Annotated in this window: 200 protein-coding genes, 9 tRNA genes, 2 rRNA genes and 2 riboswitches (1 of these 213 cut by a window edge); of the genes, 169 read left to right on the forward strand and 42 right to left on the reverse strand. The window is 45.1% G+C overall.

Translation table 11 applies throughout. From position 1 onward, the window contains the following. From J2T19_RS12010 to yajC, 19 genes are all read left to right on the forward strand, one after another. Positions 1-95, forward strand: a 23S ribosomal RNA gene (locus J2T19_RS12010); the annotation flags it as partial. 144 nt (positions 96-239) lie between these two features. Beyond that, positions 240-356 (forward strand): 5S ribosomal RNA (gene rrf / locus J2T19_RS12015). Positions 357-436: 80 nt separating this feature from the next. Next, positions 437-512, forward strand: a tRNA-Asn gene (locus J2T19_RS12020). Between the two features lie 4 nt (positions 513-516). Beyond that, positions 517-588: transfer RNA gene (locus tag J2T19_RS12025), tRNA-Glu, on the forward strand. A gap of 43 nt (positions 589-631) precedes the next feature. Then, a tRNA-Val gene (locus tag J2T19_RS12030) sits at positions 632-707 on the forward strand. A gap of 17 nt (positions 708-724) precedes the next feature. Beyond that, a tRNA-Met gene (locus J2T19_RS12035) sits at positions 725-798 on the forward strand. A gap of 25 nt (positions 799-823) precedes the next feature. Next, positions 824-901 (forward strand) — tRNA-Asp (locus J2T19_RS12040). Between the two features lie 53 nt (positions 902-954). Then, positions 955-1,029, forward strand: a tRNA-Gly gene (locus J2T19_RS12045). Between the two features lie 4 nt (positions 1,030-1,033). Then, positions 1,034-1,110: transfer RNA gene (locus J2T19_RS12050), tRNA-Arg, on the forward strand. Positions 1,111-1,124: 14 nt separating this feature from the next. After that, a tRNA-Leu gene (locus tag J2T19_RS12055) sits at positions 1,125-1,203 on the forward strand. Between the two features lie 7 nt (positions 1,204-1,210). Further along, a tRNA-Pro gene (locus tag J2T19_RS12060) sits at positions 1,211-1,284 on the forward strand. A 147-nt stretch (positions 1,285-1,431) separates the two neighbouring features. Continuing rightward, complete coding sequence (locus J2T19_RS12065; protein ID WP_307215969.1) at positions 1,432-2,130, forward strand: BofC C-terminal domain-containing protein; 699 nt, start codon at positions 1,432-1,434, stop codon at positions 2,128-2,130. Positions 2,131-2,500: 370 nt separating this feature from the next. Then, a complete protein-coding gene (ruvC, locus tag J2T19_RS12070) occupies positions 2,501-3,004 on the forward strand; it encodes a crossover junction endodeoxyribonuclease RuvC (RefSeq protein WP_056701196.1) in 504 nt (167 codons plus the stop codon). After that, complete coding sequence (ruvA, locus tag J2T19_RS12075) at positions 3,001-3,615, forward strand: Holliday junction branch migration protein RuvA (RefSeq protein WP_056701199.1); 615 nt, start codon at positions 3,001-3,003, stop codon at positions 3,613-3,615. The genes ruvC and ruvA overlap by 4 nt, the downstream gene beginning before the upstream one ends. A gap of 55 nt (positions 3,616-3,670) precedes the next feature. After that, positions 3,671-4,681: a Holliday junction branch migration DNA helicase RuvB gene (gene ruvB, locus J2T19_RS12080; protein ID WP_056701201.1), complete on the forward strand. Its 1,011-nt coding sequence runs from the start codon at positions 3,671-3,673 to the stop codon at positions 4,679-4,681. A 131-nt stretch (positions 4,682-4,812) separates the two neighbouring features. Continuing rightward, complete coding sequence (locus tag J2T19_RS12085) at positions 4,813-6,900, forward strand: SpoIID/LytB domain-containing protein (RefSeq protein WP_442418845.1); 2,088 nt, start codon at positions 4,813-4,815, stop codon at positions 6,898-6,900. Positions 6,901-6,907: 7 nt separating this feature from the next. Beyond that, positions 6,908-7,936, forward strand: a complete 1,029-nt coding sequence (queA, locus tag J2T19_RS12090) for a tRNA preQ1(34) S-adenosylmethionine ribosyltransferase-isomerase QueA (RefSeq protein ID WP_056701203.1) — start codon at positions 6,908-6,910, stop codon at positions 7,934-7,936. A 217-nt stretch (positions 7,937-8,153) separates the two neighbouring features. Beyond that, on the forward strand, positions 8,154-9,290 hold the full coding sequence (tgt, locus tag J2T19_RS12095) for a tRNA guanosine(34) transglycosylase Tgt (protein ID WP_056701206.1): 1,137 nt from the start codon (positions 8,154-8,156) through the stop codon (positions 9,288-9,290). 231 nt (positions 9,291-9,521) lie between these two features. After that, positions 9,522-9,833 (forward strand): preprotein translocase subunit YajC, encoded by a 312-nt coding sequence (gene yajC / locus J2T19_RS12100; protein WP_307215976.1) that lies wholly within the window; start codon positions 9,522-9,524, stop codon positions 9,831-9,833. Positions 9,834-9,994: 161 nt separating this feature from the next. Here yajC and J2T19_RS12105 read toward each other — a convergent pair whose 3' ends face one another. Further along, positions 9,995-10,387 carry a TIGR04086 family membrane protein gene (locus J2T19_RS12105; protein WP_307215978.1) on the reverse strand — a complete coding sequence of 131 codons (393 nt, stop codon included), beginning with the start codon at positions 10,385-10,387 and terminating at the stop codon, positions 9,995-9,997. Between the two features lie 226 nt (positions 10,388-10,613). Between J2T19_RS12105 and J2T19_RS12110 the strand changes: the two genes are divergently transcribed. Then, positions 10,614-11,330: a YetF domain-containing protein gene (locus J2T19_RS12110; RefSeq protein WP_145047063.1), complete on the forward strand. Its 717-nt coding sequence runs from the start codon at positions 10,614-10,616 to the stop codon at positions 11,328-11,330. An 8-nt stretch (positions 11,331-11,338) separates the two neighbouring features. Here J2T19_RS12110 and spoVB read toward each other — a convergent pair whose 3' ends face one another. Continuing rightward, the gene (spoVB, locus tag J2T19_RS12115; protein ID WP_307215980.1) at positions 11,339-12,952 is read right to left on the reverse strand and encodes a stage V sporulation protein B; all 1,614 of its coding nucleotides are present in this window, start codon (positions 12,950-12,952) and stop codon (positions 11,339-11,341) included. Between the two features lie 227 nt (positions 12,953-13,179). On the opposite strand from spoVB, the gene J2T19_RS12120 reads away from it, so the two are divergent. The 6 genes from J2T19_RS12120 (at position 13,180) to J2T19_RS12145 (ending at position 19,705) form a co-directional block, all read left to right on the forward strand. After that, complete coding sequence (locus J2T19_RS12120) at positions 13,180-13,419, forward strand: post-transcriptional regulator (protein ID WP_056701711.1); 240 nt, start codon at positions 13,180-13,182, stop codon at positions 13,417-13,419. A gap of 90 nt (positions 13,420-13,509) precedes the next feature. Then, entirely contained in the window at positions 13,510-14,760 is a 1,251-nt protein-coding gene (secD, locus tag J2T19_RS12125; protein WP_307215982.1) for a protein translocase subunit SecD, read from the forward strand. Next, positions 14,750-15,658 (forward strand): protein translocase subunit SecF, encoded by a 909-nt coding sequence (secF, locus tag J2T19_RS12130; protein WP_145408142.1) that lies wholly within the window; start codon positions 14,750-14,752, stop codon positions 15,656-15,658. Before secD ends, secF begins: the two co-directional genes overlap by 11 nt. Positions 15,659-15,731: 73 nt before the next feature. Further along, on the forward strand, positions 15,732-16,706 hold the full coding sequence (locus tag J2T19_RS12135; RefSeq protein ID WP_307215985.1) for a cation diffusion facilitator family transporter: 975 nt from the start codon (positions 15,732-15,734) through the stop codon (positions 16,704-16,706). Positions 16,707-16,746: 40 nt separating this feature from the next. Then, positions 16,747-19,155: a single-stranded-DNA-specific exonuclease RecJ gene (gene recJ, locus J2T19_RS12140; protein WP_307215987.1), complete on the forward strand. Its 2,409-nt coding sequence runs from the start codon at positions 16,747-16,749 to the stop codon at positions 19,153-19,155. A 37-nt stretch (positions 19,156-19,192) separates the two neighbouring features. Further along, positions 19,193-19,705 (forward strand): adenine phosphoribosyltransferase, encoded by a 513-nt coding sequence (locus tag J2T19_RS12145; RefSeq protein WP_056701222.1) that lies wholly within the window; start codon positions 19,193-19,195, stop codon positions 19,703-19,705. Between the two features lie 205 nt (positions 19,706-19,910). Here the strand turns inward: J2T19_RS12145 and uraA are convergent, their stop codons facing one another. Continuing rightward, the gene (gene uraA, locus J2T19_RS12150) at positions 19,911-21,227 is read right to left on the reverse strand and encodes a uracil permease (RefSeq protein WP_307215989.1); all 1,317 of its coding nucleotides are present in this window, start codon (positions 21,225-21,227) and stop codon (positions 19,911-19,913) included. 383 nt (positions 21,228-21,610) lie between these two features. Here uraA and J2T19_RS12155 point away from each other — a divergent pair, with 383 nt between their 5' ends. From J2T19_RS12155 to J2T19_RS12205, 11 genes are all read left to right on the forward strand, one after another. Continuing rightward, on the forward strand, positions 21,611-23,788 hold the full coding sequence (locus J2T19_RS12155; RefSeq protein ID WP_145047061.1) for a RelA/SpoT family protein: 2,178 nt from the start codon (positions 21,611-21,613) through the stop codon (positions 23,786-23,788). 12 nt (positions 23,789-23,800) lie between these two features. After that, positions 23,801-24,256: a D-aminoacyl-tRNA deacylase gene (gene dtd, locus J2T19_RS12160; RefSeq protein ID WP_307215991.1), complete on the forward strand. Its 456-nt coding sequence runs from the start codon at positions 23,801-23,803 to the stop codon at positions 24,254-24,256. Positions 24,257-24,335: 79 nt separating this feature from the next. Continuing rightward, complete coding sequence (locus tag J2T19_RS12165) at positions 24,336-24,503, forward strand: hypothetical protein (RefSeq protein WP_156395533.1); 168 nt, start codon at positions 24,336-24,338, stop codon at positions 24,501-24,503. 344 nt (positions 24,504-24,847) lie between these two features. After that, positions 24,848-25,354 carry a type 1 glutamine amidotransferase domain-containing protein gene (locus J2T19_RS12170; RefSeq protein WP_056701229.1) on the forward strand — a complete coding sequence of 169 codons (507 nt, stop codon included), beginning with the start codon at positions 24,848-24,850 and terminating at the stop codon, positions 25,352-25,354. A 96-nt stretch (positions 25,355-25,450) separates the two neighbouring features. Continuing rightward, a complete protein-coding gene (locus J2T19_RS12175; protein WP_307215995.1) occupies positions 25,451-25,900 on the forward strand; it encodes a hypothetical protein in 450 nt (149 codons plus the stop codon). Between the two features lie 717 nt (positions 25,901-26,617). Next, positions 26,618-27,868: a histidine--tRNA ligase gene (hisS, locus tag J2T19_RS12180; protein WP_128104574.1), complete on the forward strand. Its 1,251-nt coding sequence runs from the start codon at positions 26,618-26,620 to the stop codon at positions 27,866-27,868. 225 nt (positions 27,869-28,093) lie between these two features. Further along, on the forward strand, positions 28,094-29,872 hold the full coding sequence (gene aspS, locus J2T19_RS12185) for an aspartate--tRNA ligase (protein ID WP_307216000.1): 1,779 nt from the start codon (positions 28,094-28,096) through the stop codon (positions 29,870-29,872). A gap of 17 nt (positions 29,873-29,889) precedes the next feature. Then, on the forward strand, positions 29,890-30,648 hold the full coding sequence (locus tag J2T19_RS12190; protein ID WP_307216002.1) for a tRNA threonylcarbamoyladenosine dehydratase: 759 nt from the start codon (positions 29,890-29,892) through the stop codon (positions 30,646-30,648). Positions 30,649-30,953: 305 nt separating this feature from the next. Then, positions 30,954-32,252, forward strand: coding sequence for an NCS2 family permease (locus J2T19_RS12195; protein WP_307216004.1), 1,299 nt, complete (start codon positions 30,954-30,956; stop codon positions 32,250-32,252). Between the two features lie 72 nt (positions 32,253-32,324). Further along, entirely contained in the window at positions 32,325-34,103 is a 1,779-nt protein-coding gene (locus J2T19_RS12200; protein WP_307216006.1) for an ABC transporter ATP-binding protein, read from the forward strand. A gap of 231 nt (positions 34,104-34,334) precedes the next feature. Beyond that, positions 34,335-36,512 (forward strand): HelD family protein, encoded by a 2,178-nt coding sequence (locus J2T19_RS12205; protein WP_307216008.1) that lies wholly within the window; start codon positions 34,335-34,337, stop codon positions 36,510-36,512. A gap of 193 nt (positions 36,513-36,705) precedes the next feature. On the opposite strand, the gene J2T19_RS12210 is transcribed toward J2T19_RS12205, so the two are convergent. Next, positions 36,706-37,581, reverse strand: coding sequence for a DMT family transporter (locus J2T19_RS12210; protein ID WP_307216010.1), 876 nt, complete (start codon positions 37,579-37,581; stop codon positions 36,706-36,708). Between the two features lie 29 nt (positions 37,582-37,610). Then, the gene (locus tag J2T19_RS12215) at positions 37,611-38,366 is read right to left on the reverse strand and encodes an SDR family NAD(P)-dependent oxidoreductase (protein WP_307216012.1); all 756 of its coding nucleotides are present in this window, start codon (positions 38,364-38,366) and stop codon (positions 37,611-37,613) included. Between the two features lie 146 nt (positions 38,367-38,512). Here J2T19_RS12215 and J2T19_RS12220 point away from each other — a divergent pair, with 146 nt between their 5' ends. The 4 genes from J2T19_RS12220 to crcB (J2T19_RS12235) are packed head-to-tail and all read left to right on the forward strand — an operon-like array spanning position 38,513 to position 41,474. Continuing rightward, positions 38,513-39,394, forward strand: coding sequence for a LysR family transcriptional regulator (locus J2T19_RS12220; protein ID WP_307216015.1), 882 nt, complete (start codon positions 38,513-38,515; stop codon positions 39,392-39,394). An 18-nt stretch (positions 39,395-39,412) separates the two neighbouring features. After that, the gene (locus tag J2T19_RS12225) at positions 39,413-40,720 is read left to right on the forward strand and encodes a replication-associated recombination protein A (protein WP_307216017.1); all 1,308 of its coding nucleotides are present in this window, start codon (positions 39,413-39,415) and stop codon (positions 40,718-40,720) included. A 2-nt stretch (positions 40,721-40,722) separates the two neighbouring features. After that, positions 40,723-41,121: a fluoride efflux transporter CrcB gene (gene crcB, locus J2T19_RS12230; protein WP_307216019.1), complete on the forward strand. Its 399-nt coding sequence runs from the start codon at positions 40,723-40,725 to the stop codon at positions 41,119-41,121. Continuing rightward, positions 41,118-41,474: a fluoride efflux transporter CrcB gene (crcB, locus tag J2T19_RS12235; RefSeq protein WP_307216021.1), complete on the forward strand. Its 357-nt coding sequence runs from the start codon at positions 41,118-41,120 to the stop codon at positions 41,472-41,474. The genes crcB (J2T19_RS12230) and crcB (J2T19_RS12235) overlap by 4 nt, the downstream gene beginning before the upstream one ends. 186 nt (positions 41,475-41,660) lie before the next feature. Here crcB (J2T19_RS12235) and mnmA read toward each other — a convergent pair whose 3' ends face one another. After that, positions 41,661-42,785, reverse strand: a complete 1,125-nt coding sequence (gene mnmA / locus J2T19_RS12240) for a tRNA 2-thiouridine(34) synthase MnmA (protein WP_307216022.1) — start codon at positions 42,783-42,785, stop codon at positions 41,661-41,663. A gap of 438 nt (positions 42,786-43,223) precedes the next feature. On the opposite strand from mnmA, the gene cymR reads away from it, so the two are divergent. The 16 genes from cymR (at position 43,224) to J2T19_RS12320 (ending at position 60,081) form a co-directional block, all read left to right on the forward strand. Next, on the forward strand, positions 43,224-43,643 hold the full coding sequence (gene cymR, locus J2T19_RS12245) for a cysteine metabolism transcriptional regulator CymR (protein ID WP_056701259.1): 420 nt from the start codon (positions 43,224-43,226) through the stop codon (positions 43,641-43,643). A 160-nt stretch (positions 43,644-43,803) separates the two neighbouring features. Continuing rightward, on the forward strand, positions 43,804-44,955 hold the full coding sequence (locus J2T19_RS12250) for a cysteine desulfurase family protein (protein ID WP_307216025.1): 1,152 nt from the start codon (positions 43,804-43,806) through the stop codon (positions 44,953-44,955). A gap of 165 nt (positions 44,956-45,120) precedes the next feature. Then, positions 45,121-45,642 (forward strand): PRC-barrel domain-containing protein, encoded by a 522-nt coding sequence (locus J2T19_RS12255; protein ID WP_056701263.1) that lies wholly within the window; start codon positions 45,121-45,123, stop codon positions 45,640-45,642. A 10-nt stretch (positions 45,643-45,652) separates the two neighbouring features. Continuing rightward, entirely contained in the window at positions 45,653-45,862 is a 210-nt protein-coding gene (locus tag J2T19_RS12260; RefSeq protein ID WP_024633070.1) for a YrzR-like zinc ribbon domain, read from the forward strand. 574 nt (positions 45,863-46,436) lie between these two features. Continuing rightward, the gene (locus J2T19_RS12265; RefSeq protein WP_307216030.1) at positions 46,437-47,504 is read left to right on the forward strand and encodes an AI-2E family transporter; all 1,068 of its coding nucleotides are present in this window, start codon (positions 46,437-46,439) and stop codon (positions 47,502-47,504) included. Positions 47,505-47,630: 126 nt separating this feature from the next. Then, entirely contained in the window at positions 47,631-47,795 is a 165-nt protein-coding gene (locus J2T19_RS12270; protein WP_307216032.1) for a hypothetical protein, read from the forward strand. Positions 47,796-47,941: 146 nt separating this feature from the next. Then, entirely contained in the window at positions 47,942-50,572 is a 2,631-nt protein-coding gene (gene alaS, locus J2T19_RS12275; RefSeq protein WP_307216034.1) for an alanine--tRNA ligase, read from the forward strand. A 232-nt stretch (positions 50,573-50,804) separates the two neighbouring features. Next, positions 50,805-51,065, forward strand: a complete 261-nt coding sequence (locus tag J2T19_RS12280) for an IreB family regulatory phosphoprotein (protein WP_056701269.1) — start codon at positions 50,805-50,807, stop codon at positions 51,063-51,065. Positions 51,066-51,192: 127 nt separating this feature from the next. Next, positions 51,193-51,609, forward strand: coding sequence for a Holliday junction resolvase RuvX (gene ruvX, locus J2T19_RS12285; protein WP_186380887.1), 417 nt, complete (start codon positions 51,193-51,195; stop codon positions 51,607-51,609). Between the two features lie 12 nt (positions 51,610-51,621). Next, positions 51,622-51,921 carry a DUF1292 domain-containing protein gene (locus J2T19_RS12290; protein WP_024633075.1) on the forward strand — a complete coding sequence of 100 codons (300 nt, stop codon included), beginning with the start codon at positions 51,622-51,624 and terminating at the stop codon, positions 51,919-51,921. Continuing rightward, positions 51,922-52,236, forward strand: a complete 315-nt coding sequence (locus J2T19_RS12295) for a DUF1292 domain-containing protein (RefSeq protein WP_128103253.1) — start codon at positions 51,922-51,924, stop codon at positions 52,234-52,236. Positions 52,237-52,329: 93 nt separating this feature from the next. Then, positions 52,330-53,352: an endolytic transglycosylase MltG gene (gene mltG / locus J2T19_RS12300; RefSeq protein WP_307216510.1), complete on the forward strand. Its 1,023-nt coding sequence runs from the start codon at positions 52,330-52,332 to the stop codon at positions 53,350-53,352. 15 nt (positions 53,353-53,367) lie between these two features. After that, positions 53,368-54,297: a peptidase U32 family protein gene (locus J2T19_RS12305; RefSeq protein WP_307216039.1), complete on the forward strand. Its 930-nt coding sequence runs from the start codon at positions 53,368-53,370 to the stop codon at positions 54,295-54,297. A 17-nt stretch (positions 54,298-54,314) separates the two neighbouring features. Continuing rightward, positions 54,315-55,643: a peptidase U32 family protein gene (locus tag J2T19_RS12310; RefSeq protein WP_307216041.1), complete on the forward strand. Its 1,329-nt coding sequence runs from the start codon at positions 54,315-54,317 to the stop codon at positions 55,641-55,643. 238 nt (positions 55,644-55,881) lie between these two features. Then, complete coding sequence (locus J2T19_RS12315) at positions 55,882-58,143, forward strand: methyl-accepting chemotaxis protein (RefSeq protein ID WP_307216043.1); 2,262 nt, start codon at positions 55,882-55,884, stop codon at positions 58,141-58,143. Positions 58,144-58,257: 114 nt separating this feature from the next. Beyond that, positions 58,258-60,081 (forward strand): peptidoglycan D,D-transpeptidase FtsI family protein, encoded by a 1,824-nt coding sequence (locus J2T19_RS12320; protein WP_307216046.1) that lies wholly within the window; start codon positions 58,258-58,260, stop codon positions 60,079-60,081. Here the strand turns inward: J2T19_RS12320 and J2T19_RS12325 are convergent. Then, positions 60,042-61,262 (reverse strand): AI-2E family transporter, encoded by a 1,221-nt coding sequence (locus J2T19_RS12325; RefSeq protein ID WP_307216048.1) that lies wholly within the window; start codon positions 61,260-61,262, stop codon positions 60,042-60,044. The genes J2T19_RS12320 and J2T19_RS12325 overlap by 40 nt on opposite strands. 255 nt (positions 61,263-61,517) lie before the next feature. Between J2T19_RS12325 and J2T19_RS12330 the strand changes: the two genes are divergently transcribed. Continuing rightward, the gene (locus J2T19_RS12330; protein ID WP_307216051.1) at positions 61,518-62,873 is read left to right on the forward strand and encodes a polysaccharide deacetylase family protein; all 1,356 of its coding nucleotides are present in this window, start codon (positions 61,518-61,520) and stop codon (positions 62,871-62,873) included. Between the two features lie 178 nt (positions 62,874-63,051). Here the strand turns inward: J2T19_RS12330 and ilvD are convergent, their stop codons facing one another. The 3 genes from ilvD to J2T19_RS12345 form a co-directional block, all read right to left on the reverse strand. Next, a complete protein-coding gene (ilvD, locus tag J2T19_RS12335) occupies positions 63,052-64,737 on the reverse strand; it encodes a dihydroxy-acid dehydratase (protein ID WP_307216053.1) in 1,686 nt (561 codons plus the stop codon). 316 nt (positions 64,738-65,053) lie between these two features. After that, on the reverse strand, positions 65,054-65,305 hold the full coding sequence (locus J2T19_RS12340; RefSeq protein WP_307216055.1) for a KGG domain-containing protein: 252 nt from the start codon (positions 65,303-65,305) through the stop codon (positions 65,054-65,056). Positions 65,306-65,406: 101 nt separating this feature from the next. Then, positions 65,407-66,447, reverse strand: coding sequence for an acyltransferase family protein (locus tag J2T19_RS12345; RefSeq protein ID WP_307216057.1), 1,041 nt, complete (start codon positions 66,445-66,447; stop codon positions 65,407-65,409). Between the two features lie 219 nt (positions 66,448-66,666). Between J2T19_RS12345 and J2T19_RS12350 the strand changes: the two genes are divergently transcribed. The 6 genes from J2T19_RS12350 to mgrA all read left to right on the forward strand — a co-directional run bounded on the left by J2T19_RS12350 (position 66,667) and on the right by mgrA (position 71,930). Next, on the forward strand, positions 66,667-67,632 hold the full coding sequence (locus J2T19_RS12350) for a sugar kinase (RefSeq protein WP_307216059.1): 966 nt from the start codon (positions 66,667-66,669) through the stop codon (positions 67,630-67,632). An 84-nt stretch (positions 67,633-67,716) separates the two neighbouring features. Further along, positions 67,717-68,382 carry a bifunctional 2-keto-4-hydroxyglutarate aldolase/2-keto-3-deoxy-6-phosphogluconate aldolase gene (locus J2T19_RS12355; protein WP_145408163.1) on the forward strand — a complete coding sequence of 222 codons (666 nt, stop codon included), beginning with the start codon at positions 67,717-67,719 and terminating at the stop codon, positions 68,380-68,382. Positions 68,383-68,467: 85 nt separating this feature from the next. Continuing rightward, complete coding sequence (locus tag J2T19_RS12360; RefSeq protein WP_307216064.1) at positions 68,468-69,244, forward strand: alpha/beta fold hydrolase; 777 nt, start codon at positions 68,468-68,470, stop codon at positions 69,242-69,244. Between the two features lie 34 nt (positions 69,245-69,278). Then, entirely contained in the window at positions 69,279-70,058 is a 780-nt protein-coding gene (locus J2T19_RS12365) for an HAD family hydrolase (RefSeq protein WP_307216066.1), read from the forward strand. Positions 70,059-70,098: 40 nt separating this feature from the next. Next, on the forward strand, positions 70,099-70,839 hold the full coding sequence (locus tag J2T19_RS12370; protein ID WP_307216068.1) for an NAD-dependent protein deacylase: 741 nt from the start codon (positions 70,099-70,101) through the stop codon (positions 70,837-70,839). 80 nt (positions 70,840-70,919) lie between these two features. Then, the gene (gene mgrA, locus J2T19_RS12375; protein ID WP_307216069.1) at positions 70,920-71,930 is read left to right on the forward strand and encodes an L-glyceraldehyde 3-phosphate reductase; all 1,011 of its coding nucleotides are present in this window, start codon (positions 70,920-70,922) and stop codon (positions 71,928-71,930) included. Positions 71,931-72,198: 268 nt separating this feature from the next. On the opposite strand, the gene J2T19_RS12380 is transcribed toward mgrA, so the two are convergent. Further along, the gene (locus J2T19_RS12380; RefSeq protein ID WP_307216071.1) at positions 72,199-73,140 is read right to left on the reverse strand and encodes an AraC family transcriptional regulator; all 942 of its coding nucleotides are present in this window, start codon (positions 73,138-73,140) and stop codon (positions 72,199-72,201) included. Positions 73,141-73,310: 170 nt separating this feature from the next. On the opposite strand from J2T19_RS12380, the gene J2T19_RS12385 reads away from it, so the two are divergent. The 11 genes from J2T19_RS12385 (at position 73,311) to ptsP (ending at position 86,965) form a co-directional block, all read left to right on the forward strand. Then, positions 73,311-74,492 (forward strand): galactokinase, encoded by a 1,182-nt coding sequence (locus tag J2T19_RS12385; protein WP_307216073.1) that lies wholly within the window; start codon positions 73,311-73,313, stop codon positions 74,490-74,492. A gap of 1 nt (position 74,493) precedes the next feature. Next, the gene (gene galE, locus J2T19_RS12390; RefSeq protein WP_307216076.1) at positions 74,494-75,483 is read left to right on the forward strand and encodes a UDP-glucose 4-epimerase GalE; all 990 of its coding nucleotides are present in this window, start codon (positions 74,494-74,496) and stop codon (positions 75,481-75,483) included. Between the two features lie 15 nt (positions 75,484-75,498). Continuing rightward, positions 75,499-77,097 (forward strand): UDP-glucose--hexose-1-phosphate uridylyltransferase, encoded by a 1,599-nt coding sequence (locus tag J2T19_RS12395; protein WP_307216077.1) that lies wholly within the window; start codon positions 75,499-75,501, stop codon positions 77,095-77,097. Between the two features lie 187 nt (positions 77,098-77,284). Continuing rightward, on the forward strand, positions 77,285-77,857 hold the full coding sequence (locus tag J2T19_RS12400) for an MSMEG_1061 family FMN-dependent PPOX-type flavoprotein (RefSeq protein WP_370874863.1): 573 nt from the start codon (positions 77,285-77,287) through the stop codon (positions 77,855-77,857). A 93-nt stretch (positions 77,858-77,950) separates the two neighbouring features. Continuing rightward, positions 77,951-79,114 (forward strand): iron-containing alcohol dehydrogenase, encoded by a 1,164-nt coding sequence (locus tag J2T19_RS12405; protein WP_307216079.1) that lies wholly within the window; start codon positions 77,951-77,953, stop codon positions 79,112-79,114. A gap of 288 nt (positions 79,115-79,402) precedes the next feature. Continuing rightward, the gene (locus tag J2T19_RS12410; protein ID WP_307216081.1) at positions 79,403-79,939 is read left to right on the forward strand and encodes an NfeD family membrane protein; all 537 of its coding nucleotides are present in this window, start codon (positions 79,403-79,405) and stop codon (positions 79,937-79,939) included. A 55-nt stretch (positions 79,940-79,994) separates the two neighbouring features. Beyond that, entirely contained in the window at positions 79,995-81,542 is a 1,548-nt protein-coding gene (gene floT / locus J2T19_RS12415) for a flotillin lipid rafts scaffold protein FloT (protein ID WP_307216083.1), read from the forward strand. Between the two features lie 166 nt (positions 81,543-81,708). Then, positions 81,709-82,563, forward strand: a complete 855-nt coding sequence (glcT, locus tag J2T19_RS12420; RefSeq protein ID WP_056701312.1) for a glucose PTS transporter transcription antiterminator GlcT — start codon at positions 81,709-81,711, stop codon at positions 82,561-82,563. A 287-nt stretch (positions 82,564-82,850) separates the two neighbouring features. Continuing rightward, positions 82,851-84,905: a glucose-specific PTS transporter subunit IIBC gene (gene ptsG, locus J2T19_RS12425; RefSeq protein WP_307216085.1), complete on the forward strand. Its 2,055-nt coding sequence runs from the start codon at positions 82,851-82,853 to the stop codon at positions 84,903-84,905. Between the two features lie 79 nt (positions 84,906-84,984). Then, on the forward strand, positions 84,985-85,260 hold the full coding sequence (locus J2T19_RS12430) for an HPr family phosphocarrier protein (RefSeq protein WP_036617010.1): 276 nt from the start codon (positions 84,985-84,987) through the stop codon (positions 85,258-85,260). Continuing rightward, complete coding sequence (ptsP, locus tag J2T19_RS12435; RefSeq protein WP_307216514.1) at positions 85,253-86,965, forward strand: phosphoenolpyruvate--protein phosphotransferase; 1,713 nt, start codon at positions 85,253-85,255, stop codon at positions 86,963-86,965. The genes J2T19_RS12430 and ptsP overlap by 8 nt, the downstream gene beginning before the upstream one ends. A gap of 1,368 nt (positions 86,966-88,333) precedes the next feature. On the opposite strand, the gene gcvPB is transcribed toward ptsP, so the two are convergent. From gcvPB to gcvT, 3 genes are all read right to left on the reverse strand, one after another. Further along, entirely contained in the window at positions 88,334-89,818 is a 1,485-nt protein-coding gene (gene gcvPB / locus J2T19_RS12440; protein ID WP_307216516.1) for an aminomethyl-transferring glycine dehydrogenase subunit GcvPB, read from the reverse strand. A 77-nt stretch (positions 89,819-89,895) separates the two neighbouring features. After that, positions 89,896-91,251, reverse strand: coding sequence for an aminomethyl-transferring glycine dehydrogenase subunit GcvPA (gene gcvPA / locus J2T19_RS12445; RefSeq protein WP_307216087.1), 1,356 nt, complete (start codon positions 91,249-91,251; stop codon positions 89,896-89,898). Continuing rightward, positions 91,248-92,384 (reverse strand): glycine cleavage system aminomethyltransferase GcvT, encoded by a 1,137-nt coding sequence (gene gcvT / locus J2T19_RS12450; RefSeq protein ID WP_307216089.1) that lies wholly within the window; start codon positions 92,382-92,384, stop codon positions 91,248-91,250. The genes gcvPA and gcvT overlap by 4 nt, the downstream gene beginning before the upstream one ends. 244 nt (positions 92,385-92,628) lie before the next feature. After that, positions 92,629-92,727, reverse strand: a riboswitch (glycine riboswitch). Between the two features lie 3 nt (positions 92,728-92,730). Continuing rightward, positions 92,731-92,854: riboswitch (glycine riboswitch) on the reverse strand. Positions 92,855-93,194: 340 nt separating this feature from the next. On the opposite strand from gcvT, the gene gcvH reads away from it, so the two are divergent. Both gcvH and J2T19_RS12460 read left to right on the forward strand, forming a co-directional pair. Continuing rightward, positions 93,195-93,587 carry a glycine cleavage system protein GcvH gene (gcvH, locus tag J2T19_RS12455; RefSeq protein ID WP_307216091.1) on the forward strand — a complete coding sequence of 131 codons (393 nt, stop codon included), beginning with the start codon at positions 93,195-93,197 and terminating at the stop codon, positions 93,585-93,587. 416 nt (positions 93,588-94,003) lie between these two features. Next, on the forward strand, positions 94,004-94,441 hold the full coding sequence (locus J2T19_RS12460) for a hypothetical protein (protein ID WP_307216093.1): 438 nt from the start codon (positions 94,004-94,006) through the stop codon (positions 94,439-94,441). A gap of 533 nt (positions 94,442-94,974) precedes the next feature. On the opposite strand, the gene J2T19_RS12465 is transcribed toward J2T19_RS12460, so the two are convergent. Together J2T19_RS12465 and J2T19_RS12470 are read right to left on the reverse strand one after the other, a co-directional pair. Beyond that, a complete protein-coding gene (locus J2T19_RS12465) occupies positions 94,975-95,277 on the reverse strand; it encodes a cysteine-rich CWC family protein (RefSeq protein WP_307216095.1) in 303 nt (100 codons plus the stop codon). A 60-nt stretch (positions 95,278-95,337) separates the two neighbouring features. Further along, positions 95,338-97,380 (reverse strand): endonuclease MutS2, encoded by a 2,043-nt coding sequence (locus J2T19_RS12470; RefSeq protein WP_307216097.1) that lies wholly within the window; start codon positions 97,378-97,380, stop codon positions 95,338-95,340. 537 nt (positions 97,381-97,917) lie between these two features. Between J2T19_RS12470 and J2T19_RS12475 the strand changes: the two genes are divergently transcribed. The 13 genes from J2T19_RS12475 (at position 97,918) to J2T19_RS12535 (ending at position 116,472) form a co-directional block, all read left to right on the forward strand. Continuing rightward, positions 97,918-100,254 (forward strand): helix-turn-helix domain-containing protein, encoded by a 2,337-nt coding sequence (locus J2T19_RS12475; RefSeq protein WP_307216099.1) that lies wholly within the window; start codon positions 97,918-97,920, stop codon positions 100,252-100,254. A gap of 350 nt (positions 100,255-100,604) precedes the next feature. Then, positions 100,605-101,558, forward strand: a complete 954-nt coding sequence (locus J2T19_RS12480; protein ID WP_307216101.1) for an ABC transporter permease — start codon at positions 100,605-100,607, stop codon at positions 101,556-101,558. A 44-nt stretch (positions 101,559-101,602) separates the two neighbouring features. Further along, positions 101,603-102,475 carry a carbohydrate ABC transporter permease gene (locus J2T19_RS12485; protein ID WP_307216103.1) on the forward strand — a complete coding sequence of 291 codons (873 nt, stop codon included), beginning with the start codon at positions 101,603-101,605 and terminating at the stop codon, positions 102,473-102,475. 69 nt (positions 102,476-102,544) lie between these two features. Next, complete coding sequence (locus tag J2T19_RS12490) at positions 102,545-104,044, forward strand: extracellular solute-binding protein (protein ID WP_307216105.1); 1,500 nt, start codon at positions 102,545-102,547, stop codon at positions 104,042-104,044. Between the two features lie 23 nt (positions 104,045-104,067). Next, positions 104,068-105,177: a glycoside hydrolase family 88/105 protein gene (locus J2T19_RS12495; protein ID WP_307216107.1), complete on the forward strand. Its 1,110-nt coding sequence runs from the start codon at positions 104,068-104,070 to the stop codon at positions 105,175-105,177. Between the two features lie 304 nt (positions 105,178-105,481). After that, positions 105,482-106,996, forward strand: coding sequence for an extracellular solute-binding protein (locus J2T19_RS12500; protein WP_307216109.1), 1,515 nt, complete (start codon positions 105,482-105,484; stop codon positions 106,994-106,996). 220 nt (positions 106,997-107,216) lie between these two features. Beyond that, positions 107,217-109,283 (forward strand): type I pullulanase, encoded by a 2,067-nt coding sequence (pulA, locus tag J2T19_RS12505; protein WP_307216111.1) that lies wholly within the window; start codon positions 107,217-107,219, stop codon positions 109,281-109,283. Positions 109,284-109,631: 348 nt separating this feature from the next. Then, entirely contained in the window at positions 109,632-112,505 is a 2,874-nt protein-coding gene (pulA, locus tag J2T19_RS12510; RefSeq protein WP_307216113.1) for a type I pullulanase, read from the forward strand. A 251-nt stretch (positions 112,506-112,756) separates the two neighbouring features. Next, positions 112,757-113,227, forward strand: coding sequence for a hypothetical protein (locus J2T19_RS12515; protein ID WP_307216115.1), 471 nt, complete (start codon positions 112,757-112,759; stop codon positions 113,225-113,227). Between the two features lie 219 nt (positions 113,228-113,446). After that, positions 113,447-114,079 carry a 50S ribosomal protein L25 gene (locus J2T19_RS12520; protein ID WP_307216118.1) on the forward strand — a complete coding sequence of 211 codons (633 nt, stop codon included), beginning with the start codon at positions 113,447-113,449 and terminating at the stop codon, positions 114,077-114,079. A gap of 242 nt (positions 114,080-114,321) precedes the next feature. Continuing rightward, positions 114,322-114,843 carry a hypothetical protein gene (locus J2T19_RS12525; protein ID WP_307216120.1) on the forward strand — a complete coding sequence of 174 codons (522 nt, stop codon included), beginning with the start codon at positions 114,322-114,324 and terminating at the stop codon, positions 114,841-114,843. Positions 114,844-115,100: 257 nt separating this feature from the next. Next, positions 115,101-116,066, forward strand: a complete 966-nt coding sequence (locus tag J2T19_RS12530; protein ID WP_307216122.1) for a helix-turn-helix transcriptional regulator — start codon at positions 115,101-115,103, stop codon at positions 116,064-116,066. A gap of 43 nt (positions 116,067-116,109) precedes the next feature. Then, positions 116,110-116,472, forward strand: a complete 363-nt coding sequence (locus J2T19_RS12535) for an HIRAN domain-containing protein (RefSeq protein ID WP_307216124.1) — start codon at positions 116,110-116,112, stop codon at positions 116,470-116,472. Between the two features lie 59 nt (positions 116,473-116,531). Here the strand turns inward: J2T19_RS12535 and J2T19_RS12540 are convergent, their stop codons facing one another. Next, positions 116,532-117,632: a glycosyltransferase family 4 protein gene (locus J2T19_RS12540; protein WP_307216126.1), complete on the reverse strand. Its 1,101-nt coding sequence runs from the start codon at positions 117,630-117,632 to the stop codon at positions 116,532-116,534. Between the two features lie 213 nt (positions 117,633-117,845). Between J2T19_RS12540 and J2T19_RS12545 the strand changes: the two genes are divergently transcribed. From J2T19_RS12545 to J2T19_RS12575, 7 genes are all read left to right on the forward strand, one after another. Next, on the forward strand, positions 117,846-118,142 hold the full coding sequence (locus J2T19_RS12545; protein ID WP_307216128.1) for a DUF3817 domain-containing protein: 297 nt from the start codon (positions 117,846-117,848) through the stop codon (positions 118,140-118,142). A 289-nt stretch (positions 118,143-118,431) separates the two neighbouring features. Then, positions 118,432-119,250 (forward strand): TerC family protein, encoded by an 819-nt coding sequence (locus tag J2T19_RS12550; protein WP_260865769.1) that lies wholly within the window; start codon positions 118,432-118,434, stop codon positions 119,248-119,250. A gap of 587 nt (positions 119,251-119,837) precedes the next feature. Continuing rightward, positions 119,838-121,301 carry an RtcB family protein gene (locus J2T19_RS12555; protein WP_307216130.1) on the forward strand — a complete coding sequence of 488 codons (1,464 nt, stop codon included), beginning with the start codon at positions 119,838-119,840 and terminating at the stop codon, positions 121,299-121,301. After that, the gene (locus J2T19_RS12560; RefSeq protein WP_307216132.1) at positions 121,301-122,608 is read left to right on the forward strand and encodes an AAA family ATPase; all 1,308 of its coding nucleotides are present in this window, start codon (positions 121,301-121,303) and stop codon (positions 122,606-122,608) included. Before J2T19_RS12555 ends, J2T19_RS12560 begins: the two co-directional genes overlap by 1 nt. A gap of 314 nt (positions 122,609-122,922) precedes the next feature. Continuing rightward, positions 122,923-123,180, forward strand: coding sequence for a GlsB/YeaQ/YmgE family stress response membrane protein (locus J2T19_RS12565; RefSeq protein WP_056701367.1), 258 nt, complete (start codon positions 122,923-122,925; stop codon positions 123,178-123,180). Between the two features lie 218 nt (positions 123,181-123,398). Then, positions 123,399-123,914 (forward strand): peptide-methionine (S)-S-oxide reductase MsrA, encoded by a 516-nt coding sequence (gene msrA, locus J2T19_RS12570; RefSeq protein WP_307216135.1) that lies wholly within the window; start codon positions 123,399-123,401, stop codon positions 123,912-123,914. 676 nt (positions 123,915-124,590) lie between these two features. Continuing rightward, positions 124,591-126,231: a rhamnogalacturonan lyase B N-terminal domain-containing protein gene (locus J2T19_RS12575; protein ID WP_307216137.1), complete on the forward strand. Its 1,641-nt coding sequence runs from the start codon at positions 124,591-124,593 to the stop codon at positions 126,229-126,231. Positions 126,232-126,508: 277 nt separating this feature from the next. On the opposite strand, the gene J2T19_RS12580 is transcribed toward J2T19_RS12575, so the two are convergent. Continuing rightward, positions 126,509-127,774 (reverse strand): PQQ-binding-like beta-propeller repeat protein, encoded by a 1,266-nt coding sequence (locus J2T19_RS12580; protein WP_307216139.1) that lies wholly within the window; start codon positions 127,772-127,774, stop codon positions 126,509-126,511. Positions 127,775-128,214: 440 nt separating this feature from the next. On the opposite strand from J2T19_RS12580, the gene J2T19_RS12585 reads away from it, so the two are divergent. Then, positions 128,215-128,820, forward strand: a complete 606-nt coding sequence (locus tag J2T19_RS12585; protein WP_307216141.1) for a restriction endonuclease — start codon at positions 128,215-128,217, stop codon at positions 128,818-128,820. Between the two features lie 139 nt (positions 128,821-128,959). Continuing rightward, positions 128,960-129,181 (forward strand): ribosome rescue factor BrfA, encoded by a 222-nt coding sequence (brfA, locus tag J2T19_RS12590; protein WP_307216143.1) that lies wholly within the window; start codon positions 128,960-128,962, stop codon positions 129,179-129,181. Positions 129,182-129,247: 66 nt separating this feature from the next. Here brfA and fabV read toward each other — a convergent pair whose 3' ends face one another. Beyond that, a complete protein-coding gene (gene fabV / locus J2T19_RS12595; protein ID WP_307216145.1) occupies positions 129,248-130,438 on the reverse strand; it encodes an enoyl-ACP reductase FabV in 1,191 nt (396 codons plus the stop codon). A 201-nt stretch (positions 130,439-130,639) separates the two neighbouring features. On the opposite strand from fabV, the gene J2T19_RS12600 reads away from it, so the two are divergent. The 3 genes from J2T19_RS12600 (at position 130,640) to J2T19_RS12610 (ending at position 133,825) form a co-directional block, all read left to right on the forward strand. After that, positions 130,640-131,920, forward strand: coding sequence for an XRE family transcriptional regulator (locus tag J2T19_RS12600; RefSeq protein WP_307216147.1), 1,281 nt, complete (start codon positions 130,640-130,642; stop codon positions 131,918-131,920). 596 nt (positions 131,921-132,516) lie between these two features. Beyond that, a complete protein-coding gene (locus J2T19_RS12605; protein WP_056701385.1) occupies positions 132,517-132,933 on the forward strand; it encodes a hypothetical protein in 417 nt (138 codons plus the stop codon). Positions 132,934-133,030: 97 nt separating this feature from the next. After that, positions 133,031-133,825, forward strand: coding sequence for a hypothetical protein (locus J2T19_RS12610; protein WP_307216150.1), 795 nt, complete (start codon positions 133,031-133,033; stop codon positions 133,823-133,825). 364 nt (positions 133,826-134,189) lie between these two features. Here the strand turns inward: J2T19_RS12610 and J2T19_RS12615 are convergent, their stop codons facing one another. The 3 genes from J2T19_RS12615 to J2T19_RS12625 all read right to left on the reverse strand — a co-directional run bounded on the left by J2T19_RS12615 (position 134,190) and on the right by J2T19_RS12625 (position 136,684). Continuing rightward, entirely contained in the window at positions 134,190-134,807 is a 618-nt protein-coding gene (locus tag J2T19_RS12615; RefSeq protein WP_307216151.1) for a hypothetical protein, read from the reverse strand. A gap of 48 nt (positions 134,808-134,855) precedes the next feature. Then, the gene (locus J2T19_RS12620) at positions 134,856-135,671 is read right to left on the reverse strand and encodes a class I SAM-dependent methyltransferase (RefSeq protein ID WP_307216153.1); all 816 of its coding nucleotides are present in this window, start codon (positions 135,669-135,671) and stop codon (positions 134,856-134,858) included. A gap of 89 nt (positions 135,672-135,760) precedes the next feature. Then, the gene (locus J2T19_RS12625; protein WP_307216156.1) at positions 135,761-136,684 is read right to left on the reverse strand and encodes a helix-turn-helix transcriptional regulator; all 924 of its coding nucleotides are present in this window, start codon (positions 136,682-136,684) and stop codon (positions 135,761-135,763) included. Positions 136,685-136,808: 124 nt separating this feature from the next. On the opposite strand from J2T19_RS12625, the gene J2T19_RS12630 reads away from it, so the two are divergent. Beyond that, on the forward strand, positions 136,809-138,242 hold the full coding sequence (locus tag J2T19_RS12630) for a glycoside hydrolase family 1 protein (protein ID WP_307216157.1): 1,434 nt from the start codon (positions 136,809-136,811) through the stop codon (positions 138,240-138,242). 174 nt (positions 138,243-138,416) lie between these two features. Further along, positions 138,417-138,980, forward strand: a complete 564-nt coding sequence (locus J2T19_RS12635) for a hypothetical protein (protein ID WP_307216159.1) — start codon at positions 138,417-138,419, stop codon at positions 138,978-138,980. A gap of 8 nt (positions 138,981-138,988) precedes the next feature. On the opposite strand, the gene J2T19_RS12640 is transcribed toward J2T19_RS12635, so the two are convergent. Then, positions 138,989-139,765: an AraC family transcriptional regulator gene (locus J2T19_RS12640; RefSeq protein WP_307216161.1), complete on the reverse strand. Its 777-nt coding sequence runs from the start codon at positions 139,763-139,765 to the stop codon at positions 138,989-138,991. Positions 139,766-139,780: 15 nt separating this feature from the next. Then, entirely contained in the window at positions 139,781-140,365 is a 585-nt protein-coding gene (locus J2T19_RS12645) for a LysE family translocator (protein ID WP_307216163.1), read from the reverse strand. Positions 140,366-140,571: 206 nt separating this feature from the next. On the opposite strand from J2T19_RS12645, the gene J2T19_RS12650 reads away from it, so the two are divergent. The 6 genes from J2T19_RS12650 to mmsB all read left to right on the forward strand — a co-directional run bounded on the left by J2T19_RS12650 (position 140,572) and on the right by mmsB (position 148,932). Then, positions 140,572-141,579: a substrate-binding domain-containing protein gene (locus J2T19_RS12650; RefSeq protein WP_307216165.1), complete on the forward strand. Its 1,008-nt coding sequence runs from the start codon at positions 140,572-140,574 to the stop codon at positions 141,577-141,579. Continuing rightward, positions 141,560-143,545, forward strand: coding sequence for a cache domain-containing sensor histidine kinase (locus J2T19_RS12655; protein WP_370874874.1), 1,986 nt, complete (start codon positions 141,560-141,562; stop codon positions 143,543-143,545). The genes J2T19_RS12650 and J2T19_RS12655 overlap by 20 nt, the downstream gene beginning before the upstream one ends. Then, the gene (locus tag J2T19_RS12660) at positions 143,542-144,798 is read left to right on the forward strand and encodes a response regulator (RefSeq protein WP_307216167.1); all 1,257 of its coding nucleotides are present in this window, start codon (positions 143,542-143,544) and stop codon (positions 144,796-144,798) included. Before J2T19_RS12655 ends, J2T19_RS12660 begins: the two co-directional genes overlap by 4 nt. Positions 144,799-145,127: 329 nt before the next feature. Next, positions 145,128-146,213, forward strand: a complete 1,086-nt coding sequence (gene chvE, locus J2T19_RS12665) for a multiple monosaccharide ABC transporter substrate-binding protein (protein WP_307216169.1) — start codon at positions 145,128-145,130, stop codon at positions 146,211-146,213. Between the two features lie 21 nt (positions 146,214-146,234). Then, positions 146,235-147,794: a multiple monosaccharide ABC transporter ATP-binding protein gene (mmsA, locus tag J2T19_RS12670; RefSeq protein WP_307216170.1), complete on the forward strand. Its 1,560-nt coding sequence runs from the start codon at positions 146,235-146,237 to the stop codon at positions 147,792-147,794. Continuing rightward, positions 147,769-148,932 (forward strand): multiple monosaccharide ABC transporter permease, encoded by a 1,164-nt coding sequence (gene mmsB, locus J2T19_RS12675; RefSeq protein ID WP_307216173.1) that lies wholly within the window; start codon positions 147,769-147,771, stop codon positions 148,930-148,932. The genes mmsA and mmsB overlap by 26 nt, the downstream gene beginning before the upstream one ends. Before the next feature lie 217 nt (positions 148,933-149,149). Here mmsB and mgtE read toward each other — a convergent pair whose 3' ends face one another. Continuing rightward, positions 149,150-150,520, reverse strand: coding sequence for a magnesium transporter (gene mgtE / locus J2T19_RS12680; protein WP_307216175.1), 1,371 nt, complete (start codon positions 150,518-150,520; stop codon positions 149,150-149,152). A 235-nt stretch (positions 150,521-150,755) separates the two neighbouring features. Here mgtE and J2T19_RS12685 point away from each other — a divergent pair, with 235 nt between their 5' ends. The 23 genes from J2T19_RS12685 (at position 150,756) to J2T19_RS12795 (ending at position 172,187) form a co-directional block, all read left to right on the forward strand. Beyond that, positions 150,756-151,454 carry a DNA alkylation repair protein gene (locus J2T19_RS12685; RefSeq protein WP_307216177.1) on the forward strand — a complete coding sequence of 233 codons (699 nt, stop codon included), beginning with the start codon at positions 150,756-150,758 and terminating at the stop codon, positions 151,452-151,454. A 61-nt stretch (positions 151,455-151,515) separates the two neighbouring features. Then, positions 151,516-152,055 (forward strand): methylated-DNA--[protein]-cysteine S-methyltransferase, encoded by a 540-nt coding sequence (locus tag J2T19_RS12690; protein WP_307216180.1) that lies wholly within the window; start codon positions 151,516-151,518, stop codon positions 152,053-152,055. Between the two features lie 216 nt (positions 152,056-152,271). Next, positions 152,272-153,495 carry an amidohydrolase gene (locus tag J2T19_RS12695; RefSeq protein WP_307216182.1) on the forward strand — a complete coding sequence of 408 codons (1,224 nt, stop codon included), beginning with the start codon at positions 152,272-152,274 and terminating at the stop codon, positions 153,493-153,495. Between the two features lie 193 nt (positions 153,496-153,688). Beyond that, entirely contained in the window at positions 153,689-154,564 is an 876-nt protein-coding gene (locus tag J2T19_RS12700; RefSeq protein ID WP_307216184.1) for a GNAT family N-acetyltransferase, read from the forward strand. 39 nt (positions 154,565-154,603) lie between these two features. Continuing rightward, the gene (locus J2T19_RS12705) at positions 154,604-155,098 is read left to right on the forward strand and encodes a hypothetical protein (protein WP_307216186.1); all 495 of its coding nucleotides are present in this window, start codon (positions 154,604-154,606) and stop codon (positions 155,096-155,098) included. A gap of 5 nt (positions 155,099-155,103) precedes the next feature. Further along, positions 155,104-155,532 (forward strand): GNAT family N-acetyltransferase, encoded by a 429-nt coding sequence (locus J2T19_RS12710; protein WP_307216188.1) that lies wholly within the window; start codon positions 155,104-155,106, stop codon positions 155,530-155,532. A gap of 222 nt (positions 155,533-155,754) precedes the next feature. After that, positions 155,755-156,030, forward strand: coding sequence for a CD3324 family protein (locus J2T19_RS12715; protein WP_307216190.1), 276 nt, complete (start codon positions 155,755-155,757; stop codon positions 156,028-156,030). Positions 156,031-156,195: 165 nt separating this feature from the next. Beyond that, positions 156,196-156,744, forward strand: coding sequence for a GNAT family N-acetyltransferase (locus tag J2T19_RS12720; RefSeq protein ID WP_307216191.1), 549 nt, complete (start codon positions 156,196-156,198; stop codon positions 156,742-156,744). A gap of 83 nt (positions 156,745-156,827) precedes the next feature. Next, a complete protein-coding gene (locus J2T19_RS12725; protein ID WP_307216193.1) occupies positions 156,828-157,250 on the forward strand; it encodes a DUF1801 domain-containing protein in 423 nt (140 codons plus the stop codon). A 472-nt stretch (positions 157,251-157,722) separates the two neighbouring features. Next, positions 157,723-158,220 (forward strand): hypothetical protein, encoded by a 498-nt coding sequence (locus tag J2T19_RS12730; protein ID WP_307216195.1) that lies wholly within the window; start codon positions 157,723-157,725, stop codon positions 158,218-158,220. A gap of 237 nt (positions 158,221-158,457) precedes the next feature. Further along, positions 158,458-158,811, forward strand: a complete 354-nt coding sequence (locus J2T19_RS12735; RefSeq protein ID WP_307216197.1) for a hypothetical protein — start codon at positions 158,458-158,460, stop codon at positions 158,809-158,811. Between the two features lie 215 nt (positions 158,812-159,026). Continuing rightward, positions 159,027-160,058, forward strand: a complete 1,032-nt coding sequence (locus J2T19_RS12740) for an endo-1,4-beta-xylanase (RefSeq protein ID WP_307216199.1) — start codon at positions 159,027-159,029, stop codon at positions 160,056-160,058. Between the two features lie 197 nt (positions 160,059-160,255). After that, on the forward strand, positions 160,256-161,368 hold the full coding sequence (locus tag J2T19_RS12745; protein ID WP_307216201.1) for a helix-turn-helix domain-containing protein: 1,113 nt from the start codon (positions 160,256-160,258) through the stop codon (positions 161,366-161,368). A 22-nt stretch (positions 161,369-161,390) separates the two neighbouring features. Continuing rightward, positions 161,391-163,145 (forward strand): sensor histidine kinase, encoded by a 1,755-nt coding sequence (locus J2T19_RS12750; protein ID WP_370874875.1) that lies wholly within the window; start codon positions 161,391-161,393, stop codon positions 163,143-163,145. A gap of 11 nt (positions 163,146-163,156) precedes the next feature. Next, positions 163,157-164,710: a response regulator gene (locus tag J2T19_RS12755; protein ID WP_307216205.1), complete on the forward strand. Its 1,554-nt coding sequence runs from the start codon at positions 163,157-163,159 to the stop codon at positions 164,708-164,710. Positions 164,711-164,848: 138 nt separating this feature from the next. Next, positions 164,849-166,510, forward strand: a complete 1,662-nt coding sequence (locus J2T19_RS12760; RefSeq protein ID WP_307216207.1) for an ABC transporter substrate-binding protein — start codon at positions 164,849-164,851, stop codon at positions 166,508-166,510. A gap of 180 nt (positions 166,511-166,690) precedes the next feature. After that, positions 166,691-167,593 (forward strand): ABC transporter permease, encoded by a 903-nt coding sequence (locus J2T19_RS12765; RefSeq protein WP_307216520.1) that lies wholly within the window; start codon positions 166,691-166,693, stop codon positions 167,591-167,593. A 13-nt stretch (positions 167,594-167,606) separates the two neighbouring features. After that, positions 167,607-168,509, forward strand: a complete 903-nt coding sequence (locus J2T19_RS12770) for a carbohydrate ABC transporter permease (protein ID WP_307216209.1) — start codon at positions 167,607-167,609, stop codon at positions 168,507-168,509. 238 nt (positions 168,510-168,747) lie between these two features. Beyond that, positions 168,748-169,107, forward strand: a complete 360-nt coding sequence (locus J2T19_RS12775) for a hypothetical protein (protein WP_307216211.1) — start codon at positions 168,748-168,750, stop codon at positions 169,105-169,107. A 65-nt stretch (positions 169,108-169,172) separates the two neighbouring features. Beyond that, entirely contained in the window at positions 169,173-169,499 is a 327-nt protein-coding gene (locus J2T19_RS12780; RefSeq protein WP_307216213.1) for an immunity protein TriTu family protein, read from the forward strand. A gap of 128 nt (positions 169,500-169,627) precedes the next feature. Then, positions 169,628-170,446, forward strand: coding sequence for a purine-nucleoside phosphorylase (locus tag J2T19_RS12785; protein WP_307216215.1), 819 nt, complete (start codon positions 169,628-169,630; stop codon positions 170,444-170,446). 237 nt (positions 170,447-170,683) lie between these two features. Further along, positions 170,684-171,607, forward strand: coding sequence for a DUF7638 domain-containing protein (locus J2T19_RS12790; protein ID WP_307216217.1), 924 nt, complete (start codon positions 170,684-170,686; stop codon positions 171,605-171,607). Positions 171,608-171,659: 52 nt separating this feature from the next. Then, on the forward strand, positions 171,660-172,187 hold the full coding sequence (locus J2T19_RS12795) for an SMI1/KNR4 family protein (protein WP_307216219.1): 528 nt from the start codon (positions 171,660-171,662) through the stop codon (positions 172,185-172,187). A gap of 105 nt (positions 172,188-172,292) precedes the next feature. Here J2T19_RS12795 and J2T19_RS12800 read toward each other — a convergent pair whose 3' ends face one another. Next, positions 172,293-173,525: an MFS transporter gene (locus J2T19_RS12800; protein ID WP_307216221.1), complete on the reverse strand. Its 1,233-nt coding sequence runs from the start codon at positions 173,523-173,525 to the stop codon at positions 172,293-172,295. 56 nt (positions 173,526-173,581) lie between these two features. Next, a complete protein-coding gene (locus J2T19_RS12805; protein WP_307216223.1) occupies positions 173,582-174,487 on the reverse strand; it encodes an ArsR/SmtB family transcription factor in 906 nt (301 codons plus the stop codon). A 246-nt stretch (positions 174,488-174,733) separates the two neighbouring features. Here J2T19_RS12805 and J2T19_RS12810 point away from each other — a divergent pair, with 246 nt between their 5' ends. Then, complete coding sequence (locus J2T19_RS12810; protein ID WP_307216225.1) at positions 174,734-175,234, forward strand: GNAT family N-acetyltransferase; 501 nt, start codon at positions 174,734-174,736, stop codon at positions 175,232-175,234. Positions 175,235-175,378: 144 nt separating this feature from the next. On the opposite strand, the gene J2T19_RS12815 is transcribed toward J2T19_RS12810, so the two are convergent. Together J2T19_RS12815 and J2T19_RS12820 are read right to left on the reverse strand one after the other, a co-directional pair. Beyond that, positions 175,379-176,728 (reverse strand): response regulator transcription factor, encoded by a 1,350-nt coding sequence (locus J2T19_RS12815; RefSeq protein WP_307216227.1) that lies wholly within the window; start codon positions 176,726-176,728, stop codon positions 175,379-175,381. Continuing rightward, positions 176,725-178,356: a sensor histidine kinase gene (locus J2T19_RS12820; RefSeq protein WP_307216522.1), complete on the reverse strand. Its 1,632-nt coding sequence runs from the start codon at positions 178,354-178,356 to the stop codon at positions 176,725-176,727. Before J2T19_RS12820 ends, J2T19_RS12815 begins: the two co-directional genes overlap by 4 nt. A gap of 402 nt (positions 178,357-178,758) precedes the next feature. On the opposite strand from J2T19_RS12820, the gene J2T19_RS12825 reads away from it, so the two are divergent. The 5 genes from J2T19_RS12825 to J2T19_RS12845 all read left to right on the forward strand — a co-directional run bounded on the left by J2T19_RS12825 (position 178,759) and on the right by J2T19_RS12845 (position 185,163). Continuing rightward, complete coding sequence (locus J2T19_RS12825) at positions 178,759-179,643, forward strand: ABC transporter permease (protein ID WP_307216229.1); 885 nt, start codon at positions 178,759-178,761, stop codon at positions 179,641-179,643. 105 nt (positions 179,644-179,748) lie between these two features. Continuing rightward, on the forward strand, positions 179,749-180,618 hold the full coding sequence (locus tag J2T19_RS12830; RefSeq protein ID WP_307216231.1) for a carbohydrate ABC transporter permease: 870 nt from the start codon (positions 179,749-179,751) through the stop codon (positions 180,616-180,618). Between the two features lie 103 nt (positions 180,619-180,721). Continuing rightward, positions 180,722-182,407 carry an extracellular solute-binding protein gene (locus J2T19_RS12835; protein WP_307216233.1) on the forward strand — a complete coding sequence of 562 codons (1,686 nt, stop codon included), beginning with the start codon at positions 180,722-180,724 and terminating at the stop codon, positions 182,405-182,407. A 20-nt stretch (positions 182,408-182,427) separates the two neighbouring features. Further along, positions 182,428-184,137 carry a galactose-binding domain-containing protein gene (locus J2T19_RS12840; protein WP_307216524.1) on the forward strand — a complete coding sequence of 570 codons (1,710 nt, stop codon included), beginning with the start codon at positions 182,428-182,430 and terminating at the stop codon, positions 184,135-184,137. Positions 184,138-184,296: 159 nt separating this feature from the next. Then, positions 184,297-185,163: a family 43 glycosylhydrolase gene (locus J2T19_RS12845; RefSeq protein WP_442418846.1), complete on the forward strand. Its 867-nt coding sequence runs from the start codon at positions 184,297-184,299 to the stop codon at positions 185,161-185,163. A 136-nt stretch (positions 185,164-185,299) separates the two neighbouring features. Here the strand turns inward: J2T19_RS12845 and J2T19_RS12850 are convergent, their stop codons facing one another. Then, complete coding sequence (locus J2T19_RS12850) at positions 185,300-186,334, reverse strand: alpha/beta fold hydrolase (RefSeq protein ID WP_307216237.1); 1,035 nt, start codon at positions 186,332-186,334, stop codon at positions 185,300-185,302. Between the two features lie 426 nt (positions 186,335-186,760). Then, positions 186,761-187,108 (reverse strand): hypothetical protein, encoded by a 348-nt coding sequence (locus tag J2T19_RS12855; protein ID WP_307216239.1) that lies wholly within the window; start codon positions 187,106-187,108, stop codon positions 186,761-186,763. A gap of 173 nt (positions 187,109-187,281) precedes the next feature. On the opposite strand from J2T19_RS12855, the gene J2T19_RS12860 reads away from it, so the two are divergent. From J2T19_RS12860 to J2T19_RS12895, 8 genes are all read left to right on the forward strand, one after another. Then, positions 187,282-187,875, forward strand: a complete 594-nt coding sequence (locus tag J2T19_RS12860; protein ID WP_307216241.1) for a DUF4304 domain-containing protein — start codon at positions 187,282-187,284, stop codon at positions 187,873-187,875. A gap of 543 nt (positions 187,876-188,418) precedes the next feature. Continuing rightward, a complete protein-coding gene (locus J2T19_RS12865; RefSeq protein WP_307216244.1) occupies positions 188,419-188,688 on the forward strand; it encodes a hypothetical protein in 270 nt (89 codons plus the stop codon). A gap of 444 nt (positions 188,689-189,132) precedes the next feature. After that, on the forward strand, positions 189,133-190,170 hold the full coding sequence (locus J2T19_RS12870; RefSeq protein ID WP_307216246.1) for an ROK family protein: 1,038 nt from the start codon (positions 189,133-189,135) through the stop codon (positions 190,168-190,170). Between the two features lie 261 nt (positions 190,171-190,431). Beyond that, the gene (locus J2T19_RS12875) at positions 190,432-191,631 is read left to right on the forward strand and encodes an MFS transporter (protein ID WP_307216525.1); all 1,200 of its coding nucleotides are present in this window, start codon (positions 190,432-190,434) and stop codon (positions 191,629-191,631) included. Between the two features lie 320 nt (positions 191,632-191,951). Continuing rightward, the gene (locus tag J2T19_RS12880; RefSeq protein WP_056701518.1) at positions 191,952-192,263 is read left to right on the forward strand and encodes a DUF2089 family protein; all 312 of its coding nucleotides are present in this window, start codon (positions 191,952-191,954) and stop codon (positions 192,261-192,263) included. Then, a complete protein-coding gene (locus J2T19_RS12885; RefSeq protein ID WP_307216249.1) occupies positions 192,260-192,430 on the forward strand; it encodes a hypothetical protein in 171 nt (56 codons plus the stop codon). Before J2T19_RS12880 ends, J2T19_RS12885 begins: the two co-directional genes overlap by 4 nt. A gap of 163 nt (positions 192,431-192,593) precedes the next feature. Next, positions 192,594-193,169, forward strand: coding sequence for a hypothetical protein (locus J2T19_RS12890; protein WP_307216251.1), 576 nt, complete (start codon positions 192,594-192,596; stop codon positions 193,167-193,169). Between the two features lie 82 nt (positions 193,170-193,251). Next, entirely contained in the window at positions 193,252-193,503 is a 252-nt protein-coding gene (locus J2T19_RS12895; RefSeq protein ID WP_307216253.1) for a hypothetical protein, read from the forward strand. Positions 193,504-193,752: 249 nt separating this feature from the next. Here J2T19_RS12895 and J2T19_RS12900 read toward each other — a convergent pair whose 3' ends face one another. Then, on the reverse strand, positions 193,753-194,169 hold the full coding sequence (locus J2T19_RS12900) for a hypothetical protein (RefSeq protein WP_307216255.1): 417 nt from the start codon (positions 194,167-194,169) through the stop codon (positions 193,753-193,755). A gap of 404 nt (positions 194,170-194,573) precedes the next feature. Here J2T19_RS12900 and J2T19_RS12905 point away from each other — a divergent pair, with 404 nt between their 5' ends. Beyond that, a complete protein-coding gene (locus tag J2T19_RS12905) occupies positions 194,574-196,643 on the forward strand; it encodes a methyl-accepting chemotaxis protein (RefSeq protein ID WP_307216257.1) in 2,070 nt (689 codons plus the stop codon). Between the two features lie 92 nt (positions 196,644-196,735). Here the strand turns inward: J2T19_RS12905 and J2T19_RS12910 are convergent, their stop codons facing one another. Beyond that, positions 196,736-197,098, reverse strand: coding sequence for an iron-sulfur cluster biosynthesis family protein (locus tag J2T19_RS12910; protein ID WP_307216259.1), 363 nt, complete (start codon positions 197,096-197,098; stop codon positions 196,736-196,738). 319 nt (positions 197,099-197,417) lie between these two features. On the opposite strand from J2T19_RS12910, the gene J2T19_RS12915 reads away from it, so the two are divergent. The 14 genes from J2T19_RS12915 (at position 197,418) to J2T19_RS12980 (ending at position 212,432) form a co-directional block, all read left to right on the forward strand. After that, on the forward strand, positions 197,418-198,398 hold the full coding sequence (locus J2T19_RS12915; RefSeq protein ID WP_307216261.1) for a metallophosphoesterase family protein: 981 nt from the start codon (positions 197,418-197,420) through the stop codon (positions 198,396-198,398). A gap of 124 nt (positions 198,399-198,522) precedes the next feature. After that, complete coding sequence (locus J2T19_RS12920; protein WP_307216263.1) at positions 198,523-199,551, forward strand: LacI family DNA-binding transcriptional regulator; 1,029 nt, start codon at positions 198,523-198,525, stop codon at positions 199,549-199,551. 181 nt (positions 199,552-199,732) lie between these two features. After that, complete coding sequence (locus tag J2T19_RS12925) at positions 199,733-201,004, forward strand: ABC transporter substrate-binding protein (protein WP_307216265.1); 1,272 nt, start codon at positions 199,733-199,735, stop codon at positions 201,002-201,004. A gap of 114 nt (positions 201,005-201,118) precedes the next feature. Next, the gene (locus J2T19_RS12930) at positions 201,119-202,006 is read left to right on the forward strand and encodes a carbohydrate ABC transporter permease (RefSeq protein WP_145046741.1); all 888 of its coding nucleotides are present in this window, start codon (positions 201,119-201,121) and stop codon (positions 202,004-202,006) included. Beyond that, positions 201,999-202,844, forward strand: coding sequence for a carbohydrate ABC transporter permease (locus J2T19_RS12935; RefSeq protein WP_145046739.1), 846 nt, complete (start codon positions 201,999-202,001; stop codon positions 202,842-202,844). Before J2T19_RS12930 ends, J2T19_RS12935 begins: the two co-directional genes overlap by 8 nt. Positions 202,845-203,000: 156 nt before the next feature. Beyond that, a complete protein-coding gene (locus tag J2T19_RS12940) occupies positions 203,001-204,497 on the forward strand; it encodes a glycoside hydrolase family 30 protein (RefSeq protein WP_307216267.1) in 1,497 nt (498 codons plus the stop codon). A 48-nt stretch (positions 204,498-204,545) separates the two neighbouring features. Then, the gene (locus J2T19_RS12945; RefSeq protein ID WP_307216269.1) at positions 204,546-207,497 is read left to right on the forward strand and encodes a beta-galactosidase; all 2,952 of its coding nucleotides are present in this window, start codon (positions 204,546-204,548) and stop codon (positions 207,495-207,497) included. 284 nt (positions 207,498-207,781) lie between these two features. Further along, on the forward strand, positions 207,782-208,339 hold the full coding sequence (locus J2T19_RS12950) for a GNAT family N-acetyltransferase (protein ID WP_307216271.1): 558 nt from the start codon (positions 207,782-207,784) through the stop codon (positions 208,337-208,339). 91 nt (positions 208,340-208,430) lie between these two features. Continuing rightward, positions 208,431-208,628 (forward strand): hypothetical protein, encoded by a 198-nt coding sequence (locus J2T19_RS12955; RefSeq protein WP_307216273.1) that lies wholly within the window; start codon positions 208,431-208,433, stop codon positions 208,626-208,628. 146 nt (positions 208,629-208,774) lie between these two features. Further along, entirely contained in the window at positions 208,775-209,536 is a 762-nt protein-coding gene (locus J2T19_RS12960; protein WP_307216275.1) for an exodeoxyribonuclease III, read from the forward strand. Positions 209,537-209,982: 446 nt separating this feature from the next. After that, positions 209,983-210,285, forward strand: a complete 303-nt coding sequence (locus J2T19_RS12965) for a hypothetical protein (protein ID WP_307216277.1) — start codon at positions 209,983-209,985, stop codon at positions 210,283-210,285. A gap of 46 nt (positions 210,286-210,331) precedes the next feature. Further along, positions 210,332-210,490: a hypothetical protein gene (locus tag J2T19_RS12970; RefSeq protein WP_164848766.1), complete on the forward strand. Its 159-nt coding sequence runs from the start codon at positions 210,332-210,334 to the stop codon at positions 210,488-210,490. A 187-nt stretch (positions 210,491-210,677) separates the two neighbouring features. Next, the gene (locus J2T19_RS12975; protein ID WP_307216279.1) at positions 210,678-211,274 is read left to right on the forward strand and encodes a hypothetical protein; all 597 of its coding nucleotides are present in this window, start codon (positions 210,678-210,680) and stop codon (positions 211,272-211,274) included. Between the two features lie 180 nt (positions 211,275-211,454). Continuing rightward, complete coding sequence (locus J2T19_RS12980; protein WP_370874868.1) at positions 211,455-212,432, forward strand: diaminopimelate dehydrogenase; 978 nt, start codon at positions 211,455-211,457, stop codon at positions 212,430-212,432. 228 nt (positions 212,433-212,660) lie between these two features. Here the strand turns inward: J2T19_RS12980 and J2T19_RS12985 are convergent, their stop codons facing one another. After that, complete coding sequence (locus tag J2T19_RS12985) at positions 212,661-213,551, reverse strand: pentapeptide repeat-containing protein (RefSeq protein WP_307216283.1); 891 nt, start codon at positions 213,549-213,551, stop codon at positions 212,661-212,663. Between the two features lie 204 nt (positions 213,552-213,755). Continuing rightward, positions 213,756-215,132, reverse strand: a complete 1,377-nt coding sequence (gene gdhA / locus J2T19_RS12990) for an NADP-specific glutamate dehydrogenase (RefSeq protein ID WP_307216285.1) — start codon at positions 215,130-215,132, stop codon at positions 213,756-213,758. A gap of 395 nt (positions 215,133-215,527) precedes the next feature. On the opposite strand from gdhA, the gene J2T19_RS12995 reads away from it, so the two are divergent. From J2T19_RS12995 to J2T19_RS13015, 5 genes are all read left to right on the forward strand, one after another. After that, positions 215,528-216,001, forward strand: a complete 474-nt coding sequence (locus J2T19_RS12995; RefSeq protein WP_307216287.1) for a GreA/GreB family elongation factor — start codon at positions 215,528-215,530, stop codon at positions 215,999-216,001. Continuing rightward, on the forward strand, positions 215,991-216,497 hold the full coding sequence (locus J2T19_RS13000) for a cation:proton antiporter regulatory subunit (RefSeq protein ID WP_307216289.1): 507 nt from the start codon (positions 215,991-215,993) through the stop codon (positions 216,495-216,497). The genes J2T19_RS12995 and J2T19_RS13000 overlap by 11 nt, the downstream gene beginning before the upstream one ends. 3 nt (positions 216,498-216,500) lie before the next feature. After that, entirely contained in the window at positions 216,501-217,706 is a 1,206-nt protein-coding gene (locus tag J2T19_RS13005) for a cation:proton antiporter (protein WP_307216292.1), read from the forward strand. A gap of 299 nt (positions 217,707-218,005) precedes the next feature. Then, the gene (locus J2T19_RS13010; protein ID WP_307216294.1) at positions 218,006-218,932 is read left to right on the forward strand and encodes an NADP-dependent oxidoreductase; all 927 of its coding nucleotides are present in this window, start codon (positions 218,006-218,008) and stop codon (positions 218,930-218,932) included. Between the two features lie 485 nt (positions 218,933-219,417). After that, entirely contained in the window at positions 219,418-220,155 is a 738-nt protein-coding gene (locus J2T19_RS13015; protein WP_128103101.1) for a cyclase family protein, read from the forward strand. Between the two features lie 148 nt (positions 220,156-220,303). On the opposite strand, the gene J2T19_RS13020 is transcribed toward J2T19_RS13015, so the two are convergent. Beyond that, positions 220,304-220,504, reverse strand: coding sequence for a hypothetical protein (locus J2T19_RS13020; protein WP_128103100.1), 201 nt, complete (start codon positions 220,502-220,504; stop codon positions 220,304-220,306). A gap of 198 nt (positions 220,505-220,702) precedes the next feature. On the opposite strand from J2T19_RS13020, the gene J2T19_RS13025 reads away from it, so the two are divergent. Next, on the forward strand, positions 220,703-221,182 hold the full coding sequence (locus J2T19_RS13025) for a hypothetical protein (RefSeq protein ID WP_307216299.1): 480 nt from the start codon (positions 220,703-220,705) through the stop codon (positions 221,180-221,182). A gap of 92 nt (positions 221,183-221,274) precedes the next feature. On the opposite strand, the gene J2T19_RS13030 is transcribed toward J2T19_RS13025, so the two are convergent. The 3 genes from J2T19_RS13030 to J2T19_RS13040 form a co-directional block, all read right to left on the reverse strand. Beyond that, positions 221,275-223,101 (reverse strand): ABC transporter substrate-binding protein, encoded by a 1,827-nt coding sequence (locus J2T19_RS13030; RefSeq protein WP_307216300.1) that lies wholly within the window; start codon positions 223,099-223,101, stop codon positions 221,275-221,277. Positions 223,102-223,151: 50 nt separating this feature from the next. Then, complete coding sequence (locus J2T19_RS13035) at positions 223,152-224,666, reverse strand: ABC transporter permease (RefSeq protein ID WP_307216302.1); 1,515 nt, start codon at positions 224,664-224,666, stop codon at positions 223,152-223,154. A gap of 65 nt (positions 224,667-224,731) precedes the next feature. Then, entirely contained in the window at positions 224,732-226,174 is a 1,443-nt protein-coding gene (locus J2T19_RS13040; protein WP_307216304.1) for an ABC transporter permease, read from the reverse strand. A 145-nt stretch (positions 226,175-226,319) separates the two neighbouring features. Between J2T19_RS13040 and J2T19_RS13045 the strand changes: the two genes are divergently transcribed. Then, the gene (locus J2T19_RS13045) at positions 226,320-228,062 is read left to right on the forward strand and encodes an ABC transporter ATP-binding protein (RefSeq protein ID WP_307216527.1); all 1,743 of its coding nucleotides are present in this window, start codon (positions 226,320-226,322) and stop codon (positions 228,060-228,062) included. Positions 228,063-228,173: 111 nt separating this feature from the next. On the opposite strand, the gene J2T19_RS13050 is transcribed toward J2T19_RS13045, so the two are convergent. From J2T19_RS13050 to J2T19_RS13060, 3 genes are all read right to left on the reverse strand, one after another. Next, positions 228,174-228,962 (reverse strand): hypothetical protein, encoded by a 789-nt coding sequence (locus J2T19_RS13050; RefSeq protein WP_307216306.1) that lies wholly within the window; start codon positions 228,960-228,962, stop codon positions 228,174-228,176. Between the two features lie 152 nt (positions 228,963-229,114). Beyond that, positions 229,115-229,876 (reverse strand): LuxR C-terminal-related transcriptional regulator, encoded by a 762-nt coding sequence (locus J2T19_RS13055; protein WP_307216308.1) that lies wholly within the window; start codon positions 229,874-229,876, stop codon positions 229,115-229,117. A gap of 51 nt (positions 229,877-229,927) precedes the next feature. Then, positions 229,928-230,686 carry the 3' portion of a suppressor of fused domain protein gene (locus J2T19_RS13060; RefSeq protein ID WP_307216310.1) on the reverse strand. Its footprint extends 306 nt past the window's final position, so 759 of the gene's 1,065 nt are visible here — the last part of the coding sequence; its start codon lies off the right edge, out of view; it ends in the stop codon at positions 229,928-229,930.

Genomic DNA, 230,686 nt, shown 5'->3' on the forward strand with positions numbered 1-230,686 from the left:
AAGACCCCTTGAAGACGACGAGGTAGATAGGCTGGGGGTGGAAGTGCAGTAATGCATGGAGCTGACCAGTACTAATCGGTCGAGGGCTTATCCAATTAGCAAGTTTTACATCGCAGACTTTCGTTTCGAATCTAGTTTTCAGAGAACAAACACTCTGAAATGAAAATGGGTACATCACGGATGTGCGTATCATTTTCAGTTCCATATTGGATTGAAGAAGCTCAGCTTCGAAAATCGCGTTTGGTGGCGATGGCGGAGGGGTTCCACACGTACCCATCCCGAACACGACCGTTAAGCCCTCTAGCGCCGATGGTACTTGGACCGCAGGGTCCTGGGAGAGTAGGACGCCGCCAAGCAAATTTTTCTTACATAGATACAAGTTTTGCTTGTGGACATTGTATGATGAATTACACTTGCTTTTGCAAATGTATATTATTCCCTGATAGCTCAGTTGGTAGAGCACTCGACTGTTAATCGAGTTGTCACAGGTTCGAGCCCTGTTCGGGGAGCCAGTAAGGCCCGTTGGTCAAGGGGTTAAGACACCTCCCTTTCACGGAGGTAACAGGGGTTCGAATCCCCTACGGGTCATAACAATTTTTATTGTTTCAATGAGGGATGAGAATCCCAATATGGAGGCTTAGCTCAGCTGGGAGAGCATCTGCCTTACAAGCAGAGGGTCGGGGGTTCGATCCCCTCAGCCTCCACCATATTTCTTTTATAACGACGCGGGGTGGAGCAGCCCGGTAGCTCGTCGGGCTCATAACCCGAAGGCCGCAGGTTCAAATCCTGCCCCCGCAATTATACTTTCTTACGAAAGTGATCTGGAACCGTGGTGTAGTTGGCCTAACATGCCTGCCTGTCACGCAGGAGATCGCGGGTTCGAATCCCGTCGGTTCCGCCATTTAAGTTTTTGTTTCATGGATGAGAGTCCAGTTTATTTTCACCTTACCGTTTGCGGAAGTGGCTCAGCGGTAGAGCATCGCCTTGCCAAGGCGAGGGTCGCGGGTTCGATTCCCGTCTTCCGCTCCAATTTGCGCCCTTAGCTCAGCTGGATAGAGCGTTTGACTACGAATCAAAAGGCCGGGAGTTCGAATCTCTCAGGGCGCGCCATTATAACTTCATATGCCGGCGTGGCGGAATGGCAGACGCGCTCGACTCAAAATCGAGTGGGAAACCGTGGAGGTTCGAGTCCTCTCGCCGGTATACATAACGGGATGTAGCTCAGCTTGGTAGAGCACCTGGTTTGGGACCAGGGGGTCGCATGTTCAAATCGTGTCATCCCGATCTAAGAAAGCAGATTATCTATATTAGATAATCTGCTTTTTGCATTTGTGTAAATAATATGAGTGATGTTTAAGTGTAGGTTTGAATGTGCATAAACGGTAACCCTTTCGGTCACACTAGGTTAAAAAAGTGATAGAAGGGGTTCAGGTGAACACGTTTAAATTAAAGAAACAATTAAAAAGGCGTTGGCGACGTTGGAAACGAACTGCATGGATGAGTCTAGCCTTAGTGGCTGTAACGATATTAGCGTATAGCGGACTGTCTATCTCTTCTCATATTCAACGTTTATTAACAACTGATTTTAGTGAGACCGTCACTGTCATGGGGGCAGCTCCTATAGAAGCGAATCGTTCGGAAGCAGAGGTACAAGCTTTAGTAAAACAACTAGGATCGACTACACCTGATAATTTAACTGCTGTTGTATTGGAAGTTCACTATGTTTGTGGAGTCCAGACTGAGCAATTAGGCAAAATGACAGCTTCACAAGTCGAAGTGTTATTACTCCAACATCCTGAATGGGATGCAGAAGTTGCAGCAGATGGTTTACGGGTCAAGCAGCAGGTTGATGACCTTTCTCCTCTATGCAAAGAGCAGGCTTATATTAGCATCGATGCATTGGGGAATCTGAATTTGTACGAAGGTCGCCCTACAGAAGACAAAGTAATCCGTACTTTTTTTCAAATGGATGTTGGGTCACTTGAGTCTTCATTGCCTGAAGGAGTATGGGAACAGCTGCAGCAAGGAATCCGAGTACAGGACAAAGATGAATATAATAGTGTGATTTCGACATTTAGCGACTATGCGGTTGATCGAGCCTCTGAAGAAGTCATTCTGAATGGTGGTTGACTCACAAAGTTTTTGAAGAGCATTAAGTTGAAGACAGGTTATAGGTTTGATGGAGAAGGGCATCGAAGTGATGTCCTTTTTGTCGTGTGTTGACCGATTGTAGGGAAATAAATTAGCCTTAGGGCTTGCGTGATACCTTCTTGTTAACAGGTTTAGGGCTTTGCCCGGACCTTGGACGGCAGAGGATGGAAATGATTTGTGACATCTTTATCGGCGAAGCGACAAGGTTTTCTAAAACTCTACAGGAGTGTGAACGATAGATTTTATGAGGATTAAAATGTAGTCAAAGTTTCCTGCCGCAGGGTCTTTCTTTTTGTTATAATGAAATGAACGATACATATGTTCGCTTTATTGTAAGGGAGAGATGGGTTTGCGTTTTTTGGGGATAGACCCGGGAATTGCGATTGTTGGGTTTGGTTTTGTGGATAAGATCGGTAGTAAAGTGGTTCCTGTACAATATGGCTGTATTCAGACAGAAGCTCACACACCTGAAGAGGAACGATTACTTCACGTATATGAGGGAATGGTACAGCTCATCGATAAATATAAGCCAGATGCCGTCGCATTGGAGAAACTTTTCTTCAATCGGAACGTTACAACAGCGATGTCCGTCAGTCAGGCAAGAGGGGTAATGGTTTTGGCTGCTGCACAGAAAGGGCTACCTATTGCTGAGTACACACCGATGCAGATTAAACAGGCGATTGTAGGATATGGCAAAGCGGAGAAACGTCAAGTGCAAGAGATGGTCAAAATGTTTTTGCGGTTACAGGCGATTCCTAAGCCAGATGACGTAGCAGATGCGTTGGCAGTAGCCGTATGTCATGCACATTCTTATACATTAAATTCGAAGTTAAATGAGGTATTGCGAAAATGATTGATTTTCTTAGAGGACAGTTCGTGCATGTGGAGAATGAATATATTGTGCTTGATGTTCAAGGTGTGGGCTATCGTGTATTTTGTCCTAACCCATATGCGTTCGCGAAACAAGAAGGTGAGATCATGGTCTATACCCATCATCACGTGCGTGAAGATGCCATGTTGCTATATGGTTTTGTCACAAGAGAAGAACAGCGCTTGTTTCGTAAGTTGATTGAGGTGTCTGGTATTGGGCCGCGAGTCGCCCTGGGCATTTTGGCAGGAGGCACGCCTGATCATGTCGTTACAGCGATTTACCAAGAGAATCTGACGTTTCTGACCAAACTACCGGGAATCGGTAAAAAGACAGCTCAGCGTATGATTTTGGATCTGAAGGATAAGCTGGACGGGTTCGGTGCTGCCGCGTATGCAACAGGTTTATTTGCTCCTCCTTCAGAAGAAGCAGGAAGCGGCTCAGCTTGGGATGAGGCACGTGATGGTCTCAAAGCGCTTGGTTACACTGACAGCGAGTTGGATAAAGTATGGCTCAAGCTGAAAAAAGATGTTACATCTGCCGATTCGGTTGATGTGTTGATGAAACGAGCACTGCAAATGCTATTCACTGGATAACTAACTTTACCAACATGATAGCACAGTGGTTCGTACTATAAAGGTAGGGATGAACATGGATGAGCGTATTATTTCCGCTAACCTGATGATGGATGATCAAGCTGTTGAGCTGAGTCTGCGTCCCCGGTATCTGAATGAATATATCGGACAAAATCAGGTGAAGGAAAATTTAAAAGTATATATTGAAGCAGCCAAAATGCGTAATGAGGCATTGGATCATGTTTTATTGTACGGTCCACCAGGACTAGGTAAAACAACACTTGCCAACATCGTCGCTAATGAATTGGGTGTTAATCTGCGTACCACTTCAGGGCCTGCAATTGAGCGCCCAGGAGATTTAGCAGCACTGCTGACTAATCTTCAAGAGGGTGATGTGTTATTCATTGACGAGATTCATCGGCTGCATCGTACGGTTGAAGAAGTGATGTACCCTGCGATGGAAGACTCTGCACTGGATATTATGATCGGTAAAGGCCCTAGTGCGAGATCTGTGCGTTTGGATCTGCCACCATTCACTCTCATTGGAGCTACAACACGCGCTGGTTTGCTGTCTGCGCCTCTACGAGATCGTTTTGGTGTCATTAGCCGTTTGGAATTTTATACGGTTGATGAGCTAGCCTACATTGTCTCTCGCTCTACAGAGATTCTTGGGGTTGAGATTGTTGGAGATGCTGCAGAAGAGATTGCTCTCCGTTCCCGTGGAACGCCGAGGATTGCCAATCGTTTATTGAAGCGAGTTCGAGACTTCGCTCAGGTACGAGGCGATGGAGTCATTACACAGGCATTAGCAGAAGAAGCACTTAAACGTCTACAGATTGATCCGAGAGGATTGGACGAGATCGACCACAAGATGCTTAAGTCCATGATTAATAGCTTCCGGGGAGGCCCGGTTGGTCTGGATACCATTGCAGCTACGATTGGTGAAGAGAGTCAAACCATTGAGGATGTCTATGAGCCTTATTTATTGCAGATCGGTATGATTCAACGTACACCAAGAGGTCGGATTGTTACAGATATGGCTTATCATCATTTAGGTTTGCCGATTCCGCCACGAGATGGAAAGTAACATAATTGACTCATGGGTAGTGGGATGTGTGAATGTTGTTCTTCTATTACATGAAACAGTTCTAATATAAAATGAAGTTTGAAATTCATAGATGTATATACACAAGGAAAAGTGCGGAGAGGAGCCTGATTGTGGGGAAAGCAATACAAAGTAAGAAGTGGAGTCGCCGATTAAAGGTTTTGGCTGCGACTGTATTGATGGCAGGATGTCTGCAGATACCCGCTTATGCAGCAGAAAATGATGGACAGCTGATTCGGGTTGCGATGTTTGCGAATCTGGGAAGCACATACAAATCGACAACACCATTAATCACACTTGAATCAAATGGAAGTTGGACCATTGGATCTGAGACGGGTGCTAATGTAAGTCTTCCAGCGGGGCAGATTCGATTCAGCGCAGATGGTTTTCGTGTGAAGGTGTTGGAGACGGCAGATTTTAAAACAGCGGCGGCGGCAGCCAAGCTATTGCAACCAACCAGCGATAAGCCATTACTCTTCAACTCAAGTGTGAGCGGCAAAACGGTGTATCAGCTCTATACCGGAAACTATGCTACAGAGACACTCGCTGGACAAGCCGTTGCTCGAGTTCAGAAGGTAGCTGCAGCTCAATTGGGTGGACAGAAACCAGTCGTAACGGGAAACAAGCATTTATCTACTGGAAATTATAGCTCCTTACAAGAAGCACAAGCGGCGCAAGCTTCTCTCTCAGCATCAGGCGTCACCTCCTATACTGTACTGTTACTGGATGCTGGTAGTTCGGGCTACAGTGTATGGGTTGGTGAGGCTGTGACAGATGCAGAGCTTACTGCTGTGAAAAAGGCGGTAGAAACACAAGTGGGTAGCGTTAGCCTATCTCCTGTAACTAATAACAGCTCCGCTCTAATCATTCGGCAGGATGCGGGGTTAAGTTTAGACACGCCTAAGATTGTAGCACATTACACGATTGCCGGTACGGAAGCCAAAGCATGGGTGCAGGGAGATGGAAATGGCATTAAAGTGCTGGAACGTTCCCAGCGAACATATCGCGGAGATATGGAACTCAGTATCGTTAATGGTGACTTGGCTTTAGTGAATGTCGTTCCTCTGGAACAATATTTGTACTCGGTCGTTGGAGCAGAGGTCTATTCTTCCTGGCCTGCAGAGGCTCTAAAAGTCCAAGCAGTTGCTGCTCGTTCCTATGCTCTTCAACAAGGCACTCGCTTCCAAATTGCCAATGTTGTGGATACAACACTAAGTCAAGCCTATAACGGCATTGATTCGGAGAATGATAAAGTAACCAGCGCAGTGGATGCTACGGCAGGAGAAGTTGTCAAAAGTGGTGGTAAAATTGTAGAGGCTGTATTCTCATCCAATGCAGGTGGACAAACGGCACATCCTTCCGAGGTTTGGAACGGGGGAGCAGGGGTCTTCACCAATGTGGATAGTTCTGGAGATACATCAGCACAGGCTGGATTGCATACGTGGTATCATGTACTGCTTAACTCAGGCATCAGTGGATATATCCGTGAGGACAATGTGAAGGAGCTAAGCTCCAAAACGGATGCGGGTCTTTCTAAGGTCACTGTCACTGCACAGAATACGAATGTACGTGCCATCCCTTTAATCCAATCTACTGTTGAGCCGGTAGCCAAAATGAATCCAGGGAACGAAGCTGTTGTTTTGGCAAAAGTAGCGCAATCCAATGATTATGCTTGGGTGAGAGGGCCATTTACCTCTGCTCAATTAGTCAAAACGTTGCAAGGTAAAACGACGACGACTGCTCCCTCGTCCATCTCAACATTAGAAGTCACGAAGCGCGGGCCTTCTGGTCGAGCACTTGAAGTAAGTGCGAATGGACAAGCGCTGACTGTCAAATATGCAGATACGTACCGCTCGGCGCTGGGTGGATTGCCCAGTACTTTATTTGATATTGCGGGTACTGGAAGTTATACTGTATTAGGCGCTGACGGGAATACAGCGAGTAAGACAGGGTCTCAAGGAGCTGCTGTATTGTCTGCCTCAGGTACAGGAACTTCATCTGGTAATGCCCTTGTCGTCATGAGCGGTGATGGTCAGGCAAGAGCCGTAACTCAGGGACAAAACTTTATGTTCATCGGCCAAGGAAATGGTCACGGCTTAGGTTTGTCACAATGGGGAGCCAAAGGCATGGCGGATGAAGGGTATGATTACCAGGAAATATTGAAACACTATTACCAGAATGCGACTATTGTTAAGGAATGAATTGAACATGAATGTGAACTTATATGATTTTGAATTACCGGAACAGCTTATCGCACAGACGCCGTTGCTTGATCGGACAGCGTCTCGCTTGCTTACCTTGAATAAGGAAAGCGGTGAAGTCAACCATAATACGTTTCCGGATATTATTAACTTTCTACAGCCCGGTGACACACTTGTACTTAATGATACACGAGTGTTGCCAGCTCGTTTGTTTGGAACAAAAGAGGATACAGGAGCCAAGGCGGAAGTGTTGCTTCTCAAAAACGTGGAAGGTGATCGCTGGGAAGCACTGGTTAAGCCAGGCAAAAAGCTGAAAGCCGGGTCTGTTATCGTTTTTGGTGATGAACTGAAAGCCGTGATTGACGAAGAAGGCGAAATGGGCGCGCGTATGCTTACATTTTCGTATGAAGGGATCTTTCAGGAGATTCTAGATCGTCTCGGTGAAATGCCGTTGCCTCCGTATATTAAGGAAACACTGGATGATCGTGAACGCTATCAGACGGTATATGCGAAGCATGAAGGCTCTGCGGCCGCACCAACAGCTGGACTTCATTTTACGGATGAGTTGCTTGATCAGATTCGAGCAAAAGGTGTTAATGTAACCTTCATTACGCTTCACGTTGGGCTGGGCACATTCCGTCCTATGTCCGTAGATGTAGTAGAGGATCATGTTATGCATGAAGAGTATTACTCTATGTCACAGGAGACGGCCGATCTGATTAATGAAACGAAGCAACGTGGGAATCGTGTTTTTGCTGTAGGCACGACAAGCTGTCGGACACTTGAAACGGTAGGCAGTAAATTTGAGCAAGGACTTCTGCAGGAGAGCAGCGGATGGACTAAAATTTTCATTTATCCTGGGTATACCTTCAAGGTCATTGATGGGATGCTGACGAATTTCCATCTTCCGAAATCTACATTAGTCATGCTGGTAAGTGCGCTTGCAGGCAGAGAACACATTATGCACGCCTATGAGGAAGCTATTGCTCAAGAGTATAGATTTTTCAGCTTTGGCGATGCGATGTTGATCTATTAATATCATGTCGATTGAAAAGTAGCGGATGATTATTAAATAGGTTCATTACACTACAAATTACGCGGAAATAGAGAAGGCAGAGGAAATTTGAGGAATACAGAATCAAAGGTTGGTCTGTCATCGAAGTGGTGCGTTGTCAATCATATGTGGTTGAACCTATATTATAAATCACGAAATACAGGTCTAACGATTAACTTTTAGAGGATGATTAAAACCAATGGCAGCAATTACGTACGAACATATTAAAACTTGTAAACAATCTGGTGCCCGATTAGGACGTGTACATACACCTCACGGAATTATTGAGACACCAACGTTCATGCCGGTAGGAACGCAAGCGACCGTTAAAACGATGAGCCCTGAAGAGTTAAAGGAAATGGATGCGCAGATTATTCTGAGTAATACGTATCATCTGTTCCTTAGACCTGGACATGAGATTATTCGCCAAGCTGGTGGCTTGCACAAATTCATGAATTGGGATCGTCCAATTTTGACCGATAGTGGTGGATTTCAAGTATTCTCTCTTAGTGAAATGCGCAAAATCACAGAGGAAGGCGTGAATTTCCGCTCGCATCTGAATGGAGACAAAAAGTTCTTGTCCCCTGAGGTAGCCATGGAAATACAGAACGCACTGGGTTCCGATATTATGATGGCATTTGATGAATGCCCACCGTACCCGGCAGAATATGAATATGTGAAAAAATCCCTTGAACGTACAAGCCGCTGGGCTGAGCGTTGCTTAGAAAGTCATGCACGTCCACATGACCAAGGTTTGTTCGCCATCGTGCAGGGCGGAATGCATGAGGATCTGCGCCGCCAGAGCGCGGCAGATTTGACTTCCATGGATTTCCCGGGGTATGCTATTGGTGGACTGAGTGTTGGAGAACCGAAACATTTAATGTATGGCGTGTTGGATTATACGGTGCCTTTGTTGCCGTCCAACAAACCACGTTATTTAATGGGGGTAGGTTCACCCGATGCATTGATTGAGGGATCGATTCGTGGAGTAGACATGTTTGACTGCGTACTTCCAACGCGAATTGCCCGTAACGGAACAACGATGACTAGCCAAGGACGGCTTGTAGTTCGAAATGCCAAGTTTGCAACTGATTTTGGGCCACTTGACCCTGAATGTGATTGCTACACTTGTCGTAACTATTCCAGAGCCTATTTGCGTCATTTAATCAAGGCGGATGAAACGTTTGGCTTGCGTCTGACGACCATCCACAATCTTCATTTCTTGCAGAATTTGATGCGCAACGTGCGCAAAGCCATTATGGAAGATCGTCTGCTTGATTTCCGGGATGAATTTTTCGATCAATATGGTCTGCATGACAATGACAAAGGTTTCTAGGGAGTGTCTGAAAACTCCGAAGGACGCAGATTTTACCGAATTTTTGTTCCAAGCCAGGAAGTTTTCCGCAGGCGTGCCGGGGCACGTCAAGGGAAAGTGACGCAAGCAGGGGGCGAAATGGTGGTAAAAGATGCACTTCAGCGAGTTTTCAGACACGACCTAATGAGGTTTGTTGCGGAACCGGAGGAACAAGCATTATTTTGTACGTATAGTCGATAAGGGGGAGTTTACATGTTTCAAGGAATGGCACTGCAAGCGGCTAATCCAGGCGGAGGTATCGTATCTTTGATTGTACCTTTGGTACTTATGGTTGCGATTTTTTACTTCTTGATGATTCGTCCACAGAACAAAAAGCAAAAGCAGCGTAATGCGATGCTGAGCCAATTGAAAAAAGGCGATAAAATCGTTACTATCGGTGGTCTCCATGGTACAATCGCTGAAATTACAGAAGACGTGGTTGTTCTGCGCGTAAACGATGTAACGAAGCTTACTTTCGATCGTAATGCGATCAGCAGTGCAGTAAGTCGTGAAACTGCTGAATAATTATAAATGAGCGAGAAGTTAGAGAATTAGAGTTCGCTCACAATAGTTAGTTCCGTCTGTTATTACAGAACCGAAGCTCCTTATACAGGGCTCCGGTTCTTTTTTTATTTTTAGTCTGCCCAGGATTTCATATGCCATATATCAAGCACGCGCGTTGACTGTTAGTTTCGCTGCGTGTTTACTCCAAAAATCCCACCCAGAGCAGAGATCAGAAATGCACTTGCGAGTTGCAGGCTATCCTTCCAGTTGAACGAAGCTTCCAATGCCAGAAATCCAATGATCAATACGATGATGCCATAAACGACACCCGTTAGACCTCCATGGTACCATCCCTTTTCACCGGATCTTTTGCCAGCTACGAATCCACCAATGAGTAGCGACAGCGCATGAACAACGTAAGTATACAGGGAAAGATCCTGCTCTCGCATTCCAGTCATCCAGAGAAATAAGGAAAGAACTAGTGCTCCTAATAACATCCAAACAAAGGCATGACAGAGACCTGACAAAATCGGGTTGGACATTCGAAACGAGATCACTCGGCGAATCAGCTGCATGAAGCATCCCCCTTGTACAAGTTTGAAATTAATACAGTGTATGGTCAAGCCTTCGGACTTATGAACTGAATTTTCCATTAAATGAATGGATGTGATCTGCATGAGCATGTCAGCTTCGGGTCAAAATAGGGATTACGCTACAGGTGCCTATGGATAACTCAAACAAAGGAGGAACCTTGTCGTGAACTTCTCAGATATCGGAGCACATGTTTTTCGAACGATCCTCATGTATTTCATTGTCTATGGCGCGATCCGAGTGATGGGGAAAAGGGAGATTGGAAAGCTGTCCATGTTTGACCTGGTCGTGTCTATTATGCTTGCAGAGATTGCGGCTTTTGTCATTGAGGATATGGAAAAACCTTTATCTCACGGAATTGTGCCTATGCTAACTGTACTTATCATGCAGATTGGTATGGCATTTGTCAGTCTCAAAAGTCGTAGACTCCGCCTAATGATTGATGGCAAACCAACGGTTCTCATCTCCAAAGGAACCTTGCATCGGGATGAGATGCGTAAGCAGCGATATAACTTAGATGACCTGCTACTTCAACTACGTGAGCAAAATATAGACAGCATTGGTGATGTCGAGTTTGCGATTCTGGAGACGACAGGTAAATTAACTGTTTTCCCGAGCAATCAAAGCAACCAAAGTAATTCAGGTGGAAATGGATCATCAAACAACAGAGGCAGTGCACATACCAAACAAAAGGCCAGGCAAGATCGAGTGGATGGGTTTCAAAATATTAAATACGAAGGTCTGCCATTACCACTAATCATGGATGGAAAAGTTCAGGATCAAAATCTGGAGCTGATTCAAAAGACAAGATTCTGGCTTAAAAATCAGATTCAGCAAAAAGGCATCCTAGATTTCAAGGAAGTATTCATCTGTTCAATTGATCACAATGGCAAAGTTTTTGTTAGCCTGAAGGATGATTCCAAATAAGACGTTGCTTATTTACGTGATCTGCGTTCAAACCACGAACCGATGATAGGTGCACGGGACAAATCATGAAAATCAATCATACGTGTCAAACCCATTACGATTAAATAGACGATCAACCCAATGGTGGGAGCAAGAATCATTCTTGCCCATAGTGGCAGAATAACGACAGTGTGCTCATAAACAAGAAGAGTGGCTGCACCCATGATGAACATGCCTGTGCCTGTCTTAACCCAGTCCATAACCTTAAAACGAAATTGAAGCAAAGTCCGAACACTTCGTGCATGTAATAGAGTTACGATCGTGGAGTTAGCACATATAGCAATAATTGCACCAAAGATGCCGTATTCAGGACGTGAAGCGAGCAGTAGGATCAATGTAATTTTGATAACAGCACCGATAAACGTATTAAGCAATGCTTTTCCCGGACGATCAAGTGCCTGTAGTGCGGCCTGCAGAGGAGCCTGAATGTAAATGAAGAGAGCAAAAGGAGCCATAAGTTTCAGCATGCTTCCAATCGATGCATCATTATAGAGAATAAGACACATCGGTTCGGCAAGCACATACATAAAAACAGAAAAAGGAGCACCTGTAACGAGTGCAAGTCTTAAAGCTTGATGCATGCGTTTATGAATCAAGGCTCGATCCCCCTGCGCAGATGCTTCAGACAATGATGGGACGAGAGAGGTTGCAAGTGAAGAGGTAAGTGCCCCTGGAAGCAATAATAATGGAATAATCATGCCTTGTAGTGCTCCGTACTGGGCGGTAGCTAATCCTCGTGAAATACCTGCAATGGCCAAGCTTTGCGCTGTTACGATAGTTTCGGCAAGATAGGATAAGGAGCCAACCAAGCGTCCTGCCGTAACAGGTACAGAGATGGCTAACAAACGGCGAATAAGGCTGTGCTGTGAATGATTGGGCTGAGTAACTGACCCGAGACTGTTTTTGGCTTGAGGCAAGGCTGACGATGGAGTGTAAAGAGGCTCGGTTTCGTTTTTTTGCCTATGATAATTCCATAGCAGTACAAGCATGCCAATGAATTCACCGACCAAAGCACCCAGCATTGCACCAGCGGCAGCCTGAGCAATACCTTGTGGAAGCAGCAACCAAGCAAACCAAATGACGCAAATAATACGTACAATCGTTTCAACAATAGAGGAAGCTGCTGTAGGAATCATATTTTGCTTACCTTGAAAGTAACCTCTGTAAACAGCCGACACAGCGATAATTGCAATCATGGGGCTCATGCTCACAAAGGTGTGGTATACTCGCTCATCTGTAAGAACATAACGGGTGACCCAAGGGGCAAAAATAATACACAGAAACATAAAAATTACACCAAGCGTCAACGTAAAGGCTAAGCTGATCTGCAGGATCCGTTGAGGCGAAAAACGATTCGCACCTGTGTCTGCTTCAGCTACGAGTTTGGCGACGGCAAGTGGTATGCCGCCTGTAATCAAGGTTACGAGCACGATGAAGAAGGGGTAACTTAATTGGTAGATTCCGACGCCTTCTGCTCCGATAACCCGTGGTAATGCAATGCGTGGGATGAATCCGAGAATACGATTAATAATGCCTGCGGCGAGCAGGATCATAGCTCCTTGGATAAATGTCTGCTTCTTCAAGACTACCCCTCTTTCCCGAATGAAAGTAACAGGTTTCGTTAACGGGACCAAGCCGTTGTTCTTCATCCTATGCCAGTCCATCATCTTCTCATGACAAATTGATTACGATTAACAAAAAGATCCATCAACAGCAAGAAGGAATATGACCAGGGGAAGTCGAATGATGTAATATTGATGCCGCATAAAGGCTTGTGTGTGGGAAGGGAGGCTAATCCCCGTTGGAGGAAATGAACGATATGGAGATGGAACAATCCATTGAGATGCTCTGCTGCAGCAAGGCGGAAGAGTTTAGGCTTGTAGGTTATGAATATGTGACCAGCAAAGATGTCTGGAATTGCGTCAGTCATAAATATGAAAAGCAGGGCATTCCACCGCTTCACCAGCTGGTGAACGACATTTTGTCACTGAAAGCAACAAGCTTTATGAACTTTATGACCGTGTCTGCATACCGGGGATCCTCTTTCTAGCGAAAGGGATCTTTTTTGTTGAAAATTGACTGCTTTTTACGGCATCGCTATAATAGGAATATTGAGAACGAAAGGGGATCTAGGAACGGCATGAAAAGAATTATCAGTTTCATTCTGGTCGTGCTTGTCACCACAGGGGTAATGGTGGGAACAAGCCCGGAGCTGCTCAAAAATATACGCTTGGGCCTTGATTTAAAGGGAGGCTACGAGATCTTATATGAAGCGGAGCCGCTTGATGGGGGACAACAAGTCACCAAAGCATCTTTGGTGCAAACGGCCAAGAGTCTAGAAAGCCGTGCCAATGCGCTCGGAACAAGCGAACCGGAGGTAACTACTGAAGGAACCAACCGGATTCGATTGAAGTTGGCTGGGGTAACGGATGAGGCTGAAGTTAGAGCCAAAATGAAAGAACCTGCTGTTCTGACCTTCCGCAGTAAAGCAGAGAATGACAAGGAAGGCGAGTACACCAAGATTGAGCTTCGTGGTAATGAATTTGTGGAGAATGCTGCAAAAGTCGTGTTCACTCAATTAAATGAGCCGATGATTGACATTCAAGTGAAAGACAAAGCTAAGTTTTCTGAGATCACCAAACGTTTGCTTGGACAACCTCTTGCGATTTACTTGGATGATGAGTTGCTGTCTGCCCCAACCGTTAGACAACAGTTGACGGATGGGTCTGCTCAAATCTCAGGTTCTTATACGCGCGAAGAAGCAAATCAGCTTCGTGATACTATTAACCTAGGTGCGCTTCCGCTGAAACTGACAGAGAAGTATTCCCAAAGTGTTGGTGCAACGCTGGGTAAATTGTCATTGGATCAGACGATCAAAGCAGGTTTGATCGGGTCTGTGCTCATCCTCGTATTTATGATTGGGATTTACCGTATTCCGGGGATCATTGCGAGCTTTGCGTTGATTACTCATACGTGGCTGGTGCTTGCTATTTTCTACTTAGGGGAGTTTGTCCTTACCCTTCCGGGTATCGCGGCATTCATTCTAGGTATAGGGATGGCGGTTGACGCCAATATCATCACGTACGAACGGATCAAAGAAGAAATGCGGAGTGGTAAATCGATCTTGTCATCGGTCAAAGCGGGTAGTAAGCATTCCTTCCGCACAATTATTGACTCTAACATCACTACGATCATTGCTGCTGCTGTTATGTTCTACTTTGGTACGGGTGCAGTTAAAGGCTTCGCACTTGTGTTGATTTTTGACATCGTCACAAGTATTATCACGAATATTTTCTTCTCCCGCTTCCTGTTAACCTTGCTTGTACGGGGTAACGTCTTGAAGAAGCCTAAGTACTTCGGAGTGAAGGAGAGTGAAATTCGTGCGCTTTAATTGGAATTATGATTATATTAAAGGCAGTAAATTTGCCTATATTTTCTCAATTATTCTAACGGTAGCGGGAATTGTTAGTATTCTTACGCTTGGTTTAAACTATGCGGTTGATTTCCGTGCTGGATCAAATGTTGATATTTCGGTATCCAAGGCAATTACAACAGAACAGATTAGACCTATTGTTGCTGATCTTGGTGTTGATGAGGGCGATGTAACGATCACACCGGGTTCAGATCGGGTTAATGTTCGTTTTTCCAATGAGCTTGATGAAACGCAAGAGAGTACATTCAAGCAGGAATTCAGCAAACTGGATTCCACTGCTTCTTATGAAGTAAACACGGTAGATCCTGAAATGGCGAAGGAATTGGAACGTAATGCGATTTATGCCGTTCTCATTGCGAGTGTCGGGATCATGATTTATGTAGCGATCCGCTTCGAGTGGCGCTTCGGTCTGGCGGCAGTAATTGCTCTCTTCCATGATGCATTTGTTGTAATCAGTGTGTTCTCGATCTTCCGTCTAGAAGTGGATCTGACCTTTATTACCGCCGTATTGACCATCGTCGGTTTCTCAATCAACGATACGATCGTTATCTTTGACCGAATTCGTGAAAATTTACGTTTTGCCAAAAAGACAACCAAGGCAGATTTGCGCCAGGTCGTTAACAGCAGTTTGGCACAAACGATGACACGTTCCCTGAATACGACATTCACCGTATTTGCAGCTTCTATCTGTTTGTTCATTTTCGGTGGGGAGTCCATCCGGATGTTCTCGCTTGCAATGGTAATCGGAACGCTGTTCGGTGCGTATTCTTCCATCTTTATCGCTGCTCCACTATGGCTGACGCTTAAAGGTAAACAAATCGATAAGCCAAAAACAGCGGCTAAAGCATCTAACTAAACATCTTATTGTGAAGCCGCGTCTACTAGGCGCGGCTTTGTAACTTTAGAGACAGAAACAAGGGGGAATTTCCATGGCCAGAGAACATATCCCAACGGTTCAGGCGGCAACGTGGAGTGGTATTGCTGGGAATATGACGCTTGCGGTAATTAAGGCTGTTGTCGGTTATTTAGCCAATAGCAAATCGTTGCTCGCAGATGGTCTGTACTCCGCCTCAGAAGCTGCCTCTTCACTGGCGGGATTATTCCCTTCCCATTCTGTAAGGCATAAGAGCAAGGATACAGATCGAGCAGCTACACAGTCTAAGGAGCATTCTCGTGTAGCGAGACCAGGGATATCGGTTTTGCTGTCTGTTCTCATTCTTATGGGAGGATTACAGATTGCAATTTCAGCCTTAAGTAGCCTGATAGGCGATGCTCCAGTGGCATCTGATAAGTATCAGCATGCACTTGTCGCAGCTTTTGCAGCCTTAGCAATTAAGGAAGCCATCTTCCAATTTCAATACAGGTATTTCAGGAAAAGAAATCAAGCACAAGCACTGACCTATGCTCAGCAGCATCGCCGGGCGCTTTACTGCTCACTTACGGTATTGGTTGGGATCATTGGTTCAATGATCGGGGAGATGTCAGGGTGGAGTATGCTTCTGTATATGGATCCAGCAGCGGCATTAATTGCATCTTGTTTCGTGTTTCATAAAGGTTATAGAATGATTGTAGACACAGTATATGGTTCTTTAGTGCAAGAACTGCAACAGGAAGAGGCTCTCGAATTCAAAGAGACTGTACAGCGAGTGTACGGCGTCATTACCATCGAACAATTGGTTGCCCGCGAACAGGAGCATGCCGTTAGCATTGAACTCATCATTAGCGTTAATCCACGGATCTCCGTATTGGAGGCTCAGGAGATATCTAATCGAGCTAAAACGCTACTCTTCACTCGCTTCAGCCATGTAAAGGAAGTACAGATTCAGGCAGTACCCTATGACCCTGGGTATCCATATAAATCCAATCATGAACTGCCCGATCATGAAGCGACATTAATTCAGTAATGGAGCTCGGATCCCGTAGATCAAGAAAGGAGCGTTATTATTGCTTTATTCGCAATACCGGTGGAATACACCCCATATTGATTTGGATGCGGCTGCGGGACTCTCGCAGGCGCTTTCCGTGTCATCTCTTGTTGGACGTTTGTTAGTTAGTCGTGGGGTTCATAATGAAATGGAGGCCGAACGCTTCTTACATCCAGATCTGAATCAGATGCATGATCCTTATCTTCTGCTTGGTATGAAAGAAGCTGTACCACGGATACGTCAGGCCATTGAGCGGGAGGAACATATTTTAATTTATGGAGATTATGACGCTGATGGTGTCTCCAGTACTTCACTCATGATCCATCTAATGCGCCATTTGGGGGCTTCCTACGATATTTATATTCCTCATCGCTCCAACGAAGGTTATGGACTTCACAATCATGCATTAGATTGGGCACATCAACAAGGTGTGACGCTGGTGATTACCGTCGATACTGGCATTAGTGCAGTAGAGCAAATTGCCTACGCGTCCACATTAGGGATAGAAGTGATTGTCACGGATCACCATGAACCACCTGAGATACTTCCTGAGGCGTACACACTTATTAATCCGAAACTACCCGAATGTCCTTATCCATTTAAGGGGCTGGCGGGCGCAGGTGTAGCTCTGAAGCTGGCTCAGGCTCTCATTGGTGAAGTTCCAGGTGAATGGATGGAGATCGCAGCTATCGGTACCGTCGCTGACTTGATGCCACTCGAAGGTGAGAATCGTGTTATTGTCAGTTATGGAATTGAATCTATGCGAGGCTCACGCTTACCTGGTGTAAGTGCTCTCCTTGAGATTAGTGGTGTGGATCAAAGTCAAGTAACGTCCATTAATATTGCATTTGCAATGGCACCTCGTATTAATGCAAGTGGACGTTTGGATCATGCAGGACGAGCTGTATCCCTTCTGACAACTGAAGATTTAGACGAAGCTCATACACTTGCAGGTCAATTAGATCTGCTTAACAGAGAGCGGCAACAGGTTGTTGAAGGGATTCTTCAGGAAGCAACAGCTCAGTTAGAGCAGAAGATTGAGCTTAACGCTGGTGCTGTACCCGATGTAATTGTTCTTGCGGGGGAAGGGTGGAATGTTGGCGTTGTAGGTATCGTTGCATCCAAGTTGCTGGAACGTTACTATCGGCCAACACTTATTCTGGGCATTGACGCTCAGAGTGGGGTTTGCAAGGGCTCTGCCCGGTCCATCGATGGATTGGATATCTACGAAGCATTGACGGCTTGCAAAGACTCCATGGATCATTATGGAGGGCATCCAGCAGCGGCAGGCATGACACTTCATCGGAATCAGTTGGAAGAGCTGGAGCGAGGCTTGAATGAGTTTGCTGCGGCGATCCTAACCGAAGAGGATTTTGTACCTCAGCGGCTTGCAGATGATGAATGTTGTATCAGTGATGTACCTTTGAAAGTGATCCAGGAGATTGACAGACTGCAACCATTCGGGATGAGCAATCCTTCTCCCCGTTTCGTATTTAGAAATGTTACGGTTAAAGAGACCCGAACGATGGGGCGAGAGAAACGCCATCTGAAACTTGTGCTGGAGCAAGAAGGACAGCAATTAGAGACTGTCGCCTTTGGCAAGGGAGCACTCGCTGAGTTTTTACCAGTAGGTTCCATGATTGACGTTATGGGTGAACTGTCGATTAACGAGTGGAATGGAATGCGCAAGCCACAATTGATGCTCCAAGACATTCATGTGCCTCAAGCGCAGGTGTTTGATTTGAGAGGAAATGGTGAGCCGCTGAGTACAATGAAGCAGTTTCTGAGCACACTAGAAGTGCATTTAAGATACAAATCAGGTTCAGTCGGTGCAATTGTGAAGAATGAAACAAATGTTTCTGAGGGAAATTCATTGTATGAACCGTGCCTTTGGGTATATGATAGAAAGGTCGGGTTATTTCCGTGTAATGCTGCTGCGCAGCAATATGGACAGGAACAGATCCGGACGTTATTTGTGTTTGATACGCCGGAAACACCGGAACAACTTGATGCAATGCTGGCTATGTTCAGCGGAGCCGAGAATATCATCCTTCTGCACGGATCAGGCAACCGCCGAGATCGCCTTCAGATGCCTTCCAGAGAACTTTTCAAGCGCATTTATATGCTGGTATCGAAATGGAGAGCTGAACCGGTGGAGGAAAAAGAGATTACTCCTGTACTCAGCCGTCAGTGTGGCTGTTCTCCACGTATGATCACCATGATGCTTGATGTATTTGAGGAATTATCCTTCATTACAAGAGATTCTGGAAAAATTGCGTTTGTGGATAACCCACCCAAACGTGAGCTAACCGCGTCACGTCATTATCAGGCGCTGGAAAGTATGGCCGAGACGGAGCAAGTGATGCTGGATGCATCTACGCCTCAGCTGACACAATGGATGATATCCCGGATGAAGGGCGTATCTTAGATGGAAGTTGTGCTATTTATTTTAGGAGGAGATTATTTTGGATTTTAAAGAGTATATTCGTGTCATTCCTGACTTTCCACAACCGGGAATCAGCTTCAAGGACATTACGACATTGTTGAAGGATGGAGAAATGTACCGCAATGCAATCAATGAGATCAAAACAATGGTTTCTGATCTGAAAATTGATGTGATTGCCGGACCTGAAGCACGTGGTTTCGTTGTGGGCGCCCCTCTGGCTTATGCTCTTGGTGTCGGTTTTGCTCCGATCCGTAAAAGCGGAAAATTGCCAGGAGAGACGATTGAAGTTGGATATGATCTCGAGTATGGCAAGGATACACTCGCTATGCATACAGATGCGATCGAAAAGGGACAAAATGTTCTGATTGCGGACGATCTGCTTGCAACGGGTGGAACGATTGCGACTTCCATCAATTTGATTGAACAACTGGGTGGTAAAGTTGTTGGTGCAGCCTTCCTAATTGAGCTTTCTGATCTGAATGGACGTGCCAAGTTGCCTGAAATTGATGTATTTACATTGATGAACTACTAAGATTTCAGCGAAGAGCTTGCTGTGATTGAACATGAATTGGTTCTCCCGTTTCCCGGGAAATAATATACAGCATTAACTATTATAAAGAAGTAAAGAAGCCTGTTCCCTCATTCCTTGATGGTGTGAGAGAACAGGCTTTTTGCTTTTGATAAACGTTATACCTTCATAAAGGTAATTCGTGTCTAAGTATTATTTTGAACCGAAATCAGTCTGGTGTTTTCTCTGTCAAAGGTTGATTCTCTGACTTATCGTTAGACCAGCCGATCACTTCAAACAGTTTGAATAGCAGGCTCATAAATATACCAACAATTGTTGCAAGCGCCATACCTTTCAGATGAACACCATAGAAACTTACTTCGGTTCCACTTAGTCCAACCACGAGCACGATTGTTGTTAGAATTAGGTTTGTTGGTTTTGTGAAATCAACTTTCTGTTCAACCAGAATACGCAATCCAGATGCGGCAATGACACCGAACAGAAGCAGGGAAACACCGCCCATAACTGGATCAGGAATATTGGCAATTAAAGCCGAAAATGTACCTGAGAAGGAAAGGATAATCGCGATGATGGCTGCGCCACCAATCACATAAATCGAGTATACTTTGGTTAAGGCCATAACGCCGATGTTCTCACCATAGGTTGTGTTTGGAGTAGATCCAACAAAACCAGACAGAATGGTGGAGACACCGTTTCCGAGTAGGGAGCGATGCAGTCCAGGGTCTTTGGACAGATCCTTACCTACAATACTGCTCGTTACAAGCAAGTGACCGATATGTTCTACAATAACAACGAGAGCCACAGGTAGAATCGTTAGGATGACCGACCAATCAAACGTGGGTGTAGTGATCGTTGGTAGAGATACAATGCTGGCATCAGCAATCTTCTCCGTCTCAACAGCCTTCATGACGAAACCGAGTGCATAACCTGTCACAATTCCGATCAAAATGTGAATGATTTTGGGGAATCCACGGAACGTTACGGCACCTATAACAGTGATGCCCAAAGTGACCATGGATAATATAATTGGTTTAGCTTGTGGAACCCAGTCAGGGTTCTTGAGAGGTTCTGGGTTAATTAGCCCAGCCATTCCGGCTGCAACAGGAATGAGCTCTAACCCGATTAACGCTACAATTGCACCCATAGCTGCTGGTGGAAAGACAACGTTAATCCAACCTGTGCCAGCATATTTAATAATGAGAGCTACAAGGCAGAACACGATACCTGTGATGATAAAAGCACCAAGAGCCATTGAATATCCGTTGCCTGGATGAGTGAGCAAGACAGACTGTACTGGTGCAATAAATGCAAAACTGGAACCGAGGTACGCAGGGATCTTTCCCTTACACATGAGTATGTACAGTAATGTACCAATACCGTTCATCAGCAAGATCATACTTGGATCGACACCGAAGAGATTCGGCACAAGCACCGTACTTCCAAACATGGCGAACAAATGCTGAAGGCTTAGCAGTGAACCTGAGCCGAGCGGCATCTTTTGATTAACCTGAATTTCGCGTTGCACTGAATGTTCATCTCCTTTTCCGAAACACAAACTTTCAATAGATTACAGAGTTTCTCTTAATTAAGCAATAACATTTTGTATAATAGCTTGGGTTTGAGGTGTTTTTTTATACTTTATATTCTATTTCAGCTAGGATCGGGAATAATAATATAGAGGCAATACCCATTTTTCTTCGATTAAACCGAACATTTACAGGAAGCGTAAGCATGGGAACAGCATACATATTTTCACCTAAAAAAATGGAAAACTTACTCTTATTCGTCAGCAGTTGACGGGAAACGGGTGAAGCGTCATAATTATAGGAAATTACTTTTACGGGGAACCTGTGTTCATGCAATGTCACGGGTTCCATTTTGTATAGAAAGGACACGGAACAGATCAGAATGGGCATAGAGCAATTACTCGAGAAGGCCGGAGCCTACATCAAAGAACCTGATTTGGTGCGCATACGTGAAGCTTACGAATTTGCGGATCAGGCACATCACGGACAGACGCGAAAATCAGGAGAACCTTATATTCTGCATCCGCTTGCGGTTGCCGATATTGTTGTGAACATGCAGATGGATACCATCTCCATTATTGCAGCGCTTCTTCATGATGTAGTAGAAGACACTACGGTGTCCCTTGAAGAAATTCGCAATCATTTTGGCAATACGTGTGCTATGCTTGTTGACGGCTTGACGAAGCTGGAACGAATTCAGTTCCGCTCCAAAGAAGAGCAACAGAACGAAAACTATCGTAAGATGTTTATCGCTATGGCGCAGGACATTCGTGTAATCGTCATTAAATTAGCGGACCGTCTTCATAATATGCGGACGTTAAAATTTCAATCGGAAGAAAGCCAGCGCCGAATCTCGTATGAGACGTTGGAAATTTTCTGTCCAATTGCGAACCGTCTAGGTATCTCTGCAATCAAATGGGAAATGGAGGACATCGCCCTCCGTTATTTGAATCCGCAGCAATACTACCGCATTGCGAATCTGATGCACAAGAAGCGTGCAGAACGAGAGCAATATATTGATACGGTTATGGACGGAATCACGAGCAAGCTGGAAGAGATGGGAATTCAGGCAGACCTATCAGGTCGTCCAAAACATATCTACAGCGTGTTTAAGAAAATGACAACGAAAAATAAACAATTCAATGAGATATATGACCTGCTTGCTATCCGTATTATTGTGGATAATATTAAGGACTGTTATGCGACGCTCGGCATTATACACACCTTATGGAAACCGATGCCAGGACGGTTCAAAGATTATATCGCCATGCCGAAAGCGAACATGTATCAATCCTTGCATACAACGGTCGTTGGTCCTAATGGTGAACCAACCGAGGTTCAGATCAGAACCTGGGATATGCACCGTACGGCTGAATTTGGTATCGCTGCCCACTGGGCGTACAAGGAAGGCGTGGCTTCAGGCAACAATTTTGAAGACAAAATTACGTTCTTCCGCGAGATCCTCGAACTTCAAAATGAGGCTCAAGATGCATCAGAGTTTGTGGAATCGCTCAAAATGGACTTTTTCTCTGATCTCGTGTTTGTATTTACACCGAAGGGAGAAGTCATTGAACTTCCAACAGGTTCTGTTCCACTTGATTTTGCCTACAGGATTCATACGGAAGTAGGTAATCGTACGATTGGAGCTAAGGTGAATGGTCGCATTGTACCACTTGATTATCACCTGAAGACCGGCGATATTATTGAAATTTTGACGTCCAAGCATTCGTATGGTCCGAGTCAGGACTGGCTCAAAATCGCCAAATCGTCCCATGCGCGAGCGAAAATCAAGCAATGGTTCAAGAAGGAACGGCGTGAAGAGAATGTGGAAAAAGGACGCGAGAGCTGTGAACGTGAGCTCAAACGTATGGGGCTTGATCCATCTGCTTGGATGACGGACGACAAGTTGCAGGAAGCAGCCAAAAAATACGCATTTAACGACATTGACGATATGCTTGCAGCTGTCGGGTTCGGCGGAATTACGGCTGCGCAGATTGTGACCAAAGCAACGGAGAAGCTGCGTAAAGAGCAGGAAGAATCCAGCTTACTGGAACTGAATTCCGAGATGCGCGAATTGAAGCCTGCACCAGAACGCAAAAATCGTCCGACCAATGGTATTCGTGTCAAAGGAATAGATAATCTGCTTGTTCGTTTTGCCCGCTGTTGCAACCCTGTGCCTGGAGATGAAATTATCGGATATGTTACACGTGGACGTGGCGTTTCTGTCCATCGTAGCGATTGTCCCAATATTCCAACTAGTGCAGATGGGGAAGAAGCAGCACGTGTCATTGAGGTCGAGTGGGAAGAGAATATTGAAGCGAGCTACAGTGTGGATATCGAAATTACAGGTCATGATCGTAATGGCTTGCTTAATGAGGTGCTTCAAGCTGTCTCCGAAAGTAAAACGAATATTTCTGCCGTTACTGGACGGACAGACAAAAATAAATTAGCGTTGGTGCATGTCACTATTTTGATTCGGAATACAGAACATCTGCATGCCGTAGTAGAACGAATCAAACGGGTGAAGGATGTCTATTCAGTGCACCGGATTATGCAATAAGGAGCCTATGCAATGAGAGTGCTTGTGCAACGCTGTAAAGAGGCTCAGGTTACTGTGGATCATGAGTTGACGGGACGGATTGAGTCAGGGTTAATGCTGCTCGTTGGCATTACGCATGAAGATACGGAAAAGGACGCCCAGTATTTGGCTGACAAAGTTGCAGGACTTCGTATTTTTGAAGATGAGCAGGAGAAGATGAATCTTAGCCTCATGGATGTGGGCGGAGCCGTGTTATCTGTGTCTCAATTTACGCTATATGGCGACTGCCGCAAAGGAAAACGTCCAAGCTTCGCTGCTGCAGCTAAACCAGATGTAGCTGAAACGTTATATGAGCTGTTCAATCAGTTGCTGCGGGATAAAGGCATTCAAGTGGAAACAGGGCGTTTCGGCGCTATGATGGATGTGACCTTCACGAATTGGGGGCCAGTCACCTTAATGCTTGAAAGTCCTAGTAATCCTAGCTCGTGAGCATAATGAGATCGTAATCTGGTCATAATGTAGGATATCCAACCGATGAAATTTATTGTCAAAGGAGTATCCTGCCATTATGCGTCAATCTGTCAAGGAAACACGATCACGCATTGAACCCTTACTTCTACCAGGGAATTTATATGAATCGCTTCAACTTGCCCGTGCAGCTGCTGAATATGCTTCAACAGTGTGGGCGCTGGAGAACGCAGACAAAGGGGAGCAGAGCAGGCTTCCACGTAGCTGAGTTAAGTGAATCTTGCATGGCACATAGAAGTGAGCCTGAAACGGACTCTTGAACGGAATTCTGTTTGAAAATGACAAACCTATAAAGAAGACCTGATTTATGTTATATGAATCAGGTCTTTTTGGTATGGCGGTGAAAGATACGTTCGGAACATCCAGATCGTCGCGAAAGAAATGAAAACGAATTGTTATAAACGCCCTTAGTTAGGGTAATAACAAAACGAGGCGCAGGGATGCGCCAAGTCATACGACAACTTAACGGGTAAAGAACAGAGATGATAGACATACAGTTCTGCAGAACCCCGATTTCAAGAAATTTCGAACACGGAAAGGAGAACGTACGTTATGAGTAAAGTTGCTTTTTTATTGGCGAATGATTTTGAAGATTCGGAAATGCAGGTGCCATATGATGAAGTAAAAAAAGCCGGACATGATGTAGAAATCATCGGTTTGAAGGCTGGAGAATCGTTAAAAGGTAAGGGAGGAAAAGTGACCTATACCTCCGATAAGGCGATCTCAGAAGTCTCTTCATCCGATTATGACGCGGTAGTTATACCTGGTGGCTCTTCCCCTGAAAATCTGCGGACAGATGCAAACATTTTGAAGTTTGTAACGGAGATCAATAGTGCGAAGAAACCTATTGCGGCGATCTGCCATGGTCCACAGATTTTGGCAAGTGCAGACTTGCTCAAAGGTCGTACCGTGACGGCTTATCCACCGCTTAAGGATGATATGGTGAATGCTGGGGCAGAATTTAAGGATCATGAAGCTGTAGTGGATGGGAACTATATTACATCCAGAACACCTGAAGATGAACCAGCATTTGTTCGTGAATTGTTGAAAGTCATTTAATCGCCATTAAATGAATGAGCCTTATGTAGTTTAGAACTCTAAACTATATTTTAGCTTAGATACATGGCAGTTCAACTCGACAAAGGAGGGTTTGACATGGCAAAACATATTCAGGCGTATTTTCGAACAGAAGATGAGGCAGAGGGAGCAAGAATCTCACTTCAAGCGTATCGTACAGAGCATTTGGAAGTAGGACAACTGGATGGTGCAGTAGGCAGAAGTAATCGCATTCTAATACCTCTAGTGCCCTATACGACTACCGGCGCTACAGGAACCAGTGGAGGCGTTGGTGTGGGTACAGCACCTGGCGCTCCAGGGACTGGGAACGTTGTTCCAGTCATCGCGGATGTAGACCGTGACAGGGAGACAGACCCACGTGATCGCGTTAATGAGGATGGAGATTTGTTAAATGCTGCGGATGTATCTCCGGGAGATTATAGTGATCTGCATTACGTTTTGTCTGCCAAAGTGAGCGATGAAGACTATGATGATATCGTTCATAAGCTTCGCTCTAACCATGCCTATGTAGAGGAAATGGACGAATAACATATTCAAGGCTAGCAAGCCCCTGTAACGTCTGACTTTCAGGCATTGCAGGGGCTTTGCACATGTAAAATAGCTTGTTTATAAAGCGCTATCATTTTTGTAATATTACTGTAATATTAGTTACATAAGGCTTTAACATAGTGGGCTTATAATAACACACATGACCCCCTTTTTTTTATATATGATTTGAGCCCGCACACCGTGTGCGGGCTTTTTTTTGCTATCTTTTCAGGTTAACCCTTGACTTTAGCACTGCGGTTCATTACAATCAGGAAATAATATTGACTCCAAACGTTAGATTAGAGCGTTAAAGGACATATAACGATGATTTGATGACGGGACCAAGTACTCCGTACCCACATGACCAGAGAGGAATCCCCAGGCTGTAAGGATTCTCTTGATGAGCGGACGAATGACTTCCCCGAGAACAGACTGCGAACACTCTGAGCTTCTTATGAGGTCAGTAGCAGACCTGCGCAGACGTGCGTTACACGTTGAGCGGAATGATTCTGTATGAATTCATACAAATGCACTTGTTGTATGACCAGGAGAATCACCTGAACGGCTAATGTTTCAGGTTTCCGAAATGTGGGTGGTACCACGGGTGAATGTTAAACACAATCTCTCGTCCCTTTGTTTGCTGTATACAGCGACAGGGCGAGGGATTTTTTGTTATATAAAAGAACCAATTCATATCAAAAGCTGGAGGGATGAATGATGGCTTTTCAAAAACCAACAGGTACACAGGATTTGTTGCCTGGCGTTGTAGAGAAATGGCAGTACGTAGAAGAAAAAGCACGTGACCTCTGCCGCCGCTTCAACTATCGTGAAATTCGCACTCCGATTTTCGAACAGACTTCTCTGTTTGTGCGAGGTGTTGGAGAGACGACGGATATTGTAGAGAAGGAAATGTATACGTTTGACGATAAGGGTAATCGAAGCATGACGCTTCGGCCCGAGGGAACTGCGGGCGTGGTGCGGGCTTATGTGGAGAATAAAATCTATGGTGAACCGGATGTAAGCAAACTGTATTATATTGGTCCGATGTTCCGTTATGAGCGTCCACAGGCAGGGCGTCAGCGTCAGTTTCACCAGTTTGGCGTAGAGGCAATCGGAGCACTTGATCCAGCTATTGATGCAGAAGTCATTGCACTGGGATACCAATTGTGTGTAGAGCTTGGCTTGAAGGATGTCAAAGTCGAGATCAACTCCGTGGGCAATCCAACCAGTCGTGCGGCTTACCGCGAACAATTGCTGGGCTTCCTTAGACCGATGAAGGATACCCTCTGTAAAGATTGCCAATCTCGGATGGAGCGTAACCCACTGCGTGTGCTCGATTGCAAAGTAGATCAGGATAAATTCGTTGGTGCACCGTCCATTCTGGATAGTCTTGATGAAGAGTCCCTGAATCACTTTGCTAAGCTAAAAGCATATCTGGATGACTTCGGTGTAGACTATGCCGTGAACAATCGTCTCGTACGTGGACTGGATTATTATACGCTTACTGCTTTTGAGTTGAAGGCACAAGGTATTGGTGCAATTGATACTGTGGGTGGTGGTGGTCGATATAACGGTCTTGTCGGAGATATCGGCGGGCCAGATCAGCCAGGGATTGGTTTCGGAATTGGTTTGGAGCGGATTCAGCTCATTCTGGAACACCAAAACATTGACGTTACCACACTTGCTCCGTTGGACGTTTACTTTGTCGCTCTAGGCGAGGCAGCGGATCGTGAAGTGAACCGTCAGCTGTTCAAACTTCGCCAATCGGGCTTATCTGGAGAACGTGACTACCTCGGTCGTAAGATGAAAGCTCAGATGAAGTCGGCAGACCGCTTCAAAGCACGTTATACCGCCATTCTCGGTGATGATGAGCTGGAGCGCGGTGAGATTGCACTTAAATCCATGGATACCGGTGAACAACAGACAGTGAAGCTTGAAGACTTGGTCACTGCAATCCAAGGTAAGTAAAATTTTTTGAAACTGTATCCAATGCAACAAAACATAAAAAGTAACATATGATCCGGCTATCTTACAGACGAACGTAGACTAAACACGATTTGATGTGAAAGGTTAAGTAATTCTGTAAGAGCAACGCCTTTTCAATAAAATAGTCTTCACACAACCGCACTGGTGATAACGGGATCTGCCTGCTATCAACACAGAACGGAAATTCACATAATGAGGAGTTTGGTTATGAAAAGAAGTCATCATTGCGGCGCATTAACACCCGCACACATCGGTGAAACAGTAACATTAAACGGTTGGGTTCAGACTCGCCGTGACCTTGGGGGCGTACTCTTCATTGATCTACGTGACCGTAGTGGAATTGTACAAGTTGTCTTTAACCCAGCTTACTCAGGCGAAGCTCTGCAAATCGCAGACCGTGTACGTAGTGAGTACGTAATCGCTGTTACCGGTAAAGTCGTTAAGCGTGACGAAGAGACGGTAAACAAAAACTTGCCTACAGGTGAGATTGAAGTTCAAATTACAGAAATCGAAGTGCTAAATGCAGCCAAAACACCTCCATTCTTCATTGAAGACGGCGTTGAGGTAGATGAGTCACTTCGTTTGAGATATCGTTACCTGGATCTGCGTCGTCCGGAAATGTTCGAAACATTGAAACTGCGTTCCAAAGCATCTAAAGTATTCCGTGATTATCTGGATGGAGAAGAGTTCGTTGAGGTAGAAACACCAATCTTGACTAAGAGCTCCCCGGAAGGTGCGCGTGACTATCTTGTACCAAGCCGTGTGCATGAAGGTGAATTCTTCGCCCTGCCACAATCCCCACAGATCTACAAGCAATTGCTGATGGTCGGTGGATTGGAGCGCTATTATCAAATCGCACGTTGTTTCCGTGATGAGGATCTGCGTGCAGACCGTCAACCGGAGTTCACGCAAGTCGACATCGAGACTTCCTTCTTGCAACAGGATGACCTGCTGCCAATGATGGAAGAGCTTATGGCTAAATTGCTTCGTGAAACAAAAGGCATTGAGCTTGAACTGCCATTCCAACGTATCACGTATGCAGATGCAATGGGTAAATACGGCTCAGACAAACCAGATTTGCGTTTTGGCATGGAACTGGTAGAAATGAACGATATCGTAGCGAACAGCGGTGTTAAAGTATTTGCTTCTGTCATCGAAAAAGGCGGAGAAGTAAAAGTACTGAACGCTAAAGGCTGTGGTACATGGAGCCGTAAAGAAATCGACGACCTCGGACCATTCGCAGCACGTTATGGTGCCAAAGGTCTGGCATGGATCCAAGTGAAAGACGGCGAGTTCAAAGGGCCAATCGTGAAGTTCTTCACGCCTGAAGAGATTGAAGCCGTTAAAGAACGTACAGGTGCAGAGGAAGGCGACTTGTTGCTCTTCTCCGCTGACACGAAAAAAGTCGTTGCTGACGTTCTGGGCGCATTGCGTCTGAAAATCGGCCGTCAACTGGGTCTGATCGACGATAGCAAGTTCAAGTTTGCTTGGGTTGTAGATTTCCCACTGCTTGGCTATGATGAAGATGCGAAACGTTATGTGGCGGAACACCATCCGTTCACACGTCCAAAAGATGAAGATGTGCATCTGTTCGACACAGATCCAGGTGCAATTCGTGCTCAAGCTTATGACCTTGTTCTGAATGGTTATGAAGTGGGTGGCGGTTCAATGCGTATCTACAAACGTGACGTGCAAGAGAAAATGTTTGCAGCCCTGGGATTGTCTCCAGAAGTGGCTAATGAGAAATTCGGTTACTTGCTCGAAGCATTCGAATACGGAACTCCACCACATGGCGGTATTGCCTTTGGTCTTGACCGTCTCGTGATGTTGCTTGCTGGTCGTACGAACCTGCGTGAAACGATTGCCTTCCCGAAAACGGCAAGTGCAACCGATCTGCTCATGAATGCACCTTCTGAAGTAGACAACTCGCAATTGGAACAACTTCACATCCGTGTAGCCCGTAAACCGGTAGCGGAAAAGAAATAAAGGAGGTTCCGATCTCAATGCTCCATCAATTTTCCAGAACAGAACTAGCAATCGGATCAGAAGGTCTGGATGCTCTCAAAAATAGTACAGTCGCTGTGCTCGGCATTGGCGGCGTAGGCGGTATTGCAGTAGAAGCCCTTGCGCGCAGCGGCGTTGGACGCATCATCCTGATTGATAAAGACGTGGTGGATATCACGAATATCAACCGCCAGATTCACGCGTTAACAACAACCGTAGGTCAGAAGAAAGCCGATCTGATGGTTGAACGGGTGAAGCTGATCAATCCGGAGTGTGATGCGATTGCACTGAATATGTTTTACACGGAAGAAACGTATGAAGAGCTTTTCAAATATGAATTGGATTATGTACTGGATGCATCCGACACGATCATCTATAAAGTCCACCTCATTAAAGAGTGCCTGAAACGTAACATTCCAGTGATCTCCAGCATGGGTGCGGCGAATAAAATGGATCCGACGAAATTCCAGGTTGCGGATATTTCCAAAACATCCATGGATCCGATTGCCCGTGTAGTCCGTACGAAGCTTCGTAAAGACGGCATCAAAAAAGGCGTGAAGGTGGTTTTCTCCACGGAGGAGCCACTCAAACCACGCGCAGATGTTACGCAAAAAATCGTGCCGGAGAACGCACCGGAAATACGCAAAGCCAAACAACCACCAGCGAGTAACGCCTTTGTTCCACCGGTAGCAGGACTGATTATGGTCAGCGTAGCGGTGAAAGAACTGCTTGAAAAAGCGGAGAAGCAACAGGCATAACAGAAGCAGCAACTAGCAAGCCACAAGTAGTATCCATTAATAAATACTCTCTACCTTATAGAACGTGGGTGCCAATGTGCACCTGCGTTTTTGGTGTTTGTCTACTGCTTATCATCTAAAAAAAGGTAATCGACATAAGCATCTAAATCAGACGCGTATTTGCTGTGATAAATGAATCAGTGTTGCAGTAGATATGTCAGGATTACGTCATGTACTTCAAAGCGAAAACCGTGTATGATATTCATTGCTGTGCGAAATGATGATAAATACATAGAGATTCGCAGTTTGAGAGGGGAGTAGAACAAATGAAACAGGGATGGATGTCCAGACGTCTTGGGATCGAACCGGGGGATCAGTGGAAAAAGGAGATTGTGGCAGGAGCCATTTCTTACTTTGCCGTGGTCTATATCGTTATGGTCAATGCTACAATTCTATCTGATGCCGGAATGCCTTTACAGGCGGCTATGGTAGGCACGTTACTTACATCTATTGCAGGTTGTTTACTTATGGCATTTGGCGGGAAATCACCTATTGTAGTTGTACCTGGTATGGGGATTAATGCCTTCTTCACGTATACATTGGTACATTCGATGAAACTGAGCTGGCAGGAAGCGCTGGCTGTTGTCGCCGTTACAGGGGTGTTGTTTGCAATCGTTGCATTCACGTCATTATATAAAATGATCAGCGAAGCAATCCCCAAAAATCTACAGCATGGTATTACCGTAGGAATTGGATTATTTTTGACGTTCATCGGTTTGCAGAAAAGCGGGATCGTGATTGCGCACCAGACTACGTTTGTAGCAATTGGGCATTTCAACGATCCTAATGTAATCACCGCCTGCGTGACGCTAGTTCTTGCCGTAATTTTATTTATCCGTAATGTACAGGGTGGACTACTCATTAGTATTCTGATTGGTACAGGGCTTGCCTATGTCCTCGGTGCAGTGCACCCAGGCGAGTCGGTATCCGCAATGGAGGCGCTGCGCCAGTATGGGGGCTTGTTTGGCGAGTTATCGTTGATGAAGCTAGCCGACATCGCTTTCTGGATTGCCGTATTCCTATTGCTACTTATTGTGGTGTTCGAAAATATTGGACTCATTACCGCTCAGACGCAAATGATCGGCCGTCCAGAACGATTCAAAGGCAGTCTGCGAGCACTCTCCATTAGTACGGTGCTGGCAGGGATATTCGGAAGCAGCCCACCAGTGGCGGCAGCGGAGACGACTGCTGGTATTGCGGCAGGTGGACGCACAGGTCTGACACCACTCGTTACAGCGGTGCTGTTCGGAGCAACCTTTTTTTTCATCCCACTCCTTGGCTACATCCCAGATAGTGCGATTGCGCCAATCTTAATTATCATTGGTGGTTTGATGGTGCAAGGTGTGAAGGACATGGATTTTGGCGACTTCACCGAGGCGTTCCCAGCCTTTTTGATCATGGTCATGATTCCCTTCACGTATAGCATCGTGGATGGTATGGCATTTGGCTTCATCGCTTATCCTCTTGCGAAGCTGGCCGCAGGTCAAGGTAAACAGGTGCCGGTAGTGATGTACGGTATATCCATTCTCTTTTTGGCTAATTTCGTGCTGCATGGGGTGTTGTAAGAAGAGTGGGGAACCTAATGTAAGTTCATACGTATGATCCTAGGTGAATAGATGAGAACGGGAGGAACGAGGATGGAAGAGCAACACGTAGAACAGAATGAGCCTAAGGTTGGGAAAAAGGGATTTAAGGATTTCGTAAAGCTGATTGCTTCTACGAACCCACCGAAATTAATCCTGGTTCTAGCTCTCATCTTGACCTTGATTCAGACGGCGGCTGGACTGATTGTACCTCTGATGACCAAAGGTCTAATCGATGGACTGACGACTTCGGCGCTCGATAAGTCTATCATTTTGTTATTAGTTGGGGCATTTGTCATTCAGGCCATTGCCTCAGGTATTAGTATTTATATGTTGAATTATGCAGGACAACGCGTGGTGGCCACACTGCGAACCAAGCTTTGGGACAAGGTCCTATCCCTGCGAATGCCGTATTTTGATCGCAATCGTACCGGGGACACGATGAGCCGGATTACCAATGATACGAGTCAGATCATGACCTTAATTGCGGATTATCTTGTATCGTTTGTATCCAATATCGTTGCTGTGATCGGTGGAGTGGCGTTGTTATTTTATCTGGACTGGGTGATGTCGCTCATTATCCTAAGTCTTGTGCCACTTACGTTATTAATTTTGTTGCCGGTTGGGAAGAAGATGTACAAGATTTCCAAGAAACAGCAGGATGAGATGGCAGGTCTAACGTCGGTGCTTAGCCAAGTGATTGGCGAGATTCGATTGGTTAAAGCCTATGGTACGGAGAAACAGGAGGCAGAAGCAGGGGATTCCCGGATTCGTAAAATGTTTGCTTTTGGTTTGCAGGAAGCACGCATTCTGGCGCTGATCGGTCCGTTATTCTCTTTTGTCATGACGGCTGTGTTGGTCGTTATTCTGGGTGTTGGGGGAATGCGCGTAGCGTCTGGTATTCTGTCCCCAGGTGAGCTGGTAGCTTTCATACTACTCTTGTTCCAAGTCATCATGCCCATGGGACAGTTCACGACATTATATTCTCGTTTGCAAAAGGTAGTCGGAGCGACAGAACGCATTCAGGCTATTCTTGCCGATGAGGAAGAACAGAACCACAGCACAAAGGTAGCGCCTAAGGGGAATGAAACTATTGAATTTCATCAAGTGCATTTCTCCTATGTCACAGGGGAAGAAGTGCTGCATGGGATTGATCTAACAGTTCCTACACGGAAGGTAACAGCTATTGTTGGGCCAAGTGGTAGTGGTAAATCAACGCTGTTCTCCTTGTTAGAACAGTTTTATATGCCGGATTCAGGTCACATTTCGTATGGTGGACAACGAATCTCAGAGTACTCTTTATCCTCTTGGCGAAGTAAGATCGGGTATGTATCACAGGAAAGTCCGCTCATGGCAGGTACAGTCAAGGACAACATTACATACGGATTAACTCGTGAGGTAACGATGGATGAGATCAGGCGGGCTGCGGAGATGGCGTATTCGGCTGATTTCATCGACAAGCTACCTCAGGGTTATGAGACAGAAGTGGGCGAAAGAGGTATCAAGTTATCTGGAGGCCAGCGTCAACGGATCGCTATTGCTCGTGCACTGCTGCGTAGTCCGGATATTCTCATGTTGGATGAAGCGACATCCAGCTTGGATAGTACCTCAGAACATGAAGTTCAACAGGCTTTGTCCAATCTTATGGAGGGAAGAACTACGATTGTGATTGCACACCGATTGTCTACGGTCGTCGATTCGGATCAGATTGTTGTGTTGGAACATGGACATGTGACTGGAACAGGAACGCATGCGGAATTGATTAGCAATCATCCGGTGTATCGTGAGCTTGCTCAGAAACAGTTTGTGGCTCAGGAAGGCCAGAATAATTAATTAATTTTTAGTTTCAGCACAGATGTGCGTATTTCACCAATAAATATTCAACAAACTGCAGCTATCCACCGTTGTTCTTTCGTTTCTACAAACGAGAACAGCGGTTTTTAGTTTACTGGTATTGGGAGTGCCTGTAGCTTTTTGCAGATCAATGTGATATATTGGGTATCCTTTTGCGTGGTCAGTGATTGGCTATGCAGAGCAAACATATTCTTAGGAGGTAACTGAAACATGTCAGACAGCTTTCAAAGTGCCTATCAAGAAGAAGAGTACAGGTTAGAGCGAACGATGGAGGAAGTGGATCGTCAGTTGGAACGACTGCGGAATGTTCCGGTCTATACCGGCCACGACTTCACAGAGCAAGTGCTGGAAGCGGGACGCGAAGAGCGCCGCACCGCCTTGTCCAAGAGCGCGCAGCAACCCTATTTCGGACGCTTGGATTTCGAAGAGCAGGGCAGTGGTGCACGGAAACCGCTGTATATTGGTAAGATCGGCGTAGACCGCGAAGAGGTAGGCGAGAATCCACTCGTCATCGATTGGCGTGCTCCTGTCGCAAGTCTGTTTTACTCTTTTACAGGAGGCGAAGCCTCCGCTACGTATGAAGCCCCAGAAGGGCTTATTGAAGGTCTAGTTTACTTAAAACGTAACGTTGTCATTCGGCAGCGGATATTGGAACGTGTGGCAGATACGTATAATCGCAACAGCGACCAACCAGCCGTATCGGATGAATTCCTCGTGTATCGGTTGGGTGAGAACAAGGATAACAAGCTACGTGATATCGTTTCAACCATTCAGGCAGAGCAGGATCAGATCATTCGGGCGGCAAGAAACACGGCTTTGATTATCCAAGGTGTAGCTGGATCTGGAAAAACAACAGTTGCCCTCCACCGCCTTGCCTTCTTGCTGTATCAATATAAGGAGCAGGTATCTGCGGAGAAAATGGTTATTTTTGCACCGAACCATATGTTCCTTGATTACATCTCCGATGTACTTCCCGAACTGGGTGTAGGTGATATCCAGCAGCAAACGTTCCCAGATTGGGCGATGAATCTGCTCGGTCTAGAGATGCCTTTGGCAGATACTGCGGAGACATTAAACACATGGTTCGAAACACCAGCTGCTCGTCCTGAGCTGAATGATGATGTGCCTGGGCGCTACAAAGGATCGATCCGTTTCATGGAGCTGATTAAGGAGTGGCTGTCCGGGATGGAAGAGGATTCCGTGCCAGATATGGACTTCAGTCCATGGGATGGGGCAGTGCTCAGCAAAGCCGAGATCGAGGGCTGGTTTGGGGATGAATATAAGCACTACCCGCTCGCCAAACGAAAAGAACGTGTCATGGCGCGTATTCATCGCTGGATTGAGATGGAACTCAAGAAACCCGCACCGGAGGCTGTACGCAAGGATCGCAAAAAGAAAGCAGCTACCCGGGAGAAGGCTTACGCCAAAAAGTGGCCGCAATATGAACCGCTAACTCTGTATAAGCAATTGTTCAAAGTGATTAAAGGTGGTTCAGTGCCAGCATCTGCACAGCAAGCAATTCCGAAGATGGTCATGAAGCAGACGGCAGCAGACCTGAAGGAAAATCTTGTGCGGGAAGAGGATTTGCCAGCGCTCGTTTATATTCATACCTTGGTTAATGATATTGAAGGCAATAATCGGTTCGATCACGTTGTTATCGATGAGGCACAGGATTTTTCACCGTTTCATGTGGCGTTGCTGGATCTGTTTGTAAAAGGGCATTCCTTCACGATTCTTGGCGATCTCTCGCAAGGCATTCATGAGTACCGTGGTGTACACACATGGGAAGAGATGAGCTCCTTGTTTCCAGCAGAGCAGAATGCTTATTTTGCACTAACACGTAGTTATCGCTCTACCATGGAGATCATTGATTATGCAAATACCATTCTAGAACAGGGCGTTAAGAGCGGAATTACAGCGATTCCTGTGTTTCGGAGTGGTGATCCTGTCCGGACTCTCCCTTATGGTAGTGATGGGCGGACTGCGAGTTTAGAGCGTGCTTTGAAGCTGCTCACAGTCAAGGATTACCGGACAGTTTCTATTCTAACGCGTACCTTGCATGAAGCGAAGGAGTTACATCGTGAGTTAGCGCAGGCGGGCTGGGAACTTAATCTGATTGATGGCGGCAAAAAAGAATATACTGGTGGTCATTCCGTTCTGCCTGTGTATTTGTCCAAAGGCCTGGAGTTTGATGCAGCCATTGTGGCGGATGTGGATCAGACGCATTATCTGCCTAATGCAGGAGATGCAAAGCTACTATATGTAGGGTGTACGCGTGCCTTGCATGAGCTATGGCTGTTTCATGAAGGTGATTTACCAGCGTATGCTTCTGCAACGCATAATTCGGACGGTGACTTGGTATCGATTCAGCAGTGGCCTGAAGTTTAGAGCGAAATGAAATTGATTCATTTTCGATAAATAAATGCGACAAGTCATGGTGCTTAGAGAGCACCATGATTTTTTTTGTACTTGTATAGTTACTGGTATTACCTACTCATATTACTTGCCGTAATATCTACTTGTGCTAACCGCTCGTTTTGAGCAGCTGTATGACCACTCGTACTAATACTCGTGCCAGTTATTATGAATTCGTTGTACTCATCTTCGTCATACGTTGACGTCGATTGACCAGATAAATACCGATACAGATCAACGCCCCGCCTACACCCATCATCCACGCCATGCGTTCAGGTAACAAAATCCAGCTTGAAAGTACACCAAAGAACGGAGCCGAGAAGAGGAAAGAACTTGTTTTGGCTGGATCACTATGTTGTAACAGATAGAACCAGAGTGAGAATTGAATAATCGAACAGATGAGTGCGAGCCACAGCAGGACAAAAACAGAGGTCGCATTTAGAACAAAATGGGGTTCTTCTGTCCAAGCACTTAGAACTAGAAGAATGATGCCGCCAGCGAGCATTTGGTATGCGGTAAGCACAAACGTATCCTGCGTAGCTCCCCAGCGTTTAACCAGTAATGTGGACACGGCAAAACAGAAGGCGCCGGCAAGACCAATCCATGTTCCCGGACTTACGCTCATCTGCAGACCAAACGTTAATACAACCCCTATGAATCCTAGCAGAACACCAGCCCACTGGCTCAAGCGATATCTCACTCTATACAGAACTGCACTGAATAGAATGACCAGTAGAGGATTGGTAAAAGTCAGAATGGCCGACTCTCCCGAACTTATCCAGTTCATGCTGTAGTAAGCACAACCCATGACACCAGCGGACTGGAATAGTCCGATCAAGGCTATCTGTAACCATTGTCGCCATCCTACAGGTAGTGGGCGTTTACGCACAATGTAGGCCATAATGATGCTGGCGAGGGTATAACGCAGCCCCATAAGCAAGAAGGGCGGAGCGTAATGCATGCCTAGTTTACCAACAGGAAATGAAGTTCCCATAATGAAAGTAGTGATGATAATTAGTAGTGTGTATCGTCCGGGTTTCATACCATCAGTACTCCTTTCCATGATTTACGTTACAATGTCTGACCAGCATCAACTGTAATTAATTGTCCTGTCATAGAGGGTTGTTCGAGGACGGCGCAGATCATATGGGCGATATCTTCACTAGGCGTAATTTTCTGTAGCAAAATACTCCCTGCCAACTGGCTCATTCGTTCTTCGTTGCCTGCCCACCAACGTGTAGACACTGCACCAGGGACAATGGCATTGACCCGGATATTAGGCGATAGAGCATGAGCGAGTGAGCGGGTTAAGCCATGTACGGCTGCTTTGGATACAGCGTAGGGAAGAGATGAACCTGAACCTGTGTTGCCTGCAATGCTCCCCAAGTTGACAATTGCACCGTGACCAGCCTGTTTCATTCCGTCTGAGACAGCACGTGCGCAATAAAACATGCCTTTGACATTCACATCGTACAATTCATTCCAGATGTCATCCGTTACAGATTCTAAATCAGGCAGTGGAATATGATGCGTAATGCTTGCATTGTTGACCAGTTGGGTTACAGGTCCATACGTTTCAGCAATTGCCGCGACCATACGACGAACCTCAAGATCAGATGCAACGTTAGCCTGGATGCTAATGGCTTGCCCACCTAATTCCCTAATAAACTGCACAGTTGCCTCGGCATCTTCACGCGAACGAGAGTAATTGATAACAACCTTCGCGCCTCGTTCTGCCAAAAGTATGCTGGTTGCTCGTCCGATGCCTGTACCACCTCCAGTAATTAAAACCACCTGCTCTGTCCAACGATGGTGTCGATTAGCCATACTTATTCATCCTCCTAGGGTGAAACAGCGATATGCTGTATTCAGATACCCTCAATTGTAGGACTGATCTGTCATACTGTATAATGATTGTTAATGATCTTGATATCATTAATAGTGATGTCAAGTGAGGAGGATATGATCATCAGATGGAGAGCGGAGATCTACGAATATTTCAAGTTGTAGCCCAGCAAGGCAATTTGACCAAGGCAGCGGAGCGCCTGGGATATGTGCAGTCCAATGTCACAGCGAGAATCAAATACTTAGAGGCAGAGGTCGGTACATTACTGTTCATTCGTCATAATCGGGGGATGACGTTATCTCCTGCGGGGGAGTTGCTGCTTACCTATGCGGATAAGATTATCGGATTGCTGAATGAGGCAGAGAAAGCACTATGTGCCACCGATGAGCCAGCAGGCCCGCTACGAATAGGCTCTACACAGACGGCTGCGGCTGTGCGATTGCCAGAGCTGTTTGCGAGTTATTATACGCTGTATCCATCGGTTTCCCTGTCATTAAGCACAGGGAACTCCCAATATCTAATAGATCAGGTACTGGGTTATGAGCTGGAAGGAGCCTTTATAGGCTGTTCATGTGATCATCCTGATCTCTCTGCGGTACCCATCTACGACGAGGAATTATTTATTGTATCCTCTGGCATTCGTCCAGAGAATCAAGAACTCGTTGAGAAGCCTGTTTTGGTGTACAGCATGGGGTGCTCTTACCGTCAAATTTTAGAAGATTGGTTACGAAGCAACGGTGTTAATCGTCCCGTAATTATGGAGTTTGGTACCCTTGAAGCCATTATCAGTGGGGTTACTTCAGGCATGGGGATTTCATTGTTACCCGAAATTGTGATTCGGCAACATCTGCAACAAGGATTACTGCGTAAACATTCACTTCCTTTGGGTATGAATCATATGATGACGTATTTTATCACTCGCAAAGATGCCTTTGTTAGTAGTGCTCTACGTGCATTTATGGATTTGCTACCGAAAGAATATGATATGATAGAGCGTAGAGGTCATTAGTTAAGGAAGTGATAGATCATGGATTTATTTTCATTTCAACAAGATTCACAGCCACAGGCAAGACTGCTCGCTGACCGGATGCGGCCAGAGCAGCTTGATGAATATATTGGACAAGAACACATTATTGGACAGGGGAAATTGCTGCGACGTGCGATCGAAGCGGATCAGATTTCCTCGATTTTATTATACGGCCCTCCAGGCTGTGGTAAGACAACCCTTGCTAACATCATCTCGAAGCATACACAGGGGCAATTTGTGCGTCTCAACGCAGTGGATGCCTCTGTCAAAGATGTGCGTGAAGTGATAGAACAGGCGCAGACGAACAAACAGCTGTATGGAACCAAAACGATTCTATTTCTGGATGAGGTTCATCGCTTCAATAGCTCTAGACAGGATGCGCTTCTTCCGGCAGTGGAGAAAGGTACGATTATTTTTATCGGGGCTACGACAGAGAATCCCTTTCACTATGTGAATGGAGCTTTAATGAGTCGTTCCACCCTGTTCCAGTTGGAGTCTTTAAACAAGGAGCATTCTCTGATTGCGATGCGTCGTGCGCTTACGGATGCAGACAAAGGGCTGGGCTTCATGGAGCTGACGGTAGACGAGGAAGCGCTAGAGCATATTGCTACGATGGCTAATGGGGATATTCGCCGAGCGTTAAATGCACTTGAACTAGCTGCCCTGACGACGCCACCGGAGAAGGATGGTACGATTCATATTACACTTGGTGTAGCGGAGGAATCGATTCGGCGTCCCATCGTAAAAGCGGATGAATCAACGCAGTATGATGTGTTATCTGCCTTCCACAAGAGCATTCGTGGTTCTAGTGATGCGGCATTATTCTGGTTTTTATATGCAGTGGAGAAACTCGGCATGGATCCGATGACATTTATTCGTCGCCTGATTGCAGCGAGCAGTGAGGACATTGGACTTGCTAACCCACAAGCGATGACACAAGCCATTGGCGCATTGGATGCATACCGGAACAACGGATGGCCTGAAGCCAAGCTGAACATTGCTCAAGCGATTCTATTCGCGGTAGAGAGCCCTAAATCGAATGCGGTGTACACAGCCATATCCAAAGCGATGAATGCCATCGATGAAGTGAAATCGGCAGAGGTTCCTCTTCATTTGAGGGATACCCATTACTCGGGCGCGGTGAAACTTGGACATGAAGGATATCAATATCCGCATAACTATCCAGGTCATTATGTGAAGCAGGAATACCTACCTAAGCAGCTATCACGCCGTGTATTTTACGAAGCGACAGAGCAGGGGAATGAATCGAAGATTCGGCTGAATCAACAGCGGCGCAGAGACCTGTAATTATGAAAGAATTCATATTTGTGGCGTGTGGTGGATTGGTAGGAACACTTACCCGGTATGGAGTACAGGTCTGGATACCAGCAGCGAATGAAGGTTTTCCTTGGGCGGTGCTGTTGATTAATGCGATTGGCAGCCTGTTCCTGGGGTGGTTCTTCACCGTTGCTATCCCGGGTAAAATAACACCTCAACTTCGCCTTGCGATTGGCACTGGATTTACAGGGGCGTTCACTACATTTTCCACGTTCAGTCTAGATATCGTGAGATTGATCGAGGGAGGACTATGGGAAAGATCTCTCATATACCTGTTTGTTAGTTTGGCTGCTGGGCTGCTTCTCTGTGGGCTTGGCATGAAAATTGGACATCGTATGCTCAGCAAATCGTCGGCAGGAGGTGCTTCATGATCCTGTGGATTGGGTGTGCGGGTATGGTGGGTGCATTGCTTCGTTATAGTCTGGGAAAATGGATTACGGGGTCCATTGGTACAGGGTTTCCGTGGGGAACCTGGATGATTAACATTAGTGGTTCTCTACTGCTGGGTTTGCTGTATGGTTGGCATCAGTCGGCGATAATACCGGATTGGTTATGGGTGGTAGGAGGTACAGGGTTCTGCGGAGCATATACCACCTTCTCCACCTTCGGATATGAAACACTTGGGTTGTTGAATCAAGCACGGTATGCCCGAGCTGCTGTGTATGTAGCTAGTTCAGTTGTGCTAGGTGTAGCCGCCGCTTATGTAGGAACCTGGATCGGTTGATGAGCAAGGAAATCAGTCGGGTTGCCAAGAAAGAAAAATTTATTTTTTTTGCAATAAAAAGCAGGAAAAAAGCCATCCTTCATGGTATACATGAAAGATGGCTTTTCTTATCGAGATACAAGGCTTTCTTTATGAGGAAGGAAGGACTCTGCAAACAGCCCAACACGACATTATAAAGAGCGCTTGTTATTGCATTGCAGGTACAGGTACTTTTTGTACCTGATCAATAGTTCCACCGCCCAGACATACTTCTCCGTCGTAGAAAACGACAGCTTGTCCTGGTGTAATGGCTTTTTGCTGCTGGTCGAATTGTACATCGACACTACCGTCTTCTTGCCATGTCAGCGTTACGCCTTGATCTGGCTGGCGATAGCGGAATTTCGCGGTACAGCGGAACGGAACGTTAGGCACATTCTCTGCGCCGGCAATCCAGTTTACACCAGTTGCTGTGAGACCTGTTGAGTACAAGCTTGCATGGGCATCGCCCTGTACAACAAGCAGTTGATTACGCTCCAGATCCTTATCAGCAACAAACCATGGCTCACCATTACCAGACCCACCAATTCCGAGACCTTGGCGTTGTCCAAGTGTGTAGTACATGAGGCCATCATGACGACCTTTGACTTCACCGGTAACGATATCGACCATATCTCCACCTTTGGCAGGAAGGTAGTTACTCAGGAACTCTTTGAAGTTGCGCTCACCAATAAAGCATACACCTGTACTATCTTTTTTCTTCGCAGTGTACAGACCGGCTGCTTCAGCAATTTTGCGTACTTCCGGTTTGGGAAGGTGACCGATCGGGAACATTGCTTTGGATAGCTGGTTCTGATTGAGTGCGTTAAGGAAATAAGTCTGATCCTTGTTATTGTCCACACCACGCAGCAGTTTGAATTGACCATCCTCTTCAACAAGGCGGGCATAGTGACCTGTTGCTACATAATCTGCACCCAGATCAAGCGCTTTGTTCAGGAATTCGCCGAACTTAATCTCACGATTACACATGACATCAGGATTTGGCGTACGACCTGACTTATATTCATCAAGGAAATAGGAAAATACTTTATCAAAGTATTCTTTCTCGAAGTTGACAGTGTAGTATGGAATGCCGATCTGTTCACAAACCCGGCGCACATCCTCTGAATCTTCTTCAGCGGTACAGTGGCCGAACTCGTCTGTGTCATCCCAGTTTTTCATGAAAATGCCGATGACATCGTATCCTTGCTCTTTTAATAAGAGTGCAGTTACGGAAGAATCGACACCCCCGGACATGCCAACGACGACCCGTGTATTTTCAATTGTTTTGGACATCGTTATCACCACTTCTATATATAAATGTGTTTCGTTCTCGTTCCTTATCATATCAGAAAGTGAAAGCCTCGGAGCATCCTCTTTCTAATAAGGTAAGAAACATTTTCGCTGAATGCGATCAAGCTTCTATGAAGCACGTCCATGGACGCTTTTCTTATTTTAGCATAACCTGGTCTAAGTTACGATACACCCGGCCAATTTTGGATAGTGTCCACTGTAGGCGTACATTTTTTGAAAATCGTCAATCTTTGTTTTCCATAACGCAGACAGATATGTTAACATTAGCTGAGGGTTATGATCGGAATACGTAGGATTAGAAGTATAAGACCTGTATTTTCCCATTCTTAACCACACCATAAGGGAAAGACGGTCATGAATCACATAGGGTAAGTTCAGATTTATCGTGCGTTTTTTCGAAAATTGAAAGAGGTGACTCCTTTGAAGATATCAACAAAAGGCCGTTACGGTCTCACAATCATGATGGAGCTGGCTGCAAGAACAGGCGAAGGCCCTACATCACTTAAAAGCATTGCCGAGCGTAACCAGCTTTCCGAGCATTATCTGGAGCAACTGATCGCTCCGCTGCGTAATGCAGGACTTGTTAAAAGTATTCGGGGTGCATACGGTGGCTACATTCTGGCAGGGGATCCTGCGACAGTAACCGCAGGTGACGTGATTCGCGTACTGGAAGGGCCAATCTCTCCGGTGGACTTCACCGAAGAGGATGACCCAGCTAAGCGGGATCTATGGCTGCGTATTCGTGATAGCATTGCAGAGGTGCTGGATTCCACGACATTGAAGGATCTTATTACGTTCGAAGATCAGGAGAAAAAAGACAGCTATATGTTCTACATTTAATGAAATGTTTCATATCTAAATAAGATGACGAGCATCAGAGATCACACATATAAAGCCCCCATTAATGGGGGCTTTAGCCATGCAACGAGCTATTTAAGCATATTTATACATGTGAATTTAATTGCGAATTCGTACTTTAACGATAACGGAGTGAAGTGAAATGCAAAGAATCTACCTGGATCACGCTGCATCCACACCAATGCATCCACAAGTCGCAGAAGCGATGATGAAAGTTATGACAGAGCAATATGGGAATGCGTCTAGTATTCATGCATTTGGACGAGATGCCAAACGCGTTGTCAGTGGCTCAAGAGATGCTGTAGCAAAGGCTTTGGGTTGTTTGCCGGACGAGCTAGTATTCACTGGGGGTGGAACGGAAAGTGATAATTTAGCTATTTTTGGTGCGGTGTCAGCAAGAAAAGATCGTGGACGTCATGTCATTACAACGGAGATTGAACATCATGCCGTATTGCATACATGTCAAGAATTGGAGCGTCAAGGATACGAAGTAACTTATCTGCCTGTTGATCAACACGGAAGAATTAACTTGGATGAGTTACGTGATGCTATTCGCCCAGACACGATTCTGATTACGATTATGTTTGCCAACAATGAAGTGGGTACCATTCAGCCTATACGTGAGATTGGTGAGCTTGCAAGACAACATGATATCTGGTTCCATACTGATGCGGTTCAAGCATTGGGTACACAACAAATTTCCTGTCATGACTTGCCTGTGGATTTGATTAGTTTCTCTGCTCACAAAATCAATGGACCACAAGGTGTCGGTGCACTCTATGTGCGGCGTGGCGTTGTACTGGAAGCAAGAGCACATGGAGGGTTGCAGGAGCGGCAGAGACGTGCGGGAACAGAGAATATGGCTGGCATTGCTGGATTCGCTGAAGCATTAAGACTTGTCTCGGCAGAACAACAATTGCGTTACGAGCATGATCTGCAGCTTAGAGCATTGTTGCTTCAACAGCTGGAAGAGCACGTAGGGGCAGAGCATTTTCATGTGAACGGCCACCCCGAATTCACGCTTCCCAACATTATAAATATTAGCTTCCCTGAAGTGTCCACGGAAACGATGTTAATGAACCTCGATATGGAGGGGATTGCTGTTGCCAGCGGCTCGGCATGTACATCAGGTTCTCTTGAATTGTCCCATGTGCTCAAAGCGATGAAGCTTCCAGAAGCATTTTTGCATTCAGCGATTCGTTTTAGCTGGGGATTGGGTAATACTACGGAAGAAATCAGGATAACCGCCGAAAAAATTGGAACCATTCTTGGGCGACTGCGTAATAGACCCTAAGGGGATCTTTACACATGGGACATAAGGAGGGAAGAAGTTCCATTTCATCGGTTGGATAGAGCGGTTTGGATGTTGGTATCTGATTGCCATTCATAAGCTTTGGGCATACCTAACAATGATAGCACCGCGCCTATTTAATGATAAGAAGATGAGGGGGACCCTACGATGAAGCTTCAGGAAATGATCGGTCTAGCTGTTTTTGATGTTGAGGATGGCAAACAGGTCGGCAAAATCCAGGATTTCATTGTGAGTGACGATTGGAAAATTGAAGGCATTGAACTTGAGAACAAAGGCCTGTTTACCAGTCATGTCAAAATCGTGCAGTGGCAAGATATCGTTGCCTACGGCGAAGATGCCGTCATGATCCGTAATCAACAGGCTGTCCGCAAGACGGGAGCCGACGACATAAAACATACGTACCTTCTCGGTCAGTCTAAATTGAAGGAGAGAAATGTACTTACTGAAGAGGGTTTGTTATTAGGACGAATCTCTGATGTTTATTTTGACCAAGAGTTGGGAAATACAATAATAGGGATTGAAATTACGGACGGGTTCGTGTCCGATCTGATCGAGGGCCGTAAATGGCTGCCATGTACAAGCGATATGTCTATCGGGGAAAATGCCGTTATGGTACCTCCACTGAGTGAGCAGCGCTTGGAAAATGCCATTCATTCTGTTAATGGATAGGTGAATGAATATGAAATGTCCAAACTGTAGTTCCAAAGATATCGGGAAAATTGGTTCCCACCAGTTCTATTGCTGGGGATGCTTTATCGAATTAACGGTGAACGGAGAGAAGATGTCCGTGTATCAGGTAGAAGAAGACGGCACACTTAGCTCACTCGATGACTTGTTCTTCGGTGAAGAGTTGCCACAAGACTTCCCTCACCTGCACGCCTCTTCTTAAAGAGGTTGTTCAAAAAGTCCGCTTTTGATTACGAAAGATGCGCGAGTGGCATCTCAACGTCGAATATGGGATTCAGCCGAAATGTCCGTTGCTCACGTAGTTTTGCCTACGCTCCGCTACTCCATTTCTAGCTTCATCCCATCTTCTTGGTACTGAAAACCGACCTTTTTGAACACGTACTTAAAGTCAACGAACTTCCTCTATATGCGGTTTGATGACAGTTTATGTCGTTAAATGCTGTTGCAATATGCGGGACAGGGCATATAGATGTGTGGTTACATAGTAATTCATAGAGTATGACATAATATATGCTCGACTGGATTACAACATGCGCCTCCTTCTCAGTGAGAAGGAGGCGTTTTTTGCGTCTAGAGATAGTGCGTGTTCGATAAATGCGTTTTCGGGCTTTTTTGAACAACCTCTAGTACGTGTCTGAAGATTCCGAGGTATGCAACAGGGGCGAAAAGGCGGTAAAAGATGCACTTCAGCGAGTTTTGAGACACGTCCTGATAATAAATATTCTCTTTCCTACATATACTGACTTTCAGAGCCAGTCCAAAAGGGAGAGATACAAGTGGAGCAATTAACCAAACACAAGCTGTTCCGTTACGCCATCTGGCTGCTACTGGGCTTGATTATTTTATATTTTATCTGGCTGTTAAGGCCATTGCTGCTTCATATATATGGATTTCTGAAAACAGTTCTGGCACCTTTTATCGTAGCCCTTATCATATCTTATGTTCTGAATCCAATTGTAAGTATGCTAGGTGGGCGTAAAGTGCCGAGGACAATTGCAGTCCTGCTGATTTATGCTTTTTTCCTAACCTGTATCGGCGTGATCTTAATGAATGTGATTCCTGTATTGATTGAACAACTGGAAGAGTTGAATGAACATATGCCAGAGCTTTCGATGCGAGCCCAAAGTTTAATGAATAGCATGGATAACAAGTTAATGCCGCCAAGCGTGCGCACGGGTATGAATAGCTGGTTTTTTCAGATGGAGGATCGGCTGACACAAGGGATTACGGTGCTGATGGATAATATCGGAGCTACAATTAACGTATTGTTCAACGTATTTATCGTGCCTTTTCTTATTTTCTATATGCTTAAGGACTTTGAAGTATTTGAGCGTACCGTTGTTGCCTACTTACCCCGCTCACGTCGCAAGGCCATTGTTTCAGTTATGAAAGAGATTGATGCTGCATTGGGCAATTACATTCGTGGGCAATTTATTGTATGTGTGATCGTGGGGATTTTCGCCTACATCGGTTACGTGATTGTCGATATGCCCTATGCCTTACTACTCGCAAGCATTGTTGCTGTGTTTAATATTGTTCCTTATCTGGGGCCGTTCCTGGGGGCAGCGCCTGCAGTCGTAATGGCGTCCACCGTATCTCTCAAAATGGTGCTGTTCGTGATCATCGTCAATACGTTATGTCAGGTATTAGAAAGTAACGTCATATCACCACAGGTGGTTGGGCGAACATTGCACCTGCACCCGCTGTCCATTATCTTTGCCCTTCTCGTCGGGGGAGAGCTAGCTGGTATTGTTGGACTTATTCTTGCCGTACCTGTCTTTGCAGTCCTGAAAGTGATTATGCAGCATTTCTTCGCATATTACATTAAGCGAAGGATTGAATAAAGCCAGTCTGGAAGCGGAAGTGACATGCGTTGACACCTGATAGGCATATCGATATAATGAGGGGGGTATATTCACAATATGAAATCGATGATGAAATCAAGTATGTCGAGGTTCCTTTCTCAGAGAATGGACTCCTTCGGAGCAGATGCAATTAAGTTTGAGTCTGTCCGATGGCTGGAAGAGTCTTGGAAGTTGAAGCGGCAGAAAGCTAATTTCGGAGTGCAGGACAACCCTGCCGGAAGCGACCGTTATTCGCATCAACGAGGCGATTGTCTATTTATCCTTGAATAAATGGCAATAACCAGGGTGGTACCGCGATAACATCGTCCCTGATCTAATCAGGGGCGTTTTTTGTGTTGTTTTTATCGTATTGTAATGATTAACGAACCGGGGAATCACAGCACCGGACATTATAATTAAATTGGAGGAAGACCAACATGAAAGCTAGTGAAATTCGGTCTAAATGGTTAGAGTTTTTTGCAAGTAAAGGTCATAAAATTGAACCAAGTGCATCCCTTGTACCTCACAATGATCCATCTCTGTTGTGGATTAATGCAGGGATGGCGCCACTCAAACCGTATTTTGATGGGCGTGAGAAGCCAGAGAATCCGCGTCTTGCGAACTCGCAAAAATGTATTCGTACGAATGATATCGAAAATGTCGGCAAAACGCGCCGTCACCATACATTTTTCGAAATGTTAGGTAACTTCTCCATTGGTGATTACTTCAAGGAAGAGACCATCGAATGGGCATGGGAATTCCTGACAAGCAAAGAGTGGATTGGTTTCGACCCAGAGCGTCTGTCCGTAACGGTATATCCAGAAGACGAAGAAGCGTTCAAGCTGTGGAATGAAAAGATTGGTCTACCGGCAGAACGGATTATTAAGCTGGACGAGAACTTCTGGGACATCGGTGAAGGCCCTTGTGGACCATGTACGGAGATTTTCTATGACCGCGGCGAAGCTTATGGCAACGATATGAATGATCCTGAGATGTATCCAGGTGGGGAGAATGAGCGGTACCTCGAAGTATGGAACTTGGTATTCTCACAATTCAATCACAATAAAGATGGCAGCTACACACCGCTTCCGAACAAAAATATTGATACAGGTGCAGGCCTTGAGCGGTTTGCTTCCATTCTTCAAAATGTGGATTCCAACTTTGATACCGATCTGTTCCAACCGATGATTCAGAGAACAGCGGCACTTGCCGGTGTTAAATATAATGATAGCGTGGAGATCGACGTTGCGCTTAAAGTGATTGCGGATCACATCCGTACGGTTTCTTTTGCTGTAGGTGATGGTATTCTGCCAGGTAATGATGGCCGTGGATATGTAATCCGTCGTTTGCTCCGCCGCGCAGTGCGCTACGGTAAAGTACTTGGACTAGACCGTCCGTTCCTGTATGAACTGACAACAACTGTTGGTGAAGTTATGGGCATGTACTATCCAGAAGTGGTCGAGAAGCAGGAGTTCATTGCTAAAGTGATCAAAACGGAAGAAGAGCGTTTCCACGAAACACTTAGCGATGGATTGGCGATTCTAGCTGATATTAGTGCAGCAGCTAAAGCGGAAGGACGCACGGTTATCAATGGTCCAGAAGCTTTCAAATTGTATGACACATATGGATTCCCGTTTGATCTCACAGAAGACTATGCAGCTGAGAATGGCCTCACGGTAGATCGTGAAGGATTCGATGTATCGATGCAGAGACAACGTGATCTTGGACGTGCAGGTCGTCAAGAGAACGAAAGTATGAAGGCTCAAGGTGGCCCTCTTGCTGATCTGGAGGTTAAAAGCGAGTTTGTTGGTTATACTGACCTGTTGAAGGAAGCAAAAGTGGTAGCTATCGTTGCTGACGAAGCACTTGTGGATGCTGTCGGTGAAGGGCAGTCTTGCCAAGTCATCCTTGACCAGACGCCGTTCTATGCGGAAAGTGGCGGACAAGTCAGTGACCAAGGTCTATTGCGCGGAGCTAACATGACTGCTAAAGTCCAAGGTTTGTTCAAAGCTCCAATGGGACAACATGTGCATTTGGTTGTGGTAGAAGCTGGTGAGCTGCGTGTAGGTGATGTCATTAAAGCAGAGGTGGATGCGTCCAAACGTGGGGATATTATTAAAAACCATACGGCAACCCACTTGTTGCACAAAGCGCTCAAGGATGTACTAGGAACTCACGTTAATCAAGCAGGATCATTGGTTGAACCACAGCGTCTGCGTTTTGACTTCTCTCACTTCGGTAGCATTACACCGGAAGAATTGACGGAAATCGAGCGTCAGGTCAACGAGCAGATCTGGAATCGCTTGGACGTGAACATTGAATTGAAGGCGATCGATGAGGCCAAGGAAATGGGCGCAATGGCGCTATTTGGTGAAAAATACGGGGATATCGTGCGCGTAGTTCAAGTAGGAGACTACAGTTTGGAACTTTGCGGCGGTTGCCACGTAAATAATACATCGGAGATTGGTATTTTCAAATTAGTAAGTGAAAGTGGAATTGGTTCCGGTGTACGCCGCATTGAGGCTGTAACTGGTCGTGGTGCGTACCTCTATGTTGAAAGCCAATTAGAACTGTTGAAACAATCCGCTTCCTTGCTCAAAGCAAATGTTGCTGATGTGCCTAAACGGATCGAAGGTTTGAATCAACAATTAAAAGAAGCCGCAAGAGAAGCTGAATCCCTGCAAAGCAAGCTAAGCGCAATGGAAGCAGGTCAACTGACCGACCAAGTTGTACAAGCTGGTAACACACAAGTGCTAGCGGCTCGTGTTGATGCTCCGAACATGGATGCACTGCGGACTGTAGCGGATGAACTCAAGGCAAAACTGCCTAATGCGGTTCTCGTATTGGGTGCGCCTGCAGATGGTAAAGTGAACTTTGTTGTTGCTGTACCTGCAGAGCAAGTGAAGCAAGGGCTTCATGCGGGCAAGATTGTCAAAGAAGTTGCAGCTGTGTGCGGCGGCGGCGGCGGTGGACGCCCTGATATGGCACAAGCTGGAGGTAAGGACGCATCCAAGCTGGATGAAGCACTGAAAGTGGCTGTATCACTTGTAAGTGAGCATGTTGTTTAATTCTAACGAAATCAATTGAATTGAACATCTACAGAGGATGAAGCGAATATAAATTACTGTTTTCAGTTACGAATGAACAGAAGCAACTTGCTGTAAACAGCAACAGTCAAGCAAAAAACACAATTCGCTTCTCCTTTGTTTACTCGTGACAGTCAGAATATGTTATTATATAAGCAGAAATCAATTCGGCAGGACATGGTCCCCATGTTCATGCAGGAGCGAGGTGTCATCAATGGACTCCATGGATAAGACGGTTAAATTTAATGTGAAAGCTGACGAGCAGGAGGCATCATCCCAAGAGATTCTTCTCACGGTATATGATGCACTGGTCGATAAGGAGTATAATCCTATCAACCAGATTGTCGGGTATCTGATCTCTGGCGACCCCGCATACATCCCTCGTCACAACAATGCACGCAGCCTGGTTCGGAAAAAGGAGCGTGATGAGCTCATTGAAGAGCTTGTACGTTCTTATCTGGCCAATCACCGGTAATGTACACCGCTTCCGCTGTGATGCAACCCATGTAAGGCAGCGGAAAATGAACCGACAGTAGTCAGCCTGAAGCTTGAGAGAGAGGATGATTCATCCTCCTAAGCAGGCTTGAGGATGGGAGAGCATGATGAAAATATTAGGTTTGGATTATGGGGACCGAAGAATCGGAGTTGCTGTTAGTGACGCCTTCGGTTGGACTGCCCAGGGATTGGAAGTGCTTGAACGCCGCCGGGATGAAGGTGAGTTCGGTCGAATTGCCGAGCTTGTGCGCGAGCACGAGGTTAGCGAGATCGTTGTAGGGCTCCCCAAAAACATGAACGGCACCGTAGGGCCGCGTGGTGAAATCTGTATCGATTTTGCCGAACGCCTACGAGGCGAACTGAATTTACCTGTTCACCTTTGGGATGAACGGCTGACAACCATGGCAGCGGAAAGAACGCTGATTGAAGCGGATGTCAGTCGGAAAAAACGCAAGCAGGTTGTGGACAAAATGGCCGCAAGCTTGATTTTGCAAAACTATTTAGATGCCAACAGTAAAAGGTGAGGGGGATCAACAATGGCTGAAGATCAACTGGGTATGGAAGAAGAATCGGAGATTATTTACATCGCGGATGACGAGGGCAATGAAGAAGAATTCGAAGTCATCATGAAGTTTGAAGTAGATGGTTCGGAGGCCAAGTACATGATGGTTGCTCCGGTTGAGCCCGAGGATGGAGAGACGGATGTATATGCATTCCGTTACGAAGAAGAGGGCGACGACATTAAACTTTTCGTCATCCAAGATGATGCCGAATGGGATATCGTTGAGGAGACGTTTAATACATTTCTAGCTGAAGATGAAGAGGAAGCGAACTAAATGACTGAATACAGCCGCAAAGACCTAAAATGGACAGATTCACTGCGTTTGGCTTTTGGTGCTCACGTTGAGCTCGAGGAAGAGAACGGGAAATCACATCCCTACGACTTGCTGGCTGAATTCGAAGTGCATGGTCAGCAATACGCCGTACTTCGAAGCTCATTGCGTCCTTATGACGAAGTTGAACTTCTGAGAGTATTGCCAGGTAGTGAAGACCAGATCATGCCGGAGTTAGTGACGATTGACGATGATGAAGAATGGGAGAACATCTCGGAATTATACGATGAATGTACACTTCCCATTGATGAAGATTAATCAGCTTCAAATTGAAGAAACCGGAAGGGCGGAGAAGTCCGCTCTTTTTGGTTGTGTAAAGGAGTTGTTTCTTTTTTGAAAGGGAAAGTCTGGATGATCCTTCTGCTTGTCATTGTTATAGCTGCCGGTGGAGCTGGTGCTTATGCCTGGAACTTGACGCGTCCACTCGAAGCTTCAACAGAGCCGATCGTTTTTGAGATCAAAAGTGGAACTGGAACATCAAAAATTGCAGAACAACTACAGCAAGAAGGCCTTATTCGAAGTGGTCTAGCTTTTAAAGGTTATTTAAAATGGAAGAAGCAAGGGTCGAATTTTATGGCAGGCACCTATTCGATGAATCCAGGTGTGTCATATGAGGAGATCGTGAACAAGCTGAATAGTGGTGAGGTTGTACCCGAGGAAATGGTGAAATTTACGATTCCGGAAGGGTATACTGTGCTGCAAATGGCAGATAAATTGTCAGAAGAAGGCATTGTGGACCGCGATGAATTTATCAAGCTTGCCAATGACCCTTCTGCCTTTGATGTAGATATTATTAAAGATATTCCAGTAGATGAAGAGCTGCGTTATGTGCTCGAAGGGTATCTGTTCCCAGAAACCTATGAACTCAAAAAGGACAGCTCTACTCATGATGTCATGCAGCGCATGCTAGAGGAGTTCCAGACCAAAGTGAATTCAATTCCGGATCTGGAGAAAGAGCTGCAAGAGAAGAAGCTGTCATTGCATGAATTGCTGACCATCGCTTCGTTAGTGGAGAGAGAAGTTGTCGTCGATGCGGAACGTCCTCTAGTCGCGGGCGTGATCTATAATCGGATTCATCAGGACATGAAGCTGGAGATTGACGCTACAGTGCAGTATTTGTTGGACAAGCCAAAGGCTAGATTGCTCTTCAAGGATCTAAAGGTAGAGAGTCCCTACAATATGTATCTGAACAAAGGGTTACCTCCGGGCCCCATCGCAAGTCCAAGTCTCCCGTCCATTCAGGCGGCACTTCAACCAGAAGCTTCAGAATACCTGTTTTATGTAACCAAAAAGGATGGTTCGTCTGAGCATTTGTTTGCCAAAACGTATAAGGAACATCAGCAAAATATAGCCAAGAGTAAGGCTGCGCAATAAGCGGAGGGGATGTATATGAGTAAGAAACATGAACTGCTGGTTACGGCAGCGAATGTAAATGAAGCAGAGGTGCTGTTACAGGCAGGTGCGGATGCCCTGTTAGTTGGGGATGATCGATTCGGTATGCGGCTTCCTGGTAGCTTCACTATTGAAGAGACAGCAAAGGTCGTAGAAATTGCAACTCAACATCAGGCACGCGTCTATGTATCTATGACGAACTTGATGTCTAATGATCTGCTGAAGGAACTGCCTGAGTATGTGCAAGCATTGGGCAAAATCGGTGTACACGGAGTGGAGTTCAATGATCCGTCAGTGCTTGGAGCTATTCGAGAATACGCTCCGCACATTCAGCTTCATTGGAATGCAGAGATGACTTCAACTAACTATGCCACCGCCAACTACTGGGGGACAAAAGGTGCTAGTCGTGTCGTATTGGCTCGCGAGCTGAACATGGACGAAATTACGGAAATGGTTCCTCTTCTGAAGGTGGAGGCTCAGGTACAGGTACATGGGATGACTAATATTTATCATTCCAAGCGTAGTCTCGTACAAAGTTATATGGCGCATCAGGGTCGTCCTGTGGAAGGACATTTGGGCAAAGAGCGTGGTTTGTTCTTGATTGAAGCTGAGCGACGGGATGAGAAATTTCCGATCTATGAAGATGTGAATGGGACACATATTATGAGTTCAGAGGATATTTGCATTTTGGAGGATCTACATTTGCTAATGGAGGCAGGCGTGCATAGCTTGAAGGTTGAAGGCATTTTGAAGCCACTAGCCTACAATGTAGCTGTAGTTAAAGCCTATCGAAAAGCAATTGATCATTATATCTCAGATCCGGATGCATATGCTTTCTCTGAGGACTGGCTGGATGAAGTGCGTGAATTGCAAGATCCTGAACGGGAATTATCATTTGGATTTTTCTACAAAGAACAGGTGTATTAATAGAAGAGGTGAAGAAAATGGAAACAGTGGCGGTACAGCGGAAGTTCTCCGGCAAACGTAACCGTCTGGATAAACCGGAGCTACTTGCTCCGGCTGGGAATCTGGAAAAATTGAAGTTTGCAATCCATTACGGCGCAGATGCTGTGTATATTGGTGGACAGGCTTACGGCTTGCGTTCGAATGCAGACAATTTTAGCTTTGAGGAAATGCGTGAAGGTGTGGAATTTGCCAAGAAATACGGAGCGAAAGTGTTTGTGGCAACGAACATCTATGCACATAATGAAGATATTGAGGGGATTGAAACGTATCTTCAGAATCTGTACAATGCCGGCATTTCGGCTGTAATCGTTGCAGATCCAGCTATTATTGATGTAGCACTGCGTGCGGTTCCTGGACTTGAGGTTCACTTGAGTACCCAACAATCAACGCTTAACTGGCAAGCCGTGAAGTTCTGGAAGGATGAAGGACTGCCACGCGTCGTTCTAGGTCGTGAGACAAGCTTTGAGGAGATTGAGGAGATCAAGGCGCATGTCGATATCGAGATTGAAGCTTTTATCCATGGTGCAATGTGTTCTTCATATTCTGGACGTTGTGTACTCTCCAACCACTTTACGGATCGGGACTCCAATCGCGGAGGCTGCTGCCAATCCTGCCGCTGGAAGTATGATCTATTCGAAGATGCACGAGAAGAAGGGGTATGGGTCAGCGAAGAAGAGATGCAGATGCAAGCTCCTGCTCCGTTTAACCTAGGTGAGAATCAGATTCCGTTGTTTGAAAAACAGGATAATCCGTTCTCGATGGGTTCCAAAGATCTGTGCATGATCGGACATATTCCTGAATTGATCGACGTAGGTGTGGATAGCTTCAAAATCGAAGGTCGCATGAAATCCATCCACTATGTAGCCACTGTGGTTAACGTGTATCGTCAAGCAATTGATTCTTATATGGCAGATCCAGAAAATTATGTGTTGAAACCGGAATGGGTTGAAGAGATGAATAAAGCTGCAAACCGTCCGTTAAACACAGGATTCTTCTATGACACACCAGATCATGAGGATCACATCTACGAGCCAGAAGAAAAAGCAGTTCCTTATGACTTCGCAGGGCTTGTTATGGATTATGATGCTACAACGGGTATGGCGACAATCCAACAACGCAATCACTTTAAGCCGGGCGATCAAATTGAGTTTTTTGGTCCAGGTGGAACATTCTTCAAACAAGTTGTAGGAGAATTGCAGGATGAGGAAGGCAATGTTCTGGATGCGGCAAGACACCCATTGCAACGTGTCAAAATGAAAGTAGACCAACCTATTTCTTACTTCGATATGATGAGAAAAAAGAAATAGTCTTACAGGCCTATAATATAACAAAATAGTATTATGAAATAACAATATTATGTTATAAATCACTAAAAATGACCTCCGTATATCGGTTAATGGGGGTCTTTTTTGTATAGAAAATTAGGAAAAAAGTTGTAAAAAATTTTCGATTTAGTAAAGGGGAAATAGGAAACCTGTCGAATAATACATGTTTATAGGGGAAAGTAAGAAAAACCAACAAGTAGAAACTGGCAGGTGAATGGAAATGGTTCAAAAGAAGCAGAAAGAAAATGGGGAAAAGAAGGAAAAGCCGGTGAAGGAAAATAAAGTGTTAAACGTGTTAAAGGAAAAGATTACGAAAAAGGGAAAAGCTGTACATAGCAAAGCGGATGGTGCTTCGAATAAAAAGCCCTTTAAAGTAAAATGGAGCAAGCCAGATTTGAAAAACGTAAAGTGGAAAAACTTAGGGGGGTCAACGTTATCCCAAATTAAGAAAGCGAATCCAATTAAATCAGTCGGCGTCAAATTGTTCTTTATCTTTTTTGCGGCAATTATGGTCTTTGTCGTTAGCTTGGGGCTCTTATCTTATAATAAAGCCAAAAACACGATTGAACAAAATGCCTCTCTTTCTAACCAAGAGACGATTGATCAAACCAAGCAAAAACTCGATATTATTTTGGAACGCTTTGTAGATACATCCACACAGATTTTCTTCGATCCAGAGATGCAATCGTTGTTGCAGAAAATGTCTGACAAAAACTTGTCTGCGTATGACCTATTTGTGAATTCTAGTTCCATCAACAAACAGTTGTCCAATATTGCTTTTACAAACAAATCCATGGAAGCGATTTATTTGGTTCCTACGGATGAAACGAAATCAACGATGGGTACAGGCAATAGTAGCTCCTCCATGGGAAGCATTCGTACTGAGCCTTGGTATGCTGAACTCACCCAATCCGGTGGATATCGCTGGTTGCCTACAGAGAATGAAGAAGATGGATCTATGCCAACCTTCCGCATTGCTCGCTCAATGAAGAACTTACAAGGCTCCAACCAATCGTATGTCTTAATTATTGAACTTAAATTAGAAGTATTGGAAGAACAGTTGAAATCGCTTGATCTAGGTGCAGGTTCAGTTCTACAGTTGATTGCTCCGGACAATAAAGTAGTGGCTTCTACCATTCCGGATCGGACAGGAAAAGACACCGAACTGGCATTTTTCAAAGACCTTACCGAAACGACAGGAAGTCTTAATACGGAATACACGGTGGATGGTAAGAACACAGAGATGTTAGCTGTGTATAGCACGATGGAATCCTCCAACTGGAAATTAATCGGCATGTTGCCAACCTCCGTATTGGTTAAAGATGCCAAGGGTATTCTTACGCTCACATTGTGGATGGCACTACTTGATGCTGCAATTGCAGTCTTAATCGGTATTTGGATGGTTCGTATGTTTGCCCGTCCGCTCGGTAAATTGAAAGACCTGATGCAACAAGGAGCCAAAGGTGATCTCAAAGTTCGTACGCCGTATACATCTAAGGATGAGATAGGTCAATTGTCGGCTGCCTTCAATGAGATGATGGAGCAGATCACCAAGCTGGTTGAGCAAACAAATCGTTCTGCACAAGAAGTACTGGATACAGCGTCGGAGCTCAGCAATGCTTCTAAGAAAACGGCTGTTTCCGCTTCTGAGATCGCTGTAGCGACAGAAGAGATTGCAGGAGGTGCGAGCAGTCTTGCAAACGAAGCAGAGCGTGGGAATGATCTCACGGATAACATCTCTCGTCAGATGGAAAGTGTGGTCGCAGCCAATGAGGAAATGGGACAATCCGCACGTCATGTTGAGAAGTCCAGTGAAACGGGTATTCAGCATTTGAATCAATTGATGACAAAAACTCAGAAGACCGAAGAAATGATCGGTGCACTGGTGAACAAAGTGGATTCCCTTAAAGAGAGCACGTCCTCTGTTCTGAAGGTGCTCGATGTGATGCAAAATATTACGAAGCAAACGAACATTTTGTCCCTTAATGCTACGATTGAAGCGGCACGAGCGGGTACTGCGGGACGCGGATTTATGGTCGTTGCTAATGAGGTTCGGCAATTGGCTGAGCAATCTAGGAAATCGATTGACATGGTTGGGGAAATTACTGACAATATCATGGCCGAGATGAATGAAACGGTTGAAGCCCTGTCAGATGCATATCCACTCTTCAAAGAACAGATGGATTCCGTAAAGGATACCAACGTCATTTTTGCTTCAGTTCAGCAACAAATGGGTGCATTTGTGGAACGACTGGATATGGCAACAAGCTCAATTGGAGACTTGAACAAATCACAGGTTACGCTATCTGAAGCGATGAGTAACGTTAGCGCTGTAGCCGAACAATCATCAGCTACATCACAAGAGGTTGCTTCACTTAGTAGTGAACAGCAAAATATTAGTAATCAGCTGGTTAACCTGTCTGATAAGCTGCAGAATGTATCCACCGAATTGAAAAACACCTTGTCACGTTTCACCGTATAATCACATAATTTAACAAAAGACCTGTCCCGATGATGGAACAGGTCTTTTGTTATTTATTGGATACATACATGTCCTTTGCAGCATACTATGCTAAAACGCTAAAGGATGAGCCCGATGAATGTACACCTAAAACGCAGAATCTTTGTAGCCTGTATGCTTTTGACGGGTGTTTTTGCTATTCTTCTGTTCCGTCTAGCTTGGATTCAGATTATTCAAGTGAACCAGGTAATTCCGGGTACCACTCGTTCATTACGGGAGATGTCTGTGCTACAGCGAGAACGGGGTGTGATGCTGGATTCGGGTCGAGGGCAATTTACAGATTATAGAGGCAAGCCATTAACGGGAAAATTGGAATGGGTGCTTGTTCTATTTCCACATCAACATGTTACCAGTTCAGCAACGATCCATCGTACAGATTCAAAGGTGAACCAGTTAGCTGCTATTTTACATACAGATGTCGTGAAGTTACAACAAGAATGGGAACATGACCATACACCTCGGTTATGGACAGCAGGCAATCAACAGCCTGTTGTATTAAGTGATTTACAAGTAACCCAGATTAGACAATTGAAGGATGTGGGGGCATATGTTTATCCGATGATGAGCCGGTATGATCAGAACGATACAGGGATGCAATGGCTTGGGTATCTAGCTGAGCAACCTCATCGCCTTGTATCTTCAACAGCCCATATCAATGAAGTAAAGCAACCATTTGCGATAAAGTCGGGAGCAGCGGGGCTAGAGAGGACGTTGGAGCCTTTGATGATGGGACTGGGGCCTACGTTGCTGACACGTATGGTTACAGGCTCTGGTGAGATCATTCCTGAAATGCAGCCACGAGTTATCGCTCCAACCAATAGCCATTACCCTTTACGCGTCGAGACGACGGTAGATATAGATCTCCAGCAGGGTTTGGAGCACATTGCGAAGCAGTCAGGTATCCGTGAAGGAGCTGTTGTTGTGCTGGATGCGGCTACGGCTGATGTGCGAGCGATGATCTCAGTGCCCATGTATAGGCCACAACATGTGGAACCGACAGAATCATCTTGGGCGAATCGTGCGATCCAAGGAGCCGTTCCTGGGTCTATTTTCAAAATCATCACAGCCGCTGCGGCACTTGAATCACATGCTGTATCTCCGCGGGAAACCTTTCATTGTGACGGGGAATGGGGGAAATACGGACTATCTTGCTGGAAAGAGCATGGGCATGGAACGTTACATCTAGAAGAAGGGTTTGCTCAATCTTGTAATATTGTCTTTGCTGAGATGGCTCGCCGATTAAGCATGGAGCAACTGGAACGTACCGCCAATGCTCTAGGGCTTGCGCGTACCATTGGTTGGGAGGACAAGCATATTGGGGGAATGCCCATCCTGCGACACTTTGATCATGAACAGGCAGGCCGAGTTCGGACTAGAGCAGTTTCCTCACAAGATGAAGGAGCTAAAGTGCAGACTTCGATTGGACAGCGTGATACGCTGGTCACACCTCTTCAAGCAGCCAATCTGATGGTCACTCTCTTGCATGATGGTAAAGTGAGTGCACCTAGGTTAGTTCAACGCATACGTTATGCAGATGGTGATACGATGCTGGAGATGCCTTTACACGATTCGCTATCTCCTGTGGGACAGATCTCACCAGCTACCGCTCATCAATTGTTAAAGTGGATGAGAGGAGTCGTTACAGATGGCACAGGAAAAACCCTGCAGCGCGCCAAATGGCATGTTGCAGGGAAGTCTGGAACGGCTCAAGTTGAGCAGCAAGGTCATAAACTGAATCATCAATGGTTTATCGGTTATGGGCCAGTAGAGAAACCCAAATATGCAGTTGCTGTATTAGTTCAGCATGTCGCTCCGGGAAGCTCTCACCAAGCCACTGCATTGTTTCGCAGCATTATGGATTACTTGGCAGAGGGATCATCACCATCGTCCCCAGGTTGAGAAGCCTGTGCAGAAGGGGTGTGATAACGTTCAGCATCTTCTGTAGGATGATTTGTGGCTCCGGTAGCTGGTGTATCCATGACGAGTGGAGAGGAGTCAAACTCATCTTTTGGCAAGTGAATCCACTGTTGTAGATATCCTTGTTGCAGAAGTTCTTTGAGCAAAATTAACAATACGGGAGACAATACCACACCTGCAAGCCCGAAGATCGAGAGCGAGATAAGCATAAATGAGAGCATCAAGTAAGCCGAAGAGACACCGATGGAATTACCTGATATTTTGGGCTCTAGCAACTGTCGCGTCAGCATCGTTACTGCGAGTAGGACAATTAGGCCGATGGCTAATGTACTGTTTCCTACAATAAACAGATAGACGATCCAAGGGATGAATACAACCGGAACACCAAGCAATGGAACAAGGTCAAAGATTGCACAGATTGCCGCAATCGTAAAGGCATTACTTGTTCCTAAGATCAATAGTCCAGCATAGATCAATACAAAGGTGATTAACATCATGATCATCTGTGCTTTTAAATAGGAACGAATGGTTTTGAACACATGATTGCGCATGAATTCAATCGCCAGCTTTAATGTTTTTGGTGTTTTGGCACGGGCGAACTTACGCCAGGATTCAATCTCAATGCTAAGGAAAAAGGCGAGAATAATGGCGATCCCGAAGTTGGTAATAAATGAAGAGAAGGAGCTTAGGAATCCAATTAAATAATGAGCTCCGCTTGTGACCCATGTCGATATAAAGCCTGTCAGGGTAGCGAAATACTCGTTCACTTTGTCCATAATGGTTACAGGTAATGCATCCGACTTGTCTTGGGCGAAATGAACAAGGTTAGTGAATTGTTGTTGCACCATTTCAATATAGGATGGAAAATTTTCTTGCAGGTTGGAGACCTGCGAGATAATGATAAGACCCAGTCCAAAAAACAGAGCAACAATAACCCCAAGAAATAACAAAACCGAAATAGCAGCACCTAACGTTTTGGGTAATCCTCTTCGATGGATAAAACGAGCCAGCGGTTCAATCATCCAATACACGATAAAGGAGAGAAAAACAGGCGCAGCGATTTGATACAAACGGCTAAAACCGTACATGATGAAATAAACAGTCAACACGAGTAACGCAATGTCGAAGACGGTACGTCCATATTTTTTGTATAACGGTAACATAGGCTCTACTCCTTCGTATGTATAAGGTAAAAATAGGAATGCATTCATTGTACACGATCATACTCTTTTTTGGAAAAAAGGATTCAAGATAAGGCTGAATTGTGATAAAATGATAGGTGGTTTCTTTTCCATAGCAGATAGAGTGGTAGCCATAATTCAGCGAGAGAGACGGGGAATTGAAGCATGACGAGCCTACTTCATAGCCTACTTTTGTGGGCATTATATATTTCATCATTCTACGCCTTTATTCCAAGTTTGATTAGTAGACTTTTTGGGTTTCGGGTATTCAGGCGAGGAAAAAGTCAGACCGAGTTTGCCCTAACATTCGACGATGGGCCGGATCCGGTATATACACCAAGACTGCTGCAACTGCTTAAGCAATATGATGCCAAAGCGACGTTCTTTGTAGTTGGAGAGCATGCAGACCATCATCGGGATCTAATCCGGCGAATGCATGAGGAAGGGCATCTGATCGGGATTCATAATTATATCCACAAGACGAACTGGTTAATGAGACCGGGAACCGTTCGGAAGCAGATTCAGCAGACGGGACAGATTATTCAGGAAGTGACCGGGGTAAAATCCTGTTATTACCGCCCACCATGGGGCATCATGAACCTGTTTGATTTTTTTAGCCAAAAAGATCGGAAGATTATATTATGGTCATCGATGTTCGAAGACTGGAAAAGTCGAGTAGGAGTCCAGAAACTAACGGAACGAATGTTGAAGGAACTAAAAGGTGGCGAGGTCATGTTGTTGCATGATCGCGGTACAACGTTGGGAGCTGATGCACAAGCGCCAGAGCATATGCTTCAGGCTTTGCAGGTTGTGCTCCAAGAGGCTGACAGACGAGGGTTGCATAGTGTGCGGGTGGATACCTTAATGGGAGGGGGCGCTACAGTGAGTGAATCTCAAGAGAATAGTCAATCTCAAGTTCAGTTATCCCGCTGGAAGAGAGGAATCGTTGCGTTATGGCTGCTCTGGGAGAACGTGTTTCACTGGATGTATCATCTGAGAACAGCTTCCCCAGAAGATCCGTTATTACATTACCGCCCACGTGTGTATCATGGTGCAATGGTTGAGATGACCGATGGACATGTGATGCAGAACGGGGATCAAGTAATTGAACTTCATTTTGATAATAAAAAATTATTCGAACTAGGCATGACCTCACGTTCTAGTATGCACTTAGCGATTCGTATGATTCGTGCAATAGAGCAGCAGTTACCTGATTTGGCTCGGCAAATCTCTTCCGATCCGAAGCTTAGCTCAGCTAAAGCATTGTATGGCGTGAGCATGATTAATCGTGGTCCAGAGAAGTTTGGTTTTACGGTTCGGGATTTGCCTCCTGGACCATTTAGCGCGGCTTCTAAGATCTATCTGAAATTACTGCTCAGTGTCATTCACCCTGCAGGAACCAAGCGTTTGAAACAGCGTTCCGAACAGCTTGTACCTAAAGTGATCGCCATGCCAATGGGACATCTATTGCAGCACTATGGAACGAGAAGCTATGCTGCTGCGACGGTTGAGCAAGTTAAGACTACATTGTTGGAGCCTCAACAGGATTTGTTATCGGGAGCAGAATTAAAAAACGTTCCACCAATGCGATAAGCGTGCCTTAAAAGTCCGATAAGAGTTCATGTATTATAAGGAGTAAATACAAGTATAGGTACAACCTCCATGTTCTTTGCTTCATATTTGTAAAAGAAAAAAGGGTGATTGCTTACCATATTGGTATGCAATCACCCTTTTATTATGGTTTCTAATAAATGTTACGGAACCATTTAAATTAGATTTTCAACACGCCGCCGTTACTTGCGTTCGTTACGAGTTTGGAGTAACGAGCCAGTAATCCGGTTTTCACTTTTGGTTCAAAGCCTTTCCAACCTGCACGACGACGCTCGAACTCCTCGTCACTGATGTGCAACTCGATGATACGGTTGTTCAGGTCAAGCTCAATGATATCTCCTTCTTCAACAAAGGCGATTGGTCCGCCTTCAGCAGCTTCTGGGGAGATATGTCCGATACTGATTCCGCGGGATGCGCCAGAGAAGCGTCCATCGGTGATCAGACCGACTTTGGCACCAAGACCCATACCAACGATCTGGGAAGTTGGAGCAAGCATCTCAGGCATACCTGGTCCGCCTTTTGGTCCTTCGTAACGGATGACTACAACATGTCCCTCTTTAACTTTGCCATTCGCAATGCCTGCCAGAGCTTCATCTTGTGAGTCGAAGCAGATTGCAGGACCTTTGTGATATCCGCCAACTGAAGCATCTACTGCACCAACTTTGATGATAGCTCCTTCAGGTGCAAGGTTACCGAACAATACAGCCAGTCCACCTTTTTCGGAGTGTGGATTATCTATTGTGTGGATACAGTTGGTATCCTGAATTTCTTGACCCTCAACGTTCTCACGGATCGTTTTACCTGTTACGGTAATGCAATCAGCGTGGATCGCGCCTGGTTTCTTCAGCAATTCGTTCAGAACTGCACTTACGCCGCCTGCATTGTGAACATCTTCGATGTGCAGATCAGAAGCTGGAGCAAGCTTAGCCAGATGTGGTACGCGGTTAGCTACTTCATTGATCCGCTCGATTGGATATTCGATGCCTGCTTCATGAGCCAATGCCAACGTATGCAGTACTGTATTGGTAGAACCACCCATAGCCATATCCAGAGCGAACGCGTTATCGATTGCTTCGACAGTAACGATATCGCGTGGTTTCAGGTCAAGTTTGATAAGTTCCATCAATTGTTTCGCGGATTGTTTAACAAACTCACGACGCTCAGGAGCAACCGCCAGAATGGTTCCGTTACCTGGCATAGCCAGTCCCATTGCTTCTGCAAGACAGTTCATGGAGTTAGCCGTGAACATACCGGAGCATGAGCCACAAGTTGGACAGCCAAACTGTTCAAGCTCAAGCAAGCTCTTGTCATCAATTTTACCCGCTTGGTAAGCACCTACACCTTCAAATACGGAAGTCAGGGAGAGAGCTTTACCGTTGCTATCACGACCAGCTTTCATCGGTCCACCACTGACGAACACGGTAGGGATATTACAACGAAGTGCACCCATCATCATACCTGGTGTGATTTTGTCACAGTTCGGGATACATACCATACCGTCGAACCAGTGAGCGGATACTACCGTCTCAACGGAATCGGCAATGATATCACGGCTTGGAAGGGAGTAACGCATACCAATGTGTCCCATTGCAATCCCATCGTCAACACCGATTGTGTTGAACTCAAATGGAACGCCGCCAGCTTCACGGATTGCATCTTTTACAATTTTACCAAACTCCTGCAGATGTACATGACCAGGAACGATATCAATGTAAGAGTTACATACGGCAATAAATGGCTTGCCAAAATCTTCTTCTTTAACGCCTGCGGCACGCAACAAACTGCGGTGCGGTGCACGGTCAAAACCTTTTTTGATCATATCGGAACGCATCTTATTGGCTGACATGGTGTATTTCCCCCCAAATTATATAGTGTATTCGAGCAACATGAATGGAAATAAAATGGCAGTGGCTCTGTCGTTAAATTTCATCCGTACTCTAAAAAAATAGACCGACAATTGCCGGTTCGAGCTTCCCGTAGTTTGTGAAATTCTTTGCTGCTTTAAACCCGTGAACAACCCGGTTTTTTTATAGAGTCTATCACAATCGTCGTCATATTTCTACAATCAATAGAAAGAAGCCGGCTTCCAAATCCATGGAGTTCGACTTCTAAGTTAGAAACACAGCTATTCATATATATCGGATTGAAATGTTCAAGATACGTTAGTTGCTTCCGCCTTTGCGTCCAATTTCACGGTAGAATTCCTTATCATGTGTCTCGGAAGTGGCGATCCCGCCCTTGCGCCCTATCTCTTTATAGAAGTCTGTGTTATGGGCATCGGAGGTCGCTTCACCGCCCTTTTTACCAATGGTTTGGTAGAAGCTGCGATCATACTTTTTGGAGGTAGCTTTACCACCTAGTCGTCCCGCTTCCTCGCGAGTCATTTTGTGTTCAGACGTTTGTGGACGTGCCATTACAAATCACTCCTTAGATCATAAGTTGTTTTTTGTAGCGCGTATGCCTATTTACCACGGTCTTTGCAGGCTGAAACAAAATGATTCGGACAACAGTATAATCATGCAGAGCGTTTGGAAACCTCCTGACGATGGAAGGTGAAACGCGAAAGATTGGGTTCAATAAGCGGTCTGAATGTATGGCGGACCCCCGGATGTGCAAGCATAACAGCAAAGAGGACTGCGATCGCAATGATGACCGGAATATATAAACTGCTTTCCATATAATTGTATACGCCAGACCAGATCACCAGACGAACGAGGAATCCGTGCAACAGGAACACATACAGGGTGCGGCGTCCCATTTCTGTTATTCTAGAAGTGAGTGTAGGAACCCAAGCTAGAAATAATGCAGCTGACCCAAACTGTACACCGTACATGCCTAGGCGGTAGATGCCTGCATACCATTCGGAATGACCTAGTTCAGCATAAGTCATGCTTCCCAGCAGCCAGCCAGGTGAGAGCGGGATCCCCCCTACGCCAATCAAAATGAGTACACCCACTGAGAATAGTGCAGCTACATAACGGCTCCAGTTTGATTTTATATGGGAGCGAATGGCTGTTCCGTAGTCATAACCAATGATAAAGAACGGAAGGAAAACGAACGTACGACAGAAGCTGAGCCAGAAACCGTCTACAGGTAGATACCCAACGATGATTCCAAGAATAATGGAGCCAATCAACCGGTAGATCGGTTTCCAAGATAAGGTAACCCGAAGTAAGAGTCTCCAGCAGAAATGACTGGCTAGGAACCATAATAACAAGTAGGGTGCAAAAAAAGATAAGCGCATATGTGGCGTATGGAACACCGTGAAATCCATCAATGCGTACAAGGATTGAAATAGTACATACTGGATGGCGATGTGCTGAAGCACTCGTTTACCGGATTCTCCTTGAAGAGTGTGTCTAGCAAAATACCCGGTTACCCACACGAACAGTGGCATGTGAAACGTATATATCCACAGGAACAATGTCTCTGCCCCGGCAAAACGTGTAATAATTGGTTCAAGCGCGTTCCCTACAAGAACACAGACGATGAGCATGAATCTTAAATTGTAAAAAAATGAATCTGGATCATCACGATGTGTTGTCCGAATGTTCATGATGCAGCCTCCTGTTACCCCTTTGTATGCAAAACGTGCTTCTGCAATAAGGGTAATATGAAAGTGGTTAATCTATTGTGATATTTTTCACAATAGAAAGCGTTATCCTTTCATCAAGCTGTGACAACAAAATGAACGCTTTGGGATTGACAACGCTTGCATACGGGATGACAATGGTACAAGAAGATGAGAAACTGTAAATATAAGGAGGGATGAAATATGTCAACGAAAACGAGCCATAGCCCTGATATTATCACGTTTGGTGAGAGTATGGGGCTTTTGACCGCGAAGGATACTCGTGGATTGGAATACGCGGCTTCATTAGATAAATCATTTGGTGGAGCAGAGAGCAATCTGGCGATTGGTGTCGCACGTCTTGGCCATACAAGCGGCTGGTTTGGACGACTTGGTAGAGATGCATTAGGGAGTATGATCTTGAAGGCGATTCGTGGTGAAGGTGTAGATGTATCTAGAGTAACCCTAAGTGATACGGAACCTACGGGTCTGATGATTCGTGAGAACGCTTCCGGGAAAGCATCGGTTCATTATTATAGGAAACTATCTGCTGCCAGCGCGATGACACCTCAGGATCTTGATCAGGACTATATCGCAGGTGCACAAATCCTGCATGTCACTGGCATTACAGCGGCGATCAGTCCAACAGGTCTTGCTACCGTTGAAGCTGCTATACATATCGCCAAGCAAGCTGGTGTGAAGGTGAGTTTTGACCCGAATCTGCGCTTAAAGCTCTGGTCGATTGAAGAAGCACGCCCTGTTATCCTTCGGCTGGCTGAACAGGCGGATTATTTCTTGCCTGGTCTGGATGAGATGAAGCTGTTATACAACGAAGAAGATGATCAAAAGGTGCTTGATCGTTTATCTGCTCTGGACGCAGTCTGTATTGTGAAAGGCGGTCCTGATTTGACCTATGTATTAGTGAATGGTACCCTAACGGAAGTTCCGTACTTCAAAGCGGATCATGTGCTGGATACGGTCGGAGCGGGTGATGGTTTCTGTGCAGGATTTCTGTCAGGCATTATCAAAGGGTATTCCCCTCAAGAAGCTACTCGACTAGGAAACCTGACAGGTTCTATGGTGATACAGGCTGTGGGGGACTGGGAAGCACTCCCGACGTGGGAGCAAGTAGAGGCTAAGCTGAACAACGTAGCTCATGTTGAGCGCTAGTCGCTGCTGATATCATGAATGTCTCATCTTCGTTCTGAATGTAAGGATTGCCATGACGATCACATTGAAAAGGGAGAGAATGAAATGAAGAAGCTTCAGCTACTGCAAAAAATAACGGACAACGGCGTCGTTGCCGTCCTACGTGCGGATTCTGCCGATCAAGTTATCGCTATGGCGGAACAAGCCATTGCTGGTGGGATCAAAGTCATTGAGATCACCATGACAGTTCCCAGTGCCCTCAAAGCGATTGAGAAATTAAGTCGTGTCTATCATTGGAATACACAGGATCCTGAGAAGTTTGCCATTATTGGTGCAGGTACCGTTCTAGAACCCCAAACAGCGCGTGCAGCTATTATGTCAGGTGCTGAATTCGTCGTTGGGCCATCTCTGAATCCAGATACCGTTCAGATCTGCAACTTGTATCGTATCCCTATTTTGCCAGGTGTGATGACGATTGCAGATGTTCAACGTGCTTTGGAACTTGGCGTTGACATTGTGAAATTATTCCCAGGTAATCTGTATGATCCTTCAATTATCAAAACAATGAAAGGCCCAATGCCGCAGGCGAATTTTATGCCAACAGGTGGGGTTTCTTTGTCTAACTTGGGTGATTGGATCAAGGGTGGCGCGGTAGCGGTAGGAATTGGTTCCGACTTGACGACCGAAGCAGTAAAAACGGGGGACTTGAGTCATGTCCGTCGCAAAGCGGAACAATATATGGACGCTTATCGTAAGGCCAAAGCCGAATAGGATGAATATGCGGAGAATGGGAGCCGGTACGTATGAGGCTCTCATTCTTGCGAGCCGCGGCACCTGCGGAAGCGAAGAAAGGTGAATGAAGTTGAGAAATAGGAATCGGTACAACACAGGGCGCAAGAAAAGGGGCATATGGAAATTCCTGCTCGTTCTTCTGGCGCTCATTGTCATTGGTTTAGGATATGTTGGTTATAAACTGTTAACCCCTTATGGTCCACAGGAAATAGCTCAAACGGCTATGGAAACTGCGGATCAGGTCACGGTTAGTGAGCAAGAGAAGTGGATTGATTTTGCTCCTGAAAAGCCTGAAGGTGTGAGCGTTATTTTCTATCCGGGTGGATTGGTTAAACCGGAAAGTTATGCACCGTTCGCCCATAAGTTAGCGGAAGCAGGCCATCATACCATTATTGCCAAAATGCCTGTCAATCTGGCGGTGCTGAAACAGGATCTAGCTGATGAGATTCGGAATGCATATCCTGACGAAGCATTCGTCATGGGTGGACACTCTTTAGGTGGTTCAATGGCTGCGCGATATGCAGCTGCCCATCCTGATGCACTTCAAGGCATATTCTTCTTAGCATCTTATCCAGATGAAAAAGGTAGTGTGAAATCATTAGACATTCCAGCATTGTCTATTCTGGGAACAAATGATGAAGTTGTAAATTCGACGAAATATCAAAGTGGGCGTGCTTACTTACCTGAAGATACCGTGTATTATACCATTGAAGGAGGAAATCACTCCCAATTCGGTGATTATGGTCACCAGAGTGGTGATGGAGAACCTGGAATCAGTGAAGAAGAGCAGTTAACACAGACGGTAAAAACGGTTTTGGATTGGCTGCAGGACATTCAATAGATTCGATGGTACTAAGGGAGGAAACGGAAATCATATGACCTTTAAGCTTCACGTGCACGATGTATCGTACCCCTGTGAGGGCATTCTCTTTGACAAAGATGGAACTTTACTAGAGTTCCTGCATCTATGGGGGCCTTGGGCGGAGACCATGTTACGTCAATTGGAAGAGGCACTTACCGAACGGGGGGCCACGTTTACAGTTGATCGTGGTGACGTGTTAGGCACGAAGCATGACGGTGCAGGCAAGATCATCGGATACGATCCACAGGGGCCATTCGTGATTGCTACAGTAGATGAAAGCAATGGATTATTGGCTGGACAGTTGTATGCTGCTGGCATCCCATGGAACGAATCAATCACGATGATTCGCAAGTTCTCAAGTGTAGCTATGCGAGAAGTGCGTCAAAATAAGCTTGCAGAGCCTATGACAGGTCTTCTACCATTTTTGCAGCAATGCAGAGATGCATCCATTCCGATGGCGGTAGTAACCTCTGACAGCACCGCAGCAGCGGAGACACATCTGGATTGGATGGGGATACGATCCTTTTTTACATCCATCGTTGGCTCTGATCGGGTTACATTAGGTAAACCGGATCAAGAATCGGTTATGCTGGCTTGTAAGGAATTACATATTCGTCCTGATCGAGCGATTGTTATTGGTGACAGTAACGGGGATATGCAGATGGGACGTAGTGCAGGGGCATCTTGCGTTATTGGGTTCTGCCCACAAGATCAAGCTACTGACCATTTACATGATGCCGATGTCATTATCCGAGCTTATGAGGAGCTAGGCTTGTTTCCTAACGAAAATTGAAGGTTCAGCGGTTCATTTCAATAGAAGGAGGAGAGAGAGGATGAACGCAACAGAACAATTGGTCTCTTGGATTCAGGAAAGTACGAAAATTGTCTTTTTTGGCGGGGCAGGGACTTCAACAGAAAGCGGAATTCCCGACTTTCGTTCTGCCGCAGGCCTGTATCAAACGGAGCAGCATTCACCTTATCCACCGGAGGAACTGCTGAGCCGTCATTTTTTTAATCAGCACGCGGATATCTTCTATGATTTTTATCGGGGGAAGATGCTCCATCCACAAGCCGAGCCGAATGGCTGCCATCGATTGCTTGCACGCTTGGAGAATGAAGGGCGTCTGCAAGCGGTTATCACGCAAAATATCGACGGTTTACATCAGAAGGCTGGTAGTAAGAACGTACTTGAATTGCATGGATCTGTTCATCGCAATGCATGTATGGATTGTAAACGATTCTACTCGCTTGATGATATCATTCGTTCTCAGGATATCGTTCCCCGCTGTATCTCCTGCGGAGGGGTAGTCAAGCCAGATGTGGTGCTGTACGAAGAGGAGCTGGATCAGAATACGTTGTATCTTTCAGTGGATGCGATCTCTACAGCGGACTTATTATTGGTGGGGGGAACATCACTCACGGTACAGCCTGCAGCCCAACTTATTACGTACTTTCAAGGCAAGCATACCGTACTGCTTAACGCTACACCTACCGCGTATGATCGTCAGGCTGATTTACTGATTACTGAACCGATCGGTGAGGTAATGAATACTGTGGACCAGCTTCTGGGTTAGAAAGCAAAATTAAATAACCGCACGCTCCGGTATGGTGCCGGATGAATAGAAGCGGAATCTGGGGAAAGAAGGGATTCAATATGGTCTACGTGGCCAGCGATACACGCTACGAGGTAATGAAATATAATCGAGTTGGACGTTCCGGATTGAAACTGCCGGCTATTTCACTTGGACTTTGGCATAATTTCGGTGGTATTAATAATGCAGAGAATGGACGTAACATGATTACGCGTTCATTTGATCTAGGTATTACACACTTTGACCTTGCCAATAATTATGGACCTCCAGCTGGATCAGCAGAGCAATTGTTTGGACAGGTGCTGGCACAGGATCTGAAGCCCTATCGAGACGAGCTTATCATCTCCACCAAGGCTGGGTATTATATGTGGCCTGGGCCTTATGGCGAATGGGGCTCCCGCAAAAATCTCGTATCTAGTCTGAATCAGAGTCTGAAACGAATGGGACTTGATTATGTCGATATATTCTATTCCCATCGCTATGATCCGGAAACACCACTGGAAGAAACGATGATGGCTCTTGACCATATCGTGCGTTCGGGTAAAGCCCTCTATGTAGGGATCTCGAATTACCCTGCAGAACAGACTAAGCAAGCTGCAGGAATTCTCAAGGAACTAGGGACACCGCTTTTGATTCATCAACCTAAATATTCGATGTTGGATCGTTGGATTGAAGATGGGTTACAGGATGTCCTGGAGGAATATGGTGCGGGTAGTATCGCCTTTTGTCCACTTGCTCAAGGGTTGCTCACGAACAAGTACCTGAATGGTATTCCTGAGGATTCTCGTGCAAAAGGACCATCTGTATTTCTAAATGAAAATAACATCTCGCCAGAGACGCTGCGAAAAGTTCGTGCGCTTAATCAAATTGCGGCTGCACGTGGTCAGAGTCTGGCTCAGTTCGCACTCGCTTGGGTGCTGCGGAATGGCAAAGTGACTTCTGCATTGATCGGTGCAAGTCGCCCTGCTCAGATTGAGGAGAATGTGGCAGCGCTAAGCCAACTGGATTTCTCTACGGAGGAATTGGAGCGCATTGAATCCATCCTTCGTCCTGAGCATGGTGATAAGCAATAAGCTCGCTCTTTCTATGCATTCCTAATAGAGTTTATTCCAAAAGTAAGCTTTTGAACCATGTACTTCATAGAAATTTGGAGACCGAAGTTATGCTTGAAATAAATGAAGTGAAAAAGGTGCATCTTAGCCATATCGGCGTGGATGCACCTTTTTTTGGATTATAAAATGTATACGTGTTCAGCGGAGCTGAACAAATTCAATTAGCGCAAGAAAAACCACAACTAAACGCGGTCAGTCTTCTGTGAAAGTACAACGTTAAGCATTTTTCTTATGTTTTCTTGGCTCCGTTACTTCTCGAGAGTATGTTCTCCCTGTATAGACTAGGGGCTTCACCGTGAAATCGTTTGAACTGCTTGGAGAAGTAAAGCGCATCCGCGATCCCTACAGAGTCAGAGATCTGTTCAATCGATAGGTCTGGTCGTTCGCGCAGTAACTGCCGCGATTTATCGATGCGTAGCTTGAGTAGATACGTTACCGGAGTTAAGCCGGTTTCTTGTTTGAATATACGCGATAGATAGGCGCGATTATAACCTAGACTGGCTGACATCTGTTCAATGGAGACCGGATAGGCATACTGGGTCGACATGTATTGGATCATTTGTTTAACGGTTCTGCGAATTGAAGATTCACCTGGAATTAAAGTTTGAACCTCAGCAAGGTGATTTTGCGCTTCAGCGAGAATCATATACAGTGTGCCCAGAGAGGTGAAATGAGAGCTTTCTTTGCGCTGAGCAAAAGCCTCCTGCATGACAGACAGCCAGTCTGCAATACCGCATGCTGTCCCAGCATGAAACACAGATTTCTCCGGGCGAAATCCAGCTGCTTCTGTATGCTGGCTCGCTTGAGTTCCCGTATAGGCAATCCAGCGATATTGCCATGGATTACGAGCATGAGATTGGTAGCTAACCAATTGACCAGGATGAATAAGGAAGCAGTCTCCTGCGGCTAACTCGTATGAATGCAGTTCTGTACGGAATGTACCGGCACCCTTCTCTACATAATGTAATAGGTAATAATCGTACAATTTTGGCCCAAGGGCGTGTCCTGGTAATGTCTGACTTGCTCCTGCAAACAGGACATGTAGTGCGCCTCTTTCATAATATACGGGATTGGAGGCCACCGAATAACTAAGAGCACCACTTTTGCCCGACGTCTCTTGTAGCTTCGTGTTTGGCGGGTTTGGGGTCTGCTCCGATCGGGACTCAGTCATGAGTACAAGCCTTCTTTCTATCTACATTAAGAATGTGTTATTTGCTCCATTATACGTGTTAAGGTCACATTTATCCATATGAAACACACATGGTTGCATTTCAAGAGGTATCGCTTTCTTATATAATAACATTAAGAAAACCTACAACATTGAGATGAGGTGCAGCAGCGGTGAACATAAATGAATTGAAACAAAAGTTTATCGATAAATACGGAGAAAGTGGAGCGGACATCCGTGTATTTCATGCCCCTGGTCGTGTGAATCTGATCGGTGAGCATATCGATTACAACGGCGGATATGTACTTCCGGCAGCACTTGAATTTGGTACAACATTGGTTATTCGGGAGCGAGAGGACAACAAGCTGCAACTGGCCTCCACGAACATGTCCTACGAAGGAACGTTGACCACTTCTTCTGTTGGAGAAGAGAAAACAGGTGAATGGACGGACTATCCTGTTGGTGTCATGGTTGAGCTTGCAGGCAAAGGTGTGAAGGTAACGAAAGGGTACGACTTCCTATTCCACGGCGAAATTCCAAATGGTGCAGGACTTTCATCGTCTGCTTCATTGGAAGTTCTCACTGGATATGCGATCCAATCATTAGAAGGCGTGTCCGAAATCGATACGGTGCAGTTAGCACTGCTGTCACAGAAGGCGGAGAATGAATTTGTTGGCGTCAACTGCGGAATTATGGATCAGTTTGCTGTTGCCAACGGTGCAGAGGATCATGCGATTCTGCTGATGTGTGATACCCTTGAATACGAGAAGGTGCCTTTCCGTACAGGTTCCTATAAACTGATTATTGGTAACACGAACAAACGTCGTGGTTTGGTGGATTCGGCTTATAATGAACGTCGTTCCCAATGCGAGCAGGCACTTGCCATTTTGAAGGAACAGCTGCCTGCACTGAATTACCTGGCGCAATTGACGCCAGAGCAGTTCGTAACACTTCAAGATCAGATTACAGATGAGAAAGTGAGACAGCGTGCACAACACGTCGTCGAAGAAAATGCACGTGTATTGGCTTCGGTAGAAGCTTTGCGCGAGAACGACCTCGTAACCTTTGGTAAACTGATGAATGCTTCTCATGAATCGCTTCGTTCTTTGTATGAAGTAAGCTGTGAAGAACTGGATGTTATGGTGGAAGAAGCTCAGCGAATTCCAGGTACACTTGGTGCTCGAATGACAGGTGCAGGATTCGGCGGTTGTACAGTATCTCTGGTGCATGAAGATGATGTAGAGCGTTTTGTTAGTGAAGTTGGGGCAGCGTATGAAGCACGTACGAGCCTCAAAGGTGAGTTTTATGTGTGCGGAGTAGGCGACGGTGTTAAAGAATTGAAGGAGGCGAAGTAAAATGGCAATTTTGGTGACAGGTGGAGCAGGATATATTGGTTCGCATACGGTAGCGGCTTTGTTGGAACGTGGTGAAGAGGTTGTTGTTCTGGATAACTTGCAAACAGGGCATCGCGAAGCATTACTCGGTGGTACATTGTATGAAGGAGATCTTCGTGACAAAGCGATTCTGAAAAAGCTGTTCGCAGAGAACTCGATTGACGCAGTTATTCACTTTGCAGCAAGCTCGCTGGTAGGCGAGAGTATGACAGCTCCGGTTAAATACTATGACAACAATGTCTTCGGTACACTGTGCTTGCTGGAAGCAATGAACGAAGCGAATGTGCGTAAGATTGTGTTCTCCTCTACGGCAGCAACTTATGGTGAGCCTGAGAAGGTGCCTATTGAAGAGAGCGACCGTACAGAACCAACCAGTGTATACGGTGAAACGAAGCTCATGATGGAGCGCATGATGTCTTGGTTCGATAAAGTACAGGATATCAAGTATGTATCCCTGCGTTACTTCAATGCAGCCGGCGCTCATGACAGCGGCAAAATCGGTGAAGATCACCAGCCGGAAAGTCACTTGATCCCACTCGTGTTGCAAACAGCACTGAAACAACGTTCACATATCGCTGTGTTTGGTGACGATTATGACACTGAGGACGGAACATGTATCCGTGACTACATTCACGTGAGTGATCTTGCAGATGCACATTTGCGGGCTGTAGATTACCTTCGTAAAGGCGAGAGCAGCAACGTGTTTAACCTTGGTAACGGCACAGGATTCTCAGTTAAACAAGTCATCGATACAGCTAAGAAAGTAACTGGATTGGATATTCCGGTTGTAGAAGAGCCGCGTCGTGCAGGTGATCCAGCAGTTCTGGTTGCTTCGTCTGCTAAAGCAAGATCCGTACTGGGCTGGAACCCAACACGTACCAACCTGGAAGATGTTATTCAGAGCGCTTGGGGCTGGCACCAATCTCACCCTAATGGCTACGGGAAAAATTAGGAGGCGAATACCCATATGTCACAGACTCATAATGCAGCAGGTGCCACAGAGCGGACACCCGAGCAGCAGGAAGCACTGCATGCCATTGAACGTCTGGTTGCATTTGCTCTGCACAACAAGCTGATTGAAGAAGCAGATTGGGATTATAGCCGTAATCTCTTGCTGGAACAGTTCGGATTCTCGGAACCTTATGCTGGAGTATTAGATAATACTGTACCCGATGGTCCACAGGCCATGTTGGATACATTGATTGATTATGGATTCACCATTGGTCTTATCCCTGAAAATACAGATACGTACCGTGATTTGTTAGATGCTAAAATTATGGGCCATCTTATGGCTCGTCCATCAGAGGTCGTTCGTGCTTTCCGTCATACGGAGCAGGCCGAAGGCATTGAGGCAGCAACCAAGCAGTTTTACGAGCTGTCGATTCACTCTAACTATATCCGGATGGATCGGATCGCGAAGAACGTTTACTGGACACAGGATACGGCTTACGGCGATATGGAGATTACTATCAATCTTTCGAAACCGGAGAAAAGTCCGAAAGAAATCGCAATGGCAAAATTACTGCCACCACCGGTCTATCCGAAATGTCAGTTGTGTCGTGAAAATGTAGGTTATGCGGGTCGGGTGAACCATCCCGCTCGTCAAAACCTGCGTGTGATTCCGTTGGAGCTGAACGGTGAGCCTTGGTTGTTCCAATACTCGCCATATGTGTACTACAACGAGCACTGCATTATTTTCCATCATGATCATGTACCGATGAAACTAACCAAAGACACGCTACGCAGACTGCTCGCTTTTGTTGGGGAGTACCCACATTACTTTATCGGCTCTAACGCGGATCTACCGATCGTAGGCGGCTCAATCCTAACGCATGATCACTTCCAAGGTGGACGTCATACGTTTGCGATCCAAAATGCACAGCCTGAGGCAGTCTTCCGCCATGCGAATGCACCTGGACTTACGCTGAGTCTCGTGAAATGGCCGATGTCTGTTATGCGATTGGCTTCCCACGACCCAGCAGAGCTGCTTGAAGCAGGTAATGCTGTGTATGAAGCTTGGAAGGTCTACAGTGATTCTACAGTGGATATTGAAGCATTCAGCGATGTGGACGGAGAACAGGTACCACATAACACGGTAACACCGATTGTTCGTCGTAGTGCAGACGGTGGTTATGAGATGGATCTTGTTCTACGTAACAACCGGACGAATGATGTGCATCCTGAAGGGATTTTCCACCCGCATCGTGAGATGCATCACCTGAAGAAGGAGAACATCGGACTCATTGAAGTCATGGGTCTTGCGATTCTGCCAGGGCGTCTGAAAGAAGAGTTGGACGGGATTGCTAATATTTTGGCAGGAGACAACGAGCTGGCCGAGGCGGCACAGGCTGTGGATCATGATTTGAACAAGCATCTACGCTGGACGGAAGAATTGAAGCAGAGCCACGGTGCTAACCTAACCAAAGAGGAAGCCGTTACGCTTGTGCAGCAACAAGTTGGTTTGAAATTTGCTGAGATTCTAGAACATGCAGGTGTGTACAAACATGATGAAGCTGGACGTCAGGCGTTCCGTCGATTTGTAACTAGCATGGGTTATACCGAATAACTTAGATATTTCTTTCTTAGGAAAATAAATATCTATGAAATCCAAAGCACCCGCTCAATCAGGAGCGAGTGCTTTTGGTGTTTGCTGATCGTTTGGAATGGGATTCTCACCCATGTATAATGGGAAGAAGTGTGTAGGATCACAATGACTATGAAGAAACGGGGACGAATAATTGGAGAAGCAGGCATTGAATATTCCGTTGCTTACAGATGCAAACGAATTGCAAAGCATGGTGGGGGAACCGCATGAACATGTACGTAATAAGGCAATCTCCTATGTAGATTCGCATGTTCAGAATTTTGTATCCATGTCACCCTTGTTTTTCTTATCTACGTCCGATCAAGATGGGAACAGTGATGTATCTCCCCGGGGAGATCAAGCAGGATTTGTGAGAGTGTTAGATCCATATCGTTTAGTCTATCCTGAAAGGCCAGGTAATCGCCGTATTGACTCATTAATTAACATATTATCTAACCCAGGAGTGGGCATGCTTTTCTTGATTCCGGGTATGAACGAAGTGCTGCGCATCAATGGGACAGCCTCCATTACCAAAGATGCAGAATTTATCGAGAGTATGAATTGGAACGGTAAAACGATTGGTGCGGCTGTTATTGTCGACGTGGAAGAATGCTTTATCCATTGTCCACGTGCCTTTAAACAGGCAGGCTTATGGGATTCCGAAACTTGGACACCATCTGAGGATTTGCCTTCCTCCACTGAAATGTTCCGAGCGCATTTGCAGATTAACGGATTGTTATAAAGTTAGCATCTATAGATTTGTTTTTCTAGATATGGGGTACTATAATGGGAGTTGCGTTACAAATATAAATCTCCAATGGAGGCGATATAGATCATGAGATCTTTTCAATTTTATAATCCAACCCGCTTGATTTTCGGTAAAGGACAACTAGAAGCGTTGAAGACGGAAGTTCCGAAATACGGCAAACGGGTTTTGCTTGTATATGGTGGCGGTAGCATCAAACGTAGTGGCTTGTATGATCAAGTCATCGGCTTGCTGGGCGAAATTGGCGCAGAAGTAACTGAACTGGCAGGCGTAGAGCCTAACCCACGTCTTTCGACAGTTCACAAAGGGGTAGACCTCTGCAAAACGAATAACATTGACCTCGTACTGGCTGTTGGTGGCGGTAGTGTACTCGACTGTGCCAAAGCAATCGCTGTTGGTGCGAAGTATGATGGCGATATGTGGGACTTTGCACAGCGTAAAGCTGTAGCACAAGATGCTCTCCCGCTTGGTACAGTGTTGACGATGGCAGCTACAGGTTCCGAGATGAACTCCGGTTCCGTTATTACGAATCAAGATACACAGGAGAAATTAGGATGGGGTAGTGCGCATTCATTCCCAGCATTCTCAATCCTTGATCCAGTTAATACATACACGGTGCCTCGTGATCAAACGGTCTATGGCATGGTTGATATGATGTCGCACGTGCTTGAGCACTATTTCCATCTAGATGCCAATACACCGGTACAGCTCGGATTCTGTGAGACCATTCTTCGTACAGTAATGGATGCAGCACCTCGCCTTGTTGATGATCTGGAGAATTACGAGCTACGTGAAACGATCCTGTACTGCGGAACGATGGCTTTGAACGGCGTTCTTAACATGGGTCTTGCAGGTGACTGGGCAACACATAACATTGAGCACGCGGTATCCGCTGTGTATGATATCCCACATGGTGGCGGACTCGCAATCCTGTTCCCGCACTGGATGAAACATAACCTAAATGTGAAAGTGGATCGTTTCAAACGCCTGGCTATTAATGTGTTCGATGTGAACCCTGAAGGTAAATCGGACAGACAGGTAGCTGAAGAAGGCATTGAAGCACTGAGCCAATTCTGGACGTCCATTGGAGCGCCTAACCGTTTGGCTGATTATGATATCGATGACAGCCAAATCGATGTAATGGCCGATAAAGCAATGTTGTTTGGTCCATTCGGTAATTTCAAAAAGCTACAACGTGAAGATGTTGTATCCATCTACAAAGCTTCTCTGTAATTGTAATTGAACAGGGAATACATGCATAACGATCTATAATTAACCGCAGGTTTCCTTCGAGGAGACTTGCGTTTTTTTTATGTAATTTACATGTGTGAGATGGGATGCCTAAGCTTGAATGAGCATTGTAAAGCATGAGTTGAAGAACATGATGATAATACCCATTATCGGCTTCTGAATACATTTGAGGAAACATTTTGAAACATTTTGCCGATTCGTACGTATTTATTTACATGTGGAATGCCTAGTTAGGATTGAGATTGCGACAGAGGAGAGGAGGAACGGGGAATGGAGTCAATCTATTGGGGCTGTCTCATCGGCGGTGCCATATTTGCGGTCGTGAGTCTTGTGCTAGGTGACTTAATTGATGGCTTGCTGGATGGAGCCTTCGAGTTACCTGGTGTTGATTTTTTCAAACCCGTTGTGTTGGCTGGTTCCATTACAGCTTTTGGCGGGGCAGGCATTATGCTGACACGTTATAGCTCGGTAAGTGCGATGACGGGTCTAATATTATCCCTGCTAATAGGTATTACTGCAGCTATGCTGGTATTTTTTGCATATATCAAACCGATGCGCAATAGCGATGTCTCTATTGGATTCTCCATGAAGGATCTATCAGGCAAAATTGGAGAAATTACGATTCCGGTGCCGGAAAAAGGATTTGGTGAAGTAATGATCCGTTTCGCCTCTGGCAGTACAATTCAAACGGCATCCAGTTTTGAACATCGTCCCATTGCGGCGGGAGCACGTGTTGTTATTATTGATGTAGTAGATGGTGTGTTACGAGTGTCGGAATGGGAAGATGATGTACTTAAAGATGTGTAAGTAAAAACAGTAGTACGATGAAGCATTCATCAATGATTAAAGGGAGAGATGTGGAATGGATTTGAATTGGGAATTATTGTCGATTCCGGTTATTGTGGTTGGTGTAATTTTGATTCTGGGTTTGGCGTTCTGGGCAAGATACAAAACGGTCGGACCAGACGAAGCGATGATCGTTACGGGTTCATTCCTGGGTAGCAAGAATATTTCTGAGGATGAGTCAGGTCGAAAGATTAAAATCGTTCGTGGTGGCGGTGCATTTATTCTGCCTGTATTCCAGCAATCCGAGTTTATCTCATTGTTGTCTCACAAGCTGGATGTCTCCACACCAGAGGTTTACACCGAGCAGGGTGTACCGGTTATTGCAGACGGTGTCGCGATCATCAAAGTTGGAGGCGCTGTAGAAGACGTTGCTACCGCAGCTGAGCAATTCATTGGTAAACCAGTAGAATCGCTTAGAGGCGAAGCACAGGAAGTATTAGAGGGGCATTTGCGGGCGATCCTCGGTACAATGACGGTAGAAGAAGTATACCGGAACCGTGATCGGTTTGCACAAGAAGTTCAAGGCGTAGCGGCAAGAGATCTGAAGAAGATGGGTCTACAGATTGTTTCATTTACCATCAAAGATGTTCGAGATAAGCAAGGTTATTTGGATGCCCTCGGTAAACCAAGAATTGCTGCCGTTAAGCGTGATGCTGAGATTGCAGAAGCCGAAGCAATGCGGGATGCTCGTATTCAGAAGGCAAATGCGGAGGAACAAGGGCAAAAGGCAGAATTGCTACGTGATACCAATATCGCTGAAGCTGCGAAGGAAAAGGAACTGAAAGTTGCGGCATTTAAGCGTGATCAGGATACAGCCAAAGCGGAAGCCGATCAGGCGTATCATATTCATGAAGCACGTGCTAGACAGACGGTAGTAGAAGAGCAGATGAAAGTTGAATTGGTTCGTAAAGAACGCGAAATTGACTTGCAGGAGAAAGAGATTACCGTTCGTGAGAAGCAATATGATGCTGAAGTGAAGAAAAAAGCAGAAGCAGATCGTTACGCTGTAGAGCAGGCTGCCGAAGCAGACAAAGCGAAAAGAATGCGCGAAGCGGATGCGGTGCAATACTCGATTGAGACTCAAGCGAAGGCAACTGCAGAACAGAAACGTCTCGAAGGTCAGGCTATGGCAGATGCAGAGCGTGCTAAAGGTACAGCGGATGCTGAAGTTATCCGTCTGCGTGGTCTTGCCGAAGCAGAAGCAAAAGAGAAGCTGGCTGAGGCATTCCAAAAGTTCGGCGAAGCAGCCGTGCTCGATATCATTGTCAAAATGCTGCCTGAACTGGCTGGCAAAATTGCAGAGCCAATCTCATCCATTGATAAATTGACAGTGGTAGATACTGGTAAAGGCGAAGGAGCAACGCGTGTTAGTAACTATGTAACTGAACTGATGGCAACAGCACCAGAGATGCTCAAAAGTGTGTCCGGAATTGATGTTGAACAGTTGATTAAAGGTCTTACCAAAACCAAAACAGCTGCACCAGTTGCTGTACAACAGAGCGAATCTGCAATGACTCCGTCCATCGTAGATAAAATTGTGGAAAAAACGAGAGCTGACGAGTAAGTATTACAAGCATTGTCAGTGGTAAGCTCTATTGACCTTGAGGCGAATTTTTGTTACTTTTTAAGCAAGACGTCCGGCGCGGTTTGCCCGCTCCGGATGTCTTTTCGTTCGTAACAGGGTGTGACTTTATCATGCCCAAGATGGTGTGAAAAAAGAGGTGCAAACAATGAGCAGCCTGCATGTAGATAAAGCGCTAAATAATAATGTAATCATTGCACAGCATCCTGAACATGGGGAAGTCGTCGTCATCGGTAAAGGCATCGGCTTTAACCGCAAAACAAGTGACAATATCCCACTTATGGCTGTGGAGAAAATGTTTATTTTGAAGAACCAGCAGGAGCAGGAGCAGTATAAGCAGCTTCTTCCACAAGTGGATGAAGCGTTGATCGAGATTATTAACGAAGTCATTACGTATATTGCTGAACGTACGGATGTTCCATTAAATGAGCATATCCATATTGCATTAACTGATCATATTTCTTTTGCATTGAAGCGAAAGGAACAGGGAATCGTCATTCAGAATCCATTTTTATATGAAACGCGCGAGATCTATCCGGAAGAATATCGTATGGGTGAATACGCTGTTCGTTTGATAAAAGAGAAGCTGGGCGTCGATTTAGGGATGGATGAGATTGGGTTTATTGCCCTTCATATCTATAGTGCTATGACGAACCAGAATATCTCCCAAGTACGAGAGCATTCTCAACTAATAACGGATCTGGTGAGCCTTGTCTCGAAGCAGTTGGACTATTCGTTTGAAACGGAATCGCTGGATTATTCACGTTTATTAACTCATCTGCGTTTTGCTCTAGAGCGTGTTCGTCGTGGAGACAAAGTCGAGGAGCTTCATAAATTGGATTCTCTTTTGAAATTGGAATACCCTGAAATGTACTCGCTTGCATGGAAGCTAACAAAAGTAATGGAGAAGAGGCTGAATCTGCCTGTGTATCCAGCTGAGGTGGGATATCTTACTATTCATCTTCAACGGTTGTATCAGAGGAAAGAAGAAGAGAAGAAGTGATATATTTCCACATGTGGAATGGTTTTTAGGAAATTTCCTGTAAAGGCTTGCACTGCAATTGAAGTGATGCTACAATGGTTTCCGTAATCAAGCAACTGAATAAACATAAGCGACGTGTTACTGACTCGATCAGGCATGAGTTATTAAAGTGTGATTGTTCTTACCTTAACCCGGGTATGCTATACCCGAAAAGGTTAGTTCGATTCCTTTATTAATTCATGCTTTTTTTGTGTCCCCTTGCTTGCATCACGACATACTAACAGAGAACGAAAGGGAGTAACAACGCGATGTTCAAAAAGCTTTTTGGTGTTCTGCAAAGAGTTGGTAAAGCGCTAATGCTACCTGTAGCGATCTTGCCTGCGGCAGGATTACTCTTAGGCATTGGTAACATGCTGGTCAATCCAGACTTTTTGCAATACGTTACGGCGCTAGATACTCCTTGGGTGAACTCGATCGCAACGATTATGATGAATGCGGGTCAGATCGTATTTGATAATCTTGCACTGCTGTTCGCCGTCGGTGTAGCCGTAGGATTAGCTGGTGGTGAAGGTGTAGCTGGACTTGCAGCGATCATTGGTTATCTGGTCATGAACGTGACACTAGGTACAGCTGTAGGTGTTACGCCAGCCATGATTGGGGAAGTGCCTGGGTATGCGAGTATACTAGGTATCCCTACATTAAGTACCGGCGTGTTCGGAGGTATTATCATAGGTATTACCGCCGCACTATGCTACAATCGGTTTTTCAAAATTGAGTTGCCGTCTTATCTAGGTTTCTTCGCAGGCAAACGTTTTGTTCCGATTATCACTTCAGTCGTTTCCCTCATCATTGGGTTACTTCTGGTGATTGTCTGGCCTCCAATTCAAAATGGACTGAATGCTGTATCTCATTTCATGGTAGATACAAGTCCAACATTGTCGGCCTTCATCTTCGGTGTAGTTGAACGGTCATTGATTCCGTTTGGCTTGCATCACATTTTCTACTCACCATTCTGGTTTGAGTTCGGGGAATATGTGAATAAAGCTGGAGATGTTATTCGAGGAGATCAGCAAATTTTCTTCAACCAGCTTCGTGATGGTGCCGCGATTACGGCGGGAACCTTCCAAGTAGGTAAATTCCCGTTCATGATGTTCGGTTTGCCCGCAGCGGCACTTGCGATGTACCATGAAGCAAGACCGGAGCACAAAAAGTACGTAGCAGGCATCATGGGTTCGGCGGCGCTGACCTCATTCCTGACAGGGATCACAGAACCACTAGAGTTCTCTTTCTTGTTTGTAGCGCCAGTGCTATTCGCAGTACACTGTATTTTTGCAGGTTTGTCATTCATGACCATGCAAATTCTTGGTGTTAAGATTGGAATGACCTTCTCCGGTGGGTTCATCGATTTTCTGATCTTCGGGATTATTCCGAATCGTACACCATGGTGGGACGTTATTATCGTTGGTTTGATTCTTGCGGTGATCTACTACATCGGTTTCCGATTGATTATTCGCAAATTCAATCTCAAGACGCCAGGACGTGAAGAAGCAACCATGGAAACAAAAGTAGGCGGGGGTACGGGCTCGACAGACGACCTACCGCACAATATTCTTGCTGCATTCGGTGGGCAACAAAACATCAAACATCTGGATGCATGTATTACTCGTTTGCGGATTGAAGTCAACGAGAAATCGAATGTAAATAAAGACCGTTTGAAGCAATTGGGTGCATCTGGCGTGCTAGAAGTGGGTAATAATGTACAGGCCATCTTCGGTACACGTTCAGATACAATTAAATCTCAAATGCAAGACATCATCGCAGGACGTACACCTGCACCAACTCCGGTAGCTGATGTGACGCCAACGCCAGAGGAAGAAAAGGCGCAAGGAGAGCAAGGTGAACGTATTGTTGCAGAAGATATCGTCATGCCAGTCAATGGTGAGTTACTGGATATTACGAATGTACCTGATCCGGTCTTTGCCGAGAAAATGACAGGTGACGGATTCGCAATTCTGCCACATGACGGAACGATAACATCTCCTGTGTATGGTAAAGTGTTTAATGTATTTCCAAGCAAACATGCCGTAGGTATTATGTCTGACGGTGGTAAGGAAGTGCTTGTTCATATAGGTGTGAACACGGTGAAGTTGAAAGGTCAGGGCTTCAACGTGCTTGTGCAGGAAGGGGACTTGGTATCGGCAGGACAGCCGATTATGGAAGTCGACCTGGAGTATGTGAAAGCAAACGCTCCATCGATTATTTCACCAGTCATTTTCACCAACCTGCCTGAGGGCTCTACAGTCACTCTCAAGAAGAGTGGCGTGTTGAAGATTGGCGATCAGCCAATCATTGAGATAAAATAAGAAGTGTTACGATGATGGCAAGCAAGTGTAAATATATGCAATGCCTAAAAAAACAAATTGCGAAAGTGAGATGATTGTAATGCAACAAACATTCAGAATTACAGACGAAGATGGTATCCACGCACGTCCGGCGACAGCCTTGGTAAATACAGCAAACAAATTCAAAGGTGCAGAATCCTTTGCAGAAGCTAACGGTAAAAAAGTAACTTTGAAATCCATCCTGGGTGTTCTTTCCCTTGGTCTGGAGCAAGGTGACACAATCAGCATTATCGTTGAAGGTGAAGGCGAAGCAGAAGCTCTTCAAGCTTTGACTGATGTTATGGTTAACGAAGGGTTGGGCGAAATTAATGCTTAATGTTTCCGGGATCGCGGCTTCGGCGGGTATTGCTATCGCCAAGGCGTTTATCTTGGAGCATCCTGATTACTCTGTAGAAAAACGCCAAATTAACGACGTTGACGCAGAGATCGCGAAACTCGACTCAGCTCTGGGTAAATCCCAGGCTGAGCTTGAGGCGATCAAAGAGCGTACTTTACAAGAGCTTGGCGAGAAAAAAGCTGAGATTTTTGCTTCGCATTTGCTCATCTTAAATGACCCGGAACTTATTGATCCGGTAAAAGCAAAAATTGCTGATGACATGGTTAATGCAGAATTTGCATTGAATGAAACAGCATCTCAATTTATCTCCATGTTCGAGAACATGAAGAGTGCATATCTTCAAGAACGTGCAGCAGATATGCGTGACGTAACCAAACGTGTGCTAAATCACTTGCTTGGTATCGACTTCATGAGTCCAGCAGAGATCAGTGAAGAAGTGATTGTGCTTGCGGAGGATCTTACACCTTCCGACACGGCGCAATTGAATCGCCAATTCGTTAAAGGTTTTGCAACGAACATTGGTGGACGTACATCTCACTCCGCAATTATGGCGCGCTCGCTTGAAATCCCAGCTGTTGTTGGTACCAAAGACATTCTGGCTCAAGCGAAACAAGGCGATCTGATTATTGTGGACGGTCTGGATGGTCAAGTCTTGGTTAATCCTACAGACGAGGTTGTTGCTGAATACCGCGCCAAACAGGAGCAGTATGACGCACAACGTGCGGAGTGGAGAAAACTGCGTGACGAGCCAACCGTGACTGTGGACAACGTTCATGTGGAACTCGCAGCAAACATTGGTACGCCAAATGATGTTGCTGGCGTTCTAGAGAACGGTGGAGAGGCTGTAGGTCTTTATCGTACGGAGTTCTTGTACATGGGCAGAGACAAGCTTCCTTCCGAGGACATCCAGTATAATGCTTACAAAGCTGTATTGGAAAAAATGGAAGGCAAACCTGTTGTTGTTCGTACACTCGATATCGGTGGAGACAAAGAACTTCCATACCTGGATCTGCCAAAAGAAATGAACCCATTCCTCGGCTTCCGCGCAGTTCGTCTGTGTCTGGATCGCCTGGATATCTTCCGTACCCAATTGCGTGCATTGTTGCGTGCAAGCGTGCATGGTAACTTGCGTGTCATGTTCCCAATGATCGCAACGCTGGGTGAATTCCGTGAAGCAAAAGCTGTCCTGCTCGAAGAGAAGGAGAAACTCGTTGCTGAAGGTATCGCTGTCTCAGACAGCATCCAACTCGGAATCATGGTCGAAATTCCTTCGACTGCAGTTCTAGCGGATCAGTTTGCTAAAGAAGTGGATTTCTTCAGTATCGGAACAAACGATCTGATTCAATACACAATGGCTGCTGACCGTATGAACGAACGTGTATCTTACCTGTATCAACCATATAACCCTGCCATCTTGCGCTTGGTTAAAATGGTCATTGATGCAGCTCACCGTGAAGGAAAATGGGTTGGCATGTGTGGAGAAATGGCGGGAGACGAAACCGCAATCCCATTGTTGCTCGGTCTTGGACTCGATGAGTTCAGCATGAGCGCAACATCCATCCTGCCAGCACGTAGCCAGATCACGAAGTTGTCCCGTGCGGACATGCAAGAATTGGCTGCCAAAGCATTGGATATGCAAACGGCTGAACAAGTCGTTGAATTGGTTCAAAGCATTCAAGCGTAATTTTGCGGAGGTTTCCTCCGGAGCTTAAAGGTCTTCTTTTTCCGATAATGAGCTGCGTTTATGCAGCGATTTTGCCAGTATCCGCTGTTCCAGCGGTTACTGGCTTTTTTTGTTTTGAGCAACATGTGCCGGGATCTACCTAACAGTAGATGCCGGCTTCTTTTGATATAAGCAGGGAAACTATTGAGTCGATTAGCTCATGCTAAGAGCTAGATGCCAAGAGCCGAGTGCAAGTGCTGAGAGCTAGGGTCACTTACTAATGCCGAGGTTCAAGTATAAGTATGTGTAAGTGCCAATAGGCATGATTTAAGATTTAAATGCAAGTTGTAATTCGCAAGTCGCAAGTTCTAAGTGCTAAGCAATGACTTTTAAGTGGTGAGTAGTAGGCACTCAGTTCTAAAGAATCTGAGACGTCTTATTCAGGTGTTTGAAGCGCCCGCAGAAATTTAAAGAACCTGAGACATGTTATATCGGAAAATATAGCCGTTTTTCGATTTATTAGCCGGTGATTTCGAGAAATAACGTGTCTGGTGTTCCTAAAAATTGAAAAAGTAGCCTATAGGCCAAATAAGATGTCCTGGATTCCTTAGAATATCTTCAAAGTCAGTGCTGTCCCTCAGAGGCATTAGCCAGTCTGGAGTTGAGAATCACGACGGATGAGACCATGTGTGAGCCTACGGGCTCAATAAGATGTCAAGTTCATAGAGTATCTCATGGATCAGCGGTGTCGCTTACAGTTATCAGCCAGTGTCTGGAGCTGAAAATCCTACTGGACATCATCACCATGTGAGCCTATAGGCCAATCTAGACACCAGTAATATAGATGCCTTAATTGATCTGAGTACATCTTTTCCTACGTTTAAGACATGTTCTAACAGCATGATGGGGCGGCAATGCCTAGTTTCCGTAAGAAGGTGAAAGTAACGGGGTAGTAACACTAGTATTTGTAAGAAAGTGGAAGTAACTGGACGGGAACACTGGTATCTGTAAGGAGGAAAAAGCAATCGAACAACAACAATGCAATCAGCAAAGAGAAAAGCAACATACAAAAGCTCTTGCAGAAGTACAATCCGCAAGAGCTTTTGTGTGAACAATGATTTGATTAGACACGTTCTATAACTCTGAAAGGAGCAAGTGTAATAAAACTTTTCGTTCCAACAGAGCAGATTGTGCCCAAGTTACGTTCCAACCAAGTTATGTTCCGACCGAGGAATTCCACAGGCGAAACGACTACGCAAGAGGTAGTAACACAGATGCAGTATAACAGAAAGTAAGCGGAAAATCAGAGATGAGGCAGCAAAAAGGCAACGAAAAGGCAGTGAAAATGCCCTTAAGTCTGATTTGCCCTCAAATAAGATTCAAAATGTCCTAACTGCAAGCGCAGTTTAATACAGGTTTACGAGCCGCGGTTGTTTCGTCCAGACGAGTTACTGGTGTGCCGTAAGGGGCGTTAAGCACCAATTCAGGTGTTTCTTCTGCTTCCTTCGCAATGCGGATCATTGTATCAATGAATCCATCGAGTGTTTCTTTGCTTTCGGTCTCGGTAGGCTCAATCATAATGCATTCCTCCACATTAAGTGGGAAATAGACCGTTGGCGGATGATAGCCAAAATCAAGCAACCGCTTGGCAACGTCCAATGTACGAACACCATATTGCTTCAGTCCACGGCCGGACATCACGAATTCATGTTTACATACACCTGGGTATGGAATTTCGTAATAAGGTGCAAGACGTGCCATCATATAATTCGCATTAAGCACAGCACATTCGGATACACGTCGCAGTCCCTCGGGGCCATATGTGCGCATATAAGCATAAGCACGTACCAAGATGCCGAAGTTGCCATAGTACGCTTTGACACGTCCGATGGATTGGTCGCCTTCATAATCCAGAGCATAGAGGCCTTGATCATTTTTGAGCACCAACGGTTTAGGCAGATAAGGCACGAGGCGGTTTTTCACGCCGACAGGGCCAGCACCAGGGCCGCCGCCACCATGTGGGGTACTCATCGTTTTGTGCAAGTTCAGATGTACGACATCAAAGCCCATGTCTCCCGGACGGGTAATGCCCATAATTGCGTTTGAATTAGCGCCATCATAATACAATAATCCGCCTGCCTCATGCACAATTGAAGCGATCTCCTGGATATCCTTCTCGAATAGACCAAGCGTATTTGGATTCGTAAGCATTAATGCAGCCGTATCGTTGCCCACTGCCCCGCGAAGTGCATCAAGGTCAACAAGGCCATCCGCTCGGGAAGGAATGGTTACCGTCTCGAACCCAGCAACCGTTGCACTGGCTGGATTGGTTCCATGGGATGAATCAGGCACGATTACTTTGGTACGCACTTCACCACGACTTTCATGGTATGCCCGAATCATCATAAGCCCCGTCCATTCGCCATGTGCGCCTGCAGCTGGTTGTAAAGTTACGGCATCCATGCCAGTCAGGCCAGCAAGATCCTTTTGTAGTGTGTATAACAGCTCAAGAGCACCTTGAATACTGGACTCATGCTGATAGGGGTGGATTTTGGCGAATCCATTGTAGCGTGCAACATCCTCATTAATTTTGGGGTTGTATTTCATCGTACAGGAGCCGAGTGGGTAAAATCCATTATCTACTCCGAAGTTACGGCGGGATAGAGCTGTATAGTGACGAATGACATCGACTTCAAATACTTCAGGTAACGCAGCTGCCTCTGACCGTAGCATTTCCCGGGGAATCAAAGTTCCGGGATCTTGGCGAGGCACATCACATTCCGGTAGGGAATAAGCCACACGTCCAGGGCTGCTAAGTTCAAATATGAGAGTCTGTTCAGGAACAGGAGATGCTGTTGAAGCAGTATTCTTCAATTCGGTTTCGGTGTTCACCGGCGATACAGTAGCAGGCGCTGACTCGGTTTGCCCTAGTAATGTTTTTGTTTCTTGGCTCACAACGATCCCTCCAATGCTCGTGCGAATTCGTCAATTTCTTCTTTGGTGCGTCGCTCCGTAACTGCGATTAACATATGTCCAGCAAGCTCGGGATACTCCCGGCTGAGTTCGTAGCCACCGATAAAACCTTTTTCAAGCAATGCTAGTTGCAGGGAATCAACGTTTGTTCCTTCAGGCAATTGAATGACGAACTCGTTAAACGTTGGCGCGTTGAAGGTTGCTTTTACACCAGGTATAGCTTTGAACACTTCGAGTGCATAATGACTTTTCTGCAAATTGAGATCGGCTACATCGATCATGCCCTGTCTTCCCAATGTGGACATGTACACGGATGCGCTGAGTGCAAGCAAGGCTTGGTTGGAACAAATGTTAGACGTCGCCTTTTCCCGGCGGATATGTTGTTCGCGTGCCTGAAGCGTTAGTACGAAGCCGCGTTTGCCATTACGATCAGTCGTCTGACCTACGATTCGACCAGGAATACGGCGCATATGAGCCTGTGATACAGCAAAATATCCACATGTTGGCCCGCCCAGTGACGCGGCAATTCCCAAAGGTTGAGCGTCGCCGACAACAATGTCAGCACCAAGCTTGCCAGGAGCCTCTAGCAGTCCAAGTGAAATTGGATTAGCACTGACAACAAGTAGGCTTTTATGTGCATGAGCAAGGTCAGCTGCTTGTTTGATCGGTTCAATGGCACCGAAGAAGTTGGGGCTTTGAATCATGACTGCGGCAGTATCTTCTGAAATAGCAGCTTGTAAGGCATCCCAGTCGGTTACGCCGTTCTGGTACCCGATTTCGACGATATCGAGACTTAGACCATGAGCATAAGCTTTCAATACTTGGCGTGCTTCTGGGTGGACGGTACGGGATACGATCAATTGTTTACGGCGAGTAGCTGCTGCTGCCAAATTCCCGGCTTCTGCAAAAGCTGTCGCACCATCGTACATACTTGCATTGGCCACGGCCATTCCCGTTAATTCGCAAATGTATGATTGAAATTCAAAGATGGCTTGAAGCTCGCCCTGACTAATTTCAGGTTGGTAGGGTGTGTATGCAGTATAGAATTCTGAACGTGAGATTACATGATTAATAACAGAAGGTATATGGTGGTCATAGATGCCCGCACCCAGAAAGCTTGCGTGTGTCTCGAAGTTGGCATTGATTCCAGCTTGTTTGGACATATGACGCGTAAGAGCATATTCATCTAATCGAGAGGATACGGGAAGCTCGCCCTGATAACGAATCTCCTGCGGGATATCTCGGAAGAGATCTTCAATCGTGTCTACACCAACTGTTGCCAGCATAGCGCTCTGATCTTGCTCGGTCATGGGAATGTAACGATGCTTGGTCATGCTTGATCAGCTCCTTGAGTAGGTGTCTTAGGCGTGCGTGTCCGTTTATGAAAAGGGGTCTTTACGACCTCGGCTTTTAGTTTTTTGCCACGAATCTCAATCTCCAGTGGCGTACCTAGCGCAGCATATTTGCTGTCAATGAGGGCTAACCCAAGATTCCGTTTCAGCGTAGGTGATTGTGTGCCTGTCGTTACTTCGCCAATCTGTACACCATCCGCGTAGAGAGGGTAATGGGGACGTGGAATTCCACGCTCCAGCACTTCGATACCGACTAATTTGCGAGCAGGCCCATCATTTTTCTGCTGGGATAAAACGTCGTGTCCGATAAAAGGCCCTGAATTCAGCTTCACAAACATACCAACCCCAGCCTCCAGCGGGGAGATCGTAGGTGATAATTCCTGTCCGTACAAAGGTAATCTTGCTTCAAATCGTAAGGTATCTCGTGCGCCAAGCCCAGCAGGAACTAATCCGTGATCTTCCCCGGCATGCATCAATCCGTTCCACACCGTAGCTGCCTGATCTGCTGCAACATACAGTTCAAAGCCATCTTCGCCAGTATATCCGGTACGAGATAACAGCAATTTTACACCGCAGACTTTCGCATTCTGTGCAAAACGAAACGGCTCAATGGTAGCTACATCGATGTCCGTAACTTTTGTGAGAATATCAACAGACAATGGACCTTGCAGCGCTAGTAGGGCAGTCTGCTCAGAGTCATTTGTCATGGTTACCCCAGGAGCGAGATGTTCTACCAACCATGCCCAATCCTTATCGATGTTGGAGGCATTGACCACTAACATATAATGCTGTTCCTCTAGCTTATACACGAGCAGATCATCCACCACACCACCATCGGGATAACACATCAACGTATATTGTGCCTGGCCGGGAACAAGCGCAGTTACGTCATTGGTGGTCATCTGCTGCAAAAAAGCCTCCGCTTGCTCACCCTGAACGGTGAATTCGCCCATATGGGATACATCAAACAGTCCAGCGCGTTCACGAACAGCCTCGTGTTCCTTCTGGATTCCGCTAAATTGTACAGGCAGCTCCCAGCCGCCAAAGTCAATGCAACGTACACCTTCATACTGCTGATAGAGTGGAAAGAGTGGAGTTCTAAGTAAATCAGACATCGAATCACCTCTTCATTAGCCGTCAAGCGGCTGAATGTGTTGCATATGGATTATCATTGAAAGGACATGATGGTTATTAAAAATGGTATAAGTATGTTGAGTAATGAATATAAGTCTTACTTAAAGCCGTACTTCTGAGATGCGTTATGCCATACGGTTTGGTTCCTGAGTTCATCTTTTTTTGGGAAAAAGGAAAAGGACAGGCCAAAGAACCGGCATGCCAGAAGCACGCTGTATTCTTAGGCTCTGTCCTTGGTACCTGAGAGTTACCCCGCCGCCAATGCAGCAGGTTTCCCCTTGGGTGATCGTAACGCCCTACCGGGCGGGTAGATGCTCTCCAGAGTTGCGTCCCGTAAAAGTCCTTTTGCCTGAGAGATTCACCGCCCGCTTGTCGGGTGGTTTACTCCTTCGGCGTTACCGCATGAACATCCAGATTCGGGTGTTTGGGTAATCTCTCCCTTTACATTCATCCGCGATATTGCACACAACGAAAACAGTTTTACTCCTTCCATTAATACGCGAATTGCATAGTAATGTCAAGAACAATGTCATCCGTTTTCGAATAAATACGAATAATCCTTCTGAAATGTACGTTAATGTTCGGATAAATAAAAAGACTGCGCTTACTATTCCAATAATAACTAGTATATGTAAGTTCGAATTTTGATGAGCTTGTTTTTTGGTAGTAGAATATAAATAAATTGTAAGGTATCTTGACATTTGAATCGGAAATATCATACGCTATGTTCTGGGAAAAAGGAATGGCTGAAGAACGCATGCACTCATTAATGAAAAGCGAGGCGGATATCGATGAGCGAATTGAAAAGTGATTTCCTGTACAGTGAAGAGCACGAATGGGTGCAGACCGTAGGGGAGGATACCGTACGTATTGGTATTACCGAGTTCGCGCAGCATCAGCTGGGTGACATTGTGTTTGTTGAATTGCCTGATCTTGAATCCAGTGTACAAGCCGAAGAGAGCATTGGTACGATTGAATCTGTCAAAACGGTGTCTGATTTGTTTTCACCGGTTAGCGGCTCCATTATTGCGATCAATGATGCATTACAAGATGCACCAGAGCTTGTAAATAGCTCTCCTTATGAAGAAGGTTGGATGATTGAGATCCGTGTGGACGGGGATTTGAGTGCAGCCTTATCTAAGCTCATGAACGCGGACGCTTATCGCAAACATACCGAGGATTAAACTTCGAATGTAATTGAACATACCTATAATAAATATGAGCACCTTTTGTGGAACAAAGTAATTGCCTTTTGGGTGAAGCTTTGAATCACAAAGGTGCTTTTTGTGGTGGTTTGTCGTGCTGAATGAGCATAGAAAGGATATGAATTGCTGATAAATGGATAGGTACTAAGTCCCTATTTTTGGTAAGGATAATTATAGTTTCAAAGGCAAAAAAGATGCCCATGATTGCCTATGGGACATGGAAGTTGATGGATGAACGTACAGCAATTGAATGACTTTAGCTCATTTGGGGCTATCATCCTGAATTCACGAATTACAGTTGTTTCTCGTATTGGAGCGTCTATAATGACATATAAGCAAGGAACGACAGCTTTCTTGAATTTAGAAATTAACAACATGTGGAGGTGTACAAGTCTATGAAAAATATCATTCAAAAAGTGTTACTGGCTTCGATGGTTACGGCGGCTGTGTACCCGCTGGTTCCTGTCACTCTTAATCAAGCTTCTGCAAGTGATTACATTGGCACAGTTCCCCAACCTCAGTATTCAACGATTGCAACCTACATCATGGACAAAAGCACAGTAAAAGATTTAGCAGCGAATATGCGAGCTTTATCCAGTAACACAGCCATTCTGGCAGAAACGATTGCACCGATCATTGCGACCAAAATCTCACCTGTATTAGGAGGATATGTGTCGGCAGCGTCACTCGCAACAGCATTAAGCGTCAACTCACAATTGTCCACTGAAGTGTTATACGCAGCAGATCACAATATGAGAGTGAAGGTTGAGATCCAAGACCTGCCTTATCATACTTCATATTCAACCCGAACAATCTTTACTGCTGTTAATTAACGATATACTAAATAAATTAATAATTAGATTTTAATAGGTCTGCTTGTCTTAAGCATTTGTCAGTTTAAGTAGGAGCACCATGGATCTGTTACGAAACACTGCAACGTTGGAAGCTACAAATGAGATAAAAATAAAATCGTTAGATATGTTGCTCATCGTGGATAACATAGGGCATAGAAATAAGCAGCGCAGAGTGACGTTACAATCACTCTGCGCTGTTTGGCTACCAAGAGGAGTTCATCTTCGCTCCAAACGCTAACGAATCTACCGCATCTTAATAGGCGGATTATCAACGTATGCAGGGTTTAACGAACCTCAGTATCGCTATTCCGCCATAAAGCGGTGCTAAAACCTCAAAAATTGACTGAATTTACGAAATAGTGCCTTTGTGATTCGTTAGATTTCAGATCCCAGAAAATAAGAGCGAATAGCGTGTGTCAGATTCATTACATCAAAAAAACACTAAAAGGGAGGGCCATCCCCGTCATATTCATGACTTATGGGACAGCCCCTTTTGCTACCAAGAACGCCATTTACCCCCGTGCCTTAAACTCTACTAGACATGTCTGACAAATGCACGACTTTCTTCGTTGCTCCGTAGGAATTCGGTCGAACACGCCTTCAGGAAATACAGCTTGGTTACACCAGCACTCAGAATGCGGAGCACCAGCGGCATACGAACATCCATTAGCTTCCCCACAGAGAGGACAGACCAGTGGATTCATCTGAGCCTCCTTAAGATTTGCATTTGCATCACGATCTGCGCTTGCATCTGTATCTGGGCTTAAGTTAGACTCCGTTTCCAATTGTAATTCTGATTTTAATGCTCTATTCAATTTGAACTCCACCTTTATCTCGGTCAGGTCTTTCTTACAGTATATCAGATACTGGGATCATCATTGTTGTTCAGGAGGCAGTTCAATCTGAAGTCCTTCCACATGTTTACGTCCCATCAGTTTACGCTTCTTCCGGTTCACTTTGCTCTCGAATACAATGTCGAGGTCATAGTTGTCAGGGTAGAGTTGATCAGCAGCGATATGCAGAGTCAATCTCTTCTTGTGAATCTTAATCTTGCGACCGCGCAGCATCACTCCGATATTGCCACGAGCATCCTCAACGTCACATACAGTTCCGGTTTGATCAAGATACCCGATGTAGACCCGATCTCCCTTATGGAATACGTTGGCTTTTACAGTTGCCTCTGATTCTTTCAGCTTCTTAGACTTAAGTGCCGACTCTGCCTGAGAAGAGGTGTTGGTAAGCACGATAGGTTTGGCTATGTCACTTACAGGATGTTTTTCTGTTGATGGTGAAAGTGAGCTTTTGTATGGCTTCTGTTCAGATTGGGAGGTTATGTGGTGATCCTCTTCTAATTCTGTGATCCATTTCTCTGTAGATGAATTACTCTGTTGAATTCCCAGATCGGAGATGGACTTCGAACGATCGATGATGTGTTGTGCCATTCCTAATTTCAGTGCAATGGCATACGCATAACTTTGTCCAGCTTCTCCAATTCGCAACCGATATAACGGCTGCAGGGTTACCGTGTCAAATTCCATTCGAGCATTTTCAAAACCTGGTGTAGCGGCAGCAAAATGCTTAATTTCTCCAAAGTGGGTGGTGGCTACAACCGTCGCTCCCCGTCGATGTAGTTCTTCAAGCATGGCAATGGATAGTCCTACCCCTTCCCCTGGATCTGTACCAGAAGCCATCTCGTCAATGAGAACGAGTGTTGAGGAATTAGCCTGTTCCAGGATACCGATCATGTTGCGAATATGGGCAGAGAACGTGCTAAGTGCTTGCTCCATGCTTTGACCATCTCCGATATCCACCGCAATTTCACTGTATACAGACATCGTACCACCTTCTCCAACAGGGACAAGCAAACCGGATTGCATCATAAGGGTAAGTAGTCCGAGTGTCTTGAGTGCTATTGTTTTACCCCCGGTATTCGGCCCCGTAATAATGAGTGAACGATAGTTCGTGCCAATTGTAAAATCGAGTGGAACCATAGATTCGCCCATCAATGGGTGATGTGCACGTTGGAGTTGAACTCTTCCTTCTGCATTAACTTGAACAACGCGTCCGTCCATCGTGACCGCATATTTTGCTTTTGCCAGAAGAAAGTCTAGTATGCCTACCGTCTCGGTATTTAGAGCAATTTCACGACTGTATGACTCTGTGAGTGTGGTCAACTCACCAAGAATCTTCATCTCTTCTCGAGACTCATCTCCCTGTAATGCCGCGAGTTCACTGTGAAGACTCATGAGTTCTACCGGCTCAATATATACCGTTTGCCCACTTCCTGATTCGTCCAACACACTGCCCTTGACCAGCTTGCGGAATTCCTTCTTGATCGGCAGAACGGTTCTTCCATGACGTTGACTAATGACATTTTCCTGCATGATGGAGCGATGTTTGCCGAGCAGTGAATCGAGCTTACGCTTCATTCGCTCTTCGTTAACCATCATTTTTTTACGGATTCGTGTAAGCTCTTTGCTCGCCAGATCTTGAATACGTCCGTTATGGATACTGCGTTCAATCTCGCTGAGCAAGGATTCCATCAGCATCATCGATGCAGCGTAACGGCTGACGGTTGGAGCGATCTCGGATTTGCCCTCCATATATTTCATCAGCTGTGCACAGCTTCGCAGAAATTGTGCAAGATGACTGAAATCACGTTCACTAAATAAGTATCCTGTGCCTAGCAAATCCATGATGGTTTCCATCCCATCAAGGGATGGAATGGGGATGCTCGCGCCGTAACGGAGCATAAGAGCGGCTTCTGCTGTTTCTTCTAGCCGCGTCTGAATCCAATGTACATCATTCATCGGCTTCATGTTATGAGCATGACGTTTGCCCAAATAAGATCGCGCGCAGGAGGCTACGTTTTTTTGAATTTCAAAATAATTCAGTGTGCGTAAAGTGTTTTCGTTCATGGGAATCTCTCCTTAATATTAAATATGGTGTTGGATTATACAGCTGACTTATTCCTGGAAAACGCAAAAAGGGCAGAGAATGAACAAACGTCATTCTCCGCCCTAAGCTATATGGGAATGCAGAGTCCAATAAGGTCTATAACAAAAAAATCCACGCTGAACACAGCGCGGAAATAGACCCGGACAAGTACAATCCCGGAGGCGATTTATGATATCCGCTGTTCTTAACTAAGTACAGGGATCTGGCGCATCATGAAATACACGTATGCCTGAGGGCATATGCGAAATGAGAGGCCAAACTCCTGAATATGAAACTTGGTTAGTTAAGAACGCTCACCGACATCAAAATCTCTCCTTTGATTGAGGAATATGCAACTAATATAAACTGGAAATTACCTCAAAGTCAACCCGGAAAATCATCGTTCAGAAGAAATGAGTGGACTTGAATAAGAATGGGTTTTAAAATAACAATAGTAAATTAACCCAATGTAAGCGATATTATGAAATGGAAAGTTTGTAGAAGGAGGGTGCTCTTCTTTGCCAAAATACTTGCTGCGTCTGCTATGCTTCACCATGATCCTTGGAGCGCTTCCAGTCATCATTATTGGTTCTGTCTCGTATACGATTGCTTCACAGGATATTGAGCAAAAGGTGCGCGAGAGTAATCTGCAGATATTACATCAGACTCAGATGAGGGTGGAGCAGGTGCTGCGCAGTTTGCAATTATCATCTATTCAATACGTAAATTCTCCTTTGGTTTTACAAGCGATGAAACATCCACTGGATAGTAGCGAATTTGAGCAAATCCGTGATCTGACATCTGGCTTTAACAATTTACAGGCAGTGACTAATATTGATCAGGCTTATTTAGTCAATCTAGATGAGGACTGGGTTGTTTCGATGCGTTCATTTGGCAAATTAGATGATTTTAGTATTCGGGATCGAATTGGCTCATATCTGAAATATACGAACAGTTTATTCTGGGTGACGCAGAATGTAAACTCAGCAAAAGAAAGTGTACCCGTATCGGCAGGTGTGGGCGATTCAACACAAGAGATCGTTCCAGCACTCATTTCTTCGGACAATGTGGTTAGCATGGTGTTTAAGATTCCGATGATGCCGACGAATGTCAAACCGAAAGGATTTCTTGTGATTGATATTTCCGATACAGAGCTTAGCTCTTATTTGAGTCGTAATACGAATTCAGGAGATATGTATGTGCTTGATCGGGATCAGAAGTTTTTCCTGAATGATGCGGATCAAAATGGGAAGTACACTGCATTGAATGAGGAAATTCAAGAAAAAGTACAAGAAACAGGACAGTCAGAAGGCTTCTTCAATGCAGAGGTAGAGGGGAATCAGGTAGCTGTTAGTTATAAACAGTCACAGCTTAACGGATGGTTGTACGTATCTGTTGTATCTCTGGGGCAGATTACTGCTCAATCTCAGAAAATTGCATTGGTAACGGGAGTGGCAACACTGGTGATGTTGGGATTAACCGGATTAGTTGCTTTTTACGGTAGCCGGCGGATGTATTCACCCATTTCGAGACTTCTTCAATTCACGAAAGGGCTGGACTCTCCTATGGATTCCAAAGGTCGAAGACAGGATGAATTCAGTTATATTGAAGAGCGATTATCGACCTTATTCAGTTCAGAACAGACCATGCGAGAGCAGATGAAGGGACAGCACGTTCATTTACAGGAATTTTTTATGACTAAACTATTAACAGGCAAAATATCGGAAGAGGATTTTAGATATCAGGGGGATCTATATGATTTTCCAACCAACTGGTCGAGTCTTGGTGTGCTTACACTGCAGATGGATACCATTGAGGGGACGCGATATGAAGAGCAGGATCGGGATTTGTTGCTTTTCGCTGTAAATAACATTGTTGGAGAATGGCTTCCTCCGGAAATTCGGTTCACACCAGTCATGATTGATGACGCCCAGGTTACCGTTCTGGCCTCTGAGCTGCATGATGAATTGCAACTAAAAGAATGGATGCACACACAAGCCGAGGGCATACGAGAGCGTGTTGTCACTTATCTGAATCTGCCCGTAAGTATTGGGATCAGTCGGTCTTATCAGGCCATAGGCGATACACCGCAAGCTTATCAGGAGAGCCGGGAAGCACTCCAAGGGCGAGTGAGCTTGGGTAGCCGTATTATTTTGCATTATGAGGATATTCAGCCGCGAGGTCAGACAGAAGCCGCTCTATATACACAGTTGCGAATGATCGAAGATCAATTGGCTTCTGCGCTGAAACAGGGTGATGTAGAGAAAACGGATGCCTACTTCACACAGTACCTGGGATTACTTGCAGATAAGAAACTACATTTCAGTGAGTATCCAGTCATTATGGTTCAATTGTTGTCCCGTGTATATCAATTAGTACAGGAGCAGGGTGGAGATGTGGCGGAAGTGTTGGGAGAGAAAGCCTCGATGGCTCGTTTGCTGAAGCTGTCTACACTGGATGAGATGACGAATTGGTTCCGCAAACGCTTATTCCAACCGGTCATCCATTTCTGGCGGGAGCAGGAAGAGTCTCAATACATGAACATCGCTCGTCGAATGATCCGATTAATCGAAGAGCGTTACGATCGTGAGCTGTCACTTGAGGCCTGTGCGGAGGAATTGAATTTTCATCCTGTTTATTTGAGCCGTGTGTTCAAAAAAGAAGCAGGCGTGAACTTCACAGAATATTTAGCCCAATACCGCATGGAAAAAGCCAAGACCTGGCTACAGACAACGGATCTGAAAATATCAGAGATTGCAGAGAAATTAAACTACACGAATCCGACGGCTTTTATTCGCACATTTCGTAAAATTACAGGCACGACTCCGGGGAAATATCGGGAACAACAACGGTAGAAATAGACCTGCTTCGCCTGCTATGGCGGGCAGGTTTTTTTTGAAGTAATGTGATGCGAATCATCTTTGAGCTAACGTTTCTCGTGGACAAGAAGAAATAGAAGATTACAGCCTTGTTTTATGGATTGTCCTCATCTTTTCGCAGGAGTTAAGACAGAGATATTGAGGTTAAAAGCGGTTCATTACCGGTTGTAATTCAATTACACAAAAGCTGTAAACCCTTGCTACATAAGGGAAAACAAGAAGCTAAAATGAGACGATAGCCAGTGATGTGTTTATCCTCCACAATGAAGACATGAATTCAGGAAGTGATATTTTGTAATCGTTTCCAATGTGGGGAGGAAGACACTATGAAAGCCGAAACGGCGGCTCAGACACGGCCCGCTACCCGCAGTGACAAAAACCTGCTGTGGAGGGACATCATCAAAAACCGGTGGCTCTATATTATGTTAATACCCGGTGTGCTTTACTTTATTATCTTCAAATACATACCTATGTATGGCATTACGATGGCTTTTCAGGATTACACGCCTTACAAAGGTATCCTCGGCAGTGAGTGGGTTGGTTTTAAGCATTTTTCACGTTTCTTCGGGGAACCGCAGTTCTGGACTCTATTCCGAAATACGTTCTTGCTTGCCATCTATAACATGGTGTTTTTCTTCCCACTGCCAATCGTACTGGCACTGATGCTCAATGAAGTTCGTCGTGAACGTTTCAAACGATTCGTACAAACACTTGTCTATGTACCACACTTTGTATCATGGGTTGTTGTTGTTGGTGTGTTCTACATGTTGTTCACCACTGAAGGCGGTGCCATTAATGAATTGCTCTACAACCTGACGGGACAAAAAGTTGCCTTCTTACTTGAGCCAGGCTGGTTCCGTACCATGATTGTTGGACAATCCATTTGGAAAGAAGTCGGCTGGGGAACGATCATTTTCCTTGCTGCCCTCTCCGGCGTAGATACACAGCTCTATGAAGCGGCAAGAATCGATGGCGCGAGCCGCTGGCGTCAGACGTGGCACATTACGCTGCCTGCTATTCGTAGTACCATTGTCATTCTGCTCATTCTGCGTCTGGGCAACTTCCTGGATACAGGCTTTGAACAAATCTTCCTGATGCTGACTCCGACAAACCGCGATGTGGGCGAGGTGTTTGATACCTACGTATACACCAAAGGTCTGACACAGGCACAGTACAGTTACAGTGCTGCTGTTGGATTGTTCAAGTCGGTCGTCGGTCTGGCGCTTGTATTAGGTGCCAATAAGTTGGCCAAAAAATTCGGGGAGGAAGGCGTCTACTGACCTAAAGAGCAGACGCTCTTCACCAGACAGGAGTGAACATTAAGATGCAACAGGATAAAACGTGGGGCAACCGGATTTTCGACTTTCTCAATCATGGCTTGCTGTTGTTAATCGGAATTGTGACCGTCATCCCATTTATTTATATTTTGGCGGTCTCCTTTACAAGCCCGAGTGAAGTAGCTAAGGGGGGATTCATTCTTTTCCCGAAAGAATTCTCACTTGCAGCATATCGCTATATTTTCTCTACAGATACCTTGATTCGTAGTTTGGGTGTATCGATTTACATTACTGTTGTCGGAACCTTCATTAACTTGTTGTTTACGTCTCTCATGGCCTATCCGCTCTCAAGAAGATACTTGCGTGGACGTCAACCGATCTTGTTAGGTGTACTGTTCACCATGTTATTTAGCGGAGGCATGATCCCGACTTACTTCGTCGTGAAATCATTGCACCTGACAGACACGTTATGGTCGCTCATGCTGCCTACGGCCATTAGTGCGTTTAACCTAATCGTTCTTAAAAACTTCTTCCAGGCTATTCCTGACGAACTGGAGGATGCGGCCAAAATCGATGGATGTAATGACGTCGGCGTATTATTCCGGATTGTATTACCTCTATCCATGCCGGCGATGGCAACATTCTCCTTGTTCTATGCCGTAGCTCACTGGAACAGCTTCTTCAGTGCAGTAATTTACATTAACGATAGTCAGAAATGGCCGGTACAGGTATGGCTACGTGAGATTGTCATTCTGGCACAGAGCCGGATCGGAGATACAAGTATTGAGGAAACGGAGATTCAGCCACTCACCATCCGTATGGCGGTTATCGTATTCTCAACCATTCCAATTATGCTCGTCTATCCGTTCCTGCAAAAACACTTTGCCAAAGGGGTGATGCTAGGTTCGGTGAAAGGTTGAGTTGGCACTCGTTAAGAAATCGGAACTTTAAAACAGTTAAAGCTGCATAAAAAGGGGAGGTTTCATTCTATGAAAGCAACAAAAAAGAAAGCCGTAGCCGTTCTGAGCACACTAGCATTGGTTACAGGTTTGCTCGCGGGATGCGGATCAGATGAGGGTCAGGCTGCAGAAGGCGGCGTGCAAAATGTATCCATTGCGATCGCACAAGTCGGGGATGTTCCAAGCAAGGACAATGAAGTACAAAAGAAGATCGAAGCGTATACCAATACGAAACTGGATGTCCAGTGGATTCCGGCTTCAGCATACAATGACAAAATTAATGTCATGATCGCTTCCAGCGACATGCCTAAAATTGTGAAGGTTCAATATAACCCTACGGTGACAAGTGCGATGCGTAATGAAGTGTTCTGGGAAGTTGGACCGTTGTTGAAGGATTATAAAAACCTGTCTGCACAGAATGAGCGCTTTTTTGACAACATCAAGGTTGAAGGGAAAATTTACGGCGTACCTGTATTCTCCGATATTGCCCGAGCAACCGTCATTTACCGTAAAGATTGGTTTGAGAAGCTGAATCTCAAAGTACCAACAACGCCAGATGAATGGTACGAGACGATCAAAACGTTGTCTACTTCTGATCCAGATGGAGATGGTCAAGACAATACATTTGGTTTAATGCTGTTCAAGCGTTACAACGAGGACCAATATTCCTTCACAACTCGTCTTGGTGTAAGCTTTGGCGCGCCAAACAAGTGGAAAGTAGAGGACGATGGAAGCTTTACACCAGAATTTATGACGCCTGAATATAAACAAGTTATGGATCTTCTGAAGCGGTTGTATGATGAGAAGCTGCTTAACCAAGACTTCGCAGTATTCGATTCCACTGAAGCTGAGAAGAAATATGATTCCGGTTTAGTGGGTATGCGTGTGGGTGTTGCCCAGAACGGTAAAAGTCAGCAGGAACGTTTATCCAAGAACGACCCTGATGGTGTAGTCGATATTGCTGGATTGTTAGGGCCAAATGGTGATCGCGTTGCAGGACAGACGGGTAACTCAGGCATTCTGGCATTCCCTAAATCCACGGTGAAATCGGAAGAAGAACTGAAGAGTTTGTTAGCATTCATTGATAAGCTGATGGATCCTGAAATGGCTACACTCTTGATGCGTGGTATCGAAGATAAACATTTCACAAAGGTTGGTGAAGACCAGGTAGAGATGAGCGACTTCGACGCTTTCCAACGTGAAGTGAAGCCGTATCGTGATAACTTCCCTTATGTCGAGGGCTACAATGTACCGAAACTGAAAGATACTGAGTTGGGTGAAAAAGGAACTGAACTCGCGAAAGAGCTTGCGGAGCATGCTGTCCCTAACCCTGCCCTTACGTTGTATTCACCTACGTATGGTGATCGCGGCGCGGATCTTGATCAGATGATTGCGGATGCGCAGACCAAATACATTATGGGCAAAATCGATGAAGCAGGTTGGCAGAAGGAAATTGAGAATTGGGCGAATGCCGGTGGTAACAAAATTCGCGAAGAATACGCGGAGGACTACAAAAAGCAAGCTCAATAATGAGCTAGAAGCGGAGGAGCGCCATGAAAGAAACGTTACAATTTACGCCAGTGCGAATGGCTGAACAGTTCATGGAAAGTTATCGTAGCCATGACTTGTACTCCACCTGGCATTATGAGAATGGTTGTATATTAAAAGCCTTAGAAGAGTTGTATACCCATACGGGGGAACAAAAGTATTTTGATTATATCCAGGAACTGATGGATCATTTCGTGCAGGAAGACGGTACGATTCGAACCTACGGTGTTGAGGAATATAACCTGGATCAGATTAACCAAGGCAAATCGTTATTTCTGCTCTTAGACAAAACGGGAAAGGAGAAGTATCGCCAAGCAGCTGACCTACTCATGGTACAGCTCAAAGGCCAGCCGCGTACAAGCGAAGGTGGGTTCTGGCACAAAAAGATATATCCTTTCCAAATGTGGCTAGATGGGTTGTATATGGCGACCCCTTACCTGACGCAATATGGAGCCGTAACGGGTCAAGACAAGTGGTTTGATAAGGCAGCACTACAGTTGCTCTTGGTAGAGCAGCGCACGCGTGATCCGCGGAGCGGTCTGTTATATCATGCTTGGGATGAGAGTAAGGAGCAGCGCTGGAGCTCAGGGGAGACGGGTTGTTCTCCCCATGTCTGGAGCAGAGCTGTCGGCTGGTATGTGATGGCTGTGGTAGACACATTGGACTATCTGCCAATTGATCATGAACAGCGTGGACAGATTGTAGGTATCTTTGAACGACTGGCTAATGCGCTTGTACATGTTCAGGATCAACAAACTGGATTATGGCCGCATCTCTTGGATCAACCAGGCCGTGAGCGCAATTACTTGGAGGCATCGGGGACTTCGATGTTTGTGTATGCCTTAGCTAAAGGTGTACGTAAAGGATATCTGAGTGGCAAATTCAAGGCGATTGCGGAAAAGGGGTATCAAGGTCTGTTACAGCATTTGCTGCAAACGGATCGAGAAGGCGTGCTCTCCTTAACGCAATGTAATGGTGGAGCTGGTCTTGGCGGCAGTCCTTATCGTGATGGTTCATACGAGTATTATGTAACAGAATCCATTCGGATTAATGATCCGAAATCGGTCGCTCCGTTTATTCTTGCAGGAGTGGAGATGGAACTAGCTACACGATAGGTCGTTTCTGAAAACTCGCTGAAGTGCATCTTTTACCGCCTTTTCGCCCCCTGCTGCGTCACTTTCCCTTGACGTGCCCCGGCACGCCTGCGGAAAACTTCCTGGCTTGGAACGAAAATTCGGCAAAATCTGCGTCCTTCGGAGTTTTCAGACACTCCCTAGTTCTTTTATTCAGAACATTTATGATAGCGCATTCATTTATTGGTTTTGCTTCAATCCATACCAAAGCTTCCAACAACCCGTGAGCACCTTCTACTCGATGGAAGCAGGTCATGATTAGGTTATCCAAAAGGAGAGATGGTTCATGAGCCCAAAAGTACGGATGTCTCGTTTAAGCGGATTGGTTGTCATTGGTGCAATGTCCGCAGGACTGCTCGCAGGTTGTGGGGGAGAAAAAGCACCTGCTGCGACGGGGGAAGGCAAGTTTCCCATTTCCATCTCTTTGATGCAGGTAGGTGATGTTCCTGCGAAGGAGAACGGGATTGAGCAAAAGATTGAGGAATATACGGGTACCGATGTGAATGTGCAATGGATTCCGCAGTCTGCTTTTGATGATAAAGTGAACGTCATGGTTGCTTCGGGCGAGATGCCCACCATTATGCGGGTGAACTATGTACCGACAACATTTAATGCAGCCAAAACCGGCTTGTTCTGGGAACTTGGCCCTTACCTGAAGGATTATAAGAACCTATCTGCCCAATCCGAGGCGTATTTTGAGAATATCAAAATAGAAGGCAAAATCTACGGTATCCCTAATTTCCGTGATATCGGTCGTACCGCGATTGTATATCGTAAGGACTGGTTCGATAAGTTGAATCTGGAAATCCCCAAAACATTGGATGATTGGTACAACGTGATGCATTCCATGCGCAAGGATGATCCGGATGGAAATGGCAAAGAGGACACCTATGGTGCGTTGCTGTTCAAGCGGTACAATGAAGGCGTATCTTCCCCACTTACACGGATTGCGGTGAGTATCGGAGGCGTAAATAAATGGGGTGTGGATGACTCGGGTAAACTGACACCGGAGTTCATGACTCCACAGTATGTAGACACGATGAAGCTGTTCAAGAAGTTGTTCAGCGAGGGGCTCATTAACAGTGATTTCCCTGCGCTTGATCCATCGGATGCGGACAAAAAGATGGATTCCGGCCTCATTGGCATGAAGCTGAACGGGGTAGCTCAGAACGGTAAGTCATCTCAGCAACGTCTCACACCGAATGCACCGGATGGAGAGATCGATGTCGCTCCATTCCAAGGGCCAGATGGCATTCGTATTGCTGGAGAACCAGGTAACTATGGTATGCTTGTCATTCCAAAAGCGGCCGTACCTGATGAAGAGCAGTTGAAGAAGGTACTCACCTTCCTGGATCAGCTAATGGATGAAGAGCTAAGTACGTTACAATTACGCGGTTTGAAGGATGTGCACTATACCGAGACTGCTGACGGCAAAACGGAGCTGAAAGACTTTGATGCCTATCAACGGGAAGTGAAGCCTTACCGTGATAATCTTCTAAGTATTGAGGGCTACAATGTTGCTGAACTCGTGGACGTACCTATTGGTATGAAGGGTACGAAGATGGCACGTGAGAATGAACAATATGCAATTCCGAATCCTGCACTGACACTCACTTCTGCAATCTATACGGAGAGAGGGCAAGAGTTAGATCAGATGATCTGGGATGCCCAAACCAAGTATATTATGGGTAAACTAGATGATGCAGGCTGGGAGCAGGAAGTGGCAAACTGGAAGAAATCCGGTGGTGACCAACTGATCTCAGAGTTTGAAGCATCGTATAAGGAATTGAACGGCAAGTGAATCCATTTTCAGTGATTTATGAAATTGATTCAAGTAGTTTATAAAATGGAGGCGTACCCCGTGCGCTTATCATCTACGTTCTAAAATAAGGGTTGCGAATCTTCGGGTTCGTAACCTTTTTTATTCGTTTTTATTATGAATGTTCTGTGGAAGGGGTATAAGAGTAGAGGAGCACTTATAGCATAGTCAACTTGATGCCCACAGAGAGGAGTACACAGACATGATAGAGCAATATGAATACGAAGATCAACGGTATGTTGAGGATGTAAATGATACATATGAGGGAGACGATCTAGGTATTACGATGCAATCAGCGTCATGTCGTTTCAAAGTATGGACACCGAAGGCTGCTGAAGTTCAGCTGTTGTTATATCCCCCATCTGCAGATGGAAGTCCTGAAGAATATTCCGATCGCTCGGGACAATTGAAACCTAACGAAATTCCCATGAATAAACAAGCTCAAGGCATCTGGCACGTCGAGATGAGCGGTGATTGGTGTGGTTATCGTTATATGATTCAGACTACCTTCGGGGACGGAAGGCGCGAGATAGCTGTAGATCCTTATGCTAGGGCTGTCACCATGAATGGAGAGATGGGGGTAATCGTCAGACTGGAGCATACAGATCCCGAGGGATGGAAAGAAGATGTTCGGCCAGGACTCGAGAGCCCAGTGGATGCGGTGTTGTACGAGCTACACGTGCGAGATTTCTCGATTCACCCTTCATCTGAGATGAAGTATAGGGGTAAATATCTGGCCTTTACTGAAACGGGTTTACTGGATTCAGAAGGTAATTCCATCGGTATTGATCACTTGACTGAGCTTGGTATTACTCATGTGCATCTGCTACCCGTATTTGATTTTGCTACAGTAGATGAAGCTCAGGTGGATGCGTCCAATTCCGATCGATCTAATTATAATTGGGGGTATGATCCACTCCACTACAATGTGCCGGAAGGCTCTTATGCAACACGGGCGGATGAACCAGAGACTCGAATTCGAGAGTTCAAATCGATGGTGTTGGCTCTGCATCAAAAGGGGATCGGCGTCATTATGGATGTGGTCTATAACCATACCTTCGACACTGCGAGAAGTTCATTTGAGAAGCTCTATCCAGGGTACTACTATCGTCAATGGGAGGATGGTACATACAGTAACGGGTCGGGAACAGGCAATGAAGTAGCGACGGAGCGTCATATGGTGCGTAAATTCATTATGGATTCTGTACGCTATTGGGCAGAGGAATACCATGTGGATGGGTTTCGGTTTGACTTGATGGGGCTCATTGATACAGCAACGATGAAAAGTCTGGCGGCAGACCTACATGAGAAGGTCTCACCATCCATCCTGATATATGGAGAACCTTGGGGCGCACTGGAATCGCCTCTTGGAGACGATATGACGCTTAAGGGAGATCAACGTGAATCTGGCTTTGCTGTCTTTAATGATAATTTTCGCGGAGCCATCAAGGGAGATAGTGATGGTGCAGGAACAGGGTTTGCAACTGGTGCAGAAGGCGCGGAAGAAAACGTGTGGGTTGGCGTAAGGGGAGCAATTACTGATTTTACTTCAGCTCCGACAGAAACGATTAATTATGTTACCGCGCATGACAATCTTAATTTGTGGGACAAGGTTGCGTATACGCAAGGACTGAAGGGTACACTCGGTTTTATCAGCTATGATGAGGACGGTAGTGTCAAAGGGTGCGACAATGTGCAGCAAGCGGTACAACAAGCGAGCCCGTATAAGCAGGTCGAACTTGGACATGTTCTAGAGAATGAAATGGTACGGCGATGTTTGCTTGCCAATGGCATTGTATTGACCTCTCAAGGTATACCATTTCTGGCCGCTGGTGATGAATTGCTGCGTACCAAGTTTGGTGACGCTAACAGCCACGAGAGCGGAGATGTAGTTAACGCGATCCGTTGGGAATACAAAAAGCAGTTCAAACCGGTATTTGATTATTATCGCGGTTTGATTCGTCTGCGGCGCGCGCATTCTGTTTTTCGCCTTCGTACCCGAGGAGAGATTGAGCAGAATATACGATTGCTTGAACAGGACAAGGGTGTTCTGGCATATGAGCTACTCGGCACAGCATCAGGCGATTCGTGGAAGCGTGTCATCGTTGCCTATAACGCTGCGAAAGAAAGTCGAACACTTTCCATTCCGTCAGCACAATGGCATGTGGTTGTGGAGCAAGGACGAGCGGGTACGGATATAATCCGTACAGTAGTAGGTGGAGAACTCAGCATTCCGGCCATCTCAATGACAGTTATGTATTGCTCATAAACGTAATCACTAGATAGAATAGGAATAGGAAAAGATCTGCCTCTCTTCTTTGGAAGAGGGGCTTTTCGGCATGTGACGTTAGCGTGTTGGATCAGGATTATCTTGAACATTTCATACCTTTTTCGTCTGGACAGGTACAAATGCTGTCAATCTATGGCGCTTGTTTACATATGCTGTATTTTGAAAGCGATTGCTACGGACGATGGAACTTTGTCCAGAGGTGCACTTCATCAAAAGCGAGCATAAACCGATATGTTGAGTATCAGACAACCCTGGGTTGACAAATGGCGTCCCACTTCGTAACATCGGGACAACATGAAATTCATGCATATAAAGGCGGTGGGAACGATGCCGGAATGGACATCTTTTCGTTATGATGGCAACGATCTTGGCTTAACATATACTCGTGCTGCAAGTTTCTTTAAACTGTGGGCACCAACGGTACAACAGGTTTCACTACTTCTTTTTGAAGGTGCTGGGATCTATGATGCAAAGGGAAAAGTAACTGAACATACAGATGGCCAAGAGCATTTGATGGCTCAAGAGTCTGATGGAATATGGAGCTTGCAGCTTGAAGGGAACTGGGCGGGCTATTATTACATGTATCAGGTCACCCATGCCGATCAGCGAATAGAAGTGGTGGCAGACCCTTATGCTCGGGCAGTATCTGCCAACGGACAGCGGACAGCAATTATTGATCTGGAGGATACCCACCCGGTTGATTGGGAGCAGGATGTGAAGCCTACTTTTCTGCATCCAGTAGATGCTGTGATCTATGAATTACATGTACGTGACTTCTCATCAGATCCACATGCTAACATTCCGTATAAGGGGAAGTATCTTGCCTTTACTGCTTCGGGACTGACGGATAATGCGGGCAATTCCATCGGCGTAGATCACCTTACTGAATTAGGCGTTACACATGTACACCTGCTGCCTATAGCCGATTATCAGACGGTAAATGAATTGGTTGCTTCCGAAGTTACTCCGGCGGCTAAAGTACCTTATAACTGGGGATATGATCCACAGCATTATAATGTACCCGAGGGTTCTTATGCGACAGATCCGCATGATCCGGCAGTTCGGATTCGGGAGTTCAAGTTGTTGGTACAGTCGTTACATCGACAAGGAATACGTGTGGTGCTTGATGTTGTATACAATCATACGTACAGCATAGAGGAAGGCCCATTTGAACGCATCGTGCCTGGTTATTTCTATCGTCATCGTGCGGACGGTACGCTAAGCAACGGATCAGGTGTGGGTAATGAGCTGGCTACCGAGCGTCCTATGGTGCGAAAATATATCGTTGATTCTCTTTTATACTGGGCAGAAGAGTATCATATCGACGGTTTTCGTTTTGATCTAATGGGATTGATTGATACAGAAACGATGAATGAATTAACACGTGAGCTGCGAGAGCATATCGATCCGTCGATGTTGATTTATGGTGAACCTTGGACGGGGGGAGACTCACCGTTAGAGCGTAAGACACTCAAAGGAACACAGCGGGGTCAGGGTTTTGCCGTGTTCAATGATCATTTTCGAAGTGCCATTAAAGGAGATAGTGACGGAACGGGCACTGGATTTGCTACTGGGGCTGTGGGTAAAGAATATGACCTGATCACAGGAGTAGCAGGAGCATTGGATGATTTTACATCTTCACCTATAGAGACAGTCAACTATATAACGGCGCATGATAACCTCAATCTGTGGGACAAAATTGCAACAACGATGAACCTTCGACATGAACTCGGTTTTCCGACGTGGAAGGATGGTCAGCCTGTGGAAGGTGGCAGTGCGGAATCTGCGGTAAAAGCAGCCAACCCCTACCGATATATTCAAGAGGATCGTGTCCTAGATCATGAGATGGTTCGTCGCTCTCTGATAGCGTCAGGCATTCTATTGACCTCTCAGGGGATTCCTTTTCTGCATGCGGGCGATGAAATCCTTCGTTCCAAAGTAGGAGATCAGAACAGCTATCGGAGTGGAGATGCAGTTAATGCAATCACTTGGGCGAATAAAGCCAAGTTCCGTCCTGTCTTTGACTATTATCGTGGCTTAATCCATCTGCGTCGTACACACCCGGCCTTTCGAATGATCGAAGCCCAGCAGGTACGGAATCACCTGCGTATTATGCGTGCTGAGGGAAACGTTGTTGTTTTTATGCTCCACGATGGAGCAAATCAAGATACTTGGAATCAGATTATTGTCATCTACAACGGTTCTGCTAATCAGCAGCAGATTCATCTGCCGGAAGGAAACTGGCATGTGGTGGTGAATGATCAACATGCGGGTACGGAGCCGATCACAACCGTTAATACTAGCGTCTCTGTCGAGCGATGGTCGTTGATGGTGCTATATGATACAGAGCGTGCATGTGTTGCAGAACCGGCAGTGGTCGAGATTAATAGCCCACGTCAGGTGTATAGCCCTGGGGAGACAGCAGAGCTAAGAGCTGTCGTGAGGGATCTTCTAGGCAATGTCGTGGAGAACACTGAAGTACGATGGACTTCCTCTAATCCTGATGTGATGCGTATCCAGTCGAATGGTGCAATTCAGGCTGTGCAGATGGGAGAAGCATCCATCACCGTTCACTGTGGTGAGCTTACTTCAAGCTGTACATTACAGGTGGAGCAACGCTATGCTGAACGAATTGAGATCGTGGGTGAGCCGATAATGTACACCACACGCATTAGCCGTTTTCGAGCATTGGTTCTAGATCAATTTGGTCAGCCTCTTCACGGAACCAAGCTTCGTTGGAGATCCTCGAATCCAGAAGTGGCCGCTGTTAGTACTGCTGGTATTGTGCGTGCGCTGACACCTGGATCAAGCGATATCGTAGCTGAGGCAGGTGGGATTCGTGCTTCCGTCACAACGAAGGTGCATAAGCAAATTTCACGCGTTGTCACCCTTCGATATGAACGAGAGGATCAGCACTATGAAGGATGGGATGTGTGGGTCTGGGGCACAGGTATGCAGGATGGAGCCGTTCCTTTGGAACGGGTAGGAAGTGTAGCAGAAGCTCGATTCCGTGTTGCCGCAGGCCTGCATCATCTCGGCTTGATCATTCGACTGAATGAGTGGGAGGCCAAAGATACGTGCGGAGACCGGTATGTGGATATCGTGCCTGAGGATGGCGATGTACAAATCATCGTGCGTAGCGGATCGGATCAGATGGTAATTATTCGTGCGAATACTGAAGGTGAACAGGATAGTGCATAATTTAATTCAGATGTAATTGGCAGCGCAGGCAGTCGGGAGGGATTCCGGCTGCTTTTTCTATACCTAGACTACATTGATTAAAGGCTTGAACAGGGTAGAGGTAACCACCGATAAATATGCACAATAGTGCTCTATAAAGAGTTAGATGGCAAAATTATGTAACTTTCCAGTGTTTTGAAGCGTATTGAAAGTAATGACTTTGTTATTGAGGTGATGAAATGAAGGCGATAAGCAAATTGCTGCTCCTCTGTATGATTCCAATGCTATTGTCCTCCTGCTTACAAAACGGGGAAAGTCCTCAACTGACCTATGATTCGGATCTGAAGCCCCCAGTTGAAATAACAATTGAAGAGGCAGAAGCCCAGATCCCATTTGAGATTAAAGAACCGTCAGTTCCATTCCAAACGACTGAAAAATCGATAAGGATTCTAGCTAGCAATGACCCATATGATGCTGTAGAAATTACGTATGCCAACACAGACCAAGGATTGAACCTGATTATGATGATCACCAACTCCAAGGTGAAAACGTCTCCCAATGGAAAGAAAGGTCTAAAACTAGCGAATGGTTCACAAACATGGGATCAAGGAAACGATCATATCAGTGCCATTTATTGGAGGAATGAGGGGGTAACATACTCTCTGGTTGCAGGTAAAAATAACAACCTCGAACCCTTATATGATTACAAAACATTAATTAAAATAGCAGATACAATCCGATGATTGAGTCAGTAACATTCATGATGGTAATGGGAGATTCTTATAGTCAAAAATCAAAAAAAATGTACAAGTCATGTTTGAGAACCTCTTTCAATGGGGTAAATATAGATATGGCTCCTAATTAGGCCACAGAATATAAAGACCCATTTGGTTTAATTGCGAAGCATCTGGCTTCCTCAAACCAATATGAAGTAGGGATCCCTTGAAGGAGGATGTTCAATCATGAAATCCAACGGAAAAATGGCTCAACTTACGGCAACCCCAAGAACTGAAAAGAAAGGTGCAGCCTTGCGCCTGTTGAGACAGGGCGGACGAGTTCCGGCTGTCGTGTATGGCCCGGGACAAGATGGCGCCCCAATACATGTAGATGAAAAAGAAATGCTGAAGGTAGCGCGCACAGGACGCTCCGAAATGTTCAACCTCAATGTAGAGGGTGGCAAAACAGTTCCGGTGTTGATCAAGGATCAACAGGAACGTAACGGACGCCTGTTGCATGTGGACTTTCTGCAAATTTCTAAGAATAAACCAATTAGTGTAAGTGTAACGCTTGATTTCCAAGGTACTGCTGCTGGGTCAAAAGCAGGCGGTGTATTCCAGACACAGGAAACTCAGTTGGAGGTCGAAGGATTGCCGGCTGACCTGCCTACTTCTATCGAGGTAGATGTAAGTGGACTGGAGATCGGTGATCGTCTAACGGCTGCTGATATCAAACTGGATAAAGGCTTGACACTAATTACGTCACCTGATTCCATTATTGCTTCCGTAATGCCGCCACAAGCGGTTGAGGAAGAGCCTACGGCTTCTGCAGATGAAGCAGAACCAGTGGCTGAAGAAGAGAAGTCTGCAGAAGAATAAGTAAGGGTATAATCCTGCGGGATTCTAACCTTATTCAAGCCCAGTCCATTGGACTGGGCTATTCTTAGTTGTTAAGACAGGAGAGTGTGATGCATGGATGAACAACCCTCAGCAGAATGACAAGATGTAGCCATAAAGTGGTTGAAACGATGGGTTGTAACGTATCAGAGTGCTTGTGCGTTTATAATATAGGTATGGCTGTGTTTAGGATAAGTTGAAGGAAAAGAAGGTAGGTATGTATCATGTTTGATCCGATCGTGTTTGATAATCTGAAAGTGGGCTTCGAAAATACGCTCTATGACCTCGATAATTTAGATGAGCTCATTCTTATCACGGATCGTCGAGATCGCCTAGAGATGGCGAGCATGTCCAGAGAGTTTGTATTGCAATTCAGTTTACGTGCACATCCTGAAGTGACTGGAGAAGTCGTGTTAAGCTCTTCTCTTGAAGCCATTGCAGCTGAAATATTGGAGAAGCCGGATGGAGTGCCTGGCTGTCGTCTGCAACTTCGGTTTGCGATGAAGATTGTACAGTCTGATCCAGATTGTGAGAGAATACGTACAATATTACAGCAGAGCTGGCCGCAGCAGAGTATAATCCTGAAGCTCCAGCATGTGTATGAAGAAGAGCCAAGAGTATATTCTGTCTCCGCCGAAGTCTATTTTGACCGTAATGTGAACGAGGAACAGATGGGGGATATCCCAGAACTTGCTGAGCACATGATCAATGCTTTAACCCAATTGGTAGCGCTACATACCTCATAGGCTCAAGCCTTGTCTCTTGATCAAGAGACAAGGTTTTTTTGTGAAAATGAATATAGGTAATCAGACATGGGTAAAAGGGCTTTGAATTATTAATTTACGCAAGCGAGTAAGAGAATGTATATTGGAATAGCGTTATAAGTGCAAGAGAACTAGATGCTAGTGGTGAAATTGCGAAAAATAATTGGGTCTAAAGATTTACCAGTGTACTAAAGGAACTAGTTTTCCTTGCCGATAAAGTATCGAAGGGGAGAAACTACATGACAGAGAAATTAATTCGTCTGCTACGTATACTTCAGGCTATACAAGCAAATCCCGGTATTACAGCCAAAGAATTGGCTGTAAAATGTAATACAACGGTACGCACAATATATCGTGACCTACGGATTTTGGACAGGGTTGCCCCTATAACAAATGAAGGTTATGGCAAAGGTTACCGTTTTATTGGGGGATTTTCCATGTATCCTCTTGATTTTACGGAAAAGGAAGCGATGGTTTTCTCCATGCTTCCGTCTGTCGTGGATACCTCTAAGTTGCCTCTTGAATTCGATTCTGCGTTTGATAAAGTGATGTCTGCTCATTCCAGATCGAATGCAAAAAGCAGTGAAATTGTGGAAGATATTGCCGGTATTATTCGTATGGGCACTCCTGCCTATCGGGAAGAAGGTAAAGATCCCAATTTGTTGATTCCGATTATTGAAGCTATTCTTCATCAACAAACGATTCGAACGAAGTACCATGCACTGACGAAAAATGAAATCACTATTCGGGACATTGACCCCTATTATCTTATACCGCGTGATCAACGCTTTTATCTCATTGGTTATTGTCATTTGATGCAAAAAGTGCGTTTATTTCGAATTAGTCGATTTCTTGACGTGGTTCGAGTCAACCATCATTTTGACAAAAGTGATTTCAACATAACGCAGTACATGAAGCATACATGGTCTATCGATCGTGGGGACGAACATATCCATTTCAAAGTCAGATTCACGGATAAAATAGCCCCTTACATAAAAGAAGAGGAGATGTTTGTTCGTCCACGTATGACAGATTTGCCTGATGGTGGGTTGTTATTCGAAGTGACGTTGAACAGCAGTCGTGAATTTTTGAAATGGCTGTATCAATTCGGGCCTCAAGCAGAGGTGTTAGAGCCCCGTGAATTCCGGACGGCAATTCGTAATCAATTAACCCAATGGTTGAAGCATTATGATCGGGAAGCCTAAGCTCCCATGTGAAATGAAGAGAACATGTAAAGGAGTATGATTCATGAGTAAAGAGTTATTCGCGGCCATGTATGGGATGGAACACTATCATGGTGTTGGGGCTTTGCATGTAGGAGACATATTGTTTCTGGTCAAGGATCCTGATAATCGTAGAGATCGACATGCAATTAAAGTCGTCATTCCCCCGATTGGAACGGTAGGATACATCGTTAACGATCCTTATCTGACCCCTCACGGCTGTTGGACAGGTTTAGACTTCTATGACATCTTCAGTCAACAGACCTGCGCAAAGGTAAGGTTTGCGATGAAGGACATGATTATCGTAGAGCTAATTGAGATTGTACAGGTTCCCGTACCACATATGGATACATTTATAACAGGCTGGCAATCACGAGAAAAGGCTTGATCTATCAAGCCTTTATTCATTGTGAACGTCTGGCTAGTCTCTTGATGCAATAGGCAGATCTATTCGCGAATCAGCCGAGTATAGGCAGCTTCCAGATGTAGAGCTGTACGCTCCCAGCTAAACTTGGAAACGGCGTGTGCTCTTCCATTTTCTCCCAAGGTACGTGCCAGGGCAGGATTATCGGCTAGCTTATACAGGATCGTAGCAAAAGGCTCTGGCTCACGATATGGATGTATTAAATAACCATTGTGCCCAGACTCAATGATCTCGCGTATCCCTCCATTGTCTGAAGCAATTACTGGGATACATGAGGCCATAGCTTCAACGTTCACCAGACCAAAAGCTTCATGTTGCTGGGAGGGACACACAAGACAGTCCACCGCTCGGTATAAACGATCGATTCGTCTATGCGCAATCTGACCGCGAAAAGAAGCACGTACATTCATTTTTTTGGCTAATCTACGTAGTTTGCGAACGTATTGGGGTGGCCCTTTGCCTGCAATAATGAGTTTGACCGATATGTGTTGTTGTAGAAGTGCTATTGCACGAATCAGGACATCAATCCCTTTGCCAGGGATGAGTCTGCCAACATAGAGGACGCAGAAAGAATCTGATAGTTTAAACTCCGTTCGGAGATTTTGTCGTTCAATCAATGTAGCAGGCTTGAAGCGTTCCAGATCCGCACCTAATGGAATAACGGACATGAGACTTGTTAATTGAGGGAATCGACGACTGAGGCGTTGTTTGAGTGAGAGGCTGTTGACAGCAATCAGATCGGCCTGTCGCATCAACGCGAGACGTGCTGATCCTGGCTGTGCGAACGTAAGAGAATGGAGGTAGAGGATCACAGGGGTATGAGGAAGGTTTTGTTTGATGGCAGCCATGCAGCGCGGCCTGTTGTCGACTTGAATCAGGTCAAACGTATGGTGTTTCAATAAACGTATAACAGCTTTGGTATATTGCTCCGTATGGGTGGCAGGCAAACGCCGTATGGTCAGTCCTTCAGTATATTCCGTTGTGGGCAGACCTGACATTTCACGACTAATGATGGTAACTTCATGCCGGAGGGCGAGTTCGCGAGCGATACCTAAGATACAGATCTCGACGGATCCGTTTCCAGGTACAGGAAGTTTTTCCGGTGCAACCATAGCTATTTTCATCAACCTGTCTCCTCCTTGTCCCTCCAGCGTAAACAATCTTCGTCATATCCTATGTGCTAATAAGGCTTTTGGTTCAAAAGCTTATGTTATGGATAACATTCCCACCGAGCGTAGTTGGGAGTAAGCGATGTTTAATGTGGTATACTGGTTGGATGCAATGGTATTGAATATGAGATCGTATTCAGGTATAGGTATGAAGCCAGGAGGAAAGACATGTTACATTCAACAATGGGTCGCTTTCGATTGCTATTGTGGTTGCAGGGACTCTCTTATTTGTTATTGCTTTTTGTTGCTTTTCCATTGAAGAATGCCGGGATTATGCCGCAGGCTGTTACATGGTTTGGTAATCTGTATGGTTTTCTTTTCTTGATGTATCTGCTGATTGTGGTCAGCATGCATACTTCGCAAAAATGGCGTATACGCCGATCATTGGCGCTATTCTTCATTTCGTTTGTTCCGTTCGGGAATTTTGTATATGACTTTGTGGTTTTTCGCAAAATGGTTCGTTAAATAAAGCTTGACTTTAATTAACGTTATGAATATGATGGGAACAGGTTATTGAAGCCTGTTTCATCTAAAAACTACATATCCTGATGTTAAAGGGGAGTAGCTTTCACAGTAAAGTCGTCAATTCGGGATTTATCCCCGGCTTTATTGGCAGCAATTTGTTGTTAGCGAGACCTTTACCAAGTTTTTATGCTGGGTAAAGGTCTCTTTTTGTGGATAAAAAGGATCTTTACCAGCGATGGTAAAGGTCCTTTTTTTTGTACATCATAAGGATACTAAGGAGGAGTCAATTTTGGAGTTGTCATTATTATTGGAGTATGGATGGGTACTTGCCGTCTTAGTTGTCCTGGAGGGATTGCTGGCAGCAGATAATGCATTGGTGCTCGCGATCATGGTTAAACATCTACCAGATGATAAACGCAAAAAGGCGTTGTTTTATGGTTTGTTAGGAGCATTTATATTCCGTTTGGGATCATTGTTCCTAATCTCGTTCCTCGTTGATGTGTGGCAGGTTCAAGCGATTGGTGCGCTGTATCTCTTGTATATCTCCATCAACCATATCGTTAAGAAGATATTAGGTAGTCGTAACAAAACCGATGAAGCTGCTGATCAAACACCGAAGAAACCGAAGAAACAATCGGGCTTCTGGATGACAGTCTTCAAGGTGGAAGTTGCGGACATTGCATTTGCTGTAGACTCCATCTTGGCCGCGGTTGCACTTGCTGTTGCGTTGCCGCCAAGTGGATTAGCACCAATTGGTGGTCTCGACGGCGGTCAGTTTATCGTTATTTTCTTGGGAGGATTCATTGGTCTAGTGATCATGCGGTTTGCCGCTTCCTTCTTCGTTAAATTGCTGCATTCCCGTCCTGGTCTTGAAGTAGCTGCTTTTGTTATCGTAGGTTGGGTTGGGGTTAAACTTTCAGTTATCACACTTGCACACCCTTCTCTGGGCGTACTGGATGAGCATTTTCCAGAAAATAAAATTTGGAAGTTTGGATTCTATATCGTCCTGATTGCAATTGCCGTTTGTGGCTGGTTCTTCTCTTCCAAAGTACCGGAAAAAGAGAACGAAAATCCGGTCGAAGAGTTGGAGCAACAAGCAGGAAAGTAAGCTTGAGTTTCGTTGAAATAACAGGTGAAATAGATCGGACAAAGGCAAGATTCGCTTACAGCGGGTCCTGCCTTTTTGTTATGTATCATGTCGATAAGCTACACCTTTTGATGCGGTTTCTAATAGTAGCGCTTATTTCAATTTCCAAGAATAGGGTTGACACACGGAAAGAAATCCGCTTAATATTGTATATATCATTTACGAAGGGAGGTCGCGAGTCATGACGCTGGTCTACAATTGGAACTACAAACAACAGAAATCACAACACAGCACACACACAATTGCATATGCAGCTCATTGTCTCATCGGCCTCATACGGGCAACATAGGAGAAGGAGCGTATCTGTGAAGAGTCAGAATGACTCGGTATGGATAGGCTGTTCTCCGCTAATTTAGCGATGGAAACTAGAGTCGCAGCTTCTTCAAGCTGTAACTGTTTTCCATTATGGTGATGAAGAAGTCATGGGCATTCTGTCCATGGCTTCTTTTTTGTGCCTTTTGCAGAAGAGGGACAACGAATCTGGATCTTACGGCAATGTTAAAAAATGTTTAAAACTTACGGATAAATGAAAGGAATAAACCAATTTTATGAATACACAACCTAATTTATTTGCGGATGCCAATGATTCCTTGGGCGGATACCGGCATGAGGTCAAGTTGCCGGCGGGGGATCTAACAGTATATGCCGCACAACAGCTATTCTCCTCTCTGGACTATAAAGTGTTCGAGATGGCCAATAACAATTTGCAAATCCCCGGAATTTCGTATATGAGTTATACCCCTGACGTACATGTCGGTGTAGGTACATGCATTGGAACAACAGCAGTATGGGATGCGAACAATGGGTATGTATCTCCCTCGATTGTAGGCAGCGACATCGGCTGTGGCATGAGGGTACATATGACCAATTTGCATAAAGATGATTTGAAAGATGTAAAATTACGCCGAAAACTCGTTAAAGCGATTGAAAAGGTACTGCCTATGGAAGCGAACCAGCGAGGGCATTATTCTGACATTCGATTAGAGCACATTGTTCGCAAAGGATTACATGGATTACCGAAGAAATATATACCGGACGGTTACACCCCTAAGAAGTCTACGTCTATTACCCATGTGGAGAGCAGTAAGTTCACATTTGATGAAGAAGTGCTGAATCTTGTCCCAGACATGACATGGCATCGTTCCCACCGTCAGCTAGGTACGTTGGGCGGGGGGAATCATTTTGCCGAAATTCAAGCGATTGAGATCGCCGAGGAAAATCGGGATATTGCTGAAGCATGGGGGTTAGTTGACGGACAAATTGTAGTGATGATCCATTCCGGCTCTCGCACTTGGGGAGGGCATATAAGTCAGACCAGTTCATCAGCAATCGCCAAAATGATGCAACGAAACGGGCTCGGAACATCTGACCCAAGACTGGTCTTTGCTCCACTGGAGCATGCCGAAGGACGCCATTACGTGAATATGATGTATTCCGCATTAAACTACGCTGTGGTGAATCGTCACTTGATTGCTTACTCCATTCGTGAAGCCTTCCGAGAAGTGTTCGGATCCAAGTGCGAATTCCGTACACTGTATGATCTGATGCACAACTATGCTTGGGAAGAATCCCATCCAGATCAAGGCTCAGTCTTCGTACATCGCAAAGGGGCAACACGTGCATTGCCAGCGCATCATCCTGATAATCCGAAGCCATATCTCGCCACTGGACACCCTGCGCTGATTCCAGGCTCCATGGGCACAGCTTCATATATCATGGTTGGTCAATCGCAAGGAGTAGATAACTTCTATTCTATCTGTCATGGTGCGGGACGAATCCGTTCACGTAATGCAACGAAGCGGCTAGTCACTTTGGCGGATTTTGAACGCGCGCTGGGTGTAGGTACAGAGAATGAGATTGTTGTCAATCAGCGTTCACTAGAATCGATTATTGATGAATCACCACAGGCTTATAAAAATGTTGATGAAATTATTGATAGTGTTACCGGCGCGGGGTTGGCTCAAGTTGTTGCCAAATGTAAACCGCTTGCCGCTGTGAAGGGAGCTAAATAATGACAGTACACAAGGAACATGTGAAGCAAACGAATTCACCGAGAGCGATCTATGCCTTTGATGAGCATAATGATGGTCGAATTGAAGGATACTCAGCATATGCACGTCTCATTCGCGGCATTTCAGAGGCGCTCTATGTGCGATACGGAACTCGCTACGAGCTGTTTGCGAGCGATGATCCCAATAGCGAATATTGGGATCTGCTGAGAGAGGATCTACGCACGGATAATCCTGAAGTAGAGATTGTGGCTCGAATTTTCGATGATTTGGAACTGCGCACATTACATTATGACGACGAGGGAGATGTGCCATCTTACGGCGTGCATTACTCCATCCGCAACAATGTATTTGCTTATCCAAGCTGGGGCGTGGCGCTTGTACGTATCCCTTTCTTCAGGGAAAATGGGATATATAACGAGGACTTTGTTTTTGCCATCGGAGAAGAAGAGCTGAAGCAATTTCTGGGCAGTGTACGTGAGCGTGAACGACAGCAAAATATGAAAAAAGTAACGGTATACACCGATGCGCGCAATGGCAGTGACCGTCATTCAGAGTCGATTACTCGTTCAGTGACCAGAGATGAGGTGGTATTATCGCCTCAGATCAAACAAGATATTTTCCGCTCACTGGATCAGTTCTTCGAAGCGGATCGCTCCTTCTATCGGGATTACGATATCCCTTACAAACGTGGAATTCTCCTCTATGGCCATCCGGGTAACGGTAAGACGACACTGGTGAAATCCATTGCGGGAAGCATTCCAGGGCCTGCCGCATATTGGCAGATCACGGAGTACACAAATAGTGAATCAGTACGTGATGTGTTCGACGCGGCGAAGCGTTTAGCACCGATGGTGCTGATTATTGAGGATATTGATTCCATGCCGGAGGAGGTGCGTTCATTTTTCCTGAACACACTGGATGGCGCTACGTCCAAAGAAGGGATTTTCTTAATTGGGACAACGAATTATCCAGAAAAAATAGATCCAGGTCTGATGAACCGTGCCGGACGTTTCGACCGAGCGTACGAGATTCCAATGCCAGACGAGGCGCTACGCCTGCAATATTTGCAGCAGCGGGGCTTCGCAGTGTTCGCTGGTGAGGAAGGCACAAAGGAAGCAGCGCGTTTGACGGATTCCTTTTCACTGGCACAGCTAGGGGAACTCTATGTAAGTACGGCATTGGAATGGCACCAGAACGGAGAGGCAGATGCGATGAAGATCATTCAAGCCATGCGTGGTGAGTTGGACAAGAGCCACAAGCATAATTGGATGACGCAGCCTGGAAAAGGACGTGCTGGATTTTATTGATCTGCCCGTATCCTGTTGGAGAATGATGATCGGATAACGCCCAAAATATTATAAATCTCAAATGGTTATACTAAGGTTGTCTGGTAAGACATACAATGACTTTCGGGAGGTACAAAACAGCTCTGCTGTGTAAGTAATCAGTTACCGGAAGTTATATCGAAAATGAATCCGATACCGTCGTGGGTAGCAACCTAGAAATGAGTGTTATGGAAATAAGGTAATATACAACAAATTTCGTCTAGGTGTTTAAATGCTTCCGTAGCGGTTAATAGTAGACAGACAACAACAAAAACTTTTAATTAGAGGTGAATGATATGGGTTGGTTATGGTCATTAATTATCGGTGGTATCATTGGATGGTTGGCAGGACTTATCGTTGGTCGTGACATTCCCGGCGGTGTAATTGGTAACATCGTAGCTGGTTTCATCGGTGGATGGTTAGGTGGAGTCATTCTGGGAGATATGGGTCCAGAAATGGGCGGATTCTTCATCGTACCAGCATTAATCGGTGCGATCGTACTGGTAGCCATCGTGAGCTTGATCTTCCGTTCTATGGGTCGTAGCCGCGGGTAACGATATTCGAGATATGGCGAATTCTTGTAAACACACTTGAAGATGTGTAGTGGGTAACGCAAGGGCTCGATCACATAACGGATGCTTACGAAGAGGTTGATGGAAGTCCACAATAGTGGATTTGCATCAACCTCTTGTTTGTTATGTTATTTACTTCGATAGATGTATTTCTTATAATTTGTTAGGGTGTGTTGCTTAATTAGAAAGGATGAGGTGGAGTGGAGAAAGCTACATTTGCTGGAGGTTGTTTCTGGTGTATGGTTACACCGTTTGAAGAGCAACCGGGCATACATGGTATCATTTCCGGCTATACCGGCGGTCACGTCGATAATCCAACATATGAACAGGTCAAAACGGGAGAGACAGGGCATGTCGAGGTGGTAGAAATCACATTTGATCCCGAGGTATTCCCTTATGAACGGTTACTGGAGCTATATTGGCCTCAGATTGACCCTACCGATGATGGAGGGCAGTTCCGGGATCGAGGTTCACAGTACCGGACGGCTATTTTTGTGCATAATGAACGCCAACGTGAGCTTGCAGAACAATCCAAACAGGCTGTAGCTTCCAGTGGTCGATTCAATCAACCGATTGTAACAGAGATTCGGGATGCAGCAGTGTTCTATCCGGCAGAGGACTATCATCAAGACTATCATAAGAAAAACGAGAAGCATTATAAAGAAGACCGTGCGATATCTGGCCGTGATGAATTCATTGAAGAGAACTGGAAATAATGTCGTGGTAAACTGAACGTGATAAATCTGAGAATAACGAAAAGCAAGAATCCAGGAGTTCCGATTGGGACGCTCCTGGATTTTTGTTTTCATCGATAGGATAAATTAGTGGTTACTTCATTAACAAAAAAACGCATAACTTTATGCGACCACAGCTTCTATGCCGTAAGGAAGATAGCGGAATTATTGATTCCACAATATATCTCTTAGGCCGGCGAACGTCAATGGTGTCTAATGGCGGATTTCTTCGGTGTTCAAGGTTACGTTTTTCTCATAGTCTGATGAATAAATTACATGGGAACAGTCGTTTTCTTTTTAGCTCAACAACAGCTATAGACAGATTATTTTCACCTACACGGTTTCTAACCTCTAGCTTGTTATACTCTTTATGTAAAGTAGGACTAATGTAGTATTTTTTAATTATTTCTTAATGATTAGTTAAACAGTTCCGATATAGGTACTAGATTAATAAATACCATTGAACCAATTCAGTCATATGGTCAAAAACCAAGAAAGGAGAATTACTTTTCGACTAGGTAGGGATGTGATGAACATAGTGAAGGGACTTGAGGTGTTGCATGCATTGTAAAGAACTTTGCTTAAGCCACGAGAATATGATCCTAATTTCTTGGACGATGAACAACCTATACTATACATGAAGAATGAGGGATAAATAATGAATAAGATTAGGAAAACAAAGAAGTTAATGAAAGCTACATCCATTGTGTTAGCCGCGTTTATTTTTGTATTTGTATTGCTTGTTCCAGAAGAAACTGCATCAGCAGCTCCAATTAATGTTATCGAAAATGGATCTAAAATTGTTGTGAATACTGGAGCGGGATTAGAGTATACCATTGACAAGAATAACGGCAACATGATATCAGCCCTTTTAAATGGGACTGAGTTAACGGGATCTAAACCTTCTCACATCAACTCTGGACTATGGGGTACTACAGTTAGTTGGGTGAAATCACCATCAGGTGGAACTGTAATAATTACCGTAGATACAGATACGCTTACTCATTATTATGTTTCCCGTTCAGGTGAAAATATAATTTATATGGCTACGTACACTACTGCTCAGCCTGGCGTAGGAGAATTACGTTATATATTCCGTGGAAACAGTGATATTCTCACAGATATTCCCACTAACGCAGACCTTTGGGATAATACTGGAGCTATTGAAAGTAAAGATATTTACGGTTTCTCAAACGGCTATTCTGCTTCTAAGTTCTATGGTAATGAACAGGCTAAAGATTTAAATGTTCAAGGTGCAACGGGGAATAATTTTGGGGTGTTTATGGCTTATGGTAACCGTGAAACTAGCTCTGGAGGCCCTTTTTTCAGGGATATCCAGTTTCAGAGAGCAGCAGACACTGAGGTCTATAATTATATGAATTCTGGTCATGCGCAGACAGAGGATTTCAGGGTGGGACTACATGGACCGTATGCTCTAATATTTACAAATGGATCTACCCCAAGTATCCCGGATTTCAAATGGATGTCTTCTCTAGGATTAACGGGGTGGGTTAATTCTCGTGGAAACGTTGTTTTAAATAATATTTCGGGTATGGAATCCGGTTATACATATACAGTTGGATTTGCAAATAGAGATGCACAATATTGGACTACAGCGTCCACATCAGGTACAACAGCTATGTATAATATGAAACCAGGCATTTATACTATGAAAATTTATAAAGGTGAATTAGCTGTATATAGCGAGGACAACGTTACGGTAGCAGGAGAGAATAAAACTACGTTTCTCAATGAGAGAAGTATTGATAATGATCCAAGCACAACACCATACGTCTGGCGTATTGGTACTTGGGATGGTTCGCCAACTGAATTCTTAAACGGACAGATGATAACCTCTCAACATCCTTCTGATCGTCGCAATGCAAACTGGGGGCCATTAGCCTACACCATAGGGAACCCGGTTGATCAGTTTCCAGCTATACAGTTTCGCGGAGCGAACGATCCAACATTAATTAATTTTACACTAAGTGCTGAAGAGGCTGCTTCCCCTCACATGCTTAAGATTGGAATTACAACAGCATATAATGGCGGTCGTCCGAAGGTGAGTATAAATGATATTGCCCTCAAAAATCCATCTGCTTCCTTCCAACCTAATTCAAGGGATGTAACCATCGGCACTTATCGTGGAAACAATGTAACTTATTCTTATTACATCCCAGCATCTCATTTCGTAGCTGGTACTAACACTATTGGAATAACTGCAATCAGTGGTTCACCGGATTTGAGTCCATGGTTGAGTGCTGGATTTGCGTATGATGTTGTAGAATTAGGTGATTAAGAAGAGATGGAAAATTCCTATTCAAATCAATAAATAGCAAAAGTGAAATTACACTTAAATTTGAATACACAAGACACATTGTCCGTTCGTGAATCCCAAGAACAGACAATGTGTCTTTAGAATAAGTTTTATGACGCAATAGATAGAGACACATTTGAATAGAATAAAAGTTATTAAATTTTATATGAAAGTTAAGTTAGCACATAACAAAAGACCGCTTCTCACAGTAAAGAGAAAGCGGTTTTTTGCAATTGTGGCTCTTGAATCACCCTTATATTTATGACAACCCGTCATATTTGGATAATGACTCGTCCTTGAAGATATATATAATATCATCCGTATAGGTGGAGTAACCCTTCATCTCTTCAGGAGATGAGGTAAATGTATATTCGTGAATGCTCTCCAAGGTAGTAGGATCAAGGATGTATCCTGTGTTAGCAAAATCAATCTTATATTTTCCATCCTGCGTTTGGTCAACGACAGTGAGCACATCTTGCTTATCTTTAAACATACGCTCTGTTACCTTACCTTTCATCGTATACAGCTCAAGCTTCTGTCCTGTAAACACGGTATATCCGTTACCTGCCGTTTGCACGAAAGCATTGCCGGCAATGGATCGACCCCAAGCGAGTTTACCATCTGAACCAAAGCCCATGAGTTTATTGCCTGTATTGTCGAAATTAGCGCGCATAATGACTGAGCCGTCCTCCAGAATTGCCAGCGATTCGCCGCCACCGTCTCCGAGTGTGTTAGCGTTCGCAGGGAATTGATAGAAGGAAAGACGATTCAATGTGAGATCATAAATTTCCACTTTCGGATTGGCTGCTTGCTGCCAGTAGTTACCTACCTTGGTCTGCTTGCTAGCATCTACAACGATGCGGTCATGACCTGCTTTTAGCACAGCACCATTGATGGTTTTCGCTGAGATTAGCTTGCCCTTGGCGTCATAAAGTGAAATGGATGAACGAACAGAACCATTTGAGAGAGGACCTGTGCTGGAAGCAATCATGATCGTGCCATTATTCATTAGATATAAGTCAGATGGCGCGTTTACCGTTTTGACCCAATTTGTTTTTCCAGACGTATTGTAAGAATATACTTTTTTCGTTCCATCGGAATATTCCATGTATACATAGGCTGTTCCGTTATCGGCGTACAACGAATTGGAGTATGTAGTATAAGGGCCACTTTTCTCATGGAAAATAACGTTCCACTTCAGTTTACCTGTTGTAGCATCCAGTGCCTGAAGTGAGTCCAGATTCCAATCCAGCGTCGTTTTGCTATTAATTTTGGTTACAGGCTGATAAGAGTGCACATACACGAGATTTTTGGAAGGCACCGCGTGTATATCCTTAATTCTAACATCTTCCTGAGCGTTCACTTCAGATAGCATGAGCGATGAGGACGTCCATGAAGGCTTGGTTAACGCTTCCGTTGAAGTTGTTGTTGCTGCATAGCTTGGTGTATTCATACTGAAGAGGAGCATGCCGCTAAGGATGAGGGCAGCCCATGTTTTGGTATTTCGTTCGCTAAGTGTATGCAAGTTATAAACCACCTTTCTTCGGTTCGAATAGAACCGATTGTTGAATTCTACCATTTATAGCAAGTTGAATTCAACCTAATGGGCTGTAACCTTTTATCGATATAAATAGGTAATTGTAGTTGTTTGCAGAATTTTGACGGTTACAAGGAATTCATCTTCTTTCGGCCGAGGTGGAAGTTTGATATATTTAGTCCGGTGGCGAAGACGAATCATAGATTTGGCATCATTTTATAAGTGTGTGTTCAAAAAGGTCGGTTTTCAGTACCGAGAAGATGGAATGAAGATAGAAATGGAGTAGCGGAGCGTAGGGAAAACTACGTGAGCAACGGACATTTCGGCTGAATTCCATCTTCGACGCTGAGATGCCGTTAGGTATCCTTCGTAATCAAAAGCGGACTTTTTGAACAACCTCTATAAGGGAATGGACAAGGAGAACAGACATGAATTGGAACGAAAATTGGACCATCTGGGTCATCGGCTGTATTGCTGCATTACTCATATTCGTATGGATTATTCGCCGTATTATTGGGCGAGGGCAGCGCATACGTAGAGAGGCTAATCCCCGCAAAATTACAATTCGAGACATTGATAAAATGCAGGATGGATCGGAATTCGAGCTGTATCTATTTCATTTATTTCAACAGATGGGATATGATGAGGTGCACAAGACGACAAGCAGCCGAGATTTTGGAGCAGACCTCGTATTTACGGACAGATTGGGTCGAAGAAATGTCATTCAAGCGAAGCGATATGGGGCTAACCATCCTGTAGGGCTAAGTGCTGTACAGGAGATATTTACATCCATGCGTTATTATGAAGCAGATCGTTCTATCGTATTGACATCGGCTAGATACACGGAGGCGTGCCGAACACTCGCTGCTGTGAATGGAGTAAAGTTACTGGATCGAGAGGATCTAATGGACTTAATTACCTTGTTCAAATCGAGAAGAATCGAAGAGGCGATGGAATTAATTGAGGAAGAGGATCACGAACCAATTGAAACGTGGCAATCCCGGCAAAAGAAAGCGACCAAAGCAGCCAAATAAAAATTGGCTTCCTGTCTACAGAATAATACTTTGTTGAATGTGTCGGTAAGAATCCGCCTCTCAGGCATTCATGCCTTCACATTCTCCTGATACACATGATATATTGGGGATATCCCAATTCAAGGAGTGTGTTGTCATCATGGCACGAACCCAAACACAAAAGGCATTACGTAAAGCAGAGCTTGCAGGACAATGGTGTTCAGAACAAAGCAGAAGAAACAACAAAGATTATGGTGCAATCTCGCAGCATGTTCGCATCATGCCCACGAAACAAGAAAAATTACAAAAGGTCAAACACAAGAAGCGGATCCAGGATGGTGGTGCTTCTTTTTATTTTGCTTTGGCCCGGTTGAGTTGTTGAAAAGTGATACAAAAAAAGGAGAGCCGTAAGACTCCCCTTAAGAGTTAACATATCATAAAGTAAGAGCTAGCGTAGGTGTGGAACCTCTACCTTGGGATCAACATCTGCTTCGTAATCTACGCCGTCGGTTTCGAAACCAAACAGTTGGAAGAACTCTTTACGGTACCCTTCGAGATCAGACAAATCATAGATATTATCTGTAGTCAGCTCGTTCCAAATCTTCGCAACTTCTTCTTGCACATCGTCTCTCATTTCCCAATCGTCAATACGAATGCGACCTTGTTCATCGGTTGGCACATCGCCACCTGCATACAGACGATCCGCGAAGAGACGCTGTAATTGCTCGATGCAGCCCTCATGCAATCCTTTTTCTTTCATGACCTTGTACAATGCAGAGATATACAACGGTACCACCGGAATAGCTGAGCTGGATTGAGTAACGAGTGCTTTGGCAACGGTAACGTAAGCACGACCACCCGTAGTTCTCAAACGATCATTCAGCTTGTGCGCTGTCGCTTCCAAATGATCCTTCGCCTGGCCGATTGAACCTTCACGGTAGATGGCTTGTGTAAGCTCTGGTCCGATGTAAGAGAACGCGATCGTTGTAGCATCATCAGCAAGCACGCCACCTTGTTGCAATGCATCCATCCACAGTTCCCAGTCTTCTCCGCCCATTACGGTTACGGTTTGGCGAATCTCTTCTTCGCTAGCAGGCTCCAAGGTAACTGAACTAACTTCACCTGTATGGAAGTTGACCGTTTTGTTGGTGTACGATTGTCCTATCGGTTTCAGAACGGAGTTGAACACTTCACCTGTATTTGGATCAACACGGCGTGCGGAAGCTACGCTGTATACTACGAGATCGACTTGACCAAATTCGCTACGGATCAATTCAACAGCTTTCTCTCTCGTTTCGTTTGCAAATGCGTCACCTGTAATGCTGTACGATTGAAGACCGGCTTGTTCGGCTGCTTTCTCAAAAGCGGCAGAATTGTACCAACCTGCGGAGGCCGTACGTTTGTCTGTGGACGTGCTAGGGCGATAAATCCCGATTGTATTGGCACCTGCTCCGAAGGCAGAGACCACACGTGAAGCTAGTCCATAACCGGTTGAAGCACCAATGACAAGCACATTGCGCGGGCCTTTAATTTCAGGCTGGGATTTTACATATTCAATCTGTTCCTGTACCTGTGCAGCACAGCCTACAGGATGGGAGGTTGTACAGATAAAACCACGTGTTCTTGGTTTAATAATCATATATTGGCATCCTTTCATGTTCAGCTCAAATGTTACATACCTCCCTATTGTAAAACAATTGGCTCCGAAACGGAAACCGTTTGATTCATTTTTAGGAATAGTGTGGCATTCGGTGTTTGAGTTTGCGATGATAGTACATAACATGAAGATGATCATATATCCATTTCATTTGTCAGAATAATAGGAAGGATACATAAAATTATGCTCAAGGAACGAATTGAATTTCTAAGTAAAAAGAAACAAGTCTCGCGCAAAGATCTTGTGGATGGCCTGGTTACCCAGGCACACTTTGCTAATATTTTGGCAGAACGCTATGCACTTCCCGAAGACTTGGCAGAGGCCATCGCAGAGCGGTTAGGGGTGCAGCCATCGTACCTATTACTTGCTGCTGCGCAGGATGAAGAGACACTTTCGCGTGCCGAAGCGATCTTTGACCAGTTGTCGGTTGCTGCCTCGGCGATCCCAGAGGAGCAGGTACATGCATTGGATGACCGGGATGATACACTTACGGTGGAGTTAACCACTGCCTTAATGAAGGCAGTCTATTATCAGCAATTAAATGATGCATCCGCACATGAATATATACATAGCTCATACCTGAACTTTTATCTGGAGAAATACGGTCGTCCGGATGATTCGGATCTCCCACGTCCGTTATACAAGGCCTTGTTATACTACAAAATACAATATTATCGTTCTAAACATGCTTTTGTGGATGTTCTCACACATGCGACCCGACTTAGTTCGTTGCTTCCTCAAGGAAGCGAATTTTGGTTATCAGTGCAGAATATTAAGATGGAAGCGTACATTCAGGTTAGGCAGTATGAAGAGGCGAAGCAAGTGTTTGAGCAGACGATGCGTCATGTCGTAGATCAGCGACTATTTCATCGTTTATCTGGACTATATGTAGCTTATAGTGGATATTGCTTCACTATGGGTCTTGTGCAAGAGGCGCTTTCAGCGCTGACGATGGCGGAGGCGAACTTGGTGTACACCAGCAATCAGGGGGAGCTGATGACCGCTATTGCGAACAACCGGATCGTCATGCTGACGATGATGGGTGAGCTGGATCAGGCCATGGGCGAGATTGAAAGATTCGAATCACTGTTGCAACAGGAGCCAGAAGAGACACAGTACGGCATGAAGCCGCTTATTCTCATTTATCGCTGTGAAATCGCCTTAGCTCGTAAAGATTGGGGTATGCTTGCTCTAAGTGTGGATCAACTGCTGCACTGTGCGACGACGCAGGATCAACAGATGAGCGGAATCTTCTATCAAAGTCAACTTGCACTAGCACATGGGGATCAAGGCGTATTTATGGAACGAGCTTTGGCATGTCTACCTTATTTTGAATCGGCACAGCATGCACTAAGGCTAGAGCATTTATATGAAGGGTTAGCGGTTGTGTCGGAGGATCAGCGCAAGTATAAGGAAGCAGCAGTGTATTATCGTAAGCTTGTTTATCTGCTACGCAATAAATAAGATTTCTTGTCGAGTTATCTTTCTGATCGATCAACAGAAAATAAGCATAGGATAGCTTGGTTAATCTTTCGGCTGTCCTATGCTTGGTGTACTATAGATGAATTTGCTTAAGTATAGCTATCTTGATGTGTTCTATTGATCATTTTTGGTGAGGTTCCCATCCTCTAGTAGTCTTTGTATTTGAGTTGTTAATTCTTCGTTGTGGATGTAATAGTGCCCACCCTGTGAATTGGGTGTGAACCCCAGCTTAATCTGGTTGTTTTCTAGCAGAGACACCGCGTACAGAAAGCCACTTCTGTCTTCTTGAGTAAATATAATTTCTTCATATTGCTCCCCCTCGTTTGCAAACTTTGATAATTTTAACATCTCTTTAGGACACGTACGCAAAAAAATATGCAGAAAGATAAATTGAAGTTAGGATTATCATCTCTTTTATTGTGAGAATCAAGAAATAGGTATCATAATGAGCGAGAAAGCGAAGGGTAAATCTCTTCATTCGTCGTTTCTTTTGTATGTACTCCGAAGTGTATTCAAGAGCATGTCGTTATGTTTATACTTAATATATAACAAATAACACAAATAAAGAGGTGCTCACCATGGGATGGTTCAGTAGAAAGAACAAACAGGAAGATGCGATTGCAAAGGCTGACAAGGTCATGAACAAAGGACTTACTGGCATGATGATGAAGGGGCTGGTATCTAAAGAACATCGGGAGGCAATTAACCAGAGCATTCATTCAGCGAAGCAAGCACAATTAGGTGCGAGTGGTTCACTTCCTTTAACAGCGACTGCTGTCGTGGTAGCGGCTACGGATACCGGGAAACTAATCAACTTCGACCCGATCGTTATACTGGTTCTGGATGTGACTGAGACGAATGGGACTACATATCAACGAACACTGGAGACGTTAGTATCGAAGATGCAGATTCCACGGGTAGGGGATCGTGTTGGGTTAGGTCAGAATCCCGCTAATCCATCTGAATTAATCTATATGGGACTACTACCAAGCTAGGTTGATAAGTAGGACGTTAGTGAGAACAAAATGCTGGGATGAACTAAAATAATAGTACGTTTAACAATTAGACATAGATATTGAAAGGGTGGTACTTATGGTAGGGTTTTTGAGACTTATTGGGTTATTACTTGTATTTGGTGTTGGGTTCTCGCCATTCTTGGCAGAAAAGTTGTGGAATGATCCGTTTATTACGATGCAGGCTTGGTGGTATAGACCTGCAATCTATACGGGATTTGCGTTGGTTTTTGTTCCTTCAATTCTAAGTGCTATTTTCGGCAGAAGCCGTGTGAAGACCGGGATACCTGCCCTTGGTGTCATCACAAGTATACAACAGACGGGTACATATATTAACGAGCAACCTGAAGTTCGCTTGGGTGTTACGGTATCCCGCAAGGGACATGAGAAATATGATACGGAGTTTAAAACAATCATTCCGTTGACTTCGATGGCGCAATTCCAGCCAGGCGGCTTCATTCCACTACTTGTTTCGGAGAAGGATGAACGTAAGGTCGGGTTGGATCTGAATGGACAATTGTCGCAGCAGGATATGCAGGAATTACTGAATGAGAAAATGATCAAGGAGGGCGTGTCTCCCGAGATGATGGATATCGCTCGTACAGGCGAGAAAGCAATGGCCAAAATCCTCGACGTTACCCCATTAGGGGGAGCAAGTGAAGGGAAAATGAAGCTACAGCTTACACTAAGTGTGACAAAGACGAATGGAGAGTCATTTAACGTTACTACACAAAAGGAGTTATTATCTTCGGCACTGCCTCAGGTACAACAAGGGCACATCATTAACGTCATATATTCCAAGCAAGATCCTTCGAAGTTAGTGCTCGCTTTGAATGTGCAGGAAGATCAGATGAATAAGCTGTTCTCCTCTTAAAGAGGTTGTTCAAAAAGTCCGCTTTTGATTACGAAGAATGCCTGACGGCATCTCAGCATCGAATATGGAATTCAGCCGAAATAAGTGGATGCTTACGAAGCTTGTTTCCTTCGGAAACATGTAGTTGCTCACGTAGTTTTGCCTACGCTCCGCTACTCCATTTCTATCTTCATCCCATCTTCTCGGTACTGAAAACCATCCTTTTTGAACACGCACTTAAAAGTGATGATCCCCGGATGTTCTCTTTCAGCAAGAAGAGAGCACTCGGGGATTTGTATTAGAACAAACAGAACATTATGCTGTGTTCACTATAACAATTAGTCTTGTTGGATATAAGCTTGCATAGCCACATCATTCCTTCGATTTATGATGAATGTAGAGAGGTTAGCATCGTTCGAAATGAAGGAAATAAAGGTTGTACTAATGGTGCAAGCTGTGCACGAGTCCATGATGGCTGCCCAACCAGAGCCTCGTGGTCAAACCAAACAACAGCATAATCCTCATCCTTCGTGGGATTCTGGATATCCCAACACACAGGTCCTGCATCATCTTCGTAGGTTGCAAAAGGAATATACCCCTGCACAATCAAGGGCTCCCAAGCTTCCCATAACGTATGTAAACTCCGCAATGGATTGTCTGATGGCAAGTCCGGGAGCCCAATCATGAAGTGATCATAACGCAAATATACATTCAGAACATGTCGGGTCGTAAGGTAGGCAAGATACAATGGAGGTACAGGATTAGGAATATCATGCAATTGTTCTAATTTTCGAACCTGTTCTTCAGTTACCGTAGAGGGTATCATCTCCCAACGAACCCAGCCCTCTTCATCAACTTCACCTACTTGCATGTTATGAGGTACTCCATAATCCTCCACATCCGTTTTGGCAGGAAGAGACATCAAGATATCCCGATGTGGGGTGTCAAAATAACTCTCCAACGTATTCACAATTAGTGTCTGATCCTGCTTCAATTCCTGCATTGTACATCCGTCCTTATTCAATAGATTTATATAATAACGTTTATAAAATTATACGATTCCTAGGCGCATGCGATAAGAAAATAAAGCTGATCTGGTGTGCCCATCAAATACCTTCACTGCCAGTTGTCTAAACTCATCTGCGGCAGTCCGAACCTCCTCTGCGCCAAGCTTCAGAGCAGTTTGCAATCCACCTTGACTAAGCGCCAGATTGACATAACGCTCTGCGTCGAATGTTTCGCGATGGTGGAACACAATCTCACGAACATAGCGGAACAATCCCGATTGCTGAATCCGCCCTAGATGTCCGTCTTTGCTCCATTTATAAGCTTGACTCTCTGGGCTTGATAGCTGCAATGCGCGGTTGTCTGCGGTGAGCACTAATTGCTGGTATGCCTGTTCAAGCTGCCAATCCAGTATTGGAGGCCAGTCACAGTCGTAAGCGGCGAAGATGCCTCCCGGTCGTAACACACGAGCGAATTCGGAGAGCGTTGACTGAGGTTCCATCCAATGAAAGGACTGTGAGCAGGTAAGTATGTCAACACTATCGTCAGGTAAGCCAAGCTCATGCGATAAGCCAGACACAAATCGAAGGTTATCCGGTTTTCCTGCAGACTCCCATTTGGACTCGGCAACTGTTCTCATATCATCACTAGGCTCAAAACCGATAATACGATCTGCTTCATGAAGCCAGATCCATGAGGATAACCCTGTTCCACAGCCTACATCTGCAACCATACGCGGTTTATGACCTAAGTACGTCGTTAGAATCTCTACAACCTCGGTGGGAGCAGAAGGGCGATTTTGGTCGTATAACGCACCAAAGCCGGTAAATCGATCTACATTGTTACGTCTGATGTCTTGCATGGACAAACCTCCTTCTGGGGATAGACGGATGAGATACCACAACATAATCAACTACAATGTTTCCAACCCAATCTCTTACAGTATACCATTCATTCCTGATCTAGACTGGATTGATCGCTGCATTGTTCCTGTAAATGTGATACAGCCATCCGATGGCGATGGAGCAGTTCCTGCCGGATATGAGCCGGCTCCAGAATTGTGAGTTCAGCTCCAAATGACATAAGGAAAGAATATAAGCGTTCGCCCTCGTGAATCTCCAAGGATGCAAGCAATCGTCCATCAGGTAGTTTCTCAATCCGGGAGGGGTCAAAGTAATCATATGCCCGATATGCAATTGCACTTGAGAATTGTAGCTTTAATGATATAGGTGTACTGGCTGTGTGATCCTTCGTGTCAGAGCCCCCACTTGTTGTGTTCTCGTCCATAAGCGTGGATTGCAGCTTGAGTTCAGATATTCGTTTCATTTTATAGGTCTGGGCTTCGGGGTGGTGAGGTCGATTGCGGTCGTAGCCTTTGAAATACCAGGTATTGTTTTTGAAAATTAATTTGATCGGTTCGATCGTCTCTATACTAGACTCGCCGTCTGAATCGACATAATGAAATGTCATGAGCTGCTTACTTAGGATGGCAAGCTTCACCTGGTTAAATAGTTCTCTCTCTTGCATGGGAATGCTACCCCAAGGGGAAAAATCAAATTCAATCCAGTCTAGCTCATGGTCAAACATGGCGGTTAGCCGTTTCAACATATGCGCACTATTAAGATGCGGGATGGCACTCACGCTATAAAGACCTAATAAAATCTCATTCTGATCATCTTCAGATAGAAGCGACTTATCCATGACGTAATTATCCATGAGATGTACGCCGCCATGTTTACCCGTTGTGGTATACACGGGAATGCCTGCCGCACTTAATCGATCGATGTCACGGTATACGGTGCGTACCGATATTTCAAACAGCCGTGCCAGTTCAGGCGCAGTCGATTTCTTTTTCTCCAATAACAACAGTAACATTCTAAATAATCGGTTATTTTCCATGTTGTAATTATACCATGACAGAAGGTGTCAGGGTATGGATGTTAGACTAGGTATATGGTGTTGCTAAGCGAACAGAGATGATCAGAGGAGGAACGAAGATATGAAAATGAAAGATGGATTTTTCTGGGGTGGCGCAACGGCTGCCAATCAATTCGAAGGTGGATGGAATAAGGGCGGCAAAGGGCCAAGCACTTCTGATATGATGACAGGAGGTACGCATACCATTCCGCGTCGGATTACGCCTGTATTGGAAGAAGGAACATACTATCCGAGCCATGAAGCAGTTGACTTTTACGGTCATTACAAAGAGGATATTGCAATGATGGCTGAGATGGGCTTCAAAATGTTCCGTATGTCAATCAACTGGTCAAGAATCTATCCTAACGGTTATGATCTGGAACCGAACGAAGAAGGATTAAAGTTCTACGATAACGTCTTTGCTGAGCTGAAAAAGTATAATATTGAACCACTCGTAACCATTTCTCACTATGAGACGCCATTTGGCTTAACGGAGAAGTATAATGGCTGGGCATCCCGTGATGTGATTGACCACTATATTCGATATTGTACAACCCTCTTCAACCGCTACAAGGATCAGGTTAAATATTGGTTGACGTTTAATGAGATCAACTGTCTGACAATGCCGCTTGGTGCGTATATGGCGGGTGGTATTCGATTTGAAGGCAAAGAGACGCTGACGGATGGAGTTGATGAGCCACAGACTCGTTTCCAAGCATTGCATCACCAGTTCGTTGCGAGTGCGAAAGCGGTTAAGCTTGCTCATGAGATCAATCCTGATTTCCAAATTGGCTGTATGATCGCCTTCATGACGACATATCCGAATACTTGTAACCCAGACGATATGTTGCTTGCACAGAAGAAAGATCAGATTTCGAACATGATCTGTGGGGATGTGCAGGTTCGCGGCGCATACCCTGGATTTGCTAAACGTTTCTTTGCGGAGCAAGGTATCCAAATTGAGATGCATCCAGATGATGCACAGACACTGCGCGAAGGTTGCGTAGATTTCTACTCCTTCAGTTATTACATGTCTTTGGTTGAAAGTGCAGATGAGACGCTGGAAAGAGCTGAAGGAAACCTACTAGGCGGTATTAAAAATCCGTATCTGGAAGCTTCCGACTGGGGCTGGCAGATCGATCCGAAAGGACTGCGTTACACGCTGAACCACCTGTATGACCGTTATCAGGTTCCACTGATGGTAGTAGAGAATGGTCTGGGCGCGGTTGACGTGGTAGAGGAAGATGGCTCCATTAACGATGACTACCGGATTGACTATCTGAAAGGTCACATTGAGCAGATGAAAGAAGCTGTTGCAGATGGCGTAGACCTTATTGCTTATACGATGTGGGGATGTATCGACCTTGTTAGTGCCTCCACAGGGGAAATGAAAAAACGGTATGGCTTTATCCATGTCAACAAAGACAATGATGGTAATGGTGATCTGAGCAGAACACCGAAGAAGAGCTTCTACTGGTACAAAAAAGTCATTGAATCCAATGGTGAACAACTGTAATTCACTTCATTGGCTGACGATAAGATAACAAAATGAAACCCGCTTTTCCTGTAATAGGGATGGGCGGGTTTCTTGGTCTATAGTTACGCTACTCTACCGTACTCTACTGATACATAAATAGTAGATTCTCGACCATATGGTATAATAATGAAAAAAAGGAAATGGAGGAAAGTTATGAAACGAATATTCTTTCTAACCATTCTCATTGTCCTCGTTACGTTAGGATTTACCGTTTACCCGGGAGAGAAAGCCTATGCTTGTAGCTGTGTCGACAGTAATGCACTAGAAAAGCTAGATACCTACTCGGCGGTATTTGAGGGGAAGGTTACTGAAAAAGGCGCCCGAAGCCAGTTCGGATTTGGCGAATATCGCAAATATACTTTTGAAGCAATAAAAGCATGGAAAGGAGTGAATGAGCAGAAGCTTACGATTCATAGTCTGGATCAAGGTTCCGCATCATGTGGATTTCAATTTACCAAAGGCGAAACCTATCTGGTGTTTGCTTCCTCTGATGAAAAAGACCATACACTGAAAACGACTCTGTGCAGTGGTAATAAACTCATTTCCCAAGCAGATGAAGATGTAAAATTACTAGGAGCAGGAGAGTGGGTCACTGAAGATGATTCGGGTTCAACGAATTCAACTGCTAATTATTTATTCCCACTCGTTCTAGGTAGTATAGGGTTGTTTCTTGTTATTGTTATAGCGACAATATATGTCCGTAGACGACAGAAGTAACGGCTTCACTAATTCAGTTGTTTCATATATTCATAGGCGGTAATGCCGAAGAAACGTTTGAAATGACGATTAAGATGTGTGAGATCCACGAACCCGCACTGAGCTACAGCAGCATAGATGTCCTTATCGTTCTCTAAAGATTGACGTGCGCGCTCTACTTTGCAATTCAGGAAAAACTGGTACGGTGATATGCCAGCTTGTGCTTTGAACTCACGAATGAATTGGTATTTGGACATGCCGAGTTGGGTGCAAAGATCGTCCAATTTAAGCACATCGTCGATACTGTAGAACATCATTTCTTTTGCTGTACGGACAAGGCTGCTGGTAGCTCTATGCGGTACGATTACTTCGTTTTCTCTAGCTAATAGGTTTGCTAGATTGAGCAGTAGCTCGCTGCATAAAGCTTCATCTCGGCCATGCTGAACAGCATCGTTCACCCTGAGGATTGCTCGCGCAAGTCCAGGGTCATAAACGATGGGTGTTGAGAAGTGTAACTCCTTCTTTCCCAGCACCTCGGCCATCAGATCTGGTTTGAAATATAACATGACATAATCGATTCCTTCACGGTCATAGGAGCTACCATCATGCGTCTGCTCTCGATTAAATAACATGACACCATTTTTGTGAGAAGCTTGATAATGACCATCCAGATTATATTGTTGAATGCCTCGAAGAGTCACGCCTACGGCATATTCCTCGTGACAATGCTTTTTGTACGTGAAATCTGTAAAGCTGGCGGAGAGAGCCAGCACATCCTCTGATTTTCTGTAATTGAACAATTCCACCAAGCTAACCTCCGATCACGAGATGATTCCCGATACCATAATGGCTGAGTATAACAAAAATAGGGTCATGAGCATACTTGTTGCTTTTTGATGATGATTAAGAAACGTTCTGAAGATGGACCCGAACACGACCCAACTGGAGTAGGCCAAAAATCCAATGAGTGTAATGAGCATAACGAACATAAACGAAGATAGAGAACTATTGTAATAGGGCAATACATAACTAGGCATGACGGTGAACGTAAACAGAATGACTTTGGGATTCAGAAATTGCATGATGAACCCGTTCAGGAAACCAGTAACTTGTTTCGGTGCATCCGCAGTGGAGCCCATTTTGTATACCTGGTAAGCCAGGTATAGCATGTACAGACTGCCTACGATCTGCATCATTTTTATCATGCTGGGCAGAACGCCTGCGAGCAGATGATTAAGAAAGGCGGAAGCGGCAAGCAGCAGACCGAACGCCAGTGTGGCACCCCACACATATTGCATCGTTTTGCGTGCGCCTATCTTCTGCGTTGAAGACAGAATAACAATATTGCTAGGGCCAGGTGTGAAGGTAACGATAATGCAGTAGATCAAAAAGGATGTAATATTCATCTGAAGTCCCCTCTAGAAGTAATATGGTTCTATGATCATATGGCAGAGAGGCTTCAAGCTTATAGTATATTATTGCAGCAGAATCATCGACGTGAGCAACAGCAGTTTATTTCCAAAAGTGAAGAATGGTTTTCTTTTTGAATGATTGCGTTTACAATTTAGAACGAAGTGTAAGGTGATCAGACCATTTAAGGGAAGTGAACGGAATGAAGAAAATGCTGTTGGTATACATTTTGCTTATTGCAGCATTTGCATTGTATGTTCTGAGATTTGAACACACTAGCCAGGCGAACAGTTCTTGGGAGAACCGGGGACTGCGTGGTGATATTGGTGAGACATACATCATGATAACGTTCCAATCCGGGCTAGAGTATTGGAAGAGTCCGCTCAAAGGATTCGAGGACGCAGCGGATACGCTTGGTGTGACTGTTGAGTACCGCGGAGCTACCCGATATGACGCGAAAGAGCAGACAACTGTAATTGAGCAGGCGATCGCGCGTAAACCCGCAGGTATTGCTATATCTGCCATTGACCCGCAATCGTTGATCCCGGCGATTAATAAGGCGATCGAAGCGGACATTCCCGTCATCCTGTTCGATGCAGATGCTCCCGATAGCCAGGCTTATTCCTTCCTTGGGACGGATAACTACAAGTCTGGTGTAACGGCAGCGGATAAAATGGCTGAGTTGTTGGGGCGTGAGGGAGAGGTTGCCGTGCTGACCCTACCCGGACAACAAAATCATGAAGAGCGGACGAAGGGTTTCCGAGATACGATTCAGGAACGATACCCGTCCATGAAGGTCGTTGAAATTGCGGATGGCCACGGAGACGCGGTGATATCTAGAGAAGAGACATTAAGGATGATGAAGGCTCATCCGCAATTGGCAGGTATTTTTGTAACCGAGGCAACAGGTGGCGCAGGGGTCGGCGAGGCTGTGCAAAATGCAGGACAAGGTCATACACTGCAAATCATCTCTTTTGACACAAACAAAGTAACACTCGACATGATCAAGAATGGTACGATATCAGCCACGATTGCGCAGGGAACCTGGAACATGGGGTATTGGTCGCTACAGTATTTGTTCCATCTGCATCATCAGTTAACGGTACCTGCACCATCCTCTTCTGGTGAAAATGCGCCGTTACCGGTAATGGTAGACACGGGGATTTCTGTGGTGACACGCTCGAATGTGGATGATTATTATGCCAAATAACAAGGAGCATGTTGAGGAAAATAATGCTTGGAATCGGCAAACGTGGCGCTCTTCGCTCCGAAACGGTATAAAGCGTTTATGGCTGCGTAACATGCCGCTTCGCTACCAGTTGATGCTGCTGTTTTTGTTATTTGCTATTGTACCTTCCGTTGGACTCGGATTGCTCGTGAACTGGACGGTAGAGCGGGTGGTAGAGAGACAAGTTGAGGGGCATACGATGCAGCTTATTGGCAAAGTGAATGAAGGGCTGAACACCAAAATGGAAAATTTGCAGAATATGACCTACTTGATTGCATTTGACCCGGATATCGATGCATTTATGCACGGAAATACGCCTTCAGATGTGGATGAGGATTTGGATTCGATAAGCAACGCAGAGAGTGCTCAGAATGTCCAATTAGAGCAGCAGCAACTGTATGACATCAAACAAACCTTACAGGGATTCACAACGCTGTACCCGGAAATCGCTGGCATTGTACTCGTCAATGGTAGCGGGGACTATATTAGTAATGAGATGTATCCCCGTACGGAGCAGGGGCTGACCGAGGAGGCATGGTACCGCGAAGCTTCAGCTCATCCAGGCATTTTTACTGTACTGGGTCAGCCTAAAGAGCGTAATATTACGACGCATGTTCGCTACAAGGATGATGAGATTGTATCGGTTGCACGCTCCATTACGGATGAAGAATCAGGACGTGTTCGAGGAGTCATCATGATTGATCTCAAGCTGAGATCTGTCTCGCAGGCTGCACGCAACGTAACCTTGGGTAAATCCGGGTACGTCATGGTAACGGATGCAGAGGGACAGAGCGTGTATAAGCCTCAGCATCCCCTGATTGAAGATATCCCTGCGGATTGGTTTCCCTCCGAGGACAGCGGAACGTTTACCGCCGAGACAGATGGTGGCACGTTATTATTCATGTACCAATCCTCCACCTTTACCGGGTGGAGAACCGTAGGTGTATTTCCAACAAGGGAGTCCATTACGGAGGTACGCCAGATACAGTTTTATGTAGTCAGTTTTGTATTTGTAGTGTGTTTGTTTGGTTTAAGTGCCTCTTTGTGGTTCTCACGTTCTATTGCTCAGCCTATTTTTCGTTTAATGTCTTATATGCGTAGAGCAGAGACTGGCGATCTTAGAGCAGGTCGCTGGAGCGATCGTGCTGATGAGATTGGCATGCTGGGGAACAGCTTCAATCGAATGCTCATACAGATTCGGCAGCTCATATCGCTGAATGAACTACGGGAGCGACAGAAGCGGGAAGCGGAGATGCGCAGCTTGCAGGAGCATATTAAACCCCATTTTTTATACAATACACTGGATACGATTCACTGGATGGCTCGCAAAGAGGGTGCAGATGATGTATCGGGCATGGTGGGTGCGCTGTCTCGACTATTTCGAATTGGGCTTAGTAAAGGTCAGGACTACATTCCGCTGCGTTCCGAGCTTGAGCATATTAGCAGTTACCTACAGATTCAGCAGACACGATATCGTGATCGACTGCAGTATACATTGAATGTTCCTGAGGAACTGCAGAACCTGTACATGTTGAAGTTGTTGCTTCAACCATTGGTGGAGAACGCAATCTATCATGGAATCAAAGGACGACGTGGGCCAGGTCTGGTCCGTGTGGAGGCCAGGGTAGAGCGTGGCAAATTACTTCTTATGGTGGAAGATGATGGAGCGGGAATGTCCGCGGAACGACTTGCAGAAATGGTGGAATTACTTGATGTTCCCCTAGAGAGCTTGGAGTCAGCTTCTCCGAGCATGACCGGTAAAAGCTATGGGATGTTGAACGTACAAGCCCGGTTACGACTGTCCTTCGGTGATGAGTACGGAATTGAACTAACAAGCCGGGAAGGCGAGGGAACTTGTGTAACTATTGTTCATCCGCTGATGCGAGAGCTGCCATCACTCTCACCAGCGCAGCGACTTAATAACGAAGAGAGGCAGGAGACCGAATGAAGGAGCCTATGGATCCAACAACGATAACCAAAAAATACCGTGTGCTGATTGCGGATGATGAGCCAATCATTCGGGAGGGCATTCGGGATGCAATTGACTGGGCCACTCTCGGCATGGAGGTCGTTGGTGAAGCCGAGGATGGTGAGGAAGCACTGGAACGTGTGGTCGACTTGGATGTTGATGTCGTGCTAGTCGATATGAATATGCCATTTCTGAACGGAATCGGACTGATTCGGGCTCTTCAGCAAAAGTGTCCAAGATGTCGTTATTTGATCATTTCGGGACATGATGAATTTGCGTATGCGCAAGAGGCTGTTCGTCTGGGGGTGGAGGATTATATTCTGAAGCCCGTTGAAGCAGAGCAATTGTACGCTGCACTTGGGCGCCTGCGTCAGCGGTTGGATGAAGAATACCAGCGGACAGCCTACGTAAGACAGGCTGCCGATCAGATTGAGCGCAACATTCCGCTGTTACGACAGCGCTTCTGTCTGGAATGGCTTGAAGGGCAGATTAGAGAGAGAGATTTGATGGAGCAGCTTACCTTTCTGCGTCTACCTTCCACGCCACCTGTACAGATTGGAGCAGTGCGTTGGCCTGCCGCTGAAGCGCGAAAGACCGTTATGAGAGAGAATGATCGTCAACTGTTCCTTTATGCTGTGGAGAATATTATTAGTGAACTGCTGGAAGACCGCCCACATGTCTTATTTCGGGATGCCGGCGGTTTAATCGGCATATGTTTGTGGCAAGAGGCTCCGGAGGAAATCGCTGCGCTTCTAGAACAGCAGATCAGTTCCTGTCTAAATATTGCCATTCATGCCCATGTTGAGTTTCATACAGGCACACTGGAGGAGACTCCGGGCACGTATCGTCTTTGCCGTGAGCGGGTTTATGGGGAAGTCCGGTTGTCTCCGCTGGTTCGCAGGGCGAGACAACTCATTCAGGAAGAATATGCAGAACGGGATCTAACGTTAGAATCGCTCGCCACTAGACTGCAAGTGTCCGCTGTATATCTTAGCCGAGTGCTTAAGAAAGAGCTGGACAACTCCTTCGTTACGCTCGTCACGCAAGCTCGCATTCGCAAGGCTGTGCAATTGCTTGATTCCACAATGCTACCCATTCATATGATCGCGGAGCGTGTAGGTTATGATACGCAGCACTATTTCAGTACTGCATTTAAGAAGGCGATGGGTATCTCGCCAGCTCAGTATCGCAAAGATGGAGGAACGGGCAATCGTTCTTCGATTACACAGTAATTATGAAAGTTGAAAAATGAACACCATAAGGATGACTATCATAAAGATGTGATCTACTTCTGTGAAGTGAAGTAGAACATGTCTTTTTTGTTTTTCCTTGTAGATTGATTGCTAGGTTTCAACAATGTAACGATGGTTTCTTTTGCACTTCCATCAAAAGTTAAATTTTTATAAAAAAGGTTGAAAACCTGCAAAGACCTGCCTGTTGCTGAAATGCTACGATAATTCTCGAACAGGAAGTGACAAGGCACATACTACATTTCATTCGTTGTAAGCGTTATCTCAGCTATTGTGAACAATCGTATGACCTGAGGAAAGGGGAACTTCATATGAAAAAAGGAGCGATATGGATCTGGCTTCTGGTGATGACCTTGATGCTCTCGGCTTGTAATCTAGCTGAAAGTGACCAGGGCAGCAAGGAAAAAGGATATGTCGGTATCTCGATGCCCACCAAATCATCCGAACGATGGGTCGGGGACGGAGAAAACATGGTACGACTGTTTCAAGAGCAAGGTTATAAAACAGATCTTCAGTATGCTGAGGATGTGGTCGAAAATCAGATTTCACAGATTGAGAACATGATTACAAAAGGTGTGGATGTGATGGTCATCGCATCCGTGGACGGTAACACCTTAACCGATGTAATCAAGAAGGCGCATGATGAAGGGATACAGGTCATATCGTATGACAGGCTCATTAGAAATACCCCGTATCTGACGTATTATGCCACGTTTGATAACTTTAAGGTGGGTGTGCTCCAGGCTTCCTATATCGAGCAGAAGCTTGGGCTTAAGGAAGGAAAGGGACCTTATAACATTGAACTGTTTGGCGGATCGCCAGACGACAATAACGCCTACTTTTTCTTCGACGGTGCAATGTCTGTACTGAAGCCTTACATGGATTCCGGCAAGCTGGTTGTTCGTAGTAAACAGATGACGATGGCACAGATCGCCACCTTACGCTGGGACGGTGCACTTGCACAGTCACGCATGGATAATCTTCTCAGTGCCTATTACTCTGGAGACAACCTCGATGCAGTCCTTTCTCCATATGATGGCATTAGTATCGGGATTATCTCGTCCTTGAAAGGGATTGGTTACGGAACAGCAAACAAGCCATTACCTGTCATAACAGGACAGGATGCCGAGCTTGCTTCAATCAAATCCATTGTTGCCGGTGAACAGACACAGACGGTATTCAAGGATACACGGAAACTGGCGGAGCAAACGGTGGAAATGGCGAATAGCATTTTGCAAGGTAAACAGGCGGAAGTGAATGATACGGAATCATATAACAACGGAATTAAGATAGTACCAGCATATCTTCTTGATCCGATCTCTGTAGACCGAACCAATGTAGAGCAGGATATTGTTGGCAGTAACTATTACACGAAGGAAGAAATCGGCTTGAAATAAGGAACGAAAGGAGAATATCCCATGGCCGGAATTATTCTGGAAATGAAGAATATTACCAAAACATTCCCTGGCGTCAAAGCGCTGGAAAATGTCAATCTGCAAATCCGTGAGGGTGAGATTCATTCGATATGCGGCGAAAATGGTGCAGGCAAATCGACACTCATGAAGGTGCTTAGCGGTGTATACCCATACGGTTCGTATGAAGGTGATATTTTATTTCAAGGCAAACCGTGTGAGTTTAAAGACATCAAGCAGAGTGAAGATCTGGGGATCGTCATTATTCATCAGGAGTTAGCTCTGATCCCCTACCTTTCCATAGCTGAGAATATATATTTGGGCAACGAGCGGGCAAGCAAAGGGATTATTAATTGGAAGGAAACGTTTGTAGGTACGCGTGAACTGTTAAGCAAAGTAGGTTTAAGTGAAGATCCGAATACGCTGGTATCCAGCATCGGGGTGGGGAAACAACAGTTGGTCGAGATTGCAAAAGCACTCTCCAAAAAGGTCCGCCTGCTTATTCTGGATGAGCCCACTGCCGCGTTGAACGAGGACGATAGTGAAAACCTGCTGCAATTGATGCTGGAATTCAAGAAGCAAGGCATCGCCTGCATTCTCATCTCTCACAAGCTGAATGAGGTCTCCAAAGTTTCGGATGCCGTAACCATATTGCGGGATGGCAAGACCATTGAGACGCTGGATATGAGAAAAGATCAGGTTACAGAAGACCGGATCATTAGTGGAATGGTTGGACGGGATCTCACGAGCCGTTATCCTGAGCGTCATGCGACCATTGGCGACATCGTTCTGGAAGTGAAGGATTGGACCGTGTACCACGAGCAACATGCTGAACGAAAAGTACTGGATCAGATCAACATGAATATTAGACGTGGTGAGATTGTGGGTATTGCGGGGCTAATGGGCGCTGGACGTACCGAACTTGCCATGAGTATATTCGGCAAATCGTATGGTCGCAATATATCAGGACAACTCATGAAGGATGGCAAGCCCATCCAAAACAATAGTGTTACCGAGGCTATTCAAAATGGGTTTGCTTATGTGACCGAGGATCGCAAGGAATATGGACTTATTTTGATGGACGATATTAAGCGCAATATCTCGCTGACAGGTCTCAATAAACTGACGAAAAATGCGGTTGTGAATGAGCACGAAGAAGTGCTCGTAGCGGAAGAGATGAAGAAGAGTATGAACATCAAAGCACCTAATATTTTGCAGAAGACCGGTAACCTTAGTGGAGGCAATCAACAGAAGGTGGTGCTGAGTAAGTGGATTTTTGCCGGACCCGATATTCTCATTTTGGATGAACCCACCCGCGGCATCGACGTTGGAGCCAAGTTTGAAATCTATACCATCATTCATCGTCTTGCCGCTGAGGGTAAAGGGGTACTGGTTATTTCATCCGAACTGCCGGAGGTTCTTGGCCTCTGTGACCGGATCTATGTGATGAATGCTGGGAGAATGACCGGAGAAGTTAGCCGTGAACAAGCATCGCAGGAAACGTTGATGAGATATATGACCAAGTCTGGAGGCGGGAAGCATGGAATCAATAACGAAACTGTTTAAAGGTAACATTCGCCAATATGGTATGATCATTGCCTTAGTCGTCATTATGCTTTTGTTTGAGGTACTGACCAACGGGTTGTTACTTAAGCCCATCAATATAACCAATCTAATTTTGCAAAATAGCTACATTCTAGTACTGGCGATCGGGATGGTGCTGGTCATCATTACCGGTCATATTGATCTATCGGTCGGTTCCATTGCAGCTTTTGTTGGTGCAGTTGCAGCCATTATGATGGTTGATTGGCAGCTTCCGGCATGGCTTGCGGTGATCGCGTCTTTGCTGGTAGGAGCCTTAATCGGTGCGTGGCAGGGCTTCTGGATCGCATATGTACGAATACCCGCCTTTATTGTAACACTCGCGGGCATGTTGTTGTTCCGCGGGTTGACGATGATTGTGCTCGAGGGTCAATCGATTTCACCTTTTCCAGGTGGATTCCAGAAAATAAGCTCAGGCTTTTTGCCCGATATTCAATTCTCTGGACTTGGATTGGTGTCCATTATTGTGGGGATTTTGCTCACCTTGTGGTACATCTTCAATGAGCTACGTGAACGTCGTTCACAGCGCAAATACGGCTTTCAAGTTGTATCTCAGGGACTCTTCCTGCTTAAGTTGATTGTGGTAGCAGTGGTAACGAATTTGTTCACCTTTGTGCTAGCGAGTTATGCAGGTATTCCGAATATATTGGTGCTGCTGTTCGTCCTAATCGTTGTCTACTCGTTCGTCATGAACCGTACGGTGATGGGCCGTCACGTATATGCTCTTGGAGGTAATGAGAAGGCAGCGGGTCTGTCTGGCGTGAAAACGAAAAAAGTAACTTTCTGGGTATTTGTGAACATGGGTACACTCGCGGCAGTATCTGGACTAATCTTCGCTGCACGTCTGAATGCAGCTACACCAAGGGCGGGTACCAACTTTGAACTGGATGCGATTGCTGCTTGCTTCATCGGTGGAGCCTCAGCTTCTGGTGGGATCGGGACTGTCTTCGGCGCTATTATCGGGGGTCTGGTTATGGGTGTGCTCAATAACGGGATGTCCTTGATTGGTCTCGGTATTGACTGGCAACAGGGGATCAAAGGTCTGGTGTTGCTGCTCGCCGTTGCATTCGATATCTATAACAAAAACAAAAGAGCTGCCTAAGTGTAAAAGGGTTATGGATGACGTCGGGGGTATAAACCGATGCTCAATCTAATCGTGTGTTATATGTCTGAATTCAGCTGATATTACGCTTCATTTCATTAAAATTCAGAACTCATTTTATGTAATATTCAATATAAACAAACAGACCTAGATCACAGATCCAGGTCTGTTTGTTCGTTTATATATTGTGTTTTTACCGTTGAATTCCTGCTGGTATTTACATCAGTGCGCCTAGGAAACGTGTGGCAATGCCGAAATAGATAAAGAGCGACAGAATATCATTTAACGTTGTAATTAGTGGTCCTGAGGCAACAGCGGGGTCTACCTTGAAGCGGCTGAGTAGAAGTGGGATACACGTTCCGGTCAGTGTACCAATCACGAGTGTGAAGAATAGAGATACCCCGATAATCGCACCAAGCAGCCAGTCTCCTTGCCAGAAATAAGCAATGACAGTAATCAGAATTCCGCAGACGAGACCAATCATCGTGCCAACCTTAATCTCCCGACCAATCAATGCCAGCACGGTTGACTTGTCCAGCTTACGTCCGATTAGTCCGCGGACAACGACAGCCAGAGACTGTGTACCTGTATTCCCTGTCATCCCGGCGATCATGGGCATGAAGAAGGCAAGCGCAACGACTTGGTTTAACGTATCTTCAAAAAAGTCTACAATACTACCGGATATTAATCCGATCAGTAATAACAAGATTAACCAGGGAAGTCTGCGTTTGACCGCAACCAGTGGCTTCGTATCAAAATCAATATCTTTACCACCGCCCCCCATCTTAGCTAAATCTTCACTCGCTTCATGCATAATAATATCGATGACATCATCCATCTGAATGATCCCGCACAGCCTATGATTCTCATCCACAACCGGGAGTGCCATGAACTCGTAACGCTGCAGCAGCTGCGCGGCTTCCTCCTGATCCATATCTACTGTAGCGTGGATAACACGCCTGGTCATCAGCTCTTCAACCTTGGTCTTATCGTCTGCCAAAGCAAGGGAGCGATAACTTACAACACCCACGAGTTTACCCTCATTATCGGTTACATAGAGGTAGCTGGAGGCGGAGATATGCATCGTACCTTGCGATTGTCTTAGTGCTTCCTTGGCTGTCTCATGCGCGAGCAGGGTACGATAGCGATCTGTCATGATCCGTCCAGCTGTCTCTGGCGGATAATTAAGCACAGACCGGATGATGGCAGAGTGATCGAGATTCATATCAGACAGCAATTCTTCCCTACGTTTGGCTGGAATATCGTGCATGAACCGAATCAGGTCGCTTTTGTCCATCTGTTGCATGACTTCAAGCGTTCGTTCTGGCCCAAGTCGTTCGAATAGTTGAATCTGTTCATGTAGCTTCAGGTTCTCCGCTACATCGGCTAGCGCATCAGGTTTGAACAGCAACAGAAACCGATTTCTCTCTTCTTCGGGGAACTTCTTATATATAAGTGAAAGATCATAAGGATGCAGCTCCTTCACCAATTTAAAGAATTCAGGTAGATTTTGGGACTGCACATGTTGGACAAGTTGTTCGGTGATCTCCTCCACGGAGAAATCTTTCTTGGTATGAGATTCGTTCATATCGACACTCCTTTCTGAATGGTCAACTTCATATTTTTAAACGAAATGGGTTGCCAGTTAAACAAGGGTTAAAGAAAAAGGGGAATGTATCGTATGGAACAGGTGAAGAGAAGCTTGAACGCATCGGGATGTATTAGGATATAGAAATCTTGCTCAACCATACAATATGGGCTTACAAACATGCGCTGCAAGGCTATACTTGGTATACAGCAACAAATGAGGGGGACATGTACTAGTGGAAGCAGATATCATAACACAGTTACTCAGCCTGGCTGAGCCAGAGTATCAAAAGTTTACGGCAGCGCTTATACCTAACATTACGAACTTATTGGGTGTTCGCATGCCTGAACTGCGTAAGATGGCAAAACAGATTGTTGCAACGGATTGGCGTGCCTATCTGGAGAACGCAGACGATGATTACTTTGAAGAAGTCATGTTGCAGGCGCTGGTTATTGGATATATCCGCACAGATCCAGAAGAATGGCTGCGGCATATTGCTTGGTTTGTCCCCAAAATCAATAACTGGTCAGTATGCGATAGCTTCTGTGGTGGATTAAAATTAACGAAAAAAGAACAAGAACGGGTATGGCATTTTGTGCAGCCTTATCTGGCATCCGAACTAGAGTATGACATTCGCTTCGGCGTTGTGATGTACTTAAACTATTATCTGGAAGAGCCTTATATCCATCAGGTGTTGGCTTCATTGGACCAGATTAAACACGAAGGATATTATGTGAAAATGGCTGTCGCATGGGCGATTTCGATTGCTTATATTAAATTGCCCGATATAACGATGCGTTATCTTAAGGACAATACGCTTGATGATTTTACGTACAACAAAGCGCTCCAGAAAATAACCGAATCGACTCGCATTGATCTGCATACAAAACAAATTATTCGTGGGATGAAGCGCAAGCTGAAGCGATCAGTTTGATCCTATTAAGCGTACAATTGGAACATGACACGGAAGGATGATGGATATGAGGCAAAAGATCATGTGGACCCCGTTGGAACTAGATGGACTGCCCTGGATTGTACTTGCAACAGAGAAGGGTGTAAGTCGTATTATTATGCCTAATGAAACATTGCAGGACTGGGGAGGTTGGATTGCTCGTGTAGCTCCTGGGGTTGAATTAATAGAGGATGAACAGACGATTAACCATACAGGTATTACCGAGTGGCTAACATCGTACTTTGCCGGAGAAAAGGTAGCATTTAAAGCGGACATTCCATTGGATCTGATTGGAACAGCATTCCAGCAGCAAGTATGGACAGAGCTTGGACGAGTTCCTTACGGTGAGACTCGAACCTATGGCGATGTTGCGTCTGCAATTGGAAGACCATCGGCAGTACGTGCAGTCGGTGCAGCGAATGGAGCTAACCCCATTCCAATTCTATTGCCATGCCATCGCATTATTGGTGCAAACCGTAAGTTGACAGGATTTCGTGGCGGGCTAGACATGAAACGCAGACTGCTGGATATTGAACAGATCGAGGGCGTATCTGACGGTGGGCATGCGAGATTTAGATTCTAGGAAATAGGATGAACAAACAGAAATACAGGCATGATTCATGCCTGTATTTCTGTCTAGTAAGAGTTACTCCAAACGCTAAACGTATGGTATGCCAACGTTATACATATTTTTGCTGCGTTACCCATTATGCTACGATAAATGAATCAATTTCATAATACCTTTAGCTGCTTCAATCAAGGCTAGGTATAGATCAAAACGGTGGGAGTGAAGGGTCATATGTTGAATCAGACTTATTGGTTAACAAACGTAAATTTGGAGCAGAGTTATGTGATGGATGGACAAGAAGTGACCGGAACACGGACAAGCTTATGTCACCTTCGCATTGAGAACGGACTTATTGCAGAGATCATAGGTATTGAAACAGCGCTTCAGAGTGCACTACCCAAATACGATTGTCACGGTCTGTTGTTGCTTCCTTCGTTCGAAGAGGCCCATATTCATCTGGACAAAACATATTACGGAGAGCCGTGGCAGGCGGTTAAGCGCATAGGCAGCATCTTCGAACGGATTGAGGAGGAGCGGCAGTTGCTCCCGAAATTATTGCCTGAAGCTAGAGGTCAGGCAGAGCATATTTTACAGCTTATTCAGCGCTTAGGCTCTACGCATGTAAGGAGTCACTGTAACATTGAGCCAGTGAGTGGACTGAAACGGTTAGAAGCAACCAAACAGGCATTGGATGCATTCTCGGGCAAACTTTCTTCCGAAATTGTCGCTTTTCCACAGCATGGACTTCTTCGCTCTGGTTCTACAGCCTTGATGGATCAGGCTATGGCTGAAGGTGCAACGCATGTAGGTGGACTAGATCCAGCTACTGTGGACGGAGATGTCGAGAGATCGTTGCATGCGATGGTCGAACTGGCTGTCCGTTATCAGGCGGGTATTGATATCCATCTGCATGAACGTGATGAAGCTGGGAAGCAAACGTTGCAACAATTAGTTAAGCTAACTGAACAGGCAGGGCTTCATGGAAAAGTCACGGTGAGTCATGCGTTCTGGTTCGCTCATGCGGACGCGCAGGAGGCGGAAGAGATGGCCATTCAGATGGCATCCCTTGGTATGCGTGTGGCATCTACTGTGCCAATTGGCAGAATGATGATGCCTCTTCCGATGCTTCACCGCCATGGGGTGAAGGTCAAGCTGGGAACCGATAGTTTGACGGATCACTGGTCACCTTTTGGGAATGGGGATCAATTGGAGAAAGCGGGACGTTACGCAGAATTGTACGGATATTCAGATGAGCTTTCCTTGGCTCAATCGCTAGGATTCGTCACGGGTGGCATAACTCCAATCGACGCTCAAGGGAATCAGGTTTGGCCGAAGGTAGGCGATACAGCTAGCTTTATGCTGGTTCACGCGAGTTGTTCCGCCGAGGCGGTTGCTCGAAGAGCCAAACGGCAGACCGTATGGTATGAAGGGCAATTGGTGAGTGGATCAATATAAACTAGACTATTCAATGTTTTGTACGGAGATGGAGTATACATCAGCCACGGGAAACCGTGGTTTTTTTGTTCCATATATTATATGTCCACAAAAGACTATCTGGGTTATGATGGAAGTATATGAAATATTTCAATGAAAGGCAGCTGGAATCTTCGTGAAGACAAAATGATAGATTTAACAAGAGAGGTGCAGCATGCGAGCCAATACACCGTATTGTTTAATCCAAGCAGATCCATCTACATATGCAGCTTACTTCGCCACGTATCGCAAAAATGTCTGGTTCAGACCGAGTTGGTCGGACATTCATTCTATGATGCTTGAAGCAACGGATTGTTACTGGATCTACAGAGCAGAGCAGCGAATCGCGGGAATTTCTTTGGTTGATGATGAGTTAGGTTCCTTATTTATGGTTCCACCGCATACGTTAACGAAGGAAATTGTTGAGTTTCTAAAAAATCATATGATTCTCAAGAAAAGCAAACCTGATCAGTTACATGCCTATAATGTTATGCCTGAACATATTTCGTTATTTGAACATGCTGAATTCAACAGGCTGAGCACGCGGAAATGTATGATCAGGCCTACTGAGCCATTGGAAAATCCTCTGACATCGAAGCTAAAGCGTATTCGACCTGAAAGAGGCCATATGCCCAAACTAGCTGAAATGATGATCGAGGCTTATCGTGGCGGCGTAGAAGAGCAGTCGATGGATCATTGTCAGAATAACCTCGCATATTATTTTGATCATTATGAGCAGGATGAACTGCGCGCTGCTTCTTCTATTTTGGTTGAGCAAGATACAGAGCGTATGATTGGATTCTGTCTTGTAACCTTGTGGGAAGAGTTACCTCTAATTTATGATATCGCTGTGACACCAGCCTATCGATCAGAGGGACTTGGAAGATACTTGTTACAACATGCAATAACGACCTTAGCACCTCTGTATCCTGTCATTCGCCTGTTCGTTACCCAGGGCAATCCCGCCGAGCATTTGTATACTAAAGTGGGCTTCCTATCTGGTGAGGAACTGTCTCATCTCGTATGGTTTGGAAAGAATCATCGAAGTTGATATGACCGAACATATGCTGGTTCAGAGGAGAAACAACTTATGAAAAGAACACGGTCTATACGTAGGATGATCTATGTCGATCAAGAAGGTCAAAGCAGAAGGCGGATACATCTGGCTAGGAAACTCATTGTAGCTCTCTTAACCTCGCTTAGTTTTGCCTTTATTGTGAGTATTCCTTCAGTAAGTGATATGGAAGGCTTCAGAGTCTATATGATCGTAGTTCTGTTATTTGGTACACCGCCTATCTTGCTAATCGGTATCCCAAGCTCTATTCTATTAGACAAGTGGTTAGCCCCGGTACTCAAGAAAAACAAAGTGTACTTCATAGGGATACATGTGATCGCTTATGCGATGGTTGGTTTCCTAGGTACTTATGTATACCTTTTCGCGCTGAATATCGGTAAAGTGATAGAGGTTAGAGAAGTCTTGTTCATGACCTTATATGGGATTATTGCTGCGGTGCTATTTTTCTTCATTGATGTAGGTGTAAAGGTCTTAGTCCAAGCACGAAATGCATATAACGAGCAGAGGTGATGTACATGATTCGAGAAGCTGAGGGTAAGGATGCTATTGCAGTTGAACGACTATATCAAGAATTGTTACCGAATCATTCTGATATTCATGTGTTGCCTGAACGATTGGAAGAGATTCGAATTAACCCGAACAGCTATCTGTTTGTATATGAGGTGGATGGAAGTCTTGTGGGGGCGGCGCATTTACATATTTGTTTGGATGCACTGAGTGGAACGAGACCCTTTGGTGTAGTTGAACGAGTGATCGTGACGCAGGAAATGCAGGGCAGAGGATATGGTTCGAGATTAATGGAGCACCTGGAAGAAGTCTGCAAGGAGAAAAATTGCGTTAAAGTGTTCTTTACGAGCAATGCATTGCGGCAAGACGCACATCAATTTTATGAAAAGTTGGGTTATGATGGCGAAGCAAGTAAGGCATTTAAGAAGTACCTGTAGAAGCGGATTTCGTATCTAGTAGTGTTCGAGAAAGGGGAGATACCATGAAGTTTGTCATAACAGGTTTATCGATCTGCTCTATGCAAAGTCAGTACGTATGAACAACGGCGGTTGTTTGCATAGAGCCTAAACGTTAGATCCGCCTTCATTTTCTGCACGAAAAAAGAGTTCATCGATTGACTTTGCTACCTTAAATATCAATCTTTTTAAGGAGCGAGCCAGATGAAATATACAAATGCTGATTCATTATTACCAGAAGAGTTATTACGAGAGATCCAACGTTATGTGCATGGTGGGGTGATCTATATCCCGAAACGCAAGGATACCTATTCAAAATGGGGAGAACAATCGGGCACCCGGGTTATGCTGAACCTAAGAAATCGCGAAATACGTGAGAAGTTTGCTGAAGGTTCTACGGTAGATCAGCTGGTCGATCAATACGCGTTATCTTCGGACAGTATCAAAAAGATTGTATATTCTCGCAAAAATAAATCGTAAATCATGAAAATCCATGTTAGAGCAACGTCTAATGTGGATTTTTACGTATGTAAAGAATGACTCCTAACCAAGTAGTATCTATTTTTAGCGTTCTAAGTGTCCTTATACTGATACTGAACTATCGCATGCTTAATATACAACTCATATCGAGAGGATGGAACATCAATGAATATTACTATTGAATTAACCAATGAACAAACGAAATTCATCATTAACAATCTGTATCCCATGTACTTGCACGATCTGTCTGAAATCTGGGGATTCAAACCTAACGCCTATGGAATTTTTGAAGAAGATGAGACGAGGACATTGGCAGAGCAAAATAAGGTTTTTGATATCTGGTGGTCGAAGCCAGGCGTACTGTATCCATATTTAATAAGAGTAGAGGGTATCCCAGCAGGATTTGCGTTGGTGGCGACACCACCCTACACACCTCATGGCAGCGACTTCTATATGAATGAATTTTTTATTTTGCGACCATACCGTGGGAAGGGAATTGCTGAACATGCGGCTATTCAGGTGTTGAACCAACACCGAGGCACGTGGGAGGTGCAGACGAATGCAACGGAAATCAATGTTAGGGCCCAGCAATTTTGGAAAAAGACATTGGAGCGATATACACTCGGAATGTACCAACAAGACACACTGGAAGCTGATAAGGATGGAACGAAATTGAAGTTCACCTTAAACAATCAACGGATCAAATTAGGATAATTACGGTAAATCTGTAGTCAATTCGTGTATAATTCATAGGAGTAGATGGGGATGAGTGGAATGAAGGGAGTGAAAATTACGTTATGGTACAACCAAAAACAAAAGAAACCGACGGCAGTGTCATTGAGTTTATTGAACGTGTGGAGAGCCCGAAGAAACGTGAGGATGCGTATCAATTATTAGATATTTATACAGAAACAACGGGATATGAAGCCAAAATGTGGGGGCCGAGTATTATTGGATTCGGCAGCTATCATTATCGATATGAATCAGGACATGAAGGTGATGCACCGCTGGTCGGTTTTTCACCCCGTAAAGCCAAAATCAGTTTATATTTTGCCACAGGAGATACGGAGCGAGAAGCACTATTGAGCAATTTAGGTAAACATACGACTGGCAAAGCGTGTGTATACATTAACAAAGTTGCAGACATTGACGTGCTTGTATTACAAGCGTTGATTACACAGTCGGTGAGTTTCTTGCAGGAAAAGTATCCGAGTCATTAGAGTGATTAGCTACGGCTGAATGACGAGCAGGTCAATAGTTGTAAGCTAATTCTGTAAAGATTGGAGGATATAGAATTGAAGATCAATTATAGAATTTTTAATATATCAACATGGTTAACGGTCTTATCTGTATTGCTCCTTCCTGGAAAAGTATACAACGAAGGAATATCGCGGACAGAATACGGGTTCCCGTTTCGATTCTTTACGCAATATCATCCGGGACATTCAACGGGTCATCCTTGGTTTATGGCAGGAGTATCCATTGGGCTAGGTGCGTTCATTATTAATGTACTGATGATTTATTTCTTCATACACGTTGGTATATACATTAAGAACAGATGGAGTTCATCTCGTGTGGAACAGTAACCGCGAAGCACGCGGTTTTTTCGTTTTTGCGCATAACATGATCACATGAGGAGGGATAACTCAATTTTAAATTCGGGAATTTTCGAGTAGAAAGGATGGAGTTATTATGGAGCAAGCGGCTTATATCTCTGAAAATACGTTACAACTTATATCTCTGCATGATTGTTTGATAAAAGAGGTGGTCGTATCCGGTTCGGATCTAATCTTAACGTTTGGACATATTGATGTGCTCGCAGATCATCCTCTGAATTCGACTGGACTAAGCATGTGCACGGGAGAAGCGAAGCTTCGGTTTGAACATGCCGAGGGTATTACGTCTGTCTTGTATGATACTTCTGAGAGTGCTAAGCAAGACGACCCTGATGCGGAAGAAGACTCTCATCCGAGAGAAGTCGACATGCTAGAGATATTAGAGGATTTTGAAGTGTTACAGCATTCGGAGCAGCTTCACCCGAATGGATATGTACATCGGTTCGAGGGTATTGGATCGGTTAAACACAACACAGATTATGCTTACGTTGTGATTCGTTGTAATCGTGTGACAGTTGAATGGAATGAGTTCACAGATAAAGCTTGGTTCGAAGGTTGGGCTGAAGATAAGTAGAGGGTGTGAGAGAACTAAGCACGCTTGAGAGGGGATCTGAAAGTGTTCTGGATTGGGATTATATTAATTATAGGGTTAGCTGGCATTCTCGGGAATCAACAAGTAGGTTTAAGAAAAATGGAATCTCTTCAAAAATCGCTTGAGGAGATTGAACGTAAACTTGAACGGTAAGAGGAATCCTCAACAACCTGTCCTAAATCCTCATGTCTCGCATAGGTATGGTATAGAGGGAGCGTGATGAGGATGGAACAGAAGGTACGGGATTATTTTGAGTTGAAACAGCAGCAAAAGGAGATCGAGCAACGTCTTTCTGTCCTACGGGATGACATCTTGGGGTACTGCGCAGAGCAAGGTGTGTATGAGACAGAACTTGGTGGGTATGTTGTAAAAACGGTGCTACAGCAGCGGAAGGAATATGATGAGCAGAAGCTATACGCAATTCTTCCCGATCCTGAAATCTGGCGTTTACTGTCCAAGGTGGACAACAACAAGCTCAAGAGTCTACTCAAGCTCAATGTGCTCTCCGAGGAACAGATTAGTTCAGCAGTTACCGTGAAGCCAATCACCTTATTACAGGTGGACAAGCTGTAAGTCACCAGGAAACGAATTAAGTAAATTAAGCGAGTTAAATGAGTTAAGCGCCTTCCACATCCATTGTCGTCTGTAGCGACGAATGAGGAGAGGCGTATTTTTGTATGAACAGACGTTTAGTTCAATCTATGGGGGTAAGAAGTTTAATTTGTTCATAGTAAGCGCATTCATAAACGGATATGATGAAGTTAAAACCTTCCGGGGAGGAATGAAACATGTCGCAAGAGATTCCATCTTTACACTATGCATTCCGAGACAATTTCAAAATTGGTGCCGCTGTTCACACAGGCCTTATACGCACAGAAGGTGATTTCATTGCCCGTCATTATAACAGCATCACTGCAGAGAATCAGATGAAGTTTGAAGAGATCCATCCGGAAGAGGAGCGTTATGCGTTTGAGGCAGGCGATGAAATCGTTGATTTCGCCGTTCGTAACGGAATGTCCGTTCGTGGACATACGTTAGTATGGCATAATCAGACGTCAGATTGGGTTTTTCAAGATCCAGCTGGTGGCACGGCGTCAAGAGAATTATTGCTGTCACGCCTGAAGTCACATATCGATACAGTGGTTGGACGTTACAAAGGTCATATCAGCGCCTGGGATGTTGTTAATGAAGCCATTGAAGATAAAACAGATCTGACGATGCGTGACACCAAGTGGCTTCAGATTCTGGGGGAAGATTATCTGCTGGAAGCGTTCCGTTTAGCTCATGCGGCTGATCCTCAAGCACTGCTATTCTATAACGATTATAATGAGACTGATCCGGTCAAGCGGGAAAAGATTTACGAACTGGTCAAAGGTTTATTGGAAAAGGGAGCACCTATTCATGGGATTGGTATGCAGGGGCACTGGAATATTCATGGTCCATCCATTGAGGATATTCGCATGGCGATCGAACGTTATGCTTCACTGAATGTGCAACTTCACATTACAGAACTGGATCTGTCTGTATTCCGCCATGAAGATCGAAGAACCGATCTGATCGAACCAACCGCTGAGATGATGGAGCTACAGGAACAACGCTATGAAGAGATCTTCCGTCTCTTCCTTGAGTATCAAGCTTCGATTACTTCAGTCACGTTCTGGGGAACATCGGATCACTACACGTGGTTAGACAACTTCCCTGTGCGTGGACGCAAGAACTGGCCTTTCGTATTTGATCAACAGCGACAGCCCAAAGAATCGTTCTGGCGCCTGCTAAACGCTGCAAAAGGCAGTGTACCTACAAGCGAGGGGATTTCTTAAATCGGTGAGTTTCGCATAACGGAGGATACCAATAGCTGTGTTAGAGGTGTTCTGAATAACGGAGGGCCTTACTCATCCAAACCTTATCTAAGGTCGTGGAGGTAAGGCTTTTCAAGATTCCTGTAGAAAAATTTCTATTGTCGCATGGGTCACATAATGCCATACTGGATACAAAAATGGAAATGGAAGGTGGGTTCATGCACAAAGTCATTGTGGCAGATGATGAGCCGTATACACTGGAAGGCTGGAGAACAATGATTGACTGGCAGGCTTGTGGCTACGAATTATGTGGTACGGCGACGGACGGCGAAGAGGCGCTTTCCTTAATCGGTGCGATTGAACCTGATCTGGTGGTAACCGATATTCAAATGCCTGTACTGGACGGTCTAGGATTAATTCGAACGATGCGTGAGGAATTGAAAAATAACGCTAAGATCGTTATTGCTACAGGGTATTCTGAATTTGGTTATGCCAAGCAGGCGATCCAGTACCAAGTTGACGAGTATGTTCTCAAACCGCTGGTCACTGAAGAGATTCATCAGATATTGCTTGAACTCATCCCACCATTAAACCAACGTAGAGACGAGAAAAAGTACACTGGAACCGTTGATCCTGGGAATGAAATGACAACCCACAGATCCATGGGACTAGACACGCCAGAGCATTATGATCATGAAGGGATGCTTTCTTTGTCGAGACAACTGTTGGTGGCCATTGAGGCAGGCGACGTTAGTGAAATCCAAGCTGTAGTCGACAAGATACTATGCTTGATCGTGAGATCGGAAATGTCTCTCAGCCAGGCTCATAGTGTCATCCGATATATGCACGGTGAGTTGCTGCGTAAGTTCAGCGAAAAAAAAGACTGTATGCTGTTGCTCCAGGAGAGAGCATGGCATGAAGCGGAGAGCTGGACATCTGGAAAATTAAAAGGGCTATGCATTCAATTAGCAGAACGTTTATCGCAATCCTTAACCAACAAGTCCACCATGAGAAGTCCTGTAGCCGAAGCGATCGAATATTTGAATGAGCATTATTGCACGAAAATAAAGCTGCAGGATCTTGCCCAGCAAATCCATGTGAATTCGGCTTATCTTGGTCAGCAGTTTAAGCAGGAAGTCGGCGTCAGCTTCAGCGAATATATTCATAGGCTTCGGATTGAGGAAGCGCGTAAATTGCTCCGCCGAACCCATATGAAAATCTCGGATATTGCATCCAAGCTTGGCTATCACGATGCAGAGTATTTTACAGATAAATTTAAAGCGCTTACAGGGGAACTCCCATCTGTCTACAAAAACAAAAGTCAAGGGTGATTACGTGCGAAGAAATAGATGGATGTTTCACAAGGTCAATGATATTCCTCTTCGATCCAAGCTACTGCTGATCTATATCTTCAGCATTCTTCTGCCGGTCATAATCATTAATGTATTCTTCTATCAGCGAACCTCTTCAGATATCAAGATACGAGAAGAAGAAAACTTACGCAAATCAATAGAGCGGGCGGCAGGAGAACTGCTGGGCATGATTGATGAGAGTGTAGCCTTGAGCCGGATTATTGCAGCCGATGACACCTTATATCAGGCGCTCGATCAGACGTATGACTCGCCCGTTGAGTATTATAATCAATATGATGGATTTCTACGTGGCAAGTTGACTCGATATATGTCGGCCAACATTCTGGAGGTTCGCATCTTAACAGATAACGATACCATTCAGACGGGCAGTCATTACGCGGTGATTGGGCAAGGAGAGCAAGATGTTCTAGGATTGGAGCGCTTGAAGGAAACCAAAGGTGGAATTATGGTCGTGGATTATGACGAGGCTGCGGGGTTTAATCCAGGTAGACGCATTAGTGTCATTGGCAAAATGGATACATATACGTCCTATTCAACTTATGCCAAATATTCAAAAATCGATCTGCAGCTCAGTCGAGTGTACAGTATTTTGAATCGAGAAACGAATAGTCTGCAGCTTCGTCTAGTTGATGAGAATAATCGTATTGTGGTGTCCAGCGATCAGTCTCATCAGGATGCAATCCAAAGTTCGTCTTCATCGACAGTTGAGGGGAACTCTAGATATCGATTAGAGCAAACATTAGGTAACCTTGATTATCTGAAGGACTGGAAATTAATAGGGATCGCCAACACAGATCATCTGGATCAGTTATTAGCAGAAGCACGTAACTCGATTTTATGGCTCGCATTAATTAGCACGATTATCCCTTCTGTGCTGATCTATATTATTCTTCGCTCTTATCATTATCGCATTCAGAAGCTGTCCAAACATATGAAGAGAGTGCGCAATGATCGTTTTGATGTGATTGAAATTCAAGAGGGTCGGGATGAGATCGGTGGATTGATCCGTACGTTCAATATGATGGTTGGCAAAATTCATTCTCTCATCAATGATGTCTACAAATTAGAAATCAGACAAAAGGATCTAGAGCTAGATCGAGTTCGAACGGAATTATCGATGCTTCAAAGTCAGATGAATCCCCATTTTTTGTTCAATACATTAAATGCACTACTCGTTGTCAGTACGAAGAATGGTTATACAGAAGTTACTGAAATTATAAAAAGCTTATCGTTGTTAATGCGGCAATTGCTCAGCAGATCGGATAACCTTGTCCCCTTGCAGGAAGAGCTGCAATTCACGTCCCTCTATTTGCAGATTGAGAAGTTTCGGTTTGGTGATCTGTTCAACTATACATTTGAGATCGATCCTGAAGCGGCTTCACTGCGGATTCCACGCATGAGCATTCAGCCCCTGGTTGAAAATGCATGCAAGCACGGGTTACAGGCTCGGAAGGATGGTCGACTGATTCGGGTAACGGCTAGACTGACGAAATCTGGTTTGGATATCCGAGTGATCGACAATGGAGTGGGCATGGATGAGGGGAAACTGAATCAGCTTATGAGGGATGTGCGTTCTGATCGTGTGATGGATGGTCACGTGGGTATTCGTAACGTCTACCGACGGCTTGAGCTTTTTTATGAGGGAGCTGCTATATTCAACATTCGTAGTGGACTAGACGAAGGAACGGAAGCAGGCTTTCTTATTCCATTCTCAATTATGGAAACGAAGGGATAGGAGGAATGAACATGTATAAGGTTCTTCTTGTGGATGATGAACCGTTTGCGATAGAGGGACTACAACTGTTAATTGACTGGGAGAAGCATGGATTCGAAGTCGGTGGGATATGTGCCAACGGGGAGGATGCTATTGATGCCATTTCCCGTGAGCAGCCTGACTTGGTCGTAACCGATATTCGAATGCCGGTCATGAATGGGCTGGAACTCATTGAAGAAGCCCGCCGGCTAGGTCATCGCTCAATATTGTTTGTCATTACGAGTGGATATAGTGACTTCAATTATGCCAGACAGGCGATACGACTCGGGGTATCCCATTATTTGACCAAACCGGTGATCGAGTCCGAAGCGGATGATGTGCTGCAACGGCTGAGAGAAGAATTGGTGCACCGGGAAACGCGCGAGTTAATGTTGAATCAGGCTTATAATCAGCGAACGAAGCAAGCTTTACTTACGTTAGTCATGAACCAAGATCAGGCAGAACTTGGGGATGAGATAGATTGGGTCGTGCATGAGTTGTCTGCTAAAGCACATACGTGGGCCTACTTGATAGTGATGATTCAAGGCGATAGTGCAAGTGCCATACAGGCGATCCAACAATTTATGGATGATGAGCATTGCGGGTACCTGCTGGATGCCGAATGGAGTCCTTATGGCATTGTCTGGGGTGACTGTAGCAACGCTTCTACCAGTTCGGATCAAGACTTACGGCAATTTGCAGAGCGGCTCCTGAACGTTCTAGATCAGCAGGCGGTAGCAAGTCGGGTGCAAATAGCTGTAGGCTGTCCTGTCAGCCAAGTACAAGAATTAACGATCTCTTACCGTGCTGCCGTAGAAGCAGGACGCTTTTTATTTTTTGATGATACACGGCTCCTGTACGCAGAGGACATGAATGAACAGCATTTGCCGTTTGATCCAGATACGTTAATGGAAGCAGACCTCATTATGGAGCTAATCGAAAACGGTTCCGGGGCAGAATTATCGACGTCTGTCTGGCGAGCGTTCGATACATTTAAAGATCAAATGGCTGCACCAGAGCTAGTTCATATTTTTGCAACTCAGATTATGTTTCGCGGACTTTCCCTCTTCAAGGAACTGGGCGGAGAACCGAATACATTGATGCAAGATTCAGCTCTCCATCTCCATGAACGGCGTTATCAGAACATAGAGGAGACAGCCAGAATGCTAGAAGCATTCTGCCTCAAATGCCAATCGGAGATCGGGACGCTGCGAGAACGACGTGTGGGTGGAACCCAGGCTATGGTAGCGGAATACGTCCACAATCATTACAAGGAAACCTTCACGATTAAAGAGCTCGCCGAGCGATTCTATATTCATCCGGTTCATCTGGGGCAATCCTTTATGCGTAAGTATGGCAAAGGGGTGCTGGATGTTGTGCATGATCTGCGAATGGAGGAAGCGAAGCAACAGCTTCGAGAGACCGACCAGGCATTGTATATGATTGCGGAACAAGTAGGTTATCGAAGCTATCAACATTTTCTGAAACAATTTGAGAAAAGGGTGGGTATGAAACCAGCAGAATATAGGCTGCAATCTACGCTTTGAGAGTAATAATGATGACTTGTACATCATGAACATCTGAAATTAAGGGGGGAAGGACCTTAAATTTAACTATTTTGGAAACGCATACATTTCATCATAATAAGACCTGTAAGCAATCCAACTTCCAAGGAGGGGCAATACATGGGGGTCTTGAAGAGGAAAAAATTATGGGGATCCGTTTCACTCGTTCTGGCAATCAGCCTAGCGCTGGTAGGTTGCAGCGGTGAGGAAGCCAAGACAACAACGGTGGACGGCAAGGAAGTTTTGAACATCTCGGCTTTTATTGGTACACCTAACCAGGCGCCGGCTCAGGATAATCGGATATACAAACAAATCGAAGAAGAGCTTGGCGTTAAGCTGAACATGGAATTCCTAGTCGGTGATCTTCAGCAAAAATTGGGGGTTATGATTGCAGGTGGAGATTTCCCCGATCTGATCACAGCAGATACGAAATTGGTTGCGGCTGGTGCCGTTATTCCACTGGAAGAACTGATTGAGGAGCATGCACCTAACCTGAAGAAGCATTACGCTAAAGATTGGGAGCGAATGAAAGATTCCAGCGACGGACATATTTATTGGTTACCAAACTATGGCGTTTATACCGGTGAATTCATTAGTAACTACTATTCTGGTCCTGCCTTCTGGATTCAAAAGGCGGTTCTGAAAGAAGCCGGATATCCAACACCTAAGACGCTAGATGAATATATGAAGCTGATTCGTGATTATGCTGCGAAGCACCCAACAACGGAGGATGGTCAGCCGACCATTGGATTCACCACACTTGCATCCGACTGGAGAACGTTCCCGTTGCTTAATCCACCAGAGCATCTGACGGGTCACCCGAATGATGGCGGTGTTGTCGTAGATGACAACGGCGTGGCAAGTGTATTCGCAGATAAGGATATTTCCAAACGTTATTATAAAGAGCTGAACAGTCTTTATAACGATGGTTTGCTTGATAAGGAAGCTTTTGTACAGAACTATGACCAATACTTGGCCAAAATCTCTTCAGGACGCGTGATTGGCATGTTTGATCAGCACTGGAATTTCCAGCAGGGTGAAGACCCACTCGTAGCTCAGGGTAAAATCAGTCAAACGTATGTCGGCTTACCGCTTGTATACGATACAAGCATTAAGGATCACTATTTAGATCGTCCGGTCATTAACTTGAATAATGGTTTCGGTATTAGTAAAGATGCCAAAGATCCGGTAGCCATCCTCAAGTTCCTTGATGCGCTCATGGATGAGAAGTATCAGAAGCTGCTGTCCTGGGGTGAAGAAGGCGTGGATTACATGGTGAACGAAGAAGGTCGATTCTATCGTACACCAGAGCAGCGTACACAGCAGGAAGACCCAGCTTGGAGACTGGCTAACAAAGCAGAAGGCTTCTACGGTGCAGCGCCGAAAATGGAAGGAACCTTTGAAGATGGGAATGCGATCGGAGCAACGAATCAACCAGAGGAGTTCTATGACGGCTTGAAGCCAGAGGATAAAGAGTTGTTGGATGCTTACGGTTACAAAACATGGAGTGATTTCTTCTCTCCTGCACCTGAGAACCCAGTGTATTATCCAGCATGGCAGGTCGATCTGCAGGAAGGTTCAGATGCTTCGGTTGCGAACAAGCAAATGACGGATACTTCTCTTAAGTTCTTGCCTAGAGCGATCATGTCCAAAGCAGATGAGTTCGATTCCGTATGGAGCGAATATGAGGATGCATACAAGAAAATCGATGTGAAGGCTTATGAAGACCGAATTAACGAGCAATTGCAATGGCGGATTCAGAACTGGACCGTGGAAAAATAGAAAAAGTGAATTAGAGTCTTCCGGAAGGTGTGAATGGCATGCAGGAGCATGCATTACGCAAACCGTACCTTCCGGGGTCTCTTGCTAATCGCTGTAGCCTAATAGGAGGAGTGAAGGATGGCGAACACGCCTAGAGCCATACAGAATCAATCAGCTCCAACCGTTGCTGCCAAGACGTCTATGTTCAAGCGTTTACGTAGCCAGAAACAGCTCATGTTTATGTCTCTACCGATCGTCGCGTATATTCTAGTATTTTCGTACTATCCGATCTGGGGCTGGGTCATGGCTTTTCAGAATTACAGTCCAGCGAAGAGCTTCGCGCAGCAGGAGTGGGTCGGACTTAAGCACTTCAAGTTTCTGCTTACGGACGACGCGTTTCTGAACGTGCTTCGCAATACCATCGCAATGAGCTTAATCAATATGATACTTGGATTTGTGACAGCTATTTTATTTGCGGTGCTACTCAATGAGATCAAAAACAAGCTCTACAAACGGACAATTCAAACGATCTCGTATCTGCCCCATTTTCTATCCTGGATCATCGTTACGGGCATTGTAGCGAGTTCGTTATCGGTAGACGGCGGGATTGTCAATGTTGTGTTGATGAAGCTGGGATTCATTGACGAACCGATTATGTGGCTTAGTGTACCGGAATACTTCTGGGGCATTGTCGGCGCTTCCCATGTGTGGAAAGAGGTCGGTTGGAACGCCATTATTTATCTGGCAGCTATTACATCCATTGACCCTTCGCTCTACGAAGCAGCAGAGATTGATGGAGCGAATCGCTATCAGAAAATGCTGTATGTCACACTGCCTGGAATCAAGTCCATCGTCATTATCTTGCTGATCATGAACATGGGATGGATTCTGGAAGCAGGCTTCGAAGTACAGTACTTACTGGGTAATGGGGTCGTTGTGGACTGGTCTCAGACCATAGATATCTTCGTTCTGAAATACGGCTTGCAGATCGGTAACTATTCACTCGCAACCGCTGCAGGTATATTCAAAACCATTGTCAGTATCACACTGATCTTTGCAGCTAACTCGCTTTCCAAACGCTTCGGTGAGGATCGATTAATATGAGGAGGACATATCGATGGGAATAAACAAGTCTCGGCTTGAGCCGATTGTCTTCCATACGTTAAACGGCGCACTGATGATCTTTATTGCAGTCGTGACCCTGTATCCGTTTCTGAACACCCTTGCCATATCGTTCAATGCAGGTAATGACACGATCCGTGGAGGCATCTATCTATGGCCGCGGGAGTGGACAGCTCAGAATTATCGAGCCGTATTTGCTGGGGGAACCATCTTCCAGGCCTTCGGCATCTCGGTTGCGAGAACCGTGCTAGGCACGGTGATCAGCTTATTTCTGACCTCTATGCTCGCTTACACTCTAAGTCGCAGAGATTATATCCTGCGTAAACCAATTACGATTATTGTTGTACTGACGATGTATTTCAGTGCAGGTCTGATTCCAACCTACTTCCTAATCAAGGATCTGCATTTGCTCAACAACTTCCTAGTGTATATTATTCCGGGTTTGATCAGTGCATTTAACATGATCGTGATTCGGACGTATATTCAGACACTGCCGGAAGGACTAATTGAATCCGCTAAGATTGATGGAGCCGGTGATTTCAGAACGTTTATCTCAATTATTTTGCCGTTATGTCAGCCTGTACTTGCTACGGTGGCGTTGTTCATCGCAGTGGGTCAATGGAACTCATGGTTTGATACGTTCTTGTATGCATCATCCAAGCAGAATCTGAGCACGCTGCAATACGAACTAATGAAGCTGTTATCCTCGTCAATGAATTCCAATAGCAGTGCTGCTGTTGCTAACGGAGCAGATCTCGGGGCAGCTCGGAATATGGTTACACCTGTATCGATTCGCGCGGCCATTACAATCGTAGCAGCTTTGCCAATCTTGGTGGTGTATCCATTCTTGCAGAAGTATTTTGTTCATGGATTACAGCTTGGAGGCGTTAAGGAATAGTGGAGCGTTAACGTGTATATGCAGGTAATTTGAAGAAGCAGTAGCAAAAGAATAGTAGAATGAAACCGGTCATGGGATGACCGGTTTTTTTGAGCTTATGTCGTTTCTGTATTGATTCATGGACGAAGACAGCTCATGCAATTTGGAACAAAAGGGTAGTGAGTGTGTCTCATACATGGATAATATGGTAAAATTTATATGAATGATTATCCTTTCACAGCTCAGGAGGAAACGATTTATGAGAAGAAGAATTTTGCCTATCCTAATGATGTTGCTCTTGTTGGTAGGATGCTCTAGTGATAAGCTATCGCTTCATGGAGAAAGTGCGGATTGGAACGTGAACATTAGTAGTGAAAATAAGAATGGCCCTATAAGCTTCGTAATCCGATATCTAGGGGAAGAAGATCAGCCGAGAAATGTTCATTATCAGTTTGCTGGACAAGTGATTTCACCGAGTGGTTCGATGGAGAAGCTTAATGCTCCTTATAAGGAAATTTCATTTAAGAGGGATTCGAATGATTATGAATCTGAGACGCTTCCGATCCCCGTTCATATTCGGTGGAACCGAGATCAGGAAGAGACGATCTATGTGGAGTAAAATAAACGAAGGTGACCGAGCATATATAGGTCGATATTTTGCATCCGAAGGAGGTGTGTTGTCACTTGCTTCGACATCGTTTCGAACAATGGGTTAAGCGTCGAGCAGTTACGCTGCAATCCGAGCAGATTAGGACGGAACAGGTTCAAAAGGATAATGTAGATGAACGGCTCATACATGATCCTTCCACAGGATTCAGACATGAGTCGAGACTTGCTATGGGCCAAGTGACTGTCTGGGAATCGAGACAGATGGAATATGAGGTCTTGAATATCGAGACGGAAGAACTGATCTTGTGGAAGTATGTGGAGAAGAATGACCGGAATGAAGTTGACTTCGATGAACTCTTGCAGGAATATTTCCAAGCATTGAAGTCGGGGTGCAAACTCTAAATGGATTAGTACAAGTGTCACGGGGAGGTTACTTTGCGAGCTTCCATTTACATCAACTCTGTAGTTGATTACACTTGAGGTATCGTAACTTGTTTACGTAAATTATTATCATCAGGAGGAATCCATCCATGCATCAAACTGAACATATTCAAGAAGCTAGAGATTACATATTAAGCAGAACCAGCTCCAAGCCAACGGTAGGTATGATACTGGGTTCAGGACTTGGCGCTCTCGCAGACGAAATTCAGAACGCAACGGTTATTCCATATAGTGAAATCCCATACTTTGCTAAGTCCGAGGCTGTGGGTCATGCCAACGAATTGGTGATCGGAGAGCTGATGGGCAAAACGGTTGTTGCGATGAAAGGACGTCTTCATTACTATGAAGGCTTTACACTGGAGGAAGTGACGTTCCCGGTACGTATGATGAAAGCATTAGGTGTAGAGCAATTGATTATTACCAATGCTTGTGGCGCGATCAATACAAGCTTTGAACCCGGTCAGCTTATGATCATTACAGATCATATTAACCTGGTGGGTAACAATCCACTGATGGGGCCAAACAATCCAGAACTGGGCACACGTTTCCCAGACTTGTCCCAGGTATACAATCCAGAGCTGCGCAGCATTGCACTTCGTGTCGCAGATGAGCAGAAGGTTAGCTTGCAGCAAGGAGTCTATGCTTGGTGGAGTGGACCGGCTTATGAGACACCAGCGGAGATTCGCATGATTCGTACAATGGGTGCAGATGCAGTAGGGATGTCGACTGTGCCTGAAGCTGTTATTGCGGTTCATGGGGGCATGAAAGTGTTGGGCATTTCTTGTCTCACGAATATGGCCTGCGGTATTCTAGATCAGCCGCTTAATCATGAAGAAGTCATTGAAGTTGCTGCCAAAGTAAAAACAACGTTCACAGGGCTTGTCAAAGGTATACTGCAAGAGATGTAATCGGAAGAGCAGCATCTCTCCTAATATTGTAAGTTGGTGATCATAGGAGCATTGTCCAAGATAGAGCTGAATCTGTCTGGGCAATGCTTTTATGTGCATATTTTTTTTGAAAGTTTACATAAAGGATGAGTCCAATTGCGTAGCAAGATGGGCGGAAGTTCTCTCGTGTTTTCGTTTCTCTTATTGTACAGTTGTAGGATATGGGAACGTGAAGATGATGAAAGTGAGGTACTTTAAGTGCAGAGTATTAGGAGAACAAAACAGATTGAAGGCACAACAACACCTGGCATCATACATAATGGCGGACAGCATTTTCTCATACCCCTGCAAATCTATGAAGACGGCATGATCAATTGCTGGGAACTATGCGATCTGAAAGAGCTGAAGCAGAAAATCGAGTCGTATTGGTTAGGCCCTGATGTACCTGCTGGAGAGACGATCTCCATTCATGGATTGGGTGCTTACCGAGTGGAGCAAGCGGACTGGACACATAACAATAGCAGTTATTATGAACATATCGAGCGTAAGATCAGAGCGCTCAATCCTGAATTTCGTAATATATTCGAAGTCACACCACGTCTCCAACAACAGAGGGAAAATAGAAGAGTATCATATTCGCCTCAAGCGGTTGATTTTGCAGTAGTGCAGGAACTGTTCTATGAGACGATTCAGGGCGATGGCTTCTCTATTTTCATGAAATATGAAGGACAACATTACCTGGTTCATCTGGTGGTATATGAGAATGGTAAAGTGGCGATCTATCAGTTGCCCGAGTATGTCGAGATGGCTATAGATGAATTGGCAACGTGGTTTCGGGATGGAACCTTCTTTACGACGATAGATCGCCCGGTAGCTATTCGGATACTGGATCTGGGCGAAGTGACGTTCTCAGAAGAGCAATATGCCGAGAATGTTGAGGATAAATACAAGGAACTACTGGATATGTATAAGAAATTGACGGGAGAACAGACCACGTTTGAGGCATGTCGATATGCATACCACATGTATCTGGAAGATCCGAGTGAATTCAACCGAGCTGTGATGAAGGAAAAATATGAACGGGTACCCGAGCATCAACGGATGTACTTGGGCGATATGGATAGCCGGGACATGGATTATCAGCGAATTATATATACGCCAGAGGAGAAACGAGAAGTGTAGCCTTTGCATCTCAAGCAGAGGTGACCCATTCATAAGGAGGATGAGGTGTGGAATGAGTAGGCAGGCTGAACAATTGTGGCAACGTATCATTGCCAAAGGGACAAGTGTTGATCCAGGCTTTGAAGTGGCACTTCATCTCCAGCCGGGAGCGACAGAGGCAGATTTTCGTTCTGTAGAGAATGAGTTGGGTGTGATATTGCCAGAAGAGATGAAGGCATTATACCGAATCCATGATGGACAGATATGGGACATCGGCGGTGCTGCTTTTGTCCGAAACCTAACGCTAACCCCTCTTGCGCAAGTGAAGGAGAATTGGGCTTTTCTTCAGGATGAATTCGAACCCGATGAGTTGGAACCTGACATTGATGATGCGATTAAACCATTGCTCTGGAACGCCAAATGGGTTCCTATTGCCGAGAATGGTGGGGGAGATTATCTATGTCTGGACACGGATCCTGCATCTTCGGGAAATGTGGGACAGGTTCTGTATTTCTGGCATGATTGGGGTAAACGTTCAGTTGAGGCTCCGGGATTATTTGCTTTTTTGGAGCTATGTTTAGAGGAAGAGGACGATGATTAGAACTCTCGGATTGCAACACTTTGAAACACCAAAACACTTAAAGCGTCGTCCTTGGAAGGAAACATTTAAGTGTTTTTAATGTGTTTATCGCCTTGTTATACGAATTTAATTCAAAGATTTATGCTGTAGAGCAGAGAGATCACCGTTCAATTGTTTCAGATTTGGAAGATATATAGCAGCTATAGAGCAGATGAAAGGAAGAAGTCCGAGAGATACAAATAAGAAGGGTAGACCATACAATTCGGCTACGGCCGCACCTGCAAAAGCTCCTACGGGTTGAAGTCCACCACCAATTAAGAAACGAATAGAATTGACCCGGCCTTGCATGGAGCTAGGTACAAGTGTCCCGTGTAACGAAGAACTGAGAGAACCGAAGAAGGGACCCGCTACTCCTGCGGCACATAAGGCAATAAGTGCAAATGGGTAACTCGGAAATAATCCTAATAAGGCATTACAAAGCCCAATGACAGCTAAGCTACACAGCATGACGGTTCGTCTTTTCTTAATCTCACCGATCCATGAGATAACGGCTAGCCCTAGGAGTGTGCCAAATGCAGAAGCAGTAGTCAGTGTTCCCATAGCGGCAGCATCTCGGTGTAGCACTTCGCTTACAAAAGGAATCATCATCGTCCAGATGGCAACGGATGACATGTTGCTGATGGAAACCATCATCATGATCGAGAGCATCGCTGGGAATCTCCGATAGAATGAGAAGCCTTCTCCAATATCTCGAAGATAAGCTTGAAGTGAGAAGGTGACTTGTGATGCTGCTGGTTTCTGCATAGTGGGCAGATAGAGCAGGGCAGTAATGGCTGCAAGGTAACATATAGCGTTGATACCAAGCGTAGGCAACGCACCAGCAGCAGCCGTTAGCGCTCCGGCGATGGCTGGCCCGAGCAAAGCAGCGGCGTTACGACAACCATCAATGACTGCAAATGCCCGTAACAATTTATGTTCACCAGCGACACCCGGTACAACAGCCATGGCTGTGGGCATAAATAGAGCGGAGCAGGCTCCACTGAGTGCTGCGGCAACGAACAGATGCCAGAGTTGCAATTGTCCTGTAATCCCCATACTAAGTGGAAGCAAAAGAGCCAGAAGCCTTACTGAGGCTAATCCAGCCATAAACTTTCCACGATGCAGACGGTCGGATAAGGGCGATCCAAGCAGCCTGAAAGTCACCTCGGGAATGCTGAAACTGAGTGCCATAGCCCCCATAGCAAGCTTCGAGGCAGTTAACTCATAGACCAGCCATTCCATAGCCAGCAGACCGAACACATCACCGAGAGAACTGAGTGTAACTGTAGCTAATAAACCATAATAACTTCGTTTAAGCATATAGATTCCTCCGCAGGGTAGAATCAAGCCATTTGTACAGAGGAAGTTGCCTGAATTCAGCTTCCAATATAAGCTCCAATCTGCTGTGAGAGGTTGTTCAGAGCTTCCAAGCGCAGGCTATATTCCGTGTTCTTGTGGTCATAATGTACGATAATTAGTCCGGCTGCTCGCAGGGCAATGAGATGGTAATGTATTGTGCTCTTCGATAGTCCTACCTCGCGTACAATCTCAGTAAACGTCAATTGCTTACCAGCCAGTAGTCGTAAAATGAACAATCTAGTTTCATCCGATAGTGCTCGGGTTAGACGCAGTAATCCAGGGTTGGGTCTTCCCGGTTCGGTGGGAAGAATGTCACACGAGTAACTGGTGAAGATGATCTCGTCAAAGATCGCTGAGGTGACAAATGGACTCGCATGGTATTGAGGAATAAGAATTACCTTGTTCAGCACACCGTTAGGATAGATTCGCATACCCTGTGTAGCTTGTTCATAGACCTCTTGGTCATTTCCTCCCTGTATACGGGCACGTCTAGTCTTCGCCTCGTGCGAGAGACCTTCGATAATAGCTGGATTGATGTTTTTAAAGTAGTGTTCATTCCATTCCCGGATGGCTTCAGATGTCCGGCTGCGAAGATCGGGCAGATTAGAGGGTACAGACAATTTCAAGCCGGCAGCGATATCATACAATTGTCCCGAAGACAAACCTTCAAGCCAATCCAAAAATCCTTGAACCGAGCGATCCCCAGGGCAATGCCATATGTATGGTGCAAGACTGAAGTTGTCTGTAGCTTTCATCGTATCTCTCATGTTTTGCAGCTTGGCTGGTGCAAATTGATCCTGTACATCACGAATCCACAGTTTTCCAGCATCGAGAGCTGAATGATTTTGTTTACCCATAAAAGCGGACAGACTGCTTACACATTCATAAATGGGTGCAAAATCAACCTCCACTTGATAGTTCATAGTAGTTGTATCGTTCCTTTCCTTTAAGTATGTAATCTATCAATCTATCTTTGTTGTTCTATATTTATAGAACTAGTAATTTGTTTTATTATATACGAACGATAATGTTGTTACAACATAAAAATTCAAACATGCTTCTTCTACATTTTCCAACGTAAATGAAGAGTAGTTTACTTACGAGAAGCAGCTTCGTAGTGTGAATATTTGTAGTTCATTCATGACTCTGTTGTCCTAGTAAGTAAAAAAATGAATGTAACTTTGTTTTCAACGATGTATAGTGAGGTTCTAGAGAGGGGTGTTGAGGTGGTTGCAGTTGCGTTAAGACAATCACATCAGGAAGACCAGGAACAGCTTGCAGAATTAAGAGCCTTAGTTCTGTACGATGATCTAACGCGGTTAGGGAGATATGATGAGGTGAGGGTACGTGAACGTTTCCGTACAACATTCGATCCCGACTATACGTGGATTATTGAAGCTGAAGGCTCAATGGTGGGATGCATTGCATTTAAGCCTAGAGCAGAGGCATATTTGTTAGAACACTTTTATATTCATCCAGACCATCAGGGCAAACGAATTGGAACACAGGTGCTGAACATGTTACTGAATCGGGAAGAGATTCGGGGCAAACGAGTTACCTTAAATGTGCTGCAAGGAAGCCCAGCGCGGCGATTGTATGAGCGTCTAGGGTTTGTTCTGGATACGGAAGATGAGGTTGACGTGTTTATGTCCAAGCTAGTTCCAGAGTAGTTTGCAAGTCAGATGGGATAAAGAATAGAAACAAAGAAAAACCGCTCCAAGGTTGGGAACGGTGAGATAATGAACAAGAAAGCTCGACGTTGAATGTTCAATGTTAAAAGCTTGAAATGGATCGTATGTCTGTGAAATGTACCCTTATTGGTGGGTCATGTTTCTCCGATACTGGTATGGCGTGACGCCGTACTCCTGTTTGAACAACTGAATGAAATACTGAATTTTACGGTAACCGATCATTTGCGCGATATCGGCTATACGGAGTTCGGAATCTTGGAGCAACTGGGAAGCTTTCTCCAACCGTTTCCTCGAAATATAGTTGGACACGTTCTCTCCGGTCTCTTGTTTGAACAGCTTGGAAAAGTAGACAGGATGAAGATGCGCGACTTTTCCTAGTTCATCGAGACTAAGACCGTGGGAAAGGTGGTCTTCAATGTATTTTCTTACTTTATCAACGATCGTTTGAATGGACATTTGTTTGTTGATACGGATTCTGCTGAACATGTCGATGAGAATTGGCCCGAACTTGTCGGGGTCTTGAAGCCGATTGAACATCCAATCGGCTATTTTTGTTGTATCCTGATTTTTGTCCTTGAGATAGATGTACGTGATGATCTCCATTAGAAAAATTTGTTTTTGTTTTCTGTTAGCGATTCGCTCATACGTATGTATGATATTGCCTATCGTTTCCGAATCACTTTCCACTGAAGAGAGGGCAGTTAACCCAACGAAATCGCCAGAGCTTACGTTCTCATTCAGGAAGAAACGGTAAAAGTGCTCCCGTGTTTCATTCCGGTTGGTCAATGCGAACGGTGAGGACAAGGCCACTTGATTCCACTGGGCAGCGAATCTCCGTGCTGTTTCTTCAGGTATACAGGCGACCAGATGTGATCCTGAAGGCCAAACGAATGAAGTAGATGACTCTGCAACAGTTTGTTGTACACGTTCTACATCTGCTTCGGTGTAATGCTCAAGCTTGAAGAAGCAATAACGATGGTCTGCTAAACATGCTGCGTATACATCATACTCTTCCTTTAAGGTTTCGTTCTGAGTAAGTAGCGAGAGTAGGTAGCCCATCCCATTAAAATGCTCCCAATTGGCGGAGTGAACAGGACGTGACTTCTGGATCTTTTGAATAGCTTTGGACATCGCATGCTCTACGTCGTCTTTATCAACAGGTTTAAGTAGATAGTCCAGAGCCCCGAGACGAATTCCTTGCTGTGCATAATCGAACTCGGAATATCCAGAGAGGATGATGACTTTGGTTGGTAAGTTGTTTTGATGAATGTGGTGCAGCAGATCGATTCCCGAAACCTCAGGCATGCGAATGTCTGTAATCAAAATGTCGATCAGGCTTCCGTTCAACATTTCTCTCGCTTCAATGGAATTGGTCGTTGTCTCAATCTGATGAATACCGAAGGAACGCCAATCCACCAAATGTTTCATATACTCCACGACATAATGTCCATCATCAACAATTAACAGCTTCATATGCTCTCTCCTTTCTCAGTCGGAACGTGAATCATTAGCAGGACAGACAGCCCGCCCCAGTCGTTGGTTGAAAATGCTAACCCACTACGATCGCCATACGTATTTTTTAGACGCCGATTAACATTCCAGAGACCCACACCTCGGGTTCCCTCAGGCGGGGTGTCACGATCAAGCTGAGTCTCCAGCTTTTGGATTTCATCCGGTGTAAGACCTCTTCCATCATCGGATACCCGGATGAGAATGACTTCCTCTGCTTGCTTAACATCGATGTTTACCCGATTGGCTCCCTGTTGCCCTTCAATACCATGCTGAATCGCGTTCTCCACGACAGGCTGGATGATCAATGGCATGAGTGGAAGAGAGGTGAGTTCTGACGGAAGATCGATGGCATACTCTATTTTTTTACTGAGGGTCATGATGATTAAGAAGTGTTCTGCAAACTGCAATTCCTCTTGTAACGTGACTTCATGTTTATCCAGTCTGGTCAAGTAACGATAATATTCAGCCAGATGTTTACTCATTCGCATGACAGCATCAGGCGAGAATTTGGCTACGGACATAATGAAGAATAAACTGTTGTACAGAAAATGAGGATTAATCTGGGCTTGCAGTTGTTTCAGCTCTGCACTCCTTCGGAGTTCCGTCTCGGTCTTCAAGGACACAAACAGATCCTGAATCTCGGCTACCATGTGATTGAAGCTGCGAAAGAGGACGTAAAATTCGTTATCCGTATTTTCCGTAATTCGTGTACTATGATTGCCCTGCTCAACCTGTAAGAACTTTCTCTCCATTAAGCGGATGTTACGATCATAATTCCGATAGAACGTAAAGATGAGAATCAGCCCTAGTGTCAGAACGGCTATAATACTGATAAGGAATACCTTTCGGTTATGATCTAGCGGTTTAAGGAAATCATTTGTACGTGTATAGGTGATCAGATAGGTATCGAGTGCTTCAATATAACGGGAGAGAACATAGTAGTTTTCGGATTTCGTGTGATAATCATATTTAAGTGTGGCTCCTTCTTGCGGTAACAGAAGTTCTGAAATCGCTTTCAATAGATCGTTATCTACTTCATTCTCGTCCCATAATCGGTGATCGTCAAACCATAGAAAAGCATTCGAGCTATCATTGTTAACAGCCTTCTGAAGTAGGCTCTTCAGGTAATCGTTGTTCAGCTTAACGCCAACAACATATTGAACCGGCTTTAATTGCTCGGATTTTTGAATGTAAGGGTAAGCTGCAAAATAATACAAGCTATCATTGATAATACGCCAGCCGGGTCGCTGAATCTCGTTAAATGGAAGTCGCGCCTCCAGCGAATTGCTGGTAGACAGAAATGTTCCTTCGTTTTTCCAATAGATTCCGATGGATTCAATCGAGCGGCTAGACAGAAGGGTTTGGCGTAAGCGATCGACAATATCATTTTTCTTCATCTGAGAGTCGTAGTTACTCAGTTCCAGCACTTGCCTTTGATAAAACCTCACATCACTATCAGCCGCAAACTGAACCCCGTACATATTAGCCTCATACATAATACCGTCAAGGATGCCCTTGACATAATCAAGCTGGTTTTTGGAGGCTCCGATCATATTTTCCTCCAGTGTCTTCGAGCTCAATCGATTCATCACGAAGAATAGACTCAGTGTTAATAACAGAAAAAAAACAAAGAAGTAGATAAAACGTTTCATGTACATTTTTCTAATCATGTGTGTTCCTTTCCGATACGCAGAACTTGAAGTACGACCGAATGCAATTCCATTTTCATCATAAGCCAAACTAAATAAAAGCGGAAGAGTAACCATGCTTTAAAATGAAAGCGGTTTAAAAATGATTCAGATTGGGGTTATGATCTTCACATTTTGGCATTTTGACATGAAAGCGCTTTTGTTAAGCTTACATTACGAGGACGCGTCCCCAGAGCCAACGTAGAGGAGGTATGCATCATTAATGAGATTGGTTCCGTAAAAACAGGCTCGAATATAGCGCCCACACCCAAGGTTCCTCGGCGAACACCTTGGAAGAAGGAATTGAAGAAAAGCTGGCCACTGTATGTATTGTGCATTCCCGCATTCATATTTGTCTGCATCTTTTCGTACGGTCCGATGGTCGGTCTGCTCATGGCTTTCCAGGATTACAAACCCTGGCTCGGGATCTCAGGTTCCCGCTGGATCGGACTGGACAATTTCGAGAGAATTTTCCGGTATGATGAAGCAACACAAGCCATTATCAATACGTTAATTATCGCCGTTTCCAAAATTATCGTGGGTATAATCGTTCCGATCATTATGGCTATTCTGTTAAGTGAGTTAAGGAATGTTGGCATTAAGAAAAGTGTACAGACACTGGTTTATCTACCGCATTTCCTATCATGGGTTACCGTAGCTGGGCTTATGATTAACATCCTTGGCTTGGATGGGGGGATTAACCAAGTGTTGACTCAGCTGTTCGGTATCTCTCCCATTTATTTTCTGGGTGACCCAGATCTCTTCAGATATACGGTGGTGGTCAGCGATGTATGGAAAAGCTTCGGATTTGGCATGATCGTTTATCTGGCGACCATTGCAGGGATCAACCCTTCGTATTATGAGGCAGCCGAAATTGATGGTGCGACACGTCGACAGCAAATTATGTACGTTACCCTGCCAAGTATGTTGCCGATGATTATTGTTATTTCTACGCTCAGTCTAGGAAATATTCTGGACGCCGGGTTTGATCAGGTATTCAACCTCTACAACCCACTTGTCTACAGTACGGGAGATATTATTGACACCTATGTTTATCGTTCTTCCTTGTTGAATGGGCAATACGGATTCGGTACAGCGGTAGGGTTGTTCAAATCGGGGATCAGTCTCATCTTGATCGTCGTATCCTATAGGCTGGCCTATAAGTATGCCAACTACAAAATATTTTAATCGTGCGTGTTCAAAAAGGACGACTCGATGCTGAGATGCCGTAGGCATCCTGCGTAATCAAAAGCGGACTTTTTGAACAACTTCTAACAGGGAGGGAGAGGCAGCATGTACCATAAGACGACAGGGTATAGAGTTTTCTCGATTTTCAATTATGCGTTTATGATCTTGGCAGGACTGGTGTGTTTTCTTCCACTGCTTCATTTGCTCGCGCAATCCCTCAGTAGTAAGGCGGCAGTAAGCGGTAATTTGGTATCATTTTGGCCGGTTGGATTCAACATGGACGCTTATATCAAAACATTTAACAATTCCAACTTTATCAGTTCCATGTGGACTTCGATTCTACGAACGGTCCTGGGAACATCCATCAGTATGTTTATTCTTACTTGCGCAGGATATGCGCTGTCCAAGGAATTTCGGGGACGCAACGCGCTGATGTGGTTTTTTATCTTCACGATGCTCTTCTCTGGTGGATTAATTCCTTCTTATATATTGGTTACAGGTCTTGGGTTGAAGGATACCATCTGGGCGTTGGTCTTGCCGGGAGCTTTCGGAGCATATAACCTGATTCTTCTTGTCAATTTCTTCAAAACGATCCCGAAAGCGCTGGAAGAAGCGGCCTTTATCGATGGTGCATCCTTCTTTGCCATTCTCACCAAAATTTACTTGCCGTTATCTCTGCCCGGGATAGCTACGGTATCCTTGTTTATTATGGTGGGGCACTGGAATTCCTGGTTTGACGGTATATTGTATATGTCGGATGCGAGTAAGTATCCGCTGGCTTCTTTCTTACAGACCGTAGTCGTGCAGAGCAACATGCAGAATATGGCGATGAGTCAGTCGGAAGTGGAAGCGATGTCGGAACAGAGCATCAAGGCAGCCCAAATATTCGTGAGCACACTGCCAATTATTATGGTCTATCCTTTTTTACAACGCTATTTCGTGAAGGGAATTGTGCTAGGGGCTGTCAAAGAGTAAGAAGAGGTAGAAGATGTAAGTTATATGTTCGGATTCATGCTTACATGGATTGGATTCCATCGTATTCATAGCAACATCAGTCGAGCGGAGGGGGAATAGTTCAATGAACAGAAAAAATGTGATGTGGAAAATGTTAAGTACAATCATGTTGTCAGCACTTGTCGTAGCCGGTTGTAGCAGTGGCGAGAGCAATACCGTTGCGACGTCAGAATCCGTGCTGAAGGATGGGAAGTATGATCCGCCGTTGACCATGACGATTGCCAAACAACAGGATGAAAATTCGGGGAAGTACATCAACGGTGAAAGCCTAAATGACAATGTGTTAACTCGCTGGGGCGAGGAAAAACTGGGCATTAAGATCGAAACTACGCTGCTTGGGGGTGATGCTTCACAATATAATACCAAGTTACGGCTTGCACTAACGGGTTCAGAGAAGCTGCCAGACGTTCTACCGGTCTATGATACGATGCTGATTAATGACTTAATCGAATCTGGACAGGTAAAGGAAATTACGGAAGATATCGCAACATATATGCCTGACCGAATCAAGGAAATCTACAAACAATATCCATCGACCTTCAATCCGGTTGTTCGCGACGGCAAAGTGTATGGTATGGCGATTGCGCCAAATCTCACTGAAGGTGAAGTGATGTTGATTCGCCAAGATTGGCTTGACAAATTGAACTTGAAAGCGCCAACAACACTGGAGGAGTTCGAGCAAGTCATTGCGGCATTTACGAATGATGACCCGGATGGTAATGGCAAGCAGGATACATATGGCTTTACTTTCTCGGGGAAAGATTCGTACAACACGGGCTGGGTGAGTGATCCGGTCATGATATTCAGTGCATATACAGGTAAACATCTTCCGCGACAATGGTTGAACGACAATGGCAAGCTAACCTACGGATCGGTCGCTCCAGGCAACAAGGAGGCACTTGGCAAGCTGCGTGATTGGTACTCTAAGGGATATTTGAACAAAGAGCTGGCTACGCAGGGAGCCTGGGATGCTTTGTCTGACTTTACGGAAGGCAAGGCGGGTATTATCGTCGGTCGACCTTGGTTATACGGCAGTGTGAAGGATGTGGAGAAAAATATAGAGGGTGCCAAAGTTGTTCCCTATCCAACCATCCAAGGTGTGAACGGAGATAGAACCTATCAAACTGCCCAATTGAACGATGGCGTATTTATGTTTAACAAAGACTTTCAGAACATGGAGGCCTTCTTCCTATACTACGATAAAATGTACGATGCTGCGTTTGGCACAGGAGAGTTTAAATACGGCTATGCGCAAGGATATGACTACGATATCGTCAACGAAGAAGTCACCTTTGACCCACAGCAATTCAATACCCCGTTGGAAGCGGTACAAGGGGTAGGGAAAATGGCCTTTACGAAAAACACACCAAGCGTCGACGGTCCTGGTCAGTCTTACTACGACCTGGCTAATGGGGTAGAACCGGATACAGGTGTTCTTCTTCAGAGTGATTCAAGGGATCAAACAACCAAAGACGGATATCGAATCTCTTATGAGAACCGGGATTCCTTGGTACCCAATGATTTTAACGGCCCACCTACACCAACGATGCAAAACATATGGGAACAGTTGACGACCATGGAACAAGAGATATTCACCAAGATCATTTATGGCAATGAACCGCTCGAAGCATTCGATACCTTTGTTAAGCAATGGCATGAGAAGGGCGGCGATGAAGTAACCGAGGAAGTCAACGATTGGTACAATCAAGCGAGCAAGACAGATGTCATGGCATTGATGAATCTGAAATAATAAGGAGATGACTCAGCGTGATGATAAAAAAATCAAGAATAGCAATCATTGTTGCATTTCTATTGCTGGCATACCATTTCTCTGCTGCTGTACCAACCACTCAAGCTGCGGGTGAAGAGACAAATATTGCTGCAACGCTGTTTGTACTAAAGAACGATTCTGAGGTGAACAATGCCAAGATCCACTGGGCGCCTGTTGACGGAGCGACCGGGTACGAGTTGCTTCGCTCCGAGAACAATGGGGCTTATGAGTTATTACAGACCTTAACCGGGACAACAACAGATGATTATGATCTTCAACTAGGTAGCACGTATACCTATCAAGTGAAAGCGTATGGGGGAAGCTCCGTGCTAACCTCCGCGGTTTCACCCGAATATACGCCATATGTGCTTCCAGAGAATCTGACTACATTTGATAATACAACCAAGTCAACCCTGAACTTACCAAACGAGCTCAAAGTCGGGGATACCTACTACAGATTCAATTTTGTTCAGAAGCCAACAGGTGGATTCGGTCAGATGATCCAACAGACGTCAACCGACGATATTACCTACGGTAACGATCAAGTGGTGCTCTCTTACACCGATCATCCGGACTTAGCTGATAGCAAATTTGAGGGGATCAATATTCTATATCATGAGTCCACGAATAAGTTTGTATTTTGGGCTCACTATGAGAACAGCAGAGACTACACACTTGCCAGAGTGTCGGTGGCATCTGCCACACCTGGAGAAGATTTTACATTTCATAAGAGCTTCCGACCAGGTGGAAACGAATCGAGAGATATCTCCATTTTCAAAGATGATGATGGTACAGCCTACTTAATCTCTACGGCGAATAATAATTCGGATACGATACTGTATCAGTTAACCTCTGATTGGCTGGATGTCGATCATCAAGTGACTACCATCTATCAGAACCAGCACCGGGAACTGCCTAAGGTAATCAAAAAAGACGGCATCTATTATTTATTTTCTTCCCAAGCTGCGGGCTGGTATCCAAGCATACCGATGTACTCATCTGCCACAAGCCTCGATGGAGAGTGGTCTGAACTACGCGTGATTGGTAATACCTCTACCTTCTCGGCACAGTCTGGCTCGGTTATGAGGGTGACGCCAGATACGGGCGACAATATCGTGATGGTTGCATATCGCTGGATGTTCGGATGGGCAGGCACGCAAAATGGAACCACAGAGGAACGATTGTTACCAGTTTGGTTCTCTAACGGATACGCATTCTATGATTATTTTGATAAGGTGTTATACGATACAGTCAATGATGTTGTCGTTCCTGTACAGGACGGAAAACTACTGTCACAGGGAAAAGAGGCAACTGCACAAACGGCTACGGGAACAAAACCAGCAACTTACGCTAATGATGGAAGCTATCAAACCGAATGGGTAGGTACCAGCGTGGCGTGGCCACATTGGTGGAAGGTAGATCTTGGATCCGTGCAGCAGATTAACAATGTACAGATTTCATGGTGGATGCAAAAAGGCTCCGAAGGATTCTATAAATATAAAATCGAGACGAGTAACGATAATGTGAATTGGACTGTCGCATTGGATCGAACGGATAATAAATCCTACGGATTCACTTCGGACACCCTCTCGAGCACGGCTAGATATGTGCGAATCAATATGCAGGGTGCAACGCTTCATAATAATCCGAACAACTGGTACACACCAAGATTATGGGAAGTCAAAGTGTTTGGAGAGGACATCGAGTAACCTAGCGACTCAGTGACCTAGTTAACGATGTAGTAATTAATGATGTTTTCCAATCGTGAATGACAACAGAAGAGAGGTAACGTCATGAAGACACAATTAGTCAACGGTAGTCTCTGGAATGATATCAACGGTGAATCCATTCATGCTCACGGTGGGCATATGTTATATCATGACGGCTACTATTATTGGTACGGTGAAGACCGAAGAGATGATAACTATGTGAGCTGTTACCGATCCAAGGATCTATTCCAGTGGGAGTTTCGGGATCACATCCTGACGACTTCGACTCCGACGGCATCCATTCGAGTCCGCACGAAGTTGGAATTAGTGAATGATGAGGGTGGTAAGGTAAACCTTGAGCGCCCCAAAGTTCTTTTTAATCCCGTGACTAAGAAATTTGTGCTCTGGGTGCACTACGAAAATGGAAAGAACTACAATGATGCTGCATGTGCTGTAGCCACCTCCGATTATCCGGATCGTCAATTTGTCTATCATGGGAGCTTCAATCCTTACGGGTATATGTCGAGGGATTGCACACTCTTCCAGGATGATGATGGAACAGCTTATTTTATCTCGGCGGCCAGAGACAATGCGGATCTGCATATCTATCGCCTTCAGGAAGATTACCTGAATGTAGAATGTTTAGTCTCAAAGCTGTGGCAGGGTGAATATCGGGAAGCCCCAGCCGTGTTCAAGCGGAATGAGAAGTATTATATGCTTACCTCTTTTTGCACAGGATGGGATCCGAACCAAGGGAAATATGCGATCGCGGATTCAATGGAAAGTTCGTGGAGTATGCTCTATGACTTCGGTGATGAGACGACGTATCGTACACAGCCGGCTTTTGTACTGAATCGATCAGCGCAGGAGTACCTGTATTTTTCGGATCGCTGGAATGGGTCGGATTATTTTCAATCTAGTTATGTCGTGTTGCCTATTGAGTTCAATGGCGCTGTGCCCGTTCTTAACGATTATGCTGCGTTGACCTTGGATAGCGAGACGGATTCAATTGTTTTTGCAAAGTAGGTTGTGCCTTACCATCGGAGCCAGCCTCCTCATTTATATCCAATGCTAGATTGCTCTGCGAGTCGTTCAATGACTTGCAGAGCTTTTACGAGTTCTGGCGCGAGCAAATGGAGCTGGGTGCTTCTAATGTCTAAGTCTAATTTCGAAAGGTATCTACCATCCAATTGAAGAACTTCTGCTTTTCTTCATAGTGGGGATAATGAGCTGACTGCTTGTAAGAGATAAATTCTTTGTGGTCTGCTTCAATGTTGTCGTAGAACAACTGGGCTGCATGGCAGGAGGTCATATAGTCGTAATCCCCCATAATGAAATAAAAGGGCAGATCTAGCTTCGTAATCATGGAAGGCAAAGGATGATTCATAGCCTCACCGATCAGCATCTCTTGTGAAAATATAATCCCTTTATTGTAGCGGATGGCATCAAGCATCGTATATTCACTGCTGAACGTCATTCCGAAGAAGCTGGCTTCAGGGCTGTCTATCAACCTTGAAGCACCGCCATATCGCTTCACGAGATCACGTGGTACAAAGGCCTTCCCCTGTGTAATGGCTTCATACAACTGCTCCAACTGTCGTATGTCCTCATCATTCCCAGCCAGTCGGGCTTGTTCCATCACATGATTCCATCCGTCCGTCTCGCTCTGCTGGATGTCCGCCATTTGTCCAATCCCAATATAGGCTTCGTATTTCTCCGGTGCTTGCTGTGCAGCAAGCGTGCCGATGTACGTGCCGTAGGAATGACCCATCAAGATCACTTTCTCTTTCCCCAGACGTGTAGTGATGTAATCTGTGATGGCTAGTGCATCCTGTACTAACAAGTTAGCGGAGAGGTTGGAATAGTCTTCGAAAAAATGATAGGACTTGCCACTTGCTCTCTGATCATAGTTAACCATCGTAAATTTCGTTTCCAATAGATCCTGAACCTTTTTGGCATAAGGAATCTCAGATGCACCAGGCCCACCGTGGATATATAGAATAACCGGGTTATTCAGATCCTGGCCCCGGATCATGATCTCATGATCTGTACCGTTGATGTTCACTTGTTCAAGTATATGAATGCTGTTAGAACCTTCTATTGTGGATGTCCAGGTTGGAAAATAAAGAACAGTAATACTGAGTGCCATTACTGTAATACTAAAGCTTAACCACACAATTTTTTTCACCTTTTTCATCGGATATGTACCTCTCTACTTCTGGTTATTGATGCGCTATCTGTTCATGAACTTATACCTCTATGTTACTGGATTAGTGATCGATAAGAATCGTCCGCTAGTGTGAGATTGCTGTCCATCTTAGGTCTTACTTGGGTTAAAGATCGAAAAAGGATCGTGTTCTTCTATTATTATGTGTTGCGATGGAGTCGTCTGGAGCAATGAATAAAAAACAAACTGACGTTAGAACCGGATATTCTGTTAATGGATGAAGCTACGGCATCCCTTGATCCGTCTCAACCGGAGCTAAACCATGAGTTGAAGGAGCACTCGACTCGCGTACACAGGATTATATTAGAGTTCGATTCGGCTGAGTGAGATGAGGAAATGATGCTTCTATCTGGTTGAAGTCTTTCAGAGCTGGTCTGAAAGACTTTTTTTGTTTTTTCACATTTTCCAAGGAGCCTTCGGGATGTTATAACGGAAAAAGGTTGTATGTTCATGCTTAACATAGATCCAGGGTGGTGATGGGGGAGTGTGTAACGCTTTGTATAACGGGATTCCTTCATCACTGGCGGCATACTCCTCAAGCGCATCTATATCCTCAAAATCAACCTTTCCCTGATAGGATAAAGTCTGGCCGTTAAGCGTGACCTGAGGTGCGCCTGACAAACCTCTCTTCGCCGTGTTGAACACGCCAACCTTCCCCGAAGGCCATAGGAACAAATCACTTACAACGAATAAACTGACCAGAAGAATGATGCCCACGACCCATCGCTTTTTGTTCATTGTCATGCGATATTGACCTCCGTTAAGTAGGGTTAGAATCTACTATAAAAAAACAAAAAGCATCACTAGAGTTACCGAGAGAGTCTGTTTGTCGTACTTATCCATTTATTGCTATAGTTGTATTATGACAGAGTCAGCAGTAATGGATTATCACTAATTTCATCTGGGGAGGATAAGTTGTGCAGAAGCTTTTTCAGGAGATCATAAAAAATGATATCAAACCCTATTTTACCAAACAGGGTTACTCCAAGCAGGATCTAAACTTTCAAAAAACGGATGGAGCATTGATTTATAAGTTCAACATTCAAAAAGTAAAGTTCAATACCGTTCATCGTGTCGGTTTCTATATCAATATTAGTATTCATTCCACTGAGTTGGCCGAATTGCAATCTGGACAGCCGGGGGCAAATGTTGTGGAGAATAAAGCTCATTTTATCTGCCGAATTAGAGAATTGGTTCCATCGGCTCCAGATGAATATGTCCTAACACCCGAGATCGACCCAGAGTCATTAAAGAGAGAACTGTTGGCGCATTTAGAAGAAGCTATGGCATTCCTACACACCTTAACAAGCGCCAGAGATATAGTAGAGTATTATATGGCTAAGACAGCACTACATTTAAGTGACGAAACCTTCCGCTTTCTATTGCGTTCTGGCGATACGGAAGAGGCTAGGCGTTATTTACAGCAGCTCCATACCAAGTACGGAGAGCAAAAGCGCTGGGCAGTATTTGATAAGAAATTTACAGCTATTTTTGCCGAGTACGGAATGTAAGCTTTACCTCACAGGCAGTACAAGAGAATCCGTAGTATCGCTACTTTCTGAGCACTCAGTAGAGCATATACTGGAATAACATGAGTTCTTATATTGAAACTGCTTCGAGAGTCACTTTCGTCATGCTGTGTACGTAAGAGTCTAGTTACTGTCTGGGTCGTAAGCGTAATGCGTTGAAGTGACATCAGCTTCATTGGCTTCAATATTTAGACTTGATTGCTGCATCGTCTTAATTAAATCATCAAGAGAAACCGTTTCCTTTTCGTTACAGGCAACAAGTAATATTGAAACAAGGGTTATTAGGCTTATGATTACAATGAAGCATAAACTTGGTCAATTGTTATCCTCCTTCAAGTAAAAGTTAAAAAACGCTTTTGTTTTCTCGTTAATAAAAATAACATTTATGTAAATTTATTTACATAAATAAATACTTTTAGAGTCTATAAATCTATAGTGAAAGGTGGAAGATAGAATGGTACGTTTTTACGTACCACATTACTCTTCTTAAAGTGTTAATCTCTGTTTAACGAAGGAGAGATTAACATGACAAGTACCAACAGCGAGGATCTCGCTTCACAGTACGCTCAACTCGTCCAATTAGAAGACGAATACGTCGATCAACTGGTCACCTGCAACAAGCTTATCCTAGACGCCATGGACATCATCGCGAAGCGTGCAAAAGCTTTGCACATGGACACAGTTAAGCAGGCAGCATACCATCTCCACAACATGGAGCAGGATCTGAACCGTAAGTTATTTGAAGTCAGACTGAAGAAAAGCCTCTTGGCAAACCACATGAGCCAGTCTACATAGCCACAATTATATTAAGAGACAGCATAGTTCATCTTAGGATGATATTGAGCTGTCCTTTCTCTTTTCCAACAAAACCGTTTTCGCTTCCAAATAAAGCATTGACTTTCTTCACTAATCCACCTACACTGTCAATTATTAAAAGACTTTTAAAAACTGCTTATTTTGAATGCTCTTTATAGATTGAACTAGACATTTACACTAAAAAACGGAGAGGACAGAAATAACGTGAAGAAGCGAAGCGTTCGGCTGAAAGCTTTCTGAAAGAAAGCTACATCGGAAGCATAGGCTATCCCCGGATTTTCCCTTCGGAAAAGGGAATCAATAAAATCTGGGGATAACAGCGATCGGAAGGTTGTTCTGTCATCGGAGTGAATCGTGTAATTATTTGAAGTTTAAGCTATTTAGAATCATGTGAAATGAAGGAAGGGAGGCGCACATCTAACGATGTTACCAACATCACACAACACCCAACAGGTGAAGCGGATTAACGTTGAACTCGTGAAGAATACGCTTAGAACGATCGGTGTGGGCACGAAGGCTTCCATCGCGAATTTAACGAAACTCAGCGTGGCGACATGTGGCACGATCCTGAATGAACTGCTTCAGACAGGTGAGATCGTGGATCTGGGTCCGGATGAATCAAGCGGGGGAAGACCAGCAAGTCGGTATCAATTTAATGCTGATTATGCGAGTGTACTATGCCTCATTATTCGAACAGAGGGCGGCATCCATTCGATTACACATACGCATTCGAACCTGAACGGAGAGCGGTCGGATGAGCAGACGCTCATGTTGGATGAGATTAATGTGACGGTAGTTGAGGATCTGATTGCCAAGCTGATCGAACAGCATCACAACGTACAGGCAATTGGTATTGGTATCCCAGGTGTGGCGCACAATGGCGTAATTGGTCTCTGTGATGTTCCAGAGCTAATGTTCCAACCGCTGGGGCAGAGACTTAAGGAGCAATATGAAGATGTAGAAGTGGTCATTGGCAACGACATGAACTTGACGGTGTACGGGCTATATAACCAGCAACAATTTGAGGAAGAGAAGAATTTTGCGGTCGTGACGTTTCCAGAGAATCATTTTCCGGGTGCAGGTTTTATCATTGACGGTCGTCCGCTGACGGGGAACACAGATTTTGGTGGTGAAGTGTCCTTCCTGCCTTTTGGTGTGTCTCGTGAAGTACAGTTGCGCATGTTGAAAACAACCGATGGGGTGAAGGAACTGGTGATCCGCACGCTAGTTTCCATTATTGCGATCATCAACCCTGCCACAATTGTGGTCACAGGAGACACGATGAACCCAGCGATGCTAGATGACCTCACACAGGGTTGCCTAGATCACTTGATTCCGCAGGAGCACATGCCAGAGTTAATCATCCAGCGAGATACTCGTCATGCATATGTAACCGGACTGGTGGCTGTGACACTGGAGAGCTTGACTTATCGCATTCAGGTTATCGAGAAGCAGTGGTAGGTACTACTTTTATATGAGTTAAGCAAAGCTTTTACACGACAACGGAGAGTGCAGAACCAATCTGAAAAGCACGTTTATCACCGGATTTTTCCCTTTAAGAAAGGGATCAGGAAAATCTGGGGATAACAGTGATCGGAAGATGGTACGGCAATCGCAGTGGTGAAGTGTAATCATTTTTTTCTGAACTTACAGGAGGAACTTATTTTGAGTCAGCAAGTAGATACCCAAGGGAACAAGAGAAAGTTCAACAAGCTATATGCCATGCAACTGGCAACGATCTTTCTGGGCTTTATCGTATTTGGTATATCGGAAAATATTAAGGGGCCAGCCATTCCGCGCATTCAATTCGACTTCAATCTCGATGAGAAACAGCTCGGAACGCTGTTGTCTCTGAACGCACTAGGGTATCTGATCGCCTGTTCGTTCACGGCTATACTGGTTCGCAAATGGGGCATCAAGGCGGTAAGCATTATTTCATTTGCCTCCATGATTCTGTCTGGTGTGTTCATTTATATGTCGCATACATATCCGCTCTTTGCTTCATCCTATTTCTTCATGTACATCGGAAACGGGATGCTCGAAATTGCACTAGCGATTCTAGGTGCAAGGATTTTTGTGAAAAACACAGGTATGATGATGAACTTATCTCATTTCTTCTACGGATTGAGTTCAACAGTCGCTCCGTTGCTCGCAACAGGAGTGATGTCTCTGACGGTGTTTGGACACGAACTGGATTGGCGCGGCATGTACCTGGTTATGCTGTCACTCTGTCTATTGCCGATTATTGCGGCACTGCGTAGCAAGTTTCCAGGAGATGATCTTCCTCACGAAGATCGGACTTCGCTCAAGACATTAACGCGTGATCCAGCGATCTGGCTGATGGTGATGATTCTTTCTTTTGGCGTAGTATCGGAGCTTGCGGTTGGGGGTTGGCTCGTTAACTTCCTGGAGAAAGCCTATACCTGGGACACCGTGAAAGCTTCTGGATTGTTATCTGCTTTCTTCCTCGCTTTCTCGTTGGGACGTTTGTTGCTTGGACCACTGACAGACCGGATCGGATTCGTATTGTCCCTGATTGTGTTCTCGGCATTCTCGGCAGTATGTACGTTTGCGGCTATCTTGGGCGGAGAGAGTCTGGCTGTACTGTTCGCTGTATCTGGCGCAGGTATTGCGATGATCTATCCTACGGTTATGGCGTTTATCGCCAAGCGTTATCCAAATGGTAGTGATACCGCGATAACCTTCACCGTTACCCTAATGGGGGTTGGTAGCGTTATCGGTAACTATGTGATCGGCTGGGTCATTGAAGGCGTGAAGCAAATGTACGGTGCGACAACACAGCTCGGTCTACTGCGCGGACTTCAGGCGGGCTATGGATTTATTGGTCTGTGTGCAGTCATCTGTGCGGTGTCTGGCATCGTGTTGTACGTATATTTGAAAAGAAGACAGGAACTCATCTGACCACAGAAATATGGCATCTTAATAGGTAAACGTACATGAACCAAACACTGACGAACTTGTCCCTCTAGGGGCATAATCGTCGGTGTTTTTTACGTCATATGAGTGGTGTGACCACCCTTGGATATAAGACATTCGGAGTTACAGCGAGTTTTTTTCAAAATTATCGATTCTAAGCTTATTCTGTCATTAGAGTAGGAAGTAGTCACAAGATCTAACTAAAAATCATTTATAATATTAAAGTGAATATAATCATTGATTTTAACAAAATTAAATTTTATTATAATATTATTGAAGTGAAAACATGTTAAGGAGGTTTCCTTATGACGATCAAAAGTGTCCCTGAATGGATGATTAATCTCGATGAAGAGGATGTTACATTTATCAAAAAATTCATTCTTCAATCCGGATCGCTGAAGCAAATCGCCTCCATTTATCAAGTTACATACCCGACAGTTCGTCTCAGACTCGACCGATTAATTCAGAAGATCCAGATTACGGAAAGGGAAGATCAGGATCCGTTTATCTCTCTCGTTAAAAGACTGGCCATCAACGATAAGATTGATTTTGAAACAGCCAAGCTGCTTGTCAACGAATACCACAATTCGAAGGATAAAGGAGAGAGAGAATTATGACGGTTACTTTGACGTTATTTCTTATTGTCCCCTTGCTTATGTTGGTGGGAGCTTTAGCATTATTTTTCGTCATTAGATATTTTATTAAATATAGTGCCCAGGTGAATAAGAGGAAGAGTCCGCAACAAGAAGAGTTGGATCGAATGAAAATTGAGGATTTGAAGTAAAGCCAGAAGTCCATCCTAGCATAATCATAAACGACTTCATGTTGAAACCCATGTCTGACTTCAGAAATGGGTTTATTTTTGATGTTTTGTACAAGTGAGTGTAACTTTTCATAGGCAAGTACCATCTAGTATATATACGGTTTGAAGGTAGGGGGAGAATGAGATGAAAAACAAACCATTTGTATTCGGTGTGTTGATCATCGTTCTAATCGCAGGCATCAGTTACATTATTGCAGATCAGACGATAGAGAACACAGAAACCATAAGTAGTAGCGATCATCATATCTTTGCAGACTATGAAGAACTGGCAGAACATGCCGACCTGATCGTTGAGGTGACGGCAACGAACGAGTCTACCCAGGTGATTGAGGATAGGAGCGGAAGAGGTCATACAGTGACCCGTGTAGCGGTGAATCAAGTCTTTGCGAATTCAACTCAGCAGAAGCTTCATGATCAACTTGATATTCTGGAGCCTACGTATGTCATGCGCAATAGAGGGCTTTATACGGGTGTAACTCGTTATAACTATGGTCACTATACCCCCATGTACGCTGATCAGCGGTATGTCTTGTTCCTGACTTGGGATGATAAACGGCAAGGCTATTGGGTGAGATCGTTAGAGCAGGGTAAGTTCAATGTAGATCATAGAGATACAGAAGAGCAGGCGACCAGAGCCAACAATCCTCAGCTACAAGCACTGAAGACAAATGTATTACAACATTTAGCATACTTAGACTAACAATTTATATCTGAAAAATGGTTTACTAATGACTAAGAAGTGAGGTGAAGGTACGAGAATACTCAAGAGTGGTCTAATTGTTGTGGCCATTATAATTATGGCGTCCGTAACGTGGTACAGCTCATATCAGAAGGATATGCGTGAACTGGAAGAAAGGCTACGAACTCATTTAATTGTTGATCAAGGCGTGGATGAGAAGCGTATTGTAAGTATTGAAGCACGGCGTAGCAAGATGCCGATGTATCCTGTTGTGGTGCAATTCAATGATACTCCCCAAGAATACATCTATGTGTTTCAAACTGATCAGTGGATACAGCTGACGCCTGAACCCTGACCGCACAGCTCCCAGTGCGTAGTGATGACGGCGATCAGTCGAACCAACGGAATGCACGGAGGAGCTGAGACCACGCGCGTAAACTTCAATGGTTTAATATTATCCATGCCTCTCTCCCAAAAAAACAACAAAAAGAAGCCTGACTATAATGTCAGGCTCTTTCCTATTTCTTTAATGACTCACCTTAACTGATCCTTAAGCTGATTAATAAGAGCTGCGAACAAAGATAAACCATACCACACGTTTAATCTATAGTCTCAGGTCACCCGGATGATAATGCCGAGTATCTTTCTCTTGCTTGAGGTAACGCTTAATAGGTTGATGCAGCAGTAGTACAAGTAACATGAAGAAGTGCAGTACAACCAAGAAATTCTGTAGGAAGACTAATCCGAAGAAGAGTGTCATGCTCATGAAGGTGATCGTCAGCTTATATCGTCTCTTCGAAATATACACGATGGTCAGGATTGGCGGCCCTACGATGAGTATGATCCGAAGCAGGATATTAGCGAATAAGGCAATTAGATCGAACAACGGTAATCCCGCGTAAGTAGCCCTATACTGGAACAGCTCCATAAGCACAGCCACCATCGAGATGATGATGTAGATGGATTGCACCCCTAGTAAAGCGCGAATTACATTAAGTAGTGTTGGCATTTTGACATTCAAGACGGTTCTCTCCCTAATCAATATGTAGTTCTCTAATTATACGGTGAGGATGTCATATTTTGTATTAACCCAAAGTCTATGTTTTCCAATCGAGCAAATAGAGGCATATGTCCTAGAATGGGTCAGTGGAAGCTTCATAATGCACTACATAAGCATGCAAATGACAAAATACTCTTACTTGCGAAATATAAAATTTATCAGGAGAAGAGGTTCATCTTCAATAATAAAGATATTCATATCCAGACATAGCTCTCTTTTCAATTTCAGACTCCTATTTTTGGATAAAAAGGTAGGTAAAAAATATTTTAAATTTAAAACGCTTTCCTTACTGTAGGTTTATATTATATCTGCCGATATAGAATTAACCCATATGAAGAGGGCTTTAATAATGATCTAAATGGATGGTGAATGTATTGAATTTAATCGCTAAGGCGAGGGAACGAATGGCCAAAATGTCCTTCAAAGTAAAACTGCCGCTGATGATCAGCGTGCTGGTATGTATCGTACTGGCAGCGACAGCTGTGCTCTGTTACAAGGTGGCCGAAGGCATCACAATGGACAAAAGCAAAGATGAGATTCGAGCAACCTCTGACCGGGTTGGGGAGGGGTTATTTGCTACATTAAGCATGGAGGAACAATCGACCTTTCTTATTACAACACATGGGATATTTCGGGATTTATTAGGCATTCGCAATCAAGAAGGACAAAATACAGAAGCTTTTTTTGCGGACAATAGTGAAATGATAGATCAAGCGAATGGCATACTGGCGGATAACCTGGCAGGGATGGAGGGTAACAGTACCATTATTCTACTGGATCGTAACGGGCTCGTGGTAGCATCAAACAATCCCGAAGCGCTCCAGGGTGACCGGTCAGATCGATTGTATTTCCAACAGGCCATGGAAGGTAAGAACATCATTAGTGAGGGTGTAATCTCGAAGTCGTTAGGCACATTGGGCAATGTCTTCGCAATGCCAATCTATGATGAGAATAATCAAGTGCTAGGTATACTCACTTCAGTTGTATCCACTGCATTCTTCGTAGATCAATTGCATAGTATTAAAATTAATGAGGCTGGAAAAGTCATTGTTCTGGATCGTGTAGGAACGGTAATCTACCATTCAGCAGATGAGACATTGATTAGCCAGAAGATGGCGGATGGGGAATATCAGTCGTTGGTTGATCTGCCTGCAAGTGATCAACTGCAACAGGGTGAGGTCAGCACTGACGATAAAGTCGTATTTTACTCCAAGATTCCTAGATCCGATTGGACGATTATCGTGGAAGATAGCTACGATGATGTGAAGAAACCGTTAAATGCGATGGCAACCAAAATGGTTATCGTTCTGTTCGCTGCGATTGCGGTTTCAGTTCTATCGGGCATCTTGATCTCACGCTTGGTAACCAAGCCAATCAGCAGTCTGACGGTTCTCTTTAGACAACTTGCGGGCGGTGACTTGACCGTTCAAGCACAAGGTAAATATAGCGGTGAATTCAAGGCATTGGTCGATAGCTTCAATGCGATGGCGCAAGGGAATAAACAATTGATCTCCAGGATGAATCATTCCATTGGAGTCCTGAATACCAGCACGACAGAGTTAGACCGATCCACACAGCAGACATCTGCATCAATTGCTGACACCACCACAACAGCGGTGGAAATCTCGCGGGCTATGGAGTCTCAGGCAAATGATACCGAAGCAATTGTTAATAAATTCATGAACGTGGGCGACAAGATTGCCAGCGTGAACGAGATGTCACAAGAAGTGAAACAGAAGGCAGATGACATTACAGATGCCTTCAAGAATAACCATGCCGTCATTGATGCACTCATTATGGTCAATGATCAGAATGAGGCTGAAGTTCACAATATTTCGGAGACGACTCTTCAGCTTGCGGAGAGTTCTTCCGATATTCATCAGATCACGGGTACCATTTCGGAGATTGCGACGCAGACGAAGCTATTGGCACTTAATGCGTCTATTGAAGCAGCAAGAGCAGGAGAGCATGGACGCGGATTCGCCGTAGTGGCTTCCGAGATTCGAAAACTTGCGGAGCAGACCACGTCCCAATCAGAGAATATTAGCCGCATTGTGACGCAAACGATTGAGCATGTGGAGCAAAATAACCGTAGCGTTCAAGCGATTGAGACGATTACGGAGCAACAGAAGCATAGCGTGAATCAGACGAAGCAGACCTTTAATTTCGTAACAGAACATATGAATGATCTCATGGATCAAGTGCAAGCCATTGCATCCGAGATTGAATCCATTGAACGTGATAAGGATGATGTTTTGGGTACGGCACAGAACTTGTCTGCTTCAGGTGAACAAGTATCCGCTTCTGTGGAGGAAGTGACAGCGACGATGCAGGAACAATCCGGCATGACAGGACATCTTGCTGAGATGGTGGATACGATCAATGGTCTGACGGAGCAGCTTGCTACCGAATCAGCAAAATTCAAAACCGAATAGTATGCTAAAAATGCATTCACCCAAAAACCTCCATTCCCATGTATAATAGGAATGGAGGTTTTTGGGTTTTTGTGCATTTTTATGCTATATTTTTATCGTACAACCCATCCAGTTGGCTGCGGAGCTACTTCTGCCGTGTCCCGAAGATCGTACACCTTCACATTGCTGCCATAGATCATGGAATCACTGCATAGCCGAAAGCAGGGGAAGCTGTTTTCCGACTGCAGGCGTAGGCTAGGCTCAAAATAAATTTGCTGCTGCTTGTTGATAAGAAAAGGGAGCGTACTGGATTCAATCGGGATGTCATCGCTGTCCGGTTCATTCACGATCAGGAGCACAGCAATACCGTCACATCCACATCCATCCGTGTCATAAAATAGCTTGAAATAGCCCGGCTGATCCTTGAGTTTTGCGCTAAGTCGTGACTCTGCCAATGGGCTAACCTGAATGATCATACAACGTTCACACTCCTCTAATCACCAATTGAATTCGCTTACATTAATAATGTATGGAGAATCGCTGGCAAATAGAAGATGAAATCGAGAACGAAACCGAGAAAAACAAATATGTATTGTCTTCAGCACACGAAACATAAACAATACAAGAGGTAGCCGGGAAAGGCTCGGGGACTAAGTTAAGAAATAACGTAAGATTTAACCAAGAAACGACTCAAGACCTAGCCCAACATATAGTTGAAGAAGTAGACTGAGGGATAGTTTAGAAATAAGCAGAGGAAATAGTTAAGTCATTGTTAGGAGCAAGGAGGTATCATCATTGAGAATTATTACACTGCAAGAGCACCCGATCGAAACCTTTGGGTATCTGAATGCCGTACCAGGTGGAGAAGTGCAAGTGGCACAACTGCCCATCTATCTTGGCACCATCTCGGGTCTCCCTAAGGGACTAGATGCACTAATCGTCAGTTCGGATTTACAGGGGATTGTGTCTCTGCCATACGTCAGAGAAGGTGCTAAGATTGATTCGAATGGGGACGTTCATATTCCTTTAGATAGACCATCGCAGTCACAGCATCAGCAGACCATTCAGGATCAAGATGAACCAACGGGGAGTGGGGAAGAGGATTGTTTACTAGGCGAGGTGTTACCGGATTATGTGCGCTTACTACTTGAGGTGGAGATGCCTGAGATTGATCCGAATCGAGTGGGTGTAATGCTATGTGGAGACCTCTATGCCCGGCGCGGGAAAAGGGGAGCCAGCGGCAATCCGGTTCCCGTCTGGCTTGCCTTCAGGGACGCCTTCGGCTGGGTTGCCGGCGTGGACGGCAACCATGATCTCACCGATGAGGCAGGCGCCCATCGGTTGCACAGGGACGCGGCTATCCATTACATGGATGCGCCCGTCGTCATTAACGCGAGCCTGCCCATGGATGGGCTCGCGTCCTCTGCCGCCAGTCAGCCGCTACGCGTTGCTGGCCTTGGCGGCATCATCGGCAGGCCGGATAAGCCGAACCGGCTGCCGGAGAAGCAGTACCTGCAATCCTTAAGCAAGCTGCTGAAGCAGCAGCCGGATTGCCTCGTACTGCACCAGAGCCCGGGCATTGCCGAGCTTGGGCTAATGGGTGAACCGTTGATCCGTCAGGCGTTGCAAGCCGGATCGTATACGGTCGTGTTCTGCGGGCATACCCACTGGCAGACCTCGCTCGTGCAACTCAGCAATGGCACACAAATTGTGAATGCCGATAGTAAGCTGTTTATTTTTACAAGAGAGCAGGATGGAGAGACTGAGAAGGGTTAAGCATTCTCATGACATGGCAGGTGAGCCGCTCTGGCTCCAAAGTTGTGGAATGAAACCCGTTTCATCAATATTCCTTATCTGGTATGATAAGCAGGAAAATCAGTGAAAAAGGAAGGTTCTACATATGACTCCAATTACGATATATGATATTGCCAAAGAGGCGAACGTATCTGTATCCACGGTTTCCCGAGTGCTGAACGATACAGCACCCGTTCGTGCTAGCACGAGGGAAAAGATCATGTCGATTATCGCCAAGCACCAGTTTCAACCTAATGCCCAAGCACGCAGTCTGATCAAAAAAGAAACAGGCACCATTGCAATCATTCTGCCAGATATTACAAATCCATTCTTCCCTGAAGTATTCTGGGGCGCAGAGAATGAGGCACGTGGTCTGGGATATACATTCTTTCTCTGTAACACCGCAGGCGATTACAATCGGGAGTCTGAATATCTGTCCATGCTGCGCGAGAAGCGGGTAGACGGAATTATTTTCCTTGGCGGGCGCATTAATATGCAGACCTGTCCGGATGACATGGCTCAGGAATTAATTGATGTAGGTAAGCGCACGCCGGTTGTGCTGGTCAATGGCAATATTGCCAAAGGCGGGTTTCACCGCGTATATACCGATGAAGGAGCTGGGGCGGCTCTAGCTGCTGAACATTTGCTTGAACTGGGACATAAGGACATTGCGTTTGTAGGTGGATTGAAGGAGTTATCGACCACAATGGTTAAGGTCAGGGCTGTTCAGAAAAAGCTCCGTGAGCATGGGCTCGAAATTCCGAAAGACAGGCTCTTATTAGGCAGCTTCTCCATTGATGATGGTAAGCGGGAGATGGCTAAGCTCCTGGAGAGCGATAATCCACCAACAGCAGTCATCTGCGTGAATGACAATACAGCGATTGGCGCAATGAAGACGACCATTGAGCATGGATTATCCATTCCGAGAGATATTTCGATCGTAGGCTTCGATGATACGCCGCTCGCAAGTGCTGTGATCCCTGAACTTACAACCGTCTCTCAGAACACGTATCAACTGGGCAAACTCGCGGTGGATAAGCTGCATGAGCTGATTAATCAGCGACAAGTGAAGAAGCAGACTGTCCTTCAACCAGAACTTATCATACGTCAAAGTACAGGACCAGCACCACGATGAAAAGGGTTACGTTCTCAAAAAGAAAGCGTTGACATTTTCTCTTAGGGTGAAATATAATGAGTGCGTAAATGAAACCCCTTTCATAAAGTGAAGCGGGTTTTATGTTTCAGCTTAATGAAACCCATTTCATGAAATGGGTTTCATTGAAATAATCCATTCATTATCCAAGGGGGCGTACAGTATGAGAAGAAGTTTAAAGGTCATTTCGTTATTGATGCTGGTCATGGTATTTGGTCTGACAGCCTGTAGTAAAGGCGAGAATGGTGGAGCAAGTGGTTCCGAAGGTGGCAAAGTCGATCTAAGTATGACGATCTGGGGCTCAGAGGATGAAAAGAAGATTTATCAAGAACGGCTCGACATTGTGAAACAGACCTATCCGGACATTAACGTGAAGCTCAACGTTGTTGCAGGGGATTATGACCAGAAGGTACAGACGATGATTGCCGGGGGTACTGCACCTGACATCATGATGATTGCCGAGAACTATCAGGCATACGCCTCCAAGAATCAGATTATTCCGCTCGATGACATGATCAAGGAGCACAACGTGAACATGTCGGAGCGTTATTCAGACGATATCGCAAACTTGATGAAATATGATGGGAAACAGTTCGGAATGCCTGACCGCGCTGGCGCAATGGTGCTTTTCTATAACAAAGATCTGTTCGACAAGGCTGGGGTAGAATATCCAACCAAGGATTGGACACAAGAAGACCTGCTGGCAGCAGCTCAGAAGCTGACCGTGCAAGAGAATGGTAAGACCGTTCAATGGGGTTATTATCCAGGTAGCTGGTGGCCACAATGGATGCAATTGATCTACCAGAACGGTGGCGGAATCTTTGACGAGAATGGTAAACCTTCGTTCAATACTGAGCCTGTCCGCAAAGCGTTGCAGTTCATGAATGACTTAACGTTTGTACACGGTGCAAGCCCGACACCAACGGAGATTGCGGACATGGGAAATATCGGTGCTGACCCACTATTTGCTCAAGGTAAAATTGCGATGGAAACGACAGGTTTCTGGAATATTGGTTCACTGGCTAAAGTAGAAGGCATTAACTGGGATATCTCTCCGATCTGGGGTGAGACCAACGCGTTCTTCAACGGCTTAACGATTACGAATGCATCCAAACATAAGGAAGAAGCTTTCAAGGTGATCGAAGCACTTACTACTCCTGAGGCACAGATGCCAATGATCAAAGCAGGCCAAGATGCACCAGCGACAAAAGCAGGTCTATCCAGCGACGAGTTCCTGAATGCGGAATATGGTGGCAAAAAAATCAATATGGCTGCTTTTAGTGAATCTACCATTTACGCTGAGCCGTTCAATCCACAATGGAATGAAATGATGAAGCTGATCAATGACAAGCTGGGCGTGTATTTCAACAACAAAGCTTCACTCGATGATACCGTAAACGAGATTCAGAGTGGACTGGAAAGAATCTATAAATAGAAGTTGTTCAAGAGCGAACCTTTTGAACACGAACAAATAGATCGACAGGGGGACAGACGGAATTCGGCATGAACCCGGGTTCCGTCTGCTCGCTTTGTTATGGGAGGGCTTAACGTGAAGAAAAAGGACGGGAAATGGTTTTATATCTTTATCTCGCCTTGGCTAATTGGTTTCCTAGGACTTACCCTGGGCCCGATTTTGTTTTCCATCTACATGAGCTTCACCAACTGGGATCTGTTCCAGTCCCCGGAATTCATCGGTATTGATAACTACAAAACATTGTTAACGGATGACCCGATCTTCTGGAAGTCGGTGGGTAACACCTTTTTCTATGCCTTGATATCGATACCACTTGGTATGTCCATCTCGCTCTGGATTGCCTATTATCTCAACAAAAAAATTAAAGGCATTACGTTCTTCCGCATTCTGTTCTATCTACCTTCTGTCGTTCCAGTCGTAGCAAGCTCCTTGCTCTTTATCCACTTGCTTGCACCAACAGAAGGTTTGATTAACCAAGCGCTTGCGGTATTTGGTATTCAAGGTCCTGCTTGGCTCCTTGATCCAAATTGGGTCAAACCTGCACTGATTCTCATGTCCTTATGGGGAGTTGGGGGCGGCGTGGTACTGCTGCTGGCGGGTATGAAAGGTATCCCTCAGGAGTTGTACGAGGCCGCTGCCATCGATGGAGCCAAAAGCTCGCAATCTTTCTTCCACATTACATTTCCGATGCTTACGCCCGTCATTTTCTTCAACCTGGTAACAGGCATGATTGGGGCGCTCCAGACGTTCGCACAGGTATTTATCGTTACGGCGGGTGGACCGGATAATTCAAGTCAGATGGTTGTGCCGTACCTGTTCCAGAATGCATTCCAGTTCTACAAAATGGGATATGCATCCGCTATAGCTTGGGTATTATTCATCATCATCATGGCACTGACCCTGGTTGTGTTCCGTTCATCGGCGCTATGGGTGCACTACGAGGAGGGAAAAGCGAATGAGTAATCCATCCACTGTCGAGAAGACGATATCCTACATTTTTCTGATTCTGGTCGGGGTGCTGCTGGCTTCCCCTTTCCTGTACATGATCTCCATTGCACTGGCAAGTGACGCAACGACGGTAAAATCAGCCTTTACGTTTATTCCAATGGAATTTCAATGGTCTAATTTCTACACCATCTTTACGAATAACAATCTTGGCACTTATCTGAAAAACTCTATTATTATCACGGTATTTACGATTATCGGATCTGTATTGTCTGCATCGATTGTATCGTATGGATTCGCGCGAATTAAAGCGAGAGGTAGTCGCTTCTTATTTATCGTGTTGCTCAGCACCATGATGATTCCAGGTGAGGTTACGATGGTACCGCAATTTATCATCTTCCGCCATCTCGACTGGATCAATACCTTCTATCCGTTGATTGTACCGAGCTTCTTCGCAGGTGCGTTCAACGTGTTCCTGATCCGGCAATTTGTCATGAGCATTCCAAAATCGTTGGATGAAGCAGCGATGATTGATGGGATGGGTCATCCGGGGATTTACTGGAAAATTATTATGCCGCTGACCTATCCAATATTGGCTGCTATTGCTATTTTCTCGTTCTCCTACAACTGGGGGAACTTCATGGGGCCGCTCATTTATATCAATGATCCAGAGAAAATGCCACTTGCCCTTGGTGTTCAACTTCTGACAACCGTTGGTGGTGGGCAGATGCCTCCATGGAACTTAGTCATGATCGCTTCGCTATTCCTAACGATTCCGATGGTACTCGTTTATCTATTCGGACAACGTTATGTCTATGAAGCAAATATTAGCGGAGGCAGCAGCGGTATCAAGTAACGAAAATGGTATAGCGAGATGTTACCTAACATGTGTAGCTCCAATGTAACAATTTAACGTTAGGAAACCAAAATGTATAGGCAAACAAGTGTCAGACACACAAAGGGTGACTACACATGCACGATACGGTGCACTGGAGAGAGGATTGTGTGAACCATGAGTCGTGATCAACATCGTAGCAGACGGAGACGAAGCTACATCCTGATGGGTGTGGCTCTGATTGTACTGCTAGCTGGAGGAGGAATTGTATTGAATCAATTTGCCAATGGACAATCGAAGCCACTTGCCTTTGAGGGAGAACCTGTGAATTTGAAGCTAGAGCAGTCTTATGATCATTTTGAAGGTTGGGGAACATCACTTGCTTGGTGGGCGAACAATATGGGTGAATGGAAGGATCAGGCGAAGGTCGATGAAGTGATGGATCTGGTATTTGACCCAGCCAAAGGGCTTGGACTGAATATTGTTCGTTACAACATTGGAGGCGAGGAGAACCCTGAGATGAAAGCATTACGTCCTGGGGGTGATGTTCCTGGCTTCCAGCCCGAACCGGGCGAATGGGATTGGGAGGCGGATGCAGGGCAACGTGCAGTTCTGCAAGGTTCAATGGAGCGAGGCGTTAATATTGCGGAAGCTTTCTCGAACTCACCGCCATACTGGATGACGATCAGCGGTTCCGTGACGGGTGCCGTCGATGGAAGTAACAATCTGAAGGAAGATCAATATGATGCCTTTGCCGATTATTTAACAGAAGTGGTCAAACATTATCGCGATGAGTGGGGCATTACGTTCCGCACACTTGATCCTTTGAACGAGCCATCCTCGGACTGGTGGAAGAAGGGCAATATGCAGGAAGGCAGTCATTTTAGCAATGATAAGCAGGCAGAGATCATCAAGAAAGTAGCCGCTTCTCTTCAGAGTAAAGGTTTGGATGGCACGGTCGTTAGCGCAGCGGACGATAATAGTATTGATGAGACGGTATTCAATTTCAGTCTCTATGATCAGGATACATTGGATGCGATCTCACAGATCAACACTCACTCTTATAATGGAAGCAAAATGGAGGAACTCCGCGAACTTGCTAAGAAACATGGCAAGAAGCTGTGGATGTCCGAGTATGGAACAGGTGGCAGCGAGCCGCATAGTCATGACGATATGACATCTGTACAGGAACTGGCTGAACGCATTATGTTCGATCTGAAAGTAATGCAGCCTTCTGCATGGGTATACTGGCAGGCAGTTGAAGATGAAGGCGCGAACAATAACTGGGGCTTCATCCATGCTGATTTTGCTGCACAAGATTCGTATGAACTGACCAAACAATATTATGGCATGGCTCAATTCACGAAGTTCATCCGTCCGGGTGCAACGATCATTCCAACGGATGATGGGCGGACACTGGCGGCATATGACAAGACCAGCCAACGACTGGTGTTAGTGATCCGTAATGAGTTATCTGCTGGTAAAACTTCGTTTGCACTGGAGCCGTTTACCTATGGGAATTCGACCACTGCACAGGTCTATCAAACCTCACCAGACTCAGATATGAAGCAGCTGGAGGACATTAAAGTTTATTCAAATGGCATAGAAGTCAATACGGCAGAAAATTCGATTACAACCGTTGTATTGGAAGGGGTTACACTTCAATCTCAATAATGGTATGTTATACAAGGTTGAATTAGATAGAAGGAGGGGAACACATCGATGAGAGAGAAACCATCCCTGTTGGTTCAAGATCAAGCAGGCGAGAACAATGTCGATTCCCAAATTATTGGCTCCACATCAGAACAGCTTCCATTGGAGCTGACGTATGACCAGCGTAGCTTCATGCTAAATGGAGAGCGCGTATTTCTGAATAGTGCTACAATTCATTACTTCCGTATGCCAAAGGAAGAGTGGAGACAGTTGCTAGTGAAAGCAAAGCTCGCTGGTATGAACTGTATTGATACGTATTTTGCTTGGAATGTCCATGAGCCTGAGGAAGGCCAATGGAACTTCGAAGGAGATAACGATTGTGGAGCATTCCTGGATCTGTGTGCAGAGCTGGGCATGTGGGTTATCGCTCGCCCAGGGCCATTTATCTGTGCTGAATGGGATTTCGGCGGTTTCCCTTATTGGCTAGAAACGAAATCTGACATTAAATTCCGTGAAAATAATGAAACGTATCTCCATTATGTAGATCTGTATTTTGACCAACTCGTACCAATTATCCGTGAGCGTCAGCTTTCCTCTGGCGGCAATGTCATTCTGGTGCAAGTCGAGAACGAGTATGGATATATCAAGGATGACGAAGCGGCAAGCGAGCATATGATCTATCTGCGCGATGGTTTAATAAAGCGTGGAATAGATGTGCCTTTGATCACTTGTGTCGGAGGAGCAGAAGGCACCATTGAGGGGGCGAACTTCTGGTCGGGCGCAGATGGGCACTATGAGAAGCTTAGAGCGAAGCAGCCAGATACACCGAAAATGGTAACTGAGTTCTGGACTGGGTGGTTTGAGAACTGGGGCGGGCCTTCCGCAATCCAGAAGACACCGGCTCTACTTGAGAGACGAATCATGGAAATTCTCCAAACCGGATATACGGGCATTAGCCATTACATGTTCTTTGGGGGTACGAATTTCGGTGGATATGGTGGTAGAACGATAGGTAGCAGCGATATCTTTATGATCACTTCCTACGACTATGACGCTCCGCTGAATGAATATGGGCGTGTAACTGAGAAATATGCAGTTACGAAAACGGTATCTTATTTTGTAGATGCATTCAGATCACTATTGCTTGAATCGGAAGCGGTTCCTACAGAGCAGATTAAAATCCGTCATCCGGAAGGATTGTCTGTACGTGGTCGCACTGCGGATAACCAGCATATCTGGTTTGTAGAAAGCCACAAAGGTGAACGTGAGGGAACTACCATAACGTTTGAAGATGGTCGAACACTCCCGATCACTGTAAATCCTGGACAGATCATTCCGGTGCTGGATCGCGTTCGCCTTGCGGATAACGTCTATGTAACGAGCGGAGCCATGATTACGGGGAATGAGATGATTAACGGAGAGCTGAACTTGTTCATCTCAGCAGATTCCGGACAGCGATCTGTATTGGATCTGGAAGCGCCTGCATTGGAAGTCGTCAGCAGTAGCATGCAGGTTCTTGTGGAGAAGGATCCAGCGCGAGACCTATATCGCTTCGACTTGTTCCACTTCCGTGAACCGGGAATCATTCGTCTTCAGGCAGGCAATGTGTCCATTCGATTGATTGTGCTGGATCGTGAGTCGATGAACCGCACATGGCGCTTAGATGGCGTTCATACCAATGAACATCGTTATGCAGTTGGCTTTGATGAGGTTCAAGTCCTACCACAGGGTCAAGTGAAAGGGTCGATCTCTGATCTGGATCGCACTGTCGTTTTACTTGGCGACTGGCAGGATGGTGAGCAGATGTGGACAGGGCGTGAATTCATCACTCGAACAGAAGCAAGTCAGCAAGCGGTGTCCACTTCATCGGTTGCAACACTGACACCTCCAATGGCGCCAATGTTGTCCGGTTCTCCTGAGGTAGCACGTGTGAAACTGTCAGCTGATCAGCGTCCATCTAGTGGTCAACCGGAACACTTCTCACAGTACGGGCAAGATTTCGGTTATCTGCTCTACGAGTGTGACTTCGAGAGCCCAGAGGGTGGCATGACGCATATTGTACTTCCTGATTTTCAAGATACCGCAAGAATTTATGTGAATCAGGTGGAACAGGCGTTAGTACGTCAGGTTGGTGCCGCAGGTGTGAACATTGAAGCAGTCCAAGGTCAGAATACCCTGCAGATTCTTGTGCAGCATATGGGTAGACTGAATTTCTCACCGAATCTTGGAGAGAGCAAAGGACTTGCTGGTCCTGCATATCTGGGCGGATCGGTACAGGATATTCGTCAAGATTGGCAGACTACAGATGGATCGATTCAACTGAATGAAGTCAACCATCTTACGGAAGCTCCACTTCTAAGTAGAAGCTTTGAGCTAGATGGCAATGATCGTGCGATTCTGGTCGGTGCTGTAAGCAAAGGGCTACGCGTGAATGGCACTGAAGTACCGATGGAAGGTTATCATGATTGGTTCTCCTTCGCGACGGTTGACCTTTCGAGCTATCTGCGTCAAGGTGAAGTCAATACATTGGAGATGCCTTATTCCAAATCCCCAATCGAGCGGCTTGAATTGATCTTGTATCGTAATGCCGATGAACTGAGTGGTTGGCGTATGGCGGGTAATGATGCATTGCTTCCGCAGCAGTGGGAGACACAAGAGGCAGGATCGCCATCAAGTCTTCTGGGGGAACATGCGGCTACTACTGGCAATCGTACTGCCAATCAGGGAGCAGGTCAGCCTGCATGGTACCGTTGGAACTTTAACATGCCAGCTGTATCCGAGCAGTATGTTGTGAATGTGAAGGTAAGACTTACTGGAATGAGTAAAGGCACGCTTCATCTCAATGGTCATGATCTTGGACGTTACTGGCAGATCGGTCCGCAGGAGGATTACAAAATTCCTGTTGCCTGGTTACAGGAAGAGAATGAGCTATTGTTATTTGATGAAGAAGGACGCTCGCCAGACCGAATCCGTCTATTGTTTGACGAGCCATCCCAGTACCCGTGGGTGAGCATCAAGTAGACGGAATATTCATAAGCAATTCTTAGCTATATTGGTGGAATTCAAAGACGTGTGTTGGAGCCAGGTCGTTAAATAGCGATGGCGCCGAACACGTCTTTTTTGTATATTTACAGTGTATTCATTTACAGACAACATGATTGAATACACCATCGTAGATGGAGACGTATAAATCTCTGCTTCAATTCGAATAGCGAGAGGGTAGCTTCACATATGCTCTGTCTAAGATAGGCTTTCTTGTCTACAGTAAAGCGTTGTAAAATAACGTATAACAAAGGAGATGACATATGACTAATCGATATGATTTTGATGAATTCCCTCAACTAAAGACAGAACGATTTAACCTCCGATCCGCAGAGGTCAATGACAGCAACGATATTTTGGAACTATATTCGAATGAAGCTGTCGTTGGGTTTATGCCGTTTACCCCCTTCGAGTCGGTGGATGATGCCAAGGATGAGATCAGTTGGTATGCGAAGATTTTCAGAGAGAAGTCAGGTTTGCGTTGGATGATTGAGGATGGTGAATCTGGGAAAGTCATTGGAACCTGTGGGTTTCTCAACCTGGAAGAGGTACATAACCGCGCTGAAATTGGATACGATTTACACCCTGATTATTGGGGACGAGGTGTCATGACAGAGGTAGCAGGAGTTATTATGCAGTTTGGATTCACGAGCATGCAGCTCAACAAGATCGAAGCAAGAGTAGAACCGAAGAATGCGGCGTCGATTCACCTGTTGCGCAAACTTGGTTTTCAGCAGGAAGGCGTTTTACGGGAGCATGAGTTTGAGAAGGGCAGATACGTTGACCTTGCCGTGTTCTCTAAACTGAGAAGTGAAGCGTAAGCCATAATCTGTAGTTTGAGTGTTAAATAGAATAAGTGAAATCAATTCTATGAGACTTGAAGTGTTATACATATAGAGAGGATGTTTTCACATGAAACGTATGTCAACTTCTGAACTAAATGAAATTCTAGTAAAAGCTACATTATCGGCCAGACAAGAAGCTAAGATGAATGGTGTACCTATTGTATATGAAGAGAATGAAAAAATGATTAAAGAATACCCGGATGGTAGGAAAACCGAGATCATTTTTGACGAAAATGGTAAGAAAACGGAAATCGAATACCCATAAGTAAGCTCGTCATACTAAGTCAAGATTATCGTGCTGGAACATCGTCACATTGACATATCTACTCCTTGATTGAACATTCCAGTGACTTAACCTTGTCCTTCCGAATTCGCCCATGCTATATTGGAGAGATGTGAGGAGATGAGGATATGAAATTAGTGTCCTGGAATGTAAATGGATTACGGGCATGTGTGACCAAGGGATTTATGGATTATTATCAGGAGAGCCAGGCTGATATTTTCTGTGTACAAGAGACGAAGCTACAGGCAGGCCAGATCGAGATGGATCTGGGTGATGATGTATATCAATACTGGAATTATGCGATCAAAAAAGGCTATTCCGGCACAGCCGTATTTACCCGGATAAAGCCACTGTCCGTCTGGTATGGGATGGAGGAAGACAGTGAGCCGGAAGGTCGAATGATTACACTGGAGTTTGATGAATTTTATCTGGTGAATGTGTATACACCTAATGCAAAGCGTGACCTGACCCGATTACCTTACCGTCTCGAATGGGAGGATCGTTTCCTGAAATACCTTCAGCAGTTGGAAGCGAACAAACCGGTTATCGTCTGCGGTGACCTGAATGTAGCCCATCAAGAGATTGATCTGAAGAATCCGAAGCCCAATATGGGCAATTCAGGGTTCACATTAGAAGAGCGAGGTAAAATGACGGACTTGCTCGCGGCAGGATACGTGGACAGCTTCCGTCATCTGTATCCGGATCACACGGATGTGTATAGCTGGTGGTCCTATATGCCAAAGGTTAGAGAACGGAACGTTGGCTGGCGTATCGATTATTTTCTGGTATCGAATCAACTGGTCTCCAAAGTTGAGGATGCACACATTGACTGCCATGTAATGGGTAGCGATCATTGTCCTGTCGGACTAACATTAAATTGTATAGGTTGAACTAGACATTTACACAAGAACGGAGAGGACAGAAATAACGTGAAGAAGCGAAGCGTTCGCCTGAAAGCTTTCTATAAGAAAGCTGCATCAGAAGCATAAACCATCCACGGATTTTCCCTTTGGAAAAGGGAATCAGAAAAATCTGGGGATAACAGCGATCGGAATGTTGTTCTGTCATTGGAGTGGTCAGTGTAATATTTTAGTTCAATCGCAATAATTCGAATGCAATATACCGCAAGTTTCCTAGGAGTGACAGGAGACTTGCGGTTTTTTAGTTATTTTCAACGATCCTGGGGAGGATTACATACTAGACTAAAGTTGGGGATTAGACTAGGCTCTGGATCGTTTCTTGCCATGAGAACATGGGTTAGGATTAATACATACATAAGGAGTCTTGGCTTAGCATGGATTCGGAACGGATATCAAGTTGCATGGGGAGGACGAGAATGGATAGATGGCTTGGGAGAGGTATTCGGATTGTTGGCGGTGTGATGGTTGTAACAGGTGTTCTATTATTTGTTGGGGCAGGCTACATGGTAGTACAGGATGTGCAAACGAGGCAGGCTTATATCCCAACGGAAAGAATAGATGAGTTTAACAGGAGTCATGTACAGGTGAATACATCCAGCACGTTACATTCAGGTGGAATAAGGCTTGCTTCTGATCCCGAAGATTCAACCTTGGTTGAAGAGTTTACACAAGTTTATGAGCATCTGAAATCTTCACTGAACCTGGAGTTATATGAATAAATGAATTGTGGCTTGATTGAATCATAGCCGAGAAGGAGGAAGAGGGATGAAGGTAAAGGTGATGGGCGGATTCCTAGCTTGGTTTCTGGTCAGCTTCTTACTATCCATCGCAGCATTATCTGTCATGATGCTGTATGCCTCAACGTACGTTGAAGCAGCTTCATATATACATTCATCACATCTTCTTACGATGAGTTCATCGTAATGACTGTGGGATAAGATTTCTTAGGTTTCTTAGATCTTTAATTAGGGTAAGGGGGGGGAGAGATAACCAAATAATGAATGTAGATGTGGGTTAAGTCAACGCAAGGTAAGTCCACATTACACCGACTGAGCAGAATATGTATACGATAGTGCTTAGTCCAACATACACAACATAAGGAGTGAACATAATGAAAATACCTCAGAAGCATCTCATGATGTGTGCTGCTGTAGCCATGGTTATTGCCCTAAGTGCATGTAGCGGCAGGACAGAACAGCCAGCACAGGATACAGGACAGGTTAATTCTGAATCATCGGAGTCAGCGGGTGAAGTGAATACTGAGGCGAATAACGAAGCAACCACAGCGGAAGTGAGTTCCCCGGATGGTACAGCAGAAATTGTAGATACCGATGAGCAGACCAATTCCGAGGCTGGTGGAGATAACGCAGCAGCAGAGGGGACTCAAGAATTACCAGACGTCTTGCCAACAGACTTCCCTATGCCAGATGACGCTCATATTCAACTAGCTAACTCCGGTGACAATGATGGTAAGAAGACAGCTATGGTGATCTACACCACGGAGCAGGATATGAAGACAGTCTCCAAGATGTATAAGGACTATTTCGAAGCCAAAAAGTTAACCGATGCAGGTCAGACGTTGGATGACAAAAATATCATCATTCAAGGGACTGATCCTGAAACGAAGCAGCAATGGTCATTGATTGGCGGAGCCCTGGCTAGCAAGGAAGGTACGATTGAGCTGACTCTTACGTGGGCTGAATCTTGATAGCTGGAACAACTCAATATGGAATATATGATACGTCATGCCTTACATTGTCGTTGGCTCTGTTGCCACCTAAATGTAAGGTTTTTTTCATTTAGAACTGGAAACGCAACAGGTTACATGGTATGTTATATCTTTATAGAAAGATAGACAACTACTGACGAAGACAGGAGAGGATTGAACATGGTAAAAGTGGGTATTGTGGGTTACGGTAACTTGGGTAGAGGCGTTGAGAAAGCAATTAAGCAAAATGATGATATGGAACTGGTTGCTATATTTACACGTCGTGATCCAGAGCAGATGGTAGGCGAAGATACATCCGCTCGTTTCGAACATATCTCTGCCGCTGAGCAATACATAGGCAAAATTGATGTGATGTTGCTGTGTGGAGGTTCCGCTACAGATCTTCCGGAGCAGACTCCTGTCATTGCACGTCTATTCAACACGGTAGATAGCTTCGATACACATGCCAAAATTCCTGATTTCTATGCAGAGGTTAATGCCGCTGCCGAGCAAGGTGGACATGTAAGTGTCATCTCTACGGGCTGGGATCCAGGATTGTTCTCCATGAATCGTCTGTTGGCGCAATCCATTCTGCCTGAAGGTAAAGAATATACATTCTGGGGAACTGGCGTTAGCCAAGGTCACTCCGATGCGATTCGTCGTGTGCCAGGTGTTAAAGCCGGAGTTCAATACACTGTGCCTGTGGAAGAAGTCATTAACCGCATTCGTGCAGGTGAAACGCCAGAGTTGTCTACTCGTGAGAAACATTTGAGACAATGTTACGTTGTAGCTGAAGCAGGAGCGAACGAGGATGAGATCCGTGAAACGATTGTATCCATGCCGAACTATTTTGCTGACTATGATACAACGGTAACCTTTATTACGGAAGAGCAATTGAAAGCTGAACACGAGGGTATGCCGCATGGTGGATTCGTGATTCGCAGTGGAGTAACGGGAACAGCTTCCAAGCAAATTATTGAATTTGGTCTGAAATTGGATAGTAACCCTGAGTTCACAGCAAGTGTACTGGTTGCATATGCAAGAGCTGCACATCGCCTGAGCGCTGAAGGTCACAAAGGTGCCAAAACAGTATTTGATATTCCACTGGGCCACCTGTCTCCTAAATCCGCTGAAGAGCTTCGTCGTGATCTGCTCTAATCAACTAGTTTAGAATTTTATGGAAAAAAAGAGCTTTACCGCTATACTCACGCTCTAACAGAGTATAGGGCGGGTGAAGTTCATACAAAAGAGCCCGTCCTTCGCTTGATTGAAGGACGGGCTCTTATTTGTCTCATGAGGTCATCAGACAGTGGTGCTGAGTTTCATATGGATGTTATAGGGTGCGTACCTCTCAAGATAAGATGTATACATGCTATACACTTAATCCTATGCAGTCCAGTGATCAGGCGTTTTCACATGAGTGGGCAGTTTCGTCGCGCTAGTCCCCTTGGCTGAGTTAAGCTGTGACTGTGTTAGAAAAAGACTGTCTCTCAGATCTGCCCCGCCAAGGTCTGCATCGCGTAAGTCAGCACCGATGAAGTCGGCTGCTCTTAAGTCTGCATTTCGTAGATCTGCCGCGATCATAAGTGCTCCCCTGAAGCTAGTACCGCGAAGGTCTGCTCCTTTAAGGTTGGCGCCTAGATAGTCCATTCCACCGGCACGTTTATTCATTTTGGACTTCGATTTGGATTTTCCATGACCCGATGACTTATCTGCTTGTTTCATGCTGGCAGTGGCTTGGGTACGGATCATCTCGCTTCCTTGCAGCAAGAGCTCACTTATACTGGCTCGATGAGTCGGGATATCGAGCCGTAAAATGGCTGTCGGCTCCAGCAGAGTGAGTTGCTCTGTTTCTTGATATTTTTCACGCAGACGTGAATGAATCGACTTTGTTTCTGGATACGTCAGCATTTCATTCACATAGCTCATCATTTCCTGTAGCTGTCTCATCACAGGTAGGCAGTCGAACATTTCCGAAGCAAGCTCGGGGTGATCCCGCCAGTCCTTACCTGCATATGTAAGCTGTGAGAGCTTCTGTCCCGCTCCAAAACAATCGTATACCGTACAACCTTTAAATCCTTTTTGTCTAAGTTCTGTATGAATGCCGCATCGATTATCGTTGCGGAGGTTCGGGCATGGCGTGCCACTGGATTTATCAAAAGCAAAATCGGAAGATTTGCCATAAGGCAGTGCCACACAGCATAAGCCGAAACATTGCTCGCAGTCTGCGCTCAGATGCAGGGGTGCCTTCGTGCTGACGAAGGGTTGGTTAGACATTATTGTACACTTCCTTTAATTTATAGCAAGTTCATTTCTTAGTCATTACTACTTTACCATCACCGTATTATTTCAACAATTCAAAAAAAGGGCAGCGTCCGGTTTCACGGATCGCTGCCCTTTGTTATGCGCGTCATCATCCAGTGCATAATTATACCGTTACCATACGAACCTGTTCGGATCGTTTATACAGGTTTCGGAAAATTATACAATACCTTGAGCCAGCATCGCATCAGCCACTTTACGGAAGCCAGCAATGTTTGCCCCGGCAACGAGGTTGCCTGAGCAGCCGTATTCTTCTGCAGCTTCTACACAGCTTGTGTAGATGTTTTTCATAATTTGGTGCAACTTCGCGTCTACTTCTTCAAATGTCCAGGACAACCGCATGCTGTTCTGTGACATTTCAAGTGCAGACACAGCCACGCCGCCAGCGTTAGCTGCTTTTGCTGGTCCAAACAGGACGCCTTTTTCGAGGAAGAGGTCAATAGCTGCCAGCGTTGAAGGCATGTTGGCTCCTTCGCCAATCGCTTTTACTCCACCTTCGATAAGCGTAGCTGCCGCATGTTCATCAATCTCGTTTTGAGTAGCACAAGGCAACGCAATATCACAAGGAATAGACCAGATTCCTTCACAACCACTGGTGTATACCGCATGAGGATGTTCCTTCACATATTCACTAATCCGGAGACGATTCTCTTCTTTCAGGCGTTTCACGGTTTGCAGGTTAATTCCTTCTGGATCATGAATGTATCCGCCAGAGTCGCTACACGCGACAACTTTGGCACCAAGCTCCTGAGCTTTTTGGATCGCGTAGATGGATACGTTGCCTGAGCCGGAAACAACAACCGTGCTATCCTGGAAGCTTAATCCTTTGGCTTGAAGCATCTCGTTCACGAAGTACACGCAACCGAAGCCAGTCGCCTCTGTACGAGCAAGGCTACCGCCGTAGAGCAGACCTTTACCTGTCAGGACACCTGCTTGGTGGCCCCCGCTAATGCGTTTGTATTGTCCGAACATATAACCGATCTCACGGGCACCTACACCGATGTCGCCTGCAGGAACGTCCGTATCTGCACCAATATATTTATAGAGCTCTGTCATGAAGCTTTGCGTGAACCGCATCACTTCCTGATCTGATTTACCTTTTGGATCGAAGTCCGAGCCGCCTTTACCTCCTCCGATCGGAAGACCTGTTAAAGCGTTTTTGAAAATTTGCTCAAAACCAAGGAATTTAACAATGCCCGAGTATACGGATGGATGGAAGCGAATTCCACCTTTGTAAGGGCCGATGGCACTGTTGAACTGTACGCGGAATCCGCGGTTAACTTGAACTTTGCCTTGATCATCCACCCAAGGTACACGGAAGGTAATTACACGTTCAGGTTCAACCAATTGTTCGAGCAGACCGTTCTCCATATATTTAGGATGAGCCTCGATGACAGGAATGAGTGAGTCCAGAATCTCTTTTACCGCTTGATGGAATTCGTTCTCCTGCGGGTTTCTAGCGACTACGGATTCATAGACGGAATGAACATATTGTGAAGCGATAGACTGAGTAGATTCTTTCGTTAGTGTGGACACTTTTCTGATGCACTCCTTTGTCGTGTTAAAGTCTGTAATTACCCATTTGCATAAATTGCACAAAAGTTTGTAGTTAAATATACAGGAAATGCTATAAAAATACGAGATAAAAATCCATAAAATGTTTTTTATGACGTTATTAAAATGTTCTATAGATCTACCATATGATGTTAAGGATAGGACGAGTCTGAAAATTCCGAAGAGCGAGTTTTGAGACACGTCCTAAGGGCAAGTTACCTATTTAGCTGGATTTAATAATTAGTTTTGGTAAGATGGATGTAGAGGTCTCGGCAATCGGGATCTTCATTTTATATTCAAGGAGGCATACAAGATGTTGCAAAGACTCAGACACATGAACCAAGAGAACAAGGCTTGTATAGGAGGTGAGATCTATTATGAACCATAGATCCCATTGCCATAATTGCAGAGAGATGCTGGTGAGCCAGCTCATTACTTTGGGTGAAGAGAAAAAAACATTTCTCAACGCCTATTTTGACGTGCGTGAACCTGAATGGTTTCAGATGGAACGGATGCTTACTACGTACACGGAACATGTAGAGCAACTGCTGCTGGGATCAGATGAACTGTTGGATTCAACGGTGCTAATTGGAAGCCGTATCACCTTCGAATATGTGGACTTCCATACATCGGATTCGTTCTGGATCGTAATGCCGGAAGAGGCAGATGCAGATGAGAGCCGCATCTCGTTCCTTTCCCCGGTGGGAAGACAATTGTTGCTTGCTCGCAAAGGGGAAACCCGGAGTGTGAATATCCCTGCAGGTTCTATGCGGGTGCGCATTACAGATATTCAATTGCAGCGCGAGCCGGTCATTGGGACGGTTGAAGGGGGTGCAGATTATGCACTTTAAAGAGACAGATCTGCCGGGCATTGGTCGAAAGTACTGGCTGCATACACGCAGCGGTGAGCATCTGGTGATTGTCATTCATAATGACGAGCGGCGGGATCTTTTTCATATGGAGTCTGGGGAAGTACCGGATGAACCTGGAGATATGAGGTCTTTGGTGACGCTGGATGATGATGAAGCAAGAGCGGTCGCCGCTATTATAGGTGGGATGACGTATAAACCGCAATTCCAGGAACAACGCGAGGTTATGCTAGATGGGCTGCTGATTGAATGGCTGCGGATTGAGCCGCATGCGGCAAGTATTGGGCAAACCATCGGGGAGCTGAACATTCGCCAGGCTACAGGAGCGGTCATTCTGGCTGTGGTGGAGAAGGATAGGGCGAAGCAGCTTAATCCAGGGCCTGATTATACGTTTACCGCAGGGGCAACCCTTGTTGTTGCAGGAGAGCGCGAGCAGCTTAGAGAGCTCAAACGTTTGCTTGTTGATGGAAGGCTATAGCCTATGGATATGCTCATATTTGAGGTGGGAATTGCCGTTGCGCTAATTACACTTACGGGATTAATATCTGCACGACTACGATTTTCGGTTATTCCATTTTACATCCTGGTCGGTATGGCTGTTGGACCGCATGCACCACAGTTTGGCATTGTGGATTTACGATTTATCGAAAGCTCGTCTTTTATTGAGTTTATGGGCAGACTGGGTATTTTATTTTTATTGTTTTATCTAGGGCTGGAGTTCTCGGTCTCCCGATTGTTGAAGTCCGGTAAAGCCATTCTAACGGGTGGCATATTCTATGTAGGTCTCAATTTTGTCTCAGGTTTGCTGTTAGGCTGGTTGATGAGTCTGCCCCTTCAGGAAACGATGGTGGTGTGCGGCATCATGACCAGCTCATCTACAGCGATTGTAGCCAAAGTGCTTGTGGATTTGAAACGGACCGCGAACCCAGAGACGGAAATTATTATGGGCATGATTATGTTTGATGACTTGTTTATTGCCATTCATATCTCCATTCTGACTGGGCTTGTGCTTAGCGGGGCAACTTCATTCGGGAGTGTGCTTTTAGTATCGCTCTCTGCTCTGCTTTTTATCGTCTTGTTCCTGATTATCGGCAGAAAGAGTATTAAAGCTATTGATAAAGCACTCAACATTAAATCATCAGAATTATTTCTGCTTACTATCATGACGCTACTGTTCCTTGTGGCCGGATTCTCGGAAACGTTGCATGTGGCTGAGGCGATCGGTGCGTTAATGATCGGACTTGTGCTTGGTGAATCTAGGCATGTTAGTCGAATTGAACAGCAGATTATGCCGTTCAAGGACTTCTTTGGTGCGCTGTTTTTCTTCAGCTTTGGCCTGACCATTGAGCCGTCTTCTCTCGGTGGAGCTGTCGGGATGACACTGATTGCCGTCGTTCTAACCATTGTTAGCAATTACGGTGCAGGCATGATTGCTGGTAAAATGGCGGGTATGTCGACCAAGGCTTCATTGAATGTAGGCTTTACTCTAGTTTCGCGGGGAGAGTTCTCCATCATTATGGCGAATATCGGTAAGGCCGGAGGTCTGATGGCTTCCATTCAGTCTTTTGCCGTGTTATATGTGCTGATTCTGGCAGTGCTGGGACCTATTCTGACCAAAGAATCTCCTCGCTTGTATGCGAGGTATGAACGCTTCCGGAATCGGGGGAAACATAAGGAAATCGGATAAGCGTGTACCGATTAATAGCCGTGATAGATATGATAAGCTGTGCGGATCAGGTTTAAGGCAAGCAAGGCGCCACATTTCGTTGGAGAATTATCGTCTCCAAGGTGTGGCGCTTTTTTTGCGTAATAAGGAAAAGACCATCGTTTATGTAACGGATCGTCATTAGCATCCCTGACTTATGGAATGAAAATGACGTGACCTCAGGTCAAGTAAACCAATGAATGGGGTAATTATAAATAGAGAAGATTATGAGAATAAGCTATTACATGTCATGCCATTTTCAAGAAAGGAAGGGATTTAGCATGAAAGCTATAGTGATTGAAGCATTTGGTGGGCCTGAGCAATTGAAGGAAAAGGAAGTCAATAAACCGGCATGCGGTGTGAATCAGGTTTTGATCCGCACACAGGCGACGTCAGTTAATCCAGTTGATTTCAAAATAAGACAAGGTCACTTGAAAGAAGCGGCAGATCAACTACCGATGATTCTGGGTGGCGACGTCGCAGGTACTGTGGTTGAAGCCGGTTCAAACATTACCCGTTTCAGAGAAGGAGATCTGGTATTTGCGCGTCCACGTCAATTCGGAACCTATGCGGAATATGTTGCTGTAGATGGGGATATTGTTGTACGTATACCGGAGCAGTTGAGTTTTGAGGAAGCAGCTGCGATTCCGCTCGCCGGGATGACAGCTTGGCAGGCACTGGTGGATCATGGCCGTTTGGGAAAAGGACAGAAGGTGCTCATTCATGCTGGTGCGGGTGGAGTAGGCACATACGCCATTCAAATTGCTAAATCGTTGGGCGCTGAAGTTGCTTCTACCGCAAGTGCAGCAAACGAAGAATTACTTCGCTCGTTAGGTGTGGATCATTTCATTAACTATAAGGAACAGGATTTCTCGCAGATTCTCTCAGACTACGATGTTGTATTGGATACGATGGGCGGCGACATACAGCGGAACAGCTTCAAGGTGTTGAAGTCTGGAGGGCGTCTGGTATCCCTTGTGGAGCAGCCAGATGAGAAGCTGGCGAAGGAAACCGGCGTGACAGGCAGCGTGTTCATGATGGAGCCTAAGGGAGATCAACTTGAACAGTTGGCCGAGCTTGCGGCTGAAGGGAAATTGAAGTCGATCATTGATGAAACGTATCCGCTAACTGAACAGGGATTGCGTGATGCTCACGAAAAAAGTGAGTCACATCATACGCGGGGTAAGCTGGTTATTACCGTGAATTAGTTTGGAATCCGTGAGCTAATCAAGCAAGCCAAAGAGGGATAAAGGATAAACTTTACAATGGAATCAATGTTTTTTCAAAAACTTTAGATCCTACGCCGTTCTCCATACAGGAGTGCGGCTTTTTTGGCTTTCCTTTTCGGTTGATGAAGTTTGCAGCACACGATACTTGTGTGTTCTAAAATAAATTAAATCAATTTCTTCACCAATGTGCAGCGTTGAGATATAATAGAGGTTGTTCAAAAAGTCCGCTTTTGATTACGAAGGATGCCCTGAGGCATCTCAACGTCGAAGATGGAATTCAGCCGAAATAAGTGGATGCTTACGCAGCTTGTTTCCTTCGGAAACATGTAGTTGCTCACGTAGTTTGCCTACGCTCCGCTACTCCATTTCTATCTTCATCCCATCTTCTCGGTACTGAAAACCATCCTTTTTGAACACGTATTAATAGGGGAAATTTATTCCATTCTACATATGAGGTGATCCTGATGTCGACGGAACTTATTCAAGCTATTCAATTGTTAAAAGAAAAAAAGTGGGTAGATCTGACACATACCTTTGGGCCAGATTCACCTCACTTCTCAGCCTTTGATGCAGCTCAATTTGATACGCTATTCAATCACGACCAAGGATTTTTTGCACAAAGCTTTCGATTTCCTGGGCAATATGGCACGCATCTAGATGCACCGATCCATTTTGTGCGTGATACTCGTTATCTGGATCAACTCGGGTTAAAAGAGTTAGTATTACCACTAGTTGTAATTGATCAGTCGGCAGCCGTAGCGAGCAATCCTGACTTTACGCTGGATGTGGAGCATATTCTAGCATTTGAGCAAGAGCATGGTGAGATTGAGGCGGGCAGCTTCGTCGCTCTACGTACCGATTGGAGCAAGCGTTGGCCAAGCCATGAGTTATTCAATAACAAGGATGCTGATGGAAACAGCCATGCACCAGGGTGGTCGGTAAGTGCACTGAAATTTCTGTTCGAAGAACGGAGCGTAAAGGCAATCGGTCATGAGACCTTTGATACAGATTCAGCAATAGATTATCGTAAAAATGGAGCTTTACTCGCCGAGTATTATGTCTTGGCACAGGATACATATCAGGTGGAGCTTCTGACAAACTTGGATCAGGTTCCTGCCAAAGGCGCAGTCATCTTCAATCTCGTGCCCAAAGCGGAGAAAGCGTCTGGATTTCCGGTCAGATCCTTTGCTATTTTGCCATAAATCTAGTTCAGCTACAGTCGTATATTCGTTCCCTACTTATTGAGCAGCACTCTTAAACTCCAGCATTTGGATTCACTCGGCTAGTATTTACTTATGAGGGTTACTTGTTATGTAAAATGCAAGGGAGGCGAAAGCCTCCTTATTCTATTTACTTATGATCTGATGATGAAGCTTGATTGAATCGTTCCGTAATTCTCTTCTGTTCCTTCTTGCGCCGAATCCAACGTTTAAATGCATTCTCTGCTTTTCTTCCTTCTAACGTTTCTTTCAAGCCTTGAATCATGAATTCAGATCTCCGTCTGTCATCCCGACTTATCTCGCGTAATTCCTTAATAAATTTGTCGTCCATATCTGCCTCTCGCTCATTCAGGATAGATTTCTATTATACCGAACATACGTTCTTTTATCAAGTTTTTCCATAATACATATTGTCGAATCCTTGTAGTAACAAGAAGCATAGGAACGTGGTGCACCTTGTGTGAGAATGTTCTTAGTGTGGTCGGATATAATCGTCGTGTATAGTAGCGTTTTGGCAGGAGGTTCAGAAATGAATGGAGTGGGGGCGGTTTTCATGGTGCAGCCGACATTAGGCATATCGTGGTTACTTGCAATGATGCATGGGATATTAGGGGTTGGAGCACTTGCTGGAGGAATAATGTTAATTATAGATCCGACGGGGGATGCTATTGGTTTACCGAATACGTTATTGGAGCATTCTCCATTTGCCAACTTTCTGATCCCGGGCATATTGTTAATGTTAGTTCTTGGTATGATGCCTATGATTATCGGTATTTCGCTCATCCGTCACATTCGATCAGCGCTCTGTGAGAAGCTTAATCTCTTTCCTAAGAGCTACTGGGCGTGGACGTTCTCCTTATATACCGGGTTTGCGCTCTTGATCTGGATTATGGCACAGGTGTACTGGATTCAGGCCGCCTCGTTGATCCACTTCATCTATTTTGCATGGGGCATAGGAATTCAGATCGTAACCTTACTGCCTGGGGTACAACGAAAATATTCGCAATAATCATAGCTGTTGAAGATGCCTTTAACATTGGATACAAAACGGCTGTACCACGATCAAGGAGCGATCGGGTACAGCCGTTTGTTGTTAACCGTTTATTTTGATGCGTTGTACTTGCTCAAGAACTCTTTTACTTTAGCTGGATCAGCCTTCAATTCGTTACCTGTCTGAACCAGTGGGCTTAATGTGGAGAAAGCTTTTAGTTTGTTGTTTTTATAGAACTGTAGAATTTCATCCTGATTGATAGAGTATAGCACAGCTTTTCTCAGATCACTGCTCTTGGATACTTCACGATTTGCTGTGTTGAACAGCAGGTAAGATACCGCGTTGCTCGGGGTGCTCTGTAGGTGCAGCTTACTATCACTCTCAACGATGTCATACTTCGTTTCAGGCACGCCGTAGTAGAGGTGGATCTCACCGCTACGCAGAGCCGAAAGTGCGCTGTCTGCATCGGCGATAAATCGTACATTTACTTGTGAAATTTTTGGTGCATACTCACTTCCTGTGCGATAGCCAGGATTTTTAAGGAATACACCTTCATAGTCATTTTTGTATGACAAAATGTATGGCCCGCTTGTATACAACGTATTGTTGTACGCTGCTCCTTCAGTTACTGTGTTTTGATCGCCGTAAGGGATATCTTTGTTCACATCAAAGGATGCCACATCATAAGTGTTGATGCTTTCTACTTGTTTCTTGGACACGATACCAGCCGATTGGTGAGCCAGGTAATTCAATACTTGCGGGAACGGTTCAGTTGTGGTCAGTTTGATGACCTGATATTTACCTGCTCCGTTGTCTGCTTTGGTTTTGTCAGATACAAGCTCTGTAATTTTGCTGTCCAATCCTTGTTCCAATGCATCCTTGATTGAACCGCCACCACCAGTTTGTTGCGTAGACTCCAGTACGCTCAGATCTGTAACCAGCTCGGTTTTTTGGATGTGCTCATGCAAGCTGTATGTCCGGTGATCAGGCACGGAATCTTTATTTTTGGCACGATCCATGGAGAAGATAACATCATCCGCACCAACGCGTTCACCCGTATCTACTGCTTTTTTGTTTTCAATTTTCGCAAAATTAATATCGTCTCTCAAAACGAAGTAGTATTCGGAGTTTCCATCCGCGATGCTGAAGTTGTGGGACAGGGATCCCTCAGCAGTCAGTTGATCATCATCCGTTAGGTTCACTAGACGAACATACATATTGGTATTCAGTTGGTTGATGGAACCATCATTACCTTTAATCGGGTCAAGAGAGGTTAGAACAGAAGCACTTTGCGTCAAAATCAAAGGATCTGTTTCGTTTTTGGAGCTGTCCTTGAACTGAATCGGTTCCCAAGCCATTGCACGTGATTTGGACAAGCGCACAGTATCTTGGTTAATCACGTCTTTATTCAGTGCCTGGTTTTTGAGGGAGTTATAGACTGGAGCGATATACGCTTGATCAGTTACCAGAACTTGCTCCAAGTTCTTGTACGTTTCTTTGTATTGATCTGGTGTTTGCGTAGCTGCTTCGTCTATCAACTTGTCGATTTCTTCGTCAGCGAGGATGCTGTAGTCTCCACCTGTTTTGAAAAGAGAACGTACGGCATAGTCTGGGTTCCCCGTCACTGTTGTCCAGCTTGATAAAGCAATGTCATAATTTCCAGCATCCTGTTGGGATTTGTAGCTACCGTAATCCGGTTGCAGGTTCAGCTTCACGTTGAAGCCATTCTTAGTCAGTTGGTCACGGATGATGTTCACATCGTTTTCGGAAGAACTTTGTGCCAGCAATGTGATGTCTACAGGTGCTTGATTCGTGGTCGTCTCTGTTGTATCCGAAGTTGCCGATTCAGCTTGAGTATCGCTCTTCGTTTTTACGCTGCAGCCAGAGATCACAATAACCAAGATGAGCAGCAGTGAAATGAGTGTACGTTTTTTCATGAAAATACCTCCTATTAGAATGAAATAATGAATGATTAAATGAAATGAAGTTATGCTTTTTCAAGCTTAGGATCAAGCGCATCGCGCAGTCCATCACCGAGAAAGTTAAACGAAAGAACAAGTAGAATAATGGCAAGACCAGGATAGATGGCCAGATACGAATGTGTCTCCAGATACGTACTGCCTAGTTTTAGAATGTTGCCCCATTCCGGAATATGCGGCTCAACGCCGAGCCCGAGATAACTCAAGCTACTCGTGGCGATGACGGCTCCACCAATCGTAAGTGTAGACTTGATGATCATAGGAGCTAGCGAGTTCGGAATGATGTGTTTGAAAATGATGGAACGGTTGTTATACCCGAGTGCACGTGCTGCCTCTACAAATTCAAAGGTAGATACATAAAGCACACTTGCTCTCATTGTTCGAGCGTAAGTCGGGATAGAGCCAAGGCTTAGCGCCAGGATCAGGTTGACGGTATTCGCTCCAAATGCTGCAATGATTGCAATGGCAAGCAGGATACCTGGTATAGCGTACAGTACATCAAGCAGTCGCATGATGATATTGTCCGTATGTTTGCCATAGAAGCCTGAGAATGCTCCGAGCACTCCACCAATCAATACGGGAATGATGGTGGACATACAACCTACAATGAGAGAAATTCGAGCACCGAATACAATTCGGGAGAACAGGTCGCGTCCAAAATCATCCGTCCCAAGCGGGTAATCGAGAGAAGGAGGCTGTAATAGGGCGGAGTAATTGTTCTCCACAGCTACACTATAATCGAACGTGTAGAAGCTACAGATCGAGATCGAGAATAGGAAAACGATGAAGAACAAGCCTGACATCGTAGTTACATTTGGAGCAAGTCGTTCCCATAGATCGTTCCAGAAGTTAGATTTTTGCTTTCCTTGGCGGCGTATCCTTCCAAGAAGGGTAACACCCAGCAACAGAGCAAACAGGTTGCCTGTAATTGAAGTCAGAATAAGCACTACACTGACGATCAGCATCCAGCGAGGAAGCATCTGTGCTGGCGCATACTGGGATACGATGAACAGCACGATCAGATCAATGACCATGATCAGAAGGAGTACCGCCATTGCTGGAAGAAAGGTATCCGCGACGTAGGGTTTAAATATATTCAAGCCCGATACGCCAATCACGAAGAGCTGAGTCAGCACGGTATAGACAGCGAAGGTATACTCAACGCTCTTACCTCTTCGAATCAGATGAAAAGCAGCCGTAACAATAAAAATATTACCTGTGATGATGGCCAGAAGTTGAATCCATCCCATTCTGCGAGTCCAGACGGAGATCGAGCCATCGCGCATCAAGTCTTTGCGTAATGTATAGGTCACGACGCTCTGAACGAGTGTGAAGAACAGGTAAGCCAGAAATGCAGTTAGGATAAATGGTCTGAACACGTTCTCCCCGTAATCATAGCTATTGAACATGAAGAGCAATGTCAGGAGTAGCGAAGTGATCCAGGCGAAGTTAGCCTGACTATATTCTGAAGAAGACTTCAATCGAAAACGCATCTCTTGTGTAATAGAACCTGATTTTGTCATTTAATTGCACCTGCTTTAAGCGGTTGTAAGAAAGATAAGGAAGACCAGATGTTTGAACATGTACTTTAATATTGTTTCATTTTGGAACGAACCCTCGGATCAATAAAGGCGTACATCAGATCGACGATCACATTGATAATCGAAATTGTAATCGCAGTGTATACTACTCCGCCCATAATACTCGGAATATCGGGTATAAATTGCTTATCCACAATGTAGCTGCCTAGACCGCTGATGTTAAACACTTTCTCTGTTACCGCGGCTCCGCCGAGCATTCCGCCAAATTGCAGACCAACAACCGTCACGATTGGAATCAATGCGTTACGAACGGCATGTTTTAGCAGTACATGTCGCTCACTAAGTCCTTTAGCCCGAGCAGTCATGACATAATCTTCATGAATGACTTCGAGGGTAGAAGAACGGGTCATCCGTGCAACAGCCGCCGTGAGTCCGGTTCCTAGAACGATAGTTGGCATAATCATGGATAACCAGTTCTGCGGATTAAAGGTAGCGGGTAGCCATTGCATTTTGATGGAGAAATTCAGAATGAAAATAAGTCCTTGCCAGAAGTTTGGAATCGATAATCCGATCAATGCGATAAACATGAACGTATAATCAAATAATGAATTCGGTTTGATTGCTGAGATAATACCGATCGGCAGTGCGATCACAATGGCAATCAATAATGAGATAACAGCCAAAGTTAGCGTAATCGGAAACTTCCGAGCAATGGTGGCTGTGACATCTTCATTCCCCGCAAACGACTTCCCAAGATCAAATAAGGCAATGCCTTTGATATTGTTCCAGAGCTGCACGAGATATGGCTGATCTAGTCCATATACGTGATTAAAAGCTGCAATCTGTTCGGGCGTTGCTGTCTCTCCCAGAATGTTAGCTGCCGGATTAAATGGCGACAGGTATAAAATGGTGAATACAAGTGTGGCTACGCCCATTATGACGAATATCGTCATGAGTAGTCTTTCAAATATGTACTTGAGATAGGGATTGCCATACAACAATAAAATGCCGTACATCAGACAGCCTGGAATAAGTGATAACACGAAAAACAACGGATGGTTAATCAGTGAGCGGAAGGTATCCGCCATTGTTGTTCGGTGTTGTCCTTTTTCCCGAAGTTTGAATGCTGTACGCTCGTTCACCTCTTTGCGAAGCGTCTCTTCTAGCCATTCTTGCGTTTCACGTTGGAATTCGCTCTCACTGACATGCTGCTTGAAGAAGCGATGCTTCCGTCGAAGTTGTTCTTCTATTTCTCCGCGAAGTTGATCTCGATAGGCATGCGTCAGCATTTCTTGTTCTGCTTCTTGCCTAGCGCCCTTCCAGCCATCCTGTTGTCTTCTGGATCTCCAGACCCATAACACGATTAAATTAACGGGCAAGCCGAGAATGAATAGAACATATCGATAGGAGGGGTGGAGCAACATTTTGTCGTAGATAAAGCCCAAGGTGTGTGCAAGCCGTGACATTCTGCTGCCTTCTGCTAAGTTCAACCCAGGTGAACCTCCTTTCATCCAAGTTAAAATTGCATTATTCCGATGGATATAGTATATATTATTTTAGGGTCTACGGATTGTCAAGGAATAAAGAGTATACATACGTAAGGTTATGAAAATATGGAAGGAAGCAGGTGTTGTGATGCAACCTTTGTTAAAGGTCAATGATCTATCAGTTTCTTTTCATTCTGGGGAGAATGAGTTTGAGGCGGTAAAAAGCGTCAGTTTCGAGGTGCGTCCAGGTGAAACACTTGGCATTGTTGGGGAGTCTGGTAGTGGCAAAAGTGTGACTGCTCGCTCCATTATGAGATTGCTGGCATCTCCACCTTCACGCTTGAAACAAGGGGAAATCTGGTTCAAGGGAACGGATCTTGTGAACAAAACGCAGAAGGAAATGGAGAGCATTCGAGGTCGTGATATCGGAATGATCTTTCAAGATCCAATGAGTTCACTTAATCCGACCATTAAGATTGGTAAACAAATTTCGGAGAGTTTGATTAAACATCAGAAGGTAACCAGACGAGAAGCGAAGAAACAAGCGATAGCGATGCTTGAACAAGTGGGTATTTCACAGGGCGAGGTACGGTACAATCAGTATCCACATGAGTTTTCCGGCGGTATGCGTCAGCGTGTCATGATTGCTATTGCACTTGCCTGCCGACCTGAGCTATTGATTGCGGATGAACCCACGACTGCGCTTGATGTAACCATTCAGGCACAGATTCTGGATTTGATGAAAAATATGCAGCAGCAATTAGGTACCTCAATCATTTTGATAACCCATGATCTTGGGGTTGTTGCAGGCATGTGTGATCGGGTTGTAGTCATGAAGAGTGGGGAGATCGTAGAAACGGGCACAACGGCCGAGATCTTTGCAAGTCCAAAACACCCGTACACTTCCAGATTACTTAACGCATTGCCACGACTGGATGAGAAGAAGAAGCCTAAGCCGGTCTCTCTTGTTCCTCGTGACTTGGAGGACCATCAACCTTTGCTGGAAGTGAAGTCTCTTCGCCAGCATTTCAATCTGGGGAAGGGCAACACCTTGAAGGCCGTGAATGATATTAGCTTTCATATTCGCCAAGGTGAGACGCTGGGAGTCGTGGGGGAATCAGGCAGTGGTAAGTCCACGACGGGACGTGCAATTCTAAGATTGCATGAGCCTACGGGCGGTGAAGTGTTGTTTAAAGGGGTTCCGCTGAACCGCCTATCTGCTTCGGAAATGAAGACGATGAGAAGGCATATGCAGATTATCTTCCAAGATCCGTATGCTTCACTGAATCCGAAAATGAGAATCATGGACATTATTGGCGAAGCGCTCGATATTCACGGACTGGTTAAGAATACGTCGGAACGTGAGAAGCGGGTGGAGGAATTATTAGAACTGGTTGGGCTTGATCCGTCACATGCTCAGCGTTATCCGCATGAATTCTCAGGAGGACAACGGCAGCGGATAGGGATCGCAAGAGCACTAGCAGTGGAACCGGAGTTTATTGTATGTGATGAGCCGTTATCTGCATTGGATGTCTCCATTCAGGCGCAGATTGTGCAATTACTAGAAGAGTTGCAGCAGCGTCTTGGTCTGACTTATCTCTTCATTGCTCATGATCTATCGATGGTCAAACATATCAGTGACCGTGTAGCCGTTATGTATAATGGCAAAATTGTTGAGTTAGCTGAGAGTGAAGAGTTATACAGTAACCCTCAGCACGCCTATACGAAGGCATTGTTATCGGCTATTCCTGTTCCAGACCCTGCGATTGAGTCGAAGAAGAAACGAATGGTAAGTGAGGAGCACCGAGATGCTGGTGTGGATCGTTATCAATTAGAACATTCCAGTTGGGTTGAAGTGTCTGATGGGCATTGGGTAGCCATATCTAGTTAGACATAAGCTGTGATGATGAAGCGTTGTAACAATAAAGAACCCCGACCATGAATCATCGAGATTCTAGTCGGGGTTCTAATCATATGATTCATGCCTATAATGGCAAGAAGGTTACTTGAATTGCACAGATTTTTTGATCGTATCAATCGATGCTTTGCTCTCGTCATCCAGGTACGTAAAGATGAAGTTAAAAGCATAACCTTCGATAATCGCACTGTAGTAGTCTTGTGTAATCGTTGTACCATCGCCAGCATCCATGGTGATTTGCATCAGATCCATCTCTTTGCCACCGATCGTTTCAGTGGTGATGTCTTTGTAATCATATGGGAACTGACTCGCTTGCATGAACTCTTTTGTTGCTTCGAGATAGTCTTTACCTGTACGAATGCCTTGCAGCAAGCTTACTTTCTCAGCGATTGCCATAGCGGAAGGACCGAGTTGTTGACCTCCTAGTGGCAGTTCAGATGCCATTAACAGGTTGAGTGTTTTTTCTTGGGACAACTCGAGTTGTTTTTTCTTCGTAGCATCGTCACCAGCAATAGCTTCGGAAGAAGCGCTAGTCAACTGATTCATACCCGCAGCATCTTGGAACTCCCATTCTTCCGGGAATTTCAGGGATACACCAAAGTAATCGTTGTTGTAGCTCCCTTTTTCAGTTGTGCCAAGCTCAACATTTTGGGTGTTATCTTCTGTAGCTGTTTCAGCAGCAGTTTCTGTGTTTTCCGTATTCTCGGAATCCTCTTTAGCGGAGCTATCTGTATCTGTGCCCGCAGTTGCTGTTTCTGTTTTGGTTGTGTCATCTGTGCTCGTAGCCGTGTCGGCTTTGTCACCGCAAGCGGCTGCAACGAGCAAAATCATGATTAACATGGCAAATAGTGAAGCTTTTTTAGAAATAGACATAATACCCTCCTGATGTGTGTTCTCTTAACTTGAATAAAGAGGCTGTTCAAAAGTCCGCTTTTGAACACGCATTTCAAGTGTACATATGTACTCTATAATGTTAGCACACCTGTTCTCTTTTTCCACCCTATAGGAATCTATAGGGGTACCTGTTATAAATAAGACAATCGGCTAGCCATTGAAACAGCTTCAGTGCTCGATTGCACACCTAATTTGTTGAAAATCACTTTCTTGTGATGATTAACGGTGCATTCCTTAATTTTTAATTTCAGTGCAATCGCCTTAACAGTAAGTCCATTCGAGATCATCTCCAGGATCGTTAACTGGCGATCGGTGAATTCCACCGAAGTCTGTCCAGTAGCCTGAGAGGCTTGTAGACTCTGATAGCTATTTTGCATAAATGCAGGAATGAGCTTGGCTATAGCAATAAGTTCACTCTGCAGATCAGCGTTAATTGTAGACACATCTAAATAACCGGAATGCTTCAGACCCACAGACAGGGGTGTAGCATAGCAGTGCCAGGTTTGAAAAAGTGGGTTTTCATGCAGCTCTGGTGGTAAAAATATCGGTTTATGTTGATCCATCGTTTCGGATATAGCATTGACACCACAGCTCTTAGCCGTGAAGATCATTCCCAGACGAATAGGAGATTGCTGCACCTCATCGGTTAGATCACAACTGTGATCCATAGCGATCAGAACACCATCTGAATCCGTAAGGAGGAATAGATACGTTCCTGATAAATTTTCCTTGATATTGGAGATGCTGTGCTGGAAGGCACCGATTAGAAAATGATTGATTTTTAGAACCCGGTCGAGCTGGGGTTTGGATAAATAGTTGATCTGCGCTGCCTTGGGTACAGGCATTTGAGTTTTAGGCCAATGCTTGCTTAAAGCAGTTGTCGTCGCACTCATATGGTTTCCTCCTTGCGATGCAACTTGTCGTAAATTTATATCTTTTTGTGATTAGCCGATCGTATCAATGATGTTCCCATCTGGGTCGGTAATTTCCGTACGTACGATGCGGAAGGTGATGCCAGGAAGGGTGTTTAACTCAAACGTTTGGACTTTCGGTTTAAGCTTCTCCATAAGCTCAACGACGGCTGCGTCATTTACAGTTAAGGTAACGTTGTTTTCGTTCTCCTGGAAAGATGGCTCGTCTCCAGCCTTAAACGTGATGTTCACGTTAGGACCGATTAAGGAGAGGGAGTCTCCTTTAGCTGTGCGACTACGTAATATTCTGCCGATGAGTCGAGCCTGCTTGGCTCCAACTTGAAGTACAGCGGGTTCAGCATCTTGAAGTGTTTTTCGATGAACGGACGTCCATTCAAGTTGTTTGTTGAACAGGAAGGCAGTACTAGAACCTTCTTGCTCGATACCTCTTGCTACAGCCTCTTCCACGATAGGAATATCCACATAGGAGTTACGCATGAGATCGGTGACATACTTTGGCATAAAGCTAGCACAGGCAGCTAAGAATCCACGGGTATTCCATGTCTGTATCGTCTCCAGCTCTCTACATGTCACGCCGACCATCTGAATGAATTTAACGGTACCGTTCGGCGTAGTTATCTCTTCAAGATCAGGGTCTTCGATAAAAGCAAGTGCGGTCAGCAGTGTGTCAGACCCGAGGCAGATTGGGCCGTTAGCATCCATATAATCGCCTGCGTGAAAAATATTACCGCTGTTGAAGACATATCTTCCGATATTTTGCAAAAGATTCAG

Origin of the sequence: Paenibacillus tundrae, assembly GCF_030812775.1 — a bacterium.
GTDB classification, from domain to species: Bacteria; Bacillota; Bacilli; order Paenibacillales; family Paenibacillaceae; genus Paenibacillus; species Paenibacillus tundrae_A.

Bases quoted from the DNA above. Each gene is read 5' to 3' on its own strand.
- J2T19_RS12280 (WP_056701269.1), top strand. From the start codon at position 50,805: ATGGACTCCATGGATAAGACGGTTAAATTTAATGTGAAAGCTGACGAG.
- J2T19_RS12250 (WP_307216025.1), top strand. From the start codon at position 43,804: ATGCAAAGAATCTACCTGGATCACGCTGCATCCACACCAATGCATCCA.
- J2T19_RS12850 (WP_307216237.1), bottom strand. From the start codon at position 186,334: ATGAAAAAGGTGAAAAAAATTGTGTGGTTAAGCTTTAGTATTACAGTA.
- J2T19_RS12270 (WP_307216032.1), top strand. From the start codon at position 47,631: ATGGACTCCTTCGGAGCAGATGCAATTAAGTTTGAGTCTGTCCGATGG.
- J2T19_RS13005 (WP_307216292.1), top strand. From the start codon at position 216,501: ATGGATATGCTCATATTTGAGGTGGGAATTGCCGTTGCGCTAATTACA.
- J2T19_RS12760 (WP_307216207.1), top strand. From the start codon at position 164,849: ATGGGGGTCTTGAAGAGGAAAAAATTATGGGGATCCGTTTCACTCGTT.
- J2T19_RS12880 (WP_056701518.1), top strand. From the start codon at position 191,952: ATGACGATCAAAAGTGTCCCTGAATGGATGATTAATCTCGATGAAGAG.
- J2T19_RS12935 (WP_145046739.1), top strand. From the start codon at position 201,999: ATGAGTAATCCATCCACTGTCGAGAAGACGATATCCTACATTTTTCTG.
- J2T19_RS12255 (WP_056701263.1), top strand. From the start codon at position 45,121: ATGAAGCTTCAGGAAATGATCGGTCTAGCTGTTTTTGATGTTGAGGAT.
- ruvB (WP_056701201.1), top strand. From the start codon at position 3,671: ATGGATGAGCGTATTATTTCCGCTAACCTGATGATGGATGATCAAGCT.
- J2T19_RS12695 (WP_307216182.1), top strand. From the start codon at position 152,272: ATGTTGAATCAGACTTATTGGTTAACAAACGTAAATTTGGAGCAGAGT.
- J2T19_RS12650 (WP_307216165.1), top strand. From the start codon at position 140,572: ATGAAGAAAATGCTGTTGGTATACATTTTGCTTATTGCAGCATTTGCA.
- J2T19_RS12955 (WP_307216273.1), top strand. From the start codon at position 208,431: ATGAAACGTATGTCAACTTCTGAACTAAATGAAATTCTAGTAAAAGCT.
- J2T19_RS12885 (WP_307216249.1), top strand. From the start codon at position 192,260: ATGACGGTTACTTTGACGTTATTTCTTATTGTCCCCTTGCTTATGTTG.
- J2T19_RS12645 (WP_307216163.1), bottom strand. From the start codon at position 140,365: ATGAATATTACATCCTTTTTGATCTACTGCATTATCGTTACCTTCACA.
- J2T19_RS12785 (WP_307216215.1), top strand. From the start codon at position 169,628: ATGCATCAAACTGAACATATTCAAGAAGCTAGAGATTACATATTAAGC.
- J2T19_RS13000 (WP_307216289.1), top strand. From the start codon at position 215,991: ATGCACTTTAAAGAGACAGATCTGCCGGGCATTGGTCGAAAGTACTGG.
- J2T19_RS12815 (WP_307216227.1), bottom strand. From the start codon at position 176,728: ATGAAGCTGTTAATTGTTGATGATGGACATTATGTCGTGGAGTATATG.
- J2T19_RS12205 (WP_307216008.1), top strand. From the start codon at position 34,335: ATGTCAGACAGCTTTCAAAGTGCCTATCAAGAAGAAGAGTACAGGTTA.
- J2T19_RS12660 (WP_307216167.1), top strand. From the start codon at position 143,542: ATGAAGGAGCCTATGGATCCAACAACGATAACCAAAAAATACCGTGTG.
- J2T19_RS12965 (WP_307216277.1), top strand. From the start codon at position 209,983: ATGGATAGATGGCTTGGGAGAGGTATTCGGATTGTTGGCGGTGTGATG.
- J2T19_RS12405 (WP_307216079.1), top strand. From the start codon at position 77,951: ATGAGATCTTTTCAATTTTATAATCCAACCCGCTTGATTTTCGGTAAA.
- J2T19_RS12220 (WP_307216015.1), top strand. From the start codon at position 38,513: ATGGAGAGCGGAGATCTACGAATATTTCAAGTTGTAGCCCAGCAAGGC.
- J2T19_RS12620 (WP_307216153.1), bottom strand. From the start codon at position 135,671: ATGCAAGACATCAGACGTAACAATGTAGATCGATTTACCGGCTTTGGT.
- J2T19_RS12600 (WP_307216147.1), top strand. From the start codon at position 130,640: ATGCTCAAGGAACGAATTGAATTTCTAAGTAAAAAGAAACAAGTCTCG.
- J2T19_RS12840 (WP_307216524.1), top strand. From the start codon at position 182,428: ATGATAAAAAAATCAAGAATAGCAATCATTGTTGCATTTCTATTGCTG.
- pulA (WP_307216113.1), top strand. From the start codon at position 109,632: ATGCCGGAATGGACATCTTTTCGTTATGATGGCAACGATCTTGGCTTA.
- J2T19_RS12610 (WP_307216150.1), top strand. From the start codon at position 133,031: ATGGTAGGGTTTTTGAGACTTATTGGGTTATTACTTGTATTTGGTGTT.
- J2T19_RS12805 (WP_307216223.1), bottom strand. From the start codon at position 174,487: ATGAACTATCAAGTGGAGGTTGATTTTGCACCCATTTATGAATGTGTA.
- J2T19_RS12340 (WP_307216055.1), bottom strand. From the start codon at position 65,305: ATGGCACGTCCACAAACGTCTGAACACAAAATGACTCGCGAGGAAGCG.
- gcvH (WP_307216091.1), top strand. From the start codon at position 93,195: ATGAGCGAATTGAAAAGTGATTTCCTGTACAGTGAAGAGCACGAATGG.
- mltG (WP_307216510.1), top strand. From the start codon at position 52,330: ATGATCCTTCTGCTTGTCATTGTTATAGCTGCCGGTGGAGCTGGTGCT.
- J2T19_RS13020 (WP_128103100.1), bottom strand. From the start codon at position 220,504: ATGGACGACAAATTTATTAAGGAATTACGCGAGATAAGTCGGGATGAC.
- J2T19_RS13055 (WP_307216308.1), bottom strand. From the start codon at position 229,876: ATGAGTGCGACGACAACTGCTTTAAGCAAGCATTGGCCTAAAACTCAA.
- glcT (WP_056701312.1), top strand. From the start codon at position 81,709: ATGAGCAGCCTGCATGTAGATAAAGCGCTAAATAATAATGTAATCATT.
- J2T19_RS12970 (WP_164848766.1), top strand. From the start codon at position 210,332: ATGAAGGTAAAGGTGATGGGCGGATTCCTAGCTTGGTTTCTGGTCAGC.
- J2T19_RS12700 (WP_307216184.1), top strand. From the start codon at position 153,689: ATGCGAGCCAATACACCGTATTGTTTAATCCAAGCAGATCCATCTACA.
- J2T19_RS12745 (WP_307216201.1), top strand. From the start codon at position 160,256: ATGCACAAAGTCATTGTGGCAGATGATGAGCCGTATACACTGGAAGGC.
- J2T19_RS12225 (WP_307216017.1), top strand. From the start codon at position 39,413: ATGGATTTATTTTCATTTCAACAAGATTCACAGCCACAGGCAAGACTG.
- J2T19_RS12755 (WP_307216205.1), top strand. From the start codon at position 163,157: ATGTATAAGGTTCTTCTTGTGGATGATGAACCGTTTGCGATAGAGGGA.
- J2T19_RS12135 (WP_307215985.1), top strand. From the start codon at position 15,732: ATGGCCAGAGAACATATCCCAACGGTTCAGGCGGCAACGTGGAGTGGT.
- J2T19_RS12365 (WP_307216066.1), top strand. From the start codon at position 69,279: ATGACCTTTAAGCTTCACGTGCACGATGTATCGTACCCCTGTGAGGGC.
- J2T19_RS12960 (WP_307216275.1), top strand. From the start codon at position 208,775: ATGAAATTAGTGTCCTGGAATGTAAATGGATTACGGGCATGTGTGACC.
- hisS (WP_128104574.1), top strand. From the start codon at position 26,618: ATGGCTTTTCAAAAACCAACAGGTACACAGGATTTGTTGCCTGGCGTT.
- J2T19_RS13030 (WP_307216300.1), bottom strand. From the start codon at position 223,101: ATGAAAAAACGTACACTCATTTCACTGCTGCTCATCTTGGTTATTGTG.
- J2T19_RS12485 (WP_307216103.1), top strand. From the start codon at position 101,603: ATGCAACAGGATAAAACGTGGGGCAACCGGATTTTCGACTTTCTCAAT.
- J2T19_RS12605 (WP_056701385.1), top strand. From the start codon at position 132,517: ATGGGATGGTTCAGTAGAAAGAACAAACAGGAAGATGCGATTGCAAAG.
- J2T19_RS12870 (WP_307216246.1), top strand. From the start codon at position 189,133: ATGTTACCAACATCACACAACACCCAACAGGTGAAGCGGATTAACGTT.
- J2T19_RS12480 (WP_307216101.1), top strand. From the start codon at position 100,605: ATGAAAGCCGAAACGGCGGCTCAGACACGGCCCGCTACCCGCAGTGAC.
- J2T19_RS12875 (WP_307216525.1), top strand. From the start codon at position 190,432: ATGCAACTGGCAACGATCTTTCTGGGCTTTATCGTATTTGGTATATCG.
- J2T19_RS12110 (WP_145047063.1), top strand. From the start codon at position 10,614: ATGTATTTCATTGTCTATGGCGCGATCCGAGTGATGGGGAAAAGGGAG.
- gcvPA (WP_307216087.1), bottom strand. From the start codon at position 91,251: ATGACCAAGCATCGTTACATTCCCATGACCGAGCAAGATCAGAGCGCT.
- J2T19_RS12530 (WP_307216122.1), top strand. From the start codon at position 115,101: ATGACAGAGAAATTAATTCGTCTGCTACGTATACTTCAGGCTATACAA.
- J2T19_RS12735 (WP_307216197.1), top strand. From the start codon at position 158,458: ATGAGGATGGAACAGAAGGTACGGGATTATTTTGAGTTGAAACAGCAG.
- J2T19_RS12770 (WP_307216209.1), top strand. From the start codon at position 167,607: ATGGGAATAAACAAGTCTCGGCTTGAGCCGATTGTCTTCCATACGTTA.
- crcB (WP_307216021.1), top strand. From the start codon at position 41,118: ATGATCCTGTGGATTGGGTGTGCGGGTATGGTGGGTGCATTGCTTCGT.
- J2T19_RS12945 (WP_307216269.1), top strand. From the start codon at position 204,546: ATGAGAGAGAAACCATCCCTGTTGGTTCAAGATCAAGCAGGCGAGAAC.
- mmsA (WP_307216170.1), top strand. From the start codon at position 146,235: ATGGCCGGAATTATTCTGGAAATGAAGAATATTACCAAAACATTCCCT.
- J2T19_RS12120 (WP_056701711.1), top strand. From the start codon at position 13,180: ATGAACGATATGGAGATGGAACAATCCATTGAGATGCTCTGCTGCAGC.
- J2T19_RS12380 (WP_307216071.1), bottom strand. From the start codon at position 73,140: ATGACTGAGTCCCGATCGGAGCAGACCCCAAACCCGCCAAACACGAAG.
- queA (WP_056701203.1), top strand. From the start codon at position 6,908: ATGAATGTGAACTTATATGATTTTGAATTACCGGAACAGCTTATCGCA.
- J2T19_RS12800 (WP_307216221.1), bottom strand. From the start codon at position 173,525: ATGCTTAAACGAAGTTATTATGGTTTATTAGCTACAGTTACACTCAGT.
- J2T19_RS12810 (WP_307216225.1), top strand. From the start codon at position 174,734: ATGAATGTAACTTTGTTTTCAACGATGTATAGTGAGGTTCTAGAGAGG.
- pulA (WP_307216111.1), top strand. From the start codon at position 107,217: ATGATAGAGCAATATGAATACGAAGATCAACGGTATGTTGAGGATGTA.
- J2T19_RS12940 (WP_307216267.1), top strand. From the start codon at position 203,001: ATGAGTCGTGATCAACATCGTAGCAGACGGAGACGAAGCTACATCCTG.
- brfA (WP_307216143.1), top strand. From the start codon at position 128,960: ATGGCACGAACCCAAACACAAAAGGCATTACGTAAAGCAGAGCTTGCA.
- J2T19_RS12215 (WP_307216012.1), bottom strand. From the start codon at position 38,366: ATGGCTAATCGACACCATCGTTGGACAGAGCAGGTGGTTTTAATTACT.
- J2T19_RS12305 (WP_307216039.1), top strand. From the start codon at position 53,368: ATGAGTAAGAAACATGAACTGCTGGTTACGGCAGCGAATGTAAATGAA.
- J2T19_RS12855 (WP_307216239.1), bottom strand. From the start codon at position 187,108: ATGACAATGAACAAAAAGCGATGGGTCGTGGGCATCATTCTTCTGGTC.
- J2T19_RS12500 (WP_307216109.1), top strand. From the start codon at position 105,482: ATGAGCCCAAAAGTACGGATGTCTCGTTTAAGCGGATTGGTTGTCATT.
- J2T19_RS12410 (WP_307216081.1), top strand. From the start codon at position 79,403: ATGGAGTCAATCTATTGGGGCTGTCTCATCGGCGGTGCCATATTTGCG.
- J2T19_RS12705 (WP_307216186.1), top strand. From the start codon at position 154,604: ATGAAAAGAACACGGTCTATACGTAGGATGATCTATGTCGATCAAGAA.
- J2T19_RS12560 (WP_307216132.1), top strand. From the start codon at position 121,301: ATGACAGTACACAAGGAACATGTGAAGCAAACGAATTCACCGAGAGCG.
- J2T19_RS12920 (WP_307216263.1), top strand. From the start codon at position 198,523: ATGACTCCAATTACGATATATGATATTGCCAAAGAGGCGAACGTATCT.
- mmsB (WP_307216173.1), top strand. From the start codon at position 147,769: ATGGAATCAATAACGAAACTGTTTAAAGGTAACATTCGCCAATATGGT.
- alaS (WP_307216034.1), top strand. From the start codon at position 47,942: ATGAAAGCTAGTGAAATTCGGTCTAAATGGTTAGAGTTTTTTGCAAGT.
- gcvT (WP_307216089.1), bottom strand. From the start codon at position 92,384: ATGTCTGATTTACTTAGAACTCCACTCTTTCCACTCTATCAGCAGTAT.
- dtd (WP_307215991.1), top strand. From the start codon at position 23,801: ATGAGAGTGCTTGTGCAACGCTGTAAAGAGGCTCAGGTTACTGTGGAT.
- J2T19_RS12565 (WP_056701367.1), top strand. From the start codon at position 122,923: ATGGGTTGGTTATGGTCATTAATTATCGGTGGTATCATTGGATGGTTG.
- J2T19_RS12890 (WP_307216251.1), top strand. From the start codon at position 192,594: ATGAAAAACAAACCATTTGTATTCGGTGTGTTGATCATCGTTCTAATC.
- J2T19_RS12750 (WP_370874875.1), top strand. From the start codon at position 161,391: ATGTTTCACAAGGTCAATGATATTCCTCTTCGATCCAAGCTACTGCTG.
- ruvA (WP_056701199.1), top strand. From the start codon at position 3,001: ATGATTGATTTTCTTAGAGGACAGTTCGTGCATGTGGAGAATGAATAT.
- J2T19_RS12715 (WP_307216190.1), top strand. From the start codon at position 155,755: ATGAAATATACAAATGCTGATTCATTATTACCAGAAGAGTTATTACGA.
- secD (WP_307215982.1), top strand. From the start codon at position 13,510: ATGAAAAGAATTATCAGTTTCATTCTGGTCGTGCTTGTCACCACAGGG.
- J2T19_RS13045 (WP_307216527.1), top strand. From the start codon at position 226,320: ATGCAACCTTTGTTAAAGGTCAATGATCTATCAGTTTCTTTTCATTCT.
- chvE (WP_307216169.1), top strand. From the start codon at position 145,128: ATGAAAAAAGGAGCGATATGGATCTGGCTTCTGGTGATGACCTTGATG.
- J2T19_RS13025 (WP_307216299.1), top strand. From the start codon at position 220,703: ATGAATGGAGTGGGGGCGGTTTTCATGGTGCAGCCGACATTAGGCATA.
- J2T19_RS12325 (WP_307216048.1), bottom strand. From the start codon at position 61,262: ATGTTACCGTTATACAAAAAATATGGACGTACCGTCTTCGACATTGCG.
- J2T19_RS12525 (WP_307216120.1), top strand. From the start codon at position 114,322: ATGTTTGATCCGATCGTGTTTGATAATCTGAAAGTGGGCTTCGAAAAT.
- J2T19_RS12980 (WP_370874868.1), top strand. From the start codon at position 211,455: ATGGTAAAAGTGGGTATTGTGGGTTACGGTAACTTGGGTAGAGGCGTT.
- J2T19_RS12720 (WP_307216191.1), top strand. From the start codon at position 156,196: ATGAATATTACTATTGAATTAACCAATGAACAAACGAAATTCATCATT.
- J2T19_RS12165 (WP_156395533.1), top strand. From the start codon at position 24,336: ATGCGTCAATCTGTCAAGGAAACACGATCACGCATTGAACCCTTACTT.
- J2T19_RS12795 (WP_307216219.1), top strand. From the start codon at position 171,660: ATGAGTAGGCAGGCTGAACAATTGTGGCAACGTATCATTGCCAAAGGG.
- J2T19_RS12370 (WP_307216068.1), top strand. From the start codon at position 70,099: ATGAACGCAACAGAACAATTGGTCTCTTGGATTCAGGAAAGTACGAAA.
- J2T19_RS12195 (WP_307216004.1), top strand. From the start codon at position 30,954: ATGAAACAGGGATGGATGTCCAGACGTCTTGGGATCGAACCGGGGGAT.
- tgt (WP_056701206.1), top strand. From the start codon at position 8,154: ATGGCAGCAATTACGTACGAACATATTAAAACTTGTAAACAATCTGGT.
- J2T19_RS12985 (WP_307216283.1), bottom strand. From the start codon at position 213,551: ATGTCTAACCAACCCTTCGTCAGCACGAAGGCACCCCTGCATCTGAGC.
- J2T19_RS12635 (WP_307216159.1), top strand. From the start codon at position 138,417: ATGAAACGAATATTCTTTCTAACCATTCTCATTGTCCTCGTTACGTTA.
- ruvX (WP_186380887.1), top strand. From the start codon at position 51,193: ATGAAAATATTAGGTTTGGATTATGGGGACCGAAGAATCGGAGTTGCT.
- J2T19_RS12830 (WP_307216231.1), top strand. From the start codon at position 179,749: ATGTACCATAAGACGACAGGGTATAGAGTTTTCTCGATTTTCAATTAT.
- floT (WP_307216083.1), top strand. From the start codon at position 79,995: ATGGATTTGAATTGGGAATTATTGTCGATTCCGGTTATTGTGGTTGGT.
- J2T19_RS12495 (WP_307216107.1), top strand. From the start codon at position 104,068: ATGAAAGAAACGTTACAATTTACGCCAGTGCGAATGGCTGAACAGTTC.
- J2T19_RS12190 (WP_307216002.1), top strand. From the start codon at position 29,890: ATGCTCCATCAATTTTCCAGAACAGAACTAGCAATCGGATCAGAAGGT.
- J2T19_RS12515 (WP_307216115.1), top strand. From the start codon at position 112,757: ATGATTCCAATGCTATTGTCCTCCTGCTTACAAAACGGGGAAAGTCCT.
- J2T19_RS12865 (WP_307216244.1), top strand. From the start codon at position 188,419: ATGACAAGTACCAACAGCGAGGATCTCGCTTCACAGTACGCTCAACTC.
- J2T19_RS12105 (WP_307215978.1), bottom strand. From the start codon at position 10,387: ATGCAGCTGATTCGCCGAGTGATCTCGTTTCGAATGTCCAACCCGATT.
- J2T19_RS12615 (WP_307216151.1), bottom strand. From the start codon at position 134,807: ATGCAGGAATTGAAGCAGGATCAGACACTAATTGTGAATACGTTGGAG.
- mnmA (WP_307216022.1), bottom strand. From the start codon at position 42,785: ATGTCCAAAACAATTGAAAATACACGGGTCGTCGTTGGCATGTCCGGG.
- ptsP (WP_307216514.1), top strand. From the start codon at position 85,253: ATGCTTAATGTTTCCGGGATCGCGGCTTCGGCGGGTATTGCTATCGCC.
- J2T19_RS12200 (WP_307216006.1), top strand. From the start codon at position 32,325: ATGGAAGAGCAACACGTAGAACAGAATGAGCCTAAGGTTGGGAAAAAG.
- J2T19_RS12725 (WP_307216193.1), top strand. From the start codon at position 156,828: ATGGTACAACCAAAAACAAAAGAAACCGACGGCAGTGTCATTGAGTTT.
- J2T19_RS12155 (WP_145047061.1), top strand. From the start codon at position 21,611: ATGGGCATAGAGCAATTACTCGAGAAGGCCGGAGCCTACATCAAAGAA.
- J2T19_RS13010 (WP_307216294.1), top strand. From the start codon at position 218,006: ATGAAAGCTATAGTGATTGAAGCATTTGGTGGGCCTGAGCAATTGAAG.
- J2T19_RS12315 (WP_307216043.1), top strand. From the start codon at position 55,882: ATGGTTCAAAAGAAGCAGAAAGAAAATGGGGAAAAGAAGGAAAAGCCG.
- ilvD (WP_307216053.1), bottom strand. From the start codon at position 64,737: ATGTCAGCCAATAAGATGCGTTCCGATATGATCAAAAAAGGTTTTGAC.
- J2T19_RS12395 (WP_307216077.1), top strand. From the start codon at position 75,499: ATGTCACAGACTCATAATGCAGCAGGTGCCACAGAGCGGACACCCGAG.
- J2T19_RS12290 (WP_024633075.1), top strand. From the start codon at position 51,622: ATGGCTGAAGATCAACTGGGTATGGAAGAAGAATCGGAGATTATTTAC.
- J2T19_RS12995 (WP_307216287.1), top strand. From the start codon at position 215,528: ATGAACCATAGATCCCATTGCCATAATTGCAGAGAGATGCTGGTGAGC.
- yajC (WP_307215976.1), top strand. From the start codon at position 9,522: ATGTTTCAAGGAATGGCACTGCAAGCGGCTAATCCAGGCGGAGGTATC.
- J2T19_RS12575 (WP_307216137.1), top strand. From the start codon at position 124,591: ATGAATAAGATTAGGAAAACAAAGAAGTTAATGAAAGCTACATCCATT.
- aspS (WP_307216000.1), top strand. From the start codon at position 28,094: ATGAAAAGAAGTCATCATTGCGGCGCATTAACACCCGCACACATCGGT.
- J2T19_RS12625 (WP_307216156.1), bottom strand. From the start codon at position 136,684: ATGTTACTGTTGTTATTGGAGAAAAAGAAATCGACTGCGCCTGAACTG.
- J2T19_RS12470 (WP_307216097.1), bottom strand. From the start codon at position 97,380: ATGAACGAAAACACTTTACGCACACTGAATTATTTTGAAATTCAAAAA.
- J2T19_RS13015 (WP_128103101.1), top strand. From the start codon at position 219,418: ATGTCGACGGAACTTATTCAAGCTATTCAATTGTTAAAAGAAAAAAAG.
- J2T19_RS13035 (WP_307216302.1), bottom strand. From the start codon at position 224,666: ATGACAAAATCAGGTTCTATTACACAAGAGATGCGTTTTCGATTGAAG.
- J2T19_RS12775 (WP_307216211.1), top strand. From the start codon at position 168,748: ATGAGAAGAAGAATTTTGCCTATCCTAATGATGTTGCTCTTGTTGGTA.
- J2T19_RS12320 (WP_307216046.1), top strand. From the start codon at position 58,258: ATGAATGTACACCTAAAACGCAGAATCTTTGTAGCCTGTATGCTTTTG.
- ptsG (WP_307216085.1), top strand. From the start codon at position 82,851: ATGTTCAAAAAGCTTTTTGGTGTTCTGCAAAGAGTTGGTAAAGCGCTA.
- J2T19_RS12655 (WP_370874874.1), top strand. From the start codon at position 141,560: ATGATTATTATGCCAAATAACAAGGAGCATGTTGAGGAAAATAATGCT.
- J2T19_RS12175 (WP_307215995.1), top strand. From the start codon at position 25,451: ATGGCAAAACATATTCAGGCGTATTTTCGAACAGAAGATGAGGCAGAG.
- J2T19_RS12170 (WP_056701229.1), top strand. From the start codon at position 24,848: ATGAGTAAAGTTGCTTTTTTATTGGCGAATGATTTTGAAGATTCGGAA.
- J2T19_RS12740 (WP_307216199.1), top strand. From the start codon at position 159,027: ATGTCGCAAGAGATTCCATCTTTACACTATGCATTCCGAGACAATTTC.
- J2T19_RS12310 (WP_307216041.1), top strand. From the start codon at position 54,315: ATGGAAACAGTGGCGGTACAGCGGAAGTTCTCCGGCAAACGTAACCGT.
- J2T19_RS12765 (WP_307216520.1), top strand. From the start codon at position 166,691: ATGTTCAAGCGTTTACGTAGCCAGAAACAGCTCATGTTTATGTCTCTA.
- J2T19_RS12820 (WP_307216522.1), bottom strand. From the start codon at position 178,356: ATGAATCGATTGAGCTCGAAGACACTGGAGGAAAATATGATCGGAGCC.
- J2T19_RS12360 (WP_307216064.1), top strand. From the start codon at position 68,468: ATGAAGTTGAGAAATAGGAATCGGTACAACACAGGGCGCAAGAAAAGG.
- J2T19_RS12545 (WP_307216128.1), top strand. From the start codon at position 117,846: ATGTTACATTCAACAATGGGTCGCTTTCGATTGCTATTGTGGTTGCAG.
- J2T19_RS12710 (WP_307216188.1), top strand. From the start codon at position 155,104: ATGATTCGAGAAGCTGAGGGTAAGGATGCTATTGCAGTTGAACGACTA.
- J2T19_RS12925 (WP_307216265.1), top strand. From the start codon at position 199,733: ATGAGAAGAAGTTTAAAGGTCATTTCGTTATTGATGCTGGTCATGGTA.
- J2T19_RS12430 (WP_036617010.1), top strand. From the start codon at position 84,985: ATGCAACAAACATTCAGAATTACAGACGAAGATGGTATCCACGCACGT.
- J2T19_RS12910 (WP_307216259.1), bottom strand. From the start codon at position 197,098: ATGATCATTCAGGTTAGCCCATTGGCAGAGTCACGACTTAGCGCAAAA.
- J2T19_RS12950 (WP_307216271.1), top strand. From the start codon at position 207,782: ATGACTAATCGATATGATTTTGATGAATTCCCTCAACTAAAGACAGAA.
- J2T19_RS12350 (WP_307216059.1), top strand. From the start codon at position 66,667: ATGTCAACGAAAACGAGCCATAGCCCTGATATTATCACGTTTGGTGAG.
- J2T19_RS12630 (WP_307216157.1), top strand. From the start codon at position 136,809: ATGAAAATGAAAGATGGATTTTTCTGGGGTGGCGCAACGGCTGCCAAT.
- J2T19_RS12520 (WP_307216118.1), top strand. From the start codon at position 113,447: ATGAAATCCAACGGAAAAATGGCTCAACTTACGGCAACCCCAAGAACT.
- J2T19_RS12975 (WP_307216279.1), top strand. From the start codon at position 210,678: ATGAAAATACCTCAGAAGCATCTCATGATGTGTGCTGCTGTAGCCATG.
- crcB (WP_307216019.1), top strand. From the start codon at position 40,723: ATGAAAGAATTCATATTTGTGGCGTGTGGTGGATTGGTAGGAACACTT.
- J2T19_RS12585 (WP_307216141.1), top strand. From the start codon at position 128,215: ATGAATTGGAACGAAAATTGGACCATCTGGGTCATCGGCTGTATTGCT.
- fabV (WP_307216145.1), bottom strand. From the start codon at position 130,438: ATGATTATTAAACCAAGAACACGTGGTTTTATCTGTACAACCTCCCAT.
- J2T19_RS12835 (WP_307216233.1), top strand. From the start codon at position 180,722: ATGAACAGAAAAAATGTGATGTGGAAAATGTTAAGTACAATCATGTTG.
- J2T19_RS12535 (WP_307216124.1), top strand. From the start codon at position 116,110: ATGAGTAAAGAGTTATTCGCGGCCATGTATGGGATGGAACACTATCAT.
- J2T19_RS12690 (WP_307216180.1), top strand. From the start codon at position 151,516: ATGTGGACCCCGTTGGAACTAGATGGACTGCCCTGGATTGTACTTGCA.
- J2T19_RS12210 (WP_307216010.1), bottom strand. From the start codon at position 37,581: ATGAAACCCGGACGATACACACTACTAATTATCATCACTACTTTCATT.
- J2T19_RS12540 (WP_307216126.1), bottom strand. From the start codon at position 117,632: ATGAAAATAGCTATGGTTGCACCGGAAAAACTTCCTGTACCTGGAAAC.
- mgtE (WP_307216175.1), bottom strand. From the start codon at position 150,520: ATGAACGAATCTCATACCAAGAAAGATTTCTCCGTGGAGGAGATCACC.
- J2T19_RS12345 (WP_307216057.1), bottom strand. From the start codon at position 66,447: ATGAACATTCGGACAACACATCGTGATGATCCAGATTCATTTTTTTAC.
- mgrA (WP_307216069.1), top strand. From the start codon at position 70,920: ATGGTCTACGTGGCCAGCGATACACGCTACGAGGTAATGAAATATAAT.
- J2T19_RS12490 (WP_307216105.1), top strand. From the start codon at position 102,545: ATGAAAGCAACAAAAAAGAAAGCCGTAGCCGTTCTGAGCACACTAGCA.
- J2T19_RS13050 (WP_307216306.1), bottom strand. From the start codon at position 228,962: ATGTCTATTTCTAAAAAAGCTTCACTATTTGCCATGTTAATCATGATT.
- J2T19_RS12260 (WP_024633070.1), top strand. From the start codon at position 45,653: ATGAAATGTCCAAACTGTAGTTCCAAAGATATCGGGAAAATTGGTTCC.
- J2T19_RS12730 (WP_307216195.1), top strand. From the start codon at position 157,723: ATGGAGCAAGCGGCTTATATCTCTGAAAATACGTTACAACTTATATCT.
- J2T19_RS12295 (WP_128103253.1), top strand. From the start codon at position 51,922: ATGACTGAATACAGCCGCAAAGACCTAAAATGGACAGATTCACTGCGT.
- J2T19_RS12460 (WP_307216093.1), top strand. From the start codon at position 94,004: ATGAAAAATATCATTCAAAAAGTGTTACTGGCTTCGATGGTTACGGCG.
- galE (WP_307216076.1), top strand. From the start codon at position 74,494: ATGGCAATTTTGGTGACAGGTGGAGCAGGATATATTGGTTCGCATACG.
- J2T19_RS12845 (WP_442418846.1), top strand. From the start codon at position 184,297: ATGTTATATCATGACGGCTACTATTATTGGTACGGTGAAGACCGAAGA.
- J2T19_RS12555 (WP_307216130.1), top strand. From the start codon at position 119,838: ATGAATACACAACCTAATTTATTTGCGGATGCCAATGATTCCTTGGGC.
- J2T19_RS12355 (WP_145408163.1), top strand. From the start codon at position 67,717: ATGAAGAAGCTTCAGCTACTGCAAAAAATAACGGACAACGGCGTCGTT.